Genomic DNA, 228,511 nt, shown 5'->3' with positions numbered 1-228,511 from the left:
CACCCCCCAGGCCCCCTCCTGATCCACCCCGAGCAACAGCGGCAGACGGCCTTGTTCGGCGCCTATGCTTGCCAGATCCCGGGTCAGCTGCTGCGCCTCGGCGAAGGTGTCGCTGTTGTCCTGGCTGAGGTAGCAGCCCCCTAGGTTGTACTCGGCTATCATGGTGCGCGCCTGCTCGGCGGACTTGCCGGGGAAGGCCAGAATGAACAGCTGGCCCACCTTCTCCTTCAAGCTCCAACCGGAAATGATGCTTGCCACCTTGGGATCTATCTTCATGTTCTCGTCCTTAAGTCTCAAAGAGTTAACTTACTTCTTACGCAGCTGTTTGAGCTGGCCCATGGTGAAGGTGACGGCGACGATGACGATGATGCCGCGCAGGATCAGCTGCTGATCCACGTTCAGCCCCATCAGGATCAGGCCGTTGTTGACCATGCCCATGATGAGGGCGCCGATGACGGAGCCCACCACCATGCCCTTGCCACCAAACAGGTTGGTGCCACCTATGATGACGGCGGCGATCACCAGCATGAGATCGCTCTCCCCCAGGGTGTAGCGGGCACTCTGCAGCCGTCCCGAGTAGAGGATGCCGGCCAGGGCGGCGAGAAAGCCGTTGAGCATCAGCACGTAGAGCTTGATGCGGTTGATATTGATGCCCGAATACATGGCGGAGATCTTGTTGCCACCCGTGGCCAGCACCTGTTTGCCAAAGCGGGTGTTGCGCAGCACGAAGGCCCCGATCACCGTCACCAGAATGGTCCAGATGAAGAGCACCGAGATGGGCCCTATGTCCCCCGAGCCGAAGATGAACACATAGAGGTCGTTGTCGATGGGGATCGACTGCAAGGAGGTGGACCAGCGGGCGATGCCGGTGATGATGCCGGTGGTCCCCAGGGTCACCAGGAAGGAGGGGATACCGACCTGGGTCACGAACAGGCCGTTGATGGCCCCTATCATGGTGCCCACCAGCAGCGCCGCCGAGACCGCCAGCAAGATGCTGTCCGTCTCTTGCAGGGTCAGGGCCGAGACGATGGCGCTGAGGGCGACCGTGGCACCGAAGGAGAGATCTATCTCGGCGGCGCTCAGCACGAAGGTCATGCCCACCGCCATGATGGCGATGGTGGCAGTCTGGCGCGCGATGTTCATCAGGTTGACGGAGCTCAAGAAGCCCTTGTCATGGAGCACCACCGAAAAGAACACGAAGATGCCGACGAACACCATGTAGATGATGTAGTCACGCCAGTTGATACGGCTGCCCTTGGGGGCGGCCGGCAGGGTTAAATCTTTCATCCTTGACTCCTCGTTTGTCATTGAACCGCCGCCAGCAGCGTCTCTTCATTCATGCGCCGCCCTTCCAGGCAGGCAACGATGCGTCCTTTGTTTACCACATAAATGAGGTCGCAGAAGCTGGCGACCTCGGCATACTCGCTCGACACGAAGATGGCGCCATTACCGGCGGCGACATAGCTGTCCACTATCTTCATGATCTCGTACTTGGCATGGATATCGATGCCGAAGGTGGGATCGTCGAGCAGCAGCACCTTGGCCTCGGTGGAGAGGCATTTGCCGATCACCACCTTCTGCTGATTGCCGCCGGAGAGAAAACGCACCGACTGCTCGGGGCCGCTGGTCTTGACTCCCAGGCTCTTGATCTGGGCACGTACCATGGCGTCACCCTTGGGTTTGTCCAGGCTCAATCCCTGGGAGAGCCGGTCATAGGCGGCCATCAGCATGTTGTCGGCCACGGAAAAATCGAGTACCAATCCCTGACTGCGCCGCTCCTCCGGCACCATGTTGATGCCAAGCGCGATGGCCTGCTTGGGGGAACGGACTCGCACCGGCTCGCCATTGATGCGGATCTCGCCGCCCTGAATGGGGGTCAGACCATAGATGGCCTCGAGGATCTCGGTGCGCCCGCTGCCCAGCAGCCCCGCCAGTCCCACCACCTGACCCGGCATCACCTTGAGGGAGATGTCGTGCAGTTGTGAATTTGATACCCCGTCCAGCTCGAGCAGCGCCACGGCATCCGGCGCCGATGCCGGGCGCGGCCAACTCAGGCTGGTGTCGCCCTTGCTGCCGAGCATGGCCTCGACCAGCGCCTCGACACTGGTGTTGCTGGTGTTGGTGGCGAGCACCGTATGGCCATCACGCAGCACGGTCACGGCATCGCAGACCCGCATGATGTCGCTCAAGTAGTGGGTGATGTAGATGATGGACATCCCCTGCCCCTTGAGGGTGGCGATCACCTTGAACAACTCGTTGATCTCGTTGTTGGACAGTGAGGCAGTCGGCTCATCGAGCACCAGGATCCGGGCATTCTGGGCCAGGGCCTTGGCTATCTCGACGAACTGCTGCTGGCCGACACTCAGGCGTCCCACCTCGCAGTTCGGGTCCAGATCGACACCCAGCATGGCCAGCAGGGGCGCGGCACGGCGCACCCTGTCCCGATTGGAGATAATGGCGCCACTCTCTGCCCCCCCCGCCAGGAAGATGTTGTCGGCCACCGACAGGGTCGGCACCAGGCTCAAGTCCTGGTAGACCATGGCGATCCCCTCGGCCTGGGCCTCCTTGGGAGTCGTGAAGCGGCAAGGTTTGCCAAACAGCCGCACCTCGCCACCATCCCGGCCATGAAAGCCGTTGAGCAGCTTGACCAGGGTGGATTTGCCCGCCCCGTTCTGGCCGACGATGGCATGTACCTCGCCACGCTTGAGGCTGAACGACACATCCTTGAGTACAGGTATGCCGTCAAACCCCTTCTTGATACCACTCGCCTCTATGGCGTACAGCTCCATGTGATGACTCCTTCCATGGGATGAGGCAGCCAGCCGCCCTTGGGCGACGGGCTATGGGCTTATTGACTGAGTGCCTTGGTCACGGCGGCCGGCGGATCCCGCCGCAGGGCCTGCAGCCAGGCCTCGGCCAGGTTGTCACGGGTTACCGCATCGGCGGAGACGGTGACGAAGGGGGGAGTCTGCTCCCCCAGCTTGGCGAGGGCCCCCATGGTGGCCAGAGTCTGGCCGAGGTCATAAGGTAAATCCGTCACTATGCCGGCCACGTTGCGGCCCTTGGCCATGTCCAGGGCATTGGCGGCGCCCAAGTCCATGGTGATCACCTTGATGTCACTGCGCCCGGCGGCGCGGGTGGCGGCCACCACCCCCTCTGCGATGGAATCCCAGGGGGCATAGATGGCCTGGATATCCGGGTGCTGGGTAATGAGAGCAGAGGCAACGACCTCGCCATCATTGGCGTTGGCAATGCCCTGCTTGGCGAGGATCTGGATGCCGGGGTGGTGCTTGGCCAGGTTGGTCAGCACCGCCTGATCCCGCTGATTGGTGACGTAGTAATTCGCCTCGTGGTAGATGAAACCTATCTTGCCCTGCTCACCCACCGTCTTGGCCAGCATGTCGGCGGCCAAACCGCCCATCTCGAACAGGTCATCGGTGACGATGCCGGCATAGTCCTTGCCGTACTCGAAACCGCTCGGCAAGTTGCTGATCAGCACCAGTTTGCTGCCCTGCTGCACCGCAGGACGGAAGGCGGCGGCGCCGGAGACGGGATCGACCACCAGGGTGAGAATGATGTCGGGGGACATGGCCATCACGGTTTCCACGTCCGTCTTCTGTTTGTTGGCATTGAATTCGGCATCGGTCACCGCCACCACCTTGACGTTCAGATCCTGGAACTTGTCCTTGGCACCCTTGATGAGGGCACTCGACCAGTCCGAGGTGGTGTGCATCAGGATGGCGGCCGTGTAGTTCTGGGCCTTGACCCTGTCTTGCTGAGCCGTGGTGAGTGTTACCTGGGTATAAGGGGTCGGTTGTTCGCCATTGGGCCCCAGGGTCGTGGTCGCCTCGGCGGCGTGGGCCCCGTTGCCGAGCAGCATGGCGGCGGTCAATCCTGCCAGTAAAAAGTGTGAGCGTTTTGCCAACATGGTATTCTCCCTATATCCATTGAGTGGTTGATAGGTATTATCTAGGTGTTTTATAGCCTGTAATGAGATACACCTCACTAAAGAGCGCGATTTTTTTGCGATTCAGCTCACAATACATTTAATTTTTGTTAATTAATGACAGGAAAAAACCTAATCGCCTAGGTATTCCATGGATGAGCAGAGCGCGGAGCAGGGGTGGATAAAGGTGACATACGGGGCCCGATCAAGAGATGCAGAACTGGAAGGAACATGAGTAACAAGCTGACCGCCATAGACGAGCAGGGGCTCTGCCATCAGCTGCTGGCACGCAATGACATCTATTTCATCAGCTTCGATGAGCAGGAGCAGGTGGTCGCCTCCAGCTATCCGGTTGACACCCTGACCCTCAACCGGCTCGACGATCTGGTGTTCCTGGTCGGTCCCGACTATCTGAAGGCCATGCGCCAGCGGATCCGGGGCAACCTGCCCACTCTGCGGTTCGAGATCCTCAACCTTGCCTTCGAGCTGTTCGCTCACCACGGGCCGGACGGCACCCGCAGCTGGTGCCTGCAGATCAAGCCAAGCGATAACCAGGACGCCTCCGGCATAGAGCAGGATCACCGGCTCATCAACGAACTCGGTCACTCCCTGGCGGCCCTCAGCGGCAATCAGGGGGCAGCCCCCGGCGAGCAGCATCAGCAGCTGATCGCCCGCCACCTGCCCGAGGTGGAGCAGAAGCTGACCCAGATCCAGGATCCGGCCCTCAAGATGTGCCTGGAGCTTATTCGCGCCAGCATGGAGAAGAGCCTGCACGGCCTGCAGGAGGAGGGAAATCAACGCCTGCTGGAAGTGCTGACCCCCTCTGAGATGCAGGTGGCCGAGTTTATTCGCAGCGGCATGTCCAGCCAGGAGATCGCCAGCGCCCTCAATGTGGCGCGCAAGACGGTGGAGAATCATCGCAACAGCGTGCGCATCAAGCTTGGACTGGCCAACCGCGGCGTGAACCTGCGCAACTATCTGCTTAGCCTGGAAAAATAGCCTGCACAGTCACAACAGACGGGGCTGCTCTGTCATGGGTAAATCTATGCAACTATCTGCCTAGTCTGAAAAAATTGCCTGAGGCAACTTGCATCACCCGCCGCTTAGTCTGGAAAAATGACCCCATGATGGGCGTCAGCGCACAAGGAGAACCCCATGCAACAAGTCGTTTATGTCGCCAATCCGGTCAGCGGGTTGATCCATGTCTTTGCGCTGATGGAGGATGAGCTGGTGCCGCTGCAACAGGTGCAGACCGGGGGGGAAGTGCAACCGCTGGTCATCAGCCCGGACCAGCGCTGGCTCCATGCGGGGGTGCGACCCGACTTCATGGTGCAGAGCTATCCCATCCAGGCTGATGGTCGGCTCGGCGAACCGAGCTCGGCTCCCCTCGCGGGCAGCGCCTCCCACACCTGCACCGATGCACGGGGCAGGCTGTTCTTCGCCGCCTCCTACGCCTTCAACCACGTCAGCGTCTCCCACATGGATGCGGCGGGTCGGGTGCTGGCGCCCCACCAGCGTATCGATGCACTGATGGCCGCCCACTCGGTGACCCTGCTGGCCGATGAGCAGGGTCATCAGGAGCTGCTGGTCGCCTGCCTCAAGGAGGACGTCATTCGCCGCTTCACCCTGGGGGACGATGACCTGCTGGCCCCCCACCCCCTTGGTGACATTCACACCGCCCCCGGCGCCGGTCCCCGCCATCTGGCGCGCCACCCCGACAACGGTGATATCTATTGCCTCAATGAGCTCGATGGCACCCTCAATCGCTACCACCGGGAGGCGGATGGGCATATCAGCGCGCGGGAGAGTCTGGACATGCTGCCCGAGGGTTATCAGGGAGAGCGCTGGGGGGCCGACATCCACCTGACCCCGGATGGGCGTTTCCTCTATACCAGCGAGCGGGCCAGCAGCCTGCTCAGCCTGTTCGGTATTGACCAGGAGAGCGGCGCCCTGACCCCCCTCGCCCACTTCCCGACCGAATCTTGTCCCCGTGGCTTTGCCATCGACCACAGCGGGCACGCGCTGATTGTGACCGGGCAGGATTCCCAGGATGTGGCCCTGCACCGCATCGCACCCGCGACGGGGCAATTGAGCCTCACCTCCCGCCAGCCGGTGGGCAAGGGGGCCATGTGGGTGAGGATATTGAAGCTCGACGGACGCCCCGCCTGAGCGCCCGAGGCTCACGCGACCTCAGTCGCCACAAAGAGAGGCGGCGCTCAGATCGAGCGCCGCCAGCGGGAAAGATCAGCCAACCCGGCGACTACTTGCCGTTGAGATCATCATCCGGCCAATATTTGTAACCCTGCATGGTGGCCTGTACCGCGACCCCCTGCTCGGTGAGCTGGTACATCTTCACCTTCTGGAAATCGGCGTTGGCCGCTTCGCTGACCACCACCTTGCCATCGTCGGCCGACTTGGCGGCCAGATCAGCCTGGGCACTGGCATCGAATCCTGTGGTGATGAATCTGTCCAGGGCGGTGACATCGTTGAAGATGATCAATGCCTGGAATTTCTTGATCCCCATGCCGATCCCCATCCCGGCCGTCGCCATCCTCATGTAGGTGTCACGGCCGGTGCGGTTGTCATGGAGCACGCCATAACCGCTGCCCGCACTGAGCACCAGCAGGTTGTTGTTCACATTGGTAAAGACGGCATAACCCTTGGATTTTGCCACCTCCTGTCGGATGCCCGCATCCTGGCCATACAGGGTGGCAAGGGTCTGCTGGCGCATCTGTTGAATGTTGCTACGCTGCTCGGCCGGGGTGTCTCCCTTGGCGGCACAACCAACAAGCAGCAGAACGGCCACAATATGAATCCATAGACGCATCTCATTTCTCCTTTATGTTTCACGTGCGGAAGCTGCCTTCAGATGAAGCTCCAGCTCCCACTCCAGAGTCCAGTCAGAGACAGGACTCTGATCCCTTCGATCACGCTCCCGTCTCCCGAAAACCCCAACCAGATATCAGTACCTTGTGAAGTCCATCTCCCCAACAGCCACAGGTTCTCTGCGGATCCCCCCAGCAACGCGCGCTGGGGGCGTGCACAGACAAGGCATCGATGGAATGAGACACCGATGCCCTTGCCTACCCCTTGCTCACCTCACCGAGAAATGCGGTGAAACGCTGCCAGGATTTGGCATCGGCGTCGGCGCGATAATTGGCGCCGCCAAAGACGCTGAAGGCATGGGGGGCACCGCTATAGCTGGTCGCCTCATGGGTCACCCCCGCCGCTTCCAGCTCACCGATCAGCGTGGCGAACTCTGTCAATGAAACAGCCTGATCCGCGCTGCCATGCTGGATAAGCAGGCTCGCCTTGGTCTGCTTGTAGTCCTGGCCGGGGGGCGTGGCCAGGCCGCCATGAACGCTCACCACTCCCTTGAGATCGGCGCCGCTGCGGGCCAGCTCCAACACAGCCGCGCCGCCGAAGCAGTAACCCAGTGCCACCACATTGTCGAGGCGCCCACCCAATCGGCCCGCTTCGGTCAACGCTGCCATCAGCAGTGTGCGCATCCTGGGTCTGTCCTGATAGAGCGCGCCGGTGAGCCGCTTTCTCTCCTCCATCTCGGTCGGGCGCACACCGGCACCAAACAAGTCGACGGCAAACACGCTATAACCGAGCGCCGCCAGCATCTCGGCGCGTTTGACCTCGTAATCGGTCAGACCGTCCCAATCATGCACCAGCAGCACCAGAGGGGCCTGCTTGTTGCTGCCAAGGTAAAAGCCCTCAAACGCTTGACCATCGACGCTATAACTGACCGGGCCCGCCTGACTCACACCGCCCCATACCAATCCGAACAGAGCCAAAATCCATACCATCTTCATCACGTTCTCCTTGTTAGCCCGTTGCAACTCACTGCGACCCTGATTGTAGCCGCTCTCAGGCCAGGCCTGCGGAGCATGACCCGCAGCCGTCCCACCATGGCTGGCGACCCAATAAAAAGAGGCCACCCTGGGGTGGCCTCTTTTTGGCTATATGGCGACGAAGGGGGCTTAATCCTTGGCCGACTCCATCGCGCCCTCTTGCGAGTGCGCAGGCAGGATCAGGTTGAGCAGGATGGCGGCTACCGAGGCCAGACCCACACCGGCCAGGGCGAAGTCACCGATCTTCAGCTCCAGGGCGCCGACGCCAACGGTCAGGGTCACGGCGACGATGGCGATGTTGCGGGCCAGGCCCAGATCCACCTTGGACTCCACCAGGGTCTTGAGGCCGATGGCGGCAATGGATCCGAACAGCAGCAGCATGATACCGCCCATCACCGGCATGGGGATGGAGGTGAGCAGGGCGTTGAACTTGCCGAAGAAGGCCAGGATGACGGCAAATACCGCAGCCCAGGTCATGGTGACCGGATTGAAGTTGCGGGTGATCATCACGGCGCCGGTCACTTCCGCATAGGTGGTGACGGGGGGGCCACCGATGAAACCGGCGAAGCAGACGCCGATGCCGTCACCGGCCAGGGTGCGGTGCAGACCCGGGTTCTTGGTGTAATCCTGGCCGGTCACACCACCGATGGCGAGCACGCCGCCGATGTGTTCGATGCAGGGGGCGATGGCCACCGGCAGCATGAACAGGGCGGCGGCCCAGTTGATCTCCGGGGTCTCAAAGTGAGGCATGGCCAGCCAGGGGGCGTTGGCCATCCCCTCAAAGCTCACCTGCCCCATCATGATGGCAGCCACATAACCGGCGATGACACCGGAGAGGATGGGAATGAGCTTGATCCAGCCCTTGCAGAACACGGCCGCAATCAGGGTCACCGCCAGGGAGATCCCCGCCAGGGTGAGTGCGGTGGTCGGCTCGACGACCTGATCGCTACCGGCACGGCCCATGGCCATGTTGCAGGCGACCTGGGCGACGGAGAGACCAATCACCATGATCACCGGGCCAATCACCACGGGCGGCAGCAGCTTGTGCACGAAGCCCATGCCTCGCACGCGGATCAGCGCCGCCAGGATGAAGTACATGAAACCGGCCGCAAACAGGCCAAACATGGTGGACGGCAGTCCCCAGGTCTGGGTGGCGTAGATGATGGGGGCAATGAAGGCGAAGCTGGAGCCGAGGAAGATCGGCACCTGGCGGCGGGTGCAGAGCTGGAACAGCAGGGTACCCACACCGGCGCCGAGCAGGGCCATGGAGGGGTTCAGTCCGGTGAGCAGGGGCACCAGCACCATGGCACCGAAGGCAACAAACAGGATCTGCAGCCCGGCGACACTTTGCTTGACTAAGGAAAACATGAGCGTCCTTACGATTTTGATGACTGAGGGTGATATTTCACACTTTTCAATCATCACTACATATTTTCAAGGCAGGCTTGACACAAAAAAGCATCAATTTTTACCTTTTACTGCTTGGGGAGGGCGAGAAACTAACCTTTTAGGCGGGATTCGTTGCTACAAGCATCGAGGATGCGATTTTACGCACCTTTCTGGCAAATTCCAATCGTTTGCCTATGGGATAATTTTTTATTTGTCTATTTTGCGAACCTGAAACGAGACAGGCGACCCGAGGGTCGCCTGTCTTGATGGAGTAGCCTCTTATACCTTGCGATAAGGCAGGTAGGTCGGCTCCCACATGTGGCTGAGGATATGTTGTTCCAGATCCTGGCCTATCAGGGGATGGGTCGGATCTCGGCGAACGATGTCTTTGAGCACCGCGGTAGCAACCCGCACCGAGATGGCGCGCAGGTCACGGATCGGCGGGAAAACCGTGCCACGGGCCAGATCGGCCTCGCTCACGCACTCGGCCAGGGCGAAGGCCGCCGTGGTGAAGATGTCGGCGCCAATCTCTTTCACCTGGCTGACGATGGCGGCCAGTCCCACCCCGGGGAAGATAAAAACGTTATTGCCCTGACCGATGCGATAACGCTCCCCCTGATGCTCGACATCGGCGAACGGGCTGCCGGTGGCGACGATGGCCTTGCCCTGACTCCAGCGGTAGATGTCTTCCGGCAGTGCCTCGCAGTTGGCGGTCGGGTTGGAGAGCGGGAACACCATGGGGTGTTCGCAGTGCTCGAGCATCAGCTTGATGTGCTGCTCCTGGAAGGCCCCGCCAGCCCCGCTGGTGCCCAGCAGCACGGTGATGGGGACATGACGCAGCACCTCGGTCAGCCCGGCCTTGCCCTGCACATCCCATTGCGCCAGCAGCAGACCCGGTTTGGCGTAGCGGCGCTTGTACTCGTCGAGCCCCTCGCGGTTGTCACACACCAGCCCCTGGGTATCGAGGATATAGATGCGATCCCGCGCCGCCTGCGGATCCAGCCCCTCGCGGATCATGCCCGCACAGATCTGATCCGCCACCCCGACCCCGCCGGCGCCGGCGCCATAGACCAGATAGTTCTGCTGGCCCAGGGTCTCACCCTTGAACTTGACCGCCCCAATGATGCCCGCCAGCACCACGGCGCCCGTCCCTTGGATGTCATCATTGAAGGAGGGCAGTGCCTGCTGGTAGCACGCCAGATTGTTGAAGGCATTGGACTTGCTGAAGTCCTCCCACTGCAGCACGGCATTGGGGAAGTGACGCTTGACCCCGGCGACGAACTTGTCGATGAAGTCGTCATACTCCTTGCCGCGAATACGGCGATGGGGCTGGCCGAGATACATGGGATCATCCAGCAGCGCCTGATTGTCGGTGCCCACATCGAGCGCGATGGGCAGGCAGCAGGCCGGATGAATCCCCGCCCCCAGGGTATAGAGGGAGAGCTTGCCGATGGGGATGCCCATGCCGCCCACCCCCTGATCGCCGATGCCGAGAATCCCCTGGCTGTCGGTGACCACTATGATGCGAATCCCTTTACCATCGAAGTGCCGTGCCTGGGATCCCATGTCCTCGACATTTTGCGGGGTGATATAGAGGCCGCGCGCCTTCTGGAAACGGTGGCTGAACTCCTGACACGCCTTGCCCACGGTCGGGGTATAGATGATGGGGGTCATCTCCTCCACATGCAGGGAGATCAGGGCGTAGAACAGGGTCTCGTTTCTGTCTTGCAGCGCGCGAAGATACTGATATTTCTCAATGTCGCTGCAGGCGCTTTGAAAACCCTGATAGACCCGTTCCAGCTGGGCCTCGAAGGTCTGTACCTGGGGTGGCAGCAGACCGTCCAGGTCAAAGTCGGCGCGCTCCTGTTCGGTGAAGGCCGTGCTCTTGTTGAGGTAGCGGTTGTTGAGCAAGTCGGTGCCGGTGAGGGACACGGGGCGAAAGGCATTGCCTTCTGCATCTTTCCAGAGCAGATATTGTCCAGTAGCCATAGTCATTCTCTTTGATTTACATGAAGTTGCCATTGCGGCGAAGAAGCGAGACACATAGTGAAATCAATCATATAACTTTTACTTCACCGATTTTGTGAGGCCGGGCATAAAGTCGCTCACCCCAGCGGTGTCCTCCCGGCCCCTGCCCCGCCCTCGACTAAGCTAGATCTGCCATTGTCATGGAGCAGCCGCCGCTGGTGCCGTGGCTTCGCGACTCGGGCACACATATCAACCACACTTCGGACTCAAGGAAGCTCATCATGGGAAGCACGCGACTGGAAGCCTTTAGCGATGGCGTCATCGCCATCTTGATAACCATCATGGTGCTGGAGCTCAAGGTGCCCCACGACGCCAGCTGGTCGGCGCTCATCCCGCTGCTGCCGGTGTTTCTGAGCTATGTGCTCAGCTTCATCTACTTGGGGATCTACTGGAACAATCATCATCACATGCTGCACACCTGCCGCCATATCACAGGCCCCATTCTCTGGGCCAACCTGCACCTGCTGTTCTGGCTCTCCCTGATCCCCTTTGCCACCGGCTGGATGGGGGAAAACCACTTCGCCAGCCTGCCGACCGCCCTCTACGGCCTGGTACTCTTGATGGCGGCCATCGCCTACTTCATGTTGCAGACGCTGATCATCCGCTCCCAGGGCCCGCACTCGCTGCTCAAGCGGGCACTCGGCAGCGACTGGAAGGGCAAGGTTTCCCCCCTGCTCTATTTCAGCGCCATCGTCGCCGCCTTCTGGGCCCAGTGGCTGTCCCAGCTCATCTATGTGCTGGCCGCCCTGATCTGGCTGGTGCCGGACAGTCGCATCGAGCACATCCTGGCCGAGCATGAGGCGAACTAGCTCGCCTTCCCCCATGGCGTCCATCAGCCAGTATCCCGGTTCGGCTGGCAGCATCACGCCCCGGCGAAGGGCTCAAGGTGGAGCGGATTGATCTGGATCACCCCAGAAAGCCCGGCAGCCGGATATAAATGCCATTGCCCTGCCGGCCCCCTTGGCGCAAGATCGGCCGGAGCCGAACCGAAAACGGCGACGGTGCCCGCAACGAGCCCGCGGCCAGCATCCTTCCACCGAACCTGACAGAGCGACATGACGCCAGACTCCGCAACCCCTAGTGCCCACTTTCCCGTTTCTGCCGTGATCCTGGCCGGTGGCCGCGCCACCCGCATGGGCGGCGACGACAAGGGTTGGGTGCCCCTGGCGGGCAAGCCCCTGATAGTCCACGTGCTCGATCGCCTGCGCCCCCAGGTGGACGAGGTGCTGATCAACGCCAACCGCAGCGAGGAGCGCTATCGGGCGCTGGCCCCGGTTATCGATGATGGCAACGGCAATTTCCTGGGTCCCCTGGCGGGCATGCAGGCTGGTCTTGCCGCCGCCCGCCACGACTGGGTGCTGTTCGTGCCCTGCGACGGCCCCGGCCTGCCGATGGATCTGATGAGCCGCTTTCGCGCCGCGCTGACGCCGGACATCGAGCTGGTGGTGGCCCATGATGGATCTCATCTGCAACCCGTGGTCGCCCTGCTGCACAAGTCCCTGCTCCCCTCCCTGCGCCAGACACTGGCTGAGGGGGAACGCAAGATAGCCTGCTGGTTTGCCCGCCACCGGATGGCTGTGGTCTCCTTCGTCGATCAGCCCGATGCCTTCATCAACCTCAATGATCAGACCGAGCTGGCCGCCTACGAGGCGCGCCTGCTGGGTGCAAGCGGATCGCTGGCAGGGGACGCACGCCCATGATCCCTGCGCAACGGCCCCTGCTCGGCTTCGTCGCCTGGAGCGGTACCGGCAAGACCACCCTGCTGGAGCGCCTCATCCCGCTGCTGACCCGGCGCGGCCTGCGGCTGGGGGTGCTCAAGCATACCCATCACGATTTCGACATGGATCAACCGGGCAAGGACAGCTATCGCCTGCGCCAGGCTGGCGCCTTGCAGGTGATGGCGGCCTCCTCCCTGCGCCACGCCCTGATCTGCGAGACCCCGGAGCAAGAGCCCTCATTCGAGGCGCTGCTGGCCCGTTTCGACTGGGAGCGGCTCGATCTGCTGCTGGTCGAGGGGTTCAAGCATCACCATTTTCCCAAGATGGAGCTCCATCGCCGCGCCCTCGGGAGGCCCCTGCTGTTCCCAGGCGACCCGGACATAGTGGCGCTCATCAGCGATGAGCCCGAGGCGACCACCCTGCCCCAGTTTCGTTTCGAGGCCCTGGACGCCATCGCCGACTTCCTCTGCGCCCGGCTGCCCCGGGATACAAGCAGCCAGCCCCCTTTATCGCCGCCGCTGCGCCTGTTCGCCCTGGCCCTGGAGGCCATGCCCAATCCGGCGGGGGAGGCTTGCCTGCCCGGCCACCTCAGCCAGGATGCCAGCGGCTGCTTGCAGGTGCGCCCGGCAAGTGCTTTCATGCCCTCAGCCCTGCCCTCGGCCAACTGCGTGATCGAATGCCCTGCCCGCTCGGCCATCCCTCCCGGTGAGCGGGTCCGGATCCGCCTCTTGCCCTGATGGCGAGCGTCAGCCGGCACGGCAACACGAGAAGATCAACCTGACATGAGACGACTCCCTTGCGCCTGAACACGCCGCTCTCCCGCTTCGATCTGCTGATCTATGGTCGCTACCGCCTGGTCCACGGCCTGCGCATCGCCCTGGCCTTCACCCTCACCTTCCTGCTGACCCGGGAGCTCAAGCTGCCGGAGAGCACCTGGCCCCTCATCACCCTGGTGGTGGTGATGGGCCCCATCTCGTTCTGGGGCAATGTCTTGTCGCGGGCCCTGCAACGGGTGGTCGGCACCATCTTCGGCGCCGCCTGCGGGGTGGTGGCCCTCTATCTGGAGCTCTACTCCCTGCCGCTGATGCTGGTATGGTGCAGCGCCATCATGTTCCTGTGCGGCTATCTGGCGCTTGGCAAGCGCCCCTACGTAGGGCTGCTCATCGGCATCACCCTGGGGGTCATCGTCGGCGGGGTGCCGGGAGACATAGAGACGGCGCTGTGGCGCAGCGGCGATGTGATCCTCGGCTCCTTGCTAGCCCTGCTGTTTTGCAGCATCTACCCCCAGCGCGCCTACAGCCACTGGCGGTTGCAGCTGCACGACACCCTGCTGCAGGCGCACCGCCTCTACCACACCCACCTCTCACCCAATATTCTGGAGCGGCCCAGGCTGGCCCAGAGCCACTCCCGCCTGCTCTCCAAAGTGGTCAGCCTGCGTCCCCTGCTGGCCCCCGCCGTCAAGGAGACCCGCCTCAACAGCTCCCTGTTCGAAGCCATCCAGACCACGATGCGCAACACCCTCTGCATCCTGGAGATGCTGGCCAACACCTACTGGCGGGATCGGCAGAGCCACTTCCTGATGCAGAGCAACCCCGCCTTGCGCGCCTGTCAGCAGGCAGCCGAGGAGGTGTTCACCCAGCTCGCCCTCATGCTCAAGAGCGGTGACAGCAGCGCCGCCGAGCAGGCCATTGCCCGATTGCAGGCGGCCGCCGCCGAGGTGCGCCCGGGGGCCGATGACGAGGCCACCATCAGCGGCTACCTCTGGCTCAATCTGCAGCTCACCGAGCAGCTCAGCCACCTGGGGCGCTTGCTGGGACTGGTGCTGCAGCCATACGCCACCCCCGCGGCGCGAAAATGACAAAGCCCCGCAGAAGCGGGGCTTTGTCACCAGGATGGGAGCGGGATCCCCCAGAGGCCGCGTGACTCAGGCGGCCACGCGTCCGGTGCGACTCATGGTCGCCAGCTGCGCCTGGGTCAGGGTTGAGACCAGGCGACCCTGATAGTAGAGATCGACCACATCGCCCCGGCGCTGGCCTCGCATTGTGCTGCGGCTGCCATCCTTATAGTGCAGCTCCATCAGGGCGTTATCGGCATCCGGGTAGCTAATGTCCATACTGCGCACATCGGCGGGCAGGCTGGCCAGGGGAACTGTCTTGAGGGAGCTGTCCAGATGCTGATTCACCTTGATGGCCGTGTCGACCTTATGATCGACCAGCGCAGGAGACTTCCCGGTGATGGGGTTGGTCCCTGACCAGAACTCCACGGTATTGAAGATGAAGAGATCCGCGGTTGCGGCCAGGCCATAGACGGGTGAAAGCAGCACGAAGACGCCGGCGCGGCCATAACGGTTATCCACCACCTTGAGGTTGCCTTTCGTCACCATGGAGGAGAGCCCCATCTGCCCCATGCAGCCACCCAGCCCCAGGCTGCCCATCGCCAGCAGCAGCGACAACGCCACCTTCTTGCTTATCTGTTGTGCCATATCCGTCATGTCCGCCGTCTTGAATCATCGAAAGGCGGCCAGCCTAAACAAGGGGGGAGAGGGTCACAATCGGCAAGGGGGAGGCAGTACAGGCAGGGTTCAGTTTAACGGTGCGATCGCGCAATGAATCAACAATGGAGGTGGCATCTCTCGCCATCCTCTGCTTGAGGGCAACCTCTTCACCAAGATGGTACCGGGCACGCACCGCCAACTCGCCCCCCTTATAACCAAGGGTCAATCGATTCCACCTGACCCGATCTTGCCCGCCCGCAGCAGTCAATCCGGCTGCCGCTCCAGGTAGCCTGAATGTCCCACGAAGCCGGCCTGTTCATAGAGAGGACGGCCAGCCTCGCTGGCATGGAGCCACAGCTTGCCAAACTTGGCCAGGTCGGCGTAGCGAGTCATGGCAGCCAGCAGTTGGCGAGCCAGTCCGCGCCTTCGCCATGAGGGGTGGGTATACATGTTGAGCAGATAAGCCTCCCTGCCAGGCAGGTTGCCGGGGTACGGCGGCCGCTCGAACAGGGCCAGGCTGCCCACCGCCAAGAGCCCGCTCCCCGCCTCTCCTTCCTCGGCGATCCAGGAGATGAGCCTGCCTTCGGCCATGGCACGGCTGAAATAGTCGACATTGGCCTGATGCAGCGCCTCCCCCTGATCCCCCAACGCCTCCCCCAGCTCGGCAAAAAGCGCCATGCGCAGCGTGACCAGTTCAGGGATGTCGGCCAGGGTAGCCTGACGGATATTCATTGCCTGGTCTCCCAGCCACAATCGGGGTTCGCCATGTTGACGGGGGAGCCCGCGGCAAAGGCGATCAGGTTGTCAAAAGCCTGACCCAGATAGAGCTCGTAGCTGTCGCGGGTGACATAACCGAGGTGGGGCGTGCCTATCACATTGGCCATGGCGAGCAAGGGATCCTGGCTCGGGGGCTCGCACTCGAACACATCGAGGGCGGCAAAGCCGGGTCGCCCGGCCTGGAGCGCCGCCAGCAGAGCGCCGGGCACCACCAGCTCGGCCCGGCTGATATTGACCAGCAGGGCATCGGGCTTCATCAATGCCAGACTTGCAGCAGTGACACAATGGCGGGTGGCCTCGCACAATCGCAGGTGCAGGCTCAGCACATCACTATGGCGAAACAGCGCCGCCTGGCTCGACGCCGCCCGATAACCTGCACTGCAGGCTGCCGCGCGGGATGCCTCACTGCCCCACACCAGCACCGTCATACCAAAGGCCTGACCGAAGGCCGCGACCCTGCGCCCTATCTTGCCAAACCCCCAGATACCCAGTGTCAGCCCCTCCAGGGAGCGCCCCAGCCCCAGGCTGCCGCTATCTTGCCACTGTCCCTGCTGCAACCCCTGCCAATAGGCGGGCAGCTGGCGGCTCGCCGCCAGGATCAGGGCCCAGCACAGCTCGCTTGGCGCGACAGGGGAGCCACTCCCCTCCACCACCAGCACCCCATGGCGGCTGCAGGCGGCAAGACTCAGGTGCTGACTGACTTTGCCGGTCTGGCTGATGATCCGCAGCCGGGGCAACTGTGCGAGCAGGCTGTCATCGACCTGGCTGCGCTCACGGATCAATACCAGGGCATCGAACGGGCGCAGCCGCGCGACCTGCTCGGCCTCGCTCTGGGCAGGAGTCCGAAATAGCGTCACCTCATGGTCTGCCAGCTTGGCAAAACAGGCCAGCTCGCGCGTGGCCCCCTGATAGTCGTCCAGTATGGCTATCTTCATCCCTGCTCCCCTGGCCCATAAAAAATGCCGGTCAATGACCGGCATCATGGTGCATCAAGGTATCTCCATTTGACAACTCAATGCGGCAACTGGCTCCCTCAACCGACTGGCGATGGCCTTATCTCAGTCTGGTGATCAGCCAGCGATCCAGCGAGACCGGACCCGCGCCCCATACCACCAGGGTCAGCAGCATCCAGCCCCAGAGCTGGTGATCGAAGAAGCCGCTCGGCCACAGGGTCGGATAAGAGATGACGGCGATGATATTGAAGCCAAACAACAGCAAGGCCGCGGGACGCGTCAGCAGACCAAGCAACAGCAGCACAGGAATGAGCAGCTCGGTGGCCGTGCCCAGGTAGGCGGCCCACTGCCAGGGCAACAGGGGCACCTGGTACTCGAACTCGAACAGATAGAGGGTCGAATCCCAGGCATTGAGCTTGAGCCAGCCCGCGCGAAAGAAAGCCTGGGCAACCCAGAGCCGCGCCAGCAGCAGTACCCAGCCCGACAGGGCTCCCTGCCAACGATCGGCCAGTTGCTGACCACAGGCGATAAGATGTTCCATCAGATGATTCCTTTCTGTTTACTTATTGAGCGTCAACGTCCGGTGCGGCGTCGAGTGAAAATGCCACCAGCAGCCCCTGCGCCACCAGTTGCGGCAAGAGTGCGCCAGGGTTGAGCGCTTCATCGAGCTCGGTCAGGGGGATCCCCTGGCGGCAGGCCTGCAACAATTGATACTGCGCGCCGTCTATGGCCACAGGGATGACACTGAAATCCGGCTGTTTTTGCAGCGCCAGCCAGCACTGTTGCAACGGCTCGGGGGGAGCCTCGCCACCCGTCAACGCCATCCGCCACAGGCCGACCACGTCGGCGCTCACCGACAGCAAGAGAAGATTGTCGGCAACCAGCAAACGTACCCTGCCCCACTCATCCGGCGCCAGCGCAGCCAGCGCCTCCGCTGGCCATTGGCGATGCTCGAATGGCAACAGGCTCGCTCGCTCCAACTGCCATTCGAAGCGGGCCAACTCTGCCAACCAGGGCAGATGCGCCGTGGTCGGCAGCTCCTCGAGCCAGTCGGCGAACCCTGCGCCATAGCCGGTCACACTGCCCTCTCCTGGCGGGTTGGCCAGAATGAACCCCCGGGCGGCGGCATTGAAAAAATCCTCCCCAACCATGGCCTGGCTCGCGGCATAGCTGATGGAGAGCACCTCGGTGAGACTGAGGATGAAGTTGTTTCGATAGACCTGCAGCAAGGCCTCGGGAGGAAAGCGTCCCGGCTGAATATGTGCTGCGACCTCATTTGGCTCGCCGAGCAGGCTGGCGGCAAACTCCCGTTGCAGCGCCCTGACGGATCCCGGGTCTGGTTGCTCAGTCACCCGCTCAGACATGGTGTCTCTCCTGGCGCCGAGCCATGGCAAGCTCGGCAATCTCGCTGGCCTTGTCCGCCTCGGCAATCAGCACAGCGAGCGCCGGGATCTCGAGATCCCACTCAATCAGGGTCGGAATAGTGCGCCTGACACAGATATCGCGATAGAGCGCCCAGACGGGTTCCACCACGGGGCAACTGTGGGTATCTATATAGAGGTGGCCCTGCTCGAGGGATTTGTCGGTAAAGCCGGCCAGGTGGATCTCTTTGACGGTATCGAGATCGATGGCTGCCAGGTACTCGGTGCAAGGGAAACCATGATTGAAGGCGCTGACATAGAGGTTGTTGAGATCGAGCAAGAGGCCGCAGCCACTGTGCTGCTGCAACTGCGCCAGAAATTCCCACTCCGGCATGCCTGCTTCAAATTGCAGGTAAGAAGAGGGGTTTTCGATCAATAGTTCGCGACCCAACTGATCCTGCACCGCCTTTATCTTGTCGCTCATCTGGACCAAGGCCTGCTGGGTGTAGGGCATGGGCAGCAAATCATTGAAATGACGGCCGTCGACACTGCCCCAGCTCAGATGCTCAGAGATGCGCGCAGGCTTGATGGCCGTGATCAGGGCGCGCAACTGGGCAAGGTGGGCCCCATCGAGGGGATCGCTGGAGCCCAGGGACATACCCACGCCGTGCAAGCTGATGGGGTAATCCTCGGCCAGCTGACTGAGCACATGAAAGGCCCGGCTGTGGGGCTCAAAATAGTTCTCGCTGTGCACTTCCAGCCAGCCAACATCGGGGCGTTCTGCCAGCATGACTTGGTAGTGCGGGGCGCGCAGGCCAATACCGATGGAGGAGTGCATCAACCCTGTCTCCCTTGCATACCAGGAGGGAGGGGCGACTCGTCAACCGCGCGTCGCCCCATGAGTGCTTACTTCGGCTGCAGGCTGCCACCAGCCAGTTTTTCGCACAGCCCTTTTGGCATGACCACGAAGGCATCACCCGCCGCATCAGCCTTGGCGGTACCGGCGCAAGAGCTGGTCTTGGTCGCGCAATCATTCTGGCCAGCCTTGACCACGCCGAAACACTTCTCTTTCTCGTCGGCGGCCATGGCGGGCGCGGCGATAAACTGGCTGCCCAGGGCCAGCAGGCCGGTCATGGCAGAGGCAAGTGCGATCGATTTCTTCATGTTCATATTCCTTCTGAATAGAGGTCGTCGGGGTTGAATGAACCGCGGCGCGGATTCAGTGAATAGAACCGGCCCCCGCCCACTAATCTTTCAGGCAATGTCAGAAAAAATGTCAAACAGGCAGGACAGCCTGCATTAAATAAAACCTAACGTCATGTTTTAAATGAAAAAAAATAAAATAAAAAAAGGCAGCCGCTGCTGCCTTTTTTTTATTTTCTTGCCGAGGGGTTATCCCATCAGTAGAAGATGCGGTCGCCCCGTTCACTCATTTTCAACCAGACCGGCTTGGTACTGGTTTTGCTCCAGACTCGGTGCAGATAGCTGTAGAAACGCGCCCGATCGCGGCGAAACAGCATGATGGGAAATGCCAGCACGCCGACCAGGAGCACCAGGGTGCGACGCAGGATGATGCGAGTCAGGGAGAAGGGATGAAACATGATTGAACGCCTCACTGGTAAGACCACTCAACAAAGTTTACGCCATGAATTGTTGAATTACTACACCATTCTTACCCATGTGGCCGCCAAATCCTGCATTCAATGGCAAGTATGAAACTTAATTACGTTTATTAACTAAACAATAACAATGTTTGCCCAAGCAGCCACCCTTGACCAGAGTTAGAGCAGAGACGACAGGGGGGATGACGGATGAAGATAGCGAACATGGTGCTCATCGGCCTGTGCGGCCTGCTCGCCCACAACGAATGGCAGGAGTGGCGCAGCAATGTCAATGACAGGATAGCCTTTGCTGACAAGGGGGTACCCACCGCCAGCCTGTGGCAGTGTGGTCTGCTCAAGCAACGCATGGCCGAGCTGGATGAAATCAGCATGCAAGGTTCGCCTATGCAACGGCAGGATATGGTCGAATTGAGGAGATATCTGAATACGCAGTGGCTGTCACATCGGTGTGACATGGCATTGGAACAGGGGTAGAACGAGGGAAATGAAGGAGATAATGGAGGCACGTTCCGGAGTCGAACCGGACTAAACGGATTTGCAATCCGCTGCATAACCGCTTTGCTAACGCGCCACAGGGTCAAGACTTCAATACTATAACTGACATCTCATCCTTGGTGTCGATGAGATAAATTGGAGCGGGAAACGAGACTCGAACTCGCGACCCCGACCTTGGCAAGGTCGTGCTCTACCAACTGAGCTATTCCCGCCTGAACTCATGCTGCCCGGTCTTGCCTGACAACGAGGCGCATTATACGTACCCCCGCAGGCAGCACAACCCTTTTTTGTGCCTCGAGCCCCGCGGCACGACCGTTTGCTCAGGCTTTATTCGCTTTGGGTAAAAAAAGCGCGTCCCGCTGTGACCCCACAGACGAATTTAGGATAAAGCCATTGAAATACAACGCCTTTGGCCCGAGACTGGCAAGGTTACTAATTGGATTCTCAATAGAACTTGATACGATGAAATGGATCTTCAAGGCGCGCGGACTCAAAACACAACTGATGCTCGCGTTTTTCATGCTGGGCATGGTGCCCTTTCTGGTCGTCGCCCTCTTCTTCCTTCACACCCACGGCAAGGATCTCACCGCCCAGACTTCGAACCATCTGGTGTCGGTGCGTAACATCAAGAAAAACCAGCTGGAAGACTATTTCGCCAACCTCAAGGCTCAGGTGATGGGCTTCTCCCAGCAGGATTTTGCCGGTAACAGTATCGGTCGCTTCTATGGCTTCACCGGTGCCTTCGAGAAGCTGGGCACCACCCCCCAGGAGGCGCGCCTGCGGGCCCATAATCGCTACATCACCGGCTCCTGGGATCAACTGCGTAAACCCGATCCCCAAAACAGTGATATTGAACCCTCCATCAGTGCGCTGATCCTGGCGGACGAGATGTATGGCCGGGTCCATCAGCGTTTTCACCGTGGCTATGCCGACATGGTGCGCAAGTCAAACTACAGTGATATCTTCCTCATCGACATCAATGGTGATGTCGTCTATTCGGTCACCAAGCGTGCCAACTTCGCCACCAATTTACTCTCAGGCCCCTACCAGTCGAGCGGTCTTGGCGACACCTTCGCCCGTATCAAACGCCGGCTCGACAGCGGTGAATCACCACAGAAGATCTTCGAATTCACCGATTTTGGCCGCAATGAGCTGACCGGCGAAGTGGTCGCTTACCTGGCTGCCCCCGTAATGCAGTACGACTATGTGCGCGGTGTGGTCGTCTTCGAACTGCGCCCGGACAAGCTCAACGAGATCATGGGGGAGCGTGAAGGCCTGGGGGAAACCGGCGAGACCATCCTCATAGGCCCGGACAAACGGATGCGGGCCAATGCCTGGCTGGCACCGGAGTTCAGCGTCGAGAAGAGCTTCTCCCCCGATTTTCGCCCCCTGGAGACCCCCCTTATCCTCAAGGCGCTCTCCGGTGAGCAGGGCGTCGGACTTTTCGAGTCCTATCAACGGGATGAGGTACTGGCCGCCTACACCCAGGTGAAGGTGTACGATACCGAGTGGGCCTTTATCGCCGAGATATCGACCCGGGAGGCCTATGATCCCATCCGCAAGCTGGAGACGCTCTCTGTGCTGCTCGGGGTTGGCTCCCTGGTGCTGCTCATTCTCTTCTCCCGCTGGCTGTCCAACTCCATCACGGCACCGCTGCGCTCCCTCACGGCTGCCGCCGAACAGGTGGCAGATGGCGCCCTGGATCACCCCATCGCCATCCCCCGTACCGAAGATGACATAGACCGCCTCGCCCAGGCGTTTCGTCATATGCAGCGCTCGGTGAGGGACAAGATAGATTTGATCGAACGCCAGACTCAGGAGCTGCAACAGCAGGTCAAGCTGACCCACAAGCAGAACCTCAGCCTGCAGCAGGCCGACAAACTCAAAGATGAACTGCTCGCCAACACCTCCCACGAGCTGCGCACTCCCATCCATGGCATCAAGGGGATGGCGGAAGCCATGCTGGCCGGTCAACAGCAATTGACCGAGGGTCAACAGCAGCAGCTGGGTCTCATCATCAAGAGCGCCGATGGCCTGGCGCGGCTGGTGGACGATCTGCTCGATTACCACCAGATGCGCTATGGCCAGCTGGAGATCCACTCCCAGTCCGTCAACCCCAAGGGGGTGGTGCGCCTGGTGCTGGATCTCTGCCAGCATCTGGTACAGGCCAAACCGCTGACCCTGGTCGATATCACGCCACAGGCGCTGCCCGCCGTACTGGCGGACGAGCAACGGCTCGAACAGGTGCTCTACAATCTGGTCGGCAACGCCATCAAATACACCCCTCAGGGAAAAGTCGTGCTGAGCGCCAGCCAGGATGAGCACTTCCTCTGGATCAAGGTCACGGATACCGGCATCGGTATCGCCCAAGAGAATCTGGAACACATCTTTGAACCCCTGGTACAGATGAGCCATGAAGCGGGCAAGCAGGGAGCGGGGCTGGGCCTCTCCATCACCCGCCAGTTGATCGAGTTGATGGGAGGGCGACTCACGGTGCAGAGCGAACCGAGCGTCGGCTCCACCTTCTGCTTCAGCCTGCCGCTCTCCCATCACGATGCCCTGCCCGGCCCGAGCGAGTTGCGTCCCAAAGAGCATCCACTGGTGCGCCATGTCCCTCTGAACCTGCCCGAATGGGAGAGTGAAGACCTGCCCCCGCCCCCGCCGGATGCGCCCTTGCTGCTGGTGGTGGATGACGAGCCCATCAACTTGCACATCTTGCGCCACCTGCTGCAACCTTGCGGCTATCGGATATTGCCGAGCAGCGATGGCCATGATGCCCTGGCCAAGCTCGCCACCGAGCCGGTGGATCTGGTGCTGCTCGATGTGATGATGCCCACCCTGTCCGGATTCGATGTCTGTCGCCGTCTGCGCGAGAAGAGTCCCAAGGATCAATTGCCGGTGCTGCTGCTCACCGCCCTCAATCAGCCCAAGGATATCGAAGAGGGCTTCAATGCGGGGGCCAACGACTATCTGGTCAAGCCGTTCTGCAAGGAGGAGCTGTTCGCCCGGGTACGCGCACTGCTCGAAGCCAGACAAGGCCGTGCCACCCTGGTTGAAAACCGGCTGCTCAAACAGGAGATAGAACACAGACTGAATCTGCAGGAGAGCCTGCGTCAGGATCAGCAGCGCCTGCTCGCCCTCATCAGCGAGGGGGGGGATGCCATGGTGTTCATCGACCAGCAGGGCAGAGTGCTCTTTGCCAGCCGCGCCCTGGCCACCCGTCTCGGCCAGGAGCCCGAGGCCATGGAGGGCCAATCCCTCGATGAGTGGCTGAGCCAGCCCCTGCACAGCCAGTGGCCGGATATGACGAACCTTGGTGAACAGAGTCTGCAGTTCTGCGTGGCCGGTCAGAGTGAGCTCACCCTGGTGCGCGCCCTGCCTATCCAGCTCAATGATTGCCATGCCTATGCCCTCATCTGCAGCCAGAGCGCGCCGGATGAGCATAGAGTCGCGGCCCTGGAGAATGCCCTCAAGAGCCTGTCACGTCAGGCCATCATCGAAGATGAACACCTGCTTGGGGAGTTGAGCCGACTCGGTGGCGAGTTCCGCTCCCTCGCCGACAATCTGATCCGCCAGCAAGATGATGATCCCCTGCGCCACGCCCTGGTCGACACCATGCGCCTCTCCCTCGATGCCTGGCAACACAGCACCGGCAAGGGCAAGATAGTCTTGGCGGAGAAGAGCAAGCTGTGGCGAGTCTACATGGACAGATCCAGCCCCCAGACCCGCACCCTGGACAAGTATCTGAGTCTGGATACCCTGCCCAAGGCGCCACGCTGGAAGACGGTGGTCGCCACGGCCGAGTACGTGATCAAGCAGTGCCCCCTGAGCGAAGCCCAGCAGCAGAGCCTGCACCAGAGTGCCCAGTTGTTGCGCCAGCTCGCCAATCGCAAGGGCTGATCCTCAAAAGCCATCCTCAACCCAGAGAGCCCGCTGGCAGCGGGCACTCTGGCCCCTCTTCCTCTGCCCAAGACGTGGCATGGCAGGCGCTGGGCCCCATATCCCAGTCCAGGCTGAGACGAGGTTGAGCCCCGTGCTCAGTACACTGCTCGGGGCTGACTCGCCACCCCTACCTCTCTATATCGACGCATCTCTCGCCTGCCAGGGACAGCCGATGGCGCATCTCCTTGCCCCCTTTCCGCTCATTGGGCCCAACCCCTGCCAACCCCATGGGCCAGCTCAACGATCCCTCACCCCAGATGCAACCCACAAACCGTGCAACCACAGATGAACAGAGCTGAAGGAGCCACACCTTGCCTGGCGGCGCTGCCCCAGACTCCGCCTGATGGCGTCTGACCCATGCGCAGCCCCCTGTCATCGTCCATGGTCCAGCACCGGGAACATCGCCCTCCATGAGCCTTGCCTGTCCGGGAACGAGCATCAGAAGCGGGCTGGCGATGGCGTGTTCTCCCCCCTCCCCCCCGTCATGGCGAGTACCCCAGCAGCCGCACCAGGTTTTTTCCTCAAGAGAACAAAGAATGCAAACGGCGGATAAAAACCGACCAGATCTTCGTCACATTATCGTCAAACCCAGGGCTTAAATAGCACTTTTTGCGCGAAAGCAAATAACTTAAACAATTGATATTAATTAACTAATAAATGAAATTGACGTTTTCAACGTCGAGAAGGGGATTTTTACGATATCGACGTAAGGATTAAATGTTTCTTTCTTGTTAAACCTGCTTAGCTAAGGGGGGTCATACAGACCCAGACATGAGGTAGAGCGCCAGTCATGCGCCCCTCAACAAGATCAACAGGGACGTCCATATAACAAGGAAATAATATGCTTGCCAAAGTATCCCGGGTCGCCGCCGCCTGCATGCTGGGGAGCCTGATGCTCTCTGCCGGGGCCGCCAATGCCGCCGACAACAAGACTGTGCTGACCCTGGTCGCCCAGCAGGAGACGGCGTGGGTCAAGAACTTCAACCCCTTCCTGCAGGCCGGTCTGCTGCACACCACCAAGGAGTTCATCTATGAGCCCCTGGTTATCTTCAACGAATTGCAGGGAGGCAGACCCGAGTACCGGCTCGCTACCCACTATGAATTTGGCAAAGACCTGAAATCGGTCACCTTCGACCTGCGTCAAGGGGTCAAATGGTCCGATGGCGAAGGCTTCGATGCCGATGACGTGCTCTTCTCCTTCAACCTGGTCAAGGCCCACAAGGCATTGGACGAACGGGCCATCTGGACCCAGATCACCGGGGTCGAAAAGCTGGGCCAATACAAGGTCAAGTTCGAGCTCGCTGGCGTCAATACCGGCGTGGTCAACCAGATAGCCCTGGTGCCGCTGGTGCCTGAGCATCAGTGGAAATCGGTCAAGGATCCGGTCTCCTTCACCAATGACCAGCCGGTCGGTACCGGCCCCTTCACCCAGGTCGACAACTTCTCCGCCCAGCTCTATACCCAGTGCCGCAACCCGCACTACTGGGATAATGCCAATCTCGCCATCGACTGTATCCGCATGCCACAGATGGCTACCAATGACCAGGTGCTGGCCGCCGTCATGAAGGGGGGTGTGGACTGGTTCGGATCCTTCGTGCCGGACATCGAGCGCCTCTACGTCGGCAACGATCCCAAGCACAACAAGTATTGGTTCCCCGCCTCCGGCACAGTGGCGTTCAACGTCAACTTCCAGACCAAGAACCCGGGTAATCACGAAGCCTTCAACGACATCAACTTCCGCCGCGCCTTCTCCATGGCCATGGACCGCCAGTCCATGGTGGACATCGCCGGTTACGGCTATCCCACCATCAACGAATACCCGTCCGGCCTTGGCAAACTGTTCGACAGCTGGAACAACCCGGATGTCGACAAGAAGTTTGGCAAGTACAACAAGTTCGACATGGCGGCCGCCCAGGCCCTGCTCAAGGAAGCCGGTTACAAGGACTGTGATGGCGACAAATTCCTCGATACCCCGAGCTGCAAGAAAATCGAGTTCAAGATCATCGTGCCGAACGGCTGGACCGACTGGGTCAACACCGTCCAGATCGGGGTGGAAGGGCTCAAGGCGCTGGGGATCGATGCCAAAACAGCCACCCCCGAAGCAGCCGTCTGGACCGACAACCTGGTCACTGGTGATTTCGATGTGGCCCTGCAAGGTTACCTGACCGGTGCCAACCCGCAGAACTACTTCGAGACCGCCTTCCATTCCCGGAACATGGGCGAACGTGGTAACCGCTTCGCGGCACCCCGCTACAAGGATCCCGCACTGGACAAGCTGATTGACGGCTTCAGCCAGACCGCGGATCTGGCCAAGCAAAAAGTGCTCATGAACGAGATCCAGGAGCGGGTCGGTGCCAACCAGACCATCATCCCTGTCTACAACAACCCGACCTGGTATGAGTACAACACCAAGCGCTTCCATGGCTGGTTCAACGCCGACAACCCGGTCGCCAAGCCCCAGGTACACAGCAACACCCCTGAGCGCCTGCTGCACGTGCTCGCCCTCAAACCTAACGCCTAACGGCCATTTGAGTCATGACAACACGGGCCCTGCGGGGCCCGTTTCCATTCATCCTTCTCCAGCACGCCAGCACCACCACGCATCAACGGGATCCCATCCCCCCGCTGCCATCGCTTGCCATCCGCGCCCTCCCTCTCCAGGCCACCAACAAGGAGCCGCACTTGATACCCCAAGCTCGGCAGAGCGCTTATCCGCCCCCCATCATCGATAGAGATGATCGGCAGGCAGCACTAAAAGCAAACTCCGCATCGCCCAATGACGCCCTCGCCAGCCTCATGGGGCCAGATCCACCTGCCAGGGGCATGACAGCGCTCAGATAAGGAGACCTACTCGACGCCTCAGATGGTCAGCCAAGGTTGGGCTGTGGGTGCCAGTTGGGCGCATGGGGGCCATGCCTGTGCCACTTTCCAGTTCTCCCCATATCTGGCGTCCCCAGAAGCCAATGGACAGGGATGCCCTTGCCGCCTTCATGCTGACCGCCGGCCCCCAAGGAGATGCCAGCTCCCGCACCGATAACGGCCGCTGAGGCCTTGTCGGGCTCAGTGATGCAAAAGAAAGCCACCCCATCACAGTGATCGCCTCAAACCCTGACCCAAGCCCGCCGAGTGCCTTCTTGATAGCTCTCTCTTTGCCAACCAAAGAGTCGAACGGTCCCCTCGGCGGGTGCACAGCTGCGAGCCAGGATGGGTAAGGCAATATGGCGCTCACCAAGATCGCTGGCGGGTCGGAACCGGATCCCCAGGCACAGTCTCCTCATTCGCTTCTCCCTCGCCCAAGCGGCCCTGAAAACAGATGAGTGATAATCAATATCACCTGCAAGATAGGGCCTGCCTGGCACTTTCCAACCTTGTTTCAAATGTAAAAAAAAGCCCTGATGGCAACGGAAAAATCTGGGACGATCGAGGTCACACAATCGGCTGGCATGGCTTTAAAACGCGAACTTTATGTTTAGCGTAAATAAATGTAAGCATATAATTTTAAAAGGTTTGAAATATAATTTGACGAGAATGACGAAAGAATTTTGGTTTTTACGAAATCGACGAAATCAGGCCTTGTTGTTCTTCTGTTAACTCTGCTTTGCTAGGGGCGTTGGATTAGATAAAGACAAGGGTGCAAAACCTGCCCAACACAGAGGGCCGATATGCATAGCATGCGATGTCGGTGCTCCATTCCAAAACATGGAAGACCAATAAGAAAGGAAAACATATGCTTGCCAAAGTATCCAAAATAGCTACCTCAGTCATGCTGGGAACCCTGATGATTGCTGGCGCCACCAGCAGTGCCATGGCCGCCGAGAACAAGACGGTGCTGACCATGGTCGCCCAACAGGAGACCGCCTGGGTCAAGAACTTCAACCCCTTCCTGCAGGCCGGTCTGCTGCACACCACCCGTCACTTCATCTATGAGCCGCTGGTGATCTTCAACGATATGCAGGGTGGCAAACCCGTCTATCGTCTGGCGACCCACTATGCCTTCAGCGATGACCTGAAGTCCGTCACCTTCGACCTGCGCGATGGCGTCAAGTGGTCCGACGGTGAAGCCTTCACCGCCGACGACATCATCTTCTCCTTCAATCTGGTCAAGGCCAACAAGGCGCTGGATGAGCGCTCTATCTGGACCCAGATCAAGGGCATCGAGAAGTTGGGTGACCACAAGATCAAGTTCGACCTGACCGAGGTCAACACCAACGTGGTCAACGACCTGGTGCTGATCCCCATAGTGCCTGAGCACCAGTGGAAGTCCGTCAAGGACCCGGTTGCCTTCACCAACGACAAGCCGGTCGGTACCGGTCCCTTCACCGAAGTGGACAACTTCTCCGCCCAGCTCTATACCCAGTGCCGCAACCCGCACTACTGGGATAACGCCAACCTCGCCATCGACTGTATCCGCATGCCGCAGATGGCCACCAATGACCAGGTGCTGGCCGCCGTCATGAAGGGTGATGTTGACTGGTTCGGCTCCTTCGTACCGGACATCGAGCGCCTCTACGTCGGCAACGATCCCAAGAACAACAAATACTGGTTCCCGGCCTCCGGCACAGTGGCGTTCAACGTCAACTTCCAGAGCAAGAACCCGGGCAACCACGAAGCCTTCAACGACATCAACTTCCGTCGCGCCTTCTCCATGGCCATGGATCGCCAGTCCATGGTGGACATCGCCGGTTACGGTTACCCGACCGTCAACGACTATCCGTCAGGTTTGGGCAAGGCGTTCGCCTCCTGGGATAACCCGGACGTCGAGAAGAAATACGGCAAGTTCAGCAAGTTTGATGTCGAAGGCGCCAAGGCGCTGCTCAAGCAGGCTGGCTACAAAGATTGTGACGGCGACAAGTTCCTCGACACCCCGAGCTGCAAGAAGATCGAGTTCAAGGTGCTGGTACCTAACGGCTGGACCGACTGGGTCAACACCGTCCAGATCGGCGTCGAAGGCCTGCAGGCACTGGGTCTGAACGCCAAGACCTCCACCCCGGAAGCCACCGTCTGGACAGACGCCCTGGTCACCGGTGACTTCGATGTCGCCCTGCAGGGTTACTTTGCCGGTGCCAACCCGCACAAGTACTTCGAGACCGCTTTCCACTCACGCAACATGGGTGAGCGTGGCAACCGCTTCGCGGCCAACCGCTACAAGGATCCGGCGCTGGACAAGTTGATCGATGACTTCACCCAGACCGCCGATGCTGCCAAGCAAAAAGAGATCATGTTCGCTATCCAGGAACGTGTCGGTGCCAACCAGACCATCATCCCGGTGTTCAACAACCCGACATGGTATGAGTACAGCACCAAGCGCTTCCATGGCTGGTTCAGCGCCGACAACCCGGTCGCCAAACCGCAGCTCCACCCGGATACGCCTGAGCGTCTGCTGCACGTGCTGTCCCTCAAGCCGAACAGCTAAATCCTCCTGGCCCCCTGCGGGGGGCCTTCTTCCCCGCCGCCTGCCCACTTCCCGGATCTGCCGGGGTTGGGGTAGCTATGCCCGGTGCGGGGCAGACTTGCAGTAAAAGGTATCATCATGGGATTTATACTAAGACGTTTCTCCTTCTATCTGGTCGCCTTCCTGGTGGCCGCCACCATTAACTTCCTGCTACCCAGAGCCATGCCAGGGGATCCCGTCTCCGTCATGTTTGCCCGGGCCGGCGCCATGATGGAACCCGCAGCCCTCGAGGCACTCAAGGCCACCTTCGGCTTTGTAGATGGTCCGATTGGCACTCAATTTCTGACCTATGTGAAGAGCGTCTTCACCTGGGATCTGGGCACCTCGGTGCGCTACTACCCCCAGCAGGTTGCCGACGTACTGGGTCGCGCCATCGGCTGGACCCTGTTCCTGGTAGGCACCTCCACCATCATCAGCTTCTCCTTCGGCTCCATCGTCGGCATCTTCGCCGCCTGGTACCGGGGTGGCCGCATGGACAGCATCCTCTCGCCACTCACCCTGGTGATGCAGGCCATCCCCCCCGTGGTGGTCTCCCTGCTCGCCCTGTTCCTGTTCGGGGTCAGCCTGGAGTGGCTGCCCATCGGCTACGCCTACAGCCCCGAGATCACCGCCGATTATGGCTGGGAGCACATCAAGAGCATCATGCTGCACGCCATCATGCCGGTCGGCACCCTGGCCATCGTGCAGGTGGGGGGCTTCCTCATCACCATGCGCAACAACATGATCAACCTGCTGGGGGAAGACTACATCACCATGGCCAAGGCCAAGGGGCTCTCCAACAGACGGGTCATCTTCAACTACGGTGCCCGCAATGCCATCTTGCCGAGCGTCACCGCGCTCTCCATGGCGCTGGGGTTCGTCATCGGCGGCTCCCTCATCACCGAGGTCATCTTCAACTACCCGGGGCTGGGCCTGACCCTCTACCAGGGCATCCTGGCGCGCGACTACCCGCTCATTCAGGGGCAGCTGCTCATCATGACCATCACCATGCTCAGTTTTAACTTCCTGGCCGACATGCTCTACGTCTTCCTGGATCCCCGTCTTCGTACCGGAGGTAAATAAGATGCGTATGCCTACCATCCTCAAGATTTTACTGGGCAACAAGAAGGCCGCCTTCGGCCTCGCCATCGTCGTCTCCTTCGTGTTGATGGCCGTGTTTGCTCCGCTGCTCGCCAGCAATGAGCCGACCAAGCGGGTTGCCCGTCCCCACCAGCCGCCCAGTGCCGAGTACGTGATGGGCAGCACCCGCATGGGGCACGATATCTGGTCCCAGTTCACCAATGGCGCCCGCATCTCGCTGATGGTGGGCTTCGGGGCAGGCCTCTTGGTCTGCGCCCTGGCCATCGGCATCGGCATCACTGCCGGTTACTTCGGCGGCCTCATCGACGAGTGCCTCACCTTCCTGATGAACGTCATGCTGGTGATCCCGGGGCTGCCGCTACTGCTGGTGCTGGCGAGCTTCATCGGGGAGGCATCCCCCCTGGTGATAGCCCTCATCATAGGGTTAACGTCCTGGGCCTATGGGGCACGGGTCATTCGCGCCCAGACCCTGGCCCTGCGGGAGAAAGAGTTCGTCATCGCCGCCGAAGTGCTGGGTGAGCCGGCCTGGCGCATCATCCTGGTGGAGATACTGCCCAACCTCATCTCCATCATCGGGGTGAGCTTCATCGGCTCCATCATCTACGCCATCGTCACCGAGGCGACCCTGGAGTTCCTGGGCCTGGGCGATCCGACCGTGGTCAGCTGGGGCATCATGCTCTACAACGCCCAGACCTCCAGTGCCATCCTGGTGGGCGCCTGGTGGGAAATTCTGGCCCCCTGCTTCGCCATCGCCACCCTGGGCGCCGGTCTGGCCCTGCTCAACTTCGCCATCGATGAGATAGCCAACCCGCAGCTGCGCTCCCACAAAGGTCTGCGCCGCTGGAAACAACTCGCCGTCCCGGCCCCGGTCATCACCGCTCAGGAGAAGACAGCATGAAATCGCAACAACCCCTGCTGTCGGTGCGCGAGCTGTGCGTCGACTACATCACCGAAAGCGGCGACGTGCGCGCCGTCAACTCGGTCAGCTTTGACATCATGCCGGGGGAGGTGTTCGGCCTCGCCGGTGAATCCGGCTGTGGCAAGTCCACGGTCGCCTTCTCGGTGGCCCGGCTGCACAAGCCGCCCGCCTACATCAGCGGCGGCGAGATCCTGTTCAAGGGGGAGAACATCCTCGGCTTTGACGACGAGCGGCTGCGCAGCTACCGCTGGCGTCAGGCGAGCGTGGTGTTCCAGTCCGCCATGAACGCGCTCAACCCGGTGTTGCGCATGGAAGAGCAGTTCTGCGACGTGCTGCAAGCCCACAACCCCAAGCTGACCCGCTATGAGGCGATCAAGCGCGCCCAGGAGCTGCTCGCCATCGTCGACATCCATCCGAGCCGGCTCAAGGATTATCCGCACCAGTTCTCCGGCGGCATGCGTCAGCGGCTGGTGATCGCCATCGCCATGGCCCTCAACCCCGAACTGCTGATCATGGATGAGCCGACCACGGCCCTGGATGTGGTGGTGCAGCGGGAGATCTTGCAGAAGGTCTATGCCCTCAAGGAGAAGTTCAACTTCTCCATCCTGTTCATCACTCACGATCTCTCGCTCATGGTCGAGTTCTGCGATCGCATCGGCATCATGTACGCCGGTGAGTTGATCGAAGTCGCCCCCTCCAAGGCGATCCTGACCGCGCCCCTGCATCCCTATACCAAGGGGCTCGGCAACTCCTTCCCGCCCCTGCACGGCCCGAAAACCGTGCTGGAAGGGATACCCGGTACCCCGCTCAACCTGCTGGAGGTGCCGGTGGGCTGCCGCTTCCAAGCGCGCTGCGCCAAGGTGCACGAGCGTTGCCGTCAGGAGTACACGGCCCTGGCCGAAATTCGCCCCGGCCAACAAACCGCCTGCCATCTCTACGCCGACGGCCTGGCCGATGACGAGCTGGCATCCGAACCTTTGATCTTCGCTCAGGCCGCTGGCTGTTAAGGAGTCTTCCATGCACATCGCCGATACCCAGGCTCCCATCATCAAAGTCGAGCACCTCTACAAGGACTTCTCGGTCAACTCCAATGCCATCAAGAGCGGCAAGATGCGGGCCCTCTCCGACATCACCTTCAACCTGCACAAGGGCCGCGCCCTGGCGGTGGTGGGGGAGTCGGGCTCGGGCAAGAGCACCATCGCCAAGATCATCGCCAAGATGTACAAGCTCTCCAGCGGCCGCATCCTCTATCGCGGCCGGGATCTGGAGGAGTTCAACAAGGGCACCGCCCTGCTCGACTACCGTCAGAGCGTGCAGATGGTGTGGCAAGATCCGTTTGGTTCGCTCAACCCGACCCACACCATCTATCACCACATCGCCCGCCCCCTGCTGCTGCACAGCAAGGTGCTCGACAAGAGAGATCTGCCGGACATGGTCCATGACCTCTTGGAGAAAGTGGGACTGACCCCGGCCAAGGCAACGGCGGCCAAGTACCCGCACCAGCTCTCCGGCGGCCAGCGCCAGCGGGTCAATATCGCCCGCAACCTGGCGGTGGAGGCGGAAGTGGTGCTCGCCGACGAGCCCACCTCCATGCTCGACGTCTCCATTCGCATCGGCATCCTCAACCTGATGGAGCAGATGAAGAACGAGCTCGGGGTCTCCATGCTCTACATCACCCATGACATCGCCACCGCCCGCTACGTGGCGGAGGATCTGGCGGTGATGTATGTGGGTCACATGGTGGAGTGGGGCGAGGTGGACGAGATCCTGCACCACCCGCAGCACCCCTATACCCAGCTGCTCATCTCGGCGGTGCCCGACCCCGAGAAGAGCATCCACGCCGAGCTCGAAGGCGGGCGCAAGGGGGAGATCCCGCTCTGGACGCCGGAATCCTATGGCTGCCCCTTCGCCGGGCGTTGCAACCAGGTGATGACCCGCTGCAAGGAGGCCATGCCGCCCGTCACCAAGCTTGCCGACAATCACTTCGTGCGCTGCTACCTGCACGAATAAGCCCGAAGGGGCGGCCTTGGGCCGTCCCCTTCCTGAATCAAATACAGAGGTGAGATGGCATCGCAGATGCGGGGAGTACCTCATGCCTGCACCGCTCATCCATCCTCTGTGCCCTTCCCCGAATGTTGAGGTATCGATGGAACTGCTAGTCAATCAGGTGGGTTATGAGTGTCAGGGTCGCAAGCAGGCACTGCTGCAGACCCGGCCCGGCCAGATCCAGGAGGGCCTGGCGCGATTGCTGCCGCTGACCGGCGGCCCTGCCCTGTTTGAGAAGCCCCTCAACGAGGAGGTCTGCGTCCCGGGCTGGCAGCAACGGGCCTTCTGGGTCATCGACTTCAGCGCAGTCACCCAGGCCGGCGACTACCGGCTCGAGGTGATCACCGCCCATGGCATAGTGCGCTCCGCCCGCTTCCGGCTGGGTGAGCGGTTACTGACCCAGCACTGCCTGTCTGACGTCATCCACTACTTCAAGGGTCAGCGTTGCAGCGGCCAATATGACAAGGCGGACAGAGCCGCCCCCCTTTTCGGCGGCGAGCAACGCCGTGACGTGCACGGTGGCTGGTATGACGCCAGCGGCGATGTCAGCAAGTACCTGAGTCACCTCTCCTACGCCAACTACCTCAACCCCCAGCAGACCCCGCTGGTGGTCTGGTCTCTGCTCAAGAGCCGGGAGCTGCTGGCCCGACGCCAGGATATCGACAGCCTGAACCTGGGCAAGCGTCTCGATGATGAGGGATTGCACGGCGCCGACTTCCTGTGCCGCATGCAAGACGAGTCCGGCTTCTTCTACATGACGCTGTTTGACAAGTGGAGCAAGGATGTCACCCAGCGCGAACTGTGCGCCTACGCCACCCAGCAGGGGCTCAAATCCGGCAGCTGGCAGGCGGGCTTTCGCCAAGGTGGGGGCCTGGCCATCGCCGCCCTGGCCCGTGCCGCCCGGGCCGGGGTGAGTGGTGACTTCGCGCAGGCCGAGTATGGCGAGGCGGCCCGGCGCGGTTACCTGCACCTGCGCGAGCACAACCTTGCTTATCTGGATGATGGCCAGGAGAACATCATCGATGAGTATTGCGCCCTCCTGGCTGCGGTCGAGCTGACGCACAGCCTCGGGGATGAGTGGCGGGCCGAGGCGCGCCACTGGGCCGAGCGGCTCTGTGCCCGCTTGCGCCCCCACGACGCACTTGGTCACTACTGGAGCGCGAACCAGGATGGCTCGCGCCCTTACTACCATGCCGCCGAGGCGGGCTTGCCGGTACTGGCCCTGCTCGAATACCTGGCGCTGGAAACAGATCCCGACCGCATCGCCAGGGCCGAACTCGTCGTGCGCCAGGCCCTGCTCGCCGAGCTGGCCCTGACCGGGCGTCCCGGCAACCCCTTCGCCCTCGCCCGTCAGTATGTGAAAGGGGTGGATGAGGCACCTCGGGTGAGCTTCTTTATGCCCCATCACAACGAGTCAGGCTACTGGTGGCAAGGGGAGAACGCCCGGCTGGCTTCCCTGGCCGCCGCGGCCTTTGCCGCCGCCGCCCGGCTGCCGGACCTGGCCGCTTCCCTCGACGCCCACGGTCAACGTCAACTGGACTGGATCCTAGGGCTCAATCCCTTCGACGCCTGCATGCTCATCGGGCACGGCATCAAGAACCCGGGCTACACCGCGGGCTACCCCAGCGCCCCGGGCGGCATCTGCAACGGCATCACCTCGGGTTTCGAGGACGAGGCCGATGTCGCCTTCATCCCCGATGAATACCGGGATCGCCTGGATCAAAACTGGCGCTGGGGCGAACAGTGGATCCCCCATGGCGCCTGGTTTGCCCTGGCGATCAGCTGGCAGGGGACTCGTCATGAGTAAGCACGCAGTGTTGCCCGATAACATCGCCTACTGGGTCGGCGTCGATGGTGGCGGCACCCATACCCGGGCTCGCATTCGCAACCAGAAAGGCGAGTTGCTCGGTGAAGGGCGCGCCCCCGGCTCCAATCTGGAACTGGGCATCGACCTGGCCCAACGCCATGTGCTGGGTGCGGTGCAGGGCGCCATGACGGCGGCCCGGCTGCCGGACTCGGCCCTGGCCCGGATGAGCGCCGGGTTGGCGCTGGCCTCCGCCGAGCTGGAGAGCTGCTATCGGGACTTTCTGGCCCAGCCCCTGCCCTTTGCCGAAACCCGGTTGACCTCGGATGCCTTCGGCGCTTGCCTGGGTGCCTTTGGCGGCGACCAAGGGGCCATTCTCATCGCCGGCACCGGCTCGGTCGGGCTCATCTTTCAGGGAGGCCGCATTCGCACCTGTTCGGGCCGCGGCTTCCCCATCTCGGATCTGGGCAGCGGTGCCTGGCTCGGACTGCGCGCCATCCAGCAATCCCTGCTCTGCCACGACGGCATACTGGCTCCCAGTCTGCTGGCGGTACGCCTGCTCGACCACTTCGGACGGGATCAGGCGGCGCTGGTCCGTTGGGCGGCCCAGGCGATCCCGGCCGACTATGGCCGCTTCGCCCCCTGGGTGTTCGAGGCGGCAAAGGACGAGGATCCCCTCGCCCAGGCCCTGCTGGCTGAAACCCGGGATCAGCTCGAGACCCTGATTGGCGGCATGCTGGCACAAGGTGCCAGTCAGGTCGCCCTGCTCGGTGGCATAGGAGAGCGGCTGCGCCCTCGCCTCGGCCACCTTCCCCTTGTCACCCCGCAGGCGGATGCCCTGGAAGGCGCCATCCTCTTTGCGAAATGGAAGGAACTGCCATGTCTACACCCCTGATCACCATTGCCATCGAACGCCGCGATGAGGAGGACGTCTGGGTCTTGTTGACCCTGGACAGGCTGCCGAGCGAGCCCTGGCAACTGCACTTCTGCCTCGGCCGTCAGGTAGACGCCAGCAGCCTGAAAGGGGGTGAACTCATCCACCAGAGCGGCACTTACAAGGTGATAGCCCCCCACCCGGGGAGTCGAGAGTTGGCACTTTGCTGTCGCAAGACGGTGTTCAAACACCTCACCGACATGCCGCAAGGCTTCTTCCTCAGCCTGCCAGAGTCCCAGCATGGTCCCCAGATCATCCCCGTCACAGTGGCAAGCCAGGAGCTCGGTCTCGACTCTCCCGCGTCAGTGCAACCTGAACTGGCCAGCGTCGATAGCGAGCACGGCATAGTGCCGCAGCCCCGTCGCCTGGTGCGCCTTGAGGAGAGTTACTTTCGGCTCGCCGAGCGTGCTCATGTCAGGGGGCCGGGCAACCTCAGCGCCCTGCTCGGCCACTTCAACGAACTGACCTCCCTGGCCCTTGAGCAGGATCACGACGCCGAAATCACCCTGATCGAAGCCGGACTGGCCGATGAGGCCTATCGCCTGCACATCACGCCACAAGGGGTCGAGATTGCCGCCGCCGGCCTCCCGGGCTGGCGTCATGGCCTGGTCAGCCTGGCCCAATGGTATCTGCAACATGGCGAGAGCCTGCCCTGCATCGAGATAGAGGATGAACCGCGCTTTGGCCTGCGGGTCATTCATCTGGATTGCGGCCGTCACTTCCAGCCGATGGCGAGCCTCAAGCGCCTGCTCAAGCAGATGAGCCTCTACAAATTCAACCGCTTCCACTGGCACCTGACCGATGACGAAGGCTGGCGCCTCGAGATCAAGGCCTTCCCGGCCCTGACCGAGGTGGGCGCCTGGCGTGGCCACGGCTTGGCCATCGGCCCCCAACTCAGTGGCGGCGCGGCGCGCTACGGCGGTTTCTACAGCCAGGATGAAGCCCGCGAGCTGATCGCATACGCCGCTAGCCTCGGCATCGAGGTGATCCCGGAGATCGACATTCCCGGCCACTGCCATGCCGCCATCAAGGCGCTGCCCGAACTGCTGATCGAGCCTGCGGATCACTCCCGCTACCTGTCTGTGCAATTTTTTGACGACAACGTGCTCAACCCGGCGCTGCCCGGCACCTATCAGTTCCTCGACAAGGTCATGGACGAAGTGTGCGAGCTGTTCCCGAGCACGTTGGTGCACATGGGGGGCGATGAGGTGCCCCACGGCGTCTGGACCGACAGCCCGGCCTGCCAGGCGCTGATGCAGCAGCAGGGCTATCGGGACATCCGGGAGTTGCAGGGTCACCTGCTGCGCCACTGTCAGGACTATCTTGCCGCCAAGGGGCGGCAGATGGTGGGCTGGGAGGAGGTGTTGCAAGGGGACAAGGTGGGCAAAGAGGCCATCATCTGTGCCTGGACCAGCTTCCAGGCGGGCCTGGACGCTGCCAGTCAGGGGTATCCTGTGCTGATGGCGGCGGCCCAGTACCTCTATCTGGATCTCGCCTGCAACGACAACATTGACGAACCTGGCCTCTACTGGGCAGGCACTCCCAATCTGGAGCAGGTCTACTCCTGTGACCCTGCCCCAGCCGATTTCCATGCCAACGATAACATCCTGGGGGTGCTGAGCCCCCTGTGGTCCGAGCTGGTCCATACCCGTGACCGACTCGACTATATGCTGTTCCCACGCATGCTGGCCACGGCGGAAGTCGCCTGGAGTCTGCCGAGTGACAAGGATTGGGCGCACTTCTGTGCCCGGTTGCCCGGTCAACTGGCGATACTCGACCAGCAGCAGGTGCGCTACCGGACACCGCAAAGGTAATGTTGTCACTCTGTTTGGCGGTCTGCGCGGCCGCCTTTTTTTATCCCTCCCCCAACCTCTTGTTTACTTCTTCGCATCAAAAGACATACACTTTGCGCGGCTTTTAACGTGCCATATGGATACATATTATCCACCTGTTGTCCTGCAAATCCCATAAAACGCCCTCAATGAATCTCGATTGAGGCCGATAATAATAACAACGCTCGCCCATACGAAAGGAACTCTCCCATGCCCAATCAGCCGGCTCCCCTGATCGACCAGGAAGTGACCTTCCCCGACTCGGTCCAACTCGTCTCTATCACGGACTTGCGCGGGGTGATCACCTATGCCAACCCGCACTTCTGCGAGGTGGCCGGTTATACCCGGGAACAGCTGATTGGCCAGCATCACAATCTGGTCCGCCACCCCGAGATGCCCAAGGCCGCCTTCGCCGACCTCTGGCTGCAACTCAAGGCAGGCAAACCCTGGCGCGGCATGGTCAAGAACCGTTGCAAGGATGGTCGCTACTACTGGGTCGATGCCTACGTCACCCCGCTTTATGAGGAGGGCAAGATCAGCGGCTACCAGTCGGTGCGCTGCAAGCCCACCCCCGCCCTGATCCAGCGGGCCAGCACCATCTACCGCACCCTGCGCCAAGCGGAGCAGGGCGCAGCCTCCATGAGCGTCTCCTTTACCCGCCTGCGGCCCGGGTTGGCGCTGGCTGGTCTCGCGGCCCTGGTGGTGCTGGCCTGGCAAATGGCCGGGACGACTGCGGCGCTGTTGATGCCAATGCCCTTGTTGCTGCTCGGTCTCCTCTATCGCGACGAGCTGATCGGCACCCGCCACTATCTGCGCGGGTTGCGCCACAACTATGACAGCCTGACCCGTCAGGTCTATTCGGGGGGGGAAGAGGTGGCCATTGCCGATTTCCACCTCAAGATGGGCGAGGCAAGGCTCAAGACGGTGCTGGGCCGGGTCAATGATGCCACCATGCCGCTGCAACAACTCGCCAGCTCCCTCAAACTCGCCTCTGGTCAGGCCTGCAGCGCCATCGGCGAGCAGGATGCCCAGACCCAGCAGATGGCGGCCGCCATGACCCAGATGGCCAGTACGGCCCAAGAGATAGCGCGCAATATCCAGGACTCCCACGGTCAGGTGGACGAGGCTCGCAGCCGCTGCCTGCAGACCGATGATCAACTCGCGCAGACCGAACGCCAGATCACCGCCCTGACCGGTCAGGCCGAGCAGGCGTATCAGGCGGCCGTCAGCCTGGCCGAGGAGTCGGCACGGATCGGTACCCTGATGAGCGAAATCCAGGGCATCGCCGATCAGACCAACCTGCTGGCCCTCAACGCCGCCATCGAGGCCGCTCGCGCTGGCGAACAGGGCCGTGGCTTTGCCGTGGTGGCCGACGAGGTGCGCACCCTCTCCACCCGCACCCACAAGGCAACCGAGCAGATCCAGGGCAGCATCAACCAGATCCAGCAGACCCTGACCCAGTGGCAGGCGATGATGCAGACCAACTTGCAGCAGACCCGCACCTGCGCCGACTTGACCCGCCAGGGCTCAAGCAGCCTGCATCAGGTGCTGGAAGAGATAGAGCAAGTCAGTGCCTGCGGGGCCCAGATAGCGGCAGCCGCCGAGCAGCAGCAGGCCGTGGTTGAAGAGATCAGCCGCAACATCCACTCCATCTCCGAGCACTCCCAGCACAACAGCCACAAGATGCGCGAGGTCGATGAGGTGAGTCAGGCACTGCTCAACCAGTCCAGCCAGCTCAAGGGGCTGAGCCAGACCTTCGGCTGACCTTGCCCCCATAACGACACAGGCGCCACCAACACGGTGCCTTTGTCACACTTGCCCAGCCAACGACAAAGACGCCACCAACACGGGGCCTTTGCCACACTTGCCCAGCCAACGACAAAGATGCCACCAACACGGGGCCTTTGTCACACTTACCCAGCTGACGACACAGGTGCCACCAACATGGAGCCTTTGCCAAACTTGCCCCCATAACGACAAAGGCGCCACCAACACGGGGCCTTTGTCACACTTGCCCAGCCAACGACACAGGCGCCACCAACATGGAGCCTTTGCCAAACTTGCCCCCATAACGACAAAGGCGCCACAATGGCGCCTTTGTCGTTATGGAAAATGATCAGCCATGCAAGGAACGGAAACCGGGCTCACCAAACAGGCCAGGATAGAGGCCATACTGGCGCTGATACCGGCCGGTCGGGTGGCAAGCTATGGCCAGGTGGCGGATCTAGCCGGCTTGCCGGGCCGGGCTCGTCTGGTCGGCAAGGTACTCAGAGAGACCCAGAAAACCCTGCCCTGGCACCGCGTGCTGGGGGCCGGGGGCAAACTCTCCCTGCCCAGGGGATCGGTGGGATTCGACGAACAGACGGGGCGCCTGCAACAGGAGGGGGTGCCAGTGATGGGGGGACGGGTCAGGATGAAGGAGTGGCAGTGGCAGCCCGATCTCGCCGAGCTGCTGTTCCTGATCCCCTTCTAGGGATCCTTGCCATGACATGGCGCTCATGACGAGCCCCATGATAGGGCTCATCCCTCGCGAGATGAGAGGATCTCGTCACTGCGAACCTGTACGGGTATGGTTTCCGCCTCCCGCTGCAGCAACACCAGCTGGCTCTGTCTGTCGACCTCCAGCACGTAGCCAACCCCCTCGCGCGTCAGGCAGCTCATGCCTGGCCGGATCTCGTTGATATCCATCGTTGACTCCTTGTCTTGCCTGCCGCTACCTTGCAGCTTTTGCAGTATATCCCCATAAACGAAAAAGGCCCCGCGTTATGCGGGGCCTATCGACATACAGGGATCAGGCCTTCTTGGCCTTGGCCAGACTCTCCTGCCACTTGCCATTGTCGTAGTGGGCCGTCCAGCCTGTCGCCTTGCCGTTTACCTCGGTCATCACGTACTGCTCCTTGGTCTTGCGACTGAAGCGGACGATGGATGCGTTACCGTCAGGATCTGACGCCGGGGCATCGGCCAGGTACTGGTGCTTGGGCGAGAGCCGCTCCTTGAAGCGTTTGAGCTCTTCCACCAGGGGGGCTCGGGTCTCCCGGGATTTCGGGAAATTGCTGGCCGCGAGGAACAGACCCGCCGCGCCATCACGGAGCACGAAGTGCGCATCGGACTGGCTGCACTTGAGCTCTGGCAGCGGCACCGGATCTTCTTTTGGCGGTGCAATATCGCCATTTTTCAGGATCTTGCGAGTGTTTTTACAGGTCTCGTTGGTACAGCCCATGTACTTGCCGAAACGGCCGTTCTTGAGCTGCATTTCGCTGCCACAACGGTCGCAATCTATGCTGGGTCCTTCGTAGCCCTTGAGCTTGAACTGGCCCTTCTCGATCTCGTAACCCTCGCAGTCGGGGTTGCGACCACAGACGTGCAGCTTGCGGGTCTCATCGATGATGTAGGCATCCATGGCGGTGCCACAGAGGGTGCAACGATGCTTGGCGCGCAGCGCCTCGGTTTCGGCCTCTTCCCCATCGGCCGCGGAGACGAACTCGTCCGCCGAGACCAGGTTGATGGTCTTCTTGCAGCGCTCTTTGGGCGGCAGGGCATAGCCGGAGCAACCGAGGAAGACCCCGGTGGTGGCGGTGCGAATGCCCATCTTGCGCCCACAATCCGGGCAGTCGATGTCGGTCTGCACCATCTGGTTGGCGCGCATGCCCCCCTCTTCAGCGGGTTTGTCGGCCTGGGCCAGCTCTTCGGTGAACTCGGCGAAGAAGGCATCGAGTACGTCCTTCCACTCCTGCTCCCCCTGGGCCACCTCATCGAGCTTGTTCTCCATCTTGGCGGTGAACTCGTAGTTCATCAGCTCGACGAAGTTCTCCACCAGACGGTCGGTGACTATCTCCCCCATCTTCTCGGCGAAGAAGCGGCGGCTCTCGACCCGCACATAGCCCCTGTCCACTATGGTGGAGATAATGGACGCATAGGTGGATGGACGGCCAATACCGCGTTTTTCCAATTCGCGCACCAGGGCCGCTTCGGTAAAGCGAGCAGGCGGCTTGGTGAAGTGCTGGCGAGGGTCCAGCTTGATCAGCTTGAGCGCCTCACCGACGGTCACCGCCGGCAACTGGGTATCTTCGCCTTTGCGGCCCATGGGCGGCATCGCCTTGGTCCAACCGGCGAAGCGCAGAATACGGCCACGGGCTTTCAGCTCGAACTCACCGGCCTTGACGGTCAGGGTGGAGGCATCGTACTGGGCCGGGGTCATCTGACAGGCGACGAACTGGCGCCAGATGAGGTCATAGAGCCGCACCGCGTCCGACTCCATCCCTTCCAGCTCGCTGGTGGTCAGGGTGACGTTGGAGGGACGGATCGCCTCGTGCGCCTCCTGGGCCCCGGCTTTGGAACCATAGAGGTTCGGCTCGCTTGGCAGATAAGGGGCGCCGTACTGGGTGGTGATGTAGTCACGCACCGCCTCGACCGCCTCTTTGCTGAGGTTGGTGGAGTCGGTACGCATATAGGTGATGTAGCCTGCCTCATAGAGACGCTGAGCCATCATCATGGTCTTCTTCACCCCAAAGCCCAGACGCGTCGAGGCGGCCTGCTGCAGGGTGGAGGTGATGAAGGGAGCAGAGGGCTTGGAGCCGGTCGGCTTGTCTTCGCGGCTGATGACCTTGTAATCCACCCCGTTCAGGGCGGCCAGAGCGGCATCGGTCTCGGCCTTGGTCACCGGCTTGAAGTCGGCACCATTGCGGCTGAGCACTTCCATGCGCAGGGATTCGTCCCCGGCGGTCATCAAGTCGGCATGCAAGTCCCAGAATTCCACCGGCACGAACGCCTTGATCTCGCGCTCCTTGTCGACGATGAGGCGCACGGCCACCGACTGCACCCGACCGGCGGAGAGTCCGCGGGCCAGCTTCTTCCAGAGCAGCGGGGAGACCATGTAGCCTACGACCCGGTCCAGGAAACGCCTGGCCTGCTGAGCATTGACCCTGTGCATGTTCAGCTCGGACGGCTGGGCAAAGGCCTCCTGGATCGCGCTCTTGGTGATCTCGTTGAACACCACCCGCTTGTAGCGGCTCTCGTCACCGCCGATGATCTCGCGCAGGTGCCATGCAATCGCCTCTCCCTCTCTATCCAAGTCGGTTGCGAGATAGATGGTGTCGGCCTTGGCGGCGAGACTCTGCAGTTCACTGACGACTTTCTCTTTGCCGGGCAAAATCTGGTAATTCGCCTGCCAGCCATTGGTCGGATTGATCCCCATGCGGGCAAACAAGGCGTTGCGATCCTTGGCAGCCTTCTCGGATTCGCTGAGCTTGATGCCGCGAATAACGGGTTTCTTGGGTTCGCTGCTGGCACTGCCGCTGGTCGGCAGGTCGCGGATATGACCGACGCTGGATTTCACCACGTAGTCTTTACCCAAGTATTTATTAATGGTCTTGGCCTTGGCCGGAGACTCTACGATGACCAGTGATTTGCCCATGCTGTAACTTTTATCCTCGTTGCACCCGTCGGGGTTGGTGTGCGGTTTTGTGGGGCTGTATAAGAGATTTGACGCCAAAAAGCAATCTTGGCGACAACTTTGCTTACCATGGCTAACCGCATCGCTTCTTTATTTATTAATGCGAAGCCGAGCCGCCGGACGCAACCGCTTTTTCATTTTTATGCCGCACATCGCCGTTTTTTATATCCGAAACAACATAACAAACCGCCCTCGTAACATAACAAAGCACTTTCGTTATCAGCTTGTTACAACAGACAAAATCTCTTTATAATGGCCACATCCCGCAGCTTTGTGCGCGGAAGGAACCGCAACCCATATAAAAATCGAAAGGATGTACTCTGATGAAGCACTTCGAGGTTAACTTCGACGGCCTGGTCGGCCCGACCCACAACTACGCCGGCCTCTCCTATGGCAACGTCGCCTCCCAGAACAATGCCAAAGAAGCCTCCAACCCGAAGGAAGCGGCCAAGCAGGGGCTGCGCAAAATGAAAGCGCTGACGGATCTCGGCATGACCCAGGGGGTACTGGCTCCTCAGGAGCGCCCGGATCTCGCCACCCTGCGTCGCCTGGGTTTCACCGGCTCCGATGCCCGGGTGCTTGAGCAGGCAGCCCGCCAGGCCCCCGCCGTGCTGGCCGCCTGCTTCTCCGCCTCCAGCATGTGGACCGCCAACGCCGCCACCGTTTCGCCGAGCGCCGACACCCAGGATGGCCGCATCCACTTCACCCCGGCCAACCTGACCAACAAATTCCATCGCTCCCTCGAGCCCGACGTGACAGGGCGCATCCTGCGCGCCGTCTTCCCGGGCGATCGCCATTTCTGTCACCACAGTCACCTGCCGGACAATGATCACTTCGGCGACGAGGGGGCCGCCAACCATACCCGGCTGTGTCGCGCCTACGGCGAGGCGGGCGTCGAGCTGTTCGTCTATGGCCGCAGCGCCTTTGACGTATCCCAGCCTGCGCCCAAACGCTACCCGGCGCGCCAGACCCTGGAAGCGAGCCAGGCCATCGCCCGTCTGCACGGCCTCGGCGAGGAGACCGCCGTCTTCATCCAGCAGAATCCGGAGGTGATCGATCAGGGGGTATTCCACAACGACGTCATCGCGGTGGGCAACCAGAATGTGCTCTTCTTCCACCAGCAGGCCTTCCTCAATACCGACTCGGCCCTGGCCGAAGTGCGCACCAAGTTTGGTGAAGGCGATCTGCACTTTATCGAGGTGCCGACTGCCGAGGTCTCGGTACAAGATGCGGTGAAATCCTATCTGTTCAACACCCAGATCCTGACCCTGCCCTCAGGCGAGATGGCGATCATCGCCCCGACCGAGTGCCGTGACAACCCGGCCGTATCCGCCTATCTCAACAAGCTGGTTGGCCTGGGCACCCCCATCAAGCAGGTGCACTTCATGGATGTGAAGCAGAGCATGCGTAACGGCGGCGGGCCCGCCTGCCTGCGGCTGCGGGTCGCCATGAATGATGCCGAGCTGACTGCGGTCAATCCGGCCTGCCTCATCAATGACGGCCAGTTTGCCCGACTGGACGCCTGGGTCGAGAAGCACTACCGCGACAGCCTGGCCCTGGATGATCTGCGCGATCCGGCCCTGGTGCAAGAGTCCCGCACCGCCCTGGACGAGCTGACCCAGATCCTCAAACTTGGCTCCGTCTATCCCTTCCAGCGCTAAGAACCTGGTCACGATCTTACTGCGAGGCCGTGATCAAGGCTCATGCGCGGCTCGGAATCCTCACGTATGCCTATACGCTCCGGTTCCTGCGCTGCTCTTTACCTTGCTGACGACCTCTCGTGACAGCTCGTAGACAGGTTCTAAGCCGCAACAAAGCCATAAACGAAGGGCCGGGCAAGAGCCCGGCTTTTTCATTTCGTTTGCGTAATGGCTGCTCAGCGCCAGGGGCTCTGCTGCCAGAGCCGCTCCAGCCCCTGCACCAGCCCCAGCGCCCCCTGCTGGCCCAGCTTCTGGGTCAGCGACTTGGGCTTTTGGAAGCAGAGTCCCACCAGATGCCGCTCTTGCGCACGGCGCAGCAGGTAGTCATCGCTGGTACAGAGCTCATCCACCAGCCCCAGCTCCTTGGCATGACCGGCGAGCCAGTGCTCCCCGGTGGTGACCTTGTCGATCTCCAGGGCCGGGCGATGGGCGGCCACGAAGCCTTTGAACTGCTCATGGATGGCCCCCAGCTCCTCGCGAAACTTCTCCCGACCCGGCTCATCGTTCTCGCCGAACATGGTGATGGTGCGCTTGTATTCGCCTGCGGTGTGCATCTCGAATTCAATGTCGTGCTTTTTGAGCAGCTTGTTGAAGTTGGGCATCTGAGCCACCACGCCGATGGAGCCGACGATGGCGAAGGGGGCCGCCAGTATCCGGTCAGCCACGCAGGCCATCATGTAGCCACCGCTGGCCGCCACCTTGTCGATGGCCACCGTCAGGGTGATCTGCTTGTCCCGCAGCCGCTGCAACTGGGAGGCAGCCAGGCCATAGCCATGCACCACACCGCCGCCGGATTCGAGACGCAGCAATACCTCATCCCCAGGCTGGGCGACCCCTATCACGGCGCTCACCTCTTCCCGCAGGGAGGCGACTTCTCTGGCATCCATGCTGCCATGAAAGTCCATCACGAACAGACGGCGCCGCTCATCCCCTTGCTTGCCACGCTGCTTGCTGCGCTCTTTTTGCTGTTTCTCGATCAGCTTGCGCTCCTGCTTGCCGGCAAGAGAGGTGCGCAACCTGTCCTGGGTCTGCTCCAGCTCGGCGGAGAGATCCCTTATCACCAGCTCACCCTTGCGGGACTTGGGGTGGCGCGCACTGACCAGCATCAGGATCAGGGCGCCGATGGCCAGCAAGAAGGTGAGTGTCTTGGCCAGAAACAGGCCATATTCGCTCAGAAATGCCACAGAGAACTCCGTTGAGAGTGAAAATTTTTCCCATTCTAGGGAGTTTGCCCAAAGGGCGCAAAGACTGTTGCCAGCCCCAAAGCAGGCCGCGGCTGGGGAGCCGTCTTCCGCCCTTGGCGCCGGGTGTGCCTCGGCCAGCGAGCCGGGAGAAACAGGACACAGAGCGCGTCATTGCCTGGCGCCTTTGAATTATTTGCTGGCAAGCCCCTCGTTTTCTTCACATTTTTACCCCGGGACGCTGGTCAAACCGCCAAACGCCTCAGTACACTTGCCCGGATAATGCCAGCGCCTTGCTCGACAGCAATGATCGAGCGCACTGGCCAACCGCAGAGAATCAAAGGAGTCGTCATGCTCGATTATCAGGCCCCCGCCACCTTGCTCAACAACAAAGTCATCCTGGTGACGGGGGCTGGCGATGGCATTGGCCGTGAAGCGGCACTGACCTTCGCAGCCCATGGCGCCACCGTCATACTGCTCGGCCGCACCGTGGCCAAACTCGAAGCCGTCTATGACCAGATTGAAGCCGCCGGTCACCCCTTGCCCGCCATCGCCCCGGTCGATCTCAAGGGGGCCACCGCCAGCCACTACCGTGGCATGGCCGAGACCTTCGCGCAGCAGTTCGGGCGCCTCGATGGCGTCCTGTTCAATGCGGGCCTGCTCGGTACTCTGTCGCCCTTCGAGCATATCCAGGAGAAGGAGTGGGACGAGGTGATGCAGGTCAACGTCAAGTCCGAATTTCTGCTGACCCAGGCGCTGCTGCCGCTGGTGCGTCAGACCGCCAAGCAACATGGCGAGGCCTCCCTGCTGTTTACCTCCTCCGGTGTGGGCCGCAAGGGCCGCGCCTACTGGGGCACCTATGCCATCTCCAAGTTCGCGGTCGAAGGCATGATGGAAGTGCTGGCCGATGAGCTGGATAACACAGGGGTGCGCGTCAACAGCATCAATCCGGGCGGTACCCGCACCAAGATGCGGGCCAGCGCCTTCCCGGCCGAAGATGCCATGGCGCTCAAGACGCCAGCCGATCTGATGCCCCTTTATCTCTACCTGATGGGCGCTGACAGCCAGGGCAAAACGGGCCAGACCTTCGTCGCCCAACCCAAATAACCAGAAAAAACAGGCCTGTCCCGCCAATGGCAGTTAGTGTTATTAGAGTCCGTTGATACGGGTTTGGTGCAGAATAACCAGCAGGTGAGTTATGTTTCGACCCAAGAGTACCTTCGAGCAGTGGCGCATCTTTCAGGCCGTGGTCGACTGTGGCGGCTACGCCCAGGCGGCCGAGGCACTGAACAAGAGCCAGTCCTCCCTCAACCATGCGGTAGCCAAGCTGCAGCAGAGTCTGGGGGTGGCGCTGCTGGAGGTACGTGGTCGCAAGGCGGTGCTCACGCCCGCGGGAGAGATCTTCCTCAAGCGCGCCCGCCAGCTCAGCCTGCAGGTAGAAGACCTCGAAAACCTGGCCGACAACCTGGAGCGCCAGTGGGAACCCCAGATCAACCTCTATGTCAGCACGCTGCAACCCAGGGAGCGGCTCTACCGGGCGCTGGCCCGCTTCTATCCTCGCAGTAGGGGCTGCCGCATCAATCTGCACGAGCGGGTACATTGCCACTTCAGTGCCTTGCAACTGGGGGACTTGATGATCTCGGAGCACCTGCCAAGCGATCGCACCGGCCTCCCCCTGGACGAGGTCACTCTGTTGCCCCTGTGCGCCCCCGGGCACCCCCTAGCCTGCGAACCAGCCCCCCTGCCCCTGGACAGACTGGCCAGCCATAACCAGATAGGTCTGCATCCCCCCATTCATCGCTCGGTGGACTGGAATGATGCCGAGGATACCGGCTGGAAGGTAACCCACTACCAGGAGGCGATCGCCCTGCTGCAACAAGGGCTCGGCTATGGTTGGCTGCCACGCCACCTGGCCAACTGCGCCCTGACCGATGGCAGCCTGGTACCGTTGACCCTGGAGGGTGGCAGCGAGCGCCACCTCTATACCTACCTGCTGACCATGAGCCCGGATGCCCTGGGCCCGGCCACCGAATTGCTGCTGCGTTGCCTGCGCGATGAGTACCAGCATCCGGAAAAGCGCCCGGCGCGCTAAGGCCAAGACCCGGTAACGCCGCCGAGTAGCACCGTTTCACGCCACTCTTCCCTCGCCCCCTTGCCAGCCAATAAAAGACCCGCACAACGCGGTTTTTTCTTCTATTCATGCTCATGCCGCTGGCCACAGGCCAGGCTCACTCAGGCATTGGGGACTCGCCAGCAGGCGACCAGCGCCAGCATGGCCAGGGTCAGCGCCACCATGAAGACACCGTGGAAGCTCCACAGCTCGGCGACGATGCCGGCGATGGCGCCCGCCAGTATGGAGCCGGTGCGAATGCTGTTGGCGAACAGGGTGGTGGCGACCCCGGCCCGACCCGGCATCAAGTCCTGGAAGTAGGACATGCCGATACCGGCGATGATGCCGATGAAGATGGCATTGAACAGTTGCAGTGCGATCAGCGCCTGCTGGCTCGACAGCGTCACCAGGCCGATGTAGAAACCGACCCCGGCCAGCACCGCCACCAGCATCATGGGCCGCTTGCCGAAGCGGCGGGTGTAGTAGCCCGCCAGCAGCATGAAGGGGATCTCCAGCGCCGCCGCCGTGCCCATCAAGATCCCGGCCAGCTTCTCATCCAGTCCGAGCTCGCGGGTGATGTAGAGCGGCATGTTGATGAGATACATGCTGTTGCAGGTCCACATCAGGGTCGAGGCGATAAACAGCGCCCGCACCGAAGGATCCCGCCAGCTGCTGACCCTGGTGGCCGTCTCATCTTTCACCGGCAGTGGCAGTGACGGCAGCCAGCGCCACACCACCAGACCACAAATGAGATAGGCCAGGGCGGAGGCGAGATACATCACCTCGAAGCCATAGCCAATGGCCAAGGCGAACGCCATGGGCGGCCCTATCACCCAGGCCAGGGAGAACTGGGCCCGCATCACTGAGCTGAACATGTCGGCGCGCTTTTGCTGGCGATCCGCGTGCTCGCGCGCCAGGGCGAACAGCTGCGGGCTGGCGGTGGCCGCCAGGCTGGCCAGCAGCACCCCGAGACTCACTAACAGCCAGTAGTTGCGGTTCCAGGCAAACAGCAGGGAGAGCACGATGCCGGCGGCGCAGCAGCGCAGGATCAGGGTCTTGCGATCCCCCTGACTGTCGGATCTGTGGCCCAGCCATTGACTGACGAGGATGCCAACCAGGGCATTGACCGTGTAGAACAGGCCGACCAGGAAGGGACGCACCTGCACCTCTTCGGCCAGGAACAGGCTCAAGGTGGGCACCTGCAGGGCCACCGCTACCCCCGTCATGAAGGTGACGGCCAGAAACGACAACGAGACGGGATCCGGACGCTTGATGACCGCAGTCAGGGATTTCATAGGGCTATCACCGAATTGGAGGAAGGAGGTGCGAGTGCATGGCATGATGATGGCTATTTTATGACACTATCAAGAGCCAGCTCAAGGCTTGCGACTCCCCCACGGACACCGTACATTGAGAGGCCATGTCGCCAGGCGGCACTCCCCATGATGGCAAGCCAGTTGGCGCCAGGCCTCGCAGCTCAATGGCCGGGGCCCCCAGACCGGCAACCCCATGGCGACAAGACTATTTGGCTAAAAAAAGGATGACAGATGTTTGATTTTGACAGGGAAATTGACCGCAGCGGCACCATGAGTCTGAAGTGGGACAAGTACAAGGGCCAGGACGTGCTGCCCATGTGGGTCGCGGATACCGACTTCGTCTCCCCTCCCTGCGTGCTGGAAGCACTGACCGAGCGGGTTGCCCACGGCATCTTTGGTTACTCGCGTCCCTCCCCTCGTCTGATTGAACTCATCATGGCTCGCCTGAGTGAGCGTTATGGCTGGCAGATAGAGGCCGAGTGGCTGGTATTCCTGCCCGGCGTGGTACCCGGTCTCAATCTGGCCTGCAAGGCCTGGAGCCAGCACGGTCGCGGCATCATCACCCCCAAGCCGGTCTACTACCCCTTCTTGCAGGCGCCAGGCTTCAATGACAGGCCTCTGCTGACGGTGCCCATGGCGGAGCAGGATGGCCGCTGGCTGATCGATATCGAAGAGCTGGAGCGTCAGGCTCCCTCGGCAGATCTACTGCTGCTCTGCAATCCGCAAAACCCGGGCGGCACCATCTTCACCCGCGAAGAGCTGGCCACCATCGATGCCATCGCCGAGCGCCACAATCTGGTGGTCTGCTCGGACGAGATCCACTGCGACCTGCTGCTGGACAGGGATGCCAAGCACATCCCCTATGGCGCCATCAGCCCGGAAGCCGCCCAGCGCAGCGCCGTCATGATGGCGCCGAGCAAGACCTTCAATATCGCCGGCCTCTGCTGCTCCTTCGCCGTGGTGCCCAATGCCCGGCTGCGCCTCAAGTTGCAACAGGCGATGCGCGGCATCAGTGCCGACGTCAACCTGCTCGGTTTCGTGGCGGCCGAAGCCGCCTATGAAGGAGGCGAGGCCTGGCTCCTGGCGCAGCTCGACTATCTGCGTGGCAACCTGGCGCTGATCGAGGCGGCCGTGGCCCGCTGGCCGGGGGTCAAGATGGCGCGCAATCAAGCGACTTACCTGGCCTGGATAGATGTGGGCGCCCTGGGCCTGGACAACCCCGTCGCCTTCTTCGAGCAGGCGGGGGTTGGCCTCTCCCCGGGTGCCCAGTTTGGTGACGGCGATTTCGTGCGCCTCAACTTTGGCTGTACCAGCGCGCTGCTCACCAAGGCGCTGGCTCGCATGGAGCAAGCCATCCTCACGCTGCCCAACTAAACCCGATGGGCCCAGGTGGCCCATCCCCTTTTTCCTGATTGGTTATCTATGCGCCCACGAATCTCTACCCTGCTCGCTCCCCTGTTTGCCTTGCTCTGCTGGGGAACAAACGCCCAGGCCGCTGACAGCTACCTCACCATCAGCACCGGGGCCCTCACCGGCGTCTATTACCCTGTCGGGGGGGCCCTCTGTCGCCTGTTCAACGAAGATAGCGCGCACAACAACCTGCACTGCAGTGTGCAGAGCACCAAGGGTTCACTCGCCAATCTGCGCGATCTGGCGAGTGGCAAGAGCCAACTCGCCCTGGTGCAATCCGATGTGCTCTATCACGCCGTGCATGGCACTGGCCCCTTCGAACAACAAGGCCCAGATGCCTCACTGCGCACCCTCTACCGGCTTCATCGCGAGTCGGTCGCCCTGCTGGTCAGCGAGAAGAGCAGTATCAGCAGCCTGGGGGATCTGGTGGGTAAACGGGTCGATCTCGGCAGTGCCAACGGGGGGGACAGGATCACCATCATGGCTCTCATTGAGGCCATGGGCTGGCAGAGCAAGGATTTCGGCACTGTGGCCGAACAGGGGCCCAATCGCCTGCAAGGTCTGTGTGATGGCACCCTGGATGCCGCCTTCGTGGTTGCGGGCCAACCGAGTCAGGTTATCTCGGACTTGACCGGTCGTTGCAAGGCACGGCTGGTTGCCATCGAGGATGCCAAAATCGATCAATTGATCGAGGGCTCAACCTATTACGAGCAGGGTCGCATTGCGGCCAATCTCTATCCGGGTCAGACACTCTCTCTTCCCACCATCGCGGTGTACGCGGATCTGGTGGCCCTCGATACCTTGCCCGCCGAGACGGTACATCAACTGCGGCGGGTCATGGACGCGCGGCTCAAGCAGTTCACTCGCCTGCACCCGGCCCTGATCGCGCTCACCCAGGAGAGCATGATGGCGCCGACCCTGGCACCGCCCCATGCCGCCATGCTGGATGACGCAAATGCGCCCCCGGCAAGGGATGCCACACCGCCGAGCCTGATGCCAGCATCACTGCAACCTGAGCTCTCTTCTTCATCGGCCGACGCCACAACCTTGGTTTCCGGGGCTGTCTCGACCGAATCAACCCCAACCGAAGCGGAGCATGCCGTAGAGGGTGCCGCTGAAGAAGCCGCACCAGAGGCCATGGCAACAGGCACTGTCCCCGCCCCAGCCGAGACAGACCGGCCAGCCTCGGCCGCCAGCAACACAGTGCCAGCTGGCCAGGAGCCCGCGGTGAGCGACGCCGTTCAGCCATCAGCGGCTCAGCCAGCCCCTTGAGTCTGCGGCCAGGCCCGGTGGGCAGATAACCGCGCCACCCGATGAAACAACGGCCACCCCTGGGTGGCCGTTGTTATGTGTTGAGGATCAGCTCAGCCGCCATCCAAATGGGATGCATCGCGCCTGCCCATCTGAACCCATTGGCTCCCCTGGCTGGCCCGTGATCGCTTATTCATCTCCTCCCCTTGTGCTCTCCTTGCCCTGTCCCTCCTTGGCCTGCTCACTCAAGGCCAACTCCAGCCCCAGATAGGGATGAGGCCGCTGTATCTCCTCCTCCACCCAATGCAGCAGCTGTTTGATGGCCCGGGACAGCACCTGATTCTGGCGTACCACATAGCCCAGGCTGGTACTGGGGAAATCGTGCAGCTCGCTGACCGGCGCCGTTAGCTTCAGGCGCGGGTGCAAGGAGAAATCTGGCACTATGGCGACCCCGAATCCCGCCTCGGCCCAGTCGAGCTGAGCATCCACGCTGCCCACCTCCATGATGCGGCAGGGTGGCAACCCCAGCAGTGGCAACGAGGGATCAATCAGCGCCCGGGTGCGAGTGTCGTGACCGAGCAAGATCAGCGTCGGTTCATCCAGGGGATCGCTCTGTCCCGCCCTGGCCCTGGCTTGCCAGCGGCCGAGCCCCTGACCCAGGGCGCACCAGGTCACCTGTTGCAGCTCGGTATAGAACAGCGGTTCGCTGCGCTTTTGCGCCATCACGAAGCCGAGATCCGCCCGCCCGGCCTTGACCAACTCGGCGGCCTGATCCGAGGTGGTGTTGAACAGAGTGAGATCGATGCCGGGGAAGGCTTGCTTGAAACGCTGAAATGGCTGGATCAGCAGCAAGCGCGAGATGATGTCGCTGGCGGCGATGGCCAGCTTGCCTTGGCTGAATTGCCCCAGAGCATTGAGATCGGCCTGACAGAGTTGCAGCTCGGCAATGGCCCGCTCGGCACTTTGCAGCAAGCGCTCCCCCGCCTGGGTGAGCCGAAAGGGGCTGCGCTCGATCAGCCTCACCCGGGTCGCCTGCTCCAGATTCTTGAGGTGCAGACTGACATTGGGTTGGGTCATGTGCAGTTCGGTCGCCGTCTGGCCAAAGTGCTGCAAGCGCGCCAGGGTGACGAAGGTATTGAGCCAGTGAATATCCAACATGGGGTCACTCTCGCCCGCGGCAGGCGCACCACAGTGGCGCGTCATGGCGGGTCTTTGCCGATAAATTGGCCACAATTATATGACTTCCTTATCGGAATTATAAAGATAATTAATTTTTCTAATCCGCCCCAGCCTCCTAGGATGAACGCCTAACGTCTTAGGAGAAAGTCACATGTCGTCTATCGTAGTCGTAGGTGCTAACTGGGGTGATGAAGGCAAAGGCCGCATCGTCGATTATCTGGCAGGCCAATCCGCCGCCAGCATCCGTTTTCAGGGCGGCAACAACGCCGGCCACACCGTCGTCAACGACCTGGGCACCTTCAAGCTGCACCAGCTGCCGAGTGGCGTATTCAACCCTGATTGCCTGGTCGTCCTTGGCCCTGGCATGGTCATCAGCCCGGAGCCTCTGACCAAGGAATTGGCCGAAGTGAAGGCCGCCGGTGTCAATCCCAAGATGGCCATCTCTGACCGCGCCACCTTCTGCCTGCCGATCCACGCCCTGGAAGACACCCTGGAAGAACTCCGTCTGGGCGATGGCGCCTACGGCTCCACCCGTCAGGGCATTGCCCCGGCTTACGGTGATCGGGTCATGAAAAAAGCGATCCTGGTCGGCTGGCTGAAGCAGCCAGAAGTACTGGTCGAGCGCATCCAGTTCTTCCTCGACTGGAAACTGCCGCAGCTCAAGGCCCTCTACCCCAGCTTCGAATTCAGCCAGACCGCCCAGGAAATGGCCGACTGGCTGTTGGAAGTGTCCGCGCCTTGGATCGACGCCGTCTGCAACGTCAGCGAGCCCCTCAAAGCCATCCAGGCCCAGAACGGCACCCTGCTGTTCGAAGCACAGCTGGGCGCCGGTCGTGACCTTATCTACGGTGAATACCCCTGGGTGACCTCTTCCCACGTTTCTGGCGCCTACGCCGGGATCGGTGGCGGCCTGCCGGCCCTGCGCCCTGAGCGCGTCATTGCCGTGGCCAAGGCATTCAGTACCTCCGTGGGTACCGGCACCCTGATCACCGCCATGGAGAATCAGGAAGAGTTCCGCAAGTTTGCCAACGAGTTCGGCGCCACCACCGGCCGTCCCCGTGACATCGGCTACTTCGATGCCGTTGCCACCAAGCAGGGTCTGGAAATCCAGGCAGCCAACGAGATCGCACTGACCAAGCTGGACTGCCTGTCCGGCATGCCGGATCTGAAGATCTGCGTGGCCTACGAAGGCGCCAACACCGAGAACCCGATCTGGCCGCAGACCGCCGGTCTGAAGCCGGTGTACGAGTCCATGGAAGCCTGGAGCGAAGACATCTCCCACATCCGCAAGTTCGAAGACCTGCCCAAGGCTGCCCAGCACTATGTGCTGCGCATCGAAACCCTGCTGGGTGTGCCGGTGCCCATGGTCTCCGTCGGCCCGGGCCGCGAGCAGATGATACTGCGCTAAGTCGCACCCTCGCCCTTGGCAAGACAACAACCGACACCTCCGGGTGTCGGTTTTTTTATACCCTCACCCCGCCTCCCACAGCGCCATCCCTTGGGAGCCAGCCATCACACATGCAACCATGCTCACCATGGTGCCTATGTGCGATGAATGGGATTGAGCCGTTCAATGACACCGCCTTTCCCCCGCCTCAACAGAGTGATGTCATCCTCAATCGAGGAAGGCCAGCTGATGGACCAGGCATTCAGCTTCAACGGTTTCGGCTGCGAGGAGAAAACCGCTCTCCCAGCCGCTTCACCACCTGCTGCAATGCGTACCTGTCCCTTCCCTGACCCACGGCGGGATGGATACAAGATCCCAATGTGGCGCTGGCTGACAGGCGACCTGACTCATGACGTCAGACAGCTCGATGGTATCCTTGCCCAGTCCTCATCCCTCAGACATAAAAAACCCGCTAGCAGGCTAGCGGGCTCTCTCGTTGGCAGTCGTTCACAACCGCTATCTGTTGCTACTCGTTGACCACCTCGTTCATCACCAGATGCACCACGGGATTTTCGGAGAAAAGATAACGGTCGTCGTTCATCTCATCGTCGAAGGTGGTGGCCTGGAACAGCATCTGTTTGGTGTTCTCCAGATGCTGCCACATGGCGAGTTTGGCCGCCTGGGGATCTTTTCGCATCAAGGCCTTGAGGATCTGATCGTGATCGTCACACCAGCTGGCGATGGCCTTGTCGTCGATGTGTTCATGCAGCTTGCGCCAATAGGGGTTGCGCTCGCGGTGCAGCCAGAGTTGCTCGGTCAGGATCACCAGCACCGAGTTTTGCGTCGCCTTGGCCACCTGAATGTGAAACTGCTTGTCCCATTCAGAATCGCGGGCCCTGTCCTCATTGCGGGCCAGCGCCTGGATCTTGAGCAGCTCCATGATGTCCTGCTTGGTCACCTGGGTTGCGGCAAACTCGGCGATATTGCTCTCCAGCAACTGGCGGGCTTGCAACAGTTCGAAGGGGCCTGCGGTCAACAAGGCATCGTCCAGAGTCGGCGCTGACACGGCACTCTGGCTCTCCTGGGCGATGACATGAATGCCGGAGCCCTTTTGCACAGCAACCAAGCCTTCCACTTCCAGCATGATGATGGCTTCGCGCACCACGGTACGGCTCACCTCCATCTCCTCGGCAATGAGTCGCTCCGCCGGCAGCCGTTCACCGACCTTGTAGCGCTGACTGGCAATCCGTTGTTTCAGCTCGGCGGCGACTTTCTGATAGAGCCGTTTTGACTCGAAGACATCCACATTCATGTCACTCACACCTTGGCCTCTTTGCTGCAAGCGCCGGGCATTACGCCCGGCGGTGATAACTTGTTATACCAATTTAACTCAAAATGAACAGATGAGCCAGAGGCTCACCTGTTCAGCACATGTATCAATGCATGCCGAACAGGCCCGGCAAGAAGAGGCTCAAGGACGGTATATAGGTCACCGCCATCAGACTCAACAGCAGCACGAAGAAGAAGGGCAGCATGGGCTTGATGAGGGATTGCAGCTTGACTCCGGAGACGGAGCAGCCAACGAACAGGGCACTGCCGACCGGCGGTGTACAGAGTCCGATACAGAGGTTGAAGATCATCATGATGCCGAAATGCACCGGATCCATGCCCAGCTCGGTCACGATCGGCAGGAAAATGGGGGTGAAGATCAGCACCGCCGGGGTCATGTCCATGAAGACACCGACGATCAGCAGGATGATGTTGATGATGAGCAGGATAACCAGCGGGTTATCAGACACATTCATCAGGGCATCGCTGATGGTGTAAGGGATGTCCGCATTGGTCATGGCCCAGGACATGCCCACCGAGATACCGATCAGCAGCAACACTATGGCGGTGGTGATGACGGAGTCGAGCATGATGCCTGGCAAGTCCTTGAGTTTGACCTCACGGTAGATCCCTACCGACAACACCAGGGTGTAAACCACGGCGATGGCAGAGGCTTCGGTGGCGGTGAAGATACCACCGAGGATGCCACCCATGACCACCACCACCAGCAGCAGGCTGGGAATGGCATCCCAGAAGGCACGCAGGGCAACGGCGAGGGTGGGCCGCTCCGCCATCGGATAACCACGGCGCTTGGCGATGAAGGTCCCCACCGCCATGATGCTGACCCCCATCAGGATGCCGGGAAGGTAGCCTGCCATGAACAGGGTCGCCACCGAGATGCCGCCCGCGGTCAGGGCATAGATGATCAGCACGTTGGAGGGCGGGATCAGCAGGCCGGTGATGCAGGAGGTGACGTTGATGGCTGCAGAGTAAGCCGGGTCATAGCCCGCCTTCTTCTGCATGGGCGCCATGGTGCCCCCCACCGCTGCCGCGGCTGCAACCGCAGAGCCGGAGATGGAGCCAAACAACATGTTGGCCATGACATTGACATGGCCGAGGGAGCCCGGCATACGGCCGACCAGGATCTGGGAGAAGTTGATGAGGCGCTGGGCGATGCCGCCGCAGTTCATCAGAGTACCCGCCAGAATAAAGAAGGGGATCGCCAGCAGGGAGAAGCTGTCGAGGCCGGTTGCCATCTTCTGGCCGATCACCGCCAATATGGTTTCCAACGGCAGCATCATCAGGCCGGAAGCCAGGGTCGCCAGACCGATGGAGAAGGAGATGGGCACGCCCGCGAACACCAGCACGAAGAAGGAGCCGAACATGACCAGCGCTATGGTCCAATCCATCAGATATTCTCCTCTGAGGGGGCAAGAGTGGGCACCGGAGACAGACTGTCGAGCAGTGTCTCCAGTATGTAGAGCACGCAGTAATAGCTGATGATGAGACCGCTCAGAGGCAACACCACATAGACATAGGCCATCGGCAACTGCATGGCCGGAGACACCTGGCCCGTGCTGTAAACCTTGGTCACCAGGGTCAGACCGCCCCATACCATGGCACTGCCGGCAAACAGCAGCACGCAGAGATCCACGAACAGCTGGTTGATGAGCTTGGGGGCTCCCTGCAGGTTGGAGACGAACAGATCGATGCTGAGATGACGGCGCTTGCCGGTGGCATAGGCGGCGCCCAGCAGCCCCACCCAAATCATGCTGAAACGAGCTACTTCATCGGTCATGGTGCTGGGTTGCGACAGCACGTAACGGCTGAATACCTGCCAGACCACACAGACCACCAGCATGGCCATCACGGTGACGGTGAACCCGGCGAGCAACTTGTCGACTGGTCGCTTGAACTTTTCAAGACGCATTGCAATTCTCCCGAGAGAGCGGCCAGGGCCGCCCTCTCCTTATAGTTACTGAGCGACTTCGTTCTCGATCTTGCTGAGCCACTCACCGCGCACCGGATCCTTGCGGAAGTCATCGTACAGGGGCGCCAGCGCGGTACGGAAAGCCTCTTTGTCGACCTTGATAAAGGTGGCTCCGGCCTCGGTTGCCTGTTTGCGAGAGGCCACGACTTCCTTGTCCCACAGCGCTTGCTCGAAGGTTTCGGAGTGTTTGGCCGCGGTTTCTAGGATCTGCTTCTGCTCATCGGAGAGCTTGTCCCACACCTTGGTGGAGATCACCAGAAAGTCGGGTACCGAGGTGTGCTCATCTTCGGCGTAGAACTTGGCGACCTCGACGTGACGAGTCTGCACATAGGAGGGTTCGTTGTTCTCGGCACCATCGATGACGCCCTGTTGCAGTGCGGTATAAACCTCACCAAACGGGATGGGCGCCGGCGCCGCGCCGAGCAGTTCGATCAACTTGATGGTGGTCGGCGTGGCGACAACCCGGATCTTCATGCCCTTCATGTCGGCCGGAGTCTGGATTGGCTTGTTGGCATAGAAGCTGCGGGTGCCCGCCACATAAGCGGCGATGGAGATGAATCCCTTGTCATGGGTCTCGGCCATCATGGCATGGCCGACCGGACCATAAATCACCTTGTTGAAGTGGGCTTGATCCTTGAACAGATAAGGCAGGCTGAAGATGGAGAAGGCGGGCGAGAAGGGCTCCATCTCGCTGGCGCTCGCCTTGGTCATGTCAAGGGCGCCATTTTGCAGCAGCTCAAGGGTTTCACGCGGGCCACCCATCTGGCCACCCGGATAAATACGCAGTTTCATCTTGCCGTCGGAGGCGGTGCTGATCTCCTTGGCCATCTCGGCCAGAGCCTGGTGAACCACATGGTTGGTATCCAGGTTATGAGCCAGCTTCAGGGTGACCTTGTCCATGGCATGGGAAGAGAACGCAGCCAGGGTCAGCGGGGCGGCCATCAGCATCGCGACAGCAAGAGTTTTCATTTTCATTGGAGCGGGACCTCAAGTGTGTGTGTTGTTATCTGCTAGACCTCTTCCCTGAGGAGTCAGTCTTAATGTCCTACATCTTTGTGGGGCTAACTGTAATTGGTATAACATCTATGAATATTGAGAACCATCACAAAAAATGAAGACCCCACTATCTTGCTGTCACAAACCCAACACGGGTCACATTTTGAGCCACCAAAACGGTTGGCAGACACCAAATCCCCCTTTGTCAGCGCTTCGCCCACAAGGGTCACAGCGTAAAAAACCCGAACAAGCCTCAATGAGAGCCCATTTTTCTTGAAAAGGATTATTTTGTGACCTGGCTGGTATTTTTGCGTCAAGGTGACTAGACGAGATGTCTGGCAAGGCGAATAATTGGTCCAACAACTATTCCATTCATCGAGATCCCTCGTACGGAGCAAGCCGAATGACCGCCTTCATGACCGATGACTTTCTGCTGGATACCGAATTCTCTCGCCAGCTTTATCATGGCTTCGCCGCCGACCAGCCGATCTTCGACTATCACTGTCACCTCCCCCCTGCCCTGATTGCCGAGAACCACAGCTTCGCGAACCTGTACGAAGTCTGGCTCAAGGGCGACCACTACAAGTGGCGAGCCATGCGCTCCAACGGGGTTGATGAACGTTTCTGCACCGGGGGGGCCGACGACTACGCCAAGTTCGAGGCCTGGGCCGACACAGTGCCCCAGACCATCGGTAATCCCCTCTATCACTGGACTCACCTCGAACTCAAACGGCCCTTCGGTCTGACCGGCTCCCTGTTGGGGCCGCAAACGGCGCGGGAAGTGTGGGATTTTTGCAACGACAAGCTGGCCCAGCCCGACTTCTCGGCTCGCGGCATAATGCAACAGATGAACGTCAAGATGGCGGGCACCACGGATGACCCCGTCGACGATCTGCGCCACCACGCCGTCATCGCGGCAGACAGCAGCTTCGACATCAAGGTGCTGCCGAGCTGGCGCCCGGACAAGGCCTTCAACATAGAGGCCGATGGCTTCGCCGACTATCTGGCGCAGCTGGCTCAGGTCAGCGATGTCGAGATCCTCCGCTTCGCCGATCTCACTCGGGCCCTGGGCCTGCGACTGGATCACTTCGCCGCCCACGGCTGCAAGATTGCCGACCACGCCCTGGATGAGGTGCTGTTCGGGCAGGCCAGCGAGGCGGAGCTCGACATCATGCTGGCCCGCCGTCTGCGGGGTGAGACCCTGGAGCTGGCCGATATCGCCGCCTTCAAGACCGCCGTGCTGCTCTATCTGGCCGCTGAGTATCACCAGCGAGGTTGGGTGCAGCAGTACCACATAGGGGCACTGCGCAATAACAACAGTCGCCGCCTGCTGAGCCTGGGGCCGGACACCGGCTTTGACTCCATCAATGACGCCCCCATGGCCAAGGCACTCTCAAAACTGCTCGATGCCCAGGACAGCCAGGATCGACTACCCAAGACCATCCTCTACTGCCTCAACCCGAGGGACAACGAGGTGCTGGGCACCATGATTGGCAACTTCCAGGGTGGCAACATCCCCGGCAAGATGCAGTTCGGATCCGGCTGGTGGTTCAACGATCAGAAAGATGGCATGGAGCGCCAGCTGACCCAGCTTGCCCAGCTCGGCCTACTCAGCCGCTTCGTCGGCATGCTGACCGACAGCCGCAGCTTCCTCTCCTATACCCGTCACGAATATTTCCGCCGCATCCTGTGCCGCATGATTGGGCGCTGGGTCGCCGAGGGAGAAGCCCCGGCCGATCTGGCCTTGCTCGGCGCCATGGTAGAGAACATCTGCTTTAACAATGCCCGGGACTACTTCGCCATCGAGCTGAACTGACCACACCAGAGCGAGGGGGAAACATCCTCGCCGCCAATGGCGCCCATTCGAGTCAAACCGCGCCGCGCTCATACCACCTAACGCATAACTGGGGGCCAGGCCCCCATGAGGAACGACAATAAGATGCAACGCCTGAATCGTGACGCCTTCCCGGGGGCCCAGTATCCGAACCGCGTGATCCAGTTTGGCGAGGGGAACTTCCTGCGCGCCTTCATCGACTGGCAACTGGACCTGCTCAACGAGCACACCCCCCTCAATGCCGGTGTGGTGATAGTGCGTCCCATCGACAGCGATTTGCCGCCCAGCCTGAGCACCCAGGATGGTCTCTATACCACCGTCATTCGCGGTCTGGATGAGTCAGGCAATGCCGTCAGCACCCAGCGCCTGATCCGCAGCGTCAACCACGAGCTCAACTGCTATCGCCAGTTCGACAAGGTGCTGGCCCTGGCCCGCGACCCGCAGATCCGCTTCATGTTCTCCAACACCACCGAAGCGGGCATCAGCTACCACGCCGATGACACACTGACCGATGCGCCCCCCACCAGCTTCCCGGCCAAGCTGACCCGCCTCTTGTTCGAGCGCTTCACCCATTTTGAGGGCGCCGCCGACAAGGGCTGGGTGCTGCTGCCCTGCGAGCTCATCGACTACAACGGCGAGGCGCTGCGCGAGCTGGTGCTGCGTTATGCCGAGCAGTGGCAGTTGCCGTTTGCCTTCCAGACCTGGCTGCGCGAGCACAATACCTTCTGCTCGACCCTGGTGGATCGCATCGTCACCGGTTTCCCCCGGGACGAGCATGCCGAGCTGCAGGGGCAGTTTGGCTATCAGGATCAATTCGTGGTCACCGCCGAACACTTCTATCTGCTGGTCATTCAGGGGCCTGAGTGGCTCAAACAGGCGCTCTGTCTCGACCAGCTGCCTGCCGAACAGGCCCTCAACATCCGCATCGTCTCCGACATCAAGCCTTACAAGGAGCGCAAGGTCGCCATCCTCAATGGCGCTCACACCGCCCTAGTGCCGGTCGCCTTCCTGGCGGGTCTGGATACGGTGGGCGAGGCCATGATGGATGAGCAGGTGGGCGAGTTCGTTCAGCGCATCATGTTCGATGAGATAGTGCCGACCCTGGATTTGCCCAAGGATGAACTCATCTCCTTTGCCCGCGATGTGCAGAGTCGTTTTCGCAACCCCTTCATCAAGCATCAGCTGCTCGCCATCGCCTTGAACGGCATGACCAAGTTCCGCACTCGCCTGCTGCCGCAGCTGCTCGGCTACCAGCAACAGCAAGGGGGCTTGCCGCCGCGACTGAGCTTCGCACTGGCTGCCTTGCTGGCATTTTATCGCGGCAAGCGTGATGGCGAGGCGTATCCGCTGCAAGACGACCAGCCCTGGCTCGATGCCTATGCCCGCCTCTGGCCGGCGGTCGAGCGCGGCGAACTGGCCCAGCATGAACTGGTGCGCGAGATCCTCGGCAACACAGCTCACTGGGGCCAGTCACTGTGTGAGATCCCCGGTCTGGTCGAGCGCGTCGATCACTGTCTGACCCGCATTCGTGAGCAGGGGCTGCGCACGGCGCTGGCCACCTGCTGCTGAGGAGCCAACATGCAAGCCGTCATCCGTATCCATCCCGCCGACAATGTGCTGGTCAGCCTGCGCGACCTCGACGCCGGTGAGGTCATCGAGTACCAGGGGATAGCGTTCACTCTGGGGCTGCCCCTCGCCCGTGGCCACAAGATAGCGCTGGCTCCTCTGGCCGAAGGTGACCAGATCATCAAGTACGGTCTGCCCATCGGCCATGCCACCCAGGCCATTGCTCAGGGGGAGCACATTCATCACCATAATCTGGCCACCAACCTCAACGACCTGGACGAGTACAGCTATCAACCTGAACTGACAGAGGTCAGCACCTCGCTGCCGGACAGGGCGATCCAGCTCTATCGCCGCCAGGATGGTCAGGTCGGTATTCGCAATGAACTGTGGATCTTGCCGACCGTGGGCTGCGTCAATGCCCTAGCCAAACAGATGAAGCAGCGCCTCGAGCGGGAGTGCGATCTCAGCCATATCGATGGAATACAGCTCTTTAGCCACCAATATGGCTGCTCCCAGCTCGGCCAGGATCACCTCAACACCCGCACCCTGCTGCAAAACCTGGTGCATCACCCCAATTCGGGGGGGGTGCTGGTGGTCGGGCTGGGGTGTGAGAACAACCAGATCGCCGCTTTCAAGGAGACTCTCGGCGATTTCGATGCATCGCGAGTGCGCTTCATGGTGTGCCAGCAGCAAGATGACGAGGTGGAGCACGGAGTGGGCCTGCTCACCGAGCTGCTTGCCCGGATGCAGGAAGACAGGCGCCAGCCGGGACGCCTGGGGGAACTCAAGTTTGGTCTGGAGTGCGGCGGCTCCGATGGTCTGTCCGGCATCACCGCCAACCCGCTGCTCGGCTGCTTCTCCGACTATGTGATCCAGCACGGCGGCACCTCGGTGCTGACCGAGGTGCCCGAGATGTTTGGCGCAGAGCGGATCCTGATGTCCCGCTGCCAGGATGAGCAGACCTTCGACAAGACGGTGCGGATGGTCAACGACTTCAAGCAGTATTTCATCGATCACCAGCAGCCCATCTACGAGAACCCCTCCCCCGGCAACAAAGCGGGCGGCATCTCGACCCTGGAGGAAAAATCCCTCGGCTGCACCCAGAAGGCGGGCCAGAGCCAGGTAGTGGATGTGCTGCCCTACGGCGCCCGCCTGCAACGCCCGGGTCTGAACCTGCTGAGCGCCCCCGGCAACGACGCCGTGGCCACCAGCGCCCTGACCGGCGCCGGTTGCCACATGGTGCTGTTCAGCACCGGCCGTGGCACCCCTTACGGCGGTCCGGCTCCCACGGTCAAGCTCGCCACCAACAGCGATCTGGCCAGACGCAAGCCGCACTGGATAGACTTCAACGCAGGCACCCTAATAGAAGGCACCCCCATGCACAGCCTGCTCGGCCAATTTGTCGACCTCATCGTCGACATCGCCAACGGCAAACCAACCTGCAATGAACTCAATGACTTTCGGGAGCTGGCGATCTTCAAGAGCGGAGTCACCCTGTGAGTATCGAACTCGGCTGGCTGGCCCCGGTCTGGGCCCTGATCCAGCAGCAACCTCTGGCGCAAGGCATCGGTCTTGCCGCCATGCTGGTCGGGGTCAGCGCCTTCCTGCAGCGGGATGACAAGCGCTTTCGGCTGCGGCTCTGCCTCTACCAAGCCGCCATCGCCTGCCACTTCGCCTTCATGGGGGCCAACACGGCGGCCCTCAGTGCAGGTCTCAGCTGTGGCCGCACCATCGCTTCGGGGCGCACCCGCAGTCCCTGGGTGATGTCGTTCTTTCTGGTGCTGGTCTGGGTGCTGGGCATTCCCGGGATCACCAGCCCCGTGCAGTGGCTGCCCATCATAGGCACCACCATTGGCACCTGGGGACTGTTTCGCGCCCACGGCATAGCACTGCGACTCTGCATGCTGGTCGGCGGTCTGTGTTGGACCAGTCACAACATACTGATTGGCTCCATCGGTGGCAGCCTGATCGAAACCACTTTTCTGTTCGTCAACTGTCACACTATGTACCGCATGTGGCGACACCCCTTGACGAGCACCACCTGATCTTTGCAAGGAGTCGAGGCCATGACCCGACAGATAGCCGTGATCGGCGAATGCATGGTGGAGTTGCGCCGCGCCGCACAAGGCCTGCTCGCCCAGAACTTTGGCGGTGACACCCTCAATACCGCCCTCTATCTCGCCCGCCTGGGCGACACCAGTCCCCACATGGCCGATACGGCCTGGCAGGTGCGCTATGTCAGCGCACTGGGACAAGACGGACTAAGTACAGCGATGCTGGCGGCCTGGCAAGCGGAGGGCGTCAACACCGACTGGGTACAGCGCCTGGCTGACAAGGCGCCCGGCCTCTATCTCATCGACACGGCAGACAATGGCGAACGATCCTTCACCTACTGGCGCAGCGACGCTGCCGCCCGCTACTGGCTGGAGCGTGAACCCGCCGAGGCCATCCTCGCCGCGTTAGGCCAGTGCGAACTCATCTACCTGAGCGGCATCAGCCTGGCCATACTCTCCCCCGACGCTCGCCAACGCCTGATGCTGGCGCTGGCGAGCGCCCGTACCCAGGGTGCCAGGCTGGTGTTTGACAACAACTATCGCCCCCGACTCTGGGGGAGTAGAGAAGAGGCTCAGGCCGCCTATGCCGCCATGCTGGCGCAGACCGACATCGCGCTGCTCACCCAGGATGATGAGGTCGCGCTCTGGGAAGATCCTTCCCTGGAGCAGACCATCAGCCGCAGCCAGGCTCTGGGCGTCGCGGAGATCGTCATCAAGCGCGGCGCCGAGCCTTGCCTCATCGTCACCGAGCAGCAGCACATCGAGGTGGCCGCCACCTCCCTTGACCCGACTCTCATCGTCGACACCACGGCGGCCGGTGATTCATTCAGTGCCGGTTATCTGGCCGCACGCCTGCAAGGTTGCGACCCCGCCGACGCGGCCCGGGCAGGCCATCGCCTCGCCGCCTGCGTCATTCAACATCCGGGGGCCATCATCCCCTCATCCCATATGCCAACGGCCAAGGAGCCCTCCCATGTCTGATCTCATCGCCCGCCTCGAAGCGCTTAAGGTAATCCCCGTCATCGCCCTGCAAGATGCCAAACTGGCAGCCCCTCTCGCCAAGGTGTTGGTTGACAACGACCTGCCCGCCGCCGAGGTGACCTTTCGCACCCCCGCCGCCGCCGAGTCCATCCGCCAGATGCGTGCCGCCTATCCGGACCTGCTGATCGGTGCCGGTACCGTGCTTACCCGGGAACAGGTGGATGCCGCCATCGATGCCGGGGCGGATTTTATTGTCAGCCCCGGTTTCAACCCCAAGACGGTGCAGTACTGCCTGGACAAGGGCATTGCCATCATCCCCGGGGTCAACAACCCCAGCCTGGTGGAGCAAGCCATGGAGATGGGGCTGTGCCAGCTCAAATTCTTCCCGGCCGAGCAATCCGGCGGCCTTGGCATGCTGAAGGCTCTCGGCGCCGTCTATCCGGTGCGCTTCATGCCCACCGGTGGCATCACGCCCGCCAATATCCAGAGTTATCTGGCACTGGACTCGGTGATCGCCTGCGGCGGCACCTGGATGGTGCCAGCCAAGCTTGTCGATGAGGAGAGGTGGGACGAGTTGGCCCTGCTGGTACGGGAAGCCGTTGCCGCCCTCTGAGTCGCCCCTGTTTCAGCAACAGTTCAAAGCCCTGCTCCTCAGGGCTTTTTTTTATGAGCACCTCTGCGCTGGTGGTTGATGGCCGGATCTGGCCAGGAGCGTGGAGCGCCCATGGCCTTGGCGTAACCAGGATGGGAAGTGTCGGGGTCAACCATAAGGAGGAGGAAGAAAAAGCAGGGGGTTGCGCTGATATCCGATGGCCATAGGTGGCAAGAACATGCCAATCACTCAGGATCCCCAACGCAACATGGGGATCAGGCGCTCAGTGCCTAGTCAACAACAGCGTATAATTATTATCTCTCCCCCAAAACCAGCCTTGTGGCCAATATCAAGCTAAGTCCATTAGCTTAAAAGTGTGAACCACTGCCGATTATTGACCGCTTTCGTCATCTGAGCAGGTGAAACGACGAGAACTAAACTAACACATTGAAATTAATGTGTTTTTATAACAACCGAGCCTCACTTAAAAACCACCCATCTGACTCCTTATTTTCCCATCCTCTGAAATCGTGAACGGCACCAAAGTGACAGGTCAATATGGAACTATTTTAGTGATACGCGAAATATCAGTTAGATCTGTAAGTCATTACAATGATGTCAATGAGGGATGATTAGTTAACCATGGGTTGTGACGGCAAGAGACAGGTTCATCCCCCTATACAACTGGTTTTTAATCGTGAGGTAGTGGTTATGGAAAAGAAACGGATTTACCTGTTTTGCTCTGCCGGGATGTCGACGTCACTGCTGGTCTCGAAGATGAAGGCACAGGCAGAAAAATATGATGTGCCCGTGGAGATAGATGCCTATCCGGAAACGTTGGCGGGAGAGAAAGGTCAGGATGCCGACCTGATCCTGCTGGGTCCTCAAATTGCCTACATGTTGCCGGAAATCCAGGCACTGTTACCGGGCAAGCCGGTCGAAGTCATCGACTCCCTGCTCTATGGCAAGGTCGATGGGTTAGGTGTCCTCAAGGCCGCCGTCGCATCCATCAAGAAGAGCCTCGCTCAGTAAGGAGAACACCGTGAGCACCATGATCGCATCCCTGGAAAAGGCCATATTGCCCATTGCCGTCAAGCTGGGTAAGCAGCCTCATGTCAACGCCATCAAGAATGGCTTCATCAAACTGATGCCCCTGACCCTGGCCGGGGCCATGTTCGTCCTGATCAACAACGTCTTCCTGAGTTTTGGGGAGGGATCCTTCTTCTACTCCATGGGGGTGCGACTCGATCCCGCCACCATCGCCACCCTGGACGGCTTCAAGAGCATTGGCGGCAGCGTCTATAACGGTACCCTGGGGATCATGTCCCTGATGGCGCCCTTCTTCATCGGCCATGCCATGGCAGAAGAGCGCAAGGTTGATCCCCTCTCGGCCGGTCTGCTCTCGGTCGCCGCCTTCATGACGGTCACCCCCTTCAGCGTCGGCGAGGCCTATGCGGTCGGTGCCAACTGGCTGGGTGGCGCCAACATCATCTCCGGCATGATCATTGGTCTCGTCTCGGCCGAGATGTTTGCCTTCGTCATTCGCCGCAACTGGGTGATCCGCCTGCCTGACAGCGTGCCGACCTCGGTAGCGCGCTCCTTCTCGGCGCTGATCCCCGGCTTCATCATCCTCTCCATCATGGGGATAGTCGCCTACCTGCTCCAGACAGAGGGCACCAACTTCCACCAGATCATCATGGACACCATCTCCACCCCCCTGTCCAACATGGGTGGCCTGGTCGGCTGGGTCTATGTGCTCTTCTCCCCGCTGCTCTGGTTCTTCGGGGTCCATGGTTCTTTGGCGCTGTCGGCACTGGAGAACGGCATTCTGGTGCCCTTCACCCTGGAAAACGTCGCCCTCTATACCCAATACGGCTCCGTTGAAGCCGCTATCGCCGCCGGCAAGACCTTCCACGTCTGGACCAAGCCGATGCTCGACTCCTACATCTTCCTCGGCGGTACGGGGGCAACGTTAGGCCTCATCCTGGCGGTGTTCATGGTGTCGCGTCGCGATGACTACCGTCAGGTGGCCAAGCTGGGTCTGCCCGCCGGCATCTTCCAGATCAACGAGCCCATCCTGTTTGGTCTGCCGGTCATCATGAACCCTGTGTTGCTTATCCCCTTCGTGATGGTGCAGCCGGTGCTGGCGACCATCACCCTGTTTGCCTACAACACCGGCTTTATCCCGCCCATCACCAACATGGCGCCCTGGACCATGCCAGCCGGATTGGGGGCCTTCTTCAACACCAATGGCAGCATAGCCGCAGCCCTGCTGGCGATATTCAACTTAGGGATAGCCACCCTGATGTATGTCCCCTTCGTGCTGATTGCCAACAAGGCCCAGGCCGTTATCGAGGAAGAACAGGAGAGCGAAGAGGATATCGCGCTGGCCCTGAAATTCTGATGACACTCCCAGGAGGAGCCTGGCTCCTCCCTCTTCAAGCTGGAGGAGAATAAGATGACGTATCGCTTTGCGGACGATTTTTGGTGGGGCAGCGCCAGCTCGGCGCCCCAGACGGAGGGAGCCTCCAGCCGAGATGGCAAGTCCGACAACATCTTTGACTACTGGCACACCCTTGAGCCGACGCGCTTCCATCAGGGCATAGGCCCGGCGCAAGCCTCGACCTTCTATGATCGTTTCGAGAGCGACATCGCACTGCTCAAGCAGCTCAATCACAACAGTTTTCGTACCTCCATCTCCTGGTCCCGACTGATCCCGGACGGGACGGGCGAGGTCAATCAGCAGGCGGTCGTTTTCTACCATGCGGTCTTTGACCGCCTGCAGGCCGAGGGGATCACCCCCTTCATCAATCTCTACCACTTCGACATGCCCCTGTGCATGCAGGAGCTAGGCGGTTGGGAGAGCCGGGACGTGGTGGCGGCCTATGTGCGTTACGCCAGCCTGTGCTTCGAGCTGTTTGGTTCGCGCATCCAGCACTGGTTTACCTTCAACGAACCCATAGTGCCGGTCGAGTGCGGCTATCTCGGCCACTTCCACTATCCCTGTGTGGTGGATTTTCGCCGCGCCGTCACTGTCGCCTATCACACCGCCCTGGCCCATGCCGGTGCGGTCAAGGCCTTTCGCGATACCCATGCCAGTGGCGAGATTGGCATCATCCTCAACCTGAGCCCCACCTACCCTAGATCCGATTCGGCGGCAGATCGCCAGGCGGCACGCTGGGCCGACTTGCTGCTCAACAAGAGTTTCCTCGATCCGGCCCTGAAGGGGAGCTATGACCCCGAGCTGATCGACCTGCTGCGCCAGCATGATTTGCTGCCAGAGGTGGAAGCCGGTGACAAGGCGCTACTCAGTGACGGGCGAGTGGATTGGCTGGGCATCAACTACTACCAGCCACGGCGAGTCAAGGCCAAGGATCAGCCCTGCGCAGGGGCGCCGCACACCCCCGAAGATCTGTTCGATTTCTACCAGATGCCGGGTCGCAAGATGAACCCGCACCGGGGCTGGGAGATCTATGAGAAAGGGGTCTACGACATCCTCACCGAGCTGCGCCTTGGCTATGGCAATCCCCGCTGCTACATCTCGGAGAACGGCATGGGGGTCGAGGGGGAAGAGCGTTTTATTGGCCCGGAGGGACGGGTAGAGGATGACTATCGCATCGACTTTATTCGTGGCCACCTCGAGTGGCTGCATCGCGGCCTGCAAGAGGGCAGCGCCTGCTGCGGGTATCACCTCTGGACCTTCATCGATAACTGGTCCTGGCTCAATGCCTACAAGAATCGCTATGGCCTGGTCCGGCTGGATCTTGAGAGCCAGACCCGCACCATCAAGAAGAGCGGCTATTGGTTCGCCGAGGTGGCACGCAATCATGGTTTCAATTAAGTGAGATTCAATTAAACCGCTTTCAATCAACTAGCTGTAATCAAGGGGATAAAGAGATGTTCGATATGGACCACATAGAGGCAGAGAACACGACGTGCGATGACATGGAAGAGGTGGTGATGGGGCTCATCATCAACTCGGGGCAGGCACGCAGCCTGGCCTACAGCGCCCTGAAGAAGGCCAAGGAGGGCGACATGGCCGCCGCCCGTCAGCTGATGACCCAATCCCGCGAGGCCCTCAATGCCGCCCACCAGGTGCAGACCCAGCTGATTGAGAGCGACCAGGGCGAGGGCAAAATCCCGGTCACGCTAGTGCTGGTGCATGCCCAGGATCACCTGATGACCTCCATGCTGGCGCGGGAACTCATCAACGAACTCATCGACGTGCACGAAAAACTGCTCGGCAAGTAACAGCGGCATCGGCCAGTCATAAGGGGCGAATAATGAGCGTCAAGACCATCCGGGAAAACGAGCTGTTTAACAACAGACCCTTCCACATGTTCATCTACAACAAGCAGGTGAGCGGAACCGGTTTGCATCAGCACGACTATTACGAGTTCACCCTGGTGTTGACCGGCCGTTACTACCAGGAGGTCAACGGCAAGCGGGTACTGCTCGAGCGCGGCGATCTGGTGTTCATTCCGCTGGGCTCATCCCATCAGAGCTTCTACGAGTTCGGCACCACCCGGATTTTCAACGTCGGGATCAGCCGCAGCTACTTTGACGAGCACTTCAAGTACCTGCTGCCGGAACACTTCGTGGCGTCCCAGGCCTATCCGCTCAAGCATGAATTTCTGAGTTATATCGAGTCGGTGCTGGTCTCCCCTGGCTTTCGGGAAGAGGCGCTGACCGAGTTTCTCGAAGTGGTGACCTATTCGGTGATGAACCGGCTGCGTCACCATAAGGACGCTTCGGCCAGCGAGGATCTGCCGCTCTGGCTCCATGAGGCGGTTGAGCGCATGCACGATCGCCCGTTGTTTGCCGAAGATGCCCTGGCCAATCTGATCCATCTCTCCGGCAAGAGTCAGGAGTACCTGACCCGTGCCACCCGGCGTTACTACAACAAGACGCCTATGCAGATCATCAACGAGATCCGGGTCAACTACGCCAAGATGCAGCTGGAAGTCACCAACGATTCGGTTGCCGACATTGCCTTCGAGACCGGCTACAACGATGTCAGCCTCTTTATCAAAAACTTCAAGAAGCTGACCTCCTTTACCCCGGGCAGCTACCGCAAATATCTCTATCCGAAATTTGAAACCCCGGCCTGATGAAGGATAAAGATATTTTCATTTAAAACATAAGGTTGCCAACAAACTGACGCCATTTAACGGCCCCTGCCACAGGTGGCTGCGGCTAACTGCCCCCCCAGATGCAGGGCGGCCCCTTATTCAACCCAATTTGAAAATGATGAAAGAGGTGTTTATGAACAAGACGCTTAAAGTGGTCACCATAGGTGGCGGAAGCAGCTACACCCCGGAGCTGGTCGATGGCTTCATCAAACGCTACGCCGAATTGCCCATCGATGAGCTGTGGCTGGTCGATGTCCCCGAAGGTCAGGGGAAACTGGACATCATTTTCGACCTGTGCCAGCGCATGATCCAGAAAGCCGGCATCCCCATGACGCTGCACAAGACCCTGGATCGCCGCGCCGCGCTGCAAGGCGCCAGCTTCGTCACCACCCAGCTGCGGGTCGGCCAGCTGCAGGCCCGGGAAAAAGACGAGCGCATTCCCCTCAGCCACGGCCTGCTGGGTCAGGAGACCAATGGTGCGGGCGGCCTGTTCAAGGGGCTGCGCACCATCCCCGTCATCTTCGACATCATCCGCGATGTGGAGGAGATCTGCCCGGATGCCTGGCTCATCAACTTCACCAATCCGGCTGGCATGGTGACCGAAGCCGTGCATCGCCACACCCATTTCCGCCGCTTCATCGGGGTGTGCAACATTCCGGTCGGCATGCAGATGTTTGTGCGCGATGCCCTCAAGGTCAGCGCAGAGGACTCCCTCTCCATCGATATCTTCGGCCTCAATCACCTGGTGTTCATCGGCGATGTGCTGGTCAATGGGGTATCGCGTTTCGATGAACTGCTCGAGGGGGTGATAGACGGCAGCCTCACCAGCGCCAGCTCGGTCAAGAACATCTTCGATTTGCCCTTCGATGCGAGCCTGATGCGCGGGCTGCGCCTGTTGCCCTGCTCCTACCTGCGTTACTACTTCAAAGAGAAAGAGATGCTGGGGATAGAGATGGGCGAGTTCTACAAGGGCGGTGCCCGGGCTCAGGTGGTGCAACAAGTCGAGAAAACGCTGTTTGAGCTCTACCAGAACCCTGAACTCAACGAGAAGCCCAAGGAGCTGGAGCTGCGCGGCGGCGCCTACTACTCGGATGCGGCCTGCGAGGTGATCAGCGCCATCCATAACGACAAGCGCAGCGAACAGTATGTGATCATCCCCCACCATGGCCATGTCACCAACATTCCGGCCGACTGGACTGTCGAGATGACCTGCCTGGTGGGCCGTGATGGCGCCATTCCTCACCCGCGCCTCACCCGCTTCGACGACAAGGTCAACGGGCTCATTCACCTCATCAAGAGCTTCGAGATTGCCGCCTCCCAGGCTGCCTTGAGCGGCTCCTTCGATGACTTGCTGCTGGCCATGAACCTCAATCCGTTGATCCACTCGGACAACGAGGCAAAAATCGTTGCCCAGGAGTTGCTGCTGGCCCACCGCGAGCACCTGCCCAAGTTTGCCGCCGCCATTGCGGATCTCGCCTGAGAACACTGGGCCCCGTTGATTATCGGCGGGGCAATACAGGAGATAGAGATGCATAAAAGATTGATTATCAACGCCGACGACTTTGGTCTCTGCCCTGCCCAGAGCTACGGCATAGTGGAAGCCTTCGAGCATGGGGTGGTCAGCTCGACCACCGCCATGGTCAACTCCCCGGCCATAGAACACGCGGCCTGGCTGGCCAAACGCTTCCCTGACTTGCCCATCGGGCTGCACTTCGTGCTCAGTTGGGGCAAGCCGCTCTCTCCTCTCTCCTGCCTGGTCAATGCCCAGGGCGAGCTGGACAAGAGCATCTGGCAAAAAAACGAGCAGGGTCTGCTGGTTGCAAGGGAAATCATGGAAGAGCTAAGGCAGCAGTTCGACCGTTTCATCACCCTGTTTGGTCGCTCGCCCAGCCACATCGACAGCCATCACCATGTGCATATGCTGCCGAGCCTCTATCCCCTGGTGGAAGCCTTCGCCCGCCAGCAGGGCATCCCTATGCGCATCGATCGGGAGGAGGTGCGCCGTCACGGCCTGACCGTCAACCATGAGCTCAGTTGCCAGCGTTTTGACAGCCGCTTCTATGGTGAATCACTCACCCGGGAGCTGTTGCTGCAACTGCTGGATGATGCCAATGAACAAGGGGTCAACTCCCTGGAGATCATGTGCCACCCCGCCTTTATCGATCTCGAGGTGCAGCGCAGCGCTTATCACCAACCCAGGCTCACCGAGCTTGCCATCCTCACCGATCCGGCCCTGCCAGCCCTCATCGCCGAGCGAGGCTATCGCCTGTGCAGTTATCGAGATTGGTCATCGCAATAATGGCTGACCACCCAAGTACAAAAACATCCAATGCAAAAAGGCCACCCCTTGGGTGGCCTTTTTGGCTTCAATAAATGGCGGAGGAGGTGGGATTTGAACCCACGGATGGTCACCCATCGCCGGTTTTCAAGACCGGTGCATTCAGCCGCTCTGCCACCCCTCCGCAGCAGTGCGACGGATATTACCCATGCTCGGTGCCCTTGTAAATCCCCTGCCAGACTGTTTGCTGTTTTATTGGTCTATTTGGCGCATCTGATAGACAAAAAGGTCATAATCCATGCTTTTTCAAGCAGATGGCTTGACTTGGGTTATGGCTACACCACTATAGGCAACACTGTAAAAATGCCAGGATAGATGGAATGAAGACGATCAAGCATGCCCTGTTTTGCGCCCTGGCTGGCGCCTCCCTGCTCGCGGCCCCCGTCCAGGCCAGCGAACTGACCAAGTCCGATGTCGAACAGATAGTGCGTGATTATCTGGTCAAGAATCCGGAAATCCTGGTCGAGATGTCCAACGCCCTGCGTGCCAAGCAGGAGGGACAACAATCCGCGAATGACAAGGCGATGATCCAGTCCCATGCCAAGGAGCTCTATGCCGCCAAGGATCCCGAAACCGGTAATCCCAAAGGCAAGCTGACCGTGATCGAGTTCTTCGATTACAACTGCGGCTACTGCAAACGGGCTCACCCCCTCATCAAGCAGCTGCTGGCCGAAGACAAGGACATTCGCTACATCTACAAGCAGTTCCCCATACTGAGCCCGACCTCCGCCTATGCTGCTCGCGCAGCCCTCGCGGTTGAGCTCAGTCAGCCCGAGAAATATCAGGCCTTCCATGACGCTCTCTATGCCCATCAGGGTCCCCTGGCCAGCGAGGCTCAGGTCAAGCAGATCGCCGAGAGTGCCGGGGTCAACTGGAGCAAGGCCGAGGCCAAGTTCAAGGATGATAGCATAGACAAGGCACTGGGTACCAACCGAGCCCTTGCCGAAGCCATGAACATCTCGGGCACCCCTGGTTTCATCATCGGCGATCAGATCCTCCGTGGTGCGCCCCGCGACATGGCCAGTCTGCAAGACGTGATCAAGGATGTGCGCGCCGGTAAAGCCATCCAGTAACGGGTTAGTCACACTCTCGCTGTCAAACTAAAACGCCCCGACCATTGGTCGGGGCGTTTTGCTACTTGTCTTGCAGATCAGTCGGCGGTCAGCCCTTATACCCCTCGGGGTTGCCGCTCTGCCAGCGCCAGGTATCTGTCATCATCTGTTCCAGCCCACGCATTGCCTGCCAGCCGAGTTCGGCACTGGCTTTATGGGGTTCTGCCCAGCACTCGGCGATGTCGCCGGGGCGACGCGGTTTTATCTGGTAGGGAATGGTGCGACCACTGGCGGCCTCAAATGCGGCGATCATCTCCAGCACCGAATAGCCCTGACCGGTGCCCAGGTTGTAGGTGAACACCCCGGTGTCGCTCTGGATGCGGGCCAGTGCCTTGAGGTGGCCGATGGCGAGATCCACTACATGGATGTAGTCGCGCACCCCGGTGCCGTCCGCCGTCGGGTAGTCGTTGCCAAACACCCCCAGCTCCTTGAGCTTGCCCACCCCGACCTGGCTGATATAGGGCAGCAGGTTGTTGGGAATGCCGTTGGGATCTTCGCCGATGAGGCCGCTCTCGTGGGCACCGACCGGGTTGAAGTAGCGCAGCAGCACTATGGCCCAGCGGGGGTCGGACGTGGCGAGATCCCGCAGTATCTCCTCCACCATCAGCTTGGAGCGACCATAGGGGTTGGTGGCACTGGTGGGGAAATCTTCTCGCAGGGGCACCGAGGCCGGATCGCCATAGACGGTGGCGGAGGAGCTGAACACCAGCCGGAACACGCCAGCCTTGGCCATCTCCTCACACAGCACCAGGGTGCCGGTCACGTTGTTCTGGTAATAGGTGAGCGGGATCTGGCCGGACTCCCCCACCGCCTTCAACCCGGCAAAATGGATAACAGCGTCTATCTGGTGCGAGGCAAATAGCCCCTGCAGGCAGGCTCTGTCGAGAATATCCCCCTCGACGAAGGTAACGGCCTTGCCGGTGATCCGCTCGACCCGCCTGAGAGACTCAAGGGAGGAGTTCGACAGATTATCCAGTACCACCAGTTGCTGCCCGGCATTGAGCAGTTCAACCAGGGTGTGAGAGCCGATATATCCGGCGCCGCCCGTGACCAGTATTGTCATTCTTTTATTCCGTGTTCTGGTGAAACTGGCCAGAGTGTACTCGCCCTGACCCGGCGGGAAAAGAGTGAGATACTAATGAGCCCTCAGCAATCCAGGCCAATATCTCCCCGGGCCGTGCAAGAGCAGGCCAGCACCACTCCCTGCTCCAGCTCAGCCGGAGTCAGGGTCGCCACGCTCTGGCGCTCTATCTCCCCCGTGGTGGTACAACGACAGCTGCCACAGACCCCGGCCCGACAAGCGGCATTGATACGCACCCCCGCCTCTTCCAGGGCGGCGAGCAGGGTCTGCCCCGGCAGTATCTTCACCTTCTTGCCGCTCTTGGTGAGGGTCAGCCAGAAATGGTCGCCAACGGCCGCAACCGGCGCCGCACCCGATGTAACAGCAGGCAGGCCGAACGACTCCTGATGCAACTGCGCCGCCGGCAACCCCAGATCCGCCAGCATGGTGCTCACCGCCGCCATGTAAGGGGCCGGGCCGCACAGATAGACGTGACGGTCGAGCAAGTCCGGCGCCAGTTCCTTGAGCATGGAGGGTGTGAGACGCCCCACCCAGGGGTGAGCCGCCGGGGCCTCTTCCAATATCAAGGCATGACGCAGCCCGGCATGAGCCTCGGCCAGCGCGGTCAATTCATCGGCGAAGATCACATCCGCTGGCGATCGGGCGCTGTGGACAAAGCGGATGTCCGCATCGGGCCGTCTGGCCAGCTCGCCGCGCAGCATGGCCCACATGGGGGTGATGCCGGAGCCGGCGCTCAGCAGCAGCGGCCGCTCGCAAGGCAGCGCGGTCAGATTGAAGTCGCCGAAGGGGCCGTCGGCCCGGATCTGGTCCCCTACCTGCAGGCTCTGGTGTAGATGGTGGGAGACCCGCCCCACGTCTTTGATGGTGACCTGCCAGCAAGGGTCATGCGGGCTGGAGGAGAGGGTGTAGGCCCGGCACTGGGGCTGGGGCTGGCCGTCTATCTCGGTGTGCAGGGTCACGCACTGACCGGCCAGCACGGCGGGCAGCGTGCCCTCCGCGGCGACAAACTGCCAGCTGGTCACGTCGTGGGTGTCGGCGCGGCGGCCAATGCAGCGCAGGGAAAGAGAGGTGGAAGTCATCGCAAGGCTCCTCGGTCTGATAAAAAGGTCTGATTCGAAAAAAGGCGAGCCGGGGGCTCGCCAAAGGCTTACAACATATTCCTCAAGTCAGGCTGGCACCGCCTGCAATGTCGCCCGATTCAGGCCGCCAGGATCTCGGCCAGATCTGCTTCGGCCGTGGTGGTGCCCTTCAGGCCGGACTATGTCTCCAGCACCTTGATCAGGCAGCCAGTATCTCGGCCAGATCTGCTTCAGCCGTGGTGGTTCCCTTGAGACCGGACTATGTCTCCAGCACCTTGATCAGGCCGCCAGTATCTCGGCCAGATCCGCCTCTGCGGTAGTGGTACCTTTCAGACCGAACTGCTCCTCCAGCACCTTGAGCAGGGCCGGTGTGAGGAAGGCCGGAGCGGTCGGGCCGGTGCGAATGTCTTTCACCCCGAGTGCCAGCAGGGTGAGCAGGATGACGATGGCTTTTTGCTCGAACCAGGAGAGCACCAGGGTCAGCGGCAGATCGTTGACGCCGCACTCGAACGCCTCGGAGAGCGCCAGGGCGAGCTGGATGGCGGAGTAGGCATCGTTGCATTGGCCCACATCCAGCAGACGGGGTATGCCGCCGATGTCACCGAAATCGAGCTTGTTGAACTTGTATTTGCCGCAGCCCAGGGTGAGCAGCAGACTGTCTTGGGGGGCGGCCTTGGCAAACTCGGTGAAGTAGGCGCGCTCGGCCTTGTCGCCGTCACAACCGCCCACCAGGAAGAAGTGGCTGATTTCCCCGGCTTTCACCTTGTCGATCACCGCCGGGGCGGCCTGCATCAGGGCGTTGCGGGCGAAGCCGATGGTGATGAAGTGCTCGAGCTCGGTGTGTTTGAAACCGTCCAGCGCCAAAGCTTTCGCCACCACGGCGGAGAAATCGTCTCCTTCAAGGTGAGTCACCCCCGGCCAGCCGACGATGGAGCGGGTGAAGATGCGATCGCTGTAGTCACCCACCTTGGGATCGATGATGCAGTTGGAGGTCATCACCACGGCGCCGGGGAAGTTCGCAAACTCTTTTTGCTGGTTCTGCCAGGCAGATCCGTAGTTGCCCACCAGGTGGGGGTACTGCTTGAAGAAGGGGTAGGCCAGCGCCGGCAGCATCTCGCCGTGGGTGTAAACATGGATGCCGGTGCCCATGGTCTGTTCCAGGATCAGCTTGAGATCCATCATGTCGTGGCCGGAGACCAGGATGCACTTGCCTGGCACTGGAGTGACGAGCACTTGGGTCGGCTCAGGGTGGCCAAACGCCGTGGTCTCGCCCAGATCCAGCATCTCCATGATGCGGAAGTTGAGCAGACCTATCTCCATGGCGCACTTGAACAGGGGATCCAGATCGCTCGGGTCAGTGCTGAGCCAGCTCATGATGCGATGAAACTCGGCCGCCACGGCGCTGTCTTGCTGATCCAGCACCCGGGCGTGCTCCATGTAGGCGGCGGCGCCCTTGAGGCCATAGAGGCAGAGCAGACGCAGCCCCATGATGTCTTCGTTGACCTCGCTCTTGCCGCGATTGACCGCGGTCTGGGGCGCATGGGCCAGCTGTTCCAGCAGTTCGGCACCGGGCTCGAAGCGGGCGGCGGCGGGCAGCTCGCTGACTTGCACCGCCAGCGCGGCCAGACGGTCGGCCAGCTGCTGACGATGAGCCAGCGCCTGGTTGACGTAGCCGACGATGCGGGCGGAGTCGAAGTTGACGTTGGTGAGGGTGGCGAAGAAGGCCTTGGGCACGAAGGCATCGATCTCGTTGTCGATGACACCGTGCTCGCGGGCCGCCAGCGCCCAGGCACTGAGGCCCTGCAGGGCATAGATCAGCACATCCTGCAGATCCGAGGTTTCGGCCGTCTTGCCGCACATGCCCTGTGCATAAGCACAGCCATTGCCTGCCGGGGTACGAATTGTCTGTTCACATTGCACACAAAACATCATGCCGCTCCTAATTGGACATTTCAGTTGCTTGTTTTGTGGCGATTCTATGCCCCTCACCGGTAACTTAATAGGCATTCAATTTGCCAATTAAGTTTTCATTGATGCAGATCAAAAATAAAAAAGCCGCCCAAACGGGCGGCAACTGGGTGGATAGCCAGATAAAAAGGAGAAACAACTCAGCGCATTAATACCGGTTATGGGTTCAATCCAGATAGGCTTGCAACATCCACACCAACTTCTCCTGTTGCTGTATGTAGTCAGACAGCAGGGCACTGGTGCCCTCGTCCCCCGCCTCGGCGGCGAGACTCAGGATGCGGCGCTGAGTGCCGAGCAATTCGCGAAAACCATCCAGCAGGGAACCGACACAGGCACGGCCGTCATGCAGCCCTTTCTGCTCGGGGATGGCAGACACCTTGAGATAGTCGCTGAAGCTATGGAGCGGCACGCCATCCAGGGTGAGGATACGCTCGGCCAGGGCATCGACTTTCAGCAGCAGATCGTTGTAGATCTCCTCGAACTTCAGATGCAGTTCGAAAAACTGATTGCCGCGGATGTTCCAGTGGAAGCCACGCACATTCATGTAGAGGATCTGGTAGCTGGCCAACAGCTGATTCAGCTCGGTTGCCAGGGCTTGAGATTGGGCGGTATCCAGACCAATTGGATTTTTCATCATGCACCTCCAGATTTGAAAACAGGAGTAGCTTATCGCCAGGCAGACTCAAAGGGTAATCGTTGTTAACTAAGCCGCTGATAGGAATTGGCTATCAGTGCGCTCTCCCGAGGGTCATGATGAGGCTCGGGAGGGCGCAGTGGTCTCCTGTCGCTCGATATAGAGGATCACCTCGCCGAGGTGAATGCCAAACTTGCTGATCTCGGCCCGGTTGATGAGGCGATCCTCATCAAGCAGATACATCCAGTCATCGAAACTGACCCGCACCACCTGGTCATCCGGCAGCACCAGATCGAGTTGATAGCGCCAGTTGAGGGCAAAGCCTGCGGTTTTGCCCACCGCCTCCCCAACCACATCGCTCGCGGTGCCGCGCCAGTGACCATCCGCCCCCTTGCTCAAGAACCAGGTACGGGTCTGTTGGCGGCCGTCATCAAAATAGAACTGCTCGAACAGCTCCCCCTTGCCCTCTTGCCAGCGCCCCTGCATCTCGACCCGAAAACGACTGGTCACCTCGCCGCTACGGTCGATTACCAGGCCATGAGCCACCAGCTTGCCGTTGAAGAAGCGGGCAAGATCCCAGTCTGGCCCCTGGCCGCGATAGGTATCGAGGCTCACCCCACAGCCGCCGAGGCAGGCCAGAAGTAGCAAGAGAATGATGCCGCGCCCGCGGCCATGATATCCAGTCATAACAGACTCCTGATGGTGGGACTGCAACCCCCTGGCACTGTGTGGCTCTTGTCTGGAGCCTCCATCACAGGGATCGGGTCAAGCCAGGTGTCAGTGATGCTGACCCGGGCTATGCCTCACAGATGAGATACGAGGATGCAGCGACGCAGGATCGCTACCCGCATCAGGGTTGACCACGCAGGCGGCGAGTCAGGGCCGGATCCCGACTGTTGTCGGCGAGCCAGATGGCGAGAAAAGCGTCAGGAAAGCCAGGTTCGGTGATGGGGCCCAGGGGGGCGTCCCGCAGCCAGAGTTCACCCAGCCCCTGCTCGTTGACATAGAAGGTGAGCCTGTCACCCTTGTTGACGTCGGGCAGCAGGCTCGACAGCGCCCCCAGCCAGCGACCCTGCTGCTGCGCATCCCCAAGACCCAGCCGCTGCCACTCCTGGCCGGTAGCATCCAGAATATCCTGCCGGTCTATGTCCCGGGCATAGGTGAGGGAGAGCGCCTGAGGGTAGCGGCGCGCCACATAGCGGCCATCCTGGCTGTAGAGGGTTGCGTCATAGAGCTTGAACCAGAGCCAGTGCATCTCCCCCTGCCCCACAGTTCGAAGCTGCTGCCAGGGGGCCGCCCAGCTCACAGCGCTCCAACAGAGCAGGCTAATGCCAGCCCATGTGCCAACGCGCAGGATCTTCCAGTTCATGCCAATCTAGCTCCTGTTCTTGCAAGGTATTGATGTCTTGCAAAATGACCCTGTTGAGCTGGCCCTGGCCGTCCCGCTGGCAAGAGATCACCAGAAAGAAGCGCTCGGCCTGTTCGAACTGAGTCTCCTTGGTCCATTTTGAAAAAAGCAGTGTCTCGGTCGAAAAGGTGTTCATCTTGACTCACCTCCAAAGCATGACCCTTAGCCTCACCAGGAGGGGCAACAAAAAGCTCCATATGAGCAGTAAAATGATGCCACCTGACCAGATGCCCTCATCCCCGATGCCCCATCCTCCTATTTCAGATCCTAAGTGTACTGCGTCAAGTTTGGCACCGATAAGATAAGAGCCGGCGCCACCCAGCCCCCCTAGCACGGCCTGTTGCCAACGGGGCAGATTGGCCAGCCAATCCAGACCGTGGGCCAGGGTGAGGGCAAACCCGAGCCAGAGCAGGGCGAGCCAGGACGGAAAGCCGTCATCGAATTCAAAGAGCCCAAGCACCATCAATCCATAGTCCAGGGCACAGCCGAGCAATGCCAGAGGCAACAACCGCAGATCCCGCCAGGGGGTTGGCGAACAGAGCAGGTGTAGCGCCAGCAAGAGCCCCAGCGACCAGATCAGCTGCTCACTGACCGCCAGCCACCAATAGAGGTTGAACCCCAGCAGCTGGCCCCAGCGCCAGATGGGCGCCCCCGTGCGGGACAAGGCGTTCAATCCCCGACCGGCGCGCCGCCGTGCCAGGCCGTCGGGCCCGGCTTGGCGGCCTCCAGCTGCACCAGACTGATGGCCCGCTCCCAAAATCCCCCCTCGCAATAGGCGAAATAGAAGTGCCACAGCCGGATGAAGTCCTGGCTGTAACCGAGCCGGGGCAGCTCGGGGGCCAGGGCGAGGAAGCGTTCACGCCAGTGGGCCAGGGTCCTGGCATAGTGATGACCGTGATCATGCAGCCGCACCAACTGCATGTCGGTCTCCCTGGCAATCAATGACGCCATCTGGGAAACACTCGGCAGACAGCCGCCGGGGAAGATGTAGCGCTGAATGAAATCGACGCTACGCAGATACTGGGCGTGGCGCTGATCGGCGATGGTGATGGCCTGGATCAGCAGCCGACCACCGGGTTTGAGCAGCCGCGACAGCTGGCGGAAATAGTCCGGCAGAAAGCCGTGGCCCACCGCCTCGATCATCTCGATGGAGACCAGCTTGTCGAAGCGCCCCTCCAGCTTGCGGTAATCCTCCAGCAGCAGGGTGATGCGATCCCCGAGCCTCTCCCGGGCAATCCACTCTTTTGCGTAGTCATGCTGAGCCTGGGAGATCGTCGTCGTGGTCACCCGGCAGCCATAATGGCGGGCGGCATAGATGGCGAGCCCTCCCCAGCCGGTGCCGATTTCCAGCAGATGATCATCCGGGCTCAGCGCCAGCCGCTCGCAGATGGTGCGCAGCTTGGCCTGCTGCGCCACCTCCAGGCTCGCCTCCGCGTGGGGATAGATGGCGCTCGAATATTGCATCTGGCTATCGAGAAAGCCCTGATAGAGCCGATTGCCCAGATCGTAGTGAGCCGCAATGTTGGATCTAGACCCCGTAAGCGTGTTGCGATTGACCCAGTGACGCACCTTGTTGAACGGGAAGCTGAGCCAGCTCAAACGCCGCTCCAGCTTGTCGAGCAGCGCCATGTTGCGCACCAATAACCGCACCAGGGCGACCGGATCCGGGCTGGTCCAGAGCCCTTCAACCCAGGTCTCCCCGGCGGCGATACTGCCCCCCAGCAGCAGGCGACGGTAGAAGCCGGGATCGTGCACCACCAGCTCGCACTGCAGCTCGGCAGCGGGTTCGCCGAAGCTGAACTGGCGCTCGCCATCGCGCAACAATAGATGGCCCTGTTCCAGCCTGGGCAGCAGGCCAAGCACCAGGGTGCGGGCCCAGCGATCGATAAGCGTCATTGAGGTCGGGGATTGCACCAGTTCCATCAGCGAGTCTCCGGATGGCTAAAGAGTGGGGTTCGTTTGATAAACAGACGCAGTGCCTGCCAATAGATGCCGAGCAGTACCCGCATGGTCATCCAGGGCCAGCGCAGCAGCAGCCTCATCAGGGCGCCACGTTCGAACGGCTGCCTGGTCAGCGCCAGGGTGGCATCGAACAACTTGGTCTCCCCGGTGTCGGGATGGCTCTCTATGTGGATCAGGGTGTGCTCCCCCGGGGAGCGAATGCGCCAGTGATAACGCATCGCCAGTCCCATGAAGGGGGAGACGTGAAAATCCTTGGGGTGGGGGGCCAGGGCGGCGAGGTCGAGCAGGTAGTAGTGGCGCTCGTTCCAGGGTGTATTGGCCACTTCGGCCAGCAGATAGCGGGCCGCCGCTCCCCGATAGCAGAAATAGAAATTGACCGGGCTGAAGTAGAAACCCAGACAGCGCACGTTGCCCAGCAGCAGCACCCGCTCATCGGGCTCGGCTTCGCCGCCCAGCTCCCTCACCTTGGCCCACACAGCCCCCTTGAGGGAGCCCTCGCTGCCACGCAGATAATCCCGCCGACAAAACGACAGCAAGCCTGCCCGCTCGACCCCGAACCAGGGGCCCCGGTTGAGGGTTGGCAGCTCATCCAAGTCCAGCCCCAGCATGAAGAGGCCATAGGAGAAAGCGTGGGCCCGGGGGGCGAAGCGGCGATGGCGCACCGACCCTTGCCAGAGGGCACTGTGCCTGATCGCATCGGCCGCACTCATAGGTCCACCCCGAAGCGGCGGGTCACGTCGAGGGCGCTGCGCACCCCGTCTTCGTGAAAGCCGTTGTACCAGTAAGCGCCGCAGAAATGGGTATGGCGCTGGCCACAGATCTGCATCCTCTGCTCCTGAGCCGCCAGGGACCCCAGATTGAAGACGGGATGCTCATAGACAAAGCGGCGCAATACCTTGCCCTCATCGACCTGTCCCTGGGGATTGAGACTGACGCAGAGCGCCTCTCTGGTGCGGATCCCCTGCAAGATGTTCATGTTGTAGCTCACCAGGGGGCGCTGGGTCTCGCCTTCCCCAAGCTGGTAGTTCCAGCTCGCCCAGGCCTTGGGGCGGGTCGGCAGACAAGTCGCATCGGTATGGAGCCAGACATCGTTGGCCTGATAGGCCATGGCACCAAGCAGGCGCTGCTCATCCGCGCTGGCATCCCGGAGCAGGCCGAGGGCCTGATCGCTGTGACAGGCGAGGATCACTTCATCGAACGCCTCCTCCCCGTGGCGACTGTGGATCCTGACTCCCCGCTCGGTGCGAAAGATGGCCTGCACCGGACTGGCGAGCCTGACTCGCGCCTGCCAACCCCGAGTCAGGGGCGCTATGTATTGCCGTGAGCCCCCGGGGATCACGTACCACTGGGGACGATTTGCCACGTTGAGCAGGCCGTGATGATCGAAGAAGCGCAGGAAGAAACCGAGGGGGAAGCCGCGCATGTCCGCCAGGGTCGATGACCAGATGGCCGCCCCCATCGGCAAGATATAATGGCGAGCGAAGTAGTCGCTAAATCGCCCCTCTTGCAGGAAGCGCCCCAGGGTCAGTCCCGGCTCAACCTCTTTCCCCTCCTCGGCCAGCCAGGCCTTGGCCTCGCGATTGAAACGCAAGATCTCCCTGATGAAGCGGTAAAAACCGGGTCTGAGCAGATTGCGGCGCTGGGCAAACAGGGTGTCCAGGTTGTGGCCGTTGTATTCGAGCCCCGTGGCGCTCTTGACGGAAAAACTCATCTCCGTGGCCTGGCGGGCCACACCGATACGATCGAGCAGGCGCAGAAAATGGGGGTAGGTGCGGTCATTGAAGACGATGAAGCCGGTGTCGACGGCATGACTCTGCCCATCCAGGTTAACATCCACGGTCGCCGTGTGGCCACCGAGCACGGGGGCGGCTTCGAACAGGGTGATCTCATGATGGCGGTGCAGCAGGTGGCCCGCGGTCAATCCCGAGATCCCCGCGCCGACGATGGCGATTTTTTTCATTATCCGAGTCCTTTCGAGAGCCGTAACCAGAGCCCGGTCGGCAAGGCACCCAGCAGGCGCAGCAGGCAGATGAAGCCATTTGGGTAGTGAATATTGTGCAGGCCCCGCGCCAGACCACGCCGGGTGGCGCTGGCGGCCTGGGCCACCGTCATCAGACAGGGCATGGTGAAGCGGTTGCGGGCCGTGAGCGGTGTGTCGATGAATCCCGGACGGATCAGGCTGACCCCTATCCCCGATGCCTTCAGATCCAGGCGCAGGCTGGCCGCCAGATAATCAAGCGCCGCCTTGGAGGCGCCATAGGCCTCGGCCCTTGGCAGCGGCAGCCAGGTGACCGACGAGCTGACGATGGCCAAGCGGCCACCGGGACCGAGCTGGGGCAGCAGGGCCGCCAGACAGTGGCCGGTCGCCACCAGATTGGTCTCTATTACCCGGGCGAACAGGGCCCCATCGAAGCGTGGCAACTCATCCAGGTATTCGCAGCTACCGGCATTGAGGATCAACAGATCCAGCCCATTCAACTGCCGGGCCGCCCCCTGGCAGGCCGCAGGATCCCGGGTATCGAAGCAGAGCGTCTGGATCCCGAGGGCCGCCAGCTCGGCCAGCCGCCACTCATCGCGGCCACAGGCCCACACCCGCCAACCATCGCCGTGATAATCCAGCGCCAACTGGCGACCGAGTCCCGAGCTGGCCCCCGTGATCAATACCCCCTTGCTCATGGCCCCCACCTCCTTGTGATGACAAAAGAGACAATAACAACAGGAAGAGAAATCGCTAACTGAAATAATGAGTTAGCCATCATTTTCCCAACCTTCCCTTGATGATGCGGACCAGGGGGCCGAGCAGGGGCAACTGCTCGTAGAGCATGGCGCCCAGGTCGAAATAGTCTTGATGCAGGCGAACCTGGCCCGCGTCATTGAACTCCAGCGCTGTGGCGCCCCGCACGCTCACCGGTGCCCCCCGGGCCAGCCTGGGGTGGCGCAGTGTCATGGTCCAGCCGAGCCAGGCACAGTCGCCCTGCTGCTGACTGCGTTCTATCTCGAAGGTGCAGGATTCGAGCCCGCCATACAGCTCGGCGAAGTAGTGTTCGAGGGCTGCCAGCCCCTGGATGCGATGGGCCGGATCCACGAACAGCACATCCTCGGCATAGACCTCCCGCAGTCGGTGGAGCTGACGCTTGTCGAGCCCCTGATAGAGCGAGATAAAACGATCCAGGGCCGCGCTCATGTCAGCGCTCGGTCAGCGCAGAAGGCCAGAAACGAAATAACAGAGTGACTCATCAAGGTTTCTCCAGATGACGGAACATATCGATGGCCACCAGCCTCGCTTTGCCGTGGTCCACCATGGGAGCCGGATACCCATCGCGCCCCTTGGCTCTTAACCACTCATGGGGTTGATGCAGGTATGGCTCAGGCACATCAATCAGCTCTGTTACCCAAGTACGCACAAACTCCCCTTGTGGATCAAAACGTTGGCCCTGAGTGGTCGGATTGAACACCCGAAAATAGGGGGCGGCATCGGCGCCCGTTCCCGCCGCCCATTGCCAGCCACCGTTATTGGCAGCCAGATCGCCATCGATCAACTTGCTCATGAAGTACTCCTCCCCCAGCCGCCAGTGAATGTGCAGATCCTTGGTGAGAAAGCTCGCCACTATCATCCGCAGCCGGTTGTGCATCCAGCCGGTGGCGTTGAGGCAGCGCATGGCGGCGTCGACGATGGGAAAACCGGTGCGCCCCTCCCGCCAGGCGGCGAAGGCCACCGGATCCCAGCTCCAGGGCAGGGCCGCTGTTTCCGGTTTGAACGGCAAGTTCATGGAGAGGCCCGGCACCTTCACCAGCAAGTGACGGTAGAACTCGCGCCAGATGAGTTCACTCAACCAGACATAGCCGGGTTGCCCTTTGGCTTGAGGCCGATGGCCGAGCCGCTGCTGCAATGCCGCTACGCACTGGCGCGGGCTGATGATGCCCGCCGCCAGGTAGGGGGAGAGGCAGGAGGTGCCCGGCAGGGCGGGAAAATCTCGCGCTGCGGGATAGTCCAGCACCCCCTGCTCGAGGAAGAGGTGCAGACGGCGCTCGGCCTCCTCCTCTCCCACCGGCCAGTGGGCGTTATCCCAGGGCTTGGTCAGCCCGGACGACACCAGGGATGTCCAGGCTAATGGCTTGCCCCGGGGAGGAGGGGCGCGGTGAATGACAAAGCCGTCCTCATCGAGGGCCTTGAGCCAGGCCCGGCTAAAGGGGGTGAATACCTTGAACATCTCACCACTGCCGGTCAGCACTCGCCCCGGTGGCAGTACGCAGCAGCCGTTGAACCAGTGACAGCCAATGCCCTCCTGCGCCAGCCGCGCACTCACGGCGCCATCGCGGCGTAGCTCGTCTACCTCTATGGCCTGATTGGCATAAAGATGGGTGACGCCCAGATCGTGACCGAGCCTGGCCAGCGCCTCGGGGAGCTCGGCGAAGGTCTCGACTTCGAGCAGGTGAAGGCGGATGCCGAGGGCCGCCAATCCTGCGCCCAGGGTATCGAGCTGCGCCAGCATGAAATCCCGGCGAATGTCGGCCATATGATGCTGGCGCCACTGCCCCTGGCTGATGACAAAGAGGGCGGCCAGCTCGCCCGGTTCGGCGCAGGCGTGGCGCAGCGCCGGGTTATCCCGCAGACGCAGATCGTTTCGAAACCAGACCAGCTTCATGGTCGCTCCTGTTTCAATTCCATTAAAAACGCGATGAGAGAGGGAGGCCCCCTTCACCCTTTGGCTGCGGACTTGCCCCTCGATTGCCCCCCGGAGCCTCTGCCGGCAGGGACAGGGTTCGGCTGCATGGCGAGCCAGTCAGCCAGGCTCGGCTGCCAGGCTCGGCTGCCAGGCTAGGGCCTGCAAGGCATCGATCTGGGGCGGCTCAGGGTAGAGACGGCCCAGGGGGCCCATGGCCTGAGTACCCACTGGCCAGGGGGTCGTCAGCTCCCCCCTGGGAATGGCCGCGCCCATCAGCACCAGCCAGTTGTCATGGCTGCGACCGGCAAGCAGTTGGGCGAGCCTGGGATCGCAAGGGCCGATGAGTTGCACCTCATAACCCTGATTGATCAGTTCATAAGCGTGCCAGAGCAGTGCGAGTGGCCCCACCTTGCCCCAGCTCGCCAGAGTCAGTGGCCGCCCCTTCCCCTGACCGACCAGATGGCGACCGAAGTAGTGGGCGAGCCAGTCTAGCCAGTGGTGACGCAACAGCTCCGCATCCGGCCTGTCGGTCATGGCCATCAGTCGATCCAGCACGGGTTCGAGCAGCTGGCTGCGCACCAGATCGAACGGGTAACTGGCGATCAGATCGTTGAGCCCCTGTTCCAGCTGGCGGGTCTTGAGATCGAGCAGCAGCTGCCAGAGGCTCTCCTGGCTCTGTTGCCAGTGATCACTTGGCGCCACACTCTGGCTATCGCCAAGCAACCCCTTGACCTGACCTATGCTCACCCCCCGCTCCAGCCAGCTCAGGATCGCCTCTATGTGCCGGATATCCTGTTCGCTGTAGAGGCGATGCCCCTTCTCGGTGCGAGCCGGCTGCACCAGACCGTAACGGCGCTGCCAGGCGCGCAGGGTCACGGCATTGACCCCGGTCAGGCGGGATACCTCGCGGATGGGGTAGCGCGCCTCCCCCGAGGCCGCCTCCCGCTCCTCCCCCTCTTGCGGGGCTGTCTGTTGTGATGAAACGGATGGATCCTGCATGAGTGAGTTCACCTTGCGGGCTTCCCGGGGTTCAGAGCCCATATCGGAGCCTGAGCGCCTCGGGATGCGGATTGAGATAGACCTGATCGGCGAGATAGGCATTGGGATATTCGCGCAGGTAGTGACGGATCAGGGTGAGCGGCACCAGCAGTGGCAACAGACCGGTGCGGTACTTCTCTATTGTCTCGGCCAGCTCCTGCTTCTGGCCCTGACTCAACACCTGTTTGAAGTAACCCTGCAAATGCATCAACACATTGGCATGACCACGGCGATTGGCGCGCAGCTTGAGCGCCGTCATCAACCCCTTGATATAAGCGTCGGCACTCTGGGAGAGGGTTTGTTGATGCAAGTTGCCGAGCAACCGGCCGAGGGCCTGGTAGTGGCTGGGGGCATGGGAGAAGACCAGATATTTGTAGCGGGAGTGAAAGGCAATCAGGCTCGCCTTGCTGATCCCGCTGGCACACAACTGTTGCCAGTCGTGATAGGCGAACACCCGCAACACGAAGTTCTCCCGCAATATGGGGTCGCAAAGGCGGCCATCTTCCTCCACCGGCAACAGGGGGTTGGCCTCCATCAGCGCCTTGGCGAACAGGCCAATGCCCTCCTTGGCACTGCCCTCGTTGTTGGTCGAGTAAATGCGCACCCGCTCCATGCCGCAGCTCGGCGACTTGGCGCAGAGGATGTAGCCGGCGATGTGGTCAAGCTGGCGCACCTGCCGTTCACTGAAGGCCGTCAGGGCGTCGGTGACATCGAAGCTGCCATTGCTCGCCTCGGCGCGGATCGACCCCTGGCGCTTGACCAGGCGGATGGCGGCCCGGGGCGAGCCCAGTCCTATGGCCATCTCCGGGCAGATAGGCTGGTATTCGAAGTGGACGCCAAGATCCCGTTCGCAGAAACTGGAGCGCTTGTGGCCCCCGTCGAAGCGCACTTCCTGCCCCAGCAGACAGGCACTGATACCGACCTTGATCTTGTACATGATTGCGCCCCTTGTATAAGCATTGAACCAGTTATAGCAGTTATACAAAGAAATGAAAGTTGTATAACTATTACGAACCGATACGACACAAGGGGGAAAACAGGATCACCGGAAAATAAAAAAGCCCATGACACTGTCATGGGCAAGCGGCTTACTTGGGGGAAATCCAGTATGAACAAGAGGATCAGAAGCTGTACTTCACACCCAGGCTGGTGATGGAGCCTTGCTGCAAGTCCCAGTGGCGATAGGTGTAATCGGCGGTCAGGGCCAAACTCTGGGTGAGCTTGTAGGCAGCGCCGACCTTGAAGTCTTGCATGTCGTCGGTCATGTTGGCGTAGCGATAGGCGGTAGAGAGTTCAACCTGACCCAGGTCGTAACGCATGCCCACTTCACCATAGAGACTGCCGCTCTGCTTGCGGGCCACGGAGTCCCAACCCTCGACGTCATGGCTCAACTCGCGCTCCAGGCTGTAACCCATCAGGCCGGTCTCCCCATAGAGGTTCAGGCCGGTGCTGATCGGCGTGAACACACCCACGCCCAGGCTGGAGATGGCCATGTTGTCATTGCCGCTGTTGCGGGAGCTGTATTCGGAACCGAAACGACCATAGAAGTTGCCTGCAAAGGACTTGGACAAGTCCAGGCTCAGACCACCAAAGTCGCGATTGTCATTGTCCTTGCCACCCACGAACTCGGACTTGGTATGGGCCCAGGTCGCGGCCCCTTTGGCATAACTGAAGGCATCCTGCGCCATGGCGGAAGCGGAAGAGCAGGCGGCCAGCACCATGACGGAAAGGGTAAGTTTTTTCATTTTGATGACTCCTCGTTGTGATGGCGTCATTGTGCCCATCTCCTCTCCCGCTGCCGAGGAGCAAGCTGTTGCCAAACCATGTCAGATGTAAGCAACTGTTGCTGTCAGATTTAACCGACTGTTTTTAGACATAAAAAAACCTCCCGAAGGAGGTTTTCATCGACAACAGGACTCAACGGAACAGCACTTCCTCTATCTCGACCCGCACCAGAGGCTGGTCACCCTGCCCGGCCGGCCTGGCCATCTCGATCTCGAGGGAAGGACGCTTCTCGCCCTTGCGCAGATAGGTCTCGGGCAGGCGGTTCTCGGCAACCCAGAAGCGGGCTTCCTGGCGTGCCAACTGGACACCCTGACCATCGAACAGGCTGACATAGCCCCGCACACCGACCACGTTGCGGGTCCCGGTGTTGTGCACCATGAAATGCAGCCGATAGGGATCTTCCGCCACTAGGCTGTCCAGGCTCACCACCACACCATCCCGGGATGCCTCGCTCAGCAACTTGGGATTGGCCAGGGCCTGCTCGGTCAATACGGGGGCAGCCACGGCCCGAGGGGTCGTAGTCTGTGTCGTCGTTGTGCTGCTCTGGGCAGGCTTGATCAGCAGGTATTCCCAGCTGAAGTCATCGTTGAGCTGTACCACGCGGCCGTCGGCCAGGGTCACCTGAGTGAGCGGCGCGGCCTGGGCCAGCACTGGGCCGAGGGAGAGGGCGAGCAGCAGGGGAAGGGCTTTCATGGCATTCCTGTCAGGCAGATGCAAAAAGGGGCGCCAGTATAAACAGTCGCCCCCTGCTTGCCTATGACGCCGCTCACACTGCTGGCGCCGCGACCGGTCAACCCGCGATGTCATGGCAATTGGGCAGGGCCATGTCCAGGGTGACGTAGTCAAAGGCCATCCCCTTGAGGGCGCGATAGATGTCGAGTTGACGATCGAAACCATGGGCGCGCTGATGGGATGGCAGCCGCACCCTGGCCAGGGTGACGCTGTCATCGTTCAGGGTGTGAAAATGCACCTCCGCCTCGTCGAGTCCCATGTCGGCCAGGACCTGCTCCGCCATGTCGATCATCTGTACATGGCTTCGATCCATCTGGCTGATGTGCTGGAATCGGCGATTGAGGTAGCCACCGCTGGCCTTGCCCCAACGGTCGAGTTCACGCTTGTGGAAGCCGTAACGGAAGTCTCTGTGGCACATTCCCTCCCTGGCGAACAGCCAGAGAGTCCGTGGCGGCGCCTGATGAAAGCGCCCCAGATAGGCCTGCATCTCCTCGACCGACGCCGGGATCAGCAGCGGCAGATGTGCCCAGTCCGCCTGTTGCGCCTTGGCCTCATCGATGAAACGCACCGGATCCCGCGCCACCTTGGGCGGCTGCTCTATATCGCAGAACAGCATCTCGTCGGTCTTGAGGACGCGCTGCTCTATGTTGTAGCGCTGGCAGTAACGATGGGCGCGGGCCAACTCACGTCGGCTGAGCAGTGGATTGTCCAGGGTCAGGGCACGGATGCGCGTCCCGCTGGCGCGACAGAGATCCATGCCATAGCAAGATTCCAACCGTCCCGAGAAAGAGACGACCAGCTCGTCATAGGTGGACAGGATGTCGATGAGGCGCTGCTCCCTGGCCTGAAAAGTCTGATCATATCCCTGATTCAGTAGAACAATGTTGGTATCCATGATGGATGCCTCGTCTGTGAATCCAGGGGGGCATTTTGACCCGCGGATCCTGAATGGGCCATAAATGAGATAACAGAAAAATGACACTTCCATCGTCAATGGCTATTAATCATGATCCAGATCAATCCGCCCATATCAACGAATACGACCCTGTCCGCAGACGCCGGCGAGCATCCCCTGCTGGCAAGTTTTACTTGCATCACACCGGCAAATCCCTTAAAGCTAGGGCATTGACATTCCAAGGCAGTCCCATGCATTCACTATTCCTCTTTCGCTTCTCGTTTATCCGGCCCACCTGAGGGAAGGCCAGTCGTCGTATAAACCGGAAACTAAAGACGAATCGAGCCTCCCTAGCGGAGGCTTTTTTATGAATAATATCAATGGCATATCTGGACAGGTACGTATCATGGTAACCCTAGACGACATCAGGCAGGACATCACCCAGTTGGATCAGGAGCTGCTTGCCCTGCTGGCCAAGCGCAAGGCCCTGAGCATAGCGGTCGCCCGCGCCAAGCAGGCCAATCCGCGCCCCATTCGCGATCATCAGCGAGAACAGGATCTGCTGGTCGCCCTGATCCAGAAAGGGCGGGTGCTGGGTCTGGATGCCCAGTATGTGACCCGCCTCTATCACACCATCATCGAAGATTCGGTGCTCTCCCAGCAGGCCTACCTGCAAGGGCTGCTCAACCCTGAGCAGCAAGAGCCCATGACCAGCGTCGCCTACCTGGGGCCCCGTGGCTCCTACTCCAGTCTGGCGGCACGCAAGTACCTGGCCCGTTACAAGGATCAGGTGGTCGAGGTCAACTGCCAGAACTTCCGCGAGGTACTGGACTCCGTGGAGTCAGGCCGCGCCGCCTTCGGGGTGCTGCCCATCGAGAACACCAGCTCGGGCTCCATCAACGAGGTGTATGACGTGATGCAGCACACCAGCCTCTCCATCGTCGGCGAGCTGACTTATCCGATTGAGCACTGCGTGCTGACGGCCGTGCCGACCGGGATCGAACGCATCAAGACCTTCTACGCCCATCCCCAGGTGTTCCAGCAGTGCTCCCACTACCTGAGCAAGCTGGAGGGAGCCCGCCACGAGATCTGCGACTCCTCCTCCAGTGCCATGATGAAAGTGAAAGAGCTGGCCAGCCCCGAGGCGGCGGCCATTGGTAGTGCGGATGGCGGCGAGTTGTATGGCCTGGCGGTGCTGGCCGAGCAGTTGGCCAACCAGAAAGAGAACTACAGCCGCTTCATCGTCGTGGCGCGCAAGCCCATCGATGTGGCGTCGCAGATCCCGGCCAAGACCACGCTCATCATGTCCACCTCGCAAAAGCCGGGCTCCCTGGTCGAGGCGCTGCTGGTACTGCGCAATAACAGCATCAACATGACCAAGCTGGAGTCCCGCCCCGTGCAGGGCAACCCCTGGGAGGAGATGTTCTATCTGGATGTCTCGGCCAATTTGCAGAGCGCCGAGATGCAGGCGGCCCTGGTCGAGCTGACCCAGATCACCCGCTACATCAAGGTACTGGGCTGCTACCCGAGCGAGGATGTCAAACCCACGGCCGTGCCCCCCGTTATCCTGGGATAAGCCGAACCAGGGGTTCAGGCGCCACGCAGGGGCGGCAAGAGAACGCCGCCCCGCACCATGCAGGGCACCTGAAGCGGCACGGCAACACGCCGCAAAAACAAAAAGGCGACCCCTGGGTCGCCTTTTTGTTTTCAGTCCACCCGCGTCCATGCGCAGGGTCAGCCGAGAGGGGCCTCTCCACCCCCATCGGCGTTGCTCAGTACTGCCCCGCCATCAGCTGATTGAGGTGGTAGAGGTTGCGGGTATCGAGCTCCAGCTCGGTGGCATAGGTGTTGCCACGGGGATAGGTCGCCACCACCCGGGCGCCACGCACCATGCCTGCCACCGAGACATCCAGGGCATTGGAGACCTGCTTGAGATCCTGATAGCGGGAGCTGGCACTGACTTGCTGGCCATTGAGCTGCTCGGCCAGTTCACGATAGGCATCCATTTTGGAGGCGCGAATGGCTTGCAGCATCCGCTCGGACTGGGAGGGGCCGGGCTGGATGTCGATCACCGCATATCCCACCGCCTTGAGCACGGGGAAATCATCCGGCTCACTGACGTTGTTGCCATATTCCACCACACGGTTGCCACTGCATGCGGTGAGCAGCAGGGCGAGCAGGCATCCAAACAGGGTCTTCATCTTGCTTACTCCATCTTGGCTTGGGGGGCGCACCGGCGCCGCACCCTCAGGGGGTCAGGTTGACCAGGTGGCCCTGAGGGGTTGTCCCCGAGCCGCGCTGCAACAGACCCCGGTTGACCGAGGCACGTCCGAATGAGTTGCTGGCACCAGAGAGGTACTGCAGCGGGATCAGGCTCTGGGCCGTGGTCTCCACCATCTTGGTACGCAAGTCTATGATGCGGGCATTCACTAAAATGCCCTGCTTGTTGCGGCTGAAGGTGCCGGTCAGGATGCGGGTGATGGGCAGCCTGGCAGAGAGATCCTTGTAGTTGCGGCTCATCACGAAGTCCCCTTGCGGGGTCACCTTGATATTGCCGGTCATCTTGAAGTCCACCACCACCTCACCGCGCCGGTTCAGCTCATAGATGAAGCCCTCTTCTATCTGCTGGCCCATCCAGTTGGTGTCCTGCAGGGTGTCGAGATCGACGAAGGAGGAGACGGCAATGGGCTCGGTCAGGGTGGAGAGGGACTTGCGCTCCATCAGCTGATCGGTCATGCGCGCCACCAGCCAGTTCAGCTCCATACCGGGCGCGGCCTGACGGGGATCCCCCACCTTGCGGTCTATGGGCTCGGAACCACAGGCAGACAAGGCCAGGGCAAGGGCCAACGCCGTGATCAATCTATTCATGGATAAGCTTCCTGTTCTGCATCTCACCTGTTATCGGACGAGACTGACAAAGCTTGAGTGTGGAATAAGGCACGACTCTTGCTTTATTTTCGCCAGTATCCACACCCGAGTCGGCATGGGAACTCCCTGCCCCCTGCAAGGTTCATGTTATGAGAATAATCAAAACGTCGCTGCTGCTTGCCCTGCTGCTGGTCACCACTGGCCTGCGAGCCGAGCTGATCGAGGCCCAGGGCAGCGCCGCCATCCTGGATGGCGACGAGGCCTATGCCCGCGAGGAGGCCACCCGGGATGCCCTACGCCAGGCGCTGTTGGCGAGCGGCGCCGCCGTCTCCAGCGTGCAGCGCCTGGAAAACGGCAGCCTGAAATCCGAGCAGATCCAGATCCGTTCAGGGGGGGACATTCGCCACTATCGCCTCAAACGCGAAGAGGTGCGCAACGGCCGCATGTACATCACTGTGCAGGCCGATATCCAGGCCCAGCGCCAGATCTGTCCGAGCCAGGAGTACGCCAAGGATTTGACGCTGGTCCGGCTCAGGTTGCGTCATCCCGAGCAGGCGAGCTATGGCGCCCTCGACGATCTGCCCGCCAGCCTCTCCCGCCGCCTGTTCGAGCAACTGGCCGCCGCCCCCAAAGGGGTGCTGGCACATCAGTGGCTCGATGAGAACCTCGCCATAGACCCGCTGCACCTGCAACAGGGGGATCGCAGCGCCCTGGAGGAGATCAAGGCGCTGAGTCTGCGTACCGACAGCCAGTATCTGGTGCTCGGCAGCCTGGACGATCTCTCCCTCGAGCCTCAGGGCAACCAGCTGACCAGCTGGTACCGGGATCCGGTGCGCAGTTTTCGCATGCAGCTCTATCTGTTTGATGGCATCAACGGCAGCCTGATGGGCCGCAAGGAGTACCAGGGACGCGCCGACTGGACCTTCGCCAAGCAAGACCAGGTAGGCAGTGATAGCAGTGAATTCTGGCGTTCCAGCTACGGCCAAGAGGTGGATTATCAGCTCAAGCAGGCGGTGCAGGACATCATCAGCCAGCTGAGTTGCGCCCCGGTCACCGCCCGCATCGTCGCCATGGGCGAGCGCGGACCCCATATCAATCTGGGGCGGCTAAATGGCGTCAAGCTGGGGGATCAATTCCGCATCCAGCACAGCGCCGACTTCACCGATCCCTACGGCAAGGCACGCATGCAACGCAACCCGGCCAATGGCCTGTTCGAGGTGGTTCAGCTGTTTGACGACGGCGCCATACTGTCGACACGGAACAAATATTCGCCATTTAACATCCAAGTCGGCGATTTTGCCCTATTGGAATAGAAATCAAGAGTTTAAAAGTGCGGTGGTTTTTGTATAATGCCCGCCACTTGCTCCCGTAGCTCAGCTGGATAGAGCGGTCCCCTCCTAAGGGACAGGCCACTGGTTCGAATCCAGTCGGGAGCACCAGATACAACGAGGGATTAGCATCTTTATGATGCTAATCCCTTTGTCATTTTCAGCCCGTTCCCCTCTCCGTCCCCCTCCACTGCAATTCATTTCATTGCACAACAATCATGCGGCGAGTCTTCCCAGAGTTCGATGCCAAGCATCCCCAGCGTGCCGGTGACAACGCAGACCTCCTCAACTCCTTGGTCCGTCTGGTTGGCGACTGTGGTCGCCTCAACGTAAAACGCGGTCACGAAGCCTTCATCGTCAAGGCATCGGAAGCTGCCATCGCCAAAGAGCGCGGGAAGCGGGAAGATTACCGTATACAGCTGACCAAGCAGGAAGCCCCGCAGGCCGAGATCGCAGCTCTGCAGTCATCATTGCCAGTCTCATTGAATACTGGCTGCATGGCAGGGTATTCACCTGACAGTTGTCCACAAAAGGGAGTGGTCATACGGCTGCAAAGCGGATAGCAAAACGGTACCCCCTACCGTGTTATCCGGGGTCACCCTATGACCACCAACGAGCAAGTAGCACGCCGTAGAGTCATCACCTGACACCGGCCTCAAACAGGTGTCTCTTCAACGGGGCAGCTGGCGCAGCAGCGGGAAGGCGGCACTCATCTTGTCGCCCCCCACTACGAAGCCGCACAGCAACCCATCTGCACCGCGCGCCTCGGCCACCATGCCGTGCCGATTCCAGTGGCACTGCCAGGCGAGATCCTCACCTTGGGTGCGGCCCGCCAGTTGCAGCGGATAGAGTGGCGTCTTCACCTTCACCAGCATGGGGGGCAGGGTCAACGGGGTCGGCGTGCCGAGCAGCGTCCTGGCCAGCGCGTTTGCCCCCAGCACTATGGGTTGCAGGAAGGGGAGCAGCCGCCCCTGCCATTCGACGCAATCTCCCAGCGCGAAGATGTGGGGGTCGCTGGTCTGCAACCGTTCGTCGACCCGAATGCCGTGCCCGACCTCGATCCCGGCACTCTCGGCCAGGGTCAGATTTGGCCTAAGGCCGATGGCAGCGATCACCAGATCCTGTTCGCTCGCGCCACCATCGGCCAGGGTCACCCGCCAGCCCCCATCCGGCCTGTCCGGATCGAGCGGGCTGAGCCCGGCAATACCCTGACCCAGTTGCAGCTTCACTCCCTGACTGCGCAGTGCCTGCTGCAACGGCTGACTCAGGGCCGCCGGCAGCAGAGTGCTGAGCGGGCTGTCGGCCAGATCCACCAGGGTCACCTCGCGACCAGCGCTCGCCATGTCCATCGCCAGTTCGCAGCCAATCAGCCCGGCCCCCAATATCATGATGCGTCTGGCCTGCTGGATCAGCCCCTCGGCGGCGGCATACTCCTGCTGGCTGTTGAGGGTCACCAGATGCTCGCTGCCCGGTATATCGGGACGCACCGCACTGGCACCGGTCGCCAGCACCAGCTGGCCGTAGGGAAAGGAGCCCTGAGCGGTCAGCACGCGGCGATTCGCGGGATCGATACCCAGCACCGGGCAATGGGGCAGCAGCGTGATGCACTGCTGCTCGGCAAAGTCGCTGCCACTCTGCCGGGTCATGGCCGCGGCGGCGCAGCCCCGGCTCACCACGTGGCTCAAGTCCGGCTTGTTGTACTCGTCGCCGCTGTCGGCCGTGATGAGGCGGATGGGCCGCTCCCCATCCAGCTTGCGCAGGCTCTTGCTCATCTGCTGGGCGGCGAAACCGCTGCCGATCACTACAATCTCGTCGCCGTGATGGGGGCTGTTCATGCCGACTCCGCTCATACACAGGCCTCCGCCCCACAGGGTTCGAACACCTCCTTGCCGATGCCGCAGCCGGGGCAGAGAAAACTGTCAGATACCTGAGCCCAGGGCGTGCCCGGTGCCACCAGCTGATCCGGCTCACCGAGCGCCGGATCATAGATCCACTGGCAGACGGTGCAGAGCATGGGCTGATCGTCGTCCCATTCACCGGCGACCGGTGCGGCTTGCGGTGCCTTGGCGATCACCGGGGCTCGCGTCACCGTCGCCTGGGTTGTGGTGAACGGGCGGGACTCATCCAGCGGATGCAGCGCCCACTGGCGGGCGAGCTGGCGGCCATGCTCGCGGCACTGTGCCAGCGCCGAGCCATCCGGGCGCCACTTGGCCTTGAGGGAGAGGCTGATGTCAAAACCCGCGTCCATCAGCCGGGTCTGGATCCGGTCCACCGCGCCGCCAGTCCAGCCGTAGCTGCCAAACGCCGAGGCGCGCTTGTTACGGAACCGCAGGCCGGTGATCTCTTCGAGCATGCCCGCCACCTTGGGCATCATGACGTTGTTCATGGTGGAGGAGCCCACCAGCACCCCCTTGGAGCGGAACACCTGGGTCAGGATCTCGTTCTTGTCGTGGCGCGCCACGTTGTAGATCTTCACCGCCACCCCGGGGTCCACCTCGTGGATGCCCTGGGCGATGGCATCGGCCATCATGCGGGTATTGTTGGACATGGAGTCGTAGAAGAGGGTGATGCGATCCTCCTGGTAGTGGTCGGCCCACTCCAGGTATTTCAGGATGATCTGGGTGGGATCGTCGCGCCAGACGATGCCGTGGGAGGTTGCCACCATGCTCACCGGCAGGTTGAAGCCCAGCACCTCCTTGATCTTGGCGGTCACCAGCGGGCTGAAGGGGGTGAGTATGTTGGCGTAGTAGCGCTGGCACTGCTCCATCAGCTCAACCTGATCCACCTCGTCGTTGAACAGGTGTTCGTCGCAGTAGTGCTGGCCGAAGGCATCGTTGGAGAAGAGCACCGCATCCTCGGTCATGTAGGTCATCATGCTGTCGGGCCAGTGCAGCATGGGGGTTTCGATAAACACCAGCTGCTTGCCGTTGCCTATGTCCAGGCTGTCGCCGGTCTTGACCGGATGGAAGTTCCACTCCGGGTGGTGATGGTGGCCAGTGATGGAATCGATGGCGTTGTGGGTGCAGTAGATGGGGGTGCCGGGGATGCGGGCCATCAGCTCGGTCAGGGCGCCGGCGTGATCCTCCTCGGCGTGGTTGATCACCACAAAGTCGATGGCGGCGAGATCGATCTCCGCCGCCAGATTCTGCACGAACTCCCGGCTGAACTTGTGATCGACGGTGTCGATCAGCACGTTCTTCCCTTCGCGGATGAGGTAGCTGTTGTAGCTGGTGCCCTTGTGGGTCTTGTACTCGGTGCCGTGAAAGTCGCGCACCTCCCAGTCCCGTTGGCCGACCCAGTGAATGTTGTTTTTGACGTGAATGCTCATCAAGTTGTTCCTCAGAATGCAATAGCGAATGTGCGACTGAACGGACTATTGCAGTTGACGTGCCAACTTGTAACTCATTGTTTTTATAGAAAACATATTTCTTACATTGTCATTTAGACACTTGTCGTTCATAGTCAAAAACACAAACACACTGTCATTTGGACAATTCTCGTGATCTCGACCGACAGCCTGGCGCGCATCGCCCTCGACCTGCAACTCGGCATCTCCCATCAGGACAGGTTCCACCGCCTGATCCAGAGCGTGCGCAGCCTGCTGCACTCGGACGCCTCGGCCCTGCTGCGCTACGAGGGGGGCCAGTTCATTCCGCTGGCCATCGACGGCCTGATGCAGGACGTGCTGGGCCGCCGCTTCGCGCTCAAGGATCACCCGCGCATGGAGGCCATTGCCCGGGCCGGCGACGTGGTGCGCTTCCCCGCCGACAGCAACCTGCCCGACCCCTATGACGGCCTGATCCCGGATCACGACGACTTCAGGGTGCACGCCTGCGTCGGCCTACCACTGTTTTCGGATCAGACGCTGATCGGCGCCCTGACCATAGATGGCATGAACCCGACCCAGTTCGACGGCATCAGCGACGAGGAGCTGCGGCTAGTGGGCGCCCTGGCCGCCGCCGCCCTCAGCAACGCCCTGTTGCTGGAACGGCTCGCCCGCCAGAGCAGCGAACCCCTCGCCCCCTCCACCCAGAATGGGCCGGGCCAGCCCGAGATGATTGGCCGCTCCCCGGCCATGGACCGGCTGCGCCACGAGATAGCCGTGGTGGCGAGCTCCGAGCTGAACGTGCTGATCCTGGGGGAGACGGGAGTCGGCAAGGAGCTGATCGCCAAGGCGGTGCATCAGGGCTCACCCCGTGCCAGCGCGCCCCTGGTCTATCTCAACTGCGCCGCCCTGCCGGAATCGGTGGCCGAAAGCGAGCTGTTCGGCCACGTGAAGGGGGCCTTCACCGGCGCCATTCACAACCGGGCGGGCAAGTTCGAGCTGGCCGACAAGGGCACCCTGTTCCTCGACGAGATAGGCGAACTCTCCCTGTCGCTGCAGGCCAAGCTGCTGCGGGTGCTGCAATACGGGGATCTGCAGCGCATCGGTGACGACACCCCCCTCAAGGTGAACGTGCGTATCCTGGCCGCCACCAACCGGGATCTGAAACAGGCAGTGGTCGAGGGGCAATTTCGAAGCGATCTCTACCACCGCCTGAGCGTCTTCCCGATCCACGCCCCCGCCCTGCGGGAGCGGCCGGACGACACCCCCCTGCTGGCTGGTTATTTTTGCGAACGCTGCCGGGTCAGCCTGGGGCTGGAGCGGCTGCGCATCCAGCCCAGGGCGCTGCAACTGCTCGCCAGCTACGACTGGCCGGGCAACGTGCGGGAGCTGGAGCACGCCATCCACAGAGCCGCGGTGCTGGCGCGGGCCGAGCAGGGCAGCCAGTCCCCGGCCCTGGATTGCCACCACTTCAATCTGGCGGCCATCGACGCCCCCTCATCCACTCGCATCCCAGTGGAACAGGCGGTGCAGCCAATGGCAGACATGGGGCTGCGCACGGCCACAGATGCCTTCCAGTTCCAGCTGATCGAGCAGACCCTGGCGGCCCAACAGGGTAACTGGGCCGCCACCGCCCGAGCGCTGGAACTGGACGGCGGCAACCTGCACCGGCTCGCCAGACGACTCGGCCTCAAATAGCAGCAAGGAGCGCTCAGCCGGATCGGGCCCCATGAGGGTCATCGACCCGCCCGGCCCGGATGAATGTCTGGATGAGTTCGCCCTACGGTGGGGATATCAGGCCCCAAAATGGGATCACCTCGTCCATCTCGAGATGGCAGAGGGTAAACCCGTCCCAGAGGCAGGCCCAGGGGCGTCGACAAAGAGCCCGTTTGACGCCACGTTAAGGTTCTGGTGGAGCGAAACTAATACAAATAAAAACAATTATCATTTGTTGTCATAAAAAAAATCCTCGGATAGAATTCGGGCTCCTTTGCTCGAGAAGACTCTTGTGATCCCTAAGCTCCACAGTGCCCATCCATCGGCGGTCATACATTTAGCACTATTAATCAATATGTTATCTATGGGTAGCATGATGATGGTAATGCCACTGGGTGCGGATCTGGTGCTCTCTCTGGGCATGGCCCCCGAGCTGACCGGTTACTTCAGTGGCGGCGCGACCCTGGGTGCGGCCCTGGTAGGGTTGCTGGCCGCACCCTGGCTGGATCGCTTCAATCGACGCCCTGCTCTGCTGCTGCTGCTCACCCTGCGCTTCCTGCTGCTGATCGCCTGCTCTCTGGTACAAGACAGCCAGCAACTGCTGATCCTCTTCATTCTCTCCGGCTGTGTCGCCGGCCCGCTCTCGGCCATCTTGATGGCGGCCGTGCTGGATCTGGTCCCCCCGGCCGAACGGGGTCGCAAGCTCGCCTATGTCGGCATGGCTTTTTCCCTCGCCGCCATATTGATCGTGCCTCTCTCCCTGACGCTCTCTCAATGGTTCGGCTGGCAGAGTCCCTTCCTGTTGCTCGGCGGCGCCGGGCTGCTGCTGGTGTTGGCAGCCTATCTGCTGCTGCCCTCCCTGCCGGTCAAGCAGGAGCCGAGTCTGGTTGGCATCTGGCGTCTGATCGCATCCCCCCTCTGCCAGGGAGCGCTCACCGTGCTTGCCCTGCAGATGGCCGGCCACTTTCTGCTCATTCCGCACTTTGCCAACTACTTCCAGTTCAACCTCGATTTCCCCCGGGAACAGATAGCAGCACTCTACCTGTGCGGCGGCCTGGCCAGCATGGCAACCATGCGACTGTGCGGTGTCTGGATTGATGCCGGCCGTGCTCAGGGTGCCATCCTGATCACCAGTCTGCTGCTCGCACTGGTCACCTTCGTTGGCTTCGCCCAGCCCTTGGGGCTGCCCCTCTATCTGTTATTCACCCTGTTCATGGCGCTGAGCTCGGCCCGCTCCAGCACCACCCTGGCCATCACTGCGGCCATCCCCGCCCCCCAGCAGCGCGCCGCGTTCATGTCATTTCAGGGAACCGTTACCAATATTGCCGCCGGGCTCGCCAGCCTGGGATCGGCCCGCTATCTGCAATCGGATGAACAGGCCCGGCTTCTGGGCTTCGACACCCTCGCCTGGCTCAATATCGCCTGTACCCTGCTGGCTTGCTTGGGTGTGGTATTGCTGCTCAGAGCACTGAAAAAATCACATAACAATAATACGTCTGACAAGCAGGTCAGACAGGGAAGTTAGTGAGCCTAACAAGCTGTTTTTCCTCAACAATAAATACGTTTAAATGGAGTTTTGACCATGCAGTTCACCCCCGGCTTTCCCTTGAACCCGTTGCAAACCAGCCTGATCTCCCTCGGCCTGCTGGCGATGCCAGCCCTGGCTCAGACTGAGCCGACCAAGGCCAACGAGACCATAGTCGTCACTGCGACCCAGACCAAGCACACCGAGTTCACCGCACCGGCCAGCGTGTCCGTGGTGAGCCGCGCCGATCTGGACAAGATGAACGTCAATAACATTGGCGATGCGCTCAAGCATGTGCCGGGTGTCAACATCATCGCCACCAACCCCACCGGCCGTAACGAGATCAAGATCCGTGGCATGGGCGGTGACTACACCCTGCTGCTGATCAACGGCAAGCGCGTCAATGCCCGCGAAACCCTGGGCAGCGCCTATGGCAACGACTTCGACCTGAGCTCCATCCCCATGGCGGCCATCGAGCGCATCGAGGTCATCCGTGGCCCTGTATCCTCCCTGTACGGTGCCGATGCGCTGGGCGGCGTGGTCAACGTGATCCTGCGCCAGGCCAAGGAAAAAACCGAGGCAGCCGTTGCCTACACCCACACCATGCCCACCAAGGGTGAGGGTGGCGATGCCAACCAAGGCAGCGCCTTTGTCTCTGGTGCCCTGATCGACAACAAGCTGCTGGGCAGCGTGGTGGTCGAGGGGTATCAGCGTGACAACTGGAAGAGCGAGCAGAGCAACAACCCGGATGCCGATGCCCTGGAAAAGCGTGAAGTGGTCAACGTGCTCTCCAGCCTGAAGTGGCTGGTCAGCGACAACCAGGACATCGATTTCGATCTGGGCTACAACCAGAACGACATGGACAGCTACTTCAACAACGTGCCCCTTCCTCCTAACTCCCCACGTCCTCTCACTGCCCATAACGTGCAGGAGCTCGACCGCCTGAGCCTGGGGCTGACCCACAATGGCCGCTGGCAGCACTTCGACAGCCGGGTTCGCTACTATTTCGAACAGACCGACCTGATGGATGACTCCCAGCTCAACGGCGGCGTCGCCGATGTCACCCAGACCAACAACACCGTCGACGGTCAGGTCAGTGGCTACCTTGGGGATCACTTGCTGACCTCGGGCGCCGAATTCCGCGATACCGAGCTCGAGCACAGCCGCAGCATTACCACTGGCAGCGTCAGCGCCAACCAGAGTGCCATCTACCTGCAAGACGAGTTCGGCTTCGGCGATCTGGCCCTGACCCTCTCCGGTCGTCTGGATCACCACGAGACCTATGGCAACGAGTTCAGCCCGCGCGCCTACGCCCTCTACTCCCTGAGCGACGAATGGGTGCTCAAGGGGGGTATCGGCAAGGCGTTCAAGGCCCCGACCCTGGCCCAGTCCAGCGAAGGCTTCTCCACCACCGCCTGCCGTGGCCGCTGCCAGGTAGTGGGCAGCGCGGATCTTAAACCGGAAACCGCCATCAGCTATGAGTTCGGTACCGCCTATGAGTCCGATCGCTTCGGCGCCGGCGTCACCGGTTTCCACAACGAGATCGAGGATCTGATCCAGAGCGATCAATGGCGTCCTGCTGCGGGTTATATGCCTTCCGTGATGACCTACCACAACATCAAGAAGGCCCGCATCAAGGGTCTGGAGCTGACCGGCTGGTTCGACGTGCTGGACAATGTACAGCTGGGAGCGAACTGGACCCTGCTTGACTCCGTCGATCGCAGTACCGGCGATGATCTCACCAAGACCCCGGATCACACCGGCAACCTCAGCCTGGACTGGCAAGCGAGCGACGTGGTCAGCGCCAACCTGGCCTGGCAGTATGTCGGCAGCCAGGTCATCACGGTCCCGGCGCGCAACGCCCAGGCGTTCAAGTCCGAGAGCTACCAGACCCTGGATCTCAACACCAACTGGACAGTGACCCAAGCGCTGGACTTCAAGCTCGGCATCACCAACCTCACCAACACCCAGAGGGACGAGGTCGCCACCGACGCAGAATTCATCCTGGAAGGTCGCAGCGTCTACGCCGGCGTAGAGTACAAGCTGTAATAACCCCTGTATGCGGGAGCCCAAGCGGGCTCCCTTTTTGCGTTTCTATCGTCTCGATTTAAAGGAGTCTTTGAGTGCTCAGGTACCAAGCTCAGCTGTTCTGGCTCACAGTGCTGCTCCTCTTCCTGCTGATTTGTCTGTCACTGGCCACTGGCGCCGGTGTCTATGGTGGCCGTGAGGTCGCCGGTTTCCTGCTCGGCGATCCCGTCTTCGTCGCCGATGAAAAACTCGCCATGATAGTCAATACCCTGCGCCTGCCCCGCACCCTCGCGGCCCTGGTGGTGGGTGCCTGTCTCGCGCTGGCCGCCTCCATGCTGCAAAGCGCCACCCGCAATCCCCTGGCCGAACCCGGCCTGCTCGGCGTCAACGCCGGCGCCGTCTTCGCCCTGGTCATCGGCCTCACCTACTTCGGGGTCGAATCGGCCTACGGTTATCTGCTCTGGTCCGGCATGGGCGCCCTGCTCGGCAATGTCATCGTACTGGGCCTCGGCCTGATGGTGGGTAAATCCAACCCGCTCAAGCTCATCCTGGTGGGGGTCGCCCTCTCCGCCACCTTCGGCGGCCTCTCCAACTTCCTGCTGCTCTCCAACAAGGTGGTGCTGGAGCAGTTCAGGTTCTGGAACCTGGGCTCCCTGGCCGCCTCCAGTCAGGATGCGGTGCTGACCGTGCTGCCCTTCGCCCTGGCTGGCCTGCTGCTGACCCTGGCGCTGTGCCGCCAGCTCACCCTGATGCAGATGGGGGACAATCAGGCCCAGGCGCTTGGCATAAGGCCGACCCGGGTGCGCATCGGCGTGCTGCTGGCCGCCACCCTGTTCACCGCCTGCGCCATCGCCATCGCCGGCCCCATCGGCTTCGTCGGCTTCCTGGCGGCCTATTGCGCCCGCCTGGTGGAGCCGGTACGCCTCGCCATTCAGGTGCGCTTCTCCGCCCTGTTTGGCGTGCTGTTCCTGCTCGGTGCCGACATACTGGCGCGCTGGCTGCTGCAGCCATTCGAGCTGCCGAACGGGGTGATCCTGGCGCTGATCGGTGCCCCCGTGCTCATCCTAGTGGTGCGCAGCGGCGGTTTCCGCTCCCTGTTGGCCGTCAGGTAAGGAGCCCTCATATGCATGACCTCATCAAGAGTGCCGACACCCAATGACACACCCAATCAACAAGGCGCCCTCCCTGCCCTCCTCTGCCCTGCCAAGCGGCACCTTCTGCCTGCGAATGGGCAGCCGTACCCTGCTGCTTGAGCGCCGGGCTTGGCTCATCACCCTCGCCCTGGCGGTGGTGCTGGTGCTGCTCTCCCTGCTGGCGCTGACCCTGGGCTCGGGCAAGATCAGCATGCTGGGGGTGGTGCAGACCCTGCTGGGCGAGGGAAGCCGGCTCAGCGAGGTGACGGTGTTCAAAATCCGGCTGCCGCGCATCGTCGCCGTGCTGGTGGCGGGCGCCGCCATGGGCCTCTCGGGCTGCCTGGTACAGACCCTGATCCGCAACCGCCTCGCCACCCCGGACATGATCGGGGTCAACGAGGGGGCATCGCTGGCCATCATCATCTTCTCCCTCTACCTGACGCTGGGCAGCTGGCCCTGGTGGGCGGCGCCGCTCGGCGCCCTGTTCGCCGCGGCCGTGCTCTACGCCCTGTGCAACAAGCCGGGGGAGCAGGGTTACCTGTTCGTGGTGATCGGCATCGGCGTCTCCGAGCTGATGAACGCCATCGGCCAGTTCGCCATGTCCACCCAATCCCTGGTGCACCTCACCAGCCTCTACCTGTGGAACATGGGCAACTTCGTCGGCCAGGGCTACGGCACAGTGCTGCCGGTGGGCATCTTGATCCTGCTGATCTGCCCCTGGATCATCTATCTCTCTCGCGCCCTCGGCGTGCTGCGCCTAGGATCCGTCACCGCCCAGAACCTCGGGGTGAATGTGAACCGGGTGCAGCTCGGCGTGCTGGCCCAGGCCATCATAGTGGCGGCACTCGGCACCGCCATCGGCGGCCCAGTTGTATTCATCGCCATGGCCGCCCCCATTCTCGCGTCCTGGCTCAGCCGGGATCGCATAGTGCCGCTCTGGATAGCCGCGCTATCCGGCGCCCTGCTGCTGCTGGCGAGCGATACCCTGGTGCGGGTGCTGGCCAGCCCCCACGAGGTCGCCACCGGTATCATGACCCGGATCCTCGGCGGCATGCTGCTGCTGTTCGTGCTCATCAAAGACAGACAGAAGGCCGACTGACGATGCTTTTTATCCTTTTCACCTTCAGACAAGGGGCCGTTTGATGACGCTCACCGTAAACCGCCTTCGTTTCGGCTATCAGCACAAGCCCGTCTTCGATGACGTCTCCTTCACCATTCCCAAGGGCAAACTGGTCGGCATCGTCGGCCCCAACGGCGGCGGCAAGTCCACCCTGCTCAAGTTGCTGGCAGGGCAGGAGCAGCCCCAGAGCGGGGAGATCCTGCTCAAGGGCAAGCCGCTGGCAAGCTATGGCATGAAGGCACTGGCCCGGGAGCTGGCCTACCTGCCCCAGCGACCGCTGATGCCGGCCGGGATCCGGGTCGAGCAGCTGGTGCAATATGGTCGCCACCCCCATCAGGGCTGGTTCAATCAATGGAGCGAGGAAGATGCGCGCATGGTGCGCTGGGCCCGGGAGCAGATGCAGCTCGATGCCATCTGGCAGCAGAGTGCCAGCTCCCTCTCCGGTGGTCAGGCGCAGCGGGTCTGGCTCGCCATGGTGCTGGCCCAGGACGCGGACATCATCTTGCTGGACGAGCCCACCAGCGCGCTGGATATCGGCCACCAGACCGAGGTGATGGAGGCCATCCACCAGATCACCGCCGCCGGCAAGACTGTGCTCATCGTCATTCACGATCTCGCCACCGCCGCCCGTTACTGTGACGAGCTGATTGCGCTCGGTGACGGTGGCGTGCAAGCCATGGGCCCGGCGCGGGAGGTGGTGACCAAGGCGCTCATCGACAGGCTCTACCAGACCGATGTCGACATACTGCACGCCCCCGGCGACGGCGCCCCGGTGATCGTGCCCCGTCGGCGCACCGAAGCGGCTTCGCAAACGGATAACTCTGCAGCCAGACAGCAGGCCTGAATGAAAAAACCGCCCATCCGGCGGTTTTTTACTGTCTCATCCCCTTAGTCCGTCAAAGTGCCAGCAGGGTGAGCAGCCCCCCCGGCAGTCGCTGCCAGCGCAGGGTGCAGTGCCAGCCCGCGGGCAAGCACGGCGCAAGCGGCGTCTTGAGGCGCAGACTGATGGTCTGCTCCGTGAGGCCAGTCCAGCTGGCATCCAGAAAATCAAAATAGCGCCCCACCCTGGGATGGAGCGCCTTGAACAGGCTCTCCTTGGCCGAAAACACCAGGGTCAGCCCCTGGGCTCTGTCCAGTCCGGCAGCCAGCGCGGCGGGTTCGAGCCGCCCCCACTCCTCCTGGTCGACGATGCCGGGCCAGAGCTGCTCCGCCTGCCCCGCCCCCAGCCAGGCCTCCAGATCCAGCCCGAGCCCGGCGTGGCCGGGGCGCACTGCACAGAGCGCCATCCCCTCCCCCAGCAGCTGGCTGTGGCTGATGCTGCCCTCCATGCCTGCTGGCCAGCGCGGCTCGCGGGCCGCGCCTATGGTCACCACCTGGTCCCCCAGGCCGTAGGGGCTCAGGGCATGGCGCGCCGCCAGCCGACCCGCCAGAAACTCCCCCTGGCGTTTGGCCACGGCCCCTTGCAGCTTGGCGGGCAGGGTGATGGCATGGGCATCGAAGCTGGCCGAACTGAACGCAGCGAAGTCGAAACAGACCCGGTGGATCGGCAGCTCGTCCATCCCCGCCAGTGTCAGCAGGTCGGTGTGGCGGATGAACTCCGTAGCGGGGGGAAGGAAAGGTAGCATCAGCACAATCTCGCAATGGGGAGCCCATGGTAGCAAAGCGCCGTCATGGCACAAATACAAATGACAACGTTTCTCAATTAACTTGTGGTAGCATAGTCCCGCCCATTTGGGGCCAATAGCAGACGGCTCATTCAGGCAACGCGTTCCGGCAGTCACGTTCCGGTAATCAAATAGTGCCCGCAAACGGTGGCGCCGATTTCACCCATTAAGGATGTAACCATGACGATCCCCTCCCCCTTGGTAGCCGCGCTGGTACTGGCCAGTGTGATCGGCTGTCAGGCCCAGGCCCAGACTGACACCCGTCAAGTGACCGATGCCGACGGCAACACCCTGAGCGTGCCCGCTCACCCCAAGCGGGTAGTGGTGCTGAGTGAGCTCGATCTCGACACCGCCCTGACCCTGGGCGTGCAGCCGGTCGGCACCGTCAATGGCCGCGGCCAGGCTACCCTGCCCCGCTACCTGCAAGGCAAGGCGGGCAAAGATATCGCCGTGGTCGGGGATCTGGACAATCCCAATCTGGAGCGCTTGATCGATCTGGAGCCAGATCTCATCCTGACCAATCAGACCAAGCCCGAGCTGCTGAGCCTGCTCAAGGAAATCGCCCCCACAGTGGTCACCGGCAACTGGGGTCAGCCCTGGAAAGAGGTGTTCAGCCGCAGCGCCCTGGTGCTCAATAAAGAAGCCGAAGGCAAGGCCTTCCTCGCCCAGTATGAGGCCCGTCTGCAACAGGCCCGCACCCAGCTTGCCCAGCATCAGGGCGAGCGCATCAGCATAGTGCGCTGGAACCCGAAGGGACCGAGCTACATGCACGGCGGTACCTTCTCCAGCAGCGTGGTGATGGAGATGGGTCTGGCCCGCCCGCCGCACCAGATAGGCGACAAGAGCCCCCACTCCCCGGCCCTGAGCCTGGAGTCCCTCAATCTGCTGGACGGTGACTGGCTGGTGATCGGCACCCTGAGTGCCAGCGGCGATGCGGTGGATGCCATGCAGCAGGCCGAGCAGACCCCGGCCTTCCAGCAGCTCGGTGCCATCAAGGCCAAGCGCTTCGGCGCCGTGGACGGGTCGCTCTGGACCTCCACCGGTGGTCCCCAGGCCGCCCTCAAGGTGATCGAGGATGTCGAGCAGCTGATGAGCAAACCGGATGCGCTCCCCGTCACCCGCTGATCCTGCCCGTCCCCCCCGTCAAAAAGAGAAGCCCGCATCGCTGCGGGCTTCTTGTTTATCGGCTTCTTGAGTTTTCCCCGTCGCCTCACTCCGGCAAGGGCAACGCCTTTCTGTCCAGTTTCCCGCTGCCGGTCTTGGGCAGGGCGTCGAGCAAAATAATACGCACCGGCACCCTGTTGCTGAGGCTGCTGGCCTGCCAGCCCTTCCTCACTCCGGCAAGGGCAGTGCCTTTCTGTCGAGCTTGCCGCTGCCGGTCTTGGGCAGGGCGTCGAGCAAAATAATACGCGCCGGCACCCTGTTGCTGAGGCAGCTGGCCTGCCAGCCCTTCCTCACTCCGGCAAGGGCAGCGCCTTTCTGTCCAGTTTCCCGCTGCCGGTCTTGGGCAGGGCATCGAGCAAAATAATACGCGCCGGCACCATATAGTGCGGCAGGCTGGCCTGTAGCCCCTTGCGCAGGGCCAGGCGATTGAGGGTCACCCCGGCTTTGGCCTCCACATAGCCCACCAGCATGGCCTCGTCCCCTTCGCCAAGCAGCCGCACCGCCGCCTCCTGCACCCCGGCTTGACGGCGCAGGCCCGCCTCAACCTCGCCGAGTTCGATGCGAAAACCGCGCAGTTTTATCTGATCGTCGCGCCGCCCCAGATAGCGGAAGCTATCCGCCCCCAGCCGCCGCACCCTATCCCCGGTGCGATAGAGGCGATGATTATCGAGCCGCAGGAAGGCCGCCGCGGTGAGGGCGGGTTTGCGCCAGTAACCCTCGCACAGGGCCGGGCTCTCGATGCAGAGCTCGCCGCACTCCCCCTCTGCCACCGGCTGCCCCGTCTCGTCCAGCACCCAGTGGCGATAGCCGGGCAGGCTGTGACTGATGGTGATCTGCCCGTCGATCGGGGGCCAGCGCACCTCGCTCACCAGAGACCAGACGGTGGCCTCGGTCGGGCCATAACAGTTCCACAGCCGCCGGGTGCGGCTGCACAGCTGCTCGGCCAGCCCCGGATCCAGCGCCTCCCCCCCGCACAGGGCGGTCAGGCTGTCACTCCCCTGCCAGCCCGCTTTGAGCAGCATGCGCCAGCAAGCCGGGGTCGCCTGCAGCCAGTTGATGGACGAGTCCGCCGCCAGCAGCGCCAGCATCCCCAGGGGATCCTTGTTGTGCGCGTTGTCCGCCACCGTCAGCCGACCCCCGCTCCAGAGCGGTCCCAGCATCTCCAGCAGGGAGATGTCGAAGGCCGGGGTGGTGATGAAGAGCCAGTGACAAGCCGGGGTCAACCCGAGCCGCTCGCGGATCCCGTCGAGGAAGCAGAGCAGCGCACGCCGACTAATCACCACCCCCTTGGGTTCACCGGTCGAACCCGAGGTGAACATCATGTAGGCCGCTTGACTGTCATCCACCCGAGGCCAGTACATAGCCGCGTTCTCGTCGCCGGGTGCCAGCCGCGACAGCGGGCGCAGCGGGCAACCAAAGTCGGGCACCCCTTCGCCATGGTTGCAGATCACCGCCGAGAGCCGGGCCTGCCGGGCGATGCCCTGCAACCGCACCACCGGGAAATCCGGCTCCAGGGGCACGAAGCAGAGGCCGAGCCGCAAACAGGCGAGCAGGCTGGCCACCAGATCCGGCGTGCGATCCAGATAGAGGCCTACCCGCTCCCCCACCGCCAACCCCTGCAAGCTGGCGGCAATCTGGTCGACCCGGCCACTCAGCGCCCCATAGTCTTGCCAGACTCCATCCATGGCGATGGCCGGAGCCAGTGGTGTGCCATTGAGCATGCTCGTCAAGCGGGCACTCAACCCCTGCCCAACCACCTCGGCATGTGGCGGGGTTGTCCCCGCCTTGCTGGCTGCCAGCAATGCCTGCGCCGTCATGACACCGCCTCCGCCAGACGCACCAGCCAGTGGTTGAACAGTGCGCAGGGTGAGGCATGGGCCTTGAGATCCCGCAGGGTCAGCGGCTGGTGATCCGCCGCAAAGGCCCGATTCAGCGCCGCCAGCAGGGCGAGCTGCTGCACCGAATCCACCCCGAGCCCGGTCAGGCTCTGCTGCCAGCTCGCCCCCTCGCCACAGTGTTGCTGCCACAGGGCCAGCAGACAACGGGCCTGGGGATCCTGGGCCAAGGCATCGACCGGACAGGCCTCGCGCTGCGCAGGGGCCAGACTCGGAGCCGCTGCACGGGCCGCCTCGACGCCCGCCAAACGAGCGGGCTCGGTCAGGGAGGCCTGTGCCAGCCACGCCAGCTCCGCCATCCACTGCCCCAGGACCGCCTCGGCGCGTTCACGCCCTATCAGCTCGCCATCGTACTCGAAACGCAGATTGAGTTGCCCGCCACGGGCATTCACCACCAGGGAGAGCGGCAGCTCCACCTTCTCGACCACACTGCCAAAGTGCGGCATCAGCTGATGGGGCTCCAGCGTCCGGGGCCGCGCCGGCATGGGGTAGTTTTCGAACACGAACAGGCTCTGGAACAGACGACCCCGGCCCTTGGTCAGGGCGGCGAGGGATTGGGTGCCGTGCTGGTTGAGGGCCAGCGAGTCCCGCTGCAGCTGCGCGATGTGCTGCCCGAGGCTCGCCTCGGTGCGCCAATCCAGGGCGAGCGGCAGGCTGTTGATATAGAGCCCGACGCTGTCGGTGATCCCCTCGATGGGGAAGTCCCGGCCCGGGGTCACGTTGCCGACCAGGGTGACCTCGTCGCCGCACTGGCGAGCGAGCAGCCGATGCCAGGCATACTGGGCCAACAGCCCGGCGGTCACGCCGAGCTCGCGGGCCCGACTTTCCAGCTGGGTAGAGACGCCTGATGCCAGGGTCTGGCCGCAGACCGCCGGCCTGTGCTGGGTCAGGTGCGGCTCCAGTGCCACCCCGAACAGGGCGGAGAGATCGTTGGGCCGTGCCAGCAAGTGGGCGCGCCCCTGCCAATAGGCCTCATGCTCGGCTCTGTGACTGACGATATGGCGGCCGAATTCGAGCCAGGCCCGGTCCGGACTTGGCTGCGGCAGCCGCTCGTGAAGCTCGCCCTGCTGCATCCCCTGTTGATAGTGACGATGCAGGCTACCCAGCAGCACAGGGCCGCTCCAGCCATCCAGCACCCCATGGTGAGCGCTCAGGATCACCCTGTGGTGGTCGGGGGCCAGTTTGAAGCAGGCGATGCGCAGCAGCGGGGCCTTGTCCAGCGCAATGGGCCGGGCCAAGTCCTGCTGGCGATAGGCCGCGACACGCGCCTCGGCCTGCACGTCGCCAGACAAGTCCTCATAGTGGAACGGCAGCTCGGCGTGGCGCAGGATGCGCTGCAGGGCAACGCCCTCCTCCACCAGCAAGGCGGCGCGCAGCACGGGCCAGCGGGCGAGCTGCCCCTGCCAGGCGGCCTGGTAGACAGTCACATCCAGCCCCTGGTGATAGTCCATCTCGGTCTGCAGGTGGTAGGCGCTATCTCTGGGGGCCAGCGCCCTGTGATAGACCATGCTCTCCTGCAAAGAGGTCATGGGCAGCAGGGTCTCGACCTCGCCCCCTGCCAGCCGCGGATCCAGTACCCGATCCAGCGCAGTCTGGCAGAGCGGCAGCCCGGGGAAGTCACTCGGGGTGTGGCGCGGCGGCTGCACCGCGCAGCAAGCCTCGACCAGCGCCGTCAGATTGGCCGCCAGGGCCGTCATCAGGGCGTCGCTCGCCCCTTGGTTGAGGGCACCGACCTGACGCAGGGTGAGGCAACCGCCGTAGACACCGCCGTGCAAACTGATGAGCTCGCGCGGCAGGTTCTGTGGCGCCGAGGGTTGGCCCGGCGCGATGGGCAATGGCTGCCAGGGGGCAGGCGTGCCTCTGTGGGAGACCCCCAGATAGTTGAAGACGATGGCAGATTGCGGCAAGGCGTGGGGCAACCCCTCACCACGAGAGTGGTGCAGGCCCAGGGCGTTGAAGCCCACCCCCTTGTCCGGCACCGCCCGCAGCCGCTCCTTGGTATCGCACACCAGATCCCCCCAGTTGCCCTGGTTGGCCAGCGCCAGCGGATAGGTGCTGGTAAACCAGCCGAGGGTGCGGCTCACATCCAGTCGCGGATCGATAGCTTCACGGCCGTGCCCCTCCAGCATCACGCACTGCTTGGCGCCGTAGCCGAGATCGCAGAGGGTGCGGGTCAGGGCCGCCAGCAGCAAGTCCGGCACCTGGGTGAAGTGAGCCCGATTGGCCTCATCAATGAGGCGAGCCGTAGTATTTTCATCCAGGCGCAGCAGGCTGGCGGCTGCGCGGCCATCCGGGGCGCGCTGCGCCTCCAGCAGCCGCTGATCCATACCTTCCCCCTGGGCCTGCCAGAATGCCAACTGCTGCTCTTCACGCAAGGCATAGGCCTTGAGCCCCTCGCCCCACTGGCGGTAGCTGCTGCCCTTGGGCGCCAGTTCTCTGCCCTCGGCGAGACGCACCAGATCTTCGGCCAGGATGCGCCAGGAGACGGCATCGATGACCAGATGGTGGAAGGCGATAAAGAGCCCTTCAACCGGCGCTGCATCCGCCTCGCTCGCGAGATTGCAAAGCCGGGCCCAGGCCAGGGTCTGGCCGAGCTCGGGCTGGAAGGAGCCCTGCCATCGGGTCAGACGAGCCTGCAGCCCAGCCTCATCCAGTCCGGCCGCGTCCAGCACATGTAGGGGGGGCAGCGCCAGTTCGGGCAGATAGCGTTGGCCTGTCTCGGTCACGGCCAGACGCAGGGCGTCATGGTGAGCAGTCAGGGTATTCATCCAGCCAGTCAGGGCGGCGTCGTCGATACCGGCGGGCAGGCGCAGGATCACCCCCTGGTTCCAGTGACCGGACTTGGCGAAGCCCTGCTCGAAGAACCAGTGCTGGATCGGGTGCAGGGGGAATGTCCCCTCGAGCACGCCCTGCTCCGTCAGGTGGTTGACGACTTGCTGTTGACCGAGCTGGCGGCAGAGGCGGCGCACCGTCTTGGCCTCGAACACATCTTTCACGCTGCAGTGCAGCCCGGCATCCCGCAGCCGGGTGGTGAGCTGGATGCTGAGGATGGAATCCCCGCCGAGACGGAAGAAGTCATCCTCGACCCCGAGGGGCTGCTTGAGCACCCCCTGCCAGATGGCGAGCACCCTCTGCTCCAACTCGCCCTGGGGCTCGGCCTTGCTCTGCTGCCAGTCGATGGCAGGCAGGCGGCGCAGGTCCAGCTTGCCGTTGGGAGTGAGCGGCATCTCAGGCAACCAACAGAGCTTCACCGGCACCATGTATTCCGGCAGCTGTTCACCGGCCCGTTGCAGCAACGCCTCGCCATCTGGCTGCGTAGCGCCTGACTGCAAACAGGCATAGGCCAGCAGGCGACCCTGTTGCACCACCACCTTGATCTGGCGGATGGCGGGCTCCAACGCCGCAATCTGGGTTTCTATCTCCCCCGGCTCGATGCGATAGCCGCGCAGCTTGATCTGCTCGTCCAGTCGGCCCAGATAGCTGACATTGCCATCGCGGCGCAGCAGGGCACGATCGCCGGTGCGATAGAGGCGATAAGTCTGACCATCAAGAGTGAGCTCGACGAAGGCCTCATTGGTACGCTCCGGCAAGTTGAGGTAGCCACGGGCCAGGCCGAGCCCGGCCAGGCAGAGCTCGCCGGGTACCCCGACCGGGCAGGGGTTGCCTGCCTCGTCCAGGATCAGCGCTTTTAAATTGCTGATGGGCTGGCCTATGGTGATGGGCGCCCCCGGGCTGAGCCGCGCGCAGAGCGCCGTGACGGTGCACTCGGTCGGGCCGTACATGTTGTAGAGCGCCACCCTGTCTCCCCAGCGCTCCACCAGGCTGCTCGGGCAGGCTTCGCCGCCAAAGCCGATGGCCTTGAGGGAGCCGAGATCCGCTGGCGGCAGCAGATTGGCCAGCAGGGCGGTGGGCAATATCATATGGCTGGCGCCGCACGCCATGGCCCCATCGATCACCCCCTCCCCCGGCTCGCCGAAGTGCAGGGCCGCGCCGCAAGAGAGCGGCAGCAAGCTGGTCATGTTGCCCGCATCGAACGAGAGGGACATGCAGTTGAACATGGCGCCGTCCTGATCGAGATCGATGCGCGCCCCGTGATCCCCCATCAGGTTGACCAGGCTGCCCTGCTCCACCATGACCCCCTTGGGCAGACCTGTGGAGCCCGAGGTGTAGATGATCTGGGCCAGCATGGCGGCATCCCGGGGGATGGCGGGGGCGCTGGTCGGCAGCCCATCCAGCGCCAGCCGGTGCAGGTTGTGGTAACCGGCAGCCGTGCCCGCCAGCGCCTCCCCAAGCCGCGCATCCGGTTCCCCCCCTAGCACCAGCGCGATGCCAGCGTCGCTCAGGATATGGGCCAGCCGCTCGGCAGGATAGGCGGGATCGAGCGGCACATAGGCCGCCCCCACCTTCCAGCAGGCGAGCAGGGCGATGACGAAGGCCGCGTCCCGCCTGGCCTGAATGCCGATGGCGGCGCCCGGGTTTACCCCCTGGGCCTGCAGCCAGTGGGCCAGCCGGTTGGCGCGCTCTTCCAGCTCGCCGTAACTCAGGGCACCCTCGCCGTCACTCACCGCCAGGGCGTCTGGACGGGACGCTGCGCAACGTTCGAACTGGCAGAGCAGGGTGTCGCGGCTGGGGTAGTCCTGCGGCAGGCTGGCCAGCTCGGCGGCGAGCGCGGCACTGTCTGTACCCGCTTCCAGGGGCAGTTGCCAGATATCGGTCTCCGGGGCCGCCACCACGGCGCGCATCAAATGCAGCAGGCGATCGGCGTAAGACTCGATGGTGGCGCGCTCGAACAGGGCGGTGGCAAACAGCCAGTCCACCCTGACGGAATCCATAAGCTCGGTCACCTTGACCGAGATGTCGGTCTTGGCGGGCAGCACCGGCGAGGTCTCCTCCAGCAGCTGACAGCCGGGGATGAGATCGTTGAAATCCACCTTGGCCTGATAGACCAGCATGATCTGGAAGATGGGGTTGATGGCGGTGGTGCGATCGGCGCCTATTGCCTCGGCCAGCGCCTCGAAGCGGTAGAGCTGGTGATCGAAGGCCGCCAGATCCTCCTCCCGGCACTGCTGCAGATAGTCGATAAAGCTGGGCTTACCGCTGAGTTGAGTGCGCAGTACCAGGGTATTGACGAAGAAGCCCACCAGAGACTCGATTTCGTGGCGCTCGCGGTAGGCGAGCGGGGTGCCGATGACGACTTCCTTCTCGCCACTCTGGCGCACCATCAGCAGGGCGAACAGGGCGTGCAGACCGATAAAATTCGAGGTGCTATGGCGCTGGCAGAGGCGCTTGAAACTGTCCCACAGGGCGTTGTCTATGGTGGAGAAGACCAGCTCGCCGCCGCTGGCCTGATGGGCCGGGCGCGGCTTGTCCAGCGGCAGGCCATGTACCTCGGGGCTGCCGCCGAGCCTGTCGACCCAAAACGGCTTGAACTCGGCGTGATAATCGAGAAAACGCGGGGAGTTGAACCAACGGGCATAGTCGAGGTAGGTGAGCGGCAACTCGGGCACGCTCAAGGACTCCCGGTTCTGGTGGGCCAGGAAGGCGCGCTTGAGATCGGCGAACATGTTCTTGACCGACCAGCCGTCGGAGATGATGTGGTGCTGGGTGATGAGCAGCACGTGCTCGCGGCTGCCGAGGCGGATCAGGTGCACCCGGCTGAGATCCCCCTGGGTCAGGGAGAAGGGGCGCCCTATCTCTTCGCGCACCCGGCGGGCCACATAGGCCTCGCGCTCGGCAATGGGCTCTGCGCTCACATCCTCTATCTGCAACTTGAAGGGCGTATGGGGCAGGATCTCCTGGGCCCCCCTGCCCGCCTCGTCCTTGACGAAGCGGGTACGCATGCTGGGGTGGCGGGCAAACAGGTGATCGAAGGCAAACTCCAGGGCGGCCGTGTCCAGCTCGCCACTGACCCGAAAATAGACCGGCATGTTGTAGAGGTGGGAGGCCTCTTCGTACTGCTCGATAAACCAGAGTCCGCTCTGGGAGGAGGAGAGCGGCCCCTGCTGGGCGCCTTTCGTTTCAATCTGGGCAAGGATGGGGGCCTCGAAGGCGGCGCGGGCCGCCAGGCAGCGCACCAGCTCATCCTTGTGCGCCTTGATGAGGGCGCCGATGGCCGGGGTCACCGCCTCCTTGCTCGACTGGGAGATGAGCTGGCCCTTGTCATTCAGGGCCAGCTTGACCCCCTGCCGCTCCAGCTGTTTCAACAGCAAAATCATATTGTTCATCTGTTTCTCAAGCCTCAGGCACTCAAGGTGGCGCCGCCATCGACGACCAGATCCTGCAGGGTGATGTGGCTGGCCAAGTCCGAGGCCAGGAAGAGGACGGTATTGGCAACCTCGCGCGGGGTGGCGATCTTGTTGAGCGGAATACCGAGCTTGAACTGGGTCGGCAGCCCGGCAATGGTACGCGCCATGGCCCCCTCATCCGGTAGCATGCCGCGCAACATCTCGGTATCCGTCGAGCCCGGTGACACCAGGTTGACCCGCACCCCGAAGGGCGCCAGCTCCAGCCCGACCGTCTGGGTCAGGCTGGTGACCGCCGCCTTGGAGGCGCAGTAGGCCGCCATCTGCATCCGTGGCACATGGGCGGCGTTGGAGCCGATGGTGACGATGGCGCCGCGCTGCTGCCCCTTGAAGTGGGGCACCAGGGCCCGCAAGAGATAGAAGACGCCGCTGGCGTTGACCCCTATGCAGTCATCCCAATCGCTGTCGCTCAGGGCTTCGGTGGGGCCCAGACGCAGCACCCCGGCCCCGTTGACCAGCACATCCAGCCCGCCATCGGCCAGCAGGGCGGCGCAGCAGGCATTGACCGCCTGCGAGTCACGGATGTCGAGCGCGCGGATGGTGTAGGGGTAAACGGCATGGGGAAAGTCGCGATCCAGCCCCACCACGCAGGCGCCGGCGGCGACGAACTGCGCCGCCACCTCGCGCCCTATGCCGCGCCCGGCCCCGGTCACCCAGACCCGCTTGCCGGTGAAATCAAAGGCCATCTTTTGCTGCTCCTGCTTCATCACTGTCTCCATCACCACACCATCTCCACGCTCTCTTCGTCTTCAGTCAGCTTGCCGTCGAGGAAGCGGCAGAAGTCGTCAAGGCGCGGGTGATCGAACACGTCGGAGACCTTGACCTGCACCCCGAATTCGGCGCCGAGCCGGTTCACTATCTGTATGGTCTGCAGGGACTGGCCCCCCAGCTCGAAGAAGTTGTCCGCAGGCGCCATGGTGGCGAGCCCCAGGATCTGCTGCCAGATGGCGCCAACCCTGTTCTCGGTCTCGCTGCCCAGGGTCAGGGCTTCCCCGCCCGCCTGGTACTGGGCCAGCAGTGCCTTGCGATCCAGCTTGTTGGAGCCGGTGCGGGGCAGTTGATCAAAGTGGCGATAGTCGGTGGGGATCATGGCGGCGGGCAGCACTTTGGCGAGCTGCCCCTTGATGACCCGGCTGTCGCGCTCGGCCCCGGCCACGAAGGCCACCAGCCGGCGCACATTGCCGATGCTCACCCCCTGCACGCAGGCCTCATCCACCCCGGGCAGCGCCAGCAGCTGGGCTTCCACCTCGCCGGGCTGGATGCGATAGCCGCTTATCTTGAACTCGTTGTCACGGCGCCCCAGGTAGACCAGACGACCGGCCACCCAGCGCACCCGATCGCCGGTGCGATAGACGGGCAGATCCCCCTCACCGATCCTCAGGGTGCCAAAGCTTCCCGTAACGCCGCCCACATAGCCGTTGGCGAGCTGCGGGCCGAGCAGCACCAGCTCCCCCTCCTCGGCGGGTTGCTCCCCTGCCCCCAGAATGAGCGCCTGCATGCCGGGCAGCGGCAGGCCGATGGGCAACTGGGCCTGCGCCGGGTCTTCCCCTTGCAGCTCATGAGTAGTGACCACCACCGTGGTCTCGGTGGGGCCGTAGGTGTTGAACAGGCGCACATCAAGGCGGCCCTGGCGCTGCCACTGGGCCAGCTGCTCGGGGTAGACCGCCTCGCCACCGATGATGACGGTGGCGAGCGATGCCGGAATATGGGCCTGACCCGCCCCCAGCGACACCACCCACTCGTTCCAGAACGCAGTGGGCAGGTCGAGATGGGTGATCCCCTGCTGCTCTATCCCGGCCACGAAGGCGGGAATGGATTCGAGCAGGGCGTCGGTGCGCAGTACCAGGGTCGCACCGGCGCTCAGGGTGGCAAACACCTCCTCGATGCTGGCGTCGAAGTTGAAGGGGGCGAATTGCAGCATCCGCGCGCCTTCATCCAGGTGATAACGGCAGCGGGCGGCGGCGGCGAAGTGATCCAGGGCGCCATGGCTGATGGCCACCCCCTTGGGTAGACCTGTGGAGCCGGAGGTGAACATCAGATAGGCCAGGGCGTTGCCGCTGGCGGGTTGGCAGAGGCGATCCGCGCTCACCAGATCCCCAACCAAGAGCGTGCGGCCTTCAAACAGGCTGGCCAGCTTGTGGCGATACTCGGCCTGGGTGATGAGCGTCTTGACCTCCCCCAGCCGCAGGATATGGCCCTGGCGCTCCAGGGGCTGCTCGGGATCCAGCGGCACATAGACGGCGCCGGCCAGCAGCACCGCCAGCTGGGCGAAGATGGCCTGGGGAGAGCGAGAGAGCATGACGCCGACCCGCTCCCCCGGCTGCACACCGGCAGCCTGCAAGGCTGCGGCCATCTGCTCGCAGCGGGTCAGCAGCCCTTCGTAGCTAAAGCGGGCCTCTCCCTGCTCCAGCGCTATCTTGCCCGGGGTGTGCGCCGCGAAGTGACAGAGCGCGTCCAGCACCGGCTGCACCTTGAGCTGCTCGTGGGCAGGGCCGCAGATAAGGGCCCCCTGACGCTGCTCGGCCAGCCAGTCGGCCTTGAGGGTGCCCAGGGTCAGGGCGGGCTGGGCCAGCCAGCGGCCCAGCAGGGTGAACAGGGTATCGGCGATGGCCGCCAGATCGGTCTGCTGGTAGCAGCCGGGGTTGGCATCCAGATCCAGTCTGGGCTGGCCATCGACGCCGACCTGGATTTCGATGGTAAGATCCTCCACCGGCCCGGCGCTGATGTTGAGGATATGGGCACTGAGCGGCCCGAAGCGGCGGGCATGATCGAACGGCATGATGTTGACCAGAGGGCCAAACAGCCGCTTGTCGCCCCCCACCAGACCAAGGTCGCGGCGCAGCAGCTCGTAGCGATAGTGTTGATGCTTGCGCACCCCGCGCTTGGCCTTGGCCACGGCGCCGGCCGCCCCCGCCAGATCGCTCTCATCATTGAGTGCCAGCGCCAGAGGAGTGATGTTCATCTGCATGCAGGGCACGGTCAGGGAGGCCGAGCCAATGCGGTTCATCATCATCAGGCCGAGCAGGGTCTCGCGCTGGCCGCTCGAAAGCGACAACTGGGCCGAGAGCCCGGCCAGCAGCAGATCGGGCCAACCCAGCTTGTGGTCATCGGCAAAGCGCACCAGGGTCTGCCACAGATCGGCCGGCAGCAGGCGGCTCTCGCGGATAAATTCGGCGGCGATGGGGGCGCGAGCCTCGCCAAAGGACTTCACCTCGGGCCAAGCCTGCAATTGCTCCTGCCAGAAGCTGCGGGCGGCGGCGTTCTTGCCACTCTGCTCGCGGGTCAGCTCCTCGACCATCACCTCGGCCAAACCGCCAAAGGGAGAAGGAGAGCACAAGGCCCCCTGCAACCCCTCGCCATACAGCTCGGCGATGCGCTGGAACAGCAGGGTGGTGCCAAAGCCGTCCAGCGCGATGTGATGCACGCAGCTGTAGAGGAAGTCGCGGCCGGGGCCACGCAGCAGGGCGAAGCGGCAGGGTGCCTGGCTCGTCAGCTCGAACGGACGGCGCAGATCCGCCCAGGCCCAGGCGCGGGCGGCGGCCTCGTCGTCACTCGCAAGGTTCACCTCGCCATAGGCGAGCGGTGCCTCGTGGGAGACGAAGCAGACCGCCTCCCCGTTCTGCTCGAAGTGGCCCTTGAGGGCCTCGCACTCGCCCACAGCCCGGGTGAGCGCGGCCACCAGCAGGTTGCCATCGACCTTGCCATCGAAGGCGATGCACTCGGCGGTGTTGAACATCGCCTTGTCATCATTGAGCAGATGACCGGACCAGAGCCCCTGCTGGGGTATGGTCAGCGGAAAGCGACTCATGGGGTCACCTCCAGGTTTTTTTGCTCAGCCAGCTTAGCCTCCACCAGGCGCCACCAGCCATTGAGGGTCGGCAGCTTGGCCAAGTCCACGAAGCCGAGCTCCACCCCGGCGGCGCGCCACTCGGTGAGCAGGCCCATGATGCGCACCGAATCCAGGCCGTAGTCGATGAGGTTCTCGTCCGGGTCAAACTCCCCTTCGTCCTCGTCGATATGGCTCAGCAGTCTGGCCTTGAGCCCGTCATAGCTCAGCAAGGGATTGGTCTGGGCGGCGGAAGCTGGTGCCAGCGCCAGCACCTCCTCGCAGGGGATCACCTTGCCGCAGCGGGTCGCCACATAGTCCAGCGCCATCTGGTGATCGGCCAGGGAGAAATCCGCGATCCCGTCTGCCAGGAAGAAGGGCTGGATGTCGCGCATGAAGGCGTCGCAGGCGGTCATCATGCAGCCGATATGACCGTAGATGCCGCCGATGATGAGCTGATCCCGGCCTTGGGCCTTGAGCATCTGCTCGAACTCGGAGCGCTGGAAGGCGCTGTAGCGCCACTTGACCAGCACTGTGTCGTCAGGCTCCGGGCGCAGTGCTGCCACCACCTGCTGCAGCTCGGGGCTCTTGTTCAGGCCCGGCCCCCACATGTCGTTGAGCAGAGCGCGGTCTTCTGGGGCTTGATCCTTGGGCTGGGCCGTGTAGTAAACCGGAATGCCGAGGGCCTTGCAGTGCAGGCGCACCGCCGCCAGGCGCTCGGTGAGCTCCGCGATCAGCGGGCTGTGCTCGCCATAGAAGGCGGTGAAGTACTCCTGCATGTCGTGGATGAGCAGGGCAGCGCGGCGCGGCTCCAGGGTCCAGCTGACCTTGTTGGCCTTCCATTGGCTGGGCATGGCGTAGTTGTTCAGAGTGGGGATAGCCATAACGTCATGATTCCTTTTAGTTTTAAACTGTGAATGTGCTGTCTGCCTGGCTGCTGGCAAGAGAGTGGGCGATGCGCTCACGCAGCCCCTGCTTGTCGATCTTGCCCACCGCCGTCATGGGCAGGGCCGCGAGGATCTCGAAGCGATCCGGCAATTTGAATTCGGCGACACCGCGCGCGCGCAGAAACTTGCGCAGGGCCAGCGGCTTCAAGGCGGGATCCGTGCTGACGATGAAGGCGCAGCTCTTCTCCCCCATGGCGCTGTCCGGCATGGAGACCAGGGCCGCCTGGGTGATGGCCGGGTGGTGCAGCAGCTGGTTTTCCACCTCTTCCGCCGCTATCTTCTCGCCGCCGCGGTTGATCTGATCCTTCTGCCGCCCCACCACGGTCAGGTAGCCATCGGGGTCTTGCACCACCAGATCCCCGGAGCAGTAGAAGCCCTCGCTATCGAACACCCGGGCGTTATGGGCCGGGCTCTGGTAGTAGCCACGGAAGGTGTAGGGACCGCGGGTGTGCAGGGCGCCGGGCTGGCCCGGGGCGACCGGATTACCCGCCTCATCGAGGATGCGCACCTCGTCATCCGGGCTCATGGGGCTGCCCTGGGTGTGAATTATCTTGTCGTCGGGGTCAGAGAGCCGGGTGTAGTTGACCAGCCCTTCGGCCATGCCAAACACCTGTTGCAGCTGGCAACCGAGCAGCGGGCGGATCTTTCTGGCCACCGCCTCGGCCAGCTTGGCACCGCCCACTTGCAGCAAGGTCAGGCTCTCGAGCTGGCGACGCACGGACGGGTCCGCCTCGGCCGCCTGCAACCAGAGGGAGACCGCGGGCGGCACCAATGAGGTCAGGTTGACCCCGTGACGAGCGATAAGAGGGAAACAGCTCATGGGGCCGGGATCTTGGGCCAGCACCACGGCGCCGCCCGCCTCGAACACCCCCAGGGCGCCGGGGGAGCTTAAGGGGAAGTTGTGGGGGGCCGGCAGGGCGCACAGGTAACGGGTATGGGGGCCGAGGCCACAGATCTCATTGCTGCGGCGCACGCTGTAGAGATAGTCGTCGTGAGTGCGGGGAATGAGCTTGGGGGTGCCGGTGCTGCCACCGGAGAGCTGGAAGAAGGCCACCTCGTCCGCCGGACTCGGGCCATGGGCCGGAGTCTGGGTCGGGCTGACATCCATCTCACCGAGCCAGTGGGCCAATCCCAACGCACCGCCTTCACCATCGAGCAGCACCAGCTCGGCGCCCATGGTTTGCAGCAATTCACCGCTGCGATCTCCGCTTGCAAACAGGGGATGAGCGAGCGAGCCGATAAACAGCCTGGGACGGATCTGCTCGGCGTAAGAGGCCAGCTCCAGCCGATTGTGGCTAAAGAGCGCATTGACCGGGGCTATGCCGACTTTGAGCAGAGCGAAGAACACCTGATAAAACTCGGCCACGTTGGGGAGTTGCACCAGGGCAGTATCGCCGACCCTGAAGCCATGGCGGGCGAGCCGCGCGGCCAGCCGGGTCGAGGCGGTGTCCAGCTCCCGATAGCTGAAGCTGCGCTCGCCGCAGAGGATGGCGACCGCATCGGGGGCCTGCTCGCACTGGCGCGCCAGCATGGCGGTCAGCGGTTCACCCCGCCAATGACCCTTGGCGCGGTACGATTCGGCCAGCTCGGTCGGCCAGCGGGTGTAGGGCAGGAAGCGGTTGGATTGACTCATAACGCCACCTCGGTGCCGAGGCCCAGGGCTTTTAGCATGGTGCCAAGCTTGGTGCCGGTCTCGGCCCACTCCATGGCGGGATCCGAGCCCGCGACTATGCCGGCCCCGGCGAACAGCTCCACATGGTGGCCATCGAGCACGCCGCAGCGGATCACCACGGCCCACTCGCCGTTGCCCTGGCTGTCGCACCAGCCGACGATGCCGCTGAACAGGGCGCGCCTGAAGGGCTCCTGCTCGCGGATGAACTGGCGCGCCAGATCCGTGGGATAACCGCACAGGGCCGGGGTGGGGTGCAGCTGGCAGGCGAGGGAGAGCACCGAGGCCTCTCCCCCATGCAACTGGCCCGCGATGGGGGTGCCCAGATGCCAGAGGGTGTCGGTGCTCATCAATGAGGGTGACGGGGGAATGGTCAGCTCACGGCAGTGAGGGGCCAGCACCCGGCGGATCTCGTCGATCACCAGCCGGTGTTCATGCTGATCCTTGTGGGAGGCCAGTAGCTTGCTCGCCACCGCCTCATCCTGCTCCGGCTCGCCGCCGCGCTTGGCCGAACCGGCCAGCGGATGGGTGAAGACCGCGCCCTCACTGACCCGCAGCAGCAGTTCGGGGCTGGCGCCGATAAGGCGTCGGCCCTGCCCGAGCGGCAAGGAGAAGTGAAAGGCGTTGGGGTTCTGGGCCATCAAGCGGGCCAGCACCTGCTCGGGGTCGGCGGGCTGGCTCAGTTGCAGCGTGAGCTTGCGCGACAGCACCACCTTGGCGAGGGCGCCTTGCGCGAACGCATCGAGGGCCGAACTCACCGAGGCCTGAAACTCGGCGGCGGCGGGGATGCTGCGCACCGAGATGGCCTGGTTAGACACCTGGGGAGAGGGCGCGCTGACCCGGCGCGAGCTGCGCTCAACGCGGCCAGGCACATAGAGGCAGGAGGCCTCGCCAGGATCGAAGGCAAAGGCGCCGATCAACAGCGGGTTGGCCTGGCCTGCGGCCTGCGCTGCCGCCAGGGCCTGGGCTATCTGCCGCTCCAGCCGCGACCATTCACAGGCTGGCGTCCTGATCGGCTGGCCCAGATCATGAGCCCGGATCTCTCCCAGGCTCGACGTAAACAGGATGTCGGGGCGCGCGGCCTGAACCGGCGCACGGGTTTCCATCACAAGAGTATCCATATCACACCCATCTAATACGACTCAAAATGATAATCATTATCAGTTTGTATTTATGCGGCGCTAAAATACTCGCTTTGAAATCCCCAGGTCAATGGAATTTACTCGGGACATAACTGGAACCTTTATACGGGTATAGCCATGCCGGGGGCCGGGTGCGATAAACGGCAGGACGCCTGCCCCTGAGCCAACTCCTTCTTCAATCCGGGGCTGCGACAGAGAATGACCGACTGGCGTCCGGGAAGGGCGCTAAACCGTCAGGCGCGAGCAAGTGGCAACCCATGGCGAGGTGTCAGCCAAATCACACGCTCACAGGCAATTGATAATAATTTTCATTTGCCTGAGAATAAGCGCCATTGTCAGCCAGGAGTCTTCCCATGTCCCAGCCCGTCCCGGTCAATCGTCCCCGTCTGCTCACGGTCAAGGGGGTGCAGGATCTAACCCCTCATATGCGCCGAGTCTGCCTGACAGGCCCCGATCTCGCCGACTACCCCTTCACCTGTGGTGGCGCCCATATCAAGATCATGTTGCCGCAACCCGGGCAGCCCCATGCCGTCTTGCCAACACCCACCCCGCAAGGCCCCCGCTGGGAGGACGCGAGTCAGAAGCCCATCATGCGCACCTTCACCATTCGCGCCTTTCGCCGCGAGGCGCTGGAGCTGGATATCGATTTCGCCCTCCATGGCGAGACAGGCCCGGCCAGCCGGTTCGCCCTCCATGTCAAGCCGGGGGATAGCCTCGCCATCTCGGGCCCCGGTGGCCCCAACCCCATGCTGCAGGTGGCCGATAACTACTACATGGTGGGAGATCTCACCTCCCTGCCCGCCATCTGCGCCATGGCCGAGGTGATGCCAAGCCAGGCCCGGGGACACATAGCCCTGCTGGTGCCCCATGAGCAGGAGATCCAGGATATTGCTCTGCCAGCCGGCGTCAGCCTGCGCTGGTTCATCGGCAGCCCGGATCAGACCGCGGCCCTGGTCAGCCACTTCACCAGCCTGCCCATGACGGGCGAGCAGAGTTACTTCTGGTTCGGTGGTGAGGAGGGCCTGGTCGTGCCCATGCGTCGCCACGTCAGACGCACCCTGGACGTGGATCGCAGCCGCGTCTATGCCGTGCCCTACTGGCGCCATGGTAAAGACGAAGAGGCCTACCACCATGACCGCCACGACGTGATGGACAGCTAATCCTCCATCGGTTCCTGTCAGGGCCCGCGGCGCACCAGCCCGGGCCCTGCTTGTTTCGGCCATCCCCATTCTGCTCTCCCCCCTCGTTAGTGCTTGCATGTCGGGCACAAAACAAGATAATGATAATCACTCTCAATTGAGGCGCTGGATAGCCCATGAGCAGCACCAGATCTGTGTTGTATCCGGCCCCTTCTCTTTCGTTCGCATCACAAGGTAACCCTGATGGCAGTCTTGAACTCGGTAATGCGTGCCTGCGCAGTGGCAGCACTCCCCACCCCGGCCGAACTCTTGGCACAACAACCCTGCCCGGCCCCCATGCAGGCCCGGATAGCACAACATCGTCAGCAGGCCAGCAACATTCTGAGCGGCGCCGACGACCGCCTGCTGGTGGTGATAGGCCCCTGCTCCCTGCACGATCCCGAGGCTGCCCTCGACTATGCCAAACGGCTGGCCCCGCTGGCCGAGCAGTATGGCGATCGTCTGCAGATAGTGATGCGGGCCTACTTCGAAAAACCGCGCACCACTGTCGGCTGGAAAGGGCTGGTATTCGATCCGCACCTGGATGGCAGCCATGATCTCGACCAGGGCCTGCGCCTGGCGCGCCAACTGCTGCTCGACATCGGTGACCTTGGCCTGGCGACAGCGACCGAGTTCCTCGATACCACCAGCTTCCTCTATCTCGCCGACCTCATCAGCTGGGGCGCCATCGGCGCCCGCACCACGGAGTCCCAGGTCCATCGTCAGCTTGCCTCGGCCCTGCCCTGCCCGGTCGGCTTCAAGAATGGCACCGACGGTAATGTCAGGGTTGCCATGGATGCCATTCAGGCAAGTCAGGCCTCTCACCTGTTCACGGCGCCAGGCAGCGAGGGCGGCATGGTCGTGATCCGCAGTGAGGGCAATGAGGCAGGACACATCATCTTGCGGGGTGGCGCCCACCCCAATTACCACAGAGCCGATGTGGAGGCCGCCGCCGCGCAGCTGCGCCAACAGGGGCTCAACGGGCGATTGATGGTCGATTGCAGCCATGGCAACAGCCAGAAGCAGCACAAGAACCAGCTCAGGGTGGCCGAGGCCCTCTGCCATCAGCTGGCCGATGGCAGCCAGGCCATCGCCGCCGTCATGGTCGAGAGCTTCCTGATCGAAGGCAGCCAGGCCCCCGCCCCCTTGAGCGAGCTCACTTACGGCCAGTCGGTGACCGATGCCTGCCTCCACTGGGACGACAGCCTGCGCCTGCTCGCCATGCTGGCCGATGCCGTGTCGGATCGGCGCCGTCAGCACCTGACCCAGAGAGCGCCACAGCCCCAGTGGGATGCCCAGCTAGCCGGATAACCTCGACCGCTGGCACCGCCTTCATTCAGGCGGCGCCAGCCACCCGGCGGCCATTCCCCCTCCCCATCACGACCCCACGCCAGACCCGGCGCAGATGGCGCCCTCCCCTCTATACTTGGCCGATGCCCCCTTCACCCAAGGCCTCCCATGCTGCTGCGCGTTACCCTCTGTCTGCTGCTCTGCCTCACCTTGGCTCCCCTGCCCGGGGCAAGCCCCCTCAAGGTCGAGATAGTGCACAAGGGGTTGGTACACCCCTGGGGCCTGGTCTTTCTGCCCGGCGGCGATCTGCTGGTGAGCGAGCGACCCGGCCGCCTGCTGCGCATCCAGGCCGATGGCCAGCGCCAGAAGGTGTCAGGCCTGCCCGAGATAGCAGCCCAGGGCCAGGGTGGCCTGCTCGATCTGGCACTGGATGAGCAGGGCTGGCTCTATTTCAGCTACAGCGAGCCAGGCGCCGGGGGCAGCAGTACCGCCGTGTCCCGCGCCAAGCTGCAAAATAATGCGCTGGTCGAGGTGCAGCCTCTGTTCAGTCAGCGACCCAAGGTGGAAGGGGGGGCACACTTCGGCTCGCGCCTGGTGCTGGGGAGTGATGGCCTGCTCTACATTACCCTGGGCGATCGCTTCAATTACCGCAGCCAGGCCCAGCACCTCGGCAAGACCATTCGCCTGAACCGGGACGGCAGCCTGCCGCCGGATAACCCCTTTATTCACACCCAGGGTGCCCTGCCCGAGATCTGGAGCCTGGGCCATCGCAACATGCAAGGAGCCGCCTGGCGGCCCGAGGTCAACCAGTTCTGGACCCACGAGCACGGCCCCCAGGGCGGGGATGAGGTCAATCTCATTCTGGGTGGTCGCAACTATGGCTGGCCCAGGGTCAGCTTCGGCGAGGAGTATGGCGGCGGCAAGATTGGCGAGGGCAGTTCGGCCCCCGGCTTGACGAGCCCGCTCAAGGTCTGGGTTCCCTCCATCGCCCCCTCGGGCATGGCATTTCACTCGGGCGCTCACTACCCCCAGTGGCGGGACAAGCTGTTTATCGGCGCCCTGCGCGGCCAGTCACTGCGAGAGCTGACCCTGGCCGGTGACACCATAGTCGGCGAACGCACCCTGCTCGGGGAGCGGGGGGAGCGGATCCGCACCGTCAAAGAGGGCCCGGATGGCGCACTCTACCTGCTCACCGACGGCGCGGCGGGCAAGTTGCTGCGGTTGACCCCCTGAGCGCCCCCTCGACTAGACTTGAGGCGACCGGCATCCCCAACCTCCACAAGGAGCACAATGATGAAAACCCTGACGATTATCCTCTGCTGCGGCCTGCTGCTTGCTTGCAATACCATGAGCGGCATGGGCAAAGATGTCGAAAAGGTCGGCGAAAAGATTCAAAAGAGCGCCGACAAATAACCCCAGCCGGGCGGTACCCTGCCGCCTGGCCCCCTTCGCTGTCACCCCTTACCGCCCCGGCTTGCCACAGCGTTTGTCACGGCCAAGAGCAGGGGCTGTTGCCACTTCCCATTGCTCCGTGACCAGACAGACATCCCGCTCGCCCGCGTCATCGCCTTCCCGTGCCGAGGATCCCCTTGCGCTTGTTCACTGCGCCAGCCCCCGTTAACAGAGAGCGGCTGGCTGCCAAGCAGGGGGCTCATCCTGGACATCCACGGTTCCAGCTGTGACCGCCCCCTTGACTCAGTTACACTCTTGCTGTTGGCCGTCGATGCAGGCGGCCCTCCTCCACAGGGATCAGACAAGAGAAGGGAATCATGGGTAACAAGAAGAAAGCCAAAGCTGAACAATCAGTGCCGACAACGGCCCGTGAACAACTGGGTAACAAGGAGTACGCAAAGGAGCTACGCCGCCTGCACGTGGAGCTGGTGAAGCTGCAGCAGTGGGTCGTGCATAAAGGGCTCAAGGTGTGCATTGTCTTCGAGGGGCGCGACGGTGCCGGCAAGGGCGGCACCATCAAGGCGATCACCGAGCGGGTCAGTCCCCGCGTGTTCAGGGTCGTGGCCCTGCCCGCCCCCACAGAGCGGGAGAAGAGCCAGCTCTATGTCCAGCGCTACGTCCCCCATCTGCCCGCCGCCGGCGAGATCGTCATCTTCGATCGCAGCTGGTACAACAGGGCGGGGGTGGAGCGGATCATGGGGTTCTGCACCCCGGAGGCGAGCGACAAGTTCCTGGCCAGCACGCCGCAGATGGAGTGGTCCATGGTCGATTCGGGGATCATCTTGCTGAAATACTGGCTGGAAGTGAGCCCGGAAGAGCAGGAGCGGCGGCTGCGAGATCGTATCGATGATGGTCGCAAGACCTGGAAGCTCTCCCCCATGGACATCAAGTCATTCGATCGCTGGGATGACTACACCCAGGCGCGGGATGCCATGTTTGCCGCCACCGACACCACCTGGGCCCCCTGGTTCGTGGCGCGCTCCGAGGACAAGAAACGGGTGCGACTCAACATCATCTCCCACCTGCTGGCCCACATCCCCTACGAGGATCTGCCCGCCGACACGGTCAAGTTGCCCAAGCGCAAGATTGGCAAGGTCAAACCCACCGACCATCCGTTCCGCTATATTCCGGAACTCTTCTGAGTACCAGCAGGGGGAGCCTGTCGCCCCCCCTGTACCACGGCTATTGACCGCCCCCCTTGAGGCACAGGTGAAGCGCAGACGACGAGCCCGATACCGTCCCGAGGCGCTTAGCCGCGCCCAGAGCCCTCCCTCAGACCCGTCAGGGCCGCTAGGCGCTAGCCTGAGCCAGGGGATCCCCATCCAGGCTCACCAGAGATAGCTGAACCCCGTGCTGGGCCAGCATATCGCGGGCATTCTGGGCCAGTCTGTCATCGGTGATCACCTGATCGACCGCCTCCCAGCCCACCACCTTGAAGGTGCCCACCTTGCCATATTTGGACGAATCACAGATGAGGATGCGGGTCGAGGCCGCCTCGACCACGGCGCGCTTGACCGGCACCTTCTCCTCATTGGGGGTCGAGATACCATGCAAGTCCCAGGAGGAGGAGGAGAGGAAGGCAATATCAAGATGCAGATTGCGCAGGAAGTGGGCGGTCGCCTCCCCGGCGCAAGACTGATTGTCACGGATCACCATGCCACCGGTGTGATAGAGGCGACCCAGACCATGTTCGATCAGGTAGGCGCACACCATGAAGTCATTGGTCACTATCATGAGGTCGTCGCGCAGGGCCAGCTCCCGCGCCAGCTCCAGGGAGGTGGTGCCCGCATCCAGATAGACAGTGCAACCCGCAGGTACCTGATCCGCGGCCAGGCGCGCGATGGCGAGCTTGGCCGCCTGCATCAGGCTGCGCTTGGCGGCGTGGGAGGGCTCGCTCTTGATCCGCTGGGAGAGGCTGACCCCGCCCGAGACCGACAGCACCCGCCCCTGTCGCTCCAGCTTCTGGATATCCCGGCGCACCGTCATGTGAGAGACGCCGAGCCGCTCGGTGAGCGCCAATATGCTGACCACGCCGCGCTCGGTCAGCAGTTGCAATATCTGTTGCTGTCGTTCTATGGGGATCATGGGGGCTCCTCCCTGTTGAGCCGCCATTCTAGCCCAGCTAAATGGTAAAAAATGATAAAACTTCATCACAGTCACCAAAATTAACATTTAGTCACACGCATGACGTTATAAAACGGCATCAACAGGGCTTCAACCGAACCAAATCACAAAAAATAACACCGATTAAGTTAAAAAATGTGAGTTAAGCCTGATATTTGACCGTCATTAATCCCTACTATGAGCCCATACGCCGTCTCATAGAGGAACTCAGCATGTCTCACCCTTATCAGGTTGCCGTCATCGGCCTTGGCGCCATGGGCATGGGCGCCGCCCTCTCCTGCCTGCGGGCCGGGCTCCACACCCATGGCATAGACCTCGACTCATCGGCCCGTGAACGACTGGCCGCCGCCGGTGCCACCAGTGTCGGCGCGGATGCCCATGCCATCGCAGACCGCCTCGATGCCGTGCTGCTGCTGGTGGTCAATGCCGCCCAGGTGCGCCGCATCCTGCTCGGCGAAGAGGGGCTGGCTCGCCGTCTCACCCCCGGTACCGCCATCATGATCAGCGCCACCATCGCCAGCGAAGAGGCACAGGCCATCGCCGCCGAACTCGGCGCCCTGAACCTGCTGGTGCTGGATGCCCCGGTCTCCGGCGGCGCCATCAAGGCCGAGGCCGGCGAGATGACGGTGATGGCCTCAGGTAGCCAGGCCGCCTTCGATCGTCTGCAACCCGTGCTCGATGCGGTAGCCGCCCATGTCTTCGCCATCGGCGAGCGTCCGGGTCAGGGCAGCACGGTCAAGATCATCCACCAGCTGCTGGCCGGGGTACATATCGCCGTCGCCGCCGAGGCCATGGCGCTGGCGAGCCGCGCAGGGGTGCCGCTGGATCTCATGTATCAAGTCGTGACCCAGGCGGCAGGCAACTCCTGGATGTTTGAGAATCGCATGCCAAGGGTACTGAGCGGCGACTACAGTCCCCGCTCTGCGGTGGACATCTTCGTCAAGGATCTCAAGCTGGTCGCCGAGCAGGGCCAGGCACTGAATTTCCCGCTGCCTCTGGCGAGCGCCGCCCTCAATCAGTTCCTCAGCGCCAGTAACGCAGGCCACGGCCAGGAGGACGACAGTGCCGTCATCAAGGCCTACGCGGGCATTCAACTGCCGGAGGCCGCCCAATGAAACTCGGGGTCATAGCGGACGACTTCACTGGCGCCACCGACATCGCCGGCTTCCTGGTAGAGAACGGCCTTGCCACCTTGCAGCTCTCGGGAATCCCGGACAACGCCGAGCTGCCCGTGGCGGACGCCCTGGTAGTCTGCCTCAAGAGCCGCTCCTGCCCGGCCGATGAGGCGGTGGTCAGTTCCCTCGCCGCCCTCGCCTGGCTGCGCGAACAGGGTTGCGATCGCATCTATCAGAAGTACTGCTCCACCTTCGACAGCACCCGCGAGGGCAACATAGGGCCGGTGACGGATGCGCTGCTCGATGCCCTGGGCGCTGACTTCACCCTGATCTGCCCTTCACTGCCAGTCAACGGCCGCACCGTCTATCAGGGCAACCTCTTTGTCGGTCCCCAGCCCCTGTCAGAATCCGGCATGCGCCACCATCCCCTCACCCCCATGACCGACAGCAATCTGCTGCGACTGATGGATGCCCAGGGTCGCGGGCGTACCGGACTGGTGCCCTTCAACACCATAGCGGCGGGGCCCGAGGCCATTGCCGCCGCCCTGACCACCCTCAGGGAAGATGGCTATCGCTACGCCGTGGTCGATACCCTGACCGAGCAACATCTGCTGGATATCGCCGCCGCCGTCAGCGACTGGCCGCTGGTCACCGGTGGATCCGGGCTCGCCATCGGTCTGGCCCGGCTGTTTAGCCAGGGCCAGGCAGAAACGGCCCGGGCGTCGGGCCATCCCATGCCGGGTCGCTGCGCCATCTTGTCCGGCTCCTGCTCCCAGATGACCAATCGCCAGGTCGCCCACTACCGCGAACAGGCACCGAGCCTGGCCCTGTCGGTCGAGGAGTGCCTCAAGGACCCGACCTACCCGGCCAGACTGGCCGACTGGGTGCTCAGTCAGGGCCCAGGCCCGGCCCCCCTGATCTACGCCACTACCACCCCTGAGGTCCTCGGCGACATCCAGCGCCAACATGGGGCTCAGGCCGCCAGCGAGGCGGTGGAAGCCTGCTTCGCCGCCCTGGCCGAGCGACTGGTCGCCGCCGGGGTCAGCAACCTCATCATCGCCGGTGGCGAGACCTCGAGCCGGGTCACCCAGGCCCTCGACATCAACGCCTTCCACATTGGCCCCCAGATAGCGCCGGGTGTGCCCTGGGTCAGGGCCACGGACAGACCCCTCTCCCTGGCACTCAAGTCAGGCAATTTCGGCGATGAGGGCTTCTTCTCCATCGCTCAGGAGTTCTTTTATGACTGAACAATCACTGCGCGACACCATGGTCATGCTGGGGGCCTCCCTGTTTGCGCGAGGCTATGCCACGGGCGGGGCGGGCAATCTCTCGGCCCGGCTGCCGGATGGCACCCTGATCGCCACCCCGACCGGCTCTTGCCTGGGTCGCCTCGAGGCAGACCGCCTGGCCAAGGTGAGCCTGGATGGCCGTCATCTCGACGGGGATCGCCCCTCCAAGGAGGTGGCTTTCCACCTGGCCCTCTATCACAACAACCCTGAGTGCCAGGCGGTGGTGCACCTGCACTGTACCCATCTGACCGCGCTCTCCTGCCTGGATGGGTTGAACCCGGCCAATGTGATCCGCCCCTTCACCCCCTATTACGTGATGCGGGTCGGCAGCCTGCCGCTCATCCCCTACTACAAACCCGGGGATGCCCGCATCGCCGAAGAGCTGGGGCGGCGCGCCCAGGAGGCGGGCGCCTTCCTGCTCGCCAACCACGGCCCCGTGGTGATGGGCAAGAACCTGGTGGAAGCGGTCAACAACATGGAGGAGCTGGAAGAGACGGCTCGCCTCGCCCTGTTGCTCCATGGTCAGCCCATCCGTTACCTGAGCGAGTCCGAAGTGGCCGAATTGAGGAGTCTGAAGCCATGAGCAAATTTGCCGCCAACCTGACCCTGCTGTTCACCGAACTGCCCTTTATCGAGCGCTTCGCGGCGGCCCGCGCCGCCGGTTTCGAGGCCGTGGAGTGCCTCTTCCCCTACGAGTGGCCCGCCGCCGAGCTGGCCCGCCAGTTGAGCGAGCATGGCCTCACCCAGGCACTGTTCAACATGCCCGCCGGAGACTGGTCGGCCGGGGAGCGCGGCATGGCCGCCATCCCGGGCCGTGAGGCCGAGTTTCGCGCCCAGCTGCCCAGGGTGCGTGACTACGCCCTGGCGCTCGGCTGCAAGAAGGTGCATGCCATGAGCGGCCTGATTGATCCGGCCCACTCCCTGGCCACCCATCGCCAGACGCTGATTGACAACATTCGCCACGCCGCCGACTACCTGGCGGCGGACGGTATCAAGGTGCTGCTAGAACCCCTCAACAGCCGGGACGTGCCCGGGTACTTCCTGGCCCACCAGCTCGATGCCCTGGCGCTGGTGGAGGAGATAGACAGGCCGAACGTGGCGGTCCAGCTCGATCTCTACCACGCCCAGATCATGGATGGAGACCTGACCCGGCTCATCGACACCCTCGGCCAGGCCATCGGCCATGTCCAGATAGCCTCGGTGCCGGATCGCCACGAGCCGGATCGGGGGGAGATCCACTATCCCCACCTGCTCGCCGCACTGGCACGGGCCGGCTACCGGGACTGGATTGGCTGCGAATACCACCCCAAGGCTGGCACCCAGGCGGGCCTTGGCTGGCTGACGCAATGGCAGTCGCAATAACACAACAAGAACGACACACACACGAACGAGTCTGAGGATAACAAGATGCAGATCATCATCACGGGGGGCGGCGGCTTTCTCGGCCAGCGCCTGGCCCGAGCCCTGTTGCAAGGACCTCTCCCCTTCAGCGAACTGCTGCTGGTGGACATACAGATGCCGATGAGCCCGCTGCCCGATCCCAGGGTGCACTGCCTGCAAGGGGATCTCACCGTTCCCGGGGTAGCCGAGACCCTGATCACCAAGGAGACGGGGATCGTCTATCACCTGGCCGCCATCGTCAGCAGCCATGCCGAGCAGGATTTCGATCTCGGCTGGCGGGTGAACCTGGACACCACCCGCACCCTGCTGGAGGCGTGCCGCCACGCCAGACCCGGCATCCGCTTCGTGTTCACCAGCTCCCTGGCGGTCTACGGCGGCACCCTGCCCGCGCAGGTGGACGACAGCACAGCACTGACGCCCACCAGCTCCTACGGCGCCCAGAAGGCGATGGGGGAGCTGCTGGTCAATGACTACAGCCGCAAGGGGTATGTGGATGGTCTGGTGCTGCGCCTGCCCACCATCTGCGTGCGCCCCGGCAAGCCGAACCGCGCCGCGTCTTCGTTCGTGAGCGCCATCATTCGCGAGCCACTCCAGGGGGAAGCCACCCAGTGCCCGGTCGATCCCGCCCTGCGACTCTGGCTGTCGAGCCCGGCGACAGTGGTGAGCAACTTCCTCACCGCCGCCACCCTGGAGGCCCCCAAGCATTGGCGCAGCATCAACCTGCCCGGCATCAGCGTCACCGTCGACGAGATGCTGGCCACCCTGACCCTCAGCGGCGGCCAAGCCGCCCGGGACAGGGTCACCATGACGCCGGATCCCGCCATCGAGCGCATCGTCGCGAGCTGGCCCGGTCGCATCGACAATAGCCGCGCTTGCGAGCTCGGCTTCGTGGCGGACAGGACGTTCGCCGACATCATCGACAGCTTTATCACCCATGACATGCAGGAGGCATCATGATCGATATACCTACCCCCATCATAGGGCTCATCATCGCGGTATTTGCCCTGGTCTTCCTGGTGCTGCGCACCCGGGTTCACGCCCTGATCGCCATGCTGGCCGCGGCCTGCATCGCCGGGGTCACCGGTGGCATGAGCATCGACAAGACCCTCACCGTCATCACCCAGGGCTTTGGCTCCACCCTCGGCAGCATCGGCATCGTCATCGGCCTCGGGGTCATGATGGGTCGCCTGCTGGAGGTGTCGGGGGCGGCCGAACAGATCGCCTACAGCTTCATCAAGTGGCTCGGCAAACGCCGGGAAGAGTGGGCGCTGGCCATCACCGGCTATATCGTCAGCATCCCCATCTTCGTCGACTCCGCCTTCGTCATCCTGTTCCCGGTCGCCAAGGCGCTGGCCAAGAGTGGCAAGCGCTCCCTGCTGACCCTGGGGGTGGCCCTGGCCGGTGGTCTGGTGGTGACTCACCATACGGTGCCCCCCACACCGGGTCCGCTCGGGGTAGCGGGCCTGTTCGGGGTCGACATCGGCGCCATGCTGCTGACCGGCATGTGCCTGGCGGTGCCCTGCGTCATCGGCATCGTGCTCTACGCCCAGTGGCTCGACAAGAAGTACCCGGAGTTTGGCGAGCAGGCGATCAAGAGCCAGGACGAGCTGCAAGTCACCTATGAGCAGTATCTCAAGGAGAAGGAGGGCAAAGTGCTGCCCAGCCTGACCCTCTCCCTGCTGCCGATCCTGGTGCCCATCGTCCTCATCTTCTGCAAGGCGATGCTGACCACTCTGGCCACGTTCGAGGGGTTTGAATCCCTCGGCAGCAACCCGCTGGTGCAAGGCATAGGCTTCATCGGTACCCCCATCATCGCGCTGGCCATCAGCGTCTTGCTGGCCGTCTATACGCTAGTGCCGCACCTGGATCGTCACGCCACCGCCGAGCGCCTCGAAGAGGGTCTGCAGTCCGCGGGCATCATTCTGCTGGTCACCGGTGCCGGTGGCGCCCTGGGGGCCGTATTGCGCGACAGCGGCGCTGGCAACCAGCTCGCCGAACAGATAGCGGGGCTGCCCATCTCCCCCATTCTGATCCCCTTTATCGTCGCCACCCTGGTGCGGCTCATTCAGGGCTCGGGCACCGTCGCCATGGTGACGGCGGCCTCCATCTCGGCCCCCATACTGGCGCAGATCCCCGGGGTCAACATGCTGCTCGCCGCCCAGGCCGCCACCATGGGCTCGCTCTTCTTCGGTTACTTCAACGACAGCCTGTTCTGGGTCGTGAACCGCATGATGGGCATCTCGGACGTGAAGCAGCAGATGATCGTCTGGTCCATCCCGACCACCATCGCCTGGGCCATAGGTGGTACCGGGGTCGCCCTGCTCAACCTGCTGTTCGGTTCGGGGGGCACCTGGTTCGACCCCGTGCTGCCCTTGCTGGTGCTGGCCCTCATCATCTGGGGGGTGCGTCGTCAGCCGCTGGGGTTGCCTGGCCCGGCGCCGGTGCGTCAACCTTGAGTCAGGCTCGGGCAACTCGCCTGGCATCACAGACCGGCGAATGAATGGATGAAAAAGCCTGCCCGACCCCCAGGTCGGCAGGCATAGGAGAGAGGGGGCCCGTCTGCTAGACTGGCCCCCTCTCTGGCTTCTCTCACAAGGATTGGAAGATGTCTGGTTCGCCCCTGCGCGATCGCTCCACCGGTTTTGCCCTGCTCACCATCTTGCTGTGGGCCTCCCTGGCCGCCCTCACCTCCAGAGTCACCAGCGTGTCACCTCTGGTGCTGGTGGGCCTGGTACTGCTGTTTTGCGGCGCAGGCGCCTTGCCATTCTGGCGCCAATGGCGCGCCAGCCCCGTCACCTGGCTGGTCACCATCACCGCGCTGCTGTTCTATCACCTGCTGCTGTTTATGAGCTTTCGCCACGCCCCCGTGCTTGAGGCCAATCTCATCAACTATCTGTGGCCGCTGTTCATCATACTGTTCACCCCGCTGTTGTTGCCCGGCCATCCCCTGCAGGGTCACCACCTGCTGGCGGGGCTGCTGGGGCTGGCCGGCAGTGTGCTGGTAATGGTCAATGGCGAGCTGCAGCTGCAATATGCCTATCTGCCCGGCTATCTGCTGGCCCTGGGCGCCGCCATCATCTGGGGCGGCTATTCGGTATTGTCACGGCGCCTGCCCGCCGCCCCGGCGGTCATGGTCGCGGCCGCCTGCCTGCCCGCAGGCCTGCTCGCCCTGCTGATGGCCTGGCAACTGGAAGGCCCCCTGCCCCTGACGACCATACCAACCGGTGACTGGGCCCTCATCACAGGCCTGGCCCTTGGGCCCATGGGCGCAGCCTTCGTCACCTGGTATCTGGCGCTGCGGGACGGGGATCCCCGCCGTATCGGGGCCCTCTCCTACCTGACGCCACTGCTCAGCACCCTGTTGCTGGTCTGGCTCAATGGGGAGGAGCTGACCCTGCGCCACGTGCTGGCCGGCACCCTGATCCTGGGGGGCGCCCTGCTCGGTCTCAAGGCCAGCCCGGCCAAACATGAGCCACTCCTGCCCAACGCAACCCCCTGAATCCTTGTCATCAAACTGCCATCAAGCCTGCTTAAGCTGACGCCGTTCGTCGTTCAAGCAGGACTCTTTTGGTGAATATCTCCCGTTACTCCGCCCTCGCAGCACTGGTTTTGATCTTGCTCGCCAGCGTGCTCAGCGCAGCCCTCGGCTATGGCTGGCGCCAGCTCAGTGTGAGCGAAACCAACCAGCATCAGCATGATCGCCTCGCCCAGCGGCTCACCAGCACCCTGCAAGGGGCACTGCGCGACTATCTCGCCAGCGGTGATCCGGTGCGTCTCGCCAGTGCCGAAGGGGCGCGCCGCCAGGCCCTCAATCAGCTGGATCACCTGGATAGCCCGCAGACCATGCCCCTCAGAGCCGAGCTTGAGCTAATGGGCAAGAAGATAGCAAGCGACTATCTCGCCGCCGGCAAGCTCTCCGGCAACAGTCAGGGGTTGCTGCAAAATGCCGAACGCGAGCTGACCGAGCAGGCCAAGATGCTGCTGCGCTACGGCCAAGGCAGCGATGCCCCGAGCGCGGCCGCCTATCGCCAGGGCGCCGCGGACATGCTCGCCGCCCTGCCCCACCTCATTCATCTGCGCCAGCAATACATGGCCCAGGGCAGTGCCCAGCAATTAGAAGCCCTGCAGTTTGAGCTCGCCAGCCTGAGCCGCCAGGCCGACGCGCTGGCCGCCCTGCCGCTGCTTGGGCTGCTCGAGGCGGCTCCCGCCGAAGAGGAGTTCACCCTGGGCGAGCCCGAGCGGCGCGATCTGGGCCAGCAGCCCCGCAACGAGTTGCAGAGCCTGCTGCGTCGCTACCCTCAGGAGCTGATCAACAGCCAGCAGGCCCTGGCCCGGCAAGAGGCGGCCCGCGAGGCGGTCAATCGGGATCTCGACAAGATGCTCGCCGCCTTGACCCGGATGGGGGATGCCCTCGGCGCCGAGCGCCAGCAGGTCAATGGCCAGCTGGCCACAGTGCTGGGCAGCCTGGCCCTCGCCCTGGTCATGACCGCGCTGCTGTTCGCCTGGTGTCAGCGGCGCTGGATAGTCGGCCCTCTGCATCGGTTGCGCGCCGCCTTCATCCAGCTCGAGCAGACCGGCCTGGCCGAGCCCTTGCGGCAGGGGCGCGAGCGTAACGAGCTGGCCGACATAGTGGCAAGCTACAACCGGTTGCTCGCCCACAAGCAGCAGGAACAGTCGCACAAGGAGGGCCAGCTCGAGGCGGTCTCCCTCAGTTTGCAAGGCATGGTCAGTCAGGTGCAGGACATCCACCAGCGCACTCACACCACTGAGCAGGCGGTGGACGAAGGGGAGCTGATGATGAACGAACTGAACCTGCTCGCCAGTGAGGTGCATCAGGTGGCCGCGGATATCGCCCTCCATGCCCAGCACAACGAACAGTCGATGACAGACAGTGAACAACTGGTGGGAGGCATGCTGCAGGCGACCGAGCTGACCGGCCAGGCTATCCATGAGAGTGGCAATGCCCTGACCGAACTGCGCCGCTCCGTCGATGACGTCACCGCCATCGTCGATGTGATTGGCCATATCGCCCAGCAGACCAACTTGCTGGCGCTCAATGCCGCCATCGAAGCGGCCCGGGCAGGGGAGCATGGCCGGGGGTTTGCCGTGGTGGCCGACGAGGTGCGCCACCTCTCCGGCGACACCCAGCGCTCCCTTGGCCAGATCACCGAGATATTGCAGCGCCTCACCGGCTCGGGAGAGCAGATCACCGCAGTCCTTGGCCGCATTCATCGCGAGTCGGCCCAGCAACGCCAGCAGGCCGAGCAACTGCGCCAGACCACCCAGCAGGTACGGGACATGGCGCGCAGCACGGCCGTCATCGCCCTGCAGGGAGCGGACAACGCCAAGAGCCAGGAGCGCAAGCTCGCCACCTTCGCGGCACTGATCGGCAAGATCAGCCAGCATGCCCATCAGGTCAGCCAGCTCTCGGTCCAGGTCTCGGGGCACATACAACATCAGGCAGGGCAGATCCCCAAGATCCTCGGTCATCAGCCCTGAATCACCGGCGCCAGCGCCGCTCATTTTATTCGGCTCGCCTCGCGCGAGCTTTTTTTGCGGCACAAAATTAACTGTTAAATACTGGTTAACATACAAAGTTCGGCACAAGCCGCCTGCCACCGCACCGGGGCGACACAATTACATCTGAAAACGTTATCGTGCCAGTCATACCGCCGCCTGAGCGACTTTCCCCTTAATGATACATTTATTTGCACTCGGTCATATTTTTGAAACTTGGCGGGAACTTTTAATTGATATTTCGCACCGCGAACGTACTCTTGCCTTATCCGATCCGCCAAGGTCGGTACACAAAAAATAAAAGTTGTACAGAGCCAAGCACTGTTCGCGATTGATGAGCCAAGACATCGAGGCAGAACAGCGAGAGAAACGTCTTTTTTTGCCCTTCAGGGTTTTGATTGCAATGCCAATACCGTGCGACGGCCTGATGCCAGATCGCCGGATAAAAAAGCTAAGTCCATATAATCAGGAGCAATTTAAAATGGAAAAAGTGATCTTCAAGCGTGCTGCCTTGAGTACTGCGGTCATCGCCGCGCTGCTCTCCCCCGGTTTGGCATTGGCTGCCGATGAAGTCAGCCCCGCCTACAAAGCGGCTGCCAGCAAATTCTACGAAGAGGGCAAGCTCAACGGCGGTCTCTTCTACTTCCAGCGTGACCGTGTCCGTAAAGAGGGCGCCGGTGACGGCAAGTACCACGATAACCTGGCCCACGCCACCTCCCAGATTTCCCTGAACTACAACTCCGGCCATGCCTGGGATGTGGTCGGTATCGATGTGGGTGGTTTCGGTGCCTATGACCTGTCTGTCGACGAGAGCAACGGCGTCAACGAGGAGAACGAATTCTCCTTCATCGGCACCAAGTGGGGCGACAAGATGGACGGCGTGCCCGAGGGTGGCTTCAGCCTCTCCAACGCGGCGCTGAAACTGCGCTTCATGGACGGTGCCATCACCGCCAAGGGTGGTCTGACTCAGCTCTACGTACCGGGTATCCTGGGCGTCAACTGGTCCTATCAACCCGGTACCTACCGTGGTGGCCAGATCGAGGGTAACTTCGGTGGTCTCTACCTGACCTACGCCATTGCCGACGAATACAAGGCCCCCTGGTTCAAGGAAACCGCTGGTTTCTCCAAGAAGACCATGTATGCCGGCAGCGATGTCGCCTTCAATGACGAAAACAGCATCGACTACATCCACGGTCTGGCCGCTCGCTACACCTTCGATGGCGGCACCGCGGTCACTGGCTCCTTCGGTCAATCCCAAGGCTACATGGACAGCTACCACTTCAAGCTGGCCCACAAATTTGACGTACTGGGTGGCCTGAACACCAGCTACCAGTTCTACGGCTCCAACACCGACAACGACGACTACGACGGTCTGGCATGGCAACAGGCGCTGACCGCCAGCTGGGCCATGGGTCCTTACGGCTTCCGTGCCGAGGGTCTGTACACCAAGGCTGATGGTGACCTGGGTAACTACCTGCCCCGTCTGACCACTGGCTATGCCAACTCCCAGGGTGCGAACGAGATTTGGTGGGATTCCCGCTCCGACTGGAACGAGAACGGCGAGATCGCCCTGTTTGCCGGTGTGACTCGCTCCCTGGATGACCTGGTCGGCGCCCCTGGCTGGACCGTCGGTGTCTCCGGTGCCTATGGTTGGGGCGCTCAGAATGGCGACAAGAGCCTGGATGAAGACGGCAAAGAGTGGGCCGCCAACTTCGACGTCATGTACACAGTGCAAGACGGCAAGCTGAAAGGCACCCTGTTCAAACTGCACTACACCGATTACAACAACGAACAAGACGAGAAGGGCAGCTGGTACTACCCGAACATGTTCACCTCCGAGCATGACGTCAAGTTCCACATCATCATGCCGTTTACCATTCTGTAAGTTGCTGACCATAAAGAAAAACCGGGCCAATTGGCCCGGTTTTGTTTTATGGGGTTGCGCGCTACTATGGCACCTTCCCTTCCCAAGGAGAGTGCCATGTCCCGTTTCGTGCTGATCACCGGTTGCTCCAGCGGCATAGGCCTGGCCGCCGCCCGGGCCCTCGGCGCTGCCGGCTTCACGGCCATCGCCTCGGCCAGACGCCCCGAAGACGTGACACGTTTGCAAGGGGAAGGTCTGCTGGCGGTGCGGCTGGATCTCGATGATGAAGCCAGCATTGAGGCTGGCGCCCGCGAGGCGATGCAACTGGCCGGAGGCCGCCTCTATGGCCTGTTCAATAACGGTGCCTACGGCCAGCCCGGCGCCATCGAAGATCTGCCGACCCCTGCCCTGCGCGCGCAATTCCAGACCAATCTGTTCGGCTGGCATCATCTCATTCGCCAGGTGCTGCCAAGCATGCTGGCCGCAGGCGAGGGCCGCATCGTGCAAAACAGCTCTGTGCTGGGACTGGTTGCCATGAAATATCGCGGCGCCTATAACGCCAGCAAGTTTGCCCTTGAGGGTTACACCGACACCCTGCGCCTCGAACTCAGGGGCAGCGGCGTCGAGGTCAGCCTGATTGAGCCAGGCCCTATCGACACCCGTTTTCGCGCCAATGCCCGCGCCGCGTTCTTGCATCACCTGGGCTCGGTCCGCAGTCGCCATGAAGGGGATTATCGCCTGACCCTCGCCAGGTTGGAGAAAGAGGGGCCAAGCGGGCGCTTCACCCTGCCAAGTGAGGCGTGCGTGCCGCCCCTGCTCCATGCGCTAGGGAGCCGGCGCCCCCGCCATCGCTACGGGGTGACGCTGCCGACCAAGCTGTTTGCCATCTTGCGCCGCCTGCTGCCGAGTCGCTGGCTCGACGCCCTGCTCGCCAAATCCGCCTGATCTCCGTCAGCCTGGGGTAGACAGGAACAGGCCATTGCCCGTGGTTAACCGAGGTCGGTGCGGCTCCTGCACAGTGACACCCTCAGTAATGCTCGCCGTTGCTGTAGTAGGCTGATTTGTCGATGGGCAACACCTGCACCACCACATAGGTCTGCTCCCCCAGCGCCTGCTTGAGATGGCGGGTGATGAGCGCCGCCGCCTCATCTTGTTGCGCCTGCGGGCGGGCAAACCAGACCAGCTCGACGAAGGGGTTGCCCCGCGCCTGCGCCCCGTCGCGCACGAAGGGATGAGTCAGGCACTCCAGGGTGACAAACTCGGGTTTACCGCCGGTCAGGGTGCAGAGATCGGCAACGAGCCGAGTGCTGATCCCTTGTACTGTCTCGATGTCGACGGCGCGAAAACGCAGATGGGGCATGGGAAAACCTCTTGGCTGATAGTGATGAGGCCTTATCATAGACCCAAGCCATCCCATGAATCATGTGCAAACTGCCCACCGTTAAGGAGTTCCATGCCCACCCCTCGCCTGCTACTGCCCCTGCTCCTCTGGCTGCTGCTGCCAACAAGACTGCTGGCCGAACCCGCCTTCTATCAGCTGAGCAAGGGGGACCAGCAGTTCTGGCTGCTCGGCTCCATCCATGCCGCCGAGGCGAGCATCTATCCCCTGCCGACCAGCATAGAGCGCGCCTGGGCCCAGAGTCGGGCCCTGGTCGTCGAGGTCGACATGCAGAATATTCCGAGCAGCGAATGGCAACAGATGGCGAGTCTGACGCGCTTGCCGAGCGGCCAGACCCTGGCCAGCCAGGTAGAACCTGCGCTCTATCAACGCACCATAGTGGCGGCCAGACAGTTAGGCCTGCCGGATGGGAGCCTGGATGCGCTGCAACCCTGGTTTGCCGCCATCACCCTGACCCAGAGCGCCCTCGCCAAGACGGCGTTTAGCGGTCAATACGGCATCGATCAGCACTTCACCACCCTGGCCGCCAAGAGCGGCAAGCCCATACAGGGGCTGGAGAGTCTCACCGAACAGCTCGGTTACCTCGCGAGCGTGGCAGAGCATCAAGACCTGATGCTGAGTGCCACCCTGGACGAGCTGCCCGAACTCGATGCCAGCTTCGCCGCCATTCTCCAGGCGTGGCAGGATGGCGATCAGGGCCAGCTGATTGCTCTGCTCAAGGCCGACATGGCCCCTCCCGAGTTGCAACAGTGGCTGGAACAGACCCTGCTCGCCAAGCGCAACCACAACTGGCTCACTCGTCTGGGCAAGCTGCCAAACGAGAGTTTCGTGGTGGTCGGCGCCCTGCACCTCTATGGCGACCAGGGACTGCTGGCCCTGCTTGAAGGCGCGGGTTGGCGCATTGATGCCCTGACCGAGGCCAGGATCCAGGGCTAGGTGCAACCATGCTCGTGAGTCTGATCACAGAAGTCAGCGTCGATTAAATAAGCGACATGGGAGTTGATCGAGATCATTCCTGCCCTCTAAAGGGGTATCTATCATGCCTGTCATCGATGGATGGCAGGAGCAGATGAGATGGATTTTTGGTTGAACCTGATGTTTGGTCACCCGGTGGGGTGGATGTCCATGCTGGTCATACTGGTGACGGCGGCCCTGATCAGCTTCTATGCCGGCTACTTCATCTACAAGGTACACAAGGCGCAGCCCCCGATAGAGGAGGTGCAGCCAGATACCAAGCCGTCCCACCACTGAACCCGTCCCAAATATCCGCAATAAAATGATATCCAGAGTAAAACGGGCGCCAAGGCGCCCGTTTTACTGCCTCTTTGCCACGAGGGACATGCGCCGCGCCGCCTGATGGCTGCACCATTGTCAGGCCTGTGTTGCGATGGCGATGACCTGCCATCCCTGAGCGCGCAGCCTCCTCAATCCGTCGTCGCTGAGCGTGACAGCCTGCAGGCCAGCATGCCGATGCGATGGCGGGCTAAGCCAGGGATGACCGGCAGGCAACGACCCCTGAACACCGATGACTGACCAGGCGGGTGCTGGCCCGGGCGCCGGGCCGATGCTAGCATCAGGGCGCCCGCCCTTGCCAGGAACGGGGCTGCCCACGGGCAGCAAGGACCCAAACACAATAACAAGGACCCTGTATGTCATATCAGAAGCTTGCACAGCACCAACAGCAGTTGCACCGTCTGGCACACCTTGGCGCCATCTGCGGCTGGGATCAGGCCGCCGTCATGCCAGAGGGGGGCAATGAGGCCCGCGCCGAGGCCATGGCCGAGCTGGAGGTGCTGATCCATGGCAAACGCACAGCGCCTCAGATAGCAGACTGGATTGCCGCCGCCGAGGGCGAGCCGCTCGACGAACTGCAAGGCGCCAACTTGCGCGAAATAAAACGCCATTGGCAAGATGCGAGCCTGCTGCCGAGCGATCTCGTCGAGGCATTGTCGCTCGCCGGCAGCAAGTGCGAACACGCCTGGCGCAGCCAGCGCAAGCAGAACGACTGGGCCGGTTTTGCTCCCAACCTCAAGGAGGTGGTGACCCTGTCGCGGGAAGTGGCCTCCTTGCGCGCCGAGGCGCTTGATATCCGTCCCTATGACGCCATGCTGGCGCTCTATGAGCCGGGCATGACGAGCGCACGACTCGATGGCATCTTCGGCGATCTCAGCGCCTGGCTGCCGAACCTCATCCAGACGGTGAGCGCACGACAGCAGAGTGACGAGCTGCTTGCCCCGCAAGGCCCCTTCCCCATCGCCACCCAGCAGGCACTTGGCAAGGAGGTGATGGCACTGCTCGGCTTCGATTTCGCCCACGGCCGCCTCGACGTCAGCAGCCACCCGTTCTGCGGCGGCGTGCCGACGGATGTGCGGATCACGACCCGCTACAACGAGCAGGAGTTCGTCTCCAGCCTGATGGGCATAGTGCACGAGACGGGCCACGCCCGTTATGAGCAGGGTCTGCCACGCAATCTGCTCGGTCAGCCGGTCGCCGAGGCGCGATCCATGGGTATCCACGAGAGCCAGAGCCTGTTTTGCGAGATGCAGCTCGGCCATGACCCCGCGTTCTTGAATCTGATCGCCCCCCGCATCCAGCACCATTTCGGCACTCAGGCCGCCCTCGCCCCCGCGAATCTCGAAAAACTGTACCAGCGGGTCGAACCCGGCCTCATCCGTGTCGATGCGGACGAAGTGACCTACCCGGCGCACGTCATACTGCGCTACGAGCTGGAGCGCGATCTCATCGAGGGTCGCATCGAGGTCGCAGACATCCCCGCGTTGTGGGATATGAAGATGCAGCAGTGGCTCGGCCTGTCGACCAAGGACAATTACCAGAATGGTTGCATGCAGGACATCCACTGGACTGATGGCTCATTCGGATACTTCCCGAGCTACACGCTCGGCGCCATGTACGCGGCGCAGCTGCGCTTCGCGCTGGAGCGCAACCTCGGTGAAACCCTGGGCAACCTGGTTGCCCAGGGGCGACTCGCCGAGGTGTTCGGCTGGTTGCAGCAAAACCTGTGGCAACACGGCAGCGCGTTCGACACGGACGAGCTGATCGCCAGGGCAACGGGCGAGGCGCTGAACCCGCAATGGCTGCGTAAACACCTCGAGCAACGCTACCTGCGCTGATGTGCACGCCCAACCACCTTGAGCCAGGCCCAGCCAACACAGACGCCCCCGGGCGTCTGTTTTTTTATATTGCTGTCCGATCCTGGCTAGTATCCGCCCACGACCCCGCTTACTCTGCCTCTAGCAAACGCGAGTGATGGGGCCATCCCCCACCCTCGCCACCCTATTCCCAAGGCAATATTCGTGCTGCCGCAAAGTCACAGGAGCCGCGTCATGGCCAGTTCAGATCCCGCGAAGCGTGCCGTTTCCGCCAGCACCACCGCCCATGTGGTGAGCGAGGGGGTCGCACCGGGCACGGATCATGCCGAGGCGCACGAGCAGGCCCGCATCGGCTTGAGTCGTGCCGAGTGTCTGGAGGCGCGGTTGGCGCACGATGCGCGTTTCGATGGCCACTTCTTCACCGGCGTGCTGTCGACCGGCATCTATTGCCGTCCCATCTGCCCGGCGCGCGCGCCGCTTGAGCGCAACGTGCGTTATTTCCAGAGCGCCGCGAATGCGGAGCAGTTCGGGCTAAGACCCTGTCTGCGCTGTCGCCCCGAGCTTGCCCCCGGCCTACAGCAGGTGCTGCCTGAGGTACTGACTCGCGCGCTCAGGGCAATAGATAGTGGCATGCTCGCCGAACAATCCCTGGCGCAACTCGCTCGCGCGCTCGGCGTCACCGAGCGCACGCTGCGCCGCCAGTTCGAACAGCATCTCGGCGCCGCGCCGATGCAGATAGAGCAGACACGGCGTCTGCTGCTCGCGAAGCGCCTGCTCGCCGATACCCGCCTGCCGATCACCGAGATAGCCTACGCGGCCGGTTTCACGAGCATTCGCCGCTTCAATGATGCCTGGCAACACGCCTATGGTATGGCGCCGCGCACCCAGCGGGCCGCCTCCTCTCACCCATCCCTTCCCGAGCTCAAGGAGGAGACGACCTTGACGCTGCGCCTTGCCTACCGGCCCCCTTATGATGTGCACGCCATGCTGGCATTTTATCGGCTACGCGCCATCCCGGGGCTGGAGCGAGCCGGAGCGGATTTTTACGAGCGACGCCACCGGGTTCAGGGCAGTGAGGGGTGGATCCGCGTCGAGCCGGGCCTGGGCCACAGCCTGAACGTGACGCTGAGCGGTGTGGCGCTGCGCGCCCTGCCGGACATCTTGCACAGGGTGCGGCGCATGTGGGATCTGGATGCAGATTTGGGGCAGATAAGCGCACATCTGACCCGGGATCCGCTGTTGGCAAGCCTCGCGGCGCACAGCCCTGGCGTGCGACTGCCCGCGGGCTGGAGTGATTATGAGGTGCTGCTGCGCGCCATCGTCGGCCAGCAGGTATCGGTCAAGGGGGCCATTACCATCATGGGGCGGCTGGTGGCTCGCACCGAGGCACAATTTGGCGAGGCGGCGCTGCCGACCCCGGCACAGTTGTGCGCACTGGATCTCGATGGCATCGGCATGCCCGGCAGCCGCATTCGCACGCTGCAAGGGGTCGCCGCCGCCATGGTGAGCGGCGCGTTGGTGCTGGAGGGGGATTGTGATGAGGCGTTACTCGCCCTTCCCGGGATAGGCCCCTGGACGATTGCTTACTGGCGCCTGCGCACCGGTCGCGATACGGATGCGTTTCCGGCCTCGGATCTCGTGTTGCAAAAGGCGCTCGGCGCCGGACAAAAGCTGCCGGTTCCCGAGATGGAGACGCGCAGTCACCCCTGGCACCCCTGGCGCGCTTACGCCGCCAGCTGGTTATGGCACGCCATGAGCGTTGCCCCTGAACTGCTTGGCATCGAGAGTGGCCCCAGGCCGAAACGGCCCAAGCGCGCCCCGACCGCCGCAACCCCTGACAACCCGGAGACAACATCATGATCCGTTACGACCTGCTGACCACCGACTGCGGTCCTTTGCTCATTGCCATCAATGCGCAGGGTCTGTGTCATGTGGATTTTCTGGAAGGTGAACGCCCCCTGGCCATCCAGGATGAGTGGCAGCAAGATGCCGCAGCCCTCGCCCCCTATCTGGCGGAGTTTCGCGAGTATTTTACCGGGGAGCGCCAAGAGTTCACCCTGCCACTCGCGGCCAAAGGAACCGAGTTCCAGCAAGCGGTGTGGCTGGCGCTGCGCGACATTCCCTATGGCGAGACTTGCAGCTATGGGGAGATAGCGCGCCGCATCAACAGGCCCAAGGCGGTACGCGCCGTGGGCGCCGCCAACGGCCGCAATCCGCTCTCCATCATAGTGCCCTGCCATAGGGTGATAGGCCAAAATGGCAGCCTGACCGGCTATGCGGGGGGATTGGCGATCAAGCGGGCGCTGCTCAAGCTGGAGGGGATAGATAGTTAACGCATTGAAGCATCATCCCCCTGGCTCCGACCTCGTTGCACAGGCAGGAGCCAGGGAGATCGTCAGTGACAGATGACCCCGTGCCGAGCTGTCGCCGATGGATGGCCCATTACCTGACAGGTATCGCCTTCGCCGCACTGCTGATTGGCATCTGGGGGGGATCCTGGAATCAGGCTCCCACTCTGGGCCCGGCACTGATCATTGGCATTGGTACCGTCGTGGCGCCCTTCCTGCTCATGCAGCCGGGCATGGGCGCCGGCATCGCCGCCTCCCGCACAACGCACCCGACCTCTGCCCGGATCCAGAGTCTCATCGCCCATGGGGTGTTCGGTCTTGGCTTGTATGCATCAGGCTGGGCGATAAAACTGCTTCATTGGGTATGAGCCTCAACAGAGGATCAGAGCACCACTTTCAGCGCCAGTCCCAGCAGCACCAGGCCACTCAGTTTGTCGATGACGGAGGATTTGGCCTTGAGCCAGGCCAGCACGGGGCCACGGGAGAGCAGCAGGGCCACCAGCACATACCAGAGCGCGTCTATGCCACCGGCGGTCAGCATCATGATGCTCCCCTCCCGCCAACCGGTATCGGCGTGGACGAACTGGCTGAACAACGCCAGGAAGAAGATGGCAAGCTGGGGGTTGAGGAAGGCAACCATGAACCCTTCGAAGGCCCCCTGACGGCCCCGGCTCTGATGCTCACCCGCTTCGACGCCAGTGGCCTGGGGTTTGGCAAGCAGCGCCTTGATGCCGAGCCAGGCGAGGAAGACGGCGCCGCCATAGCGGATGAGATCAAACAGCAGCGGGGTCTGAGTGATCAGGATGGCGAGGCCGAGGGCGGTGATCAGCGCATAGATCCCGACCCCCAGACCATGGCCGAGCGCGGTCGCCACCCCGTGCCGCTGCCCACCCTGTACCGTATTGCGGATGATCAATGCCAGACTGGGCCCCGGGCTGATGGCGCCCATCACGCAGATGGCAGCGAGGGCCAACCAGCTTGTCAATTCCATATCAGTGACTCCGAAAACCCATAGTGCTGGTCAAGGTAGCGCCATACCCACCATGCCAGTAGTGAAAGTTATGAATAGAATCCATAACCCATGGCTATAGCGGATCGGGTCGCACCAGTTCAGCACCCGATGCATGGGCGGTAGCCGCAACTGGCGGATGCGCCGGGCGCCAAGATCAGGCCCGGCTGGCCCTCATGGTGCGCTGCAGATGCTCCTTCAGAAAAGGAAAAGCGAGTTCGCGAAACCAGCGATGTGCCGGATCCTGATGGTGACGCTGGTGCCACATCAGGTGGTACTGCTGGAAACTTGTCTGAAATGGCAGTGAGACAAAACAGAGCTGATGGCGCTGGCTCAACTGCCAGGCGATATGTGCCGGAGTCGTCATCAGGCAATCGGTGCGCAGCAAGACCTCGAGGGCAGCCTGGAAAAAAGGGACCCGGGCGAACCAACGCCGAGTCAACCCCTGCGGGGCCAGTACTTGCTCCACCGGGCTGTCTTTATCGCCGCCGCCACTCACCTGCAAGTGGGGCCAGGCCAGGTAATCTTCCAGGCTGAGCGCTCGCCCGGCGAGGGGGTGATGGCGTCCCATCAGCACCGCCAGCTGGTCCTCTCCCTGATGCAGACCCCGGATCTGATCCGGTACCAGATCCGTGATGGTGGACACGAGATCCAGGTCGGATTGCCACAATTCGGGTAACTGACGCTTGTCCCACAGGTTGTACTCCAGCGCCGCTCCCGGCGCCTGTCGGGCCAGTTCGGCACAAATATCCGGCAATATGTACTGAGCCACGTAGTCCGAGGAGGCCAGCTTGAACACCCGCTCGCAGTCGACGGGGGCAAAGATGGGGGATGTATAGAGCCGCTCGATCCCGGCCAGCGACTCTCCCAGCACCACGGCAAGGGCCTCGGCCCTTGGCGTCAACAGCCAGCGTTGTCCCTCCCGAACCAGCAACGCATCGCCAAACTCCTCCCGAAGCTGGCTCAGCTGCTTGCTGATAGCCGGTTGGCTCAGATGCAAAAGCTCCGCCGCCCGGCTGAGATTGCGGGTTGCCAGCAGCACTTTCAGGGTGGGAAGCAGGTTCAGATTGGGGTTCATACTTGATGTCACGCGCGCACTCCTTGTCGGCCAAGTCCATCTTAATCCAGGGCGGCGTCATTCCCTAACCCGAGCCGAAATAGCCAACGACCTCAAGCACCTGCAACAGTTTGCAACCGGTAATCCAACCCGACGCAGCTCCTCATCCCCATGCCCCCCCGGTATGACCACTGGATGACAGATCCCGGCCATTACGCCATAATTGCGCCACTTTTCGCCTCATGCTTCGCCCGATTGAGGGCCCTCAGACAAGTGGTCACACCATGAATTACGCCAATATCACAGGTTGGGGAAAATGCCTGCCCCCCGCAGTGCTGAGCAATGACGATCTCTGCACCATCATGGCAACATCGGATGAGTGGATCCACTCCCGCACCGGCATCAAGGCCCGCCGAGTCTCCCATGTCAGCACATCTGCCCTCGCCACCCTGGCCGCTCGTCGCGCCCTGGCCTGTGCCGGTCTCGATGCCGACCAACTCGATGGCATCATACTCGCGACCGCCACCCCGGGGACGCTGGTACCGAACGGTGCCTCAGCGGTGCAGCAAGCGCTGGGAGCGCACAATGCCGCCGTATTCGACCTCAATGCCGCCTGTACGGGATTTGTCTATGCCCTCTCGGTGGCCACCGCCCTGGTGCAGACCGGCATGATGAAGAAGGTGCTGGTGATAGGCGCCGAACGCCTGACCACACTGCTGGACTGGGCCAAGCGGGACACTGCCGTCTTGTTTGGTGATGGCGCCGGGGCCGTGGTGGTCGAGGCAAGCCCCCAGCAAGCGGGGCTCATCGCCAACAAGCTGGGGTGTGACGGCGAGGCGCGCGAGATCCTGCACATCCCGAACTTTGGCACTGATCGCATCCGTTTCGCCGATATTGATGGCCTGTTCACCTTCAACTTCGAAGGTCAGGAGATCTTCAAACGCGCGGTACGTGGCATGGGTGAGGCGATCGGCGCCGTGTTGGCCCAGGCCAATATCAGCCCGGAGCAGGTCGACCTCATGGTGCCCCATCAGGCCAATATCCGCATCATAGAGACCCTCGCCAAGCGCATGAATGCCCCCATGGACAAGGTGATGATCAACATCGAAAACTATGGCAACACCTCCGCTGCCACAGTCCCTATCGCCCTGTGCGAGGCACTGGAGCAGGGCCGAGTCGCCCCCAACAGCTGGCTGCTCACCGCCGCCTTCGGCGCAGGCCTGACCTGGGGGGCCGCCCTCATCAAGTGGGGGGACAGGGTCACCCCACTTCGCCACTGTGATGCCGAGCTCCCCCCTTGCGAGCAGACGGGCCTTGAACTCATTGCCCATGCCGTCGCGGGTTGCCAGCAGGCCGCTCGCCCGGAAGGATCCGCGTCGTAGCGAGGCCCTACTCTGCGAGCGTCAGTCGCGGGTTTTCTGCAAGCGCTCCTTCACGAAGATAAGTTCCATAAGAGGATGGCCCAGTGCCATCCTCTGCCTCACCCCTCCCCCGGTTCATCCCCTCTCCACACTTTATCTTGCTGATCCCTTGCCTTTTTTCTTTTTGAGCTACCATTACTGAGCAATCGATTATTAATGGCCTTTGCTTGTGCTTCCCAGCCCTTAAATAAGTACCGGTTGCTCCCCTCGTGTTCACGGATGAGCTCACGTATGGCAAAACAAAACGCTATCTTCCCCGGTCGGGCGCCCCTCTTCTGGCTGCTCACCATGGCAGTGATCAACGGGATCCTGCTCTGTATCCAGGCCCAGGGGATACCTTATCCCTATCTGGCCCTCAACCTGGCATTGGCTCTGATCCCTGGCATCTGGCTCAGTCGCCACCAGACCAGCGCACAGCAACCTGCCCCTGAGAACCTGCAACCTGCGGTGGCGCCTGCCCTGGCTGGACTGGAGCAGGTCTGCGAACAGGCCGTCCCCATTTGGACCAAGCAGATCGAGAACTCCCGCCAGCAGAGTGAGGGAGCCATGATCAGCCTCACCGAACGCTTCGTCGGCATCTCCACCAAGCTCGAAGAGGCGGTCGCCGCGTCCCATCACGCAGCCGGGGACCTGGCCGGTGAAAACTCGCAAGGCATGGCCGCCGTGCTGACCGAGAGTCAGCAACAGCTCAATGCCGTGCTGGCCAGCATGCACAGGGCCCAGCAGAACAGGGACGCCATGCTGGCGGAGATCAAGGGGCTCACCGCCTATACCCAGGAGCTCAATGCCATGGCCCTGGATGTGGCCAAGATAGCGTCCCAAACCAATCTGCTCGCCCTCAATGCGGCCATCGAAGCGGCCCGGGCTGGCGAGGCGGGTCGCGGCTTCGCCGTGGTTGCCGGCGAGGTCCGCACCCTGTCGCACTTGTCGAGTGAGACGGCCAAGAAGATGTCCGGCAAGGTCGATACCATCAACACCGGCATTGGTCAGGTGCTCCAGATAGCCGAGTTGGCGGCAACCAAGGATCACGAGTCCGTTGCTAACTCGGAGCAATCCATAGAGCAAGTGTTGACCCGCTTTCGCAGTGCCACCGCCAGCCTGGCCGAGTCTGCGGCCCTCTTGCAACACGAGAGCAGCGGCATCCATGCCGAGATATCTGACGTCATCGTCTCTCTCCAGTTCCAGGACAGGGTCAGCCAGATCCTCAGCCATGTTCGCCAGAACATGGAGAGCCTGTCTGACCACCTCATTGCGGCGAAACAGGCTCCAGCCCATGAACGGCTCGCCATCGATGCCGAGCGCTGGCTGTCGGACATGGAGCTCTCCTATGCCACCGACGAACAGCGCAATATCCACCATGGCAAGCACGCCGCCGCACAGAAAACAGACACTGACATCACCTTTTTTTAGGAGCTAAGCATGGGAAAAACCATCTTGATCGTGGATGACTCGGCCACCATTCGTCAGGTTGTCGGCATGACTCTCAAAACCGCTGGCTACGATGTCATCGATGCCTGCGATGGTCGGGATGCCTTGCGCAAACTCGATGGCAAGAAGATCAACCTCATCATCAGTGACGTCAATATGCCGAATATGGACGGGATCAGCTTCGTCAAGGAGGCCAAGAAGCTGCCCAGCTACAAGTTCACTCCCATCATCATGCTGACCACCGAATCCCAGGACAGCAAGAAGCAGGAAGGGCAGGCAGCCGGGGCCAAGGCCTGGGTCGTCAAGCCGTTCCAACCGGAACAGATGTTGGCCGCCGTCGCCAAACTCATCATGCCTTAGTCAGAGGTGCCTATGCCGCTACATGCCGAACGAGTGTCAGACAAGATCGCCATGAAACTGGAGGGAGAAATGACCATCTACCATGCCCGCGAACTCAAGGAACAGATGAGCGAATGGCTGGAGCAGCCGCAAGAGATTGAGATGGATCTGTCCGGTGTCAGCGAAATAGACAGCGCCGGCCTGCAGTTGCTGATCGCCGCCAAGCAAACGTCCCACGCCAAGGGGCGTAGCCTGCATCTGCTGTTTCACAGTCAGGCCGTGCTCGATGCCATAGAGCTGTGCAACCTCTCCGGCTTCTTCGGCGATCCCACTCTGCTGCGCTACACCCTCAACGACTAGACCGACAAGGAGCCCGAGCATGGATCTGGATCAGGCGCTACAAACCTACCTTGTCGAGGCACGGGAGTTGCTGGAAGAGATGGAATCTTCCCTGCTGCGCCTGGAGTCGACCCCGGATGATGACGAACTGATCGGTGCCGTATTCCGGGCCGCCCACACCATCAAGGGCTCGGCTGGCCTGTTCGGGCTGGCCCCCATCATAGGCTTTACCCACATCGTCGAGGACATACTCGATCAGGTGCGCAATCACCGGCTCGCCATCTCTGCCGAGCTGATCAAGCTGCTGCTGGAGAGCTGCGATCACATCAATCTGCTGGTCAATATCGTGGTCGAACAGGGGGATGCTCCTGGGCCGGCCGAGCTTGCCCAGGATGGGGCGCTGCGTGAGCGCCTGCAAATCTATCAGCAGGATGATATAGCCCCCCTGGCAATGCTCCCCAGGAGCCAACCCAGCCCCGTCGAGCGGCAAGACCAGGGTCCGCTGGCCATGACCGGGCTGTGGCATATCTCCCTGCGTTTTGGACAAGAGGTGTTCAGACACGGCATGGAGCCCACCTCGTTTCTGCGCTACCTCGCCACCCTGGGGGAAATAGTCGCGATAGAGACCATCACCATGGCCCTGCCCGACTGGCAAGGGTTCGACCCCGAGAACTGCTACCTCGGTTACGAAATCGACTTCGACTCCACCGCCAGCAAGGATAGCATCAGTGAGGTGTTCGAATTCGTGCGCGACGACTGCCAGATCCTGATACTGCCTCCCCACAGCAAGCTGGAAGAGTACCTGGCGCTGATCGAGGCACTGCCGGAAGACAACGAGATGCTGGGCCAGTTGCTGGTCAAGACAGGGGCCCTCACCCAGGTCGAACTGGAGGCGGCCCTGCGTCTGCAGGATCATCCTGGGCAGGCCCCCCATGCCCGACTCGGCGAGATACTCATCTCCCAGGGCGCCGTGGACGAGGTGGTGGTCGATGCCGCCCTCAAGAAACAGAGCCAGAGCAAGGAGCAGAAGAACAAGGAACAGCGCTTCGTGCGGGTACACGCCGACAAACTGGATGACCTCATCAACCTGGTCGGCGAGTTGGTGGTGGCAAGCTCGGGTGCCAATTTGCTGGCCCAGCGTTCCCGCGACAGCCAGCTGCTGGAGGCGACCTCTGTCATCGCCATGCTGGTCGAGGAGATCCGCGACGGCGCCCTGCACCTGCGCATGGTGCCCATAGGCGAGACCTTCAACCGTTTCCAGCGGGTGGTACGGGACGTGAGCCAGGAGCTTGGCAAGGAGATCACCCTGCGCATCTCGGGGGCCGATACCGAACTCGACAAGTCGGTGGTGGAGAAGATTGGCGATCCCTTGATGCACCTGGTGCGCAATGCCATGGATCACGGCATCGAATCGGCCGAGCGCCGTCAGCAGGCTGGCAAGCCGAACCAGGGCATCCTCACCCTCAACGCCTTTCATGACTCCGGCAGCATAGTCCTCGAGATCCAGGACGATGGCGCCGGGCTCGACAAGGAGCGGATCCTCAAGAAAGCCCTGGAACGCGACATCATTGTCCCGGGGCAACAACTCAGCGAACAGGATATCTACCAGCTCATCTTCGAGCCGGGGTTTTCCACCGCCGAGGCCGTCACCAATTTATCCGGGCGCGGGGTCGGCATGGATGTGGTCAAACGCAACATTCAGGCGCTGCGTGGCAGCGTCGAGCTGCATAGCGAAGCCGGCAAGGGCACCCTGGTCCGGATCCGCCTGCCCCTGACTCTGGCCATCATAGACGGCTTCCTGGTGCGGGTTGGCAGCGCTCACTACGTCATCCCCCTGGACATGGTCATCGAGTGTGTCGAGCTGACCGAGGATGCACTGCAAGACACCCTGGGACGCGACTACATCAACCTGCGCGGCGAGGTGCTGCCCTTCGTTCGTCTGCAACAGCATTTCGACATCCAGAGCCAGCCGGGACGACGGGAAAACATAGTGGTAGTGAGCCATGGCGGTCAAAAATCCGGACTGGTGGTGGACGAACTGCTGGGGGAGCTGCAAACCGTCATCAAGCCCCTCGGCAAACTGTTCAACCATCTGCGCGGCATCAGCGGCTCCTCCATCCTCGGAGGGGGCGACATCGCCCTGATCCTGGATATCCCCGCCTTGATGCAGTCGGCCATCCAGCGGGAGTTGCATCAGCTGGGCCACCTGGGCGCGGGGCATGTTCCGTCCCCATCGAGTATCAACTGAATAGGAGCAAGCCATGTTCAAGGATGCCACCATCAAGACCCGCCTCTTTCTGCTGCTCGGCGCGCTCTGCGCGTTGCTATTGCTGCTGAGCAGCCTGGGCCTGTACGGCATGCACCACGGCAATCAGGGCCTGCTGCGGGTCTATCAGGACAGGGTCGTGCCCCTCAAGCAGCTCAAGGAGATATCGGATCTGTACGCCGTCGCCATCATCGATAACGTCAACAAGGCAAATGCGGGCCTCATCAGCGCCGAGGTGGCACTCAAGGAGCTTAACGATGCCCAGCAGCAGATTGAACAGGTATGGCAAACCTATCAGGCAACCCGTCTCACCGAGGATGAACAGCGGCTATCGGCCCAGGCCATCAACCTGTTCGAGGCGGCAAACCGGGATCTCAATTTGCTCACCCACCGCCTGGCGACCCAGCATGGCCTGGTAACGGGGACACTGGATGAGTTCGATGGCCGCCTCTATGGGACCATAGATCCCATCAGCAGCAAGGTAACCGAGCTGGTCAACCTGCAGCTCGAGGTTGCCAAGGCCGAATTTGAACGGGCTCAATCCGCTTATCACAGCCTGCTGCCCACTGTGGTAGTGGGCATAGTCCTGGGGCTGATGGTGGCCATCTGGTTTGGCCTGCGCCTCATTCGCAGCATCACAGGCCCCATCAATCAGGCACTCAAAGCCGCCCGCCAGTTGGCCGAGGGGGATCTTGACGTCAAGCTGGAGATCCACTCCCGCGACGAGGCGGGGCAGCTGCTTGAGGCCATGCAATACATGGTCGACAAGCTGGGGGCCCTCATCAACGACATAGAGCAGCAGGTGAGCGCCGCCGTGGAGCAGGGTGACTTCAGCTACCGTATCAGCCTGGAACAGCGTCAGGGGTATGTGAAGCGACTGAGCGAGCTGCTCAATCGCCTCTCCGAGGTGACGGATACCAGCCTGGGAGATGTGATGCGCATCGCCACTGCCTTGGCCAAGGGAGACCTGACCCAGCGCATAGAACAGCCCTATCCGGGAGTGTTCGGTCGCACCAAGGATGGTCTCAACGACACCATCACAGCCCTCACCAACATCATCGACGAGGTACGCAGCGCCACCGACAACCTGAGCAATGCCTCCAATCAGGTCAGTGTCACTGCCCAATCCCTGAGTCAGGCCACCAGCGAGCAGGCGGCCAGCGTCGAGCAAACCAGCGCGGCCGTCGAGCAGATGAGTGCCAGCATCAACCAGAACACGGACAACGCTCGCCAGACGGATGCCATGGCCGGCCAGGCGGCCCGGGAGGCGGGAGAAGGCGGTGCCTCTGTGCAACAAACCGTGACCGCCATGCAGCAGATAGCGCGCAAGGTGAGCATCATAGATGACATCGCCTACCAGACGAATCTGTTGGCCCTCAACGCGGCCATCGAAGCAGCCAGAGCGGGCGAACATGGTAAAGGTTTTGCCGTGGTGGCTGCCGAGGTGCGCAAGCTGGCCGAACGCAGCCAGGTCGCCGCTCAGGAAATTAGCGAGCTGTCGAGCAGCAGTGTGGAACAGGCCGAGCTGGCTGGCGAGCTGCTGGTACGGATAGTCCCCTCCATTCGCAAGACCTCGGATCTGGTGCAGGAGATCAGTGCCGCCTCCGGCGAACAGGCGGGCGCAGTGACCCAGATAAGCCAGGCGATGAACCAGCTCAATCAGGTAACCCAGCAGAACGCGGCCAGCAGCGAGGAGCTGGCCGCCACGGCCGAAGAGATGAGTAGCCAAGCCGGGGATCTGCAACAGACCATGGACTTCTTCACCCTGGCAAACGCCCCCGCCCGCAGCGTGGGTGCCAGTCAAATCAGAGTCAAAACCGCCCAACCCCGAGGCCACTTTCTGACCCCACCCCAGAGCGCACCCACGGGTCACAAGAGCCCGGTGGATGACGCCGACTTCATTCGTTTCTGACCGGAGACCCCATGAATCCATCCACCGCACTGACTCTTGCCTCTCCCCTGCTGCCCTCCGTGGCCCAGGGAGATGCCCAGTACCTCACCTTCGTCATCAACGGCGAGATGTTTGCCATCAACATACTCGGGGTCAAGGAGATCCTCGAATACGGCAACATCACCCCCATCCCCCTGATGCCTGACTTTATTCGTGGTGTCATCAACCTGCGCGGCGCCGTCGTGTCCGTGGTCGATCTCAATGCCCGCTTCGGCAATATCGCCTCGACCATCACCCGCCGTAGTTGCATCGTCATCATAGAGGTCTTGAGCCAGGAGGGAGAACATCAGGGGGAGACCCAGGACATTGGGGTGGTGGTAGATGCCGTCTCCGAGGTGCTCACCATACCGCGCAACGAGATAGAGCCGCCCCCCAGCTTCGGCGCCAAGATCCGCGCCGACTTCATCAGCGGCATGGGCAAGGTCAATGGCAGATTCGTCATCTTGCTCAACACCCAAAAGGTGCTCTCCATCGACGAGATGGCGCAACTTCACGATCTATCCCATCGCCCGGACGCGGCCATGGCAGTGACCCAATAGTAAGGTACCCGACTTCTATCACCTGAGTGTCAGCACAAGGATAAGGCTCATGACTCAATCATTTTTCGGCAAGCTGTTTGGCAACAACGACGATCACCCCCAGCTGTTGTCCCAGTTAACCCAGACCCTGGGCGATGCCAGGGCCATCAACCTGGCCGCAGCCAGTGGCCAGTTCGAGCAGCCCTTGCCCCTCACCGGGCTCGGGGGCCCCTTGCTGGAGCTCTGCCAGGAGTTCAATCTTCTGCTCGATCGCCTCGGCCAGACGGTGCGCAACAACCTGGCCGAGGCCCAGACCAGTCAACAGCTTCATACCGAAAACTTCCGGGTGCGCAAGGCCCTCGACGGTGCCACGACCAACCTGATGATCGCCGACACAGACCTCAACATCATCTACATGAACGAGGCGATCAAGGAGATGCTCAGCCTGGCCGAAAGCGACATCAAGAAGGAGCTGGCCGCCTTTGATGTCAAGCAGCTGATGGGCAAGAACATCGACAGCTTTCACAAGAATCCTTCCCACCAGCGGGCCATGCTGGCCAAGCTCGACAAAACCTACCGCACCCAGATAGCCCTGGGTGGTCGCATCTTCTCCCTCATCGCCAGTCCCGTCGTCAACAATGAAGGCGATCGGCTCGGCACAGTAGTGGAGTGGAACGATCTCACCAAAGAGGTCACCATCGAGAACGAGATCAAGGCCGCCAACACCGCCGCCAAGCTGGCATCCGAGGAGAGCCTGAGGGTGAAGAAGGCGCTGGACTGCGCCACCACCAACGTGATGATCGCCGACAACAACCTCGACATCATCTATATGAACGAAGCGGTCGGCACCATGCTGCTCGACGCCGAGCCGGACATCAAGACCGATCTGCCCCACTTCAACGCCAGTCAGTTGATGGGTAAAAACATCGACATCTTCCACAAGAACCCGAGCCACCAGCGCACCATGCTGGCCAAACTCGCCAGTACTCACCGCGCTCAGATACTGCTCGGCGGGCGCACCTTCGCCCTGGTCGCCAACCCTGTGTTCAGCGATAGTGGTGAACGGCTCGGCACCGTGGTTGAGTGGAACGATCGCACCAAGGAGGTCGCCATCGAGTTGGAGGTCAAGGCCGCCAACGCCGCGGCCAAGCAGGCATCCGACGAGAGCATGAGGGTCAAGAAGGCGCTGGACTGCGCCACCACCAACGTCATGATCGCCGACAACGACCTCGACATCATCTACATGAACGAGTCGGTCAAGGTCATGCTGGCCGAGGCCGAGCGCGATATCAAGACAGAGCTGCCCCACTTCAACACCAGCCAGCTGATGGGCAGCAACATAGATACCTTCCACAAGAACCCCAGCCACCAACGCGGCATGCTGGCCAAGTTGGCCAACACCTATCGCACCCAGATCCAGCTCGGCGGGCGCACCTTCTCCCTGGTCGCCAACCCTGTGTTCAGCGATGCGGGCGAGCGACTCGGTTCAGTGGTGGAGTGGGACGACCGCACCAAGGAGGTCGCCGTCGAACGGGAGGTATCCGACATTGTGCAAGCCGTCATCGATGGCGAGCTGAGCAAACGCATGGCCCTCGGTGACAAGGCTGGCTTCTTCAAGAACTTGGGGGAAGGCATTAACAAGATTGCCGAGGTCATCGACACCAGCCTCAAGGACGTGATCCGGGTGGTTCAGGCCCTGGCCGAAGGGGATCTGACCCAAAAGGTCGAGGCGAACTACCCCGGGGTCTTTGGCACCACCAAGGATGCCCTGAACCAGACCATCACGGCCCTCACCACCATAGTCACAGAGGTGCGCAGCGCCTCGGACAACCTGTCCAGTGCCTCGGAACAGGTCAGCGCCACCGCCCAGAGCATCAGCCAATCGAGCAGTGAACAGGCCTCGAGCATGGAGGAGACCAGCGCCTCCATCGAGCAGATGAGCGCCAGCATCAACCAGAATACCGAGAACGCCCAGGTCACCGATGGCATGGCAAGCAAGGCCGCCAAGGAGGCGATAGAAGGGGGCGGCGCGGTCAAGCAGACGGTGGATGCCATGAAGCAGATAGCCAAACGCATCAGCATCATCGATGACATCGCCTACCAGACGAACCTGCTGGCACTCAACGCGGCCATAGAAGCAGCCCGGGCTGGCGATCATGGCAAGGGGTTTGCCGTGGTGGCGGCCGAGGTACGCAAGCTGGCAGAACGCAGCCAGGTAGCGGCCCAGGAGATTGGCGAGCTGGCCTCCAGCAGTGTCGACATGGCAGAGCGCGCGGGTGAGTTGCTCGATCAAATCGTGCCCTCCATCAACCGAACCTCGGATCTGGTGCAGGAGATCAGTGCCGCCTCAGCGGAACAATCCACCGGGGTCAGCCAGATCAACAAGGCCATGAGCCAGCTCAGCCAGGTGACCCAGCAGAACGCGTCCAGCAGTGAGGAGCTGGCCGCCACCGCGGAGGAGATGAGCGGCCAGGCCGAACAGCTGCAACAATCCATGGGGTTCTTCACCCTGGCGCAGCACAGGACGGTGACCGAACTCAAGGTGGCGACCCCACGAGGAAACAGCCGCGGCCGCTTCCTCAATCAGGAGGGATCGCCGCAGGAGATCTCGGTCGCTCATGGCAAAAGTCAGAGCGACGGTGATTTTGTGCGCTTCTGATGCGCCGTTGAGCCAGGAGGGCGGGGAGCCAAGGCTTCCCGCTCGCTCCGGTCAGCGACCGGATACACCACACAAGGAAGGCGAACTTGCTGGAACATGCCGCCCTGAGCGATCAGGAATTCAGCCAATTTCAGCGCTGGCTGCATCAAGCCACCGGCATCGATCTCTCCCCTGCCAAGAAGACACTGGTCAGCAGTCGGCTGGCCAAACGGCTCTCCCACTACCAGTTGCCGAGTTTTGGGGATTACTTTCACCTCATCATGGGCGATTCGGCCAAGCTGGAGCTGCAACTGGCCCTGGACTTGCTGACCACCAATGAGACCTACTTCTTTCGCGAACCCAAACATTTCGAATTCCTGAGCGAGCAGATAGTGCCCCACTTCCCGCGGGAGCGTGCGCTGCGGATCTGGAGCGCGGCCAGCTCCTCGGGGGAAGAGGCCTACAGCCTCGCCATGACCCTGGCAGAGCGCCGCGCCGCGGCTCCCTGGGAGATCATCGCCTCCGATATCAGCTCCCGGGTTCTGGCCCAGGCCAAGGCTGGCCTCTATGCCATAGAGCGGGCCCACAACATACCGACCGCCTACCTGATGAAATACTGCCTCAAGGGCATAGGTCAGCAAGAGGGCACCTTCCTCATCGACCGCAAGCTCAAGGAGAGGGTGCATTTCAGCCAGGTCAACCTCAACAAGCCGCTGCCGGATCTCGGCCAGTTCGACCTCATCTTCATCCGCAACGTGATGATCTACTTCAACCGGGAGACCAAGGAGCAAGTGCTCGCCCGCCTGCTTCCCCTGCTGCGTCAGGGGGGCTATCTCATCATCAGCCACGCCGAGAGTCTGCATGGCCTCCAGACTGGCCTGCAGCTGGTCTCCCCTTCCATCTATCGCAAACCCTGAGCCCCATGAGAGAGGTGACTCTGCAACCCGGCGAGGCCCTGTTTAGCCGGGAGCCTATGGTGATGCGCACCCAGCTCGGCTCCTGTGTCAGCCTGACACTCTGGCACCCACGCCACCACTGGGGCGGCATGTGCCACTTCATGCTGCCGAGTCGGCGCCATCGCGATCGACCGCTGAGCCAGAGGCAGATGGCACGGCAGAGGCCTGACTCGCTCAATGGCAAGTATGCGGATGAGGCGCTGGCCATCTTGCTGCAAGGGGTTGCCAAAGCGGGCTCAGCCCCCGGGGAATATGTGGTCAAGCTGTTTGGCGGCGGCAACATGTTCCCCCAGTTGGGGGGACGTCATGCCCCGGATATCGCCAGCCAGAATGTGGCGGCCGCCTGGGCGCTGGTCCGCGCTCAGGGCCTCGATGTCAGCGCCCACGATCTGGGCGGCACAGGCCACAGGGCGCTTGTCTTCGAGCTCAATACCGGCCATGTCTGGGTCAGGCACAGTCCGTTGATACGGGATCCGGAGCGGGTCGATGAGCGTCGCCGCACCGGTCAATGAGGCCACCGCGGGATCCGGCCCCTGACCGCCCCTTCATTCGAATGAGGAGAGAGAGATGAAACAGATCACCGTCATGCTGGTCGATGACTCCGCCGTGGTCAGGCAGGTATTGCAGAGCGTGCTGGAGCGTGAGCCGGATATCAGTGTCATCGCCACCGCCTCGGATCCCCTCTTTGCCCTGGAAAAACTCAAGCGGGCCTGGCCGGACGTGATAGTGCTCGACGTGGAGATGCCGCGCATGGATGGCATCACCTTCCTGCAGAAGATAATGACCGAGCGACCGACCCCGGTCGTTATCTGCTCCTCCCTCACCGCGCGCGGCGCCGAGACCACCTTGCAGGCCATGGCGGCCGGTGCGGTGGATATCATCACCAAGCCGACCATAGGCCTCAAAGACTTTCTGCAAGAGTCCGCCCAGGATCTCGCCATGGCGGTACGGGCCGCGGCCATGGCCAATGTCAAACAGTTGCGCAAGGCACCACTGGCCGTGCCCGCCAAGATCAGCGTTGATGCCTGGCTACCGGCGGGCGGCCAGGCCCTGGCACAAACCACGGAGCGCATCGTCGCCATGGGCACCTCCACCGGCGGCACCCAGGCCCTGGAGCTGGTACTCACCGCCTTGCCCAGGGTCAGCCCCGGCATCGTCATCGTGCAGCACATGCCGGAGAAGTTCACCGCTTCCTTCGCCGAACGGCTCAATGGCCTGTGCCAGATAGAAGTGCGTGAAGCCAGACACAATGACAGGGTGATCCCGGGGCTGGCCCTGATCGCGCCGGGTGGCAAACACATGCTGCTCAAGCGCAGCGGCGCCTACTACCATGTGGACGTCATGGATGGCCCTCTGATCAATCGCCATCGCCCCTCGGTCGATGTGCTGTTTCGCTCAGTGGCCAAATACGCTGGCAAGAATGCCACCGGCATCATCATGACCGGCATGGGAGATGATGGTGCCCGCGGCCTCAAGGAGATGCAGGAGGCGGGGGCCATCACCTATGCCCAGGATGAGGCCTCCTGCGTGGTATTCGGCATGCCCAAGGAGGCGATCAAGCTCGGCGCAGCCCGCCATATCGTCCCTCTCGATCAGATCCACCAGATTATTGCCAAATGAGAGACCCCGCTGTGGCGAACCGGCAGCGGGGTCTGATGGCGTGACATCGCTGACTGCCGCGTTACGCCGCCGGCATGGCATCGAGCAGACTGAACAGCCTGTCTATTTCGGCATGAGTGTTGTAGTGCATGCAGCCGATGCGCAGTACCCCTCCCTCACCGACCCCCAGGGCCGCGATCAATCCCAGGGCATAGAAGTGCCCCGCCCAGCTGCATACCTGATGATCCCCCAGATAGACCGCCATCTCGGCCGGCGTGTGGCGACTCGAGGTGAGGGCGAAGGTGGGCGTTCGCCCCTGCGCGCCATGGATACCATGCAGGCTCAACCAGGGACGCTCCGCCAGCTTGGCCAATACCTGCTCGCTGAGCTGCTGTTCATGCCCCTGGCTGCTGGCAAAGGCGAGATCGAGCCGCTCTTCCAGGGAAGCCTCCTCCGCCTCCAGACCAGAGAGGGAGGCCAGGTAGTCAATGGTCGCCTCCAGCCCGGCCAAGGCCTCCCAGCTCTGGGTGCCCGTCTCCCACTTGTAGGGCGAGACGTTCTTGGCCGGTTCCACCTTGTAGGGGGTCAACCGCTCCAGATGGCGATGCTTGCCATAGAGGATCCCCAAGTGCGGACCGAAGAACTTGTAGGCCGAGCAGCCGAGGAAGTCGCAATCCCAGGCTTGCACATCGATGCGCTCATGGGGCGCAAAGTGCACCGCATCCACATAGAGCAGGGCACCAGCCTGGTGTACCGCATCGGCGATGGCGGGAATGTCCACCAGAGTGCCCGTGGTATTGGAAGCGGCGGTCACGGCCACCAGCCGGGTACGCGGGCCAAGCAGGCTCAGCAGATGATCCATGTCGAGGCCGCCGCTGGCGGTATCCACCCGCACCTGATGGACGATGGCGCCGCGATCCTCGGCCGCCTGCTGCCAGCTGGAGACATTGGAGTAGTGATCCAGGGCGCTGACGACTATCTCATCCCCCGCCTGCCACTCACGGGCCAGGGCACGGCTGAAGGCGAAGGTGAGGCTGGTGAAGTTGGCGCCAAACACTATCTCCTGCCAGCTGTCGGCACCGAGCAGGGTCGCCGCGGCCTTGCGGGCACGCAACGCCTGTTGCTCCGTCTCCCGGCCCGAGAAGAAGGTCCCCCCCAGATTGGCGTTGAAGCGCCCCAGATAGTCGGTCATGGCCCCCAAGACACGATGGGGAACCTGGGCCCCCCCAGGGCCGTCGAAGAAGAGTGGGGATTTGCCATCGATCAACTGGTTGAGGGCAGGAAACTGGCCGCGCAGGACGGCGACATCGAGAGGCTGCATAGGATCACGTTCCATGTAACAGTTAGATAACATGGCGAGATTAAGATCAGGTAGCAGCAAAGTCCACACCCAAACCCATCCGCCATCACATTCACAGAACAAAGAGAGTAAACCAGCATAAAACACTACCAACAATGACTCGTCAGCCGAGATGACAGGGCGACAGCCTCGACTTCCTGCCCGGTTAGCTGTGTTATTTTTGTTCTGAAGCCTATGAAAAGATTGAATTTTGAACGGCCAATATCAAAAAATGAGCGACTCGCATATTTTTCTACATTGATTGCAAATTTGGGGTTCACAAAGCTGTGGGATCTGTTAGTATGCGCCTCGCACTTGAGGAGGGGTTCCCGAGTGGCCAAAGGGATCAGACTGTAAATCTGACGGCTCTGCCTTCGAAGGTTCGAATCCTTCTCCCTCCACCATTCAAGTGTGATGAGATAGTACAATCAGGAAAATACCCCGTGGAGGGGTTCCCGAGTGGCCAAAGGGATCAGACTGTAAATCTGACGGCTCTGCCTTCGAAGGTTCGAATCCTTCTCCCTCCACCATCTTCCTGAAATAAGTGGCTTTTAATACCCCTGTGGAGGGGTTCCCGAGTGGCCAAAGGGATCAGACTGTAAATCTGACGGCTCTGCCTTCGAAGGTTCGAATCCTTCTCCCTCCACCATCATTCAAGAAAACCCGGCCCAGCGCCGGGTTTTCGCTTTCTGTCCCTGTCAGATCTGACAATTGCCCGTTATGTAAACTGCCCGGATAGTAAGCCCTGATATTCGCAAGGAAGGCGCATCATGCTGGAAGTGTGGGATGAACAGGGTTATCACTCAGGCCTGAGCCTGGAGCAGTTGCAGATCCATATCAGTCGCTACAGCGGCGAACTCATGGTGCGTTATCGCAACCGCATCGGTCTGTCGAGCACCCTGTTTCTGACCGTGCGTGATGGCCAGCCGTTGCAGCGCTTCAAACAGGACAGCCCTCCCCTTGATTGGCACTGGTTGAGCCTGGCCCTGCACCCTCAAGCCCCGTCCATGCGCCCCACCACTCTGTTGGTCAGCCCCCCGCAGTAACGAGGCTCACTGACACCGACAAGACAATCCTCTCTCCTTCTCCTACCCGGGTTAATTGCGCCCGGGGAGCGGCAAGAGTACAATCTCGCACCCTTATTGGGATGTCATGGCCTTAACCCTCCAGAGGGTGCAGCGCTGTGCCGTCATCCTTATTGCGATGCCACTCGGTGGCGTCGCCCTGATTTGCAATCAGACCAGCGAGATAATCATGTTCAGACCAGAATTGCTCTCCCCCGCCGGGACCCTCAAGAATATGCGTTACGCCTTCGCCTATGGCGCCGATGCCGTCTATGCCGGCCAGCCGCGCTACAGCCTGCGGGTGCGTAACAACGAGTTCGACCACGACAACTTGTGCCTGGGCATCAACGAAGCCCACGCCCTCGGCAAGCAGTTCTATGTGGTGGCCAACATCCAGCCCCACAACTCCAAGCTCAAGACCTTCGTGCGCGACATGCGCCCGGTGATCGAGATGGGACCGGACGCCATCATTATGTCAGACCCCGGCCTCATCATGATGATGCGCGAAGCCTTCCCCCACATGCCCATTCACCTGTCGGTGCAGGCCAATGCGGTCAACTGGGCCACGGTAAAGTTCTGGCATCAAATGGGCCTGACTCGCGTCATCCTCTCCCGCGAACTCTCCCTGGACGAGATCGAAGAGATCCGCATGCAGGTGCCGGAGATGGAGCTGGAAGTCTTCGTGCACGGCGCCCTGTGCATGGCCTACTCCGGCCGCTGCCTGCTCTCTGGCTACATCAACAAACGCGACCCCAACCAGGGTACCTGCACCAACTCCTGCCGCTGGGACTACAAGGTTCACGAAGGCAAGGAGAATGAGGTGGGCCAGATAGTGCATCGCCAGGAGCCCATTGCGGTGCGTCCGGACAACACCCTGGGGCTCGGCAAGCCGAGCGATGCGCTGGTACTGCTGGAAGAGGCCAACCGCCCCGGCGAGTACATGACGGCGTTCGAGGACGAGCACGGCACCTACATCATGAACTCCAAGGACTTGCGCGCCGTCGAGCACGTCGAGCGCCTGACCAGGATGGGTGTGCACTCCCTGAAGATCGAAGGCCGCACCAAGTCCTTCTACTACTGCGCCCGTACCGCTCAGGTCTATCGCAAGGCCATCGACGATGCCGTCGCCGGTCGTCCGTTCGATCCGACCCTGATGGGCACCCTGGAGAACCTGGCCCACCGTGGCTATACCGAGGGCTTCCTGCGCCGCCACAACCACAGCGAGTACCAGAACTATGACTATGGTTACTCCATCTCCGACACCCAGCAGTTCGTCGGCGAGATCACCGGTCGCAATGGCGACATGGTGGAAGTGGACGTGAAGAACAAGTTCCTGGTCGGCAACAGCCTGGAGTTGATGACCCCCCAGGGCAACCTCAGCTTCAATCTGGAGCAGATGCAAAACCGCAAAGGCGAGCTGGTCGACACCGCACCGGGCAACGGCCACATCGTCTATGTGCCGGTTCCCCAGGAGATCGACATCAGCCACGGGATACTGCTGCGCAACCTGGGCGATCGTCAGGACAGCCGCAACCCCCATACGGCAGCCTGAGATGGCGCTGCTCATCACCGACAAGTGCATCAACTGTGACATGTGCGATCCCGAGTGTCCGAACCAGGCCATCAGCCTGGGGGAGGCCATCTACGAGATCAATCCAGACTTGTGCACCGAATGCGTCGGCCACTATGAGAAGCCCACCTGCATCAGCGTCTGCCCCATCGACTGCATCATCTGGGATCCCCAGCGGGTGGAGAGCGAAGCGCAGTTGATGGAGAAGTTTGTGAAACTCCATCGCAGCTGACTGGCCAGAGATGGGCAAACAGTGAGGCCGGGCAATGCCCGGCCTCACTGTTATCCGCCACCATCATGGCTGGCCCGCCTCGCGGCCATCCCAGCCACGACGCTGTCATCGCACCGAATAGAGCCATCCACATACACATAGGAGGCCCCTACTCTGAGCAAGGGGTCAGCGGAGCCCGGAGGCAGTCAGTGTTCACTTACCCTTGCTATCGACCAGGGCACGCAAGGCTCCATTGTGGATCTGCTCCTGCTGATATTTGGCCTGAGCCTCATCGAGCTTGGTCTGCTTCTTGGCGATCTTGTCCGGCTTGCCCTCCACCCGGGCACTCTGCAACTCACTGAGCCGTTCGTCGACCTTGGTTTTCAACTCGGCCAGCTTGCTGTCACTCTCTTTGAGCAAAGCGCCATCGTCACAATAAGCCTCGACATTATTGAGCGCCTCCTGCAAGCCAGCGACCTGGCGATCGTTGTCATGGGCGCGAGCCTCGCTCAGAGCCGAGACCAGGGCATCACGCTTGGCAGCACACCCCACCGCAGAGGCCGCCACCACAGGTCCCGCCAGCCAGAACCCCAATGCCAGCACGGCTATCCTCTTGTTCATTTTCCACCTCTCGTTCACCGTCGTTCCGTGAATGATGCTCATCCAACTTCAAGCACACTGCTCATTCACCACCTTTTAAATGATGCTCATCTGACCTCAAGGGCACCTCGCAGGTCAAGACTGCACGAAAGTGGTGCGACACGGTTTGCGCAACATCATGATGGGGATCATCAGGGCGATATACAATGGGGCTTTGTCATCAGGAGCTTCCATGAGCCAACAGATACTGATCATCGCCAGCGGTGCCCCCTATGGCAGCGAGTCCCTGTTCAACGCCCTGCGCCTCGGCTTGGCACTGCAGGAAGAGGGGGCCAGCCTCAGGCTGTTTCTCTTGTCGGATGCGGTGGGGGCCGCCATCGCCAGTCAGGCCCCGGCCGAGGGCTATCACCTGCGTCAGATGCTGGACATCTTGCTGGTGCAAGGGGCCGAAGTGCGATTGTGCCAGAGCTGTTGTGATGCCCGCGGCATTGGCACCCTGCCGCTTATCGAAGGGATCCGCATCGACCGCCTGCCGACCCTGGCCCAATGGACAGTGGCCGCCGACAAGGTACTGACCTTCTAGATTGCCAGGGGTGAGTCATCACTTACCCCTGAGCTAGCCTGCCTTGACCCCTTGATGCTTCGTGGTCAAAAAACAAGCCAATAGTGACTAATCAATAATCATTTCGCTGTGTGGTTTCATGCGCAACAAGCCTTGACTTCCCCCCTTCCCGTACATAAAGTGCCCAGCCTTTGCAGCCCTTTGAGGCCTATGGAACCCCCTGTTCCCCTGCCCAACAGGACGATTTTTTTGGCCAATGGCATCCGTTACACAAGCCTGGCCCTGCACTGACAATAAAAATGAACCGGTCGCCTCAGGCGGCCGTTTGGCTATTTCGGGATGAATAAGCGAAACCTTACTCCCTCGACCCTGGGTCGAGTCTTTCTGCCTACCGTTCCGGAACAGCGATGTCATTGATGAACATGAATATTGGTAAGAAGCTGAGCGTCGCCTTCGCGACCTTCGGCCTGATGATGGTCGCCATCGGCGGCTTCTCTCTGTTGCAATTTGACCGCATCAACAGTCGCTCACTCGAGCTGACCGATGCCATCATTCCCAGCATCAATCGCGTCAATGACATGGGGCAGACGGTCGCCAACTTGCGGCGCTTCGAACTGAGCTACCTGCTGGTCGATGAGAACCCAGCCCGTCAGGCGGAGTACGGCAACCAGATGCGCAGCGAAATAAGCAAGATCACGGGACTGCTTGACCAGTATGGCAAGACGCTGTTCGATGCCGAAGAGACACGCCGCTATCAGGCAGTCAGCGCCAACTGGCAGCGCTATCTGGCATTGCACGATGCCGTCATGGCACAACTGGCCCGGGGGGAACATGCCGCGGGTACGGAGCAGTTCCTGGCAGGCGCCCCGACCTATGTCGCACTCCATGATGCGGTCGAAGGGTTGATTGCCCAGAACCGCTACTATGCCAAGCTCGGCCGTGATGAGTCCCAGAGCACCTACGAGAGTGCCCGCACCGTCCTCCTCCTCACCCTGCTCCTCGCCATCCTACTGGTCATCGTCTTCGCCACCCTGCTGACCCGCCAGATCCGCGATCCCATCGTGCTGTTGGCCAAGCAGGCCAAACTGGTTGCCGGCGGTTATCTGGGCCGAGGCGAGCTGTGCGATTACATCGATGCAGGCAAGCTCAATCGGGATGAAATCGGCGAGCTGGCCCTGTCGGTGCGCCAGATGAAGGAGGGGCTCAGCGATCTGGTCAACGAGATCGCCACCTCGGTCAGCCAGCTCAGCACCTCGGTAGGCGAAGTAAGCGCCATCTCCGAACAGTCCGCCCTGGGGATACGCCAGCAACAAGGCGAGATAACCCAGGTGGCAACTGCCATGAACGAGATGCAGAGCACTGTGTTCGAGGTGTCCCGCAACACCACTGATGCCGCCAACGCCGCCCAGCATGCCTCCCAGGCTTCCATGGCAGGCCAGGCGGTGGTACAGAGCGCCATCGGCAGTATCGAGCAGGTCGCGGGCAAGATGGGTGAGGCAGGTCAGGTAGTGCAACAACTCGAGCAGGAGAGCGCCAATATCGGCCTGGTACTGGATGTGATCCGCAGCATCGCCGATCAGACCAACCTGCTGGCACTCAATGCCGCCATTGAAGCCGCCCGTGCCGGCGAACAGGGCCGAGGCTTTGCCGTGGTCGCCGATGAGGTTCGTACCCTGGCCAGACGCACCCAGGACTCCACCGCCGAGATCCATAAGATGATAGAGAGCCTGCAGAGCCGTGCAGCGCTGGCGGGCCAGGCCATGCACAGCAGCCATGCCCAGATGCAGACCAGCGTCGAACTGGCGCAGGATGCGGGCCAGAGCATTGCCAGGATCCATGAAGCGGTCACCCGGATCACCGACATGAACACTCAGATTGCCAGCGCTACCGAGCAACAGAATTCGGTCACCGCCGAGCTCAACCACAACATAGTGAACATTCACAATGTCTCGGATGAGAATGCCAAGGGGGCACAACACACCGCTCAGGCCTGCACCGAGCTGAGTCAGCTGACCAGCCACCTGCAGCAGCTCACCCTCCGCTTCACCCTGTAAAGCATCCAGATGAGTAAAGGCCGGGATCTGGGATCCCGGCCTTTTTCATGCGGTCTGATGGGGCCTCAGCTATTCGCGGGCGGGCACCGACTGCAGCTCGGTCGGGCGCGGCATGCGAGTGCCCCACTCATAGAGCGCCAGGATAGCGAGGCAGAGCAGGGCCATCAGCCCGTAGAGCCAGCCACCGCCCCAGTTTGCGATCATCCAGCCCCCGAGCAGGGCACCAATGGCGACCCCCATGCCAGACATGGAGGCCGCGCCGAAGTAACTGCCTTTGAGGTGTGCCGGTGCCATCTGATCGATCAAGACATTGAGCAGCGGGAACAGGATGCACTCCCCCACGCTCAGCAGCACCACAGCCACCAACCAGTGCCACCAGATGGCGGTATCGCCCAAGGCAAACAGCAGCTGGGCACCGAGAAAGAGGGCGACCCCGAGCTGCAACCTGTGCTTGATCCGCCAACTTGCGGTCAGGTGCAGCAGCGGGAACTGCAGTATCACTATGGTCAGCGCATTGGCGGTCACCAGCAGGCCGATGAGCCGCTCCACCTCCGGTGTACCCGCCCGGGTCAAATATTGGATAAGCGGCGACTCGAACTGGGCGTAGACCAGCATCAGCAACACGTTGGCCAGGGTCAGCAGCAAGAAGCCACGATCCCGGGCCAGCACCCTCAGCACGGCGCGCATGCCGGGACCGGCCGTGCTGCCAGCCCGGCAACGGGCCAACCTAAAACCGATGAAGAAGGTGACGCCGAGCAGCAGATAGCTGATGCCAAGCAGCAGGAAGGTCTCCTGGCGCGCACTCAGGCCATAGGTGACCCCAATCAGGGGACCAATGGCCGCCCCCAGATTGAGCAGAAAATAGCGCAGGTGCAGCGCCAGTTCGCGGGCCTTGGGTTCGGCCAGGCTGTCGGCCATCAGCGCCTTGCCCGGTGAGTCGATGAGTCCGTAGGAGAGGCCGCTGCCAATCACCCCGAGTGCCAGCCAGGCGACTTGGTGGGAGAGGCCAAGCAGGCCGAAGCTGAGCGCAGAGACCAGGCAGCCGAACAGCAGTATGTTGCGCCGCCCCCACTTGTCCGACAGCCAGCCACCATAGAAGCTCACCAGGGTCGAGAGGGCCGCCGTGGCCCCCAGGATGAGGCCGATCAGGGTCGCCGAGAGCGCATAATCGCGATAGAGCAGGATGGAGAGGAAGGGCCAGACCATGAAGAAGCTGGTTCGCACCATGAAGGTGCCCAGGATCACGATCCAGACCAGCGGGGGAAATTGCCTGAGATAGGCCCACGACATACTGCAACTCCTTATGACAGCTTGAGAGCGGGTCGTCCGTTATAACAATGGGCTTCAAAAGAAACAATGAAATTGGCACAGATAACATCCAGACACAAAAAAGCCGACCCTGAGGTCGGCTTTTTCACAGCACAGATGCCTTACTCGGCAGCTGGCTCTTCGGTGGCGGCAACGGCCACATCGGCGGCCGGAGCGGCAGCCTCGGTCGGTGCATTCGCTTCCTTGATGGAGAGACGCACGCGGCCTTGACGATCCACTTCCAGTACCTTGACCTTGACCACGTCACCTATGGTCAGGTGGTCGGCCACGTTCTGTACACGGGCATCGGTGATCTGGGAGATATGCACCAGACCGTCTTTACCCGGCAGAATGTTGACGAAGGCACCGAAATCGGCCAGACGCACAACCTTGCCTTCATAGATGCGGTTCACTTCGATCTCGGCGGTGATCGCCTCGATGCGACGGATGGCTTCCATGGCGGCTTCGTTGGCAACGGCGGAGATGCGGACAGTACCGTCATCATCCAGCTCGATGTTGGTGCCGGTCTCTTCGGTCAGGGCACGGATCACGGAGCCACCCTTGCCGATCACATCCTTGATCTTCTCAGGATTGATCTTGATGGTGTGGATACGCGGTGCGAAATCGGAGATCTCGCTGCGCGGAGCCTGGATGGCTTCGTCCATGACCTTCAGGATGTGCAGGCGAGCGCCACGAGCTTGCTTGAGGGCAATCTCCATGATCTCTTTGGTGATGCCTTCAATCTTGATGTCCATCTGCAGCGCAGTGATGCCCTGGGTGGTACCGGCCACCTTGAAGTCCATGTCACCCAGGTGATCTTCGTCACCCAGGATGTCGGACAGCACCACGAAACCTTCTTCTTCCTTCACCAGACCCATGGCGATACCGGCAACGGAGGCCTTGATCGGCACACCCGCATCCATCAGCGCCAGGGAGGAGCCACAGACGGAGGCCATGGAGGAGGAACCGTTGGATTCGGTGATCTCAGAGACCACACGCACCACATACGGGAACTCGGCGGCGCTCGGCATCACGGCAGCAACGCCGCGCTTGGCCAGACGACCGTGACCGATTTCACGACGCTTCGGGCTCCCCATCATGCCGGTCTCACCGACGCAGTACGGCGGGAAGTTGTAGTGCAGCATGAAGCGGTCGGCACGGTGGCCGGTCAGCTCGTCGATGTTCTGGGCATCACGCTCGGTACCCAGGGTCGCAACGACCATGGCCTGAGTCTCACCACGGGTGAACAGGGCGGAGCCGTGAGCGCGCGGCAGTACGCCGGTGCCAACGTGCAGGGCACGGATCATCTCTGGATCGCGACCATCGATACGCGGCTCACCACGAACCACACGACCACGGACGATGCGGCTTTCCAGATTGTGGAAGGCTTCACCAATCTTCTTGGCATCGGCTTCCACGCCGGAGGCGATAACCTGCTCGACCACACGCTGCTTGATGGCACCGATGGCGGCGTAGCGCACGGCCTTCTCGGTGATGCGGTAGGCTTCACCCAGTTCAGCGGTTGCCAGCTCGGCAATCTTGGCCTTCAGCGGCTCGTTGACGGCAGGCGGGGTCCAATCCCATGGCTGGGTAGCCACGTCGGCGGCGAATTCGTTGATGGCATTGATCGCAACTTGCATCTGCTCGTGGCCATAAACGACCGCGCCCAGCATCACTTCTTCAGAGAGGATGGCCGCTTCGGATTCCACCATCAGCACCGCGTTGGCGGTACCGGCAACCACCAGATCCAGATCGCTCAGGGGCAGTTCGGTGGTGGTCGGGTTCAGCACATACTGGCCGTTCATGTAACCGACGCGAGCAGCACCGATAGGGCCGCCGAACGGGATGCCGGAGGTGGCCAGGGCGGCGGAGGCACCGATCAGGGCAACGATATCAGGGGACACGGCCGGGTTCACGGACATGACGGTGGCAACCACCTGAACCTCATTGAGGAAGCCTTCCGGGAACAGCGGGCGGATAGGGCGGTCGATCAGGCGGGAGATCAGGGTCTCACCTTCGCTGGGACGGCCTTCACGACGGAAGAAACCACCCGGGATACGACCAGCAGCATAGGTACGCTCCTGATAGTTGACGGTCAGCGGGAAGAAATCGCGACCGTGGTCGGCCTCTTTCTTACCAACAACGGTCACAAATACGCAGGTATCGTCCATGCTGACCATAACGGCCGCAGTGGCTTGACGGGCCATCACACCGGTTTCCAGTGTGACGGTGTGTTGACCGTACTGGAATGACTTTACAATAGGATTCACGTGAATTTCCTTTTGACAATTTGGCTCTTTAAATTCGCGTGCAAGTATACTTGATCCTAACCAAAAGGTAAGCGCTTACCTGAATTGAGTGATAAGACAACAGCTTGCGAAGCAATAAAAAAGGGGAACCTCGCGGTTCCCCTTTTTCGCAAAATCTGATTGTCGATTAACGACGCAGACCCAGCTTGGCGATCAGAGCAGCATAACGCTGAACGTCCTTACGCTTCAGGTAGTCCAGCAGCTTACGACGCTGGGAAACCATGCGCAGCAGACCGCGACGACCGTGGTGGTCTTTGGAGTGCTGTTTGAAGTGACCTTGCAGATGGTTGATCTGGGCAGTCAGCAGGGCAACCTGAACTTCAGGAGAGCCAGTGTCGTTGGCGCAACGAGCGTTGTCAGCAACGATGGAAGCTTTGATCTCAGCATTTAGAGACATAATGTTACTCCGATAGAGTGTTTAAAGAATCACAGCCAATCTCTAATTCAGCCGTGAAATGAGGGCGGTATCATAATCGCAGCGACCGGCTAACGCAATGGTTAACTCGGCCCCCACCTTATCCGCCATTAATCTTCGTCGTGATAGCGCACCAGACGCTTGGGAGCGACTCGCCCTTCGTCGTCGATCTCGCCTACCCCGATAAACTCGCGCTCCGGGCCGACCGTCATGCGGACCTGACCACTTTGCGGGCTACCCGCCACCTGCACCGCCTGACCCTGGTTCACGTAGGCGGCGACGGTCGTCAGCATGTTCACCTCGGGCAGGGCTGCGACCGCGGTATCCATCGGCAGCAGCAAGGGATCGAGCTGCTCGCGGGGTGGCACGCTCTCGGCCTTGGTCTGCTCGAAGATGCACTCGAGCTGCTCCAGGGTCAGCATCCGATCATAGGGATACTGCGCCACTTGCGTGCGACGCAACGCGGTGACGTGCGCGCCACAGCCCAGCACCTCACCCAGATCATCGACCAGGGTACGAATGTAGGTGCCCTTGCTGCAATGCACCTCAAGCTTCACTTCATCGCCCTCAAAGCTGAGCAGCTTGAGTTCGAAGATGGTGATGGGGCGCGCTTCCCGCTCGATGACGATGCCTTCACGGGCATATTCATAGAGCGGGCGGCCATTGTGCTTGAGGGCCGAGAACATGGATGGCACCTGCATGATGGGGCCGCGGAATTGATCCAGCGACTCTATCAGGGTTCCCATGGCCACGTTCACGGCACGGGTGGTGACCACTTCGCCGTCGGAGTCGCTGGTATTGGTGCGCTCGCCAAGCTTGGCGGTCACTTCATAACGCTTGTCCGCTTCCAGCAGATACTGGGAGAACTTGGTGGCCTCGCCGAGGCAAATCGGCAACATGCCAGTCGCCAGGGGATCCAGGGCACCGGTATGGCCAGCCTTGGCGGCGTTGTAGATGCGCTTGACCTTCTGCAACACATCGTTGGACGTCAGCCCGGTCGGCTTGTCCAGCAGCAGGATGCCGTGTACGTCACGGCCCTTGAAACGACGTTTACGAGACATCTCAGGCTTTATCCTCTGTGCTGTCATCGGCGGCGGGCGTTTCGTCTTCACGGCCGGCTTCGGCCATGCGACGCTTGTCGTCACGCACGGTATTGGACACCAGGTTGGAGATGCGCATCCCTTCGACCAGAGTCTGGTCGTAGTAGAAACGCAGCTCGGGTACCACGCGCAGACGCATGGCACTGCCGAGCAGGCTGCGGATGTAACCGGCCGCCTCGGTCAGGCCCTTGAGCCCTTCCTTGATACGCTCGCCGTCATTCTCCAGCTGCAAGAAGGTGACATACACCTTGGCGTAGTTAAGGTCCTTGGACACTTCCACGTCCGAGACGGTTACCATGCCGATACGTGGGTCTTTCACCTCACGCTGCAGAATGAGCGCGATTTCGCGCTGGATCTGCTGGCCGACCCTGTTGGTCCGGCTGAATTCTCTGCCCATATTTCTATCCTGCGATAAAAGGGGGCCGCAGCCCCCTATTTTGTCGTGCTCTCGGCTTACAGAGTCCGTTGAATTTCAACAGTCTCGTAAACTTCGATCTGGTCGCCTTCGCGTACGTCATTGTAGTTCTTGACCGCGATACCACACTCGTAACCGTTGCGGACTTCGTTGACGTCATCCTTGAAGCGGCGCAGGGATTCCAGCTCGCCTTCATAGATGACCACGTTCTCACGCAGTACACGGATACGGTTGGAGCGCTTGACCACACCTTCGGTGACCATACAGCCGGCAACGGCGCCGAACTTCGGTGACTTGAAGACGCTACGCACCTGAGCCAGACCGATGATCTCCTGACGATATTCAGGAGCCAGCATGCCGCTCATGGCCTGCTTCACTTCGTCGATCAGGTCATAGATGACGGAGTAGTAACGCAGATCCAGGTTCTCGGCTTCGATAACCTTGCGAGCGGAAGCGTCGGCACGGACGTTGAAGCCGACCAGGATACCGCTGGAAGCGGCAGCCAGGGTGGCATCGGTCTCGGTGATGCCACCGACGCCGGAGCCAACAATCTTGACCTTGACCTCTTCGGTGGACAGTTTGACCAGCGCATCACAGATGGCTTGCACTGAACCCTGTACGTCGGCCTTGATCACCACGTTCACTTCGGACACTTCGCCCTCGGTCATGTTGGCGAACATATTCTCCAGCTTGGCCTTCTGCTGGCGAGCCAGCTTGACTTCGCGGAACTTGCCCTGACGATAGAGCGCCACTTCACGGGCTTTCTTCTCGTCACGTACAACGGTGGCTTCGTCACCGGCAGAGGGGACCCCGGACAGACCCAGGATTTCGACTGGCAGGGAAGGACCCGCTTCCTTGATCTCACGACCCAGTTCGTCACGCATGGCACGAACACGGCCGTATTCCAGACCACAGAGCACGATATCGCCCTGGCGCAGAGTACCTTCTTGTACCAGTACGGTCGCAACAGGACCGCGACCCTTGTCCAGGAAGGACTCGATCACGACGCCGTTGGCCATGCCATCGACCACCGCTTTCAGCTCCAGTACTTCGGACTGAACCAGGATGGCTTCCAGCAGATCGTCGATGCCTTCGCCAGACTTGGCGGAGACGTGCACGAACTGGCTGTCACCACCCCAATCTTCGGACATGACGTTGTAGCGGGACAGCTCGGTCTTGACGCGATCCGGATCCGCTTCTGGTTTGTCGATCTTGTTGACCGCAACCACGATGGGGACACCGGCCGCCTTGGCGTGCTGGATGGCTTCGATGGTCTGCGGCATGACGCCGTCATCGGCCGCCACGACCAGGACAACGATATCGGTCGCCTGAGCACCACGAGCACGCATGGAGGTAAAGGCCGCGTGACCCGGGGTATCCAGGAAGGTGATCATGCCACTGTCGGTTTCGACGTGGTAGGCACCGATGTGCTGGGTAATGCCACCGGCTTCCCCTGCGGCAACCTTGGCTTTACGGATGTAATCCAGCAACGAGGTCTTGCCATGGTCAACGTGACCCATGATGGTGACCACGGGAGCGCGCGGCTTGGCTTCGGAGGTCTCGTCACGATCGGACAGTACCGCCTCTTCCAGTTCGTTCTCACGGCGCAGCACAACCTTGTGGCCCATCTCCTCGGCAACCAGCTGAGCGGTTTCCTGGTCGATGACCTGGTTGATGGTGGCCATGGCGCCCATCTTCATCATTGCCTTGATGACTTCGACACCCTTGACGGCCATCTTGTTGGCCAGCTCGGCCACTGTGATGGTCTCGCCGATGACGACGTCACGGTTGACCACGGCAGCCGGCTTGTTGAAGCCGTGCTTCATGGCGTTGGGCATGGCCATCTTGCCGCGCTTGCCCTTGCGAGCACGCGGGTCACGGGAGTTGCGATCATCTTCGCGGCGACCCGGTTTCTTGGGCGCACTCTTGGCTGCGGCGGCGGTACGACGGCTGGTCTCTTCTTTGCGATCCAGTTCGTCTTCGGCTGCTTGCGCATGCTTGTTGGTGGTCAGGTGGTAGTCGCTGCTCTCTTTGGCGCGAGCGGCTTCTTCCTCGGCCCAGCGGGGGCCGTTCTGTTCCGCCATGATGCGAGCCTCTTCGGCTTTCTTCGCGGCGAGTTCTTCAGCCTTGGTCAAGGCTGCTTGTTCCTGTTGGCGCTTCAGTTCTTCTGCTTCGCGCTTGGCCATCTTTTCTGCCTCTTGCTGAGCTGTGCTACCGGCTGCTTTAGCGGGCTGTTGAGCCTGCTTGGCCTTTGATTGTGCCTCGGTGCGCGCCTTTTCCTCAGCTTCACGACGAGTTTGCTCAGCCGCCAGGCGAGCCTTCTCTTCAGCCTCACGGCGAGCCTTTTCTTCGGCTTCGTGACGGACTTTTTCTTCTGCTTCCAAACGCGCTGTTTCCTCGGCTTCCGTCTGGCGCTGCTCATCTTCGAGCGCCGAACGTCTTACATAGGTGCGAGACTTACGCACTTCTACCTGCACTTCTTTATTCTTGCCGCCAGTACCTTGAACATTCAGGGTGCTCTTGGTCTTGCGCTGCAAGGTCATGCGGGCAGGTGCGAGCGTCTCATCACCGCCATGCTGTTTCTTCAGATGGGCCAACAGAGTCTGCTTCTCAGACTCGCTGACCAGATCGTCGGCCTTGCTCTTGCTGATACCGGCGTCGACAAACTGCTGGAGAAGACGATCAACCGGTGTGTCGATGTCAGTGGCAAGTTGTTTGACTGATACTTCTGCCATTCATTATCCTCCGTTTGATCTTAACTAGACTGCTCTTCTCCGAACCAGCAGATGTTGCGAGCAGCCATAATCAGCTCCCCCGCCTTCTCCGCGGTCAGTTCTTCAATATCAGCAAGGTCATCGATGCCTTGCTCTGCCAGATCTTCCAGATTGCCAATACCACGGGCGGCCAATGCATAAGCCATTTCGCGGTCAAGGCCTTTGAGACCGAGCAGTTCTTCGGAAGGCTCAACACCTTCGAACGATTCTTCTTTGGCCAGGGCCTGAGTGGTCAGAGCATCCTTGGCACGGGTACGCAGCTCTTCGACCATGTCTTCATCCAGACCGTCGATAGCCAGCAACTCGTTGACCGGTACGAAGGCAATCTCTTCCAGCGTCGAGAAGCCCTCTTCCATCAGCAGACCGGCGAAATCATCGTCGATGTCCAGGGTGCTGGTGAACAGGGTCAGGATGCGGTCGTTCTCGGCCTGGTGCTTGGCACGCATGTCCTCGACGGTCATGACGTTCAGCTCCCAACCGGTCAGCTGGGACGCCAGACGCACGTTCTGACCGTTACGGCCGATGGCCTGGGCCAGGTTGGCAGCTTCCACGGCGATATCCATGGTGTGGTTGTCTTCATCAACGATGATGGAGGCCACATCCGCCGGTGCCATGGCATTGATCACGTATTGAGCCGGGTTGTCATCGTACAAGACGATGTCAGCGCGCTCGCCGCTCAGCTCGGCGGAAACCGCCTGCACACGAGCGCCACGCATGCCGATACAGGCACCGATAGGATCGATACGACGATCGTTGGTCTTGACCGCGATCTTGGCGCGGGAACCCGGGTCACGGGCGGCGCCCATGATTTCGATCATCTCTTCACCGATTTCCGGTACTTCGATGCGGAACAACTCTTTGATGAACTCGGGGCTGGAACGGCTGACGAACAGCTGGGAGCCACGCGCCTCAGGACGTACCGCATAGAGCAGACCACGAATACGGTCGCCGGGACGGAAGGTCTCGCGCGGCAGCATGTCGTCACGGAAGATCACGGCCTCGGCATTGCTGCCCAGATCCAGGATCACGTTGTCACGGTTGCTCTTCTTGACCACACCACTGATGATGGTGCCTTCTTTGTCCTTGAACTGATCCACGACCTGGGAACGCTCGGCTTCGCGCACTTTCTGCACGATAACCTGCTTGGCGGTCTGGGTGGTGATACGGTCGAAGGTGACAGAGTCAATCTGGTCTTCAACATAGTCACCGATCTGGATCTCGGGGTCATCGATCTGAGCCGCTTCCAGGGTGATCTCGCCGTAGGCGTTCTCCATGGAAGCCTGATCGGCGACCACAATCCAGCGACGATAGGTATCATAGTCACCGGTCTTGCGGTCGATCTCGACGCGAACTTCGATCTCGCCTTCATATTTCTTCTTGGTCGCCGTCGCCAGCGCAGTTTCCAGCGCCTCGAAGATCTTCTCGCGGGGCACGGCTTTCTCGTGTGACACGGCGTCAACGACCAGCAAAATTTCTTTATTCATATCCGATAGCCTCGTTAACCAAAGTTCGGCACTATGTTCGCTTTTTGGATATTGGTGAAAGCGAACAGCTCGTCCTTACCATCCACCGTCAGGGTGATGGTATCCCCCTGCACGGCTTTGATTACGCCTTTGAACTTGCGGCGGTTATTTGTTGCCATTCGAAGCTGCACCGCCGCCTCCTGGCCAACGTATTTTTCGAACTGGGCAACCTTGAACAGCGGGCGATCCAGACCGGGAGAGGAGACTTCCAGGTAGTACTCCTCAGTGATGGGATCTTCAACGTCCATGATGGCACCGGTCTGACGGCTCACCTCGGCGCAGTTTTCAACGGTCACACCCTGCTCGCTATCGATATAGACACGCAGGGTTGAGTGTTTACCCGCACGGATAAACTCCACACCCCAAAGTTCAAAACCCAAGGCTTTGATAGGCGCCTCGAGCAGATCGGTCAAACGCTGTTCCAACGTAGCCAAAGTTACCCTCCGAAAAAAACAAAAAAAGGGCATATAGCCCAGATGAAGTACAAAGTCAGAGTAAATTGCACATAACAAAAAGCCCCGATGTCAAATCGGGGCTTGGCGCTGTACCCTGATTGTCGCCTCGCAGCGACCGCTTTCCTGAGCGAAGGAATGCGTGAAATTTGGTTGCGGGGGCCGGATTTGAACCGACGACCTTCGGGTTATGAGCCCGACGAGCTACCATGCTGCTCCACCCCGCGTCCGAAATCGTGCGAGATTATAGCCTTATCAATCTTTTCGTACAAGAAAGAAGGGCCATAATATACTTGGTTACCCAAGCTCACTACTAAATTGGTGCCGTGGGCGGGACTCGAACCCGCACACCCTAGAGCACTACCCCCTCAAGATAGCGTGTCTACCAATTCCACCACCACGGCAAAACTCACTCAGTTGGGAACGTCGGAATCTTTCTTAACCGGCGTTTCAGTCTGCTCAACCTGTTGGGTTTGTTGCAGATTTTCCCACTCGCTACCCTGTTTCGCTTTATGACCGGACATAGATCCAAGCACCAAGCTGATAACAAAAAACAGAGTTGCCAAAATTGCTGTTGTACGGGTCAGGAAATTACCTGAGCCGCTGGAGCCGAATACGGTATTCGATGCCCCTGCGCCGAAGGAGGCGCCCATGTCAGCCCCTTTACCTTGCTGTATCATCACCAGACCAATCAGAGTCAGTGATACCAGCAGATAAACGACTAAAAGAATTTCGTACATTTAACTTGCACCCTTTGCCGCTTCAACAATTCCTAAGAACGCCTGGTCATCGAGGCTTGCTCCACCAATCAGACCGCCGTCAACGTCGGGCTGGGCAAACAAATCTCTCGCATTGGCCGGTGTCAGGCTCCCACCATAGATGATTCTAACTTTATCACCTATTACCGGAGTATCCTCCGCCAAGCGACCACGAATGAAGGAATGAACCTCTTGTGCCTGCTCGGGTGTGGCGCATTTACCTGTGCCTACAGCCCAAATCGGCTCGTAGGCGATGATAGCATTATCGAAAGCCATCGCGCCATTCTTCTCTAGGACTATGTCCAGCTCCTCGACTATCACCTCGAAGGTACGCCTCGCCTGCCTTGCCGCCCCTGACTCACCCAAACAAAGGATGGGGATCAAGCCTGCCGCTCTGACGGCCGCGAACTTCTCCGCGACAATGAAACTGGTTTCTCCAAAGAGACGCCTACGCTCGGAGTGCCCTACAACAACGTATCGACACCCTGCCTCAATCAACATCTCACACGAGACTTCCCCCGTATAAGCGCCTGATTTGTGCTGACTCACACTCTGAGCCCCCAACTTCATCAAATGCTGCTCTGCGAGCAGATTCGACGTGAAGTCAAGATGCACATGGGATGGACACAACACAGTTTCAACGTCATCACTCAACCCCTTGAGGCAAGCGGCGGTGAATCTTTCTAACTGCGACCTGCTACCGTGTAACTTCCAGTTGGCTGCTACAAACGGCTTCCGATTTCCCATCGGCAAACTCCCTTGCGAAAGCGAGGCAGATAATATCCAGAGGACATTGAACTGACAAGCGCTATTTATGATTTTTCAAATCGTTTGAACAAGATACAACCAGGGCGGTGTAAAAACCGCCCTTATCGCTCATTAAAACGCCGATTTGACCTGTTGGGCAATGCGTTCGGCCATCTCACGGACCTGCTCTTCTTGCTCACCTTCCACCATGACACGGATCAAAGGCTCTGTACCTGACTTGCGCAGCAATACCCGCCCACGACCAGCCAGCTCTTGCTCCACCCGCTTCACCTCGTCGAGCACGGCGGACGAAGTCAGGGGATCCTGCCCTTCGGCAAAGCGCACGTTGACCAGTATCTGGGGGAACTTGCTCATGCCAGAACGCAGTTTGGCAAGGGGCATCTCGGCGGTACACATGGCGGTGAGCACCTGCAGGGCGGCAACGATGCCATCTCCTGTGGTGGTTTGATCCAGGCAGATGATGTGGCCCGAGTTCTCGCCGCCGATGCGCCAACCTTTCTCGTTGAGCATCTCCAGTACATAGCGATCACCCACCTTGGCACGGGCAAACGGGATCCCCAGGGTCTGCAGCGCCAGCTCCAGGCCCATATTGGCCATCAGAGTACCGACCACACCGCCCTTGAGGCGGCCGTTACGCAGGGCGTCGCGCGCAATGATATAGAGGATCTCATCCCCATCTATGATGTAACCCGCATGATCGACCATGACCAGACGGTCACCATCACCATCAAAGGCGATACCCAGATCAGCCTTGGTTTCCAGCACCTTGGCGACCAGGGCCTCGGGCGCGGTGGAGCCAACCCCTTCATTGATGTTGAGGCCATCCGGGCTGCAACCGATGGCAATGACCTCGGCACCCAGTTCGCGAAATACGGAAGGCGCTATGTGATAAGTGGCACCATGACCACAATCTACCACCATCTTGAGCCCTTCCAGGCTGAGATGGGAGGGGAAGGTACTCTTGCAAAACTCGATGTAGCGACCGGCGGCATCCTCGATACGCACCGCCTTGCCAAGCTCTGCCGACTCGACGCACTTGAGCTCGTTGTCGAGTTCGGCCTCGATGGCCAATTCGACCTCATCTGGCAACTTGGTACCGTCGGCGGAGAAGAACTTGATGCCGTTATCGTAGAAGGGGTTGTGGGATGCACTGATGACGATACCTGCTTCGGCGCGGAATGTGCGGGTCAGATAAGCCACCGCCGGTGTGGGCATGGGGCCCATCAATATCGCTTTGAGGCCAGCGGCCGAGAGGCCAGCTTCCAGGGCCGACTCCAGCATGTAACCAGAGATACGGGTATCCTTGCCGATCAGCACCTTCTTGGTGCCCTTCTTGGAGAGCACCTTACCGGCGGCCCAACCCAGCTTCATCACGAAGTCCGGAGTGATAGGGTATTCACCCACCTTGCCGCGCACCCCATCGGTGCCAAAGTATTTTCTAGCCATGGTTTGTTCTCGTTATTTTATTTGGAGATAAAATCATTTCCCGTCATTGCCAACCAGCCGATGCGTAGCGCATCCATGGTAGCGCGCACGTCGTGCACCCGTATGATGCGAGCCCCCTGTTGCATCCCTATCAGGGCGCAAGCCAGACTGCCGGCGAGGCGCTCGTCGACATGGCGACCCAGCAAGCTCCCTATCATAGACTTTCGCGACATCCCCACCAAGAGCGGCAGCCCATAATCGAGCAAGTCAGCTTGCCTGGCGAGCAGTTGGTAATTGTGCGCGAGAGTCTTGCCAAAGCCGTAGCCGGGGTCGAGCAACAACTGCTCGCGGGGGATGCCAGCGGCGAGACAGGCGGCAATACGCTCATCGAAGAAAGCCCTCACCTCCCCCAGCAGATCATCGTAATGAGGCTCGGCCTGCATGGTTCTTGGCTGTCCCTGCATATGCATCAGGCAAACGGGCACGTCAGCCTGCGCCGCAGCGGCCAGGGCTCCGGGCTCCAGCAGGGCACGCACATCATTGATGAGGTGACCGCCAGCGGCGCACCCCTCGCCCATCACTATGGCCTTGGAGGTATCGAGGGAGATCATCACCTCCAGCTCGCTGGCGATCCGCTCTACCACAGGCACCACCCGATCCAGCTCTTCTTGCTCGCTCACATCGGGAGCACCGGGGCGAGTCGACTCTCCCCCTATGTCGATCAGGGTAGCGCCATCGCTCACCATCTGACGGGCGTGAGCCAGCGCCTGCTCTATCTGATTGAAGCGGCCACCATCGGAGAAAGAGTCCGGAGTCACGTTGAGGATCCCCATGACATGGGGACGGTCGAGGGAGAGGCTGATCCCCTTGCTGGATAACTGCATGATCGAGTCCATTTTCATCAATGAAAAAACCCCGGGCGAGCCCGGGGTTTGAGAGAGATAAATCTTATTTGGCCGGAACGTCGTTGGCTTTGTCGATATCGACATTCGCCTCTTTCGGCTCTTCGGCTTTCACCTCTTCAGGCTCGGCCTTGGTCGCACTGCCACCGTTTGGTGTGTCGCCACTGTGATCGTCATGCCAGTTGCTGGGGGCACGCACCTCGCGACGGGCCATCAGATCGTCGATCTGTTTGGCGTCGATGGTTTCGTACTTCATCAGCGCATCCTTCATGGTGTGCAATACATCCATGTTGTCCATCAGGATCTGCTTGGCACGATCATAGTTGCGATCGATGACCAGTTTGATCTCGGCATCAATGACCCGGGCAGTATCATCGGACATATGCTTGGCCTTGGCCATGCTACGACCGAGGAATACCTCGCCGTCTTCTTCTGCATAGAGCATGGGACCGAGACGCTCGGACATGCCCCACTGGGTCACCATCTTGCGTGCGATGTCGGTGGCGCGCTCGATGTCGTTGGACGCACCGGTCGATACCTTCTCGGCACCGTAGATCAGCTCTTCCGCCAAACGACCGCCGTACAGGCTGGAGATCATGGACTCCAGATGCTGCTTGGAGTGGCTCCAGCGATCTTGCTCCGGCAAGTACATGGTCACACCCAGGGCACGGCCACGGGGGATGATCGAGACCTTATAGACAGGGTCATGATCCGGCACCATGCGACCGATGATGGCATGACCAGCCTCATGATAGGCCGTCATCTCCTTCTCGGACTCCTGCATCACCATGGAGCGGCGTTCGGCGCCCATCATGATCTTGTCCTTGGCCCGTTCGAACTCGGACATGGAGACCACACGGCGGCTCTCACGCGCCGAGAACAGGGCGGCTTCGTTGACCAGGTTGGCCAAGTCGGCACCGGAGAAACCCGGGGTGCCCCGTGCAATGACGGCCGCATTGACGTCATCGGCCAACGGCACTTTACGCATGTGCACTTTCAGGATCTGTTCACGGCCACGCACATCCGGCAGACCAACCACGACCTGGCGGTCGAAACGGCCCGGGCGCAGCAAGGCAGGATCCAGCACGTCAGGACGGTTGGTGGCGGCGATGACGATGATGCCTTCATTGCCCTCGAAACCATCCATCTCAACCAGCATCTGGTTCAGGGTCTGCTCACGCTCGTCGTGACCACCACCCAGACCGGCGCCACGCTGACGACCGACCGCATCAATTTCATCGATGAAGATGATGCAGGGCGATGACTTCTTGGCTTGCTCGAACATGTCACGTACCCGGGAGGCACCCACACCAACGAACATCTCCACGAAGTCGGAACCCGAAATGGTGAAGAAAGGCACCTTGGCCTCCCCCGCAATGGCCTTGGCCAGCAGGGTCTTACCGGTACCGGGCGGGCCGACCAGCAACACACCCGTCGGGATCTTGCCACCCAGCTTCTGGAACTTGGAAGGATCGCGCAGATAGTCAACCAGCTCCTTCACCTCTTCCTTCGCTTCGTCACAGCCTGCGACGTCACCGAAGGTGGTCTTGATCTGCTCTTCACTCATCAGGCGAGCCTTGCTCTTGCCAAACGACATGGCACCCTTGCCACCGCCGCCTTGCATCTGACGCATGAAGAAGACCCAGACACCGATCAGCAACAGCATCGGGAACCAGGAGATGAAGATGGACGTCAGCAACGACGGCTCTTCCGGCTTCTCACCCATGACCTTCACGTTGTGATTGAGCATGTCGTTGAGCAACTGGGGATCCGGCGCCGGAATGATCGTCTGGAAACGTTCACCGGTGCGCTTGACGCCATTGATGACCTTACCGTCCATCCGCACTTCACGGATCTGCTCTTGGGCCACTTCTTTTACAAAGCTGGAATAGTCCAGCTGGCGACTGGTGGTATCACTGGGGCTGAAGCTGTTGAATACCGACATCAGCACGACGGCGATGACCAGCCACAGGATTAAGTTTTTCGCCATGTCACTCAAATCAGTAACCTCGCAGACTGACAGTTAACGCTAAAAGGTAGGGTACTACAGTTTAAAACCGGTAGCCACAATGTACACTTCGCGCGAGCGGGCTCTTGATGAGTCCGGCTTGCGTATCTTGACTGCTGTAAAAAGTTGTCGTATTTCATTGAGATAGATATCGAATCCCTCTCCCTGGAACACCTTGGCCACGAAACTGCCATTCGCGCGCAGCACCTGGTTGCACATGTCCAGCGCCAGCTCGACCAGATACATGGCTCGCGCCTGATCCACCTGCTGAGTGCCGCTCATGTTGGGTGCCATGTCAGACATGACCACGTCCACCTTGTCCGGCCCCACCCGCGCCAGCAGCGCAGCCAGGACAGTTTCCTCCCGAAAGTCCCCTTGCAGGAAATCGACACCGGCGATGGAATCCATCGGCAAAATGTCACATGCGATGACACGTCCATTGTCACCCACCTGATCGATGGCAAACTGGGACCAGCCACCGGGAGCGGCGCCAAGATCCACCACCGTCATGCCAGGCTTGAGCAACTTGTCCTTGTCCTGGATCTCGTCAATCTTGAACACGGCACGAGATCTCAACCCAAGTTTCTGGGCTTTTTTGACGTATTGGTCGTCGAAATGCTCTTTCAACCAGCGCGTTGAACTGGGGGAACGTTTTTTCTGGGTCATGGTGATCGGCTTTAAAAAACCACAAGGGTTATTAGTATTAAGGGCTAAGTGGGGGTAGAATACGCCCCTTTCAACCCTGACTTATGAAGAATTTTGCCATGATGCTCAACAATAAACAGAAACAGTACCTCAAGGGCTTGGCCCACAGCCTGAAACCCGTCGTACTGCTTGGCCAGCACGGCCTGACCGAAGGCGTTCTCGCCGAGATCGATCTCGCACTGGCCCATCACGAGCTGATCAAGGTGAAAGTTGCCGCCGAAGATCGTGAGATGAAGGCGCTGGTGATGGAAGCCATCGTTCGCGAAACTGGCGCCATCAAGGTGCAGAGCATGGGTCATGTGCTGACCATCTATCGCAAGGCCAACGAACCCAAAATCCAACTGCCCCGCAAGTAAGAGAGAGCACTGCTCTCTCCCTCATTCCCCCTCTTCCTAAGTCGCTTGCCAAAGTAGTCGCCGGGGCCTTAACCTGCGATGAATACTTGGAAACGACGCCATGGATCACCAGCAGATACTCACTGACGAAGAACTGACCATGTTGCGGGAGCTGGGGAAAGACCAGGAGTCAGCCGCCGGGCAATCCCTGAGCGGCTATCTGGATACCCCGCTGCTTGGCCTGCTGCAACGAGCCGACATGCTGGCCCTGGAGGCCCGCTTCGCCGGTCATCAGCTCCATTTCCCTCTCTATTTCACCCAAGGCGATGACGGCTTTCTCGAGCCACGCATCGCGGCCCCCGTCATTCAGGAACTCAGCCACGAGCATCCCCGCGCCTGGCGCCTGGATACGGAAGGCTGGCTGCAGCACAACGGGGAGGATTATCGGATCACCAGCCTCTCCCTCAATGGTCTCATCGTCCAGCGGCTGCCCAGTCATCTAAAGCGAGGAGATGCCATCGGTGCCATCCTGAGGCTGGATGAGTTGGCACCTCTGATGCTCAGTGGCGTCCTGATCCGGGAGGTGCGCGAACAGCAAACCAGCATAGGCTGGGCCATCAACTTCCAGATGAACGAGACGGATCAGGAGCTGCTGCGTGGCTGGATGTTCCAGCACCACCAGAGCACCTTCACCCAGGCTTATGCGCCGCCCGCGGAGTGAGGCAGACGCACAAATGACAAGAGGGGAGCCAGGCTCCCCTCTTCGCTGTCACGCTGCCTGTTACAGGTAGTCGACGCTCAATACTTCATATTCCACATCGCCCGCCGGGGTTTTGACGATGGCGACATCATCCACTTCCTTGCCGATCAGGGCACGGGCTATGGGGGAGTTCACCGAGATGAGGTTCTTTTTAATATCAGCCTCATCGTCACCGACGATGCGATAGGTCACCTCTTCTTCTGTCTCCGACTTGAGCAGATTGACGGTGGCACCGAAGATGACGCGACCATTGTTGGCGATCTTGGTGACATCGATGATCTGGACATTGGAAAGTTTGGCTTCAATTTCCTGAATGCGGCCTTCACAGAAGCCTTGCTGCTCACGGGCGGCATGGTATTCGGCGTTCTCTTTCAAATCACCATGCTCACGGGCATCAGCAATCGCTTCGATAATCTGCGGACGCAGCTCGGTCTTAAGATAATCGAGCTCTTTGCGCAGCTGCTCGGCGCCGCGCACAGTCATCGGAGTAGGATTCATAGTCAAAACCTGAGTTGCTTGAAAATGAGACAGCGGCTATCAAGGGAGAGCCGCTGCCATCGGTTTGGATGAGGCATCTTAATATGAAGTCAGGGGAAAATCCATGGTCCCCCCCAGCCCCACCTTTATCCTCTCTCCGGCTTATTTAACCTCGTTTGGCAGTGCAATCGGCGTTGAAGTGCTCGGCTTGCCTTGCATGATGGCAATCTCGACCCGGCGATTGGTACTGCGGTTCTCGGTCGAGTTATTCGGTACCAGCGGCTGAGAGTCAGCCATGCCTTGCACCACGAGTCGGCTTTGATCGAAACCTGGCACCTTGATCATCTGATGCGCAACCGCCACCGCCCGCTGGGAAGAGAGCTCCCAGTTGGAGTTAAATAGCTCATTCTCGGTCGCGACGTCATCGGTATGACCGGAGACGGTAATCTCCCCCGGCACATCCTTGAGCAGACTGGCGACCCTGCGGATCACCGGCCAGAACTGGGGCTGCAGGAAGGCAGAGCCCGCCGGGAAGGAGGCCTTCTCACGGATGCGAATGATGATCTGCTGGCCGAGGGACTCTATTTCGATGGCGCCATCCTGGATCTGATCCTGAAGCTGCTCCGCCAGCTTCTTGGCCAGCTCATTGGATTGGGCCTGTTGCTGCTCTTGCGCCTGCTCGCTGGTCTTGCCTCCGGTCAGGTTACCCGCATCCTTCTGCTGGCCACCGGACTGATCGGACTCCCCCGGCTGGAACTCCAGCTCGGTCTGGGTCATGTCGATGGTCTGCTGCATGATGGTGTCTATCGGGGTCGGCTCGGGTCGTCCCGGCCTGAACTCCTGGGCGATCACAGAGGTTCCCTTGGGGATATCCTTGACCTCCAATAAATTCTGTACCCCGAAGGCATACTTCATGGAGCCCGCGATCTGCTTGAACTTGAGCACATCCATCTCGGCAAAAGAGAGCAGCAGCACGAAAAAGCACATCAGCAGCGACATCAAGTCGGCGAAGGTACCCATATAGGCTGGCAGGCCGGGAGGAGGACAGTTGCATTTAGACATGGCGACTCCTACTCGGTGCCTGCGTTGCGTTTGGACTGATGCAGGTAGTTTTGCAGCATGGACTGGATCACCCTGGGGTTCTGGCCATCCTGGATCCCCATGATGGCGTCCAGGATCAACGCCCGTGAGAGGCGCTCCTCACCGCTGCGCAGCTCCAGCTTGTCGGCAATGGGAATGGCAAACATGTTGGCCTGGATGGCGCCATAGAGGGTGGTCAGTAAGGCAACGGCCATGGCGGGGCCGATGGATTTGGGATCGCTCATGTTCGACAACATGGCAACCAGCCCCACCAGCGTGCCTATCATCCCCATGGCGGGTCCGAGATCGCCCAGGGCCCGAAACACCTTGATGGCGATGACGTGCCTGTCCGAGGTGAGCTCCATGTCTTTCTCCATCACGGCACGCACCACCTCAGCATCATGACCGTCGACCAGCATGTCGATGCCCTTCTTCATGAAGCTATTGGGGATTTCCGCCGCCTCCAATGCCAGGAAGCCCCCCTTGCGCGCCGCATCTGCCAGTTCGACCGCCTTCTGGATCAGATCGTCGATCTTCTCGCTTTTGTGAATGAACGCCTTGCCCGCAATCTTGAAGGCACCGAAGAACTGGCCAACGTTGAACTTCATCATGGCAATGAAGATGGAGCCCAGCACTGTGATACAGACAGAAGGCACATCAACGAACATGCTGAGGGATCCCCCCAGCACCATGCCGTAGATCACCACCGAGAAACCGAGCACTATGCCGATAAGACTACCTAGATCCACGCCGCAACTCCTGTCAGCCGATTCTTGAATTCACTATATTTCATTGAATTTTCTGCTATTGCATCCCGAGCAGCAAGCTCGAAAGTGCGCACTTGACCCCAGTCGCCTTATATATCGGCAGCGGTGGCCAGAGTTTGAGGCAATGACGCTTTCACCCTCCCCCCCAGGGGTCGAGGATGTTAAGATGAGCCGTTTTTTCAATCCTCGAGGATGAACATGGCCGTTAAGAAAATCGACCGACTGAGTTTTGATGCCACCTTGGAAGAGCTGGAAACCATTGTTCATCAACTCGAGCAGGGCGCGCTCCCCCTTGAAGAGGCACTCAAACAGTTCGAGCAGGGTATCCATCTGGTGCGAGCCGGTCAGCAGAAGCTGGAGCAGGCCGAGCAGAAAATCCACATCCTGCTGAGCCAGGCCGATGGCAGCGAGCAGGCTGTTCCCTTCCAACCCGAACAAGGAGCCTGAACCGTGTCGCTGGATAGTTTCTCTCGCCTCCATCGCCAGCGTATCGATGATCGGCTGTCACAACAGCTCGATGCCCTGCCCCCCATGGCGCCGCGTCTGCGCGACGCCATGAAATACGGTCTGCTATTGGGTGGGAAACGGGTGCGCCCCTTCCTGGTCTATGCCGTCGGCGAGATGTTGGCCGTTGAGACTGATCTGCTCGATGGTCCGGCGGCGGCGGTAGAGTGCATTCACGCCTATTCCCTGCTGCACGACGATCTGCCCGCCATGGATGACGACGATCTGCGTCGTGGTCAACCTACTGTGCACAAGGCGTTCGACGAAGGTACCGCCATCCTGGCGGGAGACGCCCTGCAAACCCTGGCATTCTCTATCCTGGCAGACCACCCCATGCCTGGCGCATTGATGGCAAACCGGGTCCAAATGCTCAGTACCCTGGCCCGCGCCTCAGGCTATCTGGGGATGTGCGGTGGCCAGGCACTCGACCTGCAAGCCGAAGGTCGGCAGATAAGCCTGACCGAACTCGAGCAGGTACATCGCCACAAGACCGGGGCGCTCATCGAATGCGCCGTCACCCTGGGAGCCCTGTGCAAGGCTGATATCGATGCACAGACCCTGAGTGCGCTGCAAGCGTACGCCGCCGCCATCGGTCTCGCCTTCCAGGTGCAAGACGACATACTGGACATCACCGGGGATACCGCCACCCTGGGCAAGCCTCAGGGTTCGGATCTGGCACTGGCCAAGAGCACCTACCCGGCGCTGCTCGGCCTGGAGCAGGCCCGTGAGCTGGCTCGCGAACTGCACGGCAAAGCCTTAACAGCCCTGCGCCCTTTGCCCTACAATACCGATATTCTGGAAGCGTTTGCCGATTACATCATCGAGCGAACCCACTGAACGCTGGATAACAGTAACAATATGAGCGTTGATATAAGCAAGTTCCCCAACCTGGCCCTCGCTGACACCCCGGTTGAGTTAAGATCCCTGCCCAAGGAGCGCCTGCCCGTCCTGTGCAACGAGTTACGTGAGTACTTGCTGCGCTCGGTGAGCCGTTCCAGCGGGCACTTCGCCTCTGGTCTTGGCACGGTCGAGCTGACGGTCGCCCTGCATTACGTCTACAACACCCCCTTCGATCGGCTGGTGTGGGACGTGGGCCATCAAGCCTATCCCCACAAGATTTTGACCGGGCGGCGCGAACGCATTCATAGCATTCGCAAGAAGGATGGTCTGCACCCCTTCCCCTGGCGCGGCGAGAGCGAATATGACGTGCTCTCGGTCGGCCACTCCAGCACCTCCATCGGCGCTGCGCTCGGCATGGCCGTCGCCGCCGAAAGCGAAGGATTGGGCCGCAAGGTAGTGGCGGTGATCGGCGATGGCGCCATCACTGCCGGCATGGCCTTCGAGGCACTCAATCATGCAGGAGACGTCCACAAGGACATGTTGGTGGTGCTCAATGACAACGAGATGTCTATCTCGGAAAACGTCGGCGCGCTGAATAATCACCTCGCCCGCATCATGTCAGGCAAGCTCTATACCACCATTCGCGAAGGGGGCAAGAAGGTGTTGTCCGGCCTGCCTCCCGTCAAAGAACTGGCCAGGCGCGCAGAGGAGCACCTCAAGGGCATGGTGGTGCCAGGCACCCTGTTTGAAGAGTTCGGTTTCAATTATATAGGTCCCATCGACGGCCACGATATCGATGCCCTGGTCGAGACCCTGCGCAACATGCGCAACCTCAAGGGTCCCCAGCTGCTGCACATCAAAACCAAGAAGGGCAAGGGCTACGAGCCTGCCGAGAAGGATCCTATCGGTTATCACGCCGTGCCCAAGTTCAACCCGGACGAATGGGCACTGCCCAAGTCGACCCCGGGTAAACCGAGCTTCTCGGCCATCTTCGGCCAGTGGCTGTGCGACATGGCCGCCGCAGATGAACGTCTGGTCGGCATTACCCCCGCCATGCGCGAAGGTTCAGGGCTGGTCAAATTCAGCCAGCAGTACCCCAACCGCTACTTCGATGTGGCCATCGCCGAACAGCATGCAGTGACCTTCGCCGCCGGGCTCGCCATCTCGGGCCAGAAACCCGTGGTCGCCATCTACTCCAGCTTCCTGCAACGGGCCTATGACCAACTGATCCACGACGTGGCCCTGCAAGAGCTGCCGGTGCTGTTCGCCATCGACCGCGCCGGTCTGGTCGGTGCCGACGGCCCCACTCATCAGGGCGCGTTTGACATCAGCTTCCTGCGCACCGTGCCGAACATGGTCGTCATGACCCCGTCCGATGAGAACGAGTGCCGCCAGATGCTCTACACCGGCTATCAATGCAACCAGCCTGCGGCGGTGCGTTACCCGCGCGGCAGTGGCTGTGGTATCGAGGTTCAGACCGAGATGCAGGCATTGACACTGGGCAAAGGTCGCATCCTTCGCGACGGCAAAGGGCTCGCCATCTTGGCGTTTGGCACCCTGCTCCATCAGGCCAAGGCCGCCGCCGAGGCGCTGGACGCCACCTTGGTGGACATGCGCTTCGTCAAACCCATGGATGAGGCCCTGGTGCTCTCCCTGGCTGCCAGCCACCATGAGTTCGTCACCATAGAGGACAACGCCATCATGGGCGGTGCCGGCTCTGCGGTGAACGAGCTGCTGATGCGGACCAGGCAGTGCAAACCGGTACTCAATCTTGGCCTGCCCGATCGCTTTATCGAACAGGGCACCCAGGAGGAGATCTACGCCATGCTGGGTCTCGACAGTGCAGGCATCCTGGCCAGCATCCAGGCCTGGCAGCAGGCCTGATGAGATGACCTGCGAGCAATAGAGAAGGGCGCCTGATGGCGCCCTTCTTGTTTTACCGCTAACCCGAGTTAACCCTTGTAGATTTTCGGGTTAAACACATCCCGCAGCCAGTCACCCAGCAGGTTGATGACCAGCACCAGTACCACCAGGCAGATGCCTGGGAAGGCGGTGATCCACCAGGAGCCGGAGAAGATGTAGTTGAAACCGACACTGATGAGCGACCCCAGCGAGGGCTGATCCACCGGCATGCCGAGCCCCAGGAAGGAGAGCGCAGCCTCACTCATGATGGCATTCGCAACCTGTACGGTAGAGATGACCAGGATGGGCGACAGGCAGTTTGGCAGTATGTGACGGAACATGATGCGCGGGGCACGGAATCCCATCACCTGCGCAGATTCCACATACTCTTTCTTCTTCTCCGCCAGCACGGAGGCGCGTACCGTCCGGGCATATTGCGGCCACTCGGCGATGCCGATGATCACCACCAACATGATGATGGCGAACTCGGCATAGAGTTCGGAGCCAAAACTTGCCTGGAAGATGGCAGAGATGATGATGGCCACCATCATGGTGGAGAATGACAACTGCACATCGGCAAAGCGCATCAGCAGGCTGTCGATGCGGCCACCGTAATAGCCGGCGATGAGGCCGATGACGATGCCCAGCACCAGTTGCAGACCCACCGCGAACAGACCTATGGTCAGCGAGATACGGGCGCCATACAAAATGGTGCTCCAGATATCCCGTCCCTGGTTATCGGTGCCCAGCCAAAAACGTATGTCTCCCCCTTCCAGCCAGGAGGGCGGCAGCTCGGCATCCATCAGGTCAAAGCTGGTCAGATCGTAGACATTGTGCGGCGCCAGCCAGGGTGCCAGCAAGGCGGCCAACACGAATGCCACGAAGATGGCAAAACTGAACATGGCTACTTTATCGCGCAGGAAATAGTAGACGATGTCGGAATTTTTAAAACGCGCCCAGCGGCTTGGGCTTGCAGTCACAGCGTTAGTCATGCTTACCCCTTGGCCGTTGGGTTAAGAGCCGGGTTGAGCAACCCGTCAGAGATGATGTCGACGTTTTTGTAGTGAACCAAACGGCAGCTTGGGCTCACAGTCACGGCATTGGTCATGTGCTTACCCCTTGGCAGTCAGGTTAACGGTCGGGTTGATGAACCCGTAGAGCAGGTCGACCAGGGTATTGGTCACCACGAAGATAAGACCCACAAAGATGACGTAGGCAGTGATCAGCGGGGTATCGACCCGGTGGATGGCTTCCAGGAACAGGAAACCCGTCCCCGGCCACTGGAACACGCTCTCGGTCAAGATGGTGTAGGCCACCATGGTACCGATCTGCACGCCGCCGACGGTGATCACCGGCAGCATGGTGTTCTTCAGGGCATGCTGGTAGTAGACCTTGTTGTTATCCAACCCCTTGGCACGGGCAAACTTCACGTACTCGGAAGAGAGCTGCTCCAGCATTTCGGAGCGCACCAGCCGGATAAACAGCGGCAGCATGATGGAAGAGAGCGACACCGCGGGCAGGATCAGGTGCAAGATGCCGTCCCAGGTGAAGAAACCGGATTCCCAACCCAGCAGGTTATAGGTCTCGCCACGGCCATAGGCGGGCAACCAGCCAAGTTGGATAGAGAAGAGGTACATCAGCATGATAGCGGTCAAGAACACAGGAATTGAGATGCCTATGCTGCTCACTGCCATGATGATTTTGGTCATTATGCTGCGCGGGCGGATAGCGGAATAAACGCCGAGCGGAATAGAGACCACGACTATGATGAGGGCCGCCCCGAACACCAGTTCGAGTGTCGCAACCAGCTTGTCGAGTATGACTTCGAGGGCCGGACGTTTGAAGAAATAGGACGTGCCCAGATCTCCTTGCAGCGCATTTTTCAAGAAGCGACTGTACTTCACCAGGAAGGGATCGTTGAGCCCCATCTGATCGCGCAACACCTGACGCTGAGCCTCGGAGACTGATTGTCCCACCAACTCACGCAGGGGATCCCCCAGATTGTCCTGGATGGAGAAGGCGACCAGGCTGATGACGAACATCACTATCACGGCCTGATAGAACCGTTTCAGCAGGAATGTAAACATGCTTGTCCTTGACTCTGGCCGATGTCTTGGCACCGGCTTCTGTTAATGGCGGGGGCCACTGTTGCCAGTGATGCCCCCGCCGGTCCTTCTTATGACGCTATTACTTGCCTACGACCAGGTCGCCAAAGTACGGGAAGTTCATCACGTTGACGATGGGCTTGATGTCGGCATTTTTCTTGGCACCGTAGGCCAGGTTTTCCCAATGCAAGGGCACATAGGCGGCATCGTCGATCAGCATGGCTTCGACTTTCTGCAGCATGGCACTGCGCTTGGCTGGGTCAGTTTCGGTGTTGGCTTCCATCACCATCTTGTCAGCTTCTGGGTTGGCGTAGCCACCACAGTTGTACTGGCCCATGCCAGTCTCGGCGCTCTTGGTGAAGGTCAGGAACTCGAAGAAGTTGGCGGTATCTTCGGTGTCTGAGTGCCAGCCGATCAGCTGCATGTCAGCGGCACACTTGTCAAACTCTGGCCAGTACTGGGCCACCGGCATGGTCTTCAGGTCAACCTTGATGTTGATCTTGGAGAGCATGGCGGAGACGGCCTGGGCAATTTTGACATCGTTGACATAACGGGCGGCCGGGGAGATGAAGCTCATCTTGAAGCCCTGCTCGTAACCGGCTTCCTTCATCAACGCCTTGGCCTTGGTCAAGTCATACTGAGGCACCAGGGCTTCGTTGTGACCGGCGTAGCCTTTCGGGCTCAGCTGGCCAGCGGGAGTACCGAAGCCTTTGTTGATCTTCTCGACGATGCCCACCTGGTTGATGGCGTAGTTGATGGCCTGACGCACACGCTTGTCTTTCAGGGCCGGGTTGGTGGCCTGGTTCAGCTCGATGATGATGGCGCGGGTACCGGACAGGGTCACCAGCTGGGTGTCCTTGCCTTTCTGGACGCGTTCCAGATCGTTCGGGGCGACCGGGTAGATGACATCAACGTCACCGCCGAGCAGGGCAGCGACACGGGTCGCATCTTCCTTGATCGGTACCAGGGTCAGGTTCTGAACGTTACCCTTGGAGGCTTTGTCCCAGTAGTTGGCGTTGCGGGTGTATTCCAGCTTGACGCCCTGCTCGCGGAACTTGACGCTGAACGGGCCAGTACCGGAAACATGGGTAGAAGCATAGGAGCTGCCATTCTTGACGATCTCGGCCTTGTCTTTACCGTTCTCATCCTTGCCGGTATAGAACTTGGAGTCCATCGGGAAGATGTAGGTCACTGTCTGCAGTACCAAGGGGAATGGCTTGGCCGTGATCAGATCGACGGTGTAGTCATCCACTTTCTTCACTTCGGCGATAGGGTCGAAGATGGCCTTGAAATCGACAGAGGCTTTCAGACGGTTGACGGTCCACACCACATCATCGGCGGTGAAGTCGTTGCCGGAATGGAACTTGACGCCCTTGCGCAGGTGGAAACGGACCGTCTGGTCATCGATACGTTCAAATTTCTCGGCCAGACGCGGCTCGAACTGCAGATCCTGGGTGTAACGCATCAAGGGATCGAACACCAGGTGAGACATCTCCAGGGTCTGACCGGAGAGCTGCTCCTGGGGATCCAGCGAGGTCGGATCCGAGGCCACGGCAACCTTGATATCGGCGGCAGAGACATTGAAGGCCAAACCGGCCGCAAACAATGCCATTGCAATCTTGGATAATCCTTTCTTCATGTCTTTCTCCATGCTGTTAGCTTTTTATTGACACTCTTTTTCACAAAAAACCGGCAGGCCGGTGCTTTCCTAGCTTGCGATTTCCAGCCCCTCGCGGGACATTCCCTTAAATTCCGGCATGAGGGAGATCAGCTTGCGGCTGTACTCATGCTCGGCATTGGTAAAGAGTTTTTCCGTCTCGGCCACCTCGACCAGATGACCATGTTTCATCACCCCGATGCGATCGCACATCTGGCGGATAACCGGCAGATCATGGCTGATAAACAGCATGGTGAGGCCGAGCTCTTTTTGCAGATCCTTGAGCAAATTGAGTATCTGCGCCTGAACCGAGACATCCAGCGCCGAGGTAGGCTCGTCGCAGATCAGGAAACGGGGCCGGGTCGCCAGGGCGCGAGCGATAGAGATGCGCTGGCGCTGGCCGCCGGAGAACTCGTGGGGGTACTTGACCCCGGCGCCCCGACCAAGGCCGACATGATCGAGCAGATCGCTGACGATGCCGTCGATCTGATTCTCCTCGGCCAGCCGGTGAAAACGGATGGGCTCGGAGATGATGTCACGGACCTTCATGCGCGGATTCATCGAGGAGTAAGGGTTCTGGAACACCATCTGCATCTGGCGGCGCAGCGGACGACGCTCGCTCTCGTGTTTGATGGCGGTGAGATCTATCCCCTCGAACACTATCTTGCCGCTGTCAGGCGGATAGAGACCGGTGATGGCACGGGCTATGGTGGACTTGCCGGAGCCGGACTCCCCCACCAGACCGAAGGTCTCCCCTTCGAAGATCTCGAAGTTGATATTGTTGCAAGCCTGCACGTATTCACGGCGGCTCGGGAAGAAGGAGTCCTTGGTGACGAACTTCAGATCCACCTGCTCGACCCGCAACAGGGCGCCTTCATAGGCACGCTGATCCTGACTCTGGCCGAGCCAGTGGGTCTTGAGGTCGATGCTGGTATCGGGCGCACTGGCATCTTCGATGTACGAGACCAGCGGGAAGCGCACCAGCTTCACGTCGGAGCGGGGCACCGCCGAGATGAGGCTGCGGGTATAGGGGTGATTCGGGGCCCCCAGTACCTGCTCGGTAGTGCCGAATTCCACCAGGTCACCGCGATACATGACCGCCACCTTGTCGGTGACGTTGGAGACCACGCCCATGTCATGGGTGACCAGCATGCAGCCCACGTCCCGCTCCTTGCAGAGGGTACGGATGAGTTGCAGGATCTGATCCTGGATGGAGACATCCAGCGCCGTGGTCGGCTCATCGGCGATGATGAGCTCGGGATCGCAGGAGAGCGCGATGGCGATGACCACCCGCTGACGCATGCCACCGGAAAACTGATGGGGATACTGCTTGATGCGCAGCTCCGGGCTTGGGATCCCGACCGCCGTCATCAGCTCGAGGGCCTTGGCGACCGCCTGACTGTGGTTGAGCTCGGTATTGGCGAGTATGGTCTCAACCAGCTGATGCTCCACGGTAAACAGCGGATTCAGCGAGGTCATGGGATCCTGGAAGATGAAACCGATGCGGGAGCCACGAATGGCCCGCATCTCGTTCTGACTCTTGCCGGAGATGAGTTCGCCATTGAGATAGATATCCCCCCGGGCGATATGACCCGGTGGACTCAGCAAATCGATCACCGCATTGCCGATGGTGGATTTGCCAGCGCCGGACTCACCCACGACGCCAACGACCTCACCCTTCTCGACACAGAAAGAGAGATCCTTCACCGCGGCCAGTACCCCGTAGCGGGAGGGGTACTCAATCCGCAAGTTTTTAACTTCTAGCAAGGACATATTTACCTCTGCGGGGGACATCCGTCCCAAATAATTCTTCCGTAAATCAGCCGCAGATGCCGGTTTGTACCTTGGGCAAAGAGTGCTCAATCCATGAGGCAGGGAAACCAGCGATCCGGGCGGGTTTTTTGCATTTTTTTGGAATAACCCGCCAGTAACTTAGACGCTTTGGCCGAAAGAGTAAATGATCTGGATATACAATTTCGCAATACTTTGCGGTGCGTCATGGTGTATCACCAGCCATAAATCGTGATCTATTACGCAAAAAGCAGCTTATTAAACTAATTATTGCCTATATAAACAAAGTTGATATGACACAATCTATTAACAAGCAGCATAAGTGACTAACGAAGTGATAGTGGGAAGTGTCGAATGAGTAGTGAATATTTATGTGAAATGTTTTTTTGACGGCAGCATCTGCCAGTGAATGAAAACCAAACAGTCATATATAAGGAGGGCGCCTCAGGGGCGCCCTCCTTCATCCGGCTCAAATCAGCCAGATGGCCAGTAATTGCATACAAAGCAGGGCAAACAGGCCCGCGATGACATCATCGAGCATGATGCCGATCCCCCCATGAATGCGGCGATCGAACCAGCTGATGGGCCAGGGTTTGAGCACATCAAACAGCCGGAACAGCAGGAAACCCGCCAGGATCCAGCACCAGCCCGCTGGCGCCGCTATCATGGTGATGCCAAAGCCAATCACCTCGTCCCAGACGATGCCGCCATGGTCATCCATGCCGATGGCATCGGTGGCGCTCTGGCAGATAGAGATGCCAGCCACGAAGCCCAGCACCAACAGGGCGATAAACCAGGGCGTAGAGAGGCCACTCACCAGCAGATAGAGTGGAATGGCGACCAGTGTCCCCATGGTGCCAGGTGCCTTGGGAGAGAGACCGGCGCCAAACCCCACCGCCAGCAGATGGAGCGGATTTCTCAGGTTCAGTCTCTTAAGCTCGGGTTTGATCATGTGAGGAATCCCTCCTTTCAATTGCATCATGCAGATAATCCCAGCCTTGCCAAGGCATCACGCGAAGTGATCCCAGCCTTTTAGATCTAGTTCGACCGCTTGCTCTGCGCGCACATAATCGATGCCCGGTTCACCGGCCAGGATGCGGCCGATACGGCTGAACTTGACCCCACTGTGAGCCAGGGCGGTATCCAGGGCTCCTCGATGCTCTTCCGGCACAGTGAAGCAGAGCTCGTAATCATCGCCCCCCGCCAGCACCAACTGCCAGGCATCTTCCGGGAAGACGGCATCTTGCATGACGGGCGAGAGCGGCAGCAGATCCAAGTCAATCTGGGCCCTGACCCCGGATGCTTTCAAGATGTGGCCCAGATCCGACGCCAGACCATCGGAGAGATCCAGGGCACTGCCCGCCAGTCCCCGCAATGCCTGGCCTGCCAGAATGCGTGGATGGGGGTGATCGAGACGCGGCAGGACGGCGGCGAGCTGGTTCTCGTTGAGCACCCGTTTGCCGAGCAGATGAGAGAGCGCCAGGGCCGCATCCCCGAGGGTGCCAGTGACATAGATGCCATCCCCCGCCTTGGCGCCACTGCGCAGCAGGGCACGGCCGGTCGGCACAGAGCCTTTGACCGAGACGGTGATGGAGAGCGGCCCGCGGGTCATGTCTCCCCCCACCAGGGCCACGTTGTAATATTCGGCGAGTTCGAGGAAGCCCTCGGCAAACCCCGCGACCCACTGCTCGTTGATGGCCGGCAGGGTCAGCGCCAGGGAGACCCAGCGCGGCTCGGCGCCCATGGCGGCGAGATCGGACAGATTGACCGCCAACGCCTTGTAGCCGAGATCCACCGGATCCATGTCGGGAAAGAAGTGCACGCCACTCACCAGGGTATCGGTGCTCACCGCCAGTTGGGTATCGGCGGGCAGGGTCAGCAGGGCACAGTCATCTCCGGGGCCCATCACCACATCCTTGCGGGCGTGAGGGACCTTGAAGTACTTCTCTATCAGCTCAAATTCACCCATACAGTAAAAAGCCAGCGGTTAGGCTGGCTCCTCTCTTAATGCTGTGGAACAGGGATTAACGCTTGCTCAACGTCTTGATGACCTTGTCCAGGACGCCGTTGACAAACTTGTGGCTGTCATCGGCGGCAAACGCCTTGGCCAGCTCGATCGCCTCGTTGATCACCACCCGTGGCGGCACATCATCACGACGAGTCAGCTCATAGGTCGCCAGGCGCAGGATTGCCTTGTCCACCATGTCCACTTCTTCCAGCGGACGGGAGAGGAAAGGTGCAAACACCTTGTCCAGCTCGTTGCAATGCAGGGCAACCCCGAACAGCAAGTCACGGAAATAGCTCAGATCCACCCCTTTGGTGTCCTGATCTATCTTGAACTGCTCTTCGATGTCACCTACGTTTGCCTTGGTCATCTGCCACTGGTAGATGGCCTGAGTGGCGCAATGGCGGGCCTTACGGCGCTCGGACGGTTTCAATGTATTATTCCTTAAAGCTGTTTCAGGACGTTGATCATTTCGAGCGCACTCAATGCAGCCTCTGCACCCTTGTTACCCGCCTTGGTACCGGCGCGCTCGATGGCTTGTTCTATGTTCTCAGTGGTCAATACGCCGAAGGCGACGGGGATTTCATACTCCATCATCACCTGGGCCATGCCCTTGCTGCTCTCGCTGGCCACCAGTTCGAAGTGGTAAGTGCCACCGCGAATGACGGTGCCCAGGGCAACGATGGCATCGTAGTTGCCACTCTTGGCCAGCTTCTTGATAGCCAGCGGAATTTCGACGGCACCCGGCACACGCACCAGGGTGAGATTGCTGTCTTGCACCTGACCTTGACGCTTCAATACGTCAACGGCGCCATCGATCAGGCTCTCGTTGATGAAGCTGTTGAAACGGGCAACGACAATTGCAACGCGCGCCTCGGGGGCGGCGATATTCCCTTCGATAACCTTCATTGGCAATCCTGTAGCTGTGCAGTCAAATGTGGCCGGGGTCAAAAGTGCGCACAGTCTAGCACAACAGACCCTCGACAAAAACCATGCCCGCATGGCGGGCATGAGTTTACATATTCAAAATCGGAGTCTCGTTTACTCGCCGACGTATTCGACCACTTTCAGGCCGAAACCGCTGACGAGGATGGTATTTCGTCAAGCGAGTACCAGGGCGTTTACTCGCCGACGTATTCGACCACTTCCAGGCCGAAACCGCCGAGGGCATGGTATTTCTTCGGCGAGCTAAGCAGGCGCATCTTGCCGACCCCGAGCGCCTTGAGGATCTGGGAACCGACGCCGACCCGGCGCGAGGTGCCCTGCCACTTGGCCCCTTCCGGCGCCAGCCCTTTATCCGTGGCCTCGAATCCCTTGACCCGCGCCAGCAGCTCATTGCCATCGGCTTCCGCCCCCAGGATCACCAGCACACCGCCCTCGGCCGCGATACGGGCCATGGATTTGGGCAAAGGCCAGCTACGGGCGGCGTGACGATCGGTCAGCAGCAGATCGCTCAGCACATCGTGCAGATGCACCCGCACCAGAGTGGGCTGGTCAGCCTTGACCTCCCCTTTCTTGAGGGCGAAGTGTACCTGGTTGTCGATGGTGTCGCGGAAGGTGATGAGGTCGAACTCGCCGAACTCGGTGGGCAGCTTGCACTCGGCCACCTTCTCCACCGTGGTCTCGTGCTGGTTGCGGTATTCGATGAGGTCGGCGATGGTGCCGAGCTTGATGCCATGCTGCTCGGCGAAGATTTCAAGGTCAGGACGACGGGCCATGCTGCCATCTTCGTTGAGGATCTCGACGATGACCGAGGCCGCCTCAAAGCCAGCAAGGCGAGCCAGATCGCAACCTGCCTCGGTGTGACCGGCACGGGTCAGCACGCCGCCATCCTGCGCCATCAGCGGGAAGATGTGGCCGGGCTGCACCAAATCGGCGGCCTTGGCATCGGGGGCCACCGCGGCCAGCACGGTCACGGCGCGATCGGCGGCGGAGATGCCGGTCGTCACCCCTTCGGCCGCCTCTATGGTCACGGTGAACGCGGTGGAGAACTGGGCGTTGTTGCGGTCTACCATGAGCGGCAGCGCCAGCTGTTTGCAGCGATCCCGGGTCAGGGTCAGGCAGATGAGGCCACGGCCGTAGCGGGCCATGAAGTTGATGTCCTCGGGGCGCACGCAGGAGGCCGCCATGATGAGGTCCCCTTCATTCTCCCTGTCTTCGTCATCCATCAGGATAACCATCTTGCCAGCCTTGATATCGGCAATGATTTCCTGGGTTGTGCTCAGCGCCATGGGCTACTCCGTCAAAGGTGATAAAAGCATAAAGACTAGATGGGGGCAGCTGGCCCCGTTTCAATCAGACCGGGTTCACAAAAAACCCGATTGGGCCAACTTCTCCAGGGTCAGGTTGGAGGCCGGTGCCCCTTGTCTGCCTTGGGCGCCACCTTGCAGCAGCCGTTCGAGATAGCGGGCTATCTGATCCACCTCCAGGTTGACCCTGTGGCCCGGCTTCCAATTCGCGATCGTGGTCTCCTGGGCGGTGTGAGGCACTATGGTGAGCCGAAAATCGTCGCCCTTGACGGCATTGACCGTCAGGCTGATGCCATCCACCGCGATGGATCCCTTCTCGGCGATGTAGCGCGAGAGTTCCGCGGGCGCCTTCACCCAGTACTCGATGGCGCGACCGCTGCTGGACTTGCTCTTCACCTCTCCCACGCCATCCACATGACCGGAGACCAGGTGGCCGCCAAGCCGCGAACTCGGGGTCAGTGCCTTCTCCAGATTGACCCTGTCCCCGACTCTTGCCTGGGCAAAGCCGCTGCGCGACAAGGTTTCGAGCGAGACATCCGCGCTGTAGCGCTTGTCGCCCAGGGTGACGACGGTGAGACAGACGCCATTGGTGGCGATGGAGTCGCCCAGCTTGACGTCGCTAAAATCGAGCCCGGGGGCCTCGACCGTCAAGACCACGTCTTCCCCCTGGCGACGCAGCTCGACCAGGGTGCCCATGGTTTCGATAATTCCGGTAAACATGGTTTCTACCTCATCTGGCTCAAGCTAGCTTGGCCGTGATCCTGATGTCCTGACCGACCAGTCGCACATCTTTCAGGGTCAGTTTGGGTGCCTGGAACAGACGATCCAGGCCCGGCAACTGGAACATGCCTCTGCCCTCGTCACCCAGCAATTTAGGCGCCTGATAGAGCACCAGCTCGTCCACCAGCCCCTTCTCAAGCAGGGCACCACACAGGCGCGGCCCCGCCTCGACCAGCACAGAGTTGATCCCCTGCTTGGCCAGTAACATGAACAGACTGACCAGATCGACCCGCCCATCCAGCTTGGGCAGGGTGAGCTGCTGCACCGTCTCTGGCCACTCCCCTTCACTTTGCAGCCTCGCCAGCAGCACGGGACCCGGGCTTGCAAAGAGCGGCAAGTCCGGCGTGATGCGGTTTTGGGAGTCAATCACCACCCGCAAGGGCTGGCGCAGGCTCTCCTTGGGATAGGCGAGCTTGACCGAGGCTGGCAACTCGTCCCAACGCACGTTGAGGGACGCGCCGTCGGCCAGCACCGTCTCGGCACTGGAGAGCACGGCATCGTGACGCGCCCGCAGCCGCTGCACGTCGGCACGGGCCAGGGGACCGGTGATCCACTGGCTCTCGCCACTCTTCATGGCGGTGCGCCCATCCAGGCTGGCACCGAGCTTGACGGTGACCTGCGGGAAGCCGGTGCGCATCCGTTTGAAGAAACCGGGGTTGAGGGCTTCGGCCTCGGCGCTGAGCAGACCGAAGTCGGTCTTGATGCCGGCCTCGGAGAGCATGCGCAGACCACGCCCGCCGACCTGGGGGTTGGGATCGACCATGGCGGCCACCACCCGGGCCACACCCGCCTCAATCAAGGCCTCGGCGCAGGGCGGCGTGCGGCCATGATGGGAGCAGGGCTCCAGGGTCACGTAGGCAGTCGCGCCACGGGCGACTTCACCTGCGCCATGAAGGGCATAGACCTCGGCATGAGGCTGGCCGGCACGCTGGTGCCAGCCCTCGCCGACCACGACGCCATCCTTGACCAGCACGCAGCCGACGCAGGGGTTGGGGGCCGTGGTATAGCGGCCACGGCGAGCCAGTTCGAGGGCCCGACTCATCCATTGGTAATCATCTTGACTAAACATCTGGGCTCCTCTGACAAAACATCCCGGCTTTGCGCAGTATCGTAGGTTCGATTAGCGCAGCGTAATCGGACGCGGCAACATGGGTTAGCAGAAAGACTTACTTCTCCAGCTTGGCGATCTCTTCGCCGCATTATTTACATAAAAAGACGAATGTCTTCAAAGCGGCGACAGACGAAAAAAATCTCGTCTGTCGCATGTCGAGCCTGGCTACAGGCTACTTCTCCAGCTTGGCGATCTCTTCGCCAAATTCGCGGATGTCCTCGAAGCTGCGATAGACGGAGGCAAAGCGGATATAGGCGACCTTGTCGAGGCTCTTGAGCTCGTCCATCACCAGGTTGCCCACCATCTTGGAGGGAACTTCCCGCTCGCCGGTGGCGCGCAGCCGCGACTTGATGTGGTTGACCCCTTTTTCGATGGCCTCCATGCTCACCGGTCGCTTCTCCAGCGCCCGCAGTATGCCGGCACGCAGCTTGTCCTCGTTGAAGGGCTCGCGCGAGCCATTGGACTTGATGACCCGCGGCATCACCAGCTCGGCCATCTCGAAGGTGGTGAAACGCTCGTGGCAGAGCAGACACTCACGGCGGCGGCGCACCTGATGGCCTTCTGCCACCAATCGGGAATCGATCACCTTGGTATCAACGGCACTACAGAAAGGGCAATGCATCGGACCTCCGGCGTTAACGGAAAAGGCACCTGCCCCGCGGGGTCAGGATCGTGGCCAGCCAGTGTAACACGGCCACCCAAAACCGGTAAAAGCCCAGAAAAAACAATGCCACCCGCAGGTGGCATTGGGGCTTAAATGACGCCAATTCAGTCGTCATAGGGCAAGGTATCGGGATCGCAATCCACAAAGTCGGGCACCGGATCTTGTTCAAACTGCACCGCATCGATGTGGGTCGCCTCCTGCATCAGCGCCTTGCTCACCCTGTGCATGCCATCCATGACCCGGCCCGCGCTATCCAGAATGATGGGATAGGCAAGATCCGCGGCCAGCATCAATTGGCAGTGCTCGACGATGCTGCGCACCGTGGGCTGCACGCTGCCATGCCCGTACCAGTGCACGCTGTCCAGTTCGGCAATCTGCGCAAGCGGCACCGCGCGCACTGGCAGCGCACGGCTGAGCCTCACCAGCCTGCGCACATCCCAGGCCAGCAGCCCCTCGGGCGCGGGGCGAAAGTGGTACTGGGCGCGGATGGACAGGATCGCTTCCTCGTCGGTGATGGTGGTCTCTTTGGGCATGCAGCCTCCTCGCTTGGTTGCACAAGCATGGTGCCCATGGCGGGGCCGGAATGCAAAAAACAATGCCACCCGAGGGTGGCATTGTTATCAAACCAAGATCTCTGGCGTATCAGGCATAAACCGGCAGACGCGCGCAGATGGCCAGCACTTTCTCGCGCACTGTCGCCAGCACTTCGTCGTTGTCGTGGCTGTCCAGCACGTCGCAGATCCAGTGGGTCAACTCAATGGACTCGGCTTCCTTGAAACCACGGCGGGTAATGGCCGGGGTACCGATCCGCACACCCGAGGTGACGAAGGGGGAACGTGGATCATTGGGCACCGAGTTCTTGTTGACGGTGATGTTGGCTTTGCCAAGGGCCGCATCGGCCTCTTTGCCAGTCAGCTCACGGCCGATCAGGTCCACCAGCATCAGATGGTTGTCGGTACCGCCGGAGACGATCTTGTAGCCGCGCTCGATGAAGGTCGCCGCCATGGCTTTGGCGTTCTTGACAACCTGAGCCTGGTAGGTCTTGAACTCGGGCTCCAGCGCTTCCTTGAAGGCCACGGCCTTACCGGCGATGACGTGCATCAGCGGGCCGCCCTGGCCGCCAGGGAAGACGGCGGAGTTCAGCTTCTTGTAGAGATCTTCGTCATCGGCGGCGGAGAGGATCAGACCACCACGGGGACCGGCCAGGGTCTTGTGGGTGGTGGAGGTGACGATGTGAGCATGGGGCACCGGGTTCGGGTAGACGCCAGCGGCGATCAGACCCGCCACGTGGGCCATGTCGACGAACAGCCAGGCACCAATCTTGTCGGCGATCTCGCGCATGCGCGCCCAGTCAACCACGCCGGAGTAGGCGGAGAAGCCACCGATCATCATCTTCGGCTTGTGCTCAACGGCCAGACGCTCCATCTCGTCATAGTCAATCTTGCCGGACTCATCGATGCCGTAAGGGATGATGTTGTACAGCTTGCCGGAGAAGTTGACCGGGGAGCCATGAGTAAGGTGACCGCCGTGGGCCAGGTTCATGCCCAGTACGGTATCGCCCGGCTGCAGCAGCGCCATATAGACGGCGCTGTTGGCCTGGGAGCCGGAGTGCGGCTGCACGTTGGCGTAAGTGGCACCAAACAGCTCCTTGGCGCGTTCGATGGCCAGGGTTTCGACCACGTCGACGTACTCGCAACCACCGTAGTAGCGCTTGGCCGGATAGCCTTCGGCGTACTTGTTGGTCAACTGGGAGCCCTGGGCTTCCATGACGCGGGGGCTGGTGTAGTTCTCAGACGCGATCAGTTCGATATGCTCTTCCTGACGACGGGTTTCGTCTGTGATGGCCTGCCACAGCTGAGGGTCATAGCCTGCGATGGTCATGTCACGTTTCAACATCCGTTTATCTCCTGAAAATCGTTTGCGCGTGGGCGATATGGGGCCCGCGCATTGTAACCGCAGCGACATCAAAGGGACAGTCCGACCACCCAAAAAAATGTTGAATATATGTAAAAAAACCATAAGTGCGTGTCACCACTCCCCGAATGGGGGTTCGGGCTGAGTGCCAGGCCCTATCCCTGCCAGATGCAACATGGCCTCGGCAGCGGCGGCATCATCAGGACTCGACCAGCCAGGGCGACACCAGGAGGGTCAACGGTGGGCGGGATCGACCAGGCTATTGCAGCAAGCCTGAGTCAGGGAGGAGAGCGGATGTTCACGCAGCAGCGGGCATAGACCCCATGTTTCCGGCTCGGGCTGCGAGCCAGCGAGGCTAGCCCGGACAAAAGGGAAACCACGGTTTCCTTTATTATCAAAGTCGTTAGAATCGGGGGCCATCATGGCTCCCGATTGTCATCAACGGAGGAAAAAATGCAGGAATTTCTGGCCACAAGCGAACGCAGGGCCGAACTCTACTGGTGGTTTGCCACCCTGTTTGCCGCCGAACTGTCTGATGAGCAGATCGCCGAATACGATAGCTACGACGTGCGCAGCTTCTTGAAGAGTCTCTCGACCCTGGATCCCATGCGTGACGCCGTGGCCGAGCTCAACGACGCCATCGCCCGTCTGCTGGTGCGCCCCGATCGCCAGCTGGAGCTGGCCGCCGATTTCGCCGGTCTGTTCCTCAGTGACCCCAAGCAAGGGGTGCCGCCTTATGAATCCCTCTATCGCGGCGAAGGGGGCTTGTTGATGCAGGCGCCCATGACCCTGATGCAGGCGCGCCTCACCCGGCTTGGCATCAGCGTCAGCGACAAGTACAAGGAGCCGGAAGATCACCTGGCCATCGAACTGGATCTGATGGGCAACCTCATCATTCGCGCCGCCGAAGCCACCAACGCCGACGAGCGCAGCCGCTGGCTCGCCGAACAGGCTGCACTGCTGCATGACCACCTGCTCGGCTGGTTCGAACGCTTCGAACAGGGGTGCCGTGCCAAAGATGCCTTCGGCTTCTATGGCGCCTGCGCCCGCCTGCTCGGGGTCTTCCTGGTGATGGATGCCAATTACCTCAGCCTGGTTCAGGGCCAGGAGTCCTGAGTCATGAAGACGGCCCTGTTGCTCATCACCTGCTGGCTACTCGCCCTGATCCCGAGCGAGCAGGGCCTGACTCCCCTTATCAGGTTGCTGTTTGACAGCAACCGTGACCTCTATGGCAGCGCCCAGCTCACCGGGTTTGGCGGTGTGCTCCTGACGCTCTATCTCGCCAATCTGGGGGTAGAAGTGGTGCTGCGCCGCCGCTTTCAGCTCGCTGGCATGCTGACCCTGCTGGTCGCCTGGGTGGCCTTTATCAACTGCTATGCGGGGGAACCCAACTGGTGGCAGCTGTGGGCACTGGCGCTGCCCTTCCACATCCTCAGCTTGCTGGTGCTGGTGCGCGGTCTTCAGGCCTTCGGCCGCCAGAAGGGCTAACCCGCACCGGCCTGCCTTGCCCCGCGCCAACCAAGGTCCCCTGAGAATGGCCACTTCGGCACTCTCTTTGGCACTCTCTTCGCCAGCCCCCCAGCATACCGACACGCCCCGCCGCCAGCCCTTACCCAAACCTTGAACCGACAAAATACGCCGTTTGAAACACTAAGTGGGCGCTAGCGCACGGCTATCCAAAAGTCTAATTGCCCTCCCTCGGCAAAGGTATAAGTTGTTATGTAATCATTAAGAAGATGTATTCAAAGGAGTGAACAATGAGCGAGCACAAGGTCTACCCGGTCAAATCCCACATCAGCCAGGACGCCCTGCTGGACAAGGCCGGCTATGAGGCCATGTATCGGGCCTCGGTGCAGGATCCCGATGCCTTCTGGGGGGAGCAAGGCAAGATCATCGACTGGATGAAGCCCTATACCAAGGTCAAGAACAGCTCCTACGATCCCGGCCACGTCTCCATCAAATGGTTCGAAGATGGCCAGCTCAACGTCTCCGCCAACTGCCTCGACCGTCATCTCCACGAGCGTGGCGACAAGGTCGCCATCATCTGGGAAGGGGACAACCCGGCCGAGGATCGCAAGCTGACCTACCGCGAGCTGCACGGTGAAGTGTGCAAGTTTGCCAACGTGCTCAAAGCCCAAGGGGTCAAACGCGGCGATGTGGTCTGTCTCTACATGCCCATGGTGCCGGAAGCCGCCGTGGCCATGCTGGCCTGTACCCGCATCGGCGCCGTTCACTCCATCGTCTTCGGCGGCTTCTCCCCCGAGGCCCTGGCCGGCCGCATCATCGACTCCGGCTCCTCCATCGTCATCACCGCCGATGAGGGGCTGCGCGGCGGCCGTGCCGTGCCCCTCAAGAAGAACGTCGACGACGCCCTCGCCAACCCCGAAACCCGCATCGAGAAAGTGATAGTGCTCAAGCGCACCGGCGGTCAGGTTGCCTGGCACGGCGCACGGGATCTCTGGTGGCACGAGGCCATGGCCACGGCAAGCAGCGACTGCCCGCCCGAGGCGATGAACGCCGAGGACCCGCTGTTCGTGCTCTACACCTCGGGCTCGACCGGCAAACCCAAGGGGGTGCTGCACACCACCGGCGGCTATCTGGTCTATGCGGCGCTCACCTTCAAGTACGTGTTCGACTACCACGAAGAGGATATCTACTGGTGTACCGCCGACGTGGGCTGGGTGACAGGCCACTCCTATCTGGTCTATGGGCCGCTCGCCAACGGTGCCACCACCCTCATGTTCGAAGGGGTGCCCAACTACCCGGCCACCAACCGCATGAGCCAGGTGGTGGACAAGCACCAGGTCAGCATCCTCTATACGGCACCGACCGCCATCCGCGCCCTGATGGCCAAAGGTAGAGATGCCATCGAAGGCACCTCTCGTGCCAGTCTGCGCATCATGGGGTCCGTGGGCGAGCCCATCAACCCGGAAGCCTGGGAGTGGTACTACCGCACCATAGGCGATGAGCGCTGCCCCATCGTCGACACCTGGTGGCAGACCGAGACCGGCGGCATCCTGATCAGCCCCCTGCCCGGCGTCACCGACCTCAAACCTGGCTCGGCCACCCGTCCCTTCTTCGGGGTACAACCGGCACTGGTAGACAACCTGGGCGAGCCACTGGAGGGCGCCACCGAGGGCAACCTGGTGATCACCGACTCCTGGCCGGGTCAGATGCGTACCGTGTTCGGCGACCATGAGCGTTTCGAGCAGACCTATTTCTCCACCTTCCCCGGTCGCTACTTCACCGGCGACGGCGCTCGTCGCGACGAGGATGGCTACTACTGGATCACGGGTCGGGTCGATGATGTACTCAACGTCTCCGGCCACCGCATGGGTACCGCCGAGATAGAGTCGGCCCTGGTCGCCCACCCCAAGATTGCCGAAGCGGCCGTGGTGGGGGTGCCCCACGAGATCAAGGGTCAGGGCATCTACGCCTATGTCACCCTGATCGCCGGAGAAGAGCCGAGCCGCGAGCTGCTTAAAGAGGTGAAGGAGTGGGTGCGCAAGGAGATAGGCGCCATCGCCACGCCGGATGTGATCCACTGGGCCGAGGGGCTGCCCAAGACCCGCTCCGGCAAGATCATGCGTCGGATCTTGCGCAAGATAGCCACCGGCGAGACCGACAGCCTGGGAGATATCTCCACCCTGGCGGATCCGGGGGTCGTGGACAAACTTATCCGCGAGAAGTCAGAGGCGGCATGATCCCCTTCGCTTGCTGATCGATAAAGCCGGCCTTGTGCCGGCTTTATCGTGTCTGGAAAGCCTGAAGAGGCGGGCACTGCGGCAGAGCGGCTCCGCGCATTAATATGCTCAATAAATAGCCAGATGTAGAGATTAGACCAGTAAAATGCTGCTAATTTTCACGAAATCAATATAATTGCGAAAACTGTGTGTCAGTGCACACCGAATTGCGCAAAAAATGGCTAGATTTCTGGTCATCCGCAAGATAGCTGATAGTTAACAGCATTATCATCGAGGATGTACTCATTATGTCGCAACATCACCGCATTCTTCTGCTCAACGGTCCTAACTTGAACCTGCTGGGCAAACGGGAACCCGGTATCTACGGCAGCCAGACCCTCGACGAGATCGTCGCCGATCTGCAGCGCCAGGCCAGCCAACTCGGTGTCACACTGGACCACCTGCAATCCAACGCCGAACATCTGCTGCTGGAGCGCATCCACCAGGCCATGGGCCAGGTGGATTTTATCATCATCAATCCTGCCGCCTTCACCCATACCAGTGTCGCGCTGCGAGATGCCCTGCTGGGGGTTGCTATCCCCTTTATCGAGGTGCACCTCTCCAACGTCCATGCCAGAGAGCCGTTCCGCCATCACTCTTATCTGTCTGATGTCGCGAAAGGGGTCATCTGTGGACTCGGGCCGGATGGTTATACCTTTGCTTTAACCGCGGCTGTGCGTCACTTGGCACGGCTTGATAATCACTGATCAGACAAAGAAGAAAGAGAATGCTAATGGATATCCGCAAAATCAAAAAGCTGATTGAACTGGTTGAAGAGTCCGGCATCGCCGAGCTGGAAATCTCCGAAGGGGAAGAGTCTGTTCGCATCAGCCGTAATTTCTCCGGCCAGGTCAACGTCGCACCACAGATGATTATGCAGCCTGCCATGGCACCTGCCGCTGCCGCAGTCGCCGCCCCTGCTGCTGCCACCGCCGAGGCTGCCGCCCCGAGTGGTCACCTGATGCGCTCCCCCATGGTTGGCTCCTTCTATCGCTCCTCCAGCCCGGAAGCCAAACCCTTCGTGGAAGTCGGTCAGCAAGTCAATGTCGGTGACACCCTGTGCATCGTCGAAGCCATGAAAATGATGAACCAGATTGAATCTGACAAGGCTGGCGTGATCAAGGCCGTTCTGGTCGAGAATGGCCAGGCCGTCGAATTCGACGAGCCGCTGTTCATCATCGAATAAGGGGATATTCACCCATGTTGGACAAAGTAGTCATCGCCAACCGCGGTGAAATTGCCCTGCGGATCCTGCGCGCCTGCAAAGAGCTCGGGATCAAGACAGTGGCCGTTCACTCCACCGCCGATCGGGAGCTCAAACATGTGCTGCTGGCCGACGAATCCATCTGCATCGGCAAGCCTGCCAGCGGGGAATCCTACCTCAATGTGCCGGCCATCATCGCCGCCGCCGAGGTGACGGGCGCCGTCGCCATCCACCCTGGCTACGGTTTCCTCTCCGAGAATGCCGACTTCGCCGAAGTGGTCGAGCAGTCCGGCTTCATCTTCATCGGCCCGCGCGCCGAAACCATTCGCCTGATGGGTGACAAGGTTTCCGCCATCGAAGCCATGAAGAAGGCCGGTGTGCCCTGCGTCCCCGGCTCCGACGGCCCGGTCGACAGCGATACCAAGCACAACGCCAGTGTCGCCAAGCGCATCGGCTATCCGGTGATCATCAAGGCCGCCGGTGGCGGTGGTGGTCGCGGCATGCGCGTGGTGCGCAGTGAAGCCGAGCTGGCTGCCGCCATCGCCCTGACCAAATCCGAAGCAGGCCAGTTCTTCAAGAACGACATGGTCTACATGGAGAAGTACCTGGAAAACCCACGCCATATCGAAATTCAGATATTGGCTGACGGTCAGGGCAGCGCCATCTATCTGGGCGAGCGTGACTGCTCCATGCAGCGTCGCCACCAGAAAGTGGTCGAAGAGGCACCGGCACCTGGCATCACCGAAGAGATGCGCAAGTTCATCGGTGAGCGCTGCGTGCGCGCCTGCCTCGAAATCGGCTACCGCGGTGCCGGTACCTTCGAGTTCCTGTACGAGAACGGCGAGTTCTACTTCATCGAGATGAACACCCGTATCCAGGTTGAGCATCCGGTCACCGAGATGGTCACCGGCGTGGATCTGATCAAGGAGCAGCTGCGCATCGCCGCCGGCCAGCCCCTGTCTATCACCCAGCAGGACATCCGCATCCGTGGCCATGCCATCGAATGCCGGATCAATGCCGAAGATCCGGCCACCTTCATGCCGTCTCCTGGCCTCATCCAGCGCTTCCACGCGCCGGGTGGCATGGGCGTGCGTTGGGACTCCCACATCTACGCTGGCTACAAGGTGCCGCCTTACTACGACTCCATGATTGGCAAGCTGATCTGTTACGGTGAGAACCGCGACATCGCCATCGCGCGTATGCGTCACTCTCTGGACGAACTGGTCGTCGAAGGGATCAAGACCAACGTGGCGCTGCAAAAAGAGATCATGAAGGACGAAAACTTCCAGCACGGTGGCACCAACATCCACTACCTGCACAAGAAGTTGGGTCTGTAAGGACCGCTCAATGCAGACAGTGCCGCTGGGCAAGATGGCGTGTAACAACCATCATCTGCACCAGACGTTGAGTCTGTAAGAGACCCGAATAAAAGGGCCATGGCGACATGGCCCTTTTTTGTTATCCTTGCGCCCTTCACTCTCTGGAGGCTGCATTCAACATGTCTCGTTTCAACCTCGCCCGCCGGGAAGCCACCCTCTGCCTGCTGCTGACCCTGCTCTATTTCGTCGCCTGGTATGGCTGTGCCTATTTCATTCCCGAGACGCTTCAGTATTGGGGTATGCCCCTCTGGTTCCTGCTCAGTTGCATGCTGATGCCCCTGCTGTTCATGGTGCTCTGCGCTGTCATGGTGAACTGGCTGTTTATCGAGATCCCCCTCGATCCCGAGTTGCCAAGCCCTCAGGAGCCCCGCCATGAAGCTTGATCAACTACCGATGCCAGCACCGCAGCTGTTGATGGGAATAGAGGCCTTCATGGTGAACCTGCCGTTTATCGAGATCCCCCTCGACTCAGCATTGCCAAGCCAGCAGGAGCCCCGTCATGAAGCTTGATCAGCTACCGATGCCTGCACCGCAGCTGTTGATGGGAATAGAGGCCTTCATGGTGAACCTGCCGTTTATCGAGATCCCCCTCGACTCAGCATCGCCAAGCCCGCAGGAGCCCCGTCATGAACATTGAACTGTTGCTGCCGCTGCTCATCTATCTGTTGCTGGTGCTTGGTATCGGCTACTGGGCCAGCCGCCGTCGCCAGGGTGGAGACTTCATGCAGGAGTACTTCATCGGCAATCGCAGCATGGGTGGCCTGGTGCTGGCCATGACCCTGGTGGCGACCTACACCTCGGCCTCCTCCTTCATCGGCGGCCCTGGCGCCGCTTACAAGATTGGGTTGGGATGGGTGCTGCTGGCGATGATCCAGCTGCCCACCGTCTGGCTCACCCTGGGGGTGCTTGGCAAGAAGTTCGCCATCATCGCCCGCCGGGTCAATGCGGTGACCATCAACGACATGCTGTGGGCCCGCTATCAGAGCAAGGCGGTGGTGGTGCTGGGTTCGGTGACCATCATTCTCGCCTTCATCGCCACCATGGTGGTGCAGTTCATCGGCGGGGCTCGTCTGCTGGAGACCGCCACCGGTCTCAGCTACCAGCAGGGGCTCTTCCTGTTTGCCAGCTGCGTGCTGCTCTACACGGTGATCGGCGGTTTTCGCGCCGTGGTGATGACGGATGCCCTGCAGGGGATCATCATGCTGATAGGCACCGGGGCCCTGCTGGCCGGGGTGTTGATAGCCGGTGACGGTCTGCCCAACCTCATCCATCAACTCGAGGTGATCGATCCCAAACTGGTCAGCCCCCAGGGGGCCGGGGACATGCTGACCCAGCCCTTCATGCTGAGCTTCTGGATCCTGGTCTGCGTCGGCGTCATCGGCCTGCCCCATTCGGCGCTGCGCTGCTTCGGCTACAAAGACAGCAAGGCGCTCCATCGCGGCATCCTCATCGGCACCATCGTCAGTGCCCTGCTGATGTTCGGCATGCATTTGGCTGGCGCCCTGGGCCGTGCCCTGCTGCCCGCCATGGACAGTCCTGACAAGATCATGCCAGCCCTGATGATGGAGGTGCTGCCTCCCTGGCTGGCGGGGGTCTTCCTGGCTGCCCCCATGGCCGCCATCATGTCGACCATCGACTCCCAGCTGATCCAGGCCTCGGCGACCCTGGTCAAGGATCTCTGGCTCAACTATCTGAGCCCCAAACAGTCCCAACAGAAGCTGGAGGTGCGGATTCCCCGCCTGTCGCTGATCACCACCCTGATCCTGGGCACCCTGGTGCTGCTGGCCGCGCTGCAGCCCCCCGAGATGATCATCTGGCTCAACCTGCTCGCCTTCGGCGGCCTGCAGGCCGTCTTCCTTTGGCCCCTGGTGCTCGGCCTCTATTGGCCCCGAGCCAACGGCCAGGGGGCACTGGCCTGCATGGTCAGTGGCATTCTCTGCTATGGCGTATTGAGCCATTGGGGCATCAAGCTGGCGGGACTGCACGCCATAGTGCCCAGCCTGGGGCTGGGTCTGTTCGTCTTCGTACTGGTAAGCCTGCTGACCCCACCACCAGGGGTGGTAGTACGCCAACTGTTTGATCGGGGTTAACTTATTGGTGATTAATCCCTCGAAGACTATCCCTTAAGGGGAGTAAAGGGTAAAGTGTGCGCCATGTCACACTTTACCCCTCTTCAATGACGCCACCTTCTCGCCAACAGACGCTGATCCAGGCCATGCAGCGACTGGGCTATGCCTTGCTGCTGCCCGTCTCCATCCTGCCATTGGCCGCCCTGCTCCATCGACTCGGCCAGCCGGATGCCCTCGATCTGCCCGTGCTGGTGCTGAGCGGACAGGCCATCTTCGGTCAGATGCCCCTCATCTATGCGGTCGCCATTGCCTTCGGGATTGGTCGCACCGAGCGGGGGGGGTTGGCGCTCTCGGGGGCCGTCAACTTCCTGCTGCTGAGCTCCGCGCTCTCGGCGCTGGCCCCGGGTCTGCATGCCGATCTTGTCTGTGGCATGCTGGCGGGCATCATGACGGCCCTGTTTGGACCCTGGTCGCCCGCACTACCCAAGCCGATACGCCTCTATCTGCCCGGTCCCTGGCAAGGCCCCCTGCTCAGTGCCTTCATCTGCCTGCTGATCGCCGTGCCACTCTCACTGATCTGGCCGGCCCTGGAGCAGGGGATCAGCCAGATAACCACGGATCTGGGGACGCCCCTTGGCGCCTTCAGTTACGGGGTGCTCAACCGTCTGCTGCTCCCTCTCGGGTTGCACCAGCTGTTGGGCAATCTGGTGACCCTGGGTGCCAGCAATCAGCTGGCCCTGGCGGCGGCACAGCCGCTGCACCAAGGCTATGGCGCCGGTCTCTATCCCATTATCATGTTCGGCTTGCCCGGTGCCTGTTTCGCCATCTGGTTGCACCGTCATCGCCTCCGACAACTGCCCCACGGTGCCCTGCTGCTGACCCTGGCCCTCACGTCCGCCTGCATCGGCATCACCGAGCCCATCGAGTTTCTGTTTGCCTTCACGGCGCCCTGGCTGTTTCTGGCCCATGCCCTGCTCACCGGCCTGTCGTTCGCCATCTGCAGTGCCCTCGATATCCAGCTCGGCAGTTACTTCTCCGCCGGGTTGCTGGATCTCAGTCTGAGCTATGGCAGCGGGGTGCATGCCTTCTGGATCATTCCCCTGGGGATCCTCTTTTTCGTGGCCTATGCCCTGCTGTTCTATCAGATGCTGGGGCGCTCCCCCCTCAGCCTCTCCAACCAGCACCTTGTCCCCCAGGAGATGGCCAATGTTCCCCCTGCCGACCCCCAGATGTTGGCCATCCGCTATCTCAAGCTGCTCGGCGGCATGGACAACCTGCAAGCCATCAGCGTCTGCCTGACCCGGCTCAGCATCCGGGTACGCAACATGGAGTTGGTGGATCAATCCCAGCTGCTCAACCTGGGTTGCCTCTCCTGGATAGCACTCAACGAGCATCAGCTGGTATTGGTGCTGGGCCCCAATGCAGGGCTCATCGAGGGGCAGATCCGCATGCTGGCCGAGCGCCAGTCTGTGCCGCTTGGCCTCAAGCCCAATCAGGCGTCGAGCAGCCAGAGCCGCTGGTAGGCGCAGTCCCTGAACGTTGCCGGTCGGCAGGGCTCTTGCTAAGGGGTGAACGCCAGTCGCTCGGCGACAAAATCCATCAAGGATCGCAAGGCGGGCGCCAGATGCTCCCGGCTCGGGTAGATGAGATAGAAGGGATTGCTGGGTATGGGGTGCGCTGGCAACAGGCTGACCAGTTTGTCGCTGAGCAACTCATCCCGACAGACATGAGCAGGCAGCAGGGCGATTCCCCCTTCATGAATGGCCAGCTCTCGCAGGGCCAGCAGGCTATTGGAGAGACAGACTCCCTTTGGCCGCCCCCCCCCTGGTTGCAATGGCCACAGGGGCAGCGCACTGTGCACCAGACAGGCATGCCCGCTCAGATCGGCCACGGTATCCGGCCGCCCTGCCCGGGCGAGGTAACCAGGCGCCGCCACCAGATGACGCGCCACCTGCCCAATCTGCCGGCAAATAAGGCTGGAATCTTTCAGCGGCGCCGCCCGCAGCGCCAGATCGTAACCCTTTGCCACCAGATCCAGCTGTTCATCGCTCAGGGTCAGCTCTATCACCACCTCGGGATAGAGGAGCCGAAACTCGGCCAGTATCTTGCCGAGCAGCAGGGTGCCGGTTGCCTCTGGCGCCGTGATCCTCACCTTCCCTGCCGGCGCCTCACGCAGCCGCGCCATCGCCAGGTGTGCCCCGCGCGCCACATTGAGCAACGCCTGGCAGTGCTCCACATAGATCTCGCCCTGGGGAGTCAGACTGAGGCGACGGGTAGTCCGTTGCAGCAGCCGCATGCCGAGCAGGGATTCGAGCCGCGATATCTTCTGGCTCACCGAAGACTTTGGCATGCCGAGCAACTCGGCGGCGGCGGTGAAACTGCCCTGCTCCACCACAGTGGCGAAGATCCCCATCAGCTCTAGTTCTGGATTGTTCATATATTCAAACAGTCTTTACCAATTACCCATCTTAATAGGAATAATTAACCAGACTAGACTGCGAGGCAATCCCAATCTGTCCGACAAGGAATTGCCATGAAAGCCATCGCCCTCACCCATTATCTGCCAAGCGATCATCCCCACTGCTTCATCGAGGCCAGCCTCCCCACCCCCACTCCCGGCCCGCGGGATCTGCTGGTGAAAATCGGCGCCACCTCCATCAACCCGGTCGATACCAAGGTGCGCGCCCCCAAGGATAAAGTGGAGGCCAGCCCACGGGTACTGGGTTGGGATGCGGTGGGTAACGTGGTCGCTGTCGGCAGCGAGGTCACCCTGTTCAAGGCGGGTGACCGGGTCTGGTACGCGGGGGATATCAGTCGCCCCGGCAGCAACAGCGAACTGCAACTGGTCGATGAGCGGATCGTCGCCCTGGCCCCCGCCAGCCTGTCCGATGTCGAAGCCGCCGCCCTGCCGCTTACCGCCATCACCGCCTGGGAGGCGCTGTTCGATCGCATCGGCCTCCAGCGGGACAGCAAGGGGCACTTGCTCATCATCGGCGGGGCGGGCGGCGTGGGTTCCATCGCCATCCAGCTCGCTCGCCAGCTCACCGGGATGGAGGTGATCGCCACCGCCTCCCGGCCAGAAACCCGCGACTGGTGCCTGGCAATGGGGGCTCACCGGGTAGTGAGCCATCACAACCTGCAGGGAGATCTTGCGGCCCTTGGCATCAACCAGCTCGATGCCATCTTCTGCACCAATGCCACCGAACAGCACTGGAGCGCCATGGCCAGCCTGATACGTCCATTCGGCCATATCTGCACCATTGCCGAATCCAATGAGCCCTGGGATCTCGGCCTGCTCAAGGCAAAGAGCGTCACCTTCAGCCAGGAGTTCATGTTCACCCGCTCCCTGTTCCAGACCCCGGACATGATTGAACAGCACAGGCTGTTGAGCGAGGTCAGCCAGCTGGTCGACCTGGGGACAGTGCGCACCACCCTGGGCCAGACCCTGACTGCATTGACCCCAGCCACCCTGGCGCAAGCACACGCAGAGGTAGAAGCGGGACGGATGATCGGCAAACTGGTGATCGACATGGCCGAGTTCGCTTAACCCCTCCCCTAAGTGGGTAGAAATCGCACCATCATGGGGTGATTTCACCAGGGATAGGCACCAAAAGCGTACAGGGAAGCGCCCCCCACCTCCCCAGCACGGCTATTTCGTGACGCCCTGAACCCTCGGCGAGCCCCCCTGGCGGCTCAAAGGGCCAACATACGCCATAGCGGACAAAAAAAGGGGCCATCCCGACCGGGATGACCCTAAATACCTGAACGTTGGGGGTAACAATCACACACACATCCTTTGCAGGATAATTTATTGATTGCAGCTACCGTGCCAACTCAATAAAAATGACCCGCTCTGGGTCATTTTTATTGGCCAGTGCGGCCGTGCCCTCCTCGCAGCCTCTCTCCTGGCTGGCTTTCACCAAAAAAAATCGCCACCCGAGGGTGGCGTGAAAGATGACGGAACTTTCCTAGAGCAAAGCAGTAAGGATTAATACATTAACCGTGCCAACCTTGCTGATGGTCCTTGTTTTTCTCTCATGAGAGGCTGACGGACGGAGTCGGCCCCTTTCGGCCGCGGGCAAACCACGACAGCGCAGGCCCGGAATGGTAGAATCCCGCGGTTTCACATTCATGAAGAGTCGACCCCATGCCCTGGATACAAATTCGAATCAACGCCACCGCTAAAACCGCGGACAAGGTGAGCAACATGCTGCTGGGGCGTGGAGCCCAGGCGGTGACCTTTATGGATGCCCAGGATGTGCCCGTCTACGAGCCGCTGCCTGGTGAAACGCCGCTCTGGGGCGAGACCGAGGTGATGGGGCTGTTCGATGCCGAAACCGACCCGGCGCCCACCATCGCCTTCTTCCAGCAGATCTTCGGGGAAGATGTCGGTTACAAGGTCGAGCAGCTGGAAGACAAGGACTGGGTGCGCGAGTGGATGGATCACTTCCACCCCATGCAGTTTGGCGAGCGGCTCTGGATCTGCCCGAGCTGGCGCGATGTGCCCAACCCCGATGCGGTCAACGTCATGCTGGATCCCGGTCTGGCATTCGGTACCGGCACCCACCCCACCACGGCGCTCTGCCTGCAGTGGCTCGATGGCCTGGATCTGACTGGTAAAACCGTGGTCGACTTCGGTTGTGGCTCCGGCATCCTCGGCATCGCCGCCCTCAAGCTCGGCGCCGCCCGGGTCATCGGCATCGACATAGACCCGCAGGCCATTCAGGCCAGCCATGACAACGCCGAACGTAATGGCGTCGCGGGTCAGATAGAGCTCTACCTGCCTGCGGATCAGCCGGACGGCATCAGTGCCGACGTGGTGGTCGCCAATATCCTGGCTGGCCCGCTGCGCGAACTGGCGCCGCTCATCAAGGGTCTGGGCAAGCCCGGCAGCCTGATGGCACTGTCCGGCGTGCTGGAGAGCCAGGCGCCGGAGCTGGAGACCATCTACGGCCAGTGGTTCGACATGGACCAGACCGCAGTGAAAGAGGAGTGGTGCCGCCTCTCGGGCCGCAAGCACGGCTGATTGAACGGCGGCGGTGCGCAAGCACCGCCCATGGCCAGCGAGTAAACCCACAAGGGCACCGTCAAGTGCCCTTGTTGTTTCTGGCTTTTGCTCCGATCCAGAGCAGGCCCGATTGTTAGCTCACGGTTCTGGATCAGCAGTGCGCCACCGCTCACCCTTCTCCTCGCCATAAAGGGGTAACATCTGCACGCACCGAACCTGCATGCCACCCAACCGACGAGGCCCTCCATGACCGACTACCAGTTGATGATCGACAGCCAGCCTTACAACTGCATGGCCCCCGAGCTCACCGCCTTGCGCAAGACGGCAATGAGCCTCTATCGCCGCTTCAATCGGGAGGACGATGAGGATGCACAGCAGATCCTGCTCAAAGCCCTGGTGGGTGAACTGGCAGAAGGCGCCTTCATCTGCCCGCCCTTTCAGTGCAGCTATGGTCGCCATATCAGCCTGGGGGTGGGCTCGTTCATCAATATGGGGGCCACCCTGCTGGACAATGCCCCGATCCGCATCGGGGCCGGCGTCATGATGGGCCCCAATGTGCAGATCTATACCGCCGCCCATGCCCTGAATGCCGATGAGCGCCTGGCCGGGGTGGAGACGGCACTGCCGGTCACCATAGCAGACAGGGTGTGGATAGGTGGCGGCGCCATCTTGCTGCCAGGGGTCACCATAGGCCGGGAGGCCATCGTCGGCGCAGGCGCCGTGGTGAGCAGGGATGTACCGGCCGGGGCGCGGGTGGTGGGCAACCCTGCCCGCATACTGCCCCCGAGGCAGAGCCACTGACGGGCGGCCAATCCGGGGAGCGCACACTTTTTTTGCCCTCATGTCGCCCACTGGGCCCATGAGGTTGCACCCAAAAAATGAAGCCCAAGGTCACGAAGACGTTGGGCTATATAAAAGGTGCTACGGAATTGCGACTCTCATCGCAGAAAATCAGAAGGCGAGCCTTCTGAACTGGCGACAGGGATGATAACGGGGCGCAAACGTTTTACATAGTGAGATCGACTCATTTTGCGAACTTCCTCTCACTATTAAAAAAAGTGTTTGCTGCCACAGAAAATGCCTTGCTTGCCCCCTTTATTTCCCCTCCCCGCTCTGGTTATTATTTCCGGCTCCATAAAAAAAGCCCTGATAGAACAGGGCTTTCCATTCAAGTCTCATGGCATGCACCATTCACTCAGCTCGCCATCATCAGAAGTGGCGGACGAAATCGGCCAAGGGCAGTTCACGCAGCTTGCGAGCCTCCAGTTGAGGGGTACCCAGGTAGAGGAAACCCACCAGCTGATCCTGCTCCCCTAGCCCCAGCCCTTGACGAATGTGCTCGTCGAAGATAAACCAGCCGGAGCGCCAGATACCATTGAACCCTTGCGCCTGGGCGGCCATCTGCATCGCCATCAGCGCACAACCGGCAGAGAGTTCCTGCTCCAGCTTCGGCACCTTGGGGTGATCCTGAAAACGGCTCGCAACGGCCACCACCAGCGGCGCACGCAGGGGCGCCTGCTCACTCTTGCTGATGCTGTCATCGTCGTCACCACGCAGCCGGGCCGCGTCGCCGAGCAGGGTGCCGAGTCGCTCACGCCCCTCCCCCTCAAACAGGATGAACTGCCAAGGGGTCAGGGTGCCGTGATCCGGTGCGCGCAGCCCCGCCTTGAGGATGTTGTCGAGCGCTTCGCCACTCGGGGCAGGCGTCGTCAGACGGGCACAGGAGTGGCGGTTAAGCAGTAGGGTAAGTGCATCCATGTGATGCTCCTTCTGAGTCATGAGGGGCCAGCATAGGCCCCTGTGTCGATAGGGGATCAGAACGGCTTGGAGAGATTGATGCGCCACTCCCAGATATTGAGATCATCCTGCCCTATGCTGGTGTAACCGGCACTGGTGGTCAGGGTGGCCTCGCCACCAATCAGGGTACGCAGCCCCAATCGCATGGTGCCGCTGAGCGGTTCTGTGCGAGCCGAACTGAGATCTCCCGTCAGGATATAGCCATCGTTCGGTCTCTCAAAGCCGTAATCCAGTCCCAGCTCGGCGTAAGGCATCAGCGGCAGACCTATGTCGGTGTAATAGACACGGCTAAATTCAACCGTCCCCGTCATGTTGCCCTGGTTGTAGCTGCCACTCTCATTATCAAGATGCAGCGCCAATCCCTGATAATCACCGCTCATCCGGTAACCCTTGCTGCGGTTGTGGCTGTAGTTGATAGCCAGACGCGGGCGTATTGAGGTATTGGACCAGAAGTACTGACCTGTGGCCCCCAGACTACCGCTCAGCGAGGTCGAGCCATAGTCACCGGAGAGGAACAGCAGATCCTGCTTGTTGTCCATCCAGCCATAGATCAGCGTGCCATCCAGCATCCAGCTGTCCGATACCTGATACGCCAGGTAGGGGCCTATGTTGAAGCCACCGGCCGCCATGCGCATGCCGCCATTGAAGGAGTCCACCTTGCTGTCGACCCGGGAGACGCTAAAGCCGAGGATGGTGTTCTTGTCCAACCGGGTATCGGCTCCCAGGCTGAACACATTGGTTGAGCCCGACATATCCAATCCCTCGCGGTGATCCGAGATGTCGTAATAGACCTCATCCGCCCACAGGTTCCAACGTCGTTCCACAGATTCAGGCTGAGCCACTGGCTGGCCCCCTTGACCTGCGGCCAACTCGGCACGGGTGAAGGGGCAATCCGGGTATTGAGCCTGTTGCTCGGGCGGCAATTTAGCCCGCTCATCGGCCATCACGCACAGGGTCCGCTCGTTCAGTGCTCGCTCGCTTGCCTGTTGGCCCGCGCTCTGCTGACCCGGTAAATAACCAGGCTGCGCCGGGATCGCCGGGGGCGGTAAGCGCCCTTCGGGAATCAAGGTGCCGGGCAGCGGCTGCACGCCGCCCGGCAGAGTGATAAAGGGCCGTTCACCCAAGGGAGGGCGAGTGGGCATCCCCCCCTGCGGCGGCAAGGTTCCTACCGGTGGCTGCACACCTCCCGGCAGGGTCGGCGTTATTCCCTGCGGCGGCAGAGTAGCTACCGGCGGCTGCACGCCTCCCGGCAGGGTTGGCGTTATCCCCTGCGGCGGCAAGGTGCCAACTGGCGGCTGCACACCACCGGGCAGAGTTGGTGTTATCCCCTGCGGCGGCAAGGTGGCTATTGGTGGCTGCATCGCACCTGGGCGGATGATAAAGGGCCTGTCTCCAAGAGTGGGGCGGCTTGGCATCAATCCCTGAGGAGGTGTAGTCGGCATACCTGGGGTCAACCCCTGCGGCGGCAGAGTGCCCACTGGCGGTTGCACGCCACCGGGCAGAGTCGGCGTTATTCCCTGCGGCGGCAGAGTACCCACTGGCGGCTGCACGCCACCGGGCAGAGTTGGCGTTATTCCCTGCGGCGGCAGAGTGCCCACCGGCGGCTGCACGCCTCCCGGCAGGGTCGGTGTTATCCCTTGCGGCGGCAGAGTACCCACTGGCGGCTGCACGCCACCGGGCAGGGTTGGCGTTATTCCCTGCGGCGGCAAAGTACCTACCGGCGGCTGAACACCACCGGGCAGGGTTGGCGTTATTCCCTGCGGCGGCAGAGTACCTACCGGCGGCTGAACACCACCGGGCAAGGTCGGCGTTATTCCCTGTGGCGGCAAGGCGCCAACCGGTGGCTGCACGCCACCGGGCAAGGTCGGCGTTATTCCCTGCGGCGGCAAGGTACCCACCGGCGGCTGCACGCCTCCCGGCAGGGTTGGCGTTATTCCCTGTGGCGGCAAGGTGGCTATCGGCGGCTGCACGCCACCGGGCAAGGTCGGTGTTATCCCCTGCGGCGGCAAGGTGGCTATCGGTGGCTGCACGCCACCG

General features: G+C 61.3%; 200 protein-coding genes, 9 tRNA genes, 1 pseudogene and 1 other annotated feature. Of the genes and pseudogenes, 109 read left to right on the top strand and 101 right to left on the bottom strand.

The window, feature by feature from the left end; translation table 11 throughout:
- The 4 genes from BN1130_RS08870 to BN1130_RS08855 all read right to left on the bottom strand — a co-directional run.
- A partial coding sequence (locus BN1130_RS08870; RefSeq protein WP_042041529.1) for a glycoside hydrolase family 3 N-terminal domain-containing protein occupies positions 1-276 on the bottom strand: 276 nt, incomplete at its 3' end.
- 30 nt (positions 277-306) lie between these two features.
- Positions 307-1,287, bottom strand: coding sequence for an ABC transporter permease (locus BN1130_RS08865; protein ID WP_084218170.1), 981 nt, complete (start codon positions 1,285-1,287; stop codon positions 307-309).
- A 17-nt stretch (positions 1,288-1,304) separates the two neighbouring features.
- Positions 1,305-2,789 carry a sugar ABC transporter ATP-binding protein gene (locus BN1130_RS08860; RefSeq protein WP_042041526.1) on the bottom strand — a complete coding sequence of 495 codons (1,485 nt, stop codon included), beginning with the start codon at positions 2,787-2,789 and terminating at the stop codon, positions 1,305-1,307.
- A 59-nt stretch (positions 2,790-2,848) separates the two neighbouring features.
- Positions 2,849-3,928, bottom strand: a complete 1,080-nt coding sequence (locus BN1130_RS08855; protein WP_198135253.1) for a substrate-binding domain-containing protein — start codon at positions 3,926-3,928, stop codon at positions 2,849-2,851.
- A 249-nt stretch (positions 3,929-4,177) separates the two neighbouring features.
- Here BN1130_RS08855 and BN1130_RS08850 point away from each other — a divergent pair, with 249 nt between their 5' ends.
- Complete coding sequence (locus tag BN1130_RS08850) at positions 4,178-4,945, top strand: helix-turn-helix transcriptional regulator (RefSeq protein WP_042041524.1); 768 nt, start codon at positions 4,178-4,180, stop codon at positions 4,943-4,945.
- 156 nt (positions 4,946-5,101) lie between these two features.
- A complete protein-coding gene (pgl, locus tag BN1130_RS08845; protein WP_042041522.1) occupies positions 5,102-6,115 on the top strand; it encodes a 6-phosphogluconolactonase in 1,014 nt (337 codons plus the stop codon).
- Between the two features lie 91 nt (positions 6,116-6,206).
- Here pgl and BN1130_RS08840 read toward each other — a convergent pair whose 3' ends face one another.
- The 4 genes from BN1130_RS08840 to BN1130_RS08825 all read right to left on the bottom strand — a co-directional run bounded on the left by BN1130_RS08840 (position 6,207) and on the right by BN1130_RS08825 (position 11,184).
- Positions 6,207-6,773: a lipid-binding SYLF domain-containing protein gene (locus BN1130_RS08840; protein WP_042041520.1), complete on the bottom strand. Its 567-nt coding sequence runs from the start codon at positions 6,771-6,773 to the stop codon at positions 6,207-6,209.
- A 256-nt stretch (positions 6,774-7,029) separates the two neighbouring features.
- On the bottom strand, positions 7,030-7,767 hold the full coding sequence (locus BN1130_RS08835; RefSeq protein WP_042041519.1) for a dienelactone hydrolase family protein: 738 nt from the start codon (positions 7,765-7,767) through the stop codon (positions 7,030-7,032).
- 168 nt (positions 7,768-7,935) lie between these two features.
- Complete coding sequence (locus BN1130_RS08830) at positions 7,936-9,174, bottom strand: uracil-xanthine permease family protein (protein ID WP_042041518.1); 1,239 nt, start codon at positions 9,172-9,174, stop codon at positions 7,936-7,938.
- Positions 9,175-9,474: 300 nt separating this feature from the next.
- Positions 9,475-11,184: an NAD-dependent malic enzyme gene (locus tag BN1130_RS08825; protein WP_042041517.1), complete on the bottom strand. Its 1,710-nt coding sequence runs from the start codon at positions 11,182-11,184 to the stop codon at positions 9,475-9,477.
- A gap of 260 nt (positions 11,185-11,444) precedes the next feature.
- Here BN1130_RS08825 and BN1130_RS08820 point away from each other — a divergent pair, with 260 nt between their 5' ends.
- From BN1130_RS08820 to BN1130_RS08805, 4 genes are all read left to right on the top strand, one after another.
- Complete coding sequence (locus BN1130_RS08820) at positions 11,445-12,032, top strand: TMEM175 family protein (protein WP_042041516.1); 588 nt, start codon at positions 11,445-11,447, stop codon at positions 12,030-12,032.
- 246 nt (positions 12,033-12,278) lie between these two features.
- Positions 12,279-12,923, top strand: a complete 645-nt coding sequence (gene mobA, locus BN1130_RS08815; RefSeq protein WP_042041514.1) for a molybdenum cofactor guanylyltransferase MobA — start codon at positions 12,279-12,281, stop codon at positions 12,921-12,923.
- A complete protein-coding gene (gene mobB / locus BN1130_RS23170) occupies positions 12,920-13,678 on the top strand; it encodes a molybdopterin-guanine dinucleotide biosynthesis protein B (protein ID WP_042041513.1) in 759 nt (252 codons plus the stop codon). The genes mobA and mobB overlap by 4 nt, the downstream gene beginning before the upstream one ends.
- A gap of 59 nt (positions 13,679-13,737) precedes the next feature.
- Complete coding sequence (locus tag BN1130_RS08805) at positions 13,738-14,799, top strand: FUSC family protein (protein ID WP_042041512.1); 1,062 nt, start codon at positions 13,738-13,740, stop codon at positions 14,797-14,799.
- Positions 14,800-14,865: 66 nt separating this feature from the next.
- On the opposite strand, the gene BN1130_RS08800 is transcribed toward BN1130_RS08805, so the two are convergent.
- The 8 genes from BN1130_RS08800 to BN1130_RS08765 all read right to left on the bottom strand — a co-directional run bounded on the left by BN1130_RS08800 (position 14,866) and on the right by BN1130_RS08765 (position 20,127).
- Positions 14,866-15,423: a DUF3332 domain-containing protein gene (locus BN1130_RS08800; RefSeq protein ID WP_042041554.1), complete on the bottom strand. Its 558-nt coding sequence runs from the start codon at positions 15,421-15,423 to the stop codon at positions 14,866-14,868.
- A gap of 276 nt (positions 15,424-15,699) precedes the next feature.
- The gene (locus BN1130_RS08795) at positions 15,700-16,167 is read right to left on the bottom strand and encodes a GNAT family N-acetyltransferase (RefSeq protein WP_042041511.1); all 468 of its coding nucleotides are present in this window, start codon (positions 16,165-16,167) and stop codon (positions 15,700-15,702) included.
- The gene (locus BN1130_RS08790) at positions 16,164-17,147 is read right to left on the bottom strand and encodes a D-2-hydroxyacid dehydrogenase family protein (protein ID WP_042041509.1); all 984 of its coding nucleotides are present in this window, start codon (positions 17,145-17,147) and stop codon (positions 16,164-16,166) included. The genes BN1130_RS08795 and BN1130_RS08790 overlap by 4 nt, the downstream gene beginning before the upstream one ends.
- A 118-nt stretch (positions 17,148-17,265) precedes the next feature.
- Positions 17,266-17,706, bottom strand: a complete 441-nt coding sequence (locus tag BN1130_RS08785) for a DoxX family protein (RefSeq protein ID WP_042041508.1) — start codon at positions 17,704-17,706, stop codon at positions 17,266-17,268.
- 22 nt (positions 17,707-17,728) lie between these two features.
- Positions 17,729-18,529 carry an HvfC/BufC N-terminal domain-containing protein gene (locus tag BN1130_RS08780; RefSeq protein WP_042041507.1) on the bottom strand — a complete coding sequence of 267 codons (801 nt, stop codon included), beginning with the start codon at positions 18,527-18,529 and terminating at the stop codon, positions 17,729-17,731.
- Positions 18,522-19,364, bottom strand: a complete 843-nt coding sequence (gene bufB, locus BN1130_RS08775; RefSeq protein ID WP_042041506.1) for an MNIO family bufferin maturase — start codon at positions 19,362-19,364, stop codon at positions 18,522-18,524. Before bufB ends, BN1130_RS08780 begins: the two co-directional genes overlap by 8 nt.
- A gap of 68 nt (positions 19,365-19,432) precedes the next feature.
- Positions 19,433-19,690 (bottom strand): BufA1 family periplasmic bufferin-type metallophore, encoded by a 258-nt coding sequence (locus tag BN1130_RS08770; protein ID WP_042041505.1) that lies wholly within the window; start codon positions 19,688-19,690, stop codon positions 19,433-19,435.
- A 236-nt stretch (positions 19,691-19,926) separates the two neighbouring features.
- Positions 19,927-20,127, bottom strand: a complete 201-nt coding sequence (locus BN1130_RS08765) for a YbfA family protein (protein ID WP_042041503.1) — start codon at positions 20,125-20,127, stop codon at positions 19,927-19,929.
- A gap of 210 nt (positions 20,128-20,337) precedes the next feature.
- Here BN1130_RS08765 and BN1130_RS08760 point away from each other — a divergent pair, with 210 nt between their 5' ends.
- Complete coding sequence (locus BN1130_RS08760; RefSeq protein ID WP_042041502.1) at positions 20,338-20,622, top strand: hypothetical protein; 285 nt, start codon at positions 20,338-20,340, stop codon at positions 20,620-20,622.
- A gap of 23 nt (positions 20,623-20,645) precedes the next feature.
- Here the strand turns inward: BN1130_RS08760 and BN1130_RS08755 are convergent.
- Together BN1130_RS08755 and BN1130_RS08750 are read right to left on the bottom strand one after the other, a co-directional pair.
- Positions 20,646-20,719: transfer RNA gene (locus BN1130_RS08755), tRNA-Cys, on the bottom strand.
- A 60-nt stretch (positions 20,720-20,779) separates the two neighbouring features.
- Positions 20,780-20,855: transfer RNA gene (locus BN1130_RS08750), tRNA-Gly, on the bottom strand.
- A 250-nt stretch (positions 20,856-21,105) separates the two neighbouring features.
- Here BN1130_RS08750 and BN1130_RS08745 point away from each other — a divergent pair.
- The 13 genes from BN1130_RS08745 to BN1130_RS08690 all read left to right on the top strand — a co-directional run bounded on the left by BN1130_RS08745 (position 21,106) and on the right by BN1130_RS08690 (position 41,125).
- Positions 21,106-24,543: an ATP-binding protein gene (locus tag BN1130_RS08745; RefSeq protein ID WP_042041501.1), complete on the top strand. Its 3,438-nt coding sequence runs from the start codon at positions 21,106-21,108 to the stop codon at positions 24,541-24,543.
- An 883-nt stretch (positions 24,544-25,426) separates the two neighbouring features.
- Positions 25,427-27,106: an ABC transporter substrate-binding protein gene (locus tag BN1130_RS08740; RefSeq protein WP_042041500.1), complete on the top strand. Its 1,680-nt coding sequence runs from the start codon at positions 25,427-25,429 to the stop codon at positions 27,104-27,106.
- Positions 27,107-27,503: 397 nt separating this feature from the next.
- Positions 27,504-27,632: a hypothetical protein gene (locus tag BN1130_RS23020; protein WP_269745794.1), complete on the top strand. Its 129-nt coding sequence runs from the start codon at positions 27,504-27,506 to the stop codon at positions 27,630-27,632.
- Between the two features lie 680 nt (positions 27,633-28,312).
- Positions 28,313-29,998, top strand: coding sequence for an ABC transporter substrate-binding protein (locus tag BN1130_RS08735; protein ID WP_042041499.1), 1,686 nt, complete (start codon positions 28,313-28,315; stop codon positions 29,996-29,998).
- A gap of 117 nt (positions 29,999-30,115) precedes the next feature.
- Entirely contained in the window at positions 30,116-31,099 is a 984-nt protein-coding gene (locus BN1130_RS08730; protein WP_042041498.1) for an ABC transporter permease, read from the top strand.
- Position 31,100: 1 nt separating this feature from the next.
- Entirely contained in the window at positions 31,101-32,015 is a 915-nt protein-coding gene (locus BN1130_RS08725) for an ABC transporter permease (RefSeq protein ID WP_042041497.1), read from the top strand.
- Positions 32,012-33,043 carry an ABC transporter ATP-binding protein gene (locus BN1130_RS08720; RefSeq protein ID WP_042041495.1) on the top strand — a complete coding sequence of 344 codons (1,032 nt, stop codon included), beginning with the start codon at positions 32,012-32,014 and terminating at the stop codon, positions 33,041-33,043. The genes BN1130_RS08725 and BN1130_RS08720 overlap by 4 nt, the downstream gene beginning before the upstream one ends.
- 10 nt (positions 33,044-33,053) lie before the next feature.
- The gene (locus BN1130_RS08715) at positions 33,054-34,046 is read left to right on the top strand and encodes an ABC transporter ATP-binding protein (protein ID WP_042041494.1); all 993 of its coding nucleotides are present in this window, start codon (positions 33,054-33,056) and stop codon (positions 34,044-34,046) included.
- A 136-nt stretch (positions 34,047-34,182) separates the two neighbouring features.
- Positions 34,183-35,889 carry a glycoside hydrolase family 9 protein gene (locus BN1130_RS08710; protein ID WP_042041493.1) on the top strand — a complete coding sequence of 569 codons (1,707 nt, stop codon included), beginning with the start codon at positions 34,183-34,185 and terminating at the stop codon, positions 35,887-35,889.
- Positions 35,882-36,781, top strand: coding sequence for a glucosamine kinase nucleotide-binding domain-containing protein (locus tag BN1130_RS08705; protein WP_042041492.1), 900 nt, complete (start codon positions 35,882-35,884; stop codon positions 36,779-36,781). The genes BN1130_RS08710 and BN1130_RS08705 overlap by 8 nt, the downstream gene beginning before the upstream one ends.
- Positions 36,766-38,634, top strand: a complete 1,869-nt coding sequence (locus BN1130_RS08700; RefSeq protein WP_042041491.1) for a beta-N-acetylhexosaminidase — start codon at positions 36,766-36,768, stop codon at positions 38,632-38,634. The genes BN1130_RS08705 and BN1130_RS08700 overlap by 16 nt, the downstream gene beginning before the upstream one ends.
- Positions 38,635-38,862: 228 nt before the next feature.
- Positions 38,863-40,416: a methyl-accepting chemotaxis protein gene (locus BN1130_RS08695; RefSeq protein WP_042041490.1), complete on the top strand. Its 1,554-nt coding sequence runs from the start codon at positions 38,863-38,865 to the stop codon at positions 40,414-40,416.
- Between the two features lie 358 nt (positions 40,417-40,774).
- Positions 40,775-41,125 carry an MGMT family protein gene (locus BN1130_RS08690; protein WP_042041489.1) on the top strand — a complete coding sequence of 117 codons (351 nt, stop codon included), beginning with the start codon at positions 40,775-40,777 and terminating at the stop codon, positions 41,123-41,125.
- Positions 41,126-41,172: 47 nt separating this feature from the next.
- Here the strand turns inward: BN1130_RS08690 and BN1130_RS22630 are convergent, their stop codons facing one another.
- Both BN1130_RS22630 and topA read right to left on the bottom strand, forming a co-directional pair.
- Complete coding sequence (locus BN1130_RS22630; RefSeq protein ID WP_198135252.1) at positions 41,173-41,340, bottom strand: hypothetical protein; 168 nt, start codon at positions 41,338-41,340, stop codon at positions 41,173-41,175.
- 103 nt (positions 41,341-41,443) lie between these two features.
- A complete protein-coding gene (gene topA, locus BN1130_RS08685) occupies positions 41,444-44,065 on the bottom strand; it encodes a type I DNA topoisomerase (protein WP_042041488.1) in 2,622 nt (873 codons plus the stop codon).
- A 362-nt stretch (positions 44,066-44,427) separates the two neighbouring features.
- Between topA and astB the strand changes: the two genes are divergently transcribed.
- Entirely contained in the window at positions 44,428-45,765 is a 1,338-nt protein-coding gene (gene astB, locus BN1130_RS08680; RefSeq protein ID WP_042041487.1) for an N-succinylarginine dihydrolase, read from the top strand.
- Positions 45,766-45,980: 215 nt separating this feature from the next.
- Here astB and sohB read toward each other — a convergent pair whose 3' ends face one another.
- Positions 45,981-46,988 (bottom strand): protease SohB, encoded by a 1,008-nt coding sequence (sohB, locus tag BN1130_RS08675; RefSeq protein ID WP_042041486.1) that lies wholly within the window; start codon positions 46,986-46,988, stop codon positions 45,981-45,983.
- 348 nt (positions 46,989-47,336) lie between these two features.
- On the opposite strand from sohB, the gene BN1130_RS08670 reads away from it, so the two are divergent.
- Entirely contained in the window at positions 47,337-48,092 is a 756-nt protein-coding gene (locus tag BN1130_RS08670; RefSeq protein WP_042041485.1) for a YciK family oxidoreductase, read from the top strand.
- Positions 48,093-48,183: 91 nt separating this feature from the next.
- On the top strand, positions 48,184-49,077 hold the full coding sequence (locus tag BN1130_RS08665; protein ID WP_042041484.1) for a LysR family transcriptional regulator: 894 nt from the start codon (positions 48,184-48,186) through the stop codon (positions 49,075-49,077).
- A gap of 140 nt (positions 49,078-49,217) precedes the next feature.
- Here the strand turns inward: BN1130_RS08665 and BN1130_RS08660 are convergent, their stop codons facing one another.
- Positions 49,218-50,390: an MFS transporter gene (locus BN1130_RS08660; RefSeq protein ID WP_042041482.1), complete on the bottom strand. Its 1,173-nt coding sequence runs from the start codon at positions 50,388-50,390 to the stop codon at positions 49,218-49,220.
- A gap of 252 nt (positions 50,391-50,642) precedes the next feature.
- Between BN1130_RS08660 and BN1130_RS08655 the strand changes: the two genes are divergently transcribed.
- Together BN1130_RS08655 and BN1130_RS08650 are read left to right on the top strand one after the other, a co-directional pair.
- Entirely contained in the window at positions 50,643-51,785 is a 1,143-nt protein-coding gene (locus tag BN1130_RS08655; protein ID WP_042041481.1) for a MalY/PatB family protein, read from the top strand.
- Positions 51,786-51,833: 48 nt separating this feature from the next.
- Positions 51,834-53,093, top strand: a complete 1,260-nt coding sequence (locus BN1130_RS08650; RefSeq protein ID WP_052448210.1) for a TAXI family TRAP transporter solute-binding subunit — start codon at positions 51,834-51,836, stop codon at positions 53,091-53,093.
- A gap of 168 nt (positions 53,094-53,261) precedes the next feature.
- Here BN1130_RS08650 and BN1130_RS08645 read toward each other — a convergent pair whose 3' ends face one another.
- Positions 53,262-54,230 carry a LysR family transcriptional regulator gene (locus tag BN1130_RS08645; protein WP_042041480.1) on the bottom strand — a complete coding sequence of 323 codons (969 nt, stop codon included), beginning with the start codon at positions 54,228-54,230 and terminating at the stop codon, positions 53,262-53,264.
- A 172-nt stretch (positions 54,231-54,402) separates the two neighbouring features.
- Between BN1130_RS08645 and BN1130_RS08640 the strand changes: the two genes are divergently transcribed.
- Positions 54,403-55,659 (top strand): adenylosuccinate synthetase, encoded by a 1,257-nt coding sequence (locus BN1130_RS08640; protein WP_042041479.1) that lies wholly within the window; start codon positions 54,403-54,405, stop codon positions 55,657-55,659.
- 505 nt (positions 55,660-56,164) lie between these two features.
- On the opposite strand, the gene exuR is transcribed toward BN1130_RS08640, so the two are convergent.
- From exuR to BN1130_RS08620, 4 genes are all read right to left on the bottom strand, one after another.
- Complete coding sequence (gene exuR / locus BN1130_RS08635; protein ID WP_232301959.1) at positions 56,165-56,950, bottom strand: transcriptional regulator ExuR; 786 nt, start codon at positions 56,948-56,950, stop codon at positions 56,165-56,167.
- Positions 56,951-57,074: 124 nt separating this feature from the next.
- The gene (locus tag BN1130_RS08630) at positions 57,075-58,376 is read right to left on the bottom strand and encodes a TRAP transporter large permease (RefSeq protein WP_042041478.1); all 1,302 of its coding nucleotides are present in this window, start codon (positions 58,374-58,376) and stop codon (positions 57,075-57,077) included.
- Positions 58,376-58,897, bottom strand: a complete 522-nt coding sequence (locus tag BN1130_RS08625; protein ID WP_042041477.1) for a TRAP transporter small permease — start codon at positions 58,895-58,897, stop codon at positions 58,376-58,378. The genes BN1130_RS08630 and BN1130_RS08625 overlap by 1 nt, the downstream gene beginning before the upstream one ends.
- A 45-nt stretch (positions 58,898-58,942) precedes the next feature.
- Positions 58,943-59,932: a TRAP transporter substrate-binding protein gene (locus BN1130_RS08620; RefSeq protein WP_042041475.1), complete on the bottom strand. Its 990-nt coding sequence runs from the start codon at positions 59,930-59,932 to the stop codon at positions 58,943-58,945.
- A 424-nt stretch (positions 59,933-60,356) separates the two neighbouring features.
- Here BN1130_RS08620 and uxaC point away from each other — a divergent pair, with 424 nt between their 5' ends.
- The 13 genes from uxaC to chbG all read left to right on the top strand — a co-directional run bounded on the left by uxaC (position 60,357) and on the right by chbG (position 74,411).
- Positions 60,357-61,769 (top strand): glucuronate isomerase, encoded by a 1,413-nt coding sequence (uxaC, locus tag BN1130_RS08615; RefSeq protein WP_042041474.1) that lies wholly within the window; start codon positions 60,357-60,359, stop codon positions 61,767-61,769.
- Between the two features lie 123 nt (positions 61,770-61,892).
- Positions 61,893-63,356 (top strand): tagaturonate reductase, encoded by a 1,464-nt coding sequence (locus tag BN1130_RS08610; RefSeq protein ID WP_042041473.1) that lies wholly within the window; start codon positions 61,893-61,895, stop codon positions 63,354-63,356.
- Positions 63,357-63,365: 9 nt separating this feature from the next.
- Positions 63,366-64,853 carry a UxaA family hydrolase gene (locus BN1130_RS08605; RefSeq protein WP_042041472.1) on the top strand — a complete coding sequence of 496 codons (1,488 nt, stop codon included), beginning with the start codon at positions 63,366-63,368 and terminating at the stop codon, positions 64,851-64,853.
- Positions 64,850-65,398, top strand: coding sequence for a YgjV family protein (locus BN1130_RS08600; protein WP_052448209.1), 549 nt, complete (start codon positions 64,850-64,852; stop codon positions 65,396-65,398). Before BN1130_RS08605 ends, BN1130_RS08600 begins: the two co-directional genes overlap by 4 nt.
- Before the next feature lie 21 nt (positions 65,399-65,419).
- Positions 65,420-66,388: a 2-dehydro-3-deoxygluconokinase gene (gene kdgK / locus BN1130_RS08595; protein ID WP_042041471.1), complete on the top strand. Its 969-nt coding sequence runs from the start codon at positions 65,420-65,422 to the stop codon at positions 66,386-66,388.
- Positions 66,381-67,001 carry a bifunctional 4-hydroxy-2-oxoglutarate aldolase/2-dehydro-3-deoxy-phosphogluconate aldolase gene (locus BN1130_RS08590; RefSeq protein ID WP_042041469.1) on the top strand — a complete coding sequence of 207 codons (621 nt, stop codon included), beginning with the start codon at positions 66,381-66,383 and terminating at the stop codon, positions 66,999-67,001. Before kdgK ends, BN1130_RS08590 begins: the two co-directional genes overlap by 8 nt.
- A gap of 690 nt (positions 67,002-67,691) precedes the next feature.
- Positions 67,692-68,012, top strand: a complete 321-nt coding sequence (locus BN1130_RS08585) for a PTS sugar transporter subunit IIB (protein WP_042041548.1) — start codon at positions 67,692-67,694, stop codon at positions 68,010-68,012.
- 19 nt (positions 68,013-68,031) lie between these two features.
- The gene (gene chbC / locus BN1130_RS08580) at positions 68,032-69,384 is read left to right on the top strand and encodes a PTS N,N'-diacetylchitobiose transporter subunit IIC (protein ID WP_224432960.1); all 1,353 of its coding nucleotides are present in this window, start codon (positions 68,032-68,034) and stop codon (positions 69,382-69,384) included.
- 54 nt (positions 69,385-69,438) lie between these two features.
- Complete coding sequence (gmuD, locus tag BN1130_RS08575) at positions 69,439-70,821, top strand: 6-phospho-beta-glucosidase GmuD (RefSeq protein ID WP_042041467.1); 1,383 nt, start codon at positions 69,439-69,441, stop codon at positions 70,819-70,821.
- A gap of 56 nt (positions 70,822-70,877) precedes the next feature.
- Complete coding sequence (gene chbA / locus BN1130_RS08570; protein WP_042041466.1) at positions 70,878-71,231, top strand: PTS N,N'-diacetylchitobiose transporter subunit IIA; 354 nt, start codon at positions 70,878-70,880, stop codon at positions 71,229-71,231.
- A 32-nt stretch (positions 71,232-71,263) separates the two neighbouring features.
- A complete protein-coding gene (gene chbR / locus BN1130_RS08565; RefSeq protein WP_042041464.1) occupies positions 71,264-72,091 on the top strand; it encodes a transcriptional regulator ChbR in 828 nt (275 codons plus the stop codon).
- Positions 72,092-72,245: 154 nt separating this feature from the next.
- A complete protein-coding gene (locus BN1130_RS08560; RefSeq protein ID WP_042041461.1) occupies positions 72,246-73,592 on the top strand; it encodes a 6-phospho-beta-glucosidase in 1,347 nt (448 codons plus the stop codon).
- A gap of 48 nt (positions 73,593-73,640) precedes the next feature.
- Positions 73,641-74,411: a chitin disaccharide deacetylase gene (gene chbG, locus BN1130_RS08555; RefSeq protein WP_042041459.1), complete on the top strand. Its 771-nt coding sequence runs from the start codon at positions 73,641-73,643 to the stop codon at positions 74,409-74,411.
- 75 nt (positions 74,412-74,486) lie between these two features.
- Here the strand turns inward: chbG and BN1130_RS08550 are convergent.
- Positions 74,487-74,574: transfer RNA gene (locus BN1130_RS08550), tRNA-Ser, on the bottom strand.
- 196 nt (positions 74,575-74,770) lie between these two features.
- On the opposite strand from BN1130_RS08550, the gene BN1130_RS08545 reads away from it, so the two are divergent.
- A complete protein-coding gene (locus tag BN1130_RS08545) occupies positions 74,771-75,523 on the top strand; it encodes a DsbA family protein (protein ID WP_042041457.1) in 753 nt (250 codons plus the stop codon).
- Between the two features lie 88 nt (positions 75,524-75,611).
- Here BN1130_RS08545 and galE read toward each other — a convergent pair whose 3' ends face one another.
- From galE to BN1130_RS08450, 19 genes and pseudogenes are all read right to left on the bottom strand, one after another.
- Complete coding sequence (galE, locus tag BN1130_RS08540; protein ID WP_042041455.1) at positions 75,612-76,625, bottom strand: UDP-glucose 4-epimerase GalE; 1,014 nt, start codon at positions 76,623-76,625, stop codon at positions 75,612-75,614.
- Positions 76,626-76,708: 83 nt separating this feature from the next.
- Positions 76,709-77,722: an FAD-binding oxidoreductase gene (locus BN1130_RS08535; protein WP_042041453.1), complete on the bottom strand. Its 1,014-nt coding sequence runs from the start codon at positions 77,720-77,722 to the stop codon at positions 76,709-76,711.
- Between the two features lie 279 nt (positions 77,723-78,001).
- A complete protein-coding gene (gene hcp, locus BN1130_RS08530) occupies positions 78,002-79,651 on the bottom strand; it encodes a hydroxylamine reductase (protein WP_042041547.1) in 1,650 nt (549 codons plus the stop codon).
- A gap of 205 nt (positions 79,652-79,856) precedes the next feature.
- On the bottom strand, positions 79,857-80,324 hold the full coding sequence (locus BN1130_RS08525; protein ID WP_042041451.1) for a Dps family protein: 468 nt from the start codon (positions 80,322-80,324) through the stop codon (positions 79,857-79,859).
- A gap of 114 nt (positions 80,325-80,438) precedes the next feature.
- Complete coding sequence (locus tag BN1130_RS08520; protein WP_042041449.1) at positions 80,439-81,011, bottom strand: DUF3833 domain-containing protein; 573 nt, start codon at positions 81,009-81,011, stop codon at positions 80,439-80,441.
- A 163-nt stretch (positions 81,012-81,174) separates the two neighbouring features.
- Positions 81,175-81,693, bottom strand: a complete 519-nt coding sequence (locus BN1130_RS08515; RefSeq protein ID WP_042041447.1) for a chalcone isomerase family protein — start codon at positions 81,691-81,693, stop codon at positions 81,175-81,177.
- Entirely contained in the window at positions 81,650-81,868 is a 219-nt protein-coding gene (locus BN1130_RS08510; RefSeq protein WP_042041445.1) for a TIGR02450 family Trp-rich protein, read from the bottom strand. Before BN1130_RS08510 ends, BN1130_RS08515 begins: the two co-directional genes overlap by 44 nt.
- A 6-nt stretch (positions 81,869-81,874) precedes the next feature.
- The gene (locus tag BN1130_RS08505) at positions 81,875-82,405 is read right to left on the bottom strand and encodes a DUF2878 family protein (RefSeq protein ID WP_370736604.1); all 531 of its coding nucleotides are present in this window, start codon (positions 82,403-82,405) and stop codon (positions 81,875-81,877) included.
- The gene (locus BN1130_RS08500) at positions 82,402-83,655 is read right to left on the bottom strand and encodes an SAM-dependent methyltransferase (RefSeq protein ID WP_042041443.1); all 1,254 of its coding nucleotides are present in this window, start codon (positions 83,653-83,655) and stop codon (positions 82,402-82,404) included. Before BN1130_RS08500 ends, BN1130_RS08505 begins: the two co-directional genes overlap by 4 nt.
- Positions 83,655-84,404: a DUF1365 domain-containing protein gene (locus BN1130_RS08495; protein ID WP_042041441.1), complete on the bottom strand. Its 750-nt coding sequence runs from the start codon at positions 84,402-84,404 to the stop codon at positions 83,655-83,657. The genes BN1130_RS08500 and BN1130_RS08495 overlap by 1 nt, the downstream gene beginning before the upstream one ends.
- The gene (locus BN1130_RS08490; protein ID WP_042041439.1) at positions 84,401-85,657 is read right to left on the bottom strand and encodes an NAD(P)/FAD-dependent oxidoreductase; all 1,257 of its coding nucleotides are present in this window, start codon (positions 85,655-85,657) and stop codon (positions 84,401-84,403) included. Before BN1130_RS08490 ends, BN1130_RS08495 begins: the two co-directional genes overlap by 4 nt.
- Positions 85,654-86,370: an SDR family NAD(P)-dependent oxidoreductase gene (locus BN1130_RS08485; RefSeq protein ID WP_042041437.1), complete on the bottom strand. Its 717-nt coding sequence runs from the start codon at positions 86,368-86,370 to the stop codon at positions 85,654-85,656. The genes BN1130_RS08490 and BN1130_RS08485 overlap by 4 nt, the downstream gene beginning before the upstream one ends.
- 79 nt (positions 86,371-86,449) lie before the next feature.
- Entirely contained in the window at positions 86,450-86,878 is a 429-nt protein-coding gene (locus BN1130_RS08480) for a nuclear transport factor 2 family protein (RefSeq protein ID WP_042041435.1), read from the bottom strand.
- Positions 86,879-86,930: 52 nt separating this feature from the next.
- Positions 86,931-88,340, bottom strand: coding sequence for a deoxyribodipyrimidine photo-lyase (gene phrB, locus BN1130_RS08475; protein WP_042041432.1), 1,410 nt, complete (start codon positions 88,338-88,340; stop codon positions 86,931-86,933).
- A gap of 53 nt (positions 88,341-88,393) precedes the next feature.
- Positions 88,394-89,360 (bottom strand): annotated as a pseudogene (locus BN1130_RS08470) (MerR family transcriptional regulator).
- A 31-nt stretch (positions 89,361-89,391) separates the two neighbouring features.
- A complete protein-coding gene (locus BN1130_RS08465) occupies positions 89,392-90,336 on the bottom strand; it encodes a YbgA family protein (protein WP_042041430.1) in 945 nt (314 codons plus the stop codon).
- A 184-nt stretch (positions 90,337-90,520) separates the two neighbouring features.
- Entirely contained in the window at positions 90,521-91,144 is a 624-nt protein-coding gene (locus BN1130_RS08460) for an outer membrane beta-barrel protein (protein ID WP_042041428.1), read from the bottom strand.
- Positions 91,145-91,316: 172 nt separating this feature from the next.
- Entirely contained in the window at positions 91,317-91,877 is a 561-nt protein-coding gene (locus tag BN1130_RS08455) for a DUF3157 family protein (RefSeq protein WP_042041426.1), read from the bottom strand.
- 97 nt (positions 91,878-91,974) lie between these two features.
- Positions 91,975-92,811: an adenine nucleotide alpha-hydrolase family protein gene (locus tag BN1130_RS08450; RefSeq protein WP_042041424.1), complete on the bottom strand. Its 837-nt coding sequence runs from the start codon at positions 92,809-92,811 to the stop codon at positions 91,975-91,977.
- A 247-nt stretch (positions 92,812-93,058) separates the two neighbouring features.
- Positions 93,059-93,180: a sequence feature (Phe leader region), on the top strand.
- Positions 93,181-93,217: 37 nt separating this feature from the next.
- On the opposite strand from BN1130_RS08450, the gene BN1130_RS08445 reads away from it, so the two are divergent.
- Positions 93,218-94,387: a chorismate mutase gene (locus BN1130_RS08445; protein ID WP_042041545.1), complete on the top strand. Its 1,170-nt coding sequence runs from the start codon at positions 93,218-93,220 to the stop codon at positions 94,385-94,387.
- A 196-nt stretch (positions 94,388-94,583) separates the two neighbouring features.
- Here BN1130_RS08445 and BN1130_RS08440 read toward each other — a convergent pair whose 3' ends face one another.
- Both BN1130_RS08440 and BN1130_RS08435 read right to left on the bottom strand, forming a co-directional pair.
- Positions 94,584-95,012 carry an LPP20 family lipoprotein gene (locus tag BN1130_RS08440; protein ID WP_042041422.1) on the bottom strand — a complete coding sequence of 143 codons (429 nt, stop codon included), beginning with the start codon at positions 95,010-95,012 and terminating at the stop codon, positions 94,584-94,586.
- 46 nt (positions 95,013-95,058) lie between these two features.
- Positions 95,059-95,679 carry a FlgO family outer membrane protein gene (locus tag BN1130_RS08435; protein ID WP_042041420.1) on the bottom strand — a complete coding sequence of 207 codons (621 nt, stop codon included), beginning with the start codon at positions 95,677-95,679 and terminating at the stop codon, positions 95,059-95,061.
- A gap of 158 nt (positions 95,680-95,837) precedes the next feature.
- Here BN1130_RS08435 and BN1130_RS08430 point away from each other — a divergent pair, with 158 nt between their 5' ends.
- Positions 95,838-96,992, top strand: coding sequence for a flagellar assembly protein FlgT (locus BN1130_RS08430; protein WP_042041544.1), 1,155 nt, complete (start codon positions 95,838-95,840; stop codon positions 96,990-96,992).
- Positions 96,993-97,041: 49 nt separating this feature from the next.
- Positions 97,042-97,118: transfer RNA gene (locus BN1130_RS08425), tRNA-Arg, on the top strand.
- Positions 97,119-97,678: 560 nt separating this feature from the next.
- On the opposite strand, the gene norW is transcribed toward BN1130_RS08425, so the two are convergent.
- Both norW and norV read right to left on the bottom strand, forming a co-directional pair.
- Positions 97,679-98,857 carry an NADH:flavorubredoxin reductase NorW gene (gene norW, locus BN1130_RS08415; RefSeq protein ID WP_157013953.1) on the bottom strand — a complete coding sequence of 393 codons (1,179 nt, stop codon included), beginning with the start codon at positions 98,855-98,857 and terminating at the stop codon, positions 97,679-97,681.
- A complete protein-coding gene (norV, locus tag BN1130_RS08410; protein ID WP_042041416.1) occupies positions 98,854-100,335 on the bottom strand; it encodes an anaerobic nitric oxide reductase flavorubredoxin in 1,482 nt (493 codons plus the stop codon). The genes norW and norV overlap by 4 nt, the downstream gene beginning before the upstream one ends.
- Before the next feature lie 171 nt (positions 100,336-100,506).
- On the opposite strand from norV, the gene norR reads away from it, so the two are divergent.
- From norR to BN1130_RS08375, 6 genes are all read left to right on the top strand, one after another.
- Positions 100,507-102,030 carry a nitric oxide reductase transcriptional regulator NorR gene (gene norR, locus BN1130_RS08405; RefSeq protein ID WP_042041414.1) on the top strand — a complete coding sequence of 508 codons (1,524 nt, stop codon included), beginning with the start codon at positions 100,507-100,509 and terminating at the stop codon, positions 102,028-102,030.
- Between the two features lie 373 nt (positions 102,031-102,403).
- Positions 102,404-103,573 (top strand): MFS transporter, encoded by a 1,170-nt coding sequence (locus BN1130_RS08395; protein ID WP_084218169.1) that lies wholly within the window; start codon positions 102,404-102,406, stop codon positions 103,571-103,573.
- A gap of 57 nt (positions 103,574-103,630) precedes the next feature.
- Positions 103,631-105,622 carry a siderophore amonabactin TonB-dependent receptor gene (locus tag BN1130_RS08390; RefSeq protein WP_042041408.1) on the top strand — a complete coding sequence of 664 codons (1,992 nt, stop codon included), beginning with the start codon at positions 103,631-103,633 and terminating at the stop codon, positions 105,620-105,622.
- A gap of 74 nt (positions 105,623-105,696) precedes the next feature.
- Positions 105,697-106,713: an amonabactin ABC transporter permease subunit 2 gene (locus tag BN1130_RS08385; protein ID WP_042041406.1), complete on the top strand. Its 1,017-nt coding sequence runs from the start codon at positions 105,697-105,699 to the stop codon at positions 106,711-106,713.
- Between the two features lie 43 nt (positions 106,714-106,756).
- Entirely contained in the window at positions 106,757-107,833 is a 1,077-nt protein-coding gene (locus BN1130_RS08380) for an amonabactin ABC transporter permease subunit 1 (RefSeq protein ID WP_042041404.1), read from the top strand.
- A gap of 43 nt (positions 107,834-107,876) precedes the next feature.
- On the top strand, positions 107,877-108,698 hold the full coding sequence (locus BN1130_RS08375; protein WP_042041402.1) for an amonabactin ABC transporter ATP-binding protein: 822 nt from the start codon (positions 107,877-107,879) through the stop codon (positions 108,696-108,698).
- 52 nt (positions 108,699-108,750) lie between these two features.
- On the opposite strand, the gene BN1130_RS08370 is transcribed toward BN1130_RS08375, so the two are convergent.
- Positions 108,751-109,479 carry a 4'-phosphopantetheinyl transferase family protein gene (locus BN1130_RS08370; protein ID WP_042041401.1) on the bottom strand — a complete coding sequence of 243 codons (729 nt, stop codon included), beginning with the start codon at positions 109,477-109,479 and terminating at the stop codon, positions 108,751-108,753.
- A gap of 219 nt (positions 109,480-109,698) precedes the next feature.
- Here BN1130_RS08370 and BN1130_RS08365 point away from each other — a divergent pair, with 219 nt between their 5' ends.
- Positions 109,699-110,643, top strand: a complete 945-nt coding sequence (locus BN1130_RS08365) for an ABC transporter substrate-binding protein (RefSeq protein ID WP_042041399.1) — start codon at positions 109,699-109,701, stop codon at positions 110,641-110,643.
- Between the two features lie 329 nt (positions 110,644-110,972).
- On the opposite strand, the gene BN1130_RS08360 is transcribed toward BN1130_RS08365, so the two are convergent.
- Genes BN1130_RS08360 through BN1130_RS08330 form a run of 7 tightly spaced genes read right to left on the bottom strand, consistent with a single transcriptional unit; the run spans position 110,973 to position 126,442 of the window.
- A complete protein-coding gene (locus tag BN1130_RS08360; RefSeq protein ID WP_042041541.1) occupies positions 110,973-112,484 on the bottom strand; it encodes an amino acid adenylation domain-containing protein in 1,512 nt (503 codons plus the stop codon).
- Positions 112,485-112,495: 11 nt separating this feature from the next.
- Complete coding sequence (locus BN1130_RS08355; protein WP_042041397.1) at positions 112,496-118,801, bottom strand: non-ribosomal peptide synthetase; 6,306 nt, start codon at positions 118,799-118,801, stop codon at positions 112,496-112,498.
- Between the two features lie 14 nt (positions 118,802-118,815).
- Positions 118,816-119,565, bottom strand: a complete 750-nt coding sequence (gene dhbA / locus BN1130_RS08350; RefSeq protein WP_042041540.1) for a 2,3-dihydro-2,3-dihydroxybenzoate dehydrogenase — start codon at positions 119,563-119,565, stop codon at positions 118,816-118,818.
- Positions 119,566-119,597: 32 nt separating this feature from the next.
- Positions 119,598-122,687: an amonabactin biosynthesis non-ribosomal peptide synthetase AmoF gene (gene amoF / locus BN1130_RS08345; protein ID WP_042041393.1), complete on the bottom strand. Its 3,090-nt coding sequence runs from the start codon at positions 122,685-122,687 to the stop codon at positions 119,598-119,600.
- Positions 122,684-123,589, bottom strand: coding sequence for an isochorismatase family protein (locus BN1130_RS08340; RefSeq protein ID WP_042041391.1), 906 nt, complete (start codon positions 123,587-123,589; stop codon positions 122,684-122,686). Before BN1130_RS08340 ends, amoF begins: the two co-directional genes overlap by 4 nt.
- Positions 123,590-123,611: 22 nt before the next feature.
- Positions 123,612-125,285, bottom strand: a complete 1,674-nt coding sequence (locus tag BN1130_RS08335) for a (2,3-dihydroxybenzoyl)adenylate synthase (protein WP_042041389.1) — start codon at positions 125,283-125,285, stop codon at positions 123,612-123,614.
- Positions 125,282-126,442, bottom strand: coding sequence for an isochorismate synthase (locus BN1130_RS08330; RefSeq protein WP_042041388.1), 1,161 nt, complete (start codon positions 126,440-126,442; stop codon positions 125,282-125,284). The genes BN1130_RS08335 and BN1130_RS08330 overlap by 4 nt, the downstream gene beginning before the upstream one ends.
- Positions 126,443-126,816: 374 nt before the next feature.
- Here BN1130_RS08330 and BN1130_RS08325 point away from each other — a divergent pair, with 374 nt between their 5' ends.
- The 5 genes from BN1130_RS08325 to ppk2 all read left to right on the top strand — a co-directional run bounded on the left by BN1130_RS08325 (position 126,817) and on the right by ppk2 (position 131,525).
- The gene (locus BN1130_RS08325) at positions 126,817-127,623 is read left to right on the top strand and encodes a siderophore-interacting protein (RefSeq protein WP_042041386.1); all 807 of its coding nucleotides are present in this window, start codon (positions 126,817-126,819) and stop codon (positions 127,621-127,623) included.
- Between the two features lie 222 nt (positions 127,624-127,845).
- Complete coding sequence (locus BN1130_RS08320) at positions 127,846-128,952, top strand: 3-deoxy-7-phosphoheptulonate synthase (RefSeq protein ID WP_042041384.1); 1,107 nt, start codon at positions 127,846-127,848, stop codon at positions 128,950-128,952.
- Positions 128,953-129,099: 147 nt separating this feature from the next.
- Positions 129,100-130,164: a PQQ-dependent sugar dehydrogenase gene (locus BN1130_RS08315; RefSeq protein WP_198135251.1), complete on the top strand. Its 1,065-nt coding sequence runs from the start codon at positions 129,100-129,102 to the stop codon at positions 130,162-130,164.
- Positions 130,165-130,221: 57 nt separating this feature from the next.
- Positions 130,222-130,344 (top strand): entericidin A/B family lipoprotein, encoded by a 123-nt coding sequence (locus BN1130_RS08310; RefSeq protein ID WP_042041382.1) that lies wholly within the window; start codon positions 130,222-130,224, stop codon positions 130,342-130,344.
- A gap of 356 nt (positions 130,345-130,700) precedes the next feature.
- Positions 130,701-131,525 (top strand): polyphosphate kinase 2, encoded by an 825-nt coding sequence (gene ppk2, locus BN1130_RS08300; RefSeq protein WP_042041379.1) that lies wholly within the window; start codon positions 130,701-130,703, stop codon positions 131,523-131,525.
- A 148-nt stretch (positions 131,526-131,673) separates the two neighbouring features.
- Here the strand turns inward: ppk2 and BN1130_RS08295 are convergent, their stop codons facing one another.
- Positions 131,674-132,468 (bottom strand): DeoR/GlpR family DNA-binding transcription regulator, encoded by a 795-nt coding sequence (locus tag BN1130_RS08295; RefSeq protein WP_042041376.1) that lies wholly within the window; start codon positions 132,466-132,468, stop codon positions 131,674-131,676.
- A gap of 251 nt (positions 132,469-132,719) precedes the next feature.
- Between BN1130_RS08295 and ltnD the strand changes: the two genes are divergently transcribed.
- The 10 genes from ltnD (at position 132,720) to BN1130_RS08245 (ending at position 144,638) form a co-directional block, all read left to right on the top strand.
- Entirely contained in the window at positions 132,720-133,622 is a 903-nt protein-coding gene (ltnD, locus tag BN1130_RS08290) for an L-threonate dehydrogenase (protein ID WP_042041374.1), read from the top strand.
- Positions 133,619-134,869 (top strand): 3-oxo-tetronate kinase, encoded by a 1,251-nt coding sequence (gene otnK, locus BN1130_RS08285; RefSeq protein ID WP_042041372.1) that lies wholly within the window; start codon positions 133,619-133,621, stop codon positions 134,867-134,869. The genes ltnD and otnK overlap by 4 nt, the downstream gene beginning before the upstream one ends.
- A complete protein-coding gene (gene otnC / locus BN1130_RS08280) occupies positions 134,862-135,494 on the top strand; it encodes a 3-oxo-tetronate 4-phosphate decarboxylase (RefSeq protein WP_042041370.1) in 633 nt (210 codons plus the stop codon). The genes otnK and otnC overlap by 8 nt, the downstream gene beginning before the upstream one ends.
- Entirely contained in the window at positions 135,491-136,273 is a 783-nt protein-coding gene (otnI, locus tag BN1130_RS08275; protein WP_042041368.1) for a 2-oxo-tetronate isomerase, read from the top strand. The genes otnC and otnI overlap by 4 nt, the downstream gene beginning before the upstream one ends.
- A gap of 45 nt (positions 136,274-136,318) precedes the next feature.
- A complete protein-coding gene (gene denD, locus BN1130_RS08270) occupies positions 136,319-137,269 on the top strand; it encodes a D-erythronate dehydrogenase (protein ID WP_042041367.1) in 951 nt (316 codons plus the stop codon).
- On the top strand, positions 137,266-138,768 hold the full coding sequence (locus tag BN1130_RS08265) for a GntP family permease (protein WP_042041365.1): 1,503 nt from the start codon (positions 137,266-137,268) through the stop codon (positions 138,766-138,768). The genes denD and BN1130_RS08265 overlap by 4 nt, the downstream gene beginning before the upstream one ends.
- Positions 138,769-138,917: 149 nt before the next feature.
- Positions 138,918-139,811 (top strand): DMT family transporter, encoded by an 894-nt coding sequence (locus BN1130_RS08260; protein WP_042041364.1) that lies wholly within the window; start codon positions 138,918-138,920, stop codon positions 139,809-139,811.
- A 71-nt stretch (positions 139,812-139,882) separates the two neighbouring features.
- Positions 139,883-141,811 (top strand): methyl-accepting chemotaxis protein, encoded by a 1,929-nt coding sequence (locus BN1130_RS08255; RefSeq protein WP_042041363.1) that lies wholly within the window; start codon positions 139,883-139,885, stop codon positions 141,809-141,811.
- Positions 141,812-142,310: 499 nt separating this feature from the next.
- Positions 142,311-143,714 (top strand): OprD family outer membrane porin, encoded by a 1,404-nt coding sequence (locus tag BN1130_RS08250; RefSeq protein WP_042041362.1) that lies wholly within the window; start codon positions 142,311-142,313, stop codon positions 143,712-143,714.
- Positions 143,715-143,810: 96 nt separating this feature from the next.
- On the top strand, positions 143,811-144,638 hold the full coding sequence (locus tag BN1130_RS08245; RefSeq protein WP_042041361.1) for an SDR family oxidoreductase: 828 nt from the start codon (positions 143,811-143,813) through the stop codon (positions 144,636-144,638).
- A gap of 82 nt (positions 144,639-144,720) precedes the next feature.
- Here BN1130_RS08245 and BN1130_RS08240 read toward each other — a convergent pair whose 3' ends face one another.
- A complete protein-coding gene (locus BN1130_RS08240; protein WP_042041360.1) occupies positions 144,721-145,053 on the bottom strand; it encodes a DUF1904 family protein in 333 nt (110 codons plus the stop codon).
- A 93-nt stretch (positions 145,054-145,146) separates the two neighbouring features.
- Between BN1130_RS08240 and BN1130_RS08235 the strand changes: the two genes are divergently transcribed.
- The 6 genes from BN1130_RS08235 to BN1130_RS08215 all read left to right on the top strand — a co-directional run bounded on the left by BN1130_RS08235 (position 145,147) and on the right by BN1130_RS08215 (position 150,918).
- Complete coding sequence (locus tag BN1130_RS08235; RefSeq protein ID WP_042041359.1) at positions 145,147-146,028, top strand: TraB/GumN family protein; 882 nt, start codon at positions 145,147-145,149, stop codon at positions 146,026-146,028.
- Between the two features lie 138 nt (positions 146,029-146,166).
- Positions 146,167-146,343, top strand: a complete 177-nt coding sequence (locus tag BN1130_RS21620) for a DUF3149 domain-containing protein (RefSeq protein ID WP_084218167.1) — start codon at positions 146,167-146,169, stop codon at positions 146,341-146,343.
- A gap of 398 nt (positions 146,344-146,741) precedes the next feature.
- On the top strand, positions 146,742-148,223 hold the full coding sequence (locus tag BN1130_RS08230; protein ID WP_042041357.1) for a carboxypeptidase M32: 1,482 nt from the start codon (positions 146,742-146,744) through the stop codon (positions 148,221-148,223).
- Between the two features lie 213 nt (positions 148,224-148,436).
- Complete coding sequence (locus tag BN1130_RS08225) at positions 148,437-150,062, top strand: AlkA N-terminal domain-containing protein (RefSeq protein ID WP_084218166.1); 1,626 nt, start codon at positions 148,437-148,439, stop codon at positions 150,060-150,062.
- The gene (locus BN1130_RS08220) at positions 150,059-150,535 is read left to right on the top strand and encodes a methylated-DNA--[protein]-cysteine S-methyltransferase (RefSeq protein WP_042041356.1); all 477 of its coding nucleotides are present in this window, start codon (positions 150,059-150,061) and stop codon (positions 150,533-150,535) included. The genes BN1130_RS08225 and BN1130_RS08220 overlap by 4 nt, the downstream gene beginning before the upstream one ends.
- Before the next feature lie 65 nt (positions 150,536-150,600).
- The gene (locus tag BN1130_RS08215) at positions 150,601-150,918 is read left to right on the top strand and encodes a DUF2938 family protein (RefSeq protein ID WP_232301957.1); all 318 of its coding nucleotides are present in this window, start codon (positions 150,601-150,603) and stop codon (positions 150,916-150,918) included.
- Positions 150,919-150,932: 14 nt separating this feature from the next.
- On the opposite strand, the gene BN1130_RS08210 is transcribed toward BN1130_RS08215, so the two are convergent.
- On the bottom strand, positions 150,933-151,541 hold the full coding sequence (locus BN1130_RS08210; protein WP_042041355.1) for a LysE family translocator: 609 nt from the start codon (positions 151,539-151,541) through the stop codon (positions 150,933-150,935).
- A 175-nt stretch (positions 151,542-151,716) separates the two neighbouring features.
- Complete coding sequence (locus BN1130_RS08205; RefSeq protein WP_042041354.1) at positions 151,717-152,637, bottom strand: LysR family transcriptional regulator; 921 nt, start codon at positions 152,635-152,637, stop codon at positions 151,717-151,719.
- 263 nt (positions 152,638-152,900) lie between these two features.
- Between BN1130_RS08205 and BN1130_RS08200 the strand changes: the two genes are divergently transcribed.
- The 11 genes from BN1130_RS08200 (at position 152,901) to BN1130_RS08150 (ending at position 166,092) form a co-directional block, all read left to right on the top strand.
- Complete coding sequence (locus BN1130_RS08200) at positions 152,901-153,998, top strand: ketoacyl-ACP synthase III (protein ID WP_042041353.1); 1,098 nt, start codon at positions 152,901-152,903, stop codon at positions 153,996-153,998.
- Positions 153,999-154,268: 270 nt separating this feature from the next.
- The gene (locus tag BN1130_RS08195) at positions 154,269-155,447 is read left to right on the top strand and encodes a methyl-accepting chemotaxis protein (RefSeq protein ID WP_042041352.1); all 1,179 of its coding nucleotides are present in this window, start codon (positions 154,269-154,271) and stop codon (positions 155,445-155,447) included.
- 9 nt (positions 155,448-155,456) lie between these two features.
- Positions 155,457-155,825: a response regulator gene (locus BN1130_RS08190; RefSeq protein WP_042041350.1), complete on the top strand. Its 369-nt coding sequence runs from the start codon at positions 155,457-155,459 to the stop codon at positions 155,823-155,825.
- Positions 155,826-155,837: 12 nt separating this feature from the next.
- Complete coding sequence (locus tag BN1130_RS08185; RefSeq protein ID WP_042041349.1) at positions 155,838-156,164, top strand: STAS domain-containing protein; 327 nt, start codon at positions 155,838-155,840, stop codon at positions 156,162-156,164.
- Between the two features lie 19 nt (positions 156,165-156,183).
- Positions 156,184-158,391 carry a chemotaxis protein CheA gene (locus tag BN1130_RS08180; protein WP_042041348.1) on the top strand — a complete coding sequence of 736 codons (2,208 nt, stop codon included), beginning with the start codon at positions 156,184-156,186 and terminating at the stop codon, positions 158,389-158,391.
- A 13-nt stretch (positions 158,392-158,404) separates the two neighbouring features.
- Positions 158,405-160,321, top strand: a complete 1,917-nt coding sequence (locus tag BN1130_RS08175; RefSeq protein WP_042041346.1) for a methyl-accepting chemotaxis protein — start codon at positions 158,405-158,407, stop codon at positions 160,319-160,321.
- An 11-nt stretch (positions 160,322-160,332) separates the two neighbouring features.
- Positions 160,333-160,899 carry a chemotaxis protein CheW gene (locus BN1130_RS08170; protein WP_042041345.1) on the top strand — a complete coding sequence of 189 codons (567 nt, stop codon included), beginning with the start codon at positions 160,333-160,335 and terminating at the stop codon, positions 160,897-160,899.
- Positions 160,900-160,948: 49 nt separating this feature from the next.
- Positions 160,949-163,537: a methyl-accepting chemotaxis protein gene (locus BN1130_RS08165; protein WP_052448207.1), complete on the top strand. Its 2,589-nt coding sequence runs from the start codon at positions 160,949-160,951 to the stop codon at positions 163,535-163,537.
- Between the two features lie 86 nt (positions 163,538-163,623).
- Positions 163,624-164,433, top strand: a complete 810-nt coding sequence (locus BN1130_RS08160) for a CheR family methyltransferase (RefSeq protein WP_042041344.1) — start codon at positions 163,624-163,626, stop codon at positions 164,431-164,433.
- Positions 164,434-164,438: 5 nt separating this feature from the next.
- Positions 164,439-164,984 carry a chemotaxis protein CheD gene (locus BN1130_RS08155; protein ID WP_042041341.1) on the top strand — a complete coding sequence of 182 codons (546 nt, stop codon included), beginning with the start codon at positions 164,439-164,441 and terminating at the stop codon, positions 164,982-164,984.
- A gap of 55 nt (positions 164,985-165,039) precedes the next feature.
- Positions 165,040-166,092 (top strand): protein-glutamate methylesterase/protein-glutamine glutaminase, encoded by a 1,053-nt coding sequence (locus BN1130_RS08150; RefSeq protein WP_042041340.1) that lies wholly within the window; start codon positions 165,040-165,042, stop codon positions 166,090-166,092.
- A 61-nt stretch (positions 166,093-166,153) separates the two neighbouring features.
- On the opposite strand, the gene BN1130_RS08145 is transcribed toward BN1130_RS08150, so the two are convergent.
- Entirely contained in the window at positions 166,154-167,392 is a 1,239-nt protein-coding gene (locus BN1130_RS08145; RefSeq protein WP_042041339.1) for a cysteine desulfurase-like protein, read from the bottom strand.
- Positions 167,393-167,729: 337 nt separating this feature from the next.
- On the opposite strand from BN1130_RS08145, the gene BN1130_RS08140 reads away from it, so the two are divergent.
- The 6 genes from BN1130_RS08140 to BN1130_RS08115 all read left to right on the top strand — a co-directional run bounded on the left by BN1130_RS08140 (position 167,730) and on the right by BN1130_RS08115 (position 170,276).
- Positions 167,730-167,814 (top strand) — tRNA-Tyr (locus tag BN1130_RS08140).
- Positions 167,815-167,855: 41 nt separating this feature from the next.
- Positions 167,856-167,940, top strand: a tRNA-Tyr gene (locus BN1130_RS08135).
- 34 nt (positions 167,941-167,974) lie between these two features.
- Positions 167,975-168,059: transfer RNA gene (locus BN1130_RS08130), tRNA-Tyr, on the top strand.
- 121 nt (positions 168,060-168,180) lie between these two features.
- Positions 168,181-168,456: a hypothetical protein gene (locus tag BN1130_RS08125; RefSeq protein WP_042041338.1), complete on the top strand. Its 276-nt coding sequence runs from the start codon at positions 168,181-168,183 to the stop codon at positions 168,454-168,456.
- A 208-nt stretch (positions 168,457-168,664) separates the two neighbouring features.
- Positions 168,665-170,026 (top strand): prephenate-dependent tRNA uridine(34) hydroxylase TrhP, encoded by a 1,362-nt coding sequence (gene trhP, locus BN1130_RS08120; RefSeq protein ID WP_042041534.1) that lies wholly within the window; start codon positions 168,665-168,667, stop codon positions 170,024-170,026.
- 1 nt (position 170,027) lies between these two features.
- A complete protein-coding gene (locus BN1130_RS08115) occupies positions 170,028-170,276 on the top strand; it encodes a YfhL family 4Fe-4S dicluster ferredoxin (protein ID WP_042041337.1) in 249 nt (82 codons plus the stop codon).
- A gap of 192 nt (positions 170,277-170,468) precedes the next feature.
- Here BN1130_RS08115 and BN1130_RS08110 read toward each other — a convergent pair whose 3' ends face one another.
- The gene (locus tag BN1130_RS08110) at positions 170,469-170,876 is read right to left on the bottom strand and encodes a DUF1090 domain-containing protein (protein ID WP_042041336.1); all 408 of its coding nucleotides are present in this window, start codon (positions 170,874-170,876) and stop codon (positions 170,469-170,471) included.
- 211 nt (positions 170,877-171,087) lie between these two features.
- Here BN1130_RS08110 and BN1130_RS08105 point away from each other — a divergent pair, with 211 nt between their 5' ends.
- Positions 171,088-171,438 carry a DsrE/DsrF/TusD sulfur relay family protein gene (locus BN1130_RS08105; protein WP_042041335.1) on the top strand — a complete coding sequence of 117 codons (351 nt, stop codon included), beginning with the start codon at positions 171,088-171,090 and terminating at the stop codon, positions 171,436-171,438.
- 386 nt (positions 171,439-171,824) lie between these two features.
- The gene (locus tag BN1130_RS08100; protein WP_042041334.1) at positions 171,825-173,471 is read left to right on the top strand and encodes a methyl-accepting chemotaxis protein; all 1,647 of its coding nucleotides are present in this window, start codon (positions 171,825-171,827) and stop codon (positions 173,469-173,471) included.
- A 69-nt stretch (positions 173,472-173,540) separates the two neighbouring features.
- Here the strand turns inward: BN1130_RS08100 and BN1130_RS08095 are convergent, their stop codons facing one another.
- From BN1130_RS08095 to rlmE, 16 genes are all read right to left on the bottom strand, one after another.
- Entirely contained in the window at positions 173,541-174,761 is a 1,221-nt protein-coding gene (locus tag BN1130_RS08095; RefSeq protein ID WP_042041332.1) for an MDR family MFS transporter, read from the bottom strand.
- A 140-nt stretch (positions 174,762-174,901) separates the two neighbouring features.
- Positions 174,902-177,049: a polyribonucleotide nucleotidyltransferase gene (gene pnp, locus BN1130_RS08090; protein ID WP_042041331.1), complete on the bottom strand. Its 2,148-nt coding sequence runs from the start codon at positions 177,047-177,049 to the stop codon at positions 174,902-174,904.
- 166 nt (positions 177,050-177,215) lie between these two features.
- The gene (gene rpsO / locus BN1130_RS08085; RefSeq protein WP_005905044.1) at positions 177,216-177,485 is read right to left on the bottom strand and encodes a 30S ribosomal protein S15; all 270 of its coding nucleotides are present in this window, start codon (positions 177,483-177,485) and stop codon (positions 177,216-177,218) included.
- Positions 177,486-177,613: 128 nt separating this feature from the next.
- Positions 177,614-178,564, bottom strand: coding sequence for a tRNA pseudouridine(55) synthase TruB (truB, locus tag BN1130_RS08080; RefSeq protein ID WP_042041329.1), 951 nt, complete (start codon positions 178,562-178,564; stop codon positions 177,614-177,616).
- Position 178,565: 1 nt separating this feature from the next.
- Positions 178,566-179,000 (bottom strand): 30S ribosome-binding factor RbfA, encoded by a 435-nt coding sequence (rbfA, locus tag BN1130_RS08075; protein WP_042041328.1) that lies wholly within the window; start codon positions 178,998-179,000, stop codon positions 178,566-178,568.
- Positions 179,001-179,056: 56 nt separating this feature from the next.
- Positions 179,057-181,753 (bottom strand): translation initiation factor IF-2, encoded by a 2,697-nt coding sequence (gene infB / locus BN1130_RS08070; protein ID WP_042041326.1) that lies wholly within the window; start codon positions 181,751-181,753, stop codon positions 179,057-179,059.
- A gap of 20 nt (positions 181,754-181,773) precedes the next feature.
- Entirely contained in the window at positions 181,774-183,276 is a 1,503-nt protein-coding gene (gene nusA / locus BN1130_RS08065) for a transcription termination factor NusA (protein ID WP_042041324.1), read from the bottom strand.
- A gap of 14 nt (positions 183,277-183,290) precedes the next feature.
- Positions 183,291-183,749, bottom strand: coding sequence for a ribosome maturation factor RimP (gene rimP, locus BN1130_RS08060; RefSeq protein ID WP_042041323.1), 459 nt, complete (start codon positions 183,747-183,749; stop codon positions 183,291-183,293).
- Between the two features lie 168 nt (positions 183,750-183,917).
- Positions 183,918-183,994, bottom strand: a tRNA-Met gene (locus BN1130_RS08055).
- Positions 183,995-184,086: 92 nt separating this feature from the next.
- Positions 184,087-184,171, bottom strand: a tRNA-Leu gene (locus BN1130_RS08050).
- Positions 184,172-184,180: 9 nt separating this feature from the next.
- Entirely contained in the window at positions 184,181-184,507 is a 327-nt protein-coding gene (secG, locus tag BN1130_RS08045; RefSeq protein ID WP_005903953.1) for a preprotein translocase subunit SecG, read from the bottom strand.
- A complete protein-coding gene (gene tpiA, locus BN1130_RS08040) occupies positions 184,508-185,272 on the bottom strand; it encodes a triose-phosphate isomerase (protein ID WP_042041321.1) in 765 nt (254 codons plus the stop codon). It lies immediately after the preceding gene.
- 132 nt (positions 185,273-185,404) lie between these two features.
- Positions 185,405-186,739, bottom strand: a complete 1,335-nt coding sequence (glmM, locus tag BN1130_RS08035; RefSeq protein ID WP_042041320.1) for a phosphoglucosamine mutase — start codon at positions 186,737-186,739, stop codon at positions 185,405-185,407.
- Positions 186,740-186,756: 17 nt separating this feature from the next.
- Entirely contained in the window at positions 186,757-187,602 is an 846-nt protein-coding gene (gene folP, locus BN1130_RS08030) for a dihydropteroate synthase (protein WP_042041533.1), read from the bottom strand.
- A gap of 64 nt (positions 187,603-187,666) precedes the next feature.
- Positions 187,667-189,619: an ATP-dependent zinc metalloprotease FtsH gene (ftsH, locus tag BN1130_RS08025; RefSeq protein WP_042041318.1), complete on the bottom strand. Its 1,953-nt coding sequence runs from the start codon at positions 189,617-189,619 to the stop codon at positions 187,667-187,669.
- A gap of 45 nt (positions 189,620-189,664) precedes the next feature.
- The gene (rlmE, locus tag BN1130_RS08020; protein ID WP_042041317.1) at positions 189,665-190,294 is read right to left on the bottom strand and encodes a 23S rRNA (uridine(2552)-2'-O)-methyltransferase RlmE; all 630 of its coding nucleotides are present in this window, start codon (positions 190,292-190,294) and stop codon (positions 189,665-189,667) included.
- Between the two features lie 98 nt (positions 190,295-190,392).
- Between rlmE and yhbY the strand changes: the two genes are divergently transcribed.
- Together yhbY and BN1130_RS08010 are read left to right on the top strand one after the other, a co-directional pair.
- On the top strand, positions 190,393-190,689 hold the full coding sequence (gene yhbY / locus BN1130_RS08015; RefSeq protein ID WP_005903964.1) for a ribosome assembly RNA-binding protein YhbY: 297 nt from the start codon (positions 190,393-190,395) through the stop codon (positions 190,687-190,689).
- Positions 190,690-190,789: 100 nt separating this feature from the next.
- Positions 190,790-191,389: a hypothetical protein gene (locus tag BN1130_RS08010; RefSeq protein WP_042041316.1), complete on the top strand. Its 600-nt coding sequence runs from the start codon at positions 190,790-190,792 to the stop codon at positions 191,387-191,389.
- Between the two features lie 60 nt (positions 191,390-191,449).
- Here the strand turns inward: BN1130_RS08010 and greA are convergent, their stop codons facing one another.
- The 3 genes from greA to pomA all read right to left on the bottom strand — a co-directional run bounded on the left by greA (position 191,450) and on the right by pomA (position 193,734).
- Complete coding sequence (gene greA, locus BN1130_RS08005) at positions 191,450-191,926, bottom strand: transcription elongation factor GreA (protein WP_005903968.1); 477 nt, start codon at positions 191,924-191,926, stop codon at positions 191,450-191,452.
- Positions 191,927-192,067: 141 nt separating this feature from the next.
- Entirely contained in the window at positions 192,068-192,967 is a 900-nt protein-coding gene (locus tag BN1130_RS08000; RefSeq protein WP_042041315.1) for a flagellar motor protein MotB, read from the bottom strand.
- Positions 192,968-192,975: 8 nt separating this feature from the next.
- Positions 192,976-193,734 carry a flagellar motor protein PomA gene (gene pomA / locus BN1130_RS07995; RefSeq protein ID WP_042041313.1) on the bottom strand — a complete coding sequence of 253 codons (759 nt, stop codon included), beginning with the start codon at positions 193,732-193,734 and terminating at the stop codon, positions 192,976-192,978.
- Between the two features lie 216 nt (positions 193,735-193,950).
- Here pomA and xseB point away from each other — a divergent pair, with 216 nt between their 5' ends.
- The 3 genes from xseB to dxs are packed head-to-tail and all read left to right on the top strand — an operon-like array spanning position 193,951 to position 196,980.
- Complete coding sequence (gene xseB, locus BN1130_RS07990) at positions 193,951-194,199, top strand: exodeoxyribonuclease VII small subunit (RefSeq protein WP_042041532.1); 249 nt, start codon at positions 193,951-193,953, stop codon at positions 194,197-194,199.
- Between the two features lie 3 nt (positions 194,200-194,202).
- Positions 194,203-195,093, top strand: a complete 891-nt coding sequence (ispA, locus tag BN1130_RS07985; protein WP_042041312.1) for a (2E,6E)-farnesyl diphosphate synthase — start codon at positions 194,203-194,205, stop codon at positions 195,091-195,093.
- A 21-nt stretch (positions 195,094-195,114) separates the two neighbouring features.
- Positions 195,115-196,980, top strand: a complete 1,866-nt coding sequence (gene dxs / locus BN1130_RS07980) for a 1-deoxy-D-xylulose-5-phosphate synthase (protein ID WP_042041311.1) — start codon at positions 195,115-195,117, stop codon at positions 196,978-196,980.
- 68 nt (positions 196,981-197,048) lie between these two features.
- Here dxs and BN1130_RS07975 read toward each other — a convergent pair whose 3' ends face one another.
- The 14 genes from BN1130_RS07975 to glyA all read right to left on the bottom strand — a co-directional run bounded on the left by BN1130_RS07975 (position 197,049) and on the right by glyA (position 211,256).
- A complete protein-coding gene (locus BN1130_RS07975) occupies positions 197,049-197,990 on the bottom strand; it encodes an ABC transporter permease (RefSeq protein WP_042041310.1) in 942 nt (313 codons plus the stop codon).
- A gap of 120 nt (positions 197,991-198,110) precedes the next feature.
- Entirely contained in the window at positions 198,111-199,085 is a 975-nt protein-coding gene (locus BN1130_RS07970) for an ABC transporter permease (RefSeq protein WP_042041309.1), read from the bottom strand.
- A gap of 100 nt (positions 199,086-199,185) precedes the next feature.
- Positions 199,186-200,742, bottom strand: a complete 1,557-nt coding sequence (locus tag BN1130_RS07965; RefSeq protein WP_042041308.1) for an ABC transporter substrate-binding protein — start codon at positions 200,740-200,742, stop codon at positions 199,186-199,188.
- A gap of 69 nt (positions 200,743-200,811) precedes the next feature.
- Positions 200,812-202,533, bottom strand: coding sequence for a dipeptide ABC transporter ATP-binding protein (locus BN1130_RS07960; protein ID WP_042041307.1), 1,722 nt, complete (start codon positions 202,531-202,533; stop codon positions 200,812-200,814).
- A 487-nt stretch (positions 202,534-203,020) separates the two neighbouring features.
- The gene (locus BN1130_RS07955; RefSeq protein WP_042041306.1) at positions 203,021-203,503 is read right to left on the bottom strand and encodes a phosphatidylglycerophosphatase A family protein; all 483 of its coding nucleotides are present in this window, start codon (positions 203,501-203,503) and stop codon (positions 203,021-203,023) included.
- Between the two features lie 57 nt (positions 203,504-203,560).
- Positions 203,561-204,520: a thiamine-phosphate kinase gene (gene thiL, locus BN1130_RS07950; protein WP_042041305.1), complete on the bottom strand. Its 960-nt coding sequence runs from the start codon at positions 204,518-204,520 to the stop codon at positions 203,561-203,563.
- Positions 204,521-204,575: 55 nt separating this feature from the next.
- The gene (gene nusB, locus BN1130_RS07945; protein WP_042018200.1) at positions 204,576-204,989 is read right to left on the bottom strand and encodes a transcription antitermination factor NusB; all 414 of its coding nucleotides are present in this window, start codon (positions 204,987-204,989) and stop codon (positions 204,576-204,578) included.
- An 11-nt stretch (positions 204,990-205,000) separates the two neighbouring features.
- Entirely contained in the window at positions 205,001-205,465 is a 465-nt protein-coding gene (gene ribH / locus BN1130_RS07940; RefSeq protein WP_042041304.1) for a 6,7-dimethyl-8-ribityllumazine synthase, read from the bottom strand.
- Positions 205,466-205,677: 212 nt separating this feature from the next.
- Positions 205,678-206,787 (bottom strand): bifunctional 3,4-dihydroxy-2-butanone-4-phosphate synthase/GTP cyclohydrolase II, encoded by a 1,110-nt coding sequence (gene ribBA / locus BN1130_RS07935; RefSeq protein WP_042041303.1) that lies wholly within the window; start codon positions 206,785-206,787, stop codon positions 205,678-205,680.
- 75 nt (positions 206,788-206,862) lie between these two features.
- A complete protein-coding gene (locus BN1130_RS07930) occupies positions 206,863-207,525 on the bottom strand; it encodes a riboflavin synthase (protein ID WP_042041302.1) in 663 nt (220 codons plus the stop codon).
- Between the two features lie 19 nt (positions 207,526-207,544).
- Positions 207,545-208,654 (bottom strand): bifunctional diaminohydroxyphosphoribosylaminopyrimidine deaminase/5-amino-6-(5-phosphoribosylamino)uracil reductase RibD, encoded by a 1,110-nt coding sequence (gene ribD / locus BN1130_RS07925; RefSeq protein ID WP_042041301.1) that lies wholly within the window; start codon positions 208,652-208,654, stop codon positions 207,545-207,547.
- A 214-nt stretch (positions 208,655-208,868) separates the two neighbouring features.
- Entirely contained in the window at positions 208,869-209,318 is a 450-nt protein-coding gene (gene nrdR, locus BN1130_RS07920; protein WP_042041300.1) for a transcriptional regulator NrdR, read from the bottom strand.
- Between the two features lie 146 nt (positions 209,319-209,464).
- Positions 209,465-209,893 carry a hypothetical protein gene (locus tag BN1130_RS07915; protein WP_042041299.1) on the bottom strand — a complete coding sequence of 143 codons (429 nt, stop codon included), beginning with the start codon at positions 209,891-209,893 and terminating at the stop codon, positions 209,465-209,467.
- Positions 209,894-210,002: 109 nt separating this feature from the next.
- Positions 210,003-211,256, bottom strand: a complete 1,254-nt coding sequence (gene glyA / locus BN1130_RS07910; protein WP_042041298.1) for a serine hydroxymethyltransferase — start codon at positions 211,254-211,256, stop codon at positions 210,003-210,005.
- A gap of 471 nt (positions 211,257-211,727) precedes the next feature.
- On the opposite strand from glyA, the gene torD reads away from it, so the two are divergent.
- The 11 genes from torD to BN1130_RS07865 all read left to right on the top strand — a co-directional run bounded on the left by torD (position 211,728) and on the right by BN1130_RS07865 (position 221,192).
- Entirely contained in the window at positions 211,728-212,390 is a 663-nt protein-coding gene (gene torD / locus BN1130_RS07905; RefSeq protein WP_042041297.1) for a molecular chaperone TorD, read from the top strand.
- Between the two features lie 3 nt (positions 212,391-212,393).
- A complete protein-coding gene (locus tag BN1130_RS07900) occupies positions 212,394-212,762 on the top strand; it encodes a hypothetical protein (RefSeq protein ID WP_042041296.1) in 369 nt (122 codons plus the stop codon).
- Between the two features lie 269 nt (positions 212,763-213,031).
- Positions 213,032-214,978 (top strand): acetate--CoA ligase, encoded by a 1,947-nt coding sequence (gene acs, locus BN1130_RS07895; protein ID WP_042041295.1) that lies wholly within the window; start codon positions 213,032-213,034, stop codon positions 214,976-214,978.
- A gap of 287 nt (positions 214,979-215,265) precedes the next feature.
- Positions 215,266-215,724 (top strand): type II 3-dehydroquinate dehydratase, encoded by a 459-nt coding sequence (gene aroQ, locus BN1130_RS07890; protein WP_005900347.1) that lies wholly within the window; start codon positions 215,266-215,268, stop codon positions 215,722-215,724.
- A 26-nt stretch (positions 215,725-215,750) separates the two neighbouring features.
- Entirely contained in the window at positions 215,751-216,203 is a 453-nt protein-coding gene (gene accB / locus BN1130_RS07885) for an acetyl-CoA carboxylase biotin carboxyl carrier protein (RefSeq protein ID WP_042041293.1), read from the top strand.
- Between the two features lie 14 nt (positions 216,204-216,217).
- Positions 216,218-217,558, top strand: coding sequence for an acetyl-CoA carboxylase biotin carboxylase subunit (gene accC, locus BN1130_RS07880; RefSeq protein WP_005900342.1), 1,341 nt, complete (start codon positions 216,218-216,220; stop codon positions 217,556-217,558).
- Between the two features lie 161 nt (positions 217,559-217,719).
- Positions 217,720-217,983 (top strand): YhdT family protein, encoded by a 264-nt coding sequence (locus tag BN1130_RS07875; protein ID WP_042041292.1) that lies wholly within the window; start codon positions 217,720-217,722, stop codon positions 217,981-217,983.
- On the top strand, positions 217,973-218,110 hold the full coding sequence (locus BN1130_RS22225) for a hypothetical protein (protein ID WP_198135249.1): 138 nt from the start codon (positions 217,973-217,975) through the stop codon (positions 218,108-218,110). The genes BN1130_RS07875 and BN1130_RS22225 overlap by 11 nt, the downstream gene beginning before the upstream one ends.
- Positions 218,100-218,237 carry a hypothetical protein gene (locus BN1130_RS22220; RefSeq protein ID WP_198135248.1) on the top strand — a complete coding sequence of 46 codons (138 nt, stop codon included), beginning with the start codon at positions 218,100-218,102 and terminating at the stop codon, positions 218,235-218,237. Before BN1130_RS22225 ends, BN1130_RS22220 begins: the two co-directional genes overlap by 11 nt.
- Positions 218,227-219,690 carry a sodium/pantothenate symporter gene (gene panF / locus BN1130_RS07870; protein ID WP_042041291.1) on the top strand — a complete coding sequence of 488 codons (1,464 nt, stop codon included), beginning with the start codon at positions 218,227-218,229 and terminating at the stop codon, positions 219,688-219,690. The genes BN1130_RS22220 and panF overlap by 11 nt, the downstream gene beginning before the upstream one ends.
- 86 nt (positions 219,691-219,776) lie before the next feature.
- Positions 219,777-221,192 (top strand): PTS transporter subunit EIIC, encoded by a 1,416-nt coding sequence (locus BN1130_RS07865; RefSeq protein ID WP_042041290.1) that lies wholly within the window; start codon positions 219,777-219,779, stop codon positions 221,190-221,192.
- Positions 221,193-221,230: 38 nt separating this feature from the next.
- Here the strand turns inward: BN1130_RS07865 and BN1130_RS07860 are convergent, their stop codons facing one another.
- Positions 221,231-222,106 (bottom strand): LysR family transcriptional regulator, encoded by an 876-nt coding sequence (locus BN1130_RS07860; protein ID WP_042041289.1) that lies wholly within the window; start codon positions 222,104-222,106, stop codon positions 221,231-221,233.
- 96 nt (positions 222,107-222,202) lie between these two features.
- On the opposite strand from BN1130_RS07860, the gene BN1130_RS07855 reads away from it, so the two are divergent.
- The 3 genes from BN1130_RS07855 to BN1130_RS07845 all read left to right on the top strand — a co-directional run bounded on the left by BN1130_RS07855 (position 222,203) and on the right by BN1130_RS07845 (position 225,478).
- Positions 222,203-223,216, top strand: a complete 1,014-nt coding sequence (locus tag BN1130_RS07855; protein WP_042041288.1) for a zinc-binding alcohol dehydrogenase family protein — start codon at positions 222,203-222,205, stop codon at positions 223,214-223,216.
- 600 nt (positions 223,217-223,816) lie between these two features.
- Positions 223,817-224,695, top strand: coding sequence for a 50S ribosomal protein L11 methyltransferase (prmA, locus tag BN1130_RS07850; RefSeq protein WP_042041287.1), 879 nt, complete (start codon positions 223,817-223,819; stop codon positions 224,693-224,695).
- Positions 224,696-224,923: 228 nt separating this feature from the next.
- Positions 224,924-225,478, top strand: a complete 555-nt coding sequence (locus BN1130_RS07845) for a sugar O-acetyltransferase (RefSeq protein WP_042041285.1) — start codon at positions 224,924-224,926, stop codon at positions 225,476-225,478.
- 408 nt (positions 225,479-225,886) lie between these two features.
- Here the strand turns inward: BN1130_RS07845 and BN1130_RS07840 are convergent, their stop codons facing one another.
- Positions 225,887-226,435: an NAD(P)H nitroreductase gene (locus BN1130_RS07840; RefSeq protein ID WP_042041284.1), complete on the bottom strand. Its 549-nt coding sequence runs from the start codon at positions 226,433-226,435 to the stop codon at positions 225,887-225,889.
- Between the two features lie 56 nt (positions 226,436-226,491).
- Positions 226,492-228,511, bottom strand: a 2,020-nt coding sequence (locus tag BN1130_RS22860) for an autotransporter outer membrane beta-barrel domain-containing protein (RefSeq protein WP_232301955.1), incomplete at its 5' end; no start/stop codon positions are given.

The sequence above is a fragment of the Aeromonas rivuli genome (genome assembly GCF_000820045.1).
GTDB classification, from domain to species: domain Bacteria; phylum Pseudomonadota; class Gammaproteobacteria; order Enterobacterales; family Aeromonadaceae; genus Aeromonas; species Aeromonas rivuli.
The sequence above is the reverse complement of the archived record's forward strand: the minus strand, read 5'-3'. Positions and strand labels throughout refer to the sequence as shown.

What these genes read in the sequence shown, in the direction of transcription:
- BN1130_RS08455 (WP_042041426.1), bottom strand. Translation starts at nt 91,877, where the DNA reads ATGAAAGCCCTTCCCCTGCTGCTCGCCCTCTCCCTCGGCCCAGTGCTG.
- BN1130_RS08665 (WP_042041484.1), top strand. Translation starts at nt 48,184, where the DNA reads ATGTTTCGACCCAAGAGTACCTTCGAGCAGTGGCGCATCTTTCAGGCC.
- BN1130_RS08370 (WP_042041401.1), bottom strand. Translation starts at nt 109,479, where the DNA reads ATGCTACCTTTCCTTCCCCCCGCTACGGAGTTCATCCGCCACACCGAC.
- BN1130_RS08010 (WP_042041316.1), top strand. Translation starts at nt 190,790, where the DNA reads ATGGATCACCAGCAGATACTCACTGACGAAGAACTGACCATGTTGCGG.
- BN1130_RS08625 (WP_042041477.1), bottom strand. Translation starts at nt 58,897, where the DNA reads ATGCGTCTTGAAAAGTTCAAGCGACCAGTCGACAAGTTGCTCGCCGGG.
- ltnD (WP_042041374.1), top strand. Translation starts at nt 132,720, where the DNA reads ATGTCTCACCCTTATCAGGTTGCCGTCATCGGCCTTGGCGCCATGGGC.
- folP (WP_042041533.1), bottom strand. Translation starts at nt 187,602, where the DNA reads ATGCAGTTATCCAGCAAGGGGATCAGCCTCTCCCTCGACCGTCCCCAT.
- BN1130_RS08605 (WP_042041472.1), top strand. Translation starts at nt 63,366, where the DNA reads ATGCAAGCCGTCATCCGTATCCATCCCGCCGACAATGTGCTGGTCAGC.
- BN1130_RS08245 (WP_042041361.1), top strand. Translation starts at nt 143,811, where the DNA reads ATGTCCCGTTTCGTGCTGATCACCGGTTGCTCCAGCGGCATAGGCCTG.
- BN1130_RS08315 (WP_198135251.1), top strand. Translation starts at nt 129,100, where the DNA reads ATGCTGCTGCGCGTTACCCTCTGTCTGCTGCTCTGCCTCACCTTGGCT.
- BN1130_RS08695 (WP_042041490.1), top strand. Translation starts at nt 38,863, where the DNA reads ATGCCCAATCAGCCGGCTCCCCTGATCGACCAGGAAGTGACCTTCCCC.
- ribBA (WP_042041303.1), bottom strand. Translation starts at nt 206,787, where the DNA reads ATGGCGCTGAGCACAACCCAGGAAATCATTGCCGATATCAAGGCTGGC.
- BN1130_RS07930 (WP_042041302.1), bottom strand. Translation starts at nt 207,525, where the DNA reads ATGTTTACCGGAATTATCGAAACCATGGGCACCCTGGTCGAGCTGCGT.
- gmuD (WP_042041467.1), top strand. Translation starts at nt 69,439, where the DNA reads ATGACGTATCGCTTTGCGGACGATTTTTGGTGGGGCAGCGCCAGCTCG.
- BN1130_RS08690 (WP_042041489.1), top strand. Translation starts at nt 40,775, where the DNA reads ATGCAAGGAACGGAAACCGGGCTCACCAAACAGGCCAGGATAGAGGCC.
- greA (WP_005903968.1), bottom strand. Translation starts at nt 191,926, where the DNA reads ATGAATCCTACTCCGATGACTGTGCGCGGCGCCGAGCAGCTGCGCAAA.
- BN1130_RS08860 (WP_042041526.1), bottom strand. Translation starts at nt 2,789, where the DNA reads ATGGAGCTGTACGCCATAGAGGCGAGTGGTATCAAGAAGGGGTTTGAC.
- ribD (WP_042041301.1), bottom strand. Translation starts at nt 208,654, where the DNA reads ATGTTTAGTCAAGATGATTACCAATGGATGAGTCGGGCCCTCGAACTG.
- BN1130_RS08710 (WP_042041493.1), top strand. Translation starts at nt 34,183, where the DNA reads ATGGAACTGCTAGTCAATCAGGTGGGTTATGAGTGTCAGGGTCGCAAG.
- BN1130_RS08545 (WP_042041457.1), top strand. Translation starts at nt 74,771, where the DNA reads ATGAAGACGATCAAGCATGCCCTGTTTTGCGCCCTGGCTGGCGCCTCC.
- BN1130_RS08525 (WP_042041451.1), bottom strand. Translation starts at nt 80,324, where the DNA reads ATGAAAAATCCAATTGGTCTGGATACCGCCCAATCTCAAGCCCTGGCA.
- BN1130_RS08830 (WP_042041518.1), bottom strand. Translation starts at nt 9,174, where the DNA reads ATGTTTTCCTTAGTCAAGCAAAGTGTCGCCGGGCTGCAGATCCTGTTT.
- BN1130_RS08715 (WP_042041494.1), top strand. Translation starts at nt 33,054, where the DNA reads ATGCACATCGCCGATACCCAGGCTCCCATCATCAAAGTCGAGCACCTC.
- BN1130_RS08835 (WP_042041519.1), bottom strand. Translation starts at nt 7,767, where the DNA reads ATGAAGATGGTATGGATTTTGGCTCTGTTCGGATTGGTATGGGGCGGT.
- BN1130_RS08720 (WP_042041495.1), top strand. Translation starts at nt 32,012, where the DNA reads ATGAAATCGCAACAACCCCTGCTGTCGGTGCGCGAGCTGTGCGTCGAC.
- BN1130_RS08740 (WP_042041500.1), top strand. Translation starts at nt 25,427, where the DNA reads ATGCTTGCCAAAGTATCCCGGGTCGCCGCCGCCTGCATGCTGGGGAGC.
- nrdR (WP_042041300.1), bottom strand. Translation starts at nt 209,318, where the DNA reads ATGCATTGCCCTTTCTGTAGTGCCGTTGATACCAAGGTGATCGATTCC.
- torD (WP_042041297.1), top strand. Translation starts at nt 211,728, where the DNA reads ATGCAGGAATTTCTGGCCACAAGCGAACGCAGGGCCGAACTCTACTGG.
- BN1130_RS08115 (WP_042041337.1), top strand. Translation starts at nt 170,028, where the DNA reads ATGGCGCTGCTCATCACCGACAAGTGCATCAACTGTGACATGTGCGAT.
- BN1130_RS08535 (WP_042041453.1), bottom strand. Translation starts at nt 77,722, where the DNA reads ATGACTTCCACCTCTCTTTCCCTGCGCTGCATTGGCCGCCGCGCCGAC.
- BN1130_RS08630 (WP_042041478.1), bottom strand. Translation starts at nt 58,376, where the DNA reads ATGGATTGGACCATAGCGCTGGTCATGTTCGGCTCCTTCTTCGTGCTG.
- BN1130_RS08485 (WP_042041437.1), bottom strand. Translation starts at nt 86,370, where the DNA reads ATGAGCAAGGGGGTATTGATCACGGGGGCCAGCTCGGGACTCGGTCGC.
- BN1130_RS08095 (WP_042041332.1), bottom strand. Translation starts at nt 174,761, where the DNA reads ATGTCGTGGGCCTATCTCAGGCAATTTCCCCCGCTGGTCTGGATCGTG.
- aroQ (WP_005900347.1), top strand. Translation starts at nt 215,266, where the DNA reads ATGTCGCAACATCACCGCATTCTTCTGCTCAACGGTCCTAACTTGAAC.
- BN1130_RS08855 (WP_198135253.1), bottom strand. Translation starts at nt 3,928, where the DNA reads ATGTTGGCAAAACGCTCACACTTTTTACTGGCAGGATTGACCGCCGCC.
- BN1130_RS22630 (WP_198135252.1), bottom strand. Translation starts at nt 41,340, where the DNA reads ATGGATATCAACGAGATCCGGCCAGGCATGAGCTGCCTGACGCGCGAG.
- BN1130_RS08240 (WP_042041360.1), bottom strand. Translation starts at nt 145,053, where the DNA reads ATGCCCCATCTGCGTTTTCGCGCCGTCGACATCGAGACAGTACAAGGG.
- BN1130_RS08655 (WP_042041481.1), top strand. Translation starts at nt 50,643, where the DNA reads ATGTTTGATTTTGACAGGGAAATTGACCGCAGCGGCACCATGAGTCTG.
- BN1130_RS08125 (WP_042041338.1), top strand. Translation starts at nt 168,181, where the DNA reads ATGCTGGAAGTGTGGGATGAACAGGGTTATCACTCAGGCCTGAGCCTG.
- pgl (WP_042041522.1), top strand. Translation starts at nt 5,102, where the DNA reads ATGCAACAAGTCGTTTATGTCGCCAATCCGGTCAGCGGGTTGATCCAT.
- chbC (WP_224432960.1), top strand. Translation starts at nt 68,032, where the DNA reads ATGATCGCATCCCTGGAAAAGGCCATATTGCCCATTGCCGTCAAGCTG.
- BN1130_RS08110 (WP_042041336.1), bottom strand. Translation starts at nt 170,876, where the DNA reads ATGAACAAGAGGATAGCCGTGCTGGCATTGGGGTTCTGGCTGGCGGGA.
- BN1130_RS08105 (WP_042041335.1), top strand. Translation starts at nt 171,088, where the DNA reads ATGAGCCAACAGATACTGATCATCGCCAGCGGTGCCCCCTATGGCAGC.
- BN1130_RS08260 (WP_042041364.1), top strand. Translation starts at nt 138,918, where the DNA reads ATGTCTGGTTCGCCCCTGCGCGATCGCTCCACCGGTTTTGCCCTGCTC.
- BN1130_RS08380 (WP_042041404.1), top strand. Translation starts at nt 106,757, where the DNA reads ATGACACACCCAATCAACAAGGCGCCCTCCCTGCCCTCCTCTGCCCTG.
- BN1130_RS08310 (WP_042041382.1), top strand. Translation starts at nt 130,222, where the DNA reads ATGATGAAAACCCTGACGATTATCCTCTGCTGCGGCCTGCTGCTTGCT.
- topA (WP_042041488.1), bottom strand. Translation starts at nt 44,065, where the DNA reads ATGGGCAAATCACTGGTCATCGTAGAGTCTCCGGCCAAGGCCAAGACC.
- BN1130_RS07840 (WP_042041284.1), bottom strand. Translation starts at nt 226,435, where the DNA reads ATGGATGCACTTACCCTACTGCTTAACCGCCACTCCTGTGCCCGTCTG.
- BN1130_RS08395 (WP_084218169.1), top strand. Translation starts at nt 102,404, where the DNA reads ATGTTATCTATGGGTAGCATGATGATGGTAATGCCACTGGGTGCGGAT.
- BN1130_RS08820 (WP_042041516.1), top strand. Translation starts at nt 11,445, where the DNA reads ATGGGAAGCACGCGACTGGAAGCCTTTAGCGATGGCGTCATCGCCATC.
- accB (WP_042041293.1), top strand. Translation starts at nt 215,751, where the DNA reads ATGGATATCCGCAAAATCAAAAAGCTGATTGAACTGGTTGAAGAGTCC.
- BN1130_RS08760 (WP_042041502.1), top strand. Translation starts at nt 20,338, where the DNA reads ATGAAGATAGCGAACATGGTGCTCATCGGCCTGTGCGGCCTGCTCGCC.
- infB (WP_042041326.1), bottom strand. Translation starts at nt 181,753, where the DNA reads ATGGCAGAAGTATCAGTCAAACAACTTGCCACTGACATCGACACACCG.
- BN1130_RS08725 (WP_042041497.1), top strand. Translation starts at nt 31,101, where the DNA reads ATGCGTATGCCTACCATCCTCAAGATTTTACTGGGCAACAAGAAGGCC.
- BN1130_RS08640 (WP_042041479.1), top strand. Translation starts at nt 54,403, where the DNA reads ATGTCGTCTATCGTAGTCGTAGGTGCTAACTGGGGTGATGAAGGCAAA.
- acs (WP_042041295.1), top strand. Translation starts at nt 213,032, where the DNA reads ATGAGCGAGCACAAGGTCTACCCGGTCAAATCCCACATCAGCCAGGAC.
- glmM (WP_042041320.1), bottom strand. Translation starts at nt 186,739, where the DNA reads ATGGCTAGAAAATACTTTGGCACCGATGGGGTGCGCGGCAAGGTGGGT.
- mobA (WP_042041514.1), top strand. Translation starts at nt 12,279, where the DNA reads ATGACGCCAGACTCCGCAACCCCTAGTGCCCACTTTCCCGTTTCTGCC.
- dxs (WP_042041311.1), top strand. Translation starts at nt 195,115, where the DNA reads ATGAGCGTTGATATAAGCAAGTTCCCCAACCTGGCCCTCGCTGACACC.
- BN1130_RS08375 (WP_042041402.1), top strand. Translation starts at nt 107,877, where the DNA reads ATGACGCTCACCGTAAACCGCCTTCGTTTCGGCTATCAGCACAAGCCC.
- BN1130_RS08340 (WP_042041391.1), bottom strand. Translation starts at nt 123,589, where the DNA reads ATGGCTATCCCCACTCTGAACAACTACGCCATGCCCAGCCAATGGAAG.
- BN1130_RS08500 (WP_042041443.1), bottom strand. Translation starts at nt 83,655, where the DNA reads ATGGAACTGGTGCAATCCCCGACCTCAATGACGCTTATCGATCGCTGG.
- accC (WP_005900342.1), top strand. Translation starts at nt 216,218, where the DNA reads ATGTTGGACAAAGTAGTCATCGCCAACCGCGGTGAAATTGCCCTGCGG.
- BN1130_RS08175 (WP_042041346.1), top strand. Translation starts at nt 158,405, where the DNA reads ATGTTCAAGGATGCCACCATCAAGACCCGCCTCTTTCTGCTGCTCGGC.
- rlmE (WP_042041317.1), bottom strand. Translation starts at nt 190,294, where the DNA reads ATGACCCAGAAAAAACGTTCCCCCAGTTCAACGCGCTGGTTGAAAGAG.
- truB (WP_042041329.1), bottom strand. Translation starts at nt 178,564, where the DNA reads ATGTCTCGTAAACGTCGTTTCAAGGGCCGTGACGTACACGGCATCCTG.
- uxaC (WP_042041474.1), top strand. Translation starts at nt 60,357, where the DNA reads ATGACCGCCTTCATGACCGATGACTTTCTGCTGGATACCGAATTCTCT.
- BN1130_RS07845 (WP_042041285.1), top strand. Translation starts at nt 224,924, where the DNA reads ATGACCGACTACCAGTTGATGATCGACAGCCAGCCTTACAACTGCATG.
- denD (WP_042041367.1), top strand. Translation starts at nt 136,319, where the DNA reads ATGCAGATCATCATCACGGGGGGCGGCGGCTTTCTCGGCCAGCGCCTG.
- BN1130_RS08780 (WP_042041507.1), bottom strand. Translation starts at nt 18,529, where the DNA reads ATGTCTGAGCGGGTGACTGAGCAACCAGACCCGGGATCCGTCAGGGCG.
- BN1130_RS08770 (WP_042041505.1), bottom strand. Translation starts at nt 19,690, where the DNA reads ATGAAGAAATCGATCGCACTTGCCTCTGCCATGACCGGCCTGCTGGCC.
- yhbY (WP_005903964.1), top strand. Translation starts at nt 190,393, where the DNA reads ATGATGCTCAACAATAAACAGAAACAGTACCTCAAGGGCTTGGCCCAC.
- BN1130_RS08295 (WP_042041376.1), bottom strand. Translation starts at nt 132,468, where the DNA reads ATGATCCCCATAGAACGACAGCAACAGATATTGCAACTGCTGACCGAG.
- BN1130_RS08165 (WP_052448207.1), top strand. Translation starts at nt 160,949, where the DNA reads ATGACTCAATCATTTTTCGGCAAGCTGTTTGGCAACAACGACGATCAC.
- BN1130_RS08450 (WP_042041424.1), bottom strand. Translation starts at nt 92,811, where the DNA reads ATGGATACCAACATTGTTCTACTGAATCAGGGATATGATCAGACTTTT.
- tpiA (WP_042041321.1), bottom strand. Translation starts at nt 185,272, where the DNA reads ATGGGAAATCGGAAGCCGTTTGTAGCAGCCAACTGGAAGTTACACGGT.
- norV (WP_042041416.1), bottom strand. Translation starts at nt 100,335, where the DNA reads ATGAGCATTCACGTCAAAAACAACATTCACTGGGTCGGCCAACGGGAC.
- BN1130_RS08335 (WP_042041389.1), bottom strand. Translation starts at nt 125,285, where the DNA reads ATGAGTCAATCCAACCGCTTCCTGCCCTACACCCGCTGGCCGACCGAG.
- BN1130_RS08585 (WP_042041548.1), top strand. Translation starts at nt 67,692, where the DNA reads ATGGAAAAGAAACGGATTTACCTGTTTTGCTCTGCCGGGATGTCGACG.
- BN1130_RS08610 (WP_042041473.1), top strand. Translation starts at nt 61,893, where the DNA reads ATGCAACGCCTGAATCGTGACGCCTTCCCGGGGGCCCAGTATCCGAAC.
- BN1130_RS08435 (WP_042041420.1), bottom strand. Translation starts at nt 95,679, where the DNA reads ATGAATAGATTGATCACGGCGTTGGCCCTTGCCCTGGCCTTGTCTGCC.
- secG (WP_005903953.1), bottom strand. Translation starts at nt 184,507, where the DNA reads ATGTACGAAATTCTTTTAGTCGTTTATCTGCTGGTATCACTGACTCTG.
- BN1130_RS08670 (WP_042041485.1), top strand. Translation starts at nt 47,337, where the DNA reads ATGCTCGATTATCAGGCCCCCGCCACCTTGCTCAACAACAAAGTCATC.
- BN1130_RS08355 (WP_042041397.1), bottom strand. Translation starts at nt 118,801, where the DNA reads ATGAACAATATGATTTTGCTGTTGAAACAGCTGGAGCGGCAGGGGGTC.
- bufB (WP_042041506.1), bottom strand. Translation starts at nt 19,364, where the DNA reads ATGCACTCCTCCATCGGTATTGGCCTGCGCGCCCCGCACTACCAAGTC.
- BN1130_RS08145 (WP_042041339.1), bottom strand. Translation starts at nt 167,392, where the DNA reads ATGCAGCCTCTCGATGTCGCCGTCCTGCGCGGCCAGTTTCCTGCCCTC.
- xseB (WP_042041532.1), top strand. Translation starts at nt 193,951, where the DNA reads ATGGCCGTTAAGAAAATCGACCGACTGAGTTTTGATGCCACCTTGGAA.
- BN1130_RS08800 (WP_042041554.1), bottom strand. Translation starts at nt 15,423, where the DNA reads ATGGCACAACAGATAAGCAAGAAGGTGGCGTTGTCGCTGCTGCTGGCG.
- rbfA (WP_042041328.1), bottom strand. Translation starts at nt 179,000, where the DNA reads ATGGGCAGAGAATTCAGCCGGACCAACAGGGTCGGCCAGCAGATCCAG.
- BN1130_RS08325 (WP_042041386.1), top strand. Translation starts at nt 126,817, where the DNA reads ATGTCCCAGCCCGTCCCGGTCAATCGTCCCCGTCTGCTCACGGTCAAG.
- galE (WP_042041455.1), bottom strand. Translation starts at nt 76,625, where the DNA reads ATGACAATACTGGTCACGGGCGGCGCCGGATATATCGGCTCTCACACC.
- BN1130_RS08745 (WP_042041501.1), top strand. Translation starts at nt 21,106, where the DNA reads ATGAAATGGATCTTCAAGGCGCGCGGACTCAAAACACAACTGATGCTC.
- glyA (WP_042041298.1), bottom strand. Translation starts at nt 211,256, where the DNA reads ATGTTGAAACGTGACATGACCATCGCAGGCTATGACCCTCAGCTGTGG.
- BN1130_RS08735 (WP_042041499.1), top strand. Translation starts at nt 28,313, where the DNA reads ATGCTTGCCAAAGTATCCAAAATAGCTACCTCAGTCATGCTGGGAACC.
- BN1130_RS08445 (WP_042041545.1), top strand. Translation starts at nt 93,218, where the DNA reads ATGGTAACCCTAGACGACATCAGGCAGGACATCACCCAGTTGGATCAG.
- BN1130_RS08330 (WP_042041388.1), bottom strand. Translation starts at nt 126,442, where the DNA reads ATGGATACTCTTGTGATGGAAACCCGTGCGCCGGTTCAGGCCGCGCGC.
- BN1130_RS08365 (WP_042041399.1), top strand. Translation starts at nt 109,699, where the DNA reads ATGACGATCCCCTCCCCCTTGGTAGCCGCGCTGGTACTGGCCAGTGTG.
- hcp (WP_042041547.1), bottom strand. Translation starts at nt 79,651, where the DNA reads ATGTTTTGTGTGCAATGTGAACAGACAATTCGTACCCCGGCAGGCAAT.
- BN1130_RS08785 (WP_042041508.1), bottom strand. Translation starts at nt 17,706, where the DNA reads ATGGAACATCTTATCGCCTGTGGTCAGCAACTGGCCGATCGTTGGCAG.
- exuR (WP_232301959.1), bottom strand. Translation starts at nt 56,950, where the DNA reads ATGAATGTGGATGTCTTCGAGTCAAAACGGCTCTATCAGAAAGTCGCC.
- BN1130_RS07970 (WP_042041309.1), bottom strand. Translation starts at nt 199,085, where the DNA reads ATGTTTACATTCCTGCTGAAACGGTTCTATCAGGCCGTGATAGTGATG.
- panF (WP_042041291.1), top strand. Translation starts at nt 218,227, where the DNA reads ATGAACATTGAACTGTTGCTGCCGCTGCTCATCTATCTGTTGCTGGTG.
- BN1130_RS08705 (WP_042041492.1), top strand. Translation starts at nt 35,882, where the DNA reads ATGAGTAAGCACGCAGTGTTGCCCGATAACATCGCCTACTGGGTCGGC.
- ribH (WP_042041304.1), bottom strand. Translation starts at nt 205,465, where the DNA reads ATGAAGGTTATCGAAGGGAATATCGCCGCCCCCGAGGCGCGCGTTGCA.
- BN1130_RS08180 (WP_042041348.1), top strand. Translation starts at nt 156,184, where the DNA reads ATGGATCTGGATCAGGCGCTACAAACCTACCTTGTCGAGGCACGGGAG.
- BN1130_RS08795 (WP_042041511.1), bottom strand. Translation starts at nt 16,167, where the DNA reads ATGAATATCCGTCAGGCTACCCTGGCCGACATCCCTGAACTGGTCACG.
- ppk2 (WP_042041379.1), top strand. Translation starts at nt 130,701, where the DNA reads ATGGGTAACAAGAAGAAAGCCAAAGCTGAACAATCAGTGCCGACAACG.
- BN1130_RS08265 (WP_042041365.1), top strand. Translation starts at nt 137,266, where the DNA reads ATGATCGATATACCTACCCCCATCATAGGGCTCATCATCGCGGTATTT.
- BN1130_RS08590 (WP_042041469.1), top strand. Translation starts at nt 66,381, where the DNA reads ATGTCTGATCTCATCGCCCGCCTCGAAGCGCTTAAGGTAATCCCCGTC.
- BN1130_RS08190 (WP_042041350.1), top strand. Translation starts at nt 155,457, where the DNA reads ATGGGAAAAACCATCTTGATCGTGGATGACTCGGCCACCATTCGTCAG.
- BN1130_RS08185 (WP_042041349.1), top strand. Translation starts at nt 155,838, where the DNA reads ATGCCGCTACATGCCGAACGAGTGTCAGACAAGATCGCCATGAAACTG.
- rpsO (WP_005905044.1), bottom strand. Translation starts at nt 177,485, where the DNA reads ATGTCTCTAAATGCTGAGATCAAAGCTTCCATCGTTGCTGACAACGCT.
- BN1130_RS08700 (WP_042041491.1), top strand. Translation starts at nt 36,766, where the DNA reads ATGTCTACACCCCTGATCACCATTGCCATCGAACGCCGCGATGAGGAG.
- BN1130_RS08850 (WP_042041524.1), top strand. Translation starts at nt 4,178, where the DNA reads ATGAGTAACAAGCTGACCGCCATAGACGAGCAGGGGCTCTGCCATCAG.
- BN1130_RS08650 (WP_052448210.1), top strand. Translation starts at nt 51,834, where the DNA reads ATGCGCCCACGAATCTCTACCCTGCTCGCTCCCCTGTTTGCCTTGCTC.
- astB (WP_042041487.1), top strand. Translation starts at nt 44,428, where the DNA reads ATGAAGCACTTCGAGGTTAACTTCGACGGCCTGGTCGGCCCGACCCAC.
- otnC (WP_042041370.1), top strand. Translation starts at nt 134,862, where the DNA reads ATGACTGAACAATCACTGCGCGACACCATGGTCATGCTGGGGGCCTCC.
- BN1130_RS08480 (WP_042041435.1), bottom strand. Translation starts at nt 86,878, where the DNA reads ATGAGCGCGGCCCTGGATCGTTTTATCTCGCTCTATCAGGGGCTCGAC.
- BN1130_RS08195 (WP_042041352.1), top strand. Translation starts at nt 154,269, where the DNA reads ATGGCAAAACAAAACGCTATCTTCCCCGGTCGGGCGCCCCTCTTCTGG.
- BN1130_RS07855 (WP_042041288.1), top strand. Translation starts at nt 222,203, where the DNA reads ATGAAAGCCATCGCCCTCACCCATTATCTGCCAAGCGATCATCCCCAC.
- BN1130_RS08230 (WP_042041357.1), top strand. Translation starts at nt 146,742, where the DNA reads ATGTCATATCAGAAGCTTGCACAGCACCAACAGCAGTTGCACCGTCTG.
- BN1130_RS08765 (WP_042041503.1), bottom strand. Translation starts at nt 20,127, where the DNA reads ATGTTTCATCCCTTCTCCCTGACTCGCATCATCCTGCGTCGCACCCTG.
- BN1130_RS08645 (WP_042041480.1), bottom strand. Translation starts at nt 54,230, where the DNA reads ATGTTGGATATTCACTGGCTCAATACCTTCGTCACCCTGGCGCGCTTG.
- BN1130_RS08495 (WP_042041441.1), bottom strand. Translation starts at nt 84,404, where the DNA reads ATGAGTGCGGCCGATGCGATCAGGCACAGTGCCCTCTGGCAAGGGTCG.
- BN1130_RS07975 (WP_042041310.1), bottom strand. Translation starts at nt 197,990, where the DNA reads ATGACTAACGCTGTGACTGCAAGCCCAAGCCGCTGGGCGCGTTTTAAA.
- BN1130_RS08250 (WP_042041362.1), top strand. Translation starts at nt 142,311, where the DNA reads ATGGAAAAAGTGATCTTCAAGCGTGCTGCCTTGAGTACTGCGGTCATC.
- chbG (WP_042041459.1), top strand. Translation starts at nt 73,641, where the DNA reads ATGCATAAAAGATTGATTATCAACGCCGACGACTTTGGTCTCTGCCCT.
- BN1130_RS08620 (WP_042041475.1), bottom strand. Translation starts at nt 59,932, where the DNA reads ATGAAAATGAAAACTCTTGCTGTCGCGATGCTGATGGCCGCCCCGCTG.
- otnK (WP_042041372.1), top strand. Translation starts at nt 133,619, where the DNA reads ATGAAACTCGGGGTCATAGCGGACGACTTCACTGGCGCCACCGACATC.
- BN1130_RS08170 (WP_042041345.1), top strand. Translation starts at nt 160,333, where the DNA reads ATGAATCCATCCACCGCACTGACTCTTGCCTCTCCCCTGCTGCCCTCC.
- nusA (WP_042041324.1), bottom strand. Translation starts at nt 183,276, where the DNA reads ATGAATAAAGAAATTTTGCTGGTCGTTGACGCCGTGTCACACGAGAAA.
- BN1130_RS08865 (WP_084218170.1), bottom strand. Translation starts at nt 1,287, where the DNA reads ATGAAAGATTTAACCCTGCCGGCCGCCCCCAAGGGCAGCCGTATCAAC.
- BN1130_RS22225 (WP_198135249.1), top strand. Translation starts at nt 217,973, where the DNA reads ATGAAGCTTGATCAACTACCGATGCCAGCACCGCAGCTGTTGATGGGA.
- mobB (WP_042041513.1), top strand. Translation starts at nt 12,920, where the DNA reads ATGATCCCTGCGCAACGGCCCCTGCTCGGCTTCGTCGCCTGGAGCGGT.
- BN1130_RS08660 (WP_042041482.1), bottom strand. Translation starts at nt 50,390, where the DNA reads ATGAAATCCCTGACTGCGGTCATCAAGCGTCCGGATCCCGTCTCGTTG.
- BN1130_RS07915 (WP_042041299.1), bottom strand. Translation starts at nt 209,893, where the DNA reads ATGCCCAAAGAGACCACCATCACCGACGAGGAAGCGATCCTGTCCATC.
- BN1130_RS08100 (WP_042041334.1), top strand. Translation starts at nt 171,825, where the DNA reads ATGTCATTGATGAACATGAATATTGGTAAGAAGCTGAGCGTCGCCTTC.
- BN1130_RS08840 (WP_042041520.1), bottom strand. Translation starts at nt 6,773, where the DNA reads ATGCGTCTATGGATTCATATTGTGGCCGTTCTGCTGCTTGTTGGTTGT.
- BN1130_RS08825 (WP_042041517.1), bottom strand. Translation starts at nt 11,184, where the DNA reads ATGGCTACTGGACAATATCTGCTCTGGAAAGATGCAGAAGGCAATGCC.
- BN1130_RS08790 (WP_042041509.1), bottom strand. Translation starts at nt 17,147, where the DNA reads ATGAAGATAGCCATACTGGACGACTATCAGGGGGCCACGCGCGAGCTG.
- prmA (WP_042041287.1), top strand. Translation starts at nt 223,817, where the DNA reads ATGCCCTGGATACAAATTCGAATCAACGCCACCGCTAAAACCGCGGAC.
- BN1130_RS08220 (WP_042041356.1), top strand. Translation starts at nt 150,059, where the DNA reads ATGATCCGTTACGACCTGCTGACCACCGACTGCGGTCCTTTGCTCATT.
- BN1130_RS08205 (WP_042041354.1), bottom strand. Translation starts at nt 152,637, where the DNA reads ATGAACCCCAATCTGAACCTGCTTCCCACCCTGAAAGTGCTGCTGGCA.
- BN1130_RS08510 (WP_042041445.1), bottom strand. Translation starts at nt 81,868, where the DNA reads ATGAACACCTTTTCGACCGAGACACTGCTTTTTTCAAAATGGACCAAG.
- kdgK (WP_042041471.1), top strand. Translation starts at nt 65,420, where the DNA reads ATGACCCGACAGATAGCCGTGATCGGCGAATGCATGGTGGAGTTGCGC.
- BN1130_RS07860 (WP_042041289.1), bottom strand. Translation starts at nt 222,106, where the DNA reads ATGAACAATCCAGAACTAGAGCTGATGGGGATCTTCGCCACTGTGGTG.
- BN1130_RS08150 (WP_042041340.1), top strand. Translation starts at nt 165,040, where the DNA reads ATGAAACAGATCACCGTCATGCTGGTCGATGACTCCGCCGTGGTCAGG.
- BN1130_RS07955 (WP_042041306.1), bottom strand. Translation starts at nt 203,503, where the DNA reads ATGATCAAACCCGAGCTTAAGAGACTGAACCTGAGAAATCCGCTCCAT.
- BN1130_RS08320 (WP_042041384.1), top strand. Translation starts at nt 127,846, where the DNA reads ATGGCAGTCTTGAACTCGGTAATGCGTGCCTGCGCAGTGGCAGCACTC.
- BN1130_RS08000 (WP_042041315.1), bottom strand. Translation starts at nt 192,967, where the DNA reads ATGTCTAAATGCAACTGTCCTCCTCCCGGCCTGCCAGCCTATATGGGT.
- BN1130_RS08225 (WP_084218166.1), top strand. Translation starts at nt 148,437, where the DNA reads ATGGCCAGTTCAGATCCCGCGAAGCGTGCCGTTTCCGCCAGCACCACC.
- BN1130_RS08390 (WP_042041408.1), top strand. Translation starts at nt 103,631, where the DNA reads ATGCAGTTCACCCCCGGCTTTCCCTTGAACCCGTTGCAAACCAGCCTG.
- BN1130_RS08210 (WP_042041355.1), bottom strand. Translation starts at nt 151,541, where the DNA reads ATGGAATTGACAAGCTGGTTGGCCCTCGCTGCCATCTGCGTGATGGGC.
- BN1130_RS08515 (WP_042041447.1), bottom strand. Translation starts at nt 81,693, where the DNA reads ATGAACTGGAAGATCCTGCGCGTTGGCACATGGGCTGGCATTAGCCTG.
- chbR (WP_042041464.1), top strand. Translation starts at nt 71,264, where the DNA reads ATGAGCGTCAAGACCATCCGGGAAAACGAGCTGTTTAACAACAGACCC.
- BN1130_RS08155 (WP_042041341.1), top strand. Translation starts at nt 164,439, where the DNA reads ATGAGAGAGGTGACTCTGCAACCCGGCGAGGCCCTGTTTAGCCGGGAG.
- otnI (WP_042041368.1), top strand. Translation starts at nt 135,491, where the DNA reads ATGAGCAAATTTGCCGCCAACCTGACCCTGCTGTTCACCGAACTGCCC.
- phrB (WP_042041432.1), bottom strand. Translation starts at nt 88,340, where the DNA reads ATGAAGCTGGTCTGGTTTCGAAACGATCTGCGTCTGCGGGATAACCCG.
- BN1130_RS08440 (WP_042041422.1), bottom strand. Translation starts at nt 95,012, where the DNA reads ATGAAGACCCTGTTTGGATGCCTGCTCGCCCTGCTGCTCACCGCATGC.
- BN1130_RS21620 (WP_084218167.1), top strand. Translation starts at nt 146,167, where the DNA reads ATGGATTTTTGGTTGAACCTGATGTTTGGTCACCCGGTGGGGTGGATG.
- trhP (WP_042041534.1), top strand. Translation starts at nt 168,665, where the DNA reads ATGTTCAGACCAGAATTGCTCTCCCCCGCCGGGACCCTCAAGAATATG.
- BN1130_RS07875 (WP_042041292.1), top strand. Translation starts at nt 217,720, where the DNA reads ATGTCTCGTTTCAACCTCGCCCGCCGGGAAGCCACCCTCTGCCTGCTG.
- chbA (WP_042041466.1), top strand. Translation starts at nt 70,878, where the DNA reads ATGTTCGATATGGACCACATAGAGGCAGAGAACACGACGTGCGATGAC.
- BN1130_RS08465 (WP_042041430.1), bottom strand. Translation starts at nt 90,336, where the DNA reads ATGTACAAGATCAAGGTCGGTATCAGTGCCTGTCTGCTGGGGCAGGAA.
- BN1130_RS07865 (WP_042041290.1), top strand. Translation starts at nt 219,777, where the DNA reads ATGACGCCACCTTCTCGCCAACAGACGCTGATCCAGGCCATGCAGCGA.
- BN1130_RS08200 (WP_042041353.1), top strand. Translation starts at nt 152,901, where the DNA reads ATGAATTACGCCAATATCACAGGTTGGGGAAAATGCCTGCCCCCCGCA.
- norW (WP_157013953.1), bottom strand. Translation starts at nt 98,857, where the DNA reads ATGAGCGGAGTCGGCATGAACAGCCCCCATCACGGCGACGAGATTGTA.
- BN1130_RS08460 (WP_042041428.1), bottom strand. Translation starts at nt 91,144, where the DNA reads ATGAAAAAACTTACCCTTTCCGTCATGGTGCTGGCCGCCTGCTCTTCC.
- BN1130_RS08520 (WP_042041449.1), bottom strand. Translation starts at nt 81,011, where the DNA reads ATGACTGGATATCATGGCCGCGGGCGCGGCATCATTCTCTTGCTACTT.
- thiL (WP_042041305.1), bottom strand. Translation starts at nt 204,520, where the DNA reads ATGGGTGAATTTGAGCTGATAGAGAAGTACTTCAAGGTCCCTCACGCC.
- dhbA (WP_042041540.1), bottom strand. Translation starts at nt 119,565, where the DNA reads ATGGCCTTTGATTTCACCGGCAAGCGGGTCTGGGTGACCGGGGCCGGG.
- BN1130_RS07900 (WP_042041296.1), top strand. Translation starts at nt 212,394, where the DNA reads ATGAAGACGGCCCTGTTGCTCATCACCTGCTGGCTACTCGCCCTGATC.
- BN1130_RS22220 (WP_198135248.1), top strand. Translation starts at nt 218,100, where the DNA reads ATGAAGCTTGATCAGCTACCGATGCCTGCACCGCAGCTGTTGATGGGA.
- BN1130_RS07960 (WP_042041307.1), bottom strand. Translation starts at nt 202,533, where the DNA reads ATGTCCTTGCTAGAAGTTAAAAACTTGCGGATTGAGTACCCCTCCCGC.
- BN1130_RS08235 (WP_042041359.1), top strand. Translation starts at nt 145,147, where the DNA reads ATGCCCACCCCTCGCCTGCTACTGCCCCTGCTCCTCTGGCTGCTGCTG.
- BN1130_RS08730 (WP_042041498.1), top strand. Translation starts at nt 30,116, where the DNA reads ATGGGATTTATACTAAGACGTTTCTCCTTCTATCTGGTCGCCTTCCTG.
- BN1130_RS07965 (WP_042041308.1), bottom strand. Translation starts at nt 200,742, where the DNA reads ATGAAGAAAGGATTATCCAAGATTGCAATGGCATTGTTTGCGGCCGGT.
- BN1130_RS08560 (WP_042041461.1), top strand. Translation starts at nt 72,246, where the DNA reads ATGAACAAGACGCTTAAAGTGGTCACCATAGGTGGCGGAAGCAGCTAC.
- amoF (WP_042041393.1), bottom strand. Translation starts at nt 122,687, where the DNA reads ATGAGTCGCTTTCCGCTGACCATACCCCAGCAGGGGCTCTGGTCCGGT.